Source organism: Aquimarina longa SW024 (assembly GCF_001401755.1).
Lineage (GTDB): Bacteria > Bacteroidota > Bacteroidia > Flavobacteriales > Flavobacteriaceae > Aquimarina > Aquimarina longa.
In genome coordinates this window covers 1-230,686 of the sequence record NZ_KQ474105.1, presented here as the reverse complement: position 1 = coordinate 230,686, position 230,686 = coordinate 1, and the positions used below count along the sequence as shown (strand labels likewise).

221 protein-coding genes, 2 tRNA genes and 4 pseudogenes (1 of these 227 cut by a window edge) are annotated in these 230,686 nt (G+C 31.8%); 121 read left to right on the top strand and 106 right to left on the bottom strand.

Features of this window, described 5'->3' with window-relative positions; genetic code table 11:
• Both serS and N456_RS21130 read right to left on the bottom strand, forming a co-directional pair.
• Positions 1 to 7 carry the beginning of a serine--tRNA ligase gene (serS, locus tag N456_RS21135; RefSeq protein ID WP_062061730.1) on the bottom strand. 1,265 nt of this gene lie to the left of the window's left edge, so the window shows 7 of its 1,272 coding nt (coding positions 1-7); it begins with the start codon at positions 5 to 7; its stop codon lies off the left edge, out of view.
• A gap of 1,306 nt (positions 8 to 1,313) precedes the next feature.
• Complete coding sequence (locus N456_RS21130; RefSeq protein WP_062061727.1) at positions 1,314 to 1,835, bottom strand: GNAT family N-acetyltransferase; 522 nt, start codon at positions 1,833 to 1,835, stop codon at positions 1,314 to 1,316.
• A 160-nt stretch (positions 1,836 to 1,995) separates the two neighbouring features.
• Between N456_RS21130 and N456_RS21125 the strand changes: the two genes are divergently transcribed.
• From N456_RS21125 to N456_RS21120, 3 genes are read left to right on the top strand one after another with little or no spacing between them, the layout of a single operon-like run.
• Complete coding sequence (locus N456_RS21125; protein ID WP_158447945.1) at positions 1,996 to 2,667, top strand: DUF2293 domain-containing protein; 672 nt, start codon at positions 1,996 to 1,998, stop codon at positions 2,665 to 2,667.
• Between the two features lie 32 nt (positions 2,668 to 2,699).
• A complete protein-coding gene (locus N456_RS24775; protein WP_162838819.1) occupies positions 2,700 to 2,849 on the top strand; it encodes a hypothetical protein in 150 nt (49 codons plus the stop codon).
• 12 nt (positions 2,850 to 2,861) lie between these two features.
• Complete coding sequence (locus N456_RS21120; protein ID WP_062061722.1) at positions 2,862 to 3,248, top strand: YchJ family protein; 387 nt, start codon at positions 2,862 to 2,864, stop codon at positions 3,246 to 3,248.
• Between the two features lie 3 nt (positions 3,249 to 3,251).
• On the opposite strand, the gene N456_RS21115 is transcribed toward N456_RS21120, so the two are convergent.
• The 6 genes from N456_RS21115 to N456_RS21090 form a co-directional block, all read right to left on the bottom strand.
• Positions 3,252 to 5,144 carry a histidine kinase gene (locus N456_RS21115; protein ID WP_062061719.1) on the bottom strand — a complete coding sequence of 631 codons (1,893 nt, stop codon included), beginning with the start codon at positions 5,142 to 5,144 and terminating at the stop codon, positions 3,252 to 3,254.
• Positions 5,145 to 5,284: 140 nt separating this feature from the next.
• A complete protein-coding gene (locus N456_RS21110; RefSeq protein WP_062061716.1) occupies positions 5,285 to 6,616 on the bottom strand; it encodes an HTTM domain-containing protein in 1,332 nt (443 codons plus the stop codon).
• Entirely contained in the window at positions 6,613 to 7,545 is a 933-nt protein-coding gene (locus tag N456_RS21105) for a bifunctional riboflavin kinase/FAD synthetase (protein ID WP_062061714.1), read from the bottom strand. The genes N456_RS21110 and N456_RS21105 overlap by 4 nt, the downstream gene beginning before the upstream one ends.
• Positions 7,546 to 7,692: 147 nt before the next feature.
• Positions 7,693 to 8,322, bottom strand: a complete 630-nt coding sequence (gene pth / locus N456_RS21100) for an aminoacyl-tRNA hydrolase (RefSeq protein WP_062061711.1) — start codon at positions 8,320 to 8,322, stop codon at positions 7,693 to 7,695.
• Positions 8,323 to 8,552: 230 nt separating this feature from the next.
• On the bottom strand, positions 8,553 to 9,158 hold the full coding sequence (locus N456_RS21095; RefSeq protein ID WP_062061708.1) for a 50S ribosomal protein L25/general stress protein Ctc: 606 nt from the start codon (positions 9,156 to 9,158) through the stop codon (positions 8,553 to 8,555).
• Positions 9,159 to 9,181: 23 nt separating this feature from the next.
• On the bottom strand, positions 9,182 to 10,123 hold the full coding sequence (locus tag N456_RS21090; protein ID WP_062061705.1) for a ribose-phosphate pyrophosphokinase: 942 nt from the start codon (positions 10,121 to 10,123) through the stop codon (positions 9,182 to 9,184).
• Between the two features lie 150 nt (positions 10,124 to 10,273).
• Between N456_RS21090 and N456_RS21085 the strand changes: the two genes are divergently transcribed.
• Positions 10,274 to 10,355: transfer RNA gene (locus N456_RS21085), tRNA-Leu, on the top strand.
• Between the two features lie 334 nt (positions 10,356 to 10,689).
• On the opposite strand, the gene N456_RS21080 is transcribed toward N456_RS21085, so the two are convergent.
• Positions 10,690 to 11,289: a hypothetical protein gene (locus N456_RS21080; RefSeq protein WP_062061702.1), complete on the bottom strand. Its 600-nt coding sequence runs from the start codon at positions 11,287 to 11,289 to the stop codon at positions 10,690 to 10,692.
• Between the two features lie 265 nt (positions 11,290 to 11,554).
• Between N456_RS21080 and N456_RS21075 the strand changes: the two genes are divergently transcribed.
• From N456_RS21075 to N456_RS21065, 3 genes are read left to right on the top strand one after another with little or no spacing between them, the layout of a single operon-like run.
• Positions 11,555 to 12,079: a hypothetical protein gene (locus tag N456_RS21075; RefSeq protein WP_062061699.1), complete on the top strand. Its 525-nt coding sequence runs from the start codon at positions 11,555 to 11,557 to the stop codon at positions 12,077 to 12,079.
• Complete coding sequence (locus N456_RS21070) at positions 12,079 to 13,797, top strand: ATP-binding protein (RefSeq protein ID WP_062061697.1); 1,719 nt, start codon at positions 12,079 to 12,081, stop codon at positions 13,795 to 13,797. Before N456_RS21075 ends, N456_RS21070 begins: the two co-directional genes overlap by 1 nt.
• 10 nt (positions 13,798 to 13,807) lie before the next feature.
• On the top strand, positions 13,808 to 14,551 hold the full coding sequence (locus N456_RS21065; RefSeq protein WP_062061695.1) for a LytR/AlgR family response regulator transcription factor: 744 nt from the start codon (positions 13,808 to 13,810) through the stop codon (positions 14,549 to 14,551).
• 13 nt (positions 14,552 to 14,564) lie between these two features.
• On the opposite strand, the gene N456_RS21060 is transcribed toward N456_RS21065, so the two are convergent.
• The 5 genes from N456_RS21060 to N456_RS21035 form a co-directional block, all read right to left on the bottom strand.
• Entirely contained in the window at positions 14,565 to 15,920 is a 1,356-nt protein-coding gene (locus N456_RS21060) for a glycoside hydrolase family 25 protein (RefSeq protein ID WP_062061692.1), read from the bottom strand.
• Between the two features lie 282 nt (positions 15,921 to 16,202).
• Positions 16,203 to 17,633 (bottom strand): hypothetical protein, encoded by a 1,431-nt coding sequence (locus N456_RS21050; protein WP_148639400.1) that lies wholly within the window; start codon positions 17,631 to 17,633, stop codon positions 16,203 to 16,205.
• Between the two features lie 71 nt (positions 17,634 to 17,704).
• On the bottom strand, positions 17,705 to 18,637 hold the full coding sequence (locus tag N456_RS21045) for a hypothetical protein (RefSeq protein ID WP_062061684.1): 933 nt from the start codon (positions 18,635 to 18,637) through the stop codon (positions 17,705 to 17,707).
• A gap of 89 nt (positions 18,638 to 18,726) precedes the next feature.
• Complete coding sequence (locus N456_RS21040; RefSeq protein WP_062061682.1) at positions 18,727 to 20,244, bottom strand: hypothetical protein; 1,518 nt, start codon at positions 20,242 to 20,244, stop codon at positions 18,727 to 18,729.
• A gap of 333 nt (positions 20,245 to 20,577) precedes the next feature.
• Positions 20,578 to 21,558: a hypothetical protein gene (locus N456_RS21035; protein ID WP_062061678.1), complete on the bottom strand. Its 981-nt coding sequence runs from the start codon at positions 21,556 to 21,558 to the stop codon at positions 20,578 to 20,580.
• Positions 21,559 to 21,843: 285 nt separating this feature from the next.
• Here N456_RS21035 and N456_RS24130 point away from each other — a divergent pair, with 285 nt between their 5' ends.
• Positions 21,844 to 22,128, top strand: a complete 285-nt coding sequence (locus N456_RS24130; RefSeq protein WP_148639399.1) for a hypothetical protein — start codon at positions 21,844 to 21,846, stop codon at positions 22,126 to 22,128.
• Between the two features lie 203 nt (positions 22,129 to 22,331).
• Here the strand turns inward: N456_RS24130 and N456_RS21030 are convergent, their stop codons facing one another.
• Both N456_RS21030 and N456_RS21025 read right to left on the bottom strand, forming a co-directional pair.
• On the bottom strand, positions 22,332 to 25,088 hold the full coding sequence (locus N456_RS21030) for a CHAT domain-containing protein (RefSeq protein ID WP_062061675.1): 2,757 nt from the start codon (positions 25,086 to 25,088) through the stop codon (positions 22,332 to 22,334).
• A gap of 52 nt (positions 25,089 to 25,140) precedes the next feature.
• Positions 25,141 to 26,571, bottom strand: a complete 1,431-nt coding sequence (locus N456_RS21025) for a S8 family peptidase (RefSeq protein WP_062061672.1) — start codon at positions 26,569 to 26,571, stop codon at positions 25,141 to 25,143.
• Positions 26,572 to 26,846: 275 nt separating this feature from the next.
• Here N456_RS21025 and N456_RS21020 point away from each other — a divergent pair, with 275 nt between their 5' ends.
• From N456_RS21020 to N456_RS21010, 3 genes are all read left to right on the top strand, one after another.
• Positions 26,847 to 27,419, top strand: a complete 573-nt coding sequence (locus tag N456_RS21020; protein WP_062061669.1) for an RNA polymerase sigma factor — start codon at positions 26,847 to 26,849, stop codon at positions 27,417 to 27,419.
• Entirely contained in the window at positions 27,416 to 28,216 is an 801-nt protein-coding gene (locus N456_RS21015) for a tetratricopeptide repeat protein (protein ID WP_062061666.1), read from the top strand. Before N456_RS21020 ends, N456_RS21015 begins: the two co-directional genes overlap by 4 nt.
• Positions 28,217 to 28,313: 97 nt before the next feature.
• Complete coding sequence (locus N456_RS21010; protein WP_062061664.1) at positions 28,314 to 29,210, top strand: metallophosphoesterase family protein; 897 nt, start codon at positions 28,314 to 28,316, stop codon at positions 29,208 to 29,210.
• Positions 29,211 to 29,373: 163 nt separating this feature from the next.
• Here N456_RS21010 and N456_RS21005 read toward each other — a convergent pair whose 3' ends face one another.
• Together N456_RS21005 and N456_RS21000 are read right to left on the bottom strand one after the other, a co-directional pair.
• A complete protein-coding gene (locus N456_RS21005; RefSeq protein ID WP_062061660.1) occupies positions 29,374 to 29,613 on the bottom strand; it encodes a NifU family protein in 240 nt (79 codons plus the stop codon).
• 3 nt (positions 29,614 to 29,616) lie between these two features.
• On the bottom strand, positions 29,617 to 30,756 hold the full coding sequence (locus tag N456_RS21000; RefSeq protein ID WP_062061657.1) for an Mrp/NBP35 family ATP-binding protein: 1,140 nt from the start codon (positions 30,754 to 30,756) through the stop codon (positions 29,617 to 29,619).
• Positions 30,757 to 31,383: 627 nt separating this feature from the next.
• Here N456_RS21000 and N456_RS25475 point away from each other — a divergent pair.
• Positions 31,384 to 31,509, top strand: a complete 126-nt coding sequence (locus N456_RS25475; RefSeq protein WP_082422613.1) for a Fic family protein — start codon at positions 31,384 to 31,386, stop codon at positions 31,507 to 31,509.
• Positions 31,510 to 31,561: 52 nt separating this feature from the next.
• Positions 31,562 to 31,927, top strand: coding sequence for a hypothetical protein (locus N456_RS20995; RefSeq protein ID WP_062061653.1), 366 nt, complete (start codon positions 31,562 to 31,564; stop codon positions 31,925 to 31,927).
• 12 nt (positions 31,928 to 31,939) lie between these two features.
• On the opposite strand, the gene N456_RS20990 is transcribed toward N456_RS20995, so the two are convergent.
• The 3 genes from N456_RS20990 to trmB are packed head-to-tail and all read right to left on the bottom strand — an operon-like array spanning position 31,940 to position 33,605.
• Entirely contained in the window at positions 31,940 to 32,296 is a 357-nt protein-coding gene (locus N456_RS20990) for an MGMT family protein (protein ID WP_062061650.1), read from the bottom strand.
• Positions 32,287 to 32,916: a LysE family translocator gene (locus N456_RS20985; protein ID WP_062061647.1), complete on the bottom strand. Its 630-nt coding sequence runs from the start codon at positions 32,914 to 32,916 to the stop codon at positions 32,287 to 32,289. The genes N456_RS20990 and N456_RS20985 overlap by 10 nt, the downstream gene beginning before the upstream one ends.
• Before the next feature lie 14 nt (positions 32,917 to 32,930).
• Positions 32,931 to 33,605 (bottom strand): tRNA (guanosine(46)-N7)-methyltransferase TrmB, encoded by a 675-nt coding sequence (gene trmB, locus N456_RS20980; RefSeq protein WP_062061644.1) that lies wholly within the window; start codon positions 33,603 to 33,605, stop codon positions 32,931 to 32,933.
• A gap of 286 nt (positions 33,606 to 33,891) precedes the next feature.
• On the opposite strand from trmB, the gene N456_RS20975 reads away from it, so the two are divergent.
• Positions 33,892 to 34,947 (top strand): glycosyltransferase, encoded by a 1,056-nt coding sequence (locus N456_RS20975; RefSeq protein WP_062061640.1) that lies wholly within the window; start codon positions 33,892 to 33,894, stop codon positions 34,945 to 34,947.
• On the opposite strand, the gene N456_RS20970 is transcribed toward N456_RS20975, so the two are convergent.
• The 3 genes from N456_RS20970 to N456_RS20960 form a co-directional block, all read right to left on the bottom strand.
• A complete protein-coding gene (locus N456_RS20970) occupies positions 34,885 to 35,964 on the bottom strand; it encodes a sensor histidine kinase (protein ID WP_062061638.1) in 1,080 nt (359 codons plus the stop codon). The genes N456_RS20975 and N456_RS20970 overlap by 63 nt on opposite strands.
• Positions 35,964 to 36,647, bottom strand: a complete 684-nt coding sequence (locus N456_RS20965; protein WP_062061635.1) for a response regulator transcription factor — start codon at positions 36,645 to 36,647, stop codon at positions 35,964 to 35,966. Before N456_RS20965 ends, N456_RS20970 begins: the two co-directional genes overlap by 1 nt.
• A 140-nt stretch (positions 36,648 to 36,787) precedes the next feature.
• Positions 36,788 to 39,187, bottom strand: coding sequence for an inorganic phosphate transporter (locus N456_RS20960; protein WP_062061632.1), 2,400 nt, complete (start codon positions 39,185 to 39,187; stop codon positions 36,788 to 36,790).
• A 479-nt stretch (positions 39,188 to 39,666) separates the two neighbouring features.
• On the opposite strand from N456_RS20960, the gene N456_RS20955 reads away from it, so the two are divergent.
• The 3 genes from N456_RS20955 (at position 39,667) to N456_RS20945 (ending at position 44,813) form a co-directional block, all read left to right on the top strand.
• Entirely contained in the window at positions 39,667 to 40,026 is a 360-nt protein-coding gene (locus N456_RS20955; RefSeq protein WP_062061629.1) for a toxin-antitoxin system YwqK family antitoxin, read from the top strand.
• 471 nt (positions 40,027 to 40,497) lie between these two features.
• Positions 40,498 to 43,257, top strand: coding sequence for a TonB-dependent receptor (locus tag N456_RS20950; protein ID WP_062061627.1), 2,760 nt, complete (start codon positions 40,498 to 40,500; stop codon positions 43,255 to 43,257).
• 323 nt (positions 43,258 to 43,580) lie between these two features.
• Positions 43,581 to 44,813: a hypothetical protein gene (locus N456_RS20945; protein WP_062061624.1), complete on the top strand. Its 1,233-nt coding sequence runs from the start codon at positions 43,581 to 43,583 to the stop codon at positions 44,811 to 44,813.
• An 80-nt stretch (positions 44,814 to 44,893) separates the two neighbouring features.
• Here N456_RS20945 and N456_RS20940 read toward each other — a convergent pair whose 3' ends face one another.
• Entirely contained in the window at positions 44,894 to 45,667 is a 774-nt protein-coding gene (locus tag N456_RS20940) for a DUF6261 family protein (RefSeq protein WP_062061622.1), read from the bottom strand.
• A gap of 509 nt (positions 45,668 to 46,176) precedes the next feature.
• Between N456_RS20940 and N456_RS20935 the strand changes: the two genes are divergently transcribed.
• Entirely contained in the window at positions 46,177 to 47,676 is a 1,500-nt protein-coding gene (locus tag N456_RS20935) for a thrombospondin type 3 repeat-containing protein (RefSeq protein WP_062061619.1), read from the top strand.
• A gap of 104 nt (positions 47,677 to 47,780) precedes the next feature.
• Here N456_RS20935 and N456_RS20930 read toward each other — a convergent pair whose 3' ends face one another.
• On the bottom strand, positions 47,781 to 48,533 hold the full coding sequence (locus tag N456_RS20930; RefSeq protein WP_062061616.1) for a tetratricopeptide repeat protein: 753 nt from the start codon (positions 48,531 to 48,533) through the stop codon (positions 47,781 to 47,783).
• Positions 48,526 to 49,125 carry an RNA polymerase sigma factor gene (locus tag N456_RS20925; RefSeq protein WP_062061613.1) on the bottom strand — a complete coding sequence of 200 codons (600 nt, stop codon included), beginning with the start codon at positions 49,123 to 49,125 and terminating at the stop codon, positions 48,526 to 48,528. Before N456_RS20925 ends, N456_RS20930 begins: the two co-directional genes overlap by 8 nt.
• A gap of 123 nt (positions 49,126 to 49,248) precedes the next feature.
• Here N456_RS20925 and N456_RS20920 point away from each other — a divergent pair, with 123 nt between their 5' ends.
• A complete protein-coding gene (locus N456_RS20920; protein ID WP_062061610.1) occupies positions 49,249 to 52,509 on the top strand; it encodes a tetratricopeptide repeat protein in 3,261 nt (1,086 codons plus the stop codon).
• Between the two features lie 74 nt (positions 52,510 to 52,583).
• Here N456_RS20920 and N456_RS20915 read toward each other — a convergent pair whose 3' ends face one another.
• Positions 52,584 to 53,990 carry an MATE family efflux transporter gene (locus N456_RS20915; protein WP_062061607.1) on the bottom strand — a complete coding sequence of 469 codons (1,407 nt, stop codon included), beginning with the start codon at positions 53,988 to 53,990 and terminating at the stop codon, positions 52,584 to 52,586.
• A gap of 295 nt (positions 53,991 to 54,285) precedes the next feature.
• On the opposite strand from N456_RS20915, the gene N456_RS20910 reads away from it, so the two are divergent.
• From N456_RS20910 to N456_RS20890, 5 genes are all read left to right on the top strand, one after another.
• Positions 54,286 to 54,630 (top strand): T9SS type A sorting domain-containing protein, encoded by a 345-nt coding sequence (locus N456_RS20910; RefSeq protein ID WP_062061605.1) that lies wholly within the window; start codon positions 54,286 to 54,288, stop codon positions 54,628 to 54,630.
• A gap of 120 nt (positions 54,631 to 54,750) precedes the next feature.
• Positions 54,751 to 55,749 (top strand): LuxE/PaaK family acyltransferase, encoded by a 999-nt coding sequence (locus N456_RS20905; RefSeq protein ID WP_338021443.1) that lies wholly within the window; start codon positions 54,751 to 54,753, stop codon positions 55,747 to 55,749.
• 2 nt (positions 55,750 to 55,751) lie between these two features.
• Positions 55,752 to 56,762 carry a hypothetical protein gene (locus N456_RS20900; RefSeq protein ID WP_062061599.1) on the top strand — a complete coding sequence of 337 codons (1,011 nt, stop codon included), beginning with the start codon at positions 55,752 to 55,754 and terminating at the stop codon, positions 56,760 to 56,762.
• A 4-nt stretch (positions 56,763 to 56,766) separates the two neighbouring features.
• A complete protein-coding gene (locus N456_RS20895; protein ID WP_148639398.1) occupies positions 56,767 to 57,285 on the top strand; it encodes a DUF350 domain-containing protein in 519 nt (172 codons plus the stop codon).
• Between the two features lie 89 nt (positions 57,286 to 57,374).
• Entirely contained in the window at positions 57,375 to 57,824 is a 450-nt protein-coding gene (locus N456_RS20890; RefSeq protein WP_062061593.1) for a YHS domain-containing (seleno)protein, read from the top strand.
• 147 nt (positions 57,825 to 57,971) lie between these two features.
• Here the strand turns inward: N456_RS20890 and N456_RS20885 are convergent, their stop codons facing one another.
• A complete protein-coding gene (locus N456_RS20885) occupies positions 57,972 to 58,241 on the bottom strand; it encodes an acylphosphatase (protein WP_062061590.1) in 270 nt (89 codons plus the stop codon).
• 122 nt (positions 58,242 to 58,363) lie between these two features.
• On the opposite strand from N456_RS20885, the gene N456_RS20880 reads away from it, so the two are divergent.
• Entirely contained in the window at positions 58,364 to 59,203 is an 840-nt protein-coding gene (locus N456_RS20880; RefSeq protein ID WP_062061587.1) for a universal stress protein, read from the top strand.
• A gap of 174 nt (positions 59,204 to 59,377) precedes the next feature.
• Here N456_RS20880 and trxA read toward each other — a convergent pair whose 3' ends face one another.
• The 3 genes from trxA to N456_RS20865 all read right to left on the bottom strand — a co-directional run bounded on the left by trxA (position 59,378) and on the right by N456_RS20865 (position 61,080).
• Positions 59,378 to 59,677 (bottom strand): thioredoxin, encoded by a 300-nt coding sequence (gene trxA, locus N456_RS20875; RefSeq protein ID WP_062061585.1) that lies wholly within the window; start codon positions 59,675 to 59,677, stop codon positions 59,378 to 59,380.
• A 77-nt stretch (positions 59,678 to 59,754) separates the two neighbouring features.
• Positions 59,755 to 60,633: an RsiV family protein gene (locus tag N456_RS20870; RefSeq protein ID WP_062061582.1), complete on the bottom strand. Its 879-nt coding sequence runs from the start codon at positions 60,631 to 60,633 to the stop codon at positions 59,755 to 59,757.
• Between the two features lie 27 nt (positions 60,634 to 60,660).
• Positions 60,661 to 61,080: a hypothetical protein gene (locus N456_RS20865; protein WP_062061580.1), complete on the bottom strand. Its 420-nt coding sequence runs from the start codon at positions 61,078 to 61,080 to the stop codon at positions 60,661 to 60,663.
• A gap of 100 nt (positions 61,081 to 61,180) precedes the next feature.
• On the opposite strand from N456_RS20865, the gene N456_RS20860 reads away from it, so the two are divergent.
• The 4 genes from N456_RS20860 (at position 61,181) to hemN (ending at position 65,920) form a co-directional block, all read left to right on the top strand.
• Positions 61,181 to 62,416: a PAS domain-containing sensor histidine kinase gene (locus N456_RS20860; RefSeq protein WP_062061577.1), complete on the top strand. Its 1,236-nt coding sequence runs from the start codon at positions 61,181 to 61,183 to the stop codon at positions 62,414 to 62,416.
• Positions 62,417 to 62,491: 75 nt separating this feature from the next.
• Entirely contained in the window at positions 62,492 to 63,550 is a 1,059-nt protein-coding gene (locus tag N456_RS20855; RefSeq protein WP_062061574.1) for a response regulator, read from the top strand.
• Positions 63,551 to 63,634: 84 nt separating this feature from the next.
• Complete coding sequence (locus N456_RS20850) at positions 63,635 to 64,468, top strand: universal stress protein (protein WP_062061570.1); 834 nt, start codon at positions 63,635 to 63,637, stop codon at positions 64,466 to 64,468.
• Positions 64,469 to 64,555: 87 nt separating this feature from the next.
• Positions 64,556 to 65,920, top strand: coding sequence for an oxygen-independent coproporphyrinogen III oxidase (gene hemN / locus N456_RS20845; protein ID WP_062061766.1), 1,365 nt, complete (start codon positions 64,556 to 64,558; stop codon positions 65,918 to 65,920).
• A gap of 58 nt (positions 65,921 to 65,978) precedes the next feature.
• Here the strand turns inward: hemN and N456_RS20840 are convergent, their stop codons facing one another.
• From N456_RS20840 to N456_RS20770, 15 genes are all read right to left on the bottom strand, one after another.
• A complete protein-coding gene (locus tag N456_RS20840) occupies positions 65,979 to 66,851 on the bottom strand; it encodes a sterol desaturase family protein (RefSeq protein ID WP_062061567.1) in 873 nt (290 codons plus the stop codon).
• Between the two features lie 188 nt (positions 66,852 to 67,039).
• Positions 67,040 to 67,741, bottom strand: a complete 702-nt coding sequence (locus N456_RS20835) for a sulfite exporter TauE/SafE family protein (protein ID WP_062061565.1) — start codon at positions 67,739 to 67,741, stop codon at positions 67,040 to 67,042.
• Between the two features lie 3 nt (positions 67,742 to 67,744).
• A complete protein-coding gene (locus tag N456_RS20830; protein WP_062061562.1) occupies positions 67,745 to 68,191 on the bottom strand; it encodes a FixH family protein in 447 nt (148 codons plus the stop codon).
• A gap of 89 nt (positions 68,192 to 68,280) precedes the next feature.
• Positions 68,281 to 69,702 carry a cytochrome c oxidase accessory protein CcoG gene (gene ccoG, locus N456_RS20825; protein ID WP_062061559.1) on the bottom strand — a complete coding sequence of 474 codons (1,422 nt, stop codon included), beginning with the start codon at positions 69,700 to 69,702 and terminating at the stop codon, positions 68,281 to 68,283.
• A 172-nt stretch (positions 69,703 to 69,874) separates the two neighbouring features.
• Positions 69,875 to 70,831 (bottom strand): cbb3-type cytochrome c oxidase N-terminal domain-containing protein, encoded by a 957-nt coding sequence (locus tag N456_RS20820; RefSeq protein WP_062061556.1) that lies wholly within the window; start codon positions 70,829 to 70,831, stop codon positions 69,875 to 69,877.
• Positions 70,828 to 71,013: a cbb3-type cytochrome c oxidase subunit 3 gene (locus N456_RS20815; protein ID WP_062061554.1), complete on the bottom strand. Its 186-nt coding sequence runs from the start codon at positions 71,011 to 71,013 to the stop codon at positions 70,828 to 70,830. The genes N456_RS20820 and N456_RS20815 overlap by 4 nt, the downstream gene beginning before the upstream one ends.
• Positions 71,014 to 71,018: 5 nt before the next feature.
• Positions 71,019 to 73,211 (bottom strand): cytochrome-c oxidase, cbb3-type subunit I, encoded by a 2,193-nt coding sequence (gene ccoN / locus N456_RS20810; protein ID WP_062061551.1) that lies wholly within the window; start codon positions 73,209 to 73,211, stop codon positions 71,019 to 71,021.
• 1 nt (position 73,212) lies between these two features.
• Positions 73,213 to 73,407, bottom strand: a complete 195-nt coding sequence (ccoS, locus tag N456_RS20805) for a cbb3-type cytochrome oxidase assembly protein CcoS (protein WP_062061549.1) — start codon at positions 73,405 to 73,407, stop codon at positions 73,213 to 73,215.
• A gap of 688 nt (positions 73,408 to 74,095) precedes the next feature.
• A complete protein-coding gene (dsrP, locus tag N456_RS20800) occupies positions 74,096 to 75,316 on the bottom strand; it encodes a sulfate reduction electron transfer complex DsrMKJOP subunit DsrP (RefSeq protein ID WP_062061547.1) in 1,221 nt (406 codons plus the stop codon).
• A gap of 110 nt (positions 75,317 to 75,426) precedes the next feature.
• Entirely contained in the window at positions 75,427 to 76,545 is a 1,119-nt protein-coding gene (locus N456_RS20795) for a 4Fe-4S dicluster domain-containing protein (RefSeq protein ID WP_062061545.1), read from the bottom strand.
• Positions 76,546 to 76,559: 14 nt separating this feature from the next.
• On the bottom strand, positions 76,560 to 77,201 hold the full coding sequence (locus tag N456_RS20790; RefSeq protein WP_062061543.1) for a cytochrome c3 family protein: 642 nt from the start codon (positions 77,199 to 77,201) through the stop codon (positions 76,560 to 76,562).
• 5 nt (positions 77,202 to 77,206) lie between these two features.
• Entirely contained in the window at positions 77,207 to 77,890 is a 684-nt protein-coding gene (locus N456_RS20785; protein WP_062061539.1) for a nitrate reductase cytochrome c-type subunit, read from the bottom strand.
• Between the two features lie 200 nt (positions 77,891 to 78,090).
• Positions 78,091 to 80,415 (bottom strand): molybdopterin-dependent oxidoreductase, encoded by a 2,325-nt coding sequence (locus N456_RS20780; RefSeq protein ID WP_062061536.1) that lies wholly within the window; start codon positions 80,413 to 80,415, stop codon positions 78,091 to 78,093.
• Between the two features lie 4 nt (positions 80,416 to 80,419).
• Complete coding sequence (locus N456_RS20775; RefSeq protein ID WP_062061533.1) at positions 80,420 to 80,656, bottom strand: hypothetical protein; 237 nt, start codon at positions 80,654 to 80,656, stop codon at positions 80,420 to 80,422.
• An 11-nt stretch (positions 80,657 to 80,667) separates the two neighbouring features.
• Positions 80,668 to 81,930, bottom strand: a complete 1,263-nt coding sequence (locus N456_RS20770; RefSeq protein WP_062061530.1) for an alginate export family protein — start codon at positions 81,928 to 81,930, stop codon at positions 80,668 to 80,670.
• Positions 81,931 to 82,307: 377 nt separating this feature from the next.
• Between N456_RS20770 and N456_RS20765 the strand changes: the two genes are divergently transcribed.
• The 8 genes from N456_RS20765 (at position 82,308) to N456_RS20730 (ending at position 94,281) form a co-directional block, all read left to right on the top strand.
• The gene (locus tag N456_RS20765) at positions 82,308 to 87,326 is read left to right on the top strand and encodes a translocation/assembly module TamB domain-containing protein (RefSeq protein ID WP_148639397.1); all 5,019 of its coding nucleotides are present in this window, start codon (positions 82,308 to 82,310) and stop codon (positions 87,324 to 87,326) included.
• Positions 87,323 to 89,575 (top strand): translocation and assembly module lipoprotein TamL, encoded by a 2,253-nt coding sequence (gene tamL / locus N456_RS20760; RefSeq protein ID WP_062061527.1) that lies wholly within the window; start codon positions 87,323 to 87,325, stop codon positions 89,573 to 89,575. The genes N456_RS20765 and tamL overlap by 4 nt, the downstream gene beginning before the upstream one ends.
• Positions 89,576 to 90,517: 942 nt before the next feature.
• On the top strand, positions 90,518 to 91,210 hold the full coding sequence (locus tag N456_RS20755; protein WP_062056070.1) for a hypothetical protein: 693 nt from the start codon (positions 90,518 to 90,520) through the stop codon (positions 91,208 to 91,210).
• A gap of 69 nt (positions 91,211 to 91,279) precedes the next feature.
• Positions 91,280 to 91,675 (top strand): type VI secretion system tube protein TssD, encoded by a 396-nt coding sequence (gene tssD / locus N456_RS20750; RefSeq protein ID WP_062060020.1) that lies wholly within the window; start codon positions 91,280 to 91,282, stop codon positions 91,673 to 91,675.
• A gap of 15 nt (positions 91,676 to 91,690) precedes the next feature.
• Complete coding sequence (locus N456_RS20745) at positions 91,691 to 92,962, top strand: hypothetical protein (protein WP_062061524.1); 1,272 nt, start codon at positions 91,691 to 91,693, stop codon at positions 92,960 to 92,962.
• Between the two features lie 11 nt (positions 92,963 to 92,973).
• A complete protein-coding gene (locus N456_RS20740) occupies positions 92,974 to 93,345 on the top strand; it encodes a hypothetical protein (RefSeq protein WP_062061521.1) in 372 nt (123 codons plus the stop codon).
• Between the two features lie 151 nt (positions 93,346 to 93,496).
• Positions 93,497 to 93,877 (top strand): hypothetical protein, encoded by a 381-nt coding sequence (locus N456_RS20735; protein ID WP_062061518.1) that lies wholly within the window; start codon positions 93,497 to 93,499, stop codon positions 93,875 to 93,877.
• Positions 93,878 to 93,891: 14 nt separating this feature from the next.
• On the top strand, positions 93,892 to 94,281 hold the full coding sequence (locus N456_RS20730; RefSeq protein WP_062061515.1) for a hypothetical protein: 390 nt from the start codon (positions 93,892 to 93,894) through the stop codon (positions 94,279 to 94,281).
• Between the two features lie 778 nt (positions 94,282 to 95,059).
• Here the strand turns inward: N456_RS20730 and N456_RS20725 are convergent.
• From N456_RS20725 to N456_RS20715, 3 genes are all read right to left on the bottom strand, one after another.
• Positions 95,060 to 96,880, bottom strand: a complete 1,821-nt coding sequence (locus tag N456_RS20725; RefSeq protein ID WP_240315571.1) for a hypothetical protein — start codon at positions 96,878 to 96,880, stop codon at positions 95,060 to 95,062.
• Between the two features lie 165 nt (positions 96,881 to 97,045).
• Positions 97,046 to 97,654, bottom strand: a complete 609-nt coding sequence (gene pdxH, locus N456_RS20720; protein WP_062061509.1) for a pyridoxamine 5'-phosphate oxidase — start codon at positions 97,652 to 97,654, stop codon at positions 97,046 to 97,048.
• The gene (locus N456_RS20715; protein WP_062061506.1) at positions 97,651 to 100,050 is read right to left on the bottom strand and encodes a heavy metal translocating P-type ATPase; all 2,400 of its coding nucleotides are present in this window, start codon (positions 100,048 to 100,050) and stop codon (positions 97,651 to 97,653) included. The genes pdxH and N456_RS20715 overlap by 4 nt, the downstream gene beginning before the upstream one ends.
• Before the next feature lie 275 nt (positions 100,051 to 100,325).
• Between N456_RS20715 and N456_RS20710 the strand changes: the two genes are divergently transcribed.
• The 8 genes from N456_RS20710 (at position 100,326) to N456_RS20675 (ending at position 107,546) form a co-directional block, all read left to right on the top strand.
• Positions 100,326 to 101,396 carry a TauD/TfdA family dioxygenase gene (locus tag N456_RS20710; protein WP_148639396.1) on the top strand — a complete coding sequence of 357 codons (1,071 nt, stop codon included), beginning with the start codon at positions 100,326 to 100,328 and terminating at the stop codon, positions 101,394 to 101,396.
• Positions 101,396 to 102,643: a DUF5690 family protein gene (locus N456_RS20705; protein ID WP_062061500.1), complete on the top strand. Its 1,248-nt coding sequence runs from the start codon at positions 101,396 to 101,398 to the stop codon at positions 102,641 to 102,643. The genes N456_RS20710 and N456_RS20705 overlap by 1 nt, the downstream gene beginning before the upstream one ends.
• Entirely contained in the window at positions 102,630 to 103,187 is a 558-nt protein-coding gene (locus N456_RS20700) for an HD domain-containing protein (protein WP_062061496.1), read from the top strand. Before N456_RS20705 ends, N456_RS20700 begins: the two co-directional genes overlap by 14 nt.
• Before the next feature lie 113 nt (positions 103,188 to 103,300).
• On the top strand, positions 103,301 to 104,149 hold the full coding sequence (locus N456_RS20695; RefSeq protein ID WP_062061493.1) for a universal stress protein: 849 nt from the start codon (positions 103,301 to 103,303) through the stop codon (positions 104,147 to 104,149).
• A gap of 83 nt (positions 104,150 to 104,232) precedes the next feature.
• Positions 104,233 to 105,084 carry a universal stress protein gene (locus N456_RS20690; protein WP_062061761.1) on the top strand — a complete coding sequence of 284 codons (852 nt, stop codon included), beginning with the start codon at positions 104,233 to 104,235 and terminating at the stop codon, positions 105,082 to 105,084.
• A 372-nt stretch (positions 105,085 to 105,456) separates the two neighbouring features.
• The gene (locus N456_RS20685; protein WP_062061490.1) at positions 105,457 to 106,308 is read left to right on the top strand and encodes a universal stress protein; all 852 of its coding nucleotides are present in this window, start codon (positions 105,457 to 105,459) and stop codon (positions 106,306 to 106,308) included.
• Positions 106,309 to 106,392: 84 nt separating this feature from the next.
• Complete coding sequence (locus tag N456_RS20680; protein ID WP_062061487.1) at positions 106,393 to 106,800, top strand: hypothetical protein; 408 nt, start codon at positions 106,393 to 106,395, stop codon at positions 106,798 to 106,800.
• Between the two features lie 104 nt (positions 106,801 to 106,904).
• Positions 106,905 to 107,546 carry a hypothetical protein gene (locus N456_RS20675; RefSeq protein WP_062061484.1) on the top strand — a complete coding sequence of 214 codons (642 nt, stop codon included), beginning with the start codon at positions 106,905 to 106,907 and terminating at the stop codon, positions 107,544 to 107,546.
• A gap of 81 nt (positions 107,547 to 107,627) precedes the next feature.
• Here the strand turns inward: N456_RS20675 and N456_RS20670 are convergent, their stop codons facing one another.
• The 9 genes from N456_RS20670 to N456_RS20630 form a co-directional block, all read right to left on the bottom strand.
• The gene (locus N456_RS20670) at positions 107,628 to 108,407 is read right to left on the bottom strand and encodes a patatin-like phospholipase family protein (RefSeq protein WP_062061481.1); all 780 of its coding nucleotides are present in this window, start codon (positions 108,405 to 108,407) and stop codon (positions 107,628 to 107,630) included.
• A gap of 121 nt (positions 108,408 to 108,528) precedes the next feature.
• Positions 108,529 to 109,365: a universal stress protein gene (locus N456_RS20665; RefSeq protein ID WP_062061478.1), complete on the bottom strand. Its 837-nt coding sequence runs from the start codon at positions 109,363 to 109,365 to the stop codon at positions 108,529 to 108,531.
• 106 nt (positions 109,366 to 109,471) lie between these two features.
• Entirely contained in the window at positions 109,472 to 110,473 is a 1,002-nt protein-coding gene (gene moaA, locus N456_RS20660) for a GTP 3',8-cyclase MoaA (RefSeq protein WP_062061475.1), read from the bottom strand.
• Positions 110,466 to 111,377 carry a bifunctional molybdenum cofactor biosynthesis protein MoaC/MoaB gene (moaCB, locus tag N456_RS20655; protein WP_062061473.1) on the bottom strand — a complete coding sequence of 304 codons (912 nt, stop codon included), beginning with the start codon at positions 111,375 to 111,377 and terminating at the stop codon, positions 110,466 to 110,468. Before moaCB ends, moaA begins: the two co-directional genes overlap by 8 nt.
• A gap of 70 nt (positions 111,378 to 111,447) precedes the next feature.
• Positions 111,448 to 111,894: a molybdenum cofactor biosynthesis protein MoaE gene (locus tag N456_RS20650; RefSeq protein ID WP_062061470.1), complete on the bottom strand. Its 447-nt coding sequence runs from the start codon at positions 111,892 to 111,894 to the stop codon at positions 111,448 to 111,450.
• A 2-nt stretch (positions 111,895 to 111,896) separates the two neighbouring features.
• The gene (gene moeB / locus N456_RS20645; protein WP_062061468.1) at positions 111,897 to 113,000 is read right to left on the bottom strand and encodes a HesA/MoeB/ThiF family protein; all 1,104 of its coding nucleotides are present in this window, start codon (positions 112,998 to 113,000) and stop codon (positions 111,897 to 111,899) included.
• A gap of 46 nt (positions 113,001 to 113,046) precedes the next feature.
• A complete protein-coding gene (locus tag N456_RS20640; protein ID WP_062061465.1) occupies positions 113,047 to 113,283 on the bottom strand; it encodes a MoaD/ThiS family protein in 237 nt (78 codons plus the stop codon).
• Positions 113,267 to 113,851 carry a molybdenum cofactor guanylyltransferase gene (mobA, locus tag N456_RS20635; RefSeq protein WP_062061462.1) on the bottom strand — a complete coding sequence of 195 codons (585 nt, stop codon included), beginning with the start codon at positions 113,849 to 113,851 and terminating at the stop codon, positions 113,267 to 113,269. Before mobA ends, N456_RS20640 begins: the two co-directional genes overlap by 17 nt.
• A 31-nt stretch (positions 113,852 to 113,882) precedes the next feature.
• On the bottom strand, positions 113,883 to 114,218 hold the full coding sequence (locus tag N456_RS20630; protein WP_062061459.1) for a winged helix-turn-helix domain-containing protein: 336 nt from the start codon (positions 114,216 to 114,218) through the stop codon (positions 113,883 to 113,885).
• A gap of 490 nt (positions 114,219 to 114,708) precedes the next feature.
• Here N456_RS20630 and nirK point away from each other — a divergent pair, with 490 nt between their 5' ends.
• The 25 genes from nirK to N456_RS20510 all read left to right on the top strand — a co-directional run bounded on the left by nirK (position 114,709) and on the right by N456_RS20510 (position 135,808).
• Positions 114,709 to 116,184, top strand: coding sequence for a copper-containing nitrite reductase (nirK, locus tag N456_RS20625; protein ID WP_062061456.1), 1,476 nt, complete (start codon positions 114,709 to 114,711; stop codon positions 116,182 to 116,184).
• A gap of 15 nt (positions 116,185 to 116,199) precedes the next feature.
• Entirely contained in the window at positions 116,200 to 116,985 is a 786-nt protein-coding gene (locus tag N456_RS20620; RefSeq protein ID WP_062061454.1) for a formylglycine-generating enzyme family protein, read from the top strand.
• Between the two features lie 20 nt (positions 116,986 to 117,005).
• A complete protein-coding gene (locus N456_RS20615; protein WP_062061451.1) occupies positions 117,006 to 117,617 on the top strand; it encodes an SCO family protein in 612 nt (203 codons plus the stop codon).
• A gap of 19 nt (positions 117,618 to 117,636) precedes the next feature.
• Complete coding sequence (ric, locus tag N456_RS20610) at positions 117,637 to 118,359, top strand: iron-sulfur cluster repair di-iron protein (protein WP_062061448.1); 723 nt, start codon at positions 117,637 to 117,639, stop codon at positions 118,357 to 118,359.
• Positions 118,360 to 118,524: 165 nt separating this feature from the next.
• Complete coding sequence (locus tag N456_RS20605; RefSeq protein ID WP_062061445.1) at positions 118,525 to 119,724, top strand: hypothetical protein; 1,200 nt, start codon at positions 118,525 to 118,527, stop codon at positions 119,722 to 119,724.
• Between the two features lie 182 nt (positions 119,725 to 119,906).
• Positions 119,907 to 120,416, top strand: coding sequence for a c-type cytochrome (locus N456_RS20600; protein ID WP_062061442.1), 510 nt, complete (start codon positions 119,907 to 119,909; stop codon positions 120,414 to 120,416).
• A gap of 125 nt (positions 120,417 to 120,541) precedes the next feature.
• Positions 120,542 to 120,673, top strand: a complete 132-nt coding sequence (locus N456_RS23845; protein ID WP_082422616.1) for a fasciclin domain-containing protein — start codon at positions 120,542 to 120,544, stop codon at positions 120,671 to 120,673.
• Between the two features lie 13 nt (positions 120,674 to 120,686).
• Entirely contained in the window at positions 120,687 to 122,651 is a 1,965-nt protein-coding gene (gene nosZ, locus N456_RS20595; protein ID WP_062061439.1) for a Sec-dependent nitrous-oxide reductase, read from the top strand.
• A gap of 67 nt (positions 122,652 to 122,718) precedes the next feature.
• The gene (locus tag N456_RS25290; RefSeq protein ID WP_338021441.1) at positions 122,719 to 123,762 is read left to right on the top strand and encodes a nitrous oxide reductase accessory protein NosL; all 1,044 of its coding nucleotides are present in this window, start codon (positions 122,719 to 122,721) and stop codon (positions 123,760 to 123,762) included.
• Between the two features lie 13 nt (positions 123,763 to 123,775).
• Positions 123,776 to 124,210, top strand: coding sequence for a CopD family protein (locus N456_RS20585; protein ID WP_062061438.1), 435 nt, complete (start codon positions 123,776 to 123,778; stop codon positions 124,208 to 124,210).
• Positions 124,211 to 124,225: 15 nt separating this feature from the next.
• Positions 124,226 to 125,497, top strand: a complete 1,272-nt coding sequence (locus tag N456_RS20580) for a nitrous oxide reductase family maturation protein NosD (protein WP_082422612.1) — start codon at positions 124,226 to 124,228, stop codon at positions 125,495 to 125,497.
• Positions 125,494 to 126,201, top strand: a complete 708-nt coding sequence (locus N456_RS20575) for an ABC transporter ATP-binding protein (RefSeq protein WP_062061435.1) — start codon at positions 125,494 to 125,496, stop codon at positions 126,199 to 126,201. Before N456_RS20580 ends, N456_RS20575 begins: the two co-directional genes overlap by 4 nt.
• The gene (locus N456_RS20570; protein WP_062061432.1) at positions 126,194 to 126,976 is read left to right on the top strand and encodes an ABC transporter permease; all 783 of its coding nucleotides are present in this window, start codon (positions 126,194 to 126,196) and stop codon (positions 126,974 to 126,976) included. Before N456_RS20575 ends, N456_RS20570 begins: the two co-directional genes overlap by 8 nt.
• Positions 126,977 to 127,137: 161 nt before the next feature.
• Entirely contained in the window at positions 127,138 to 127,773 is a 636-nt protein-coding gene (locus N456_RS20565) for a hypothetical protein (RefSeq protein WP_062061429.1), read from the top strand.
• A gap of 204 nt (positions 127,774 to 127,977) precedes the next feature.
• Positions 127,978 to 128,667, top strand: a complete 690-nt coding sequence (locus tag N456_RS20560; RefSeq protein ID WP_062061426.1) for a hypothetical protein — start codon at positions 127,978 to 127,980, stop codon at positions 128,665 to 128,667.
• An 11-nt stretch (positions 128,668 to 128,678) separates the two neighbouring features.
• Positions 128,679 to 128,981 (top strand): hypothetical protein, encoded by a 303-nt coding sequence (locus tag N456_RS20555; RefSeq protein ID WP_062061423.1) that lies wholly within the window; start codon positions 128,679 to 128,681, stop codon positions 128,979 to 128,981.
• 83 nt (positions 128,982 to 129,064) lie between these two features.
• Complete coding sequence (locus N456_RS20550) at positions 129,065 to 129,571, top strand: hypothetical protein (protein WP_062061420.1); 507 nt, start codon at positions 129,065 to 129,067, stop codon at positions 129,569 to 129,571.
• A 28-nt stretch (positions 129,572 to 129,599) separates the two neighbouring features.
• The gene (locus tag N456_RS20545; RefSeq protein ID WP_062061417.1) at positions 129,600 to 130,079 is read left to right on the top strand and encodes a hypothetical protein; all 480 of its coding nucleotides are present in this window, start codon (positions 129,600 to 129,602) and stop codon (positions 130,077 to 130,079) included.
• 193 nt (positions 130,080 to 130,272) lie between these two features.
• Positions 130,273 to 130,827, top strand: a complete 555-nt coding sequence (locus N456_RS20540; protein ID WP_062061414.1) for a DUF4274 domain-containing protein — start codon at positions 130,273 to 130,275, stop codon at positions 130,825 to 130,827.
• A gap of 195 nt (positions 130,828 to 131,022) precedes the next feature.
• Positions 131,023 to 131,976 (top strand): hypothetical protein, encoded by a 954-nt coding sequence (locus N456_RS20535; RefSeq protein ID WP_062061411.1) that lies wholly within the window; start codon positions 131,023 to 131,025, stop codon positions 131,974 to 131,976.
• A 322-nt stretch (positions 131,977 to 132,298) separates the two neighbouring features.
• On the top strand, positions 132,299 to 133,132 hold the full coding sequence (locus N456_RS20530) for a toxin-antitoxin system YwqK family antitoxin (RefSeq protein ID WP_062061408.1): 834 nt from the start codon (positions 132,299 to 132,301) through the stop codon (positions 133,130 to 133,132).
• 110 nt (positions 133,133 to 133,242) lie between these two features.
• Complete coding sequence (locus N456_RS20525) at positions 133,243 to 133,956, top strand: class I SAM-dependent methyltransferase (RefSeq protein WP_062061405.1); 714 nt, start codon at positions 133,243 to 133,245, stop codon at positions 133,954 to 133,956.
• A 111-nt stretch (positions 133,957 to 134,067) separates the two neighbouring features.
• A complete protein-coding gene (locus N456_RS20520) occupies positions 134,068 to 134,733 on the top strand; it encodes a hypothetical protein (protein WP_062061402.1) in 666 nt (221 codons plus the stop codon).
• A gap of 103 nt (positions 134,734 to 134,836) precedes the next feature.
• Positions 134,837 to 135,250, top strand: a complete 414-nt coding sequence (locus N456_RS20515; protein WP_062061399.1) for a hypothetical protein — start codon at positions 134,837 to 134,839, stop codon at positions 135,248 to 135,250.
• A gap of 12 nt (positions 135,251 to 135,262) precedes the next feature.
• A complete protein-coding gene (locus N456_RS20510; protein ID WP_062061396.1) occupies positions 135,263 to 135,808 on the top strand; it encodes a GNAT family N-acetyltransferase in 546 nt (181 codons plus the stop codon).
• A gap of 51 nt (positions 135,809 to 135,859) precedes the next feature.
• Here the strand turns inward: N456_RS20510 and N456_RS20505 are convergent.
• Positions 135,860 to 136,478 (bottom strand): annotated as a pseudogene (locus N456_RS20505) (class I SAM-dependent methyltransferase).
• A gap of 254 nt (positions 136,479 to 136,732) precedes the next feature.
• On the opposite strand from N456_RS20505, the gene N456_RS20500 reads away from it, so the two are divergent.
• The 6 genes from N456_RS20500 to N456_RS20475 all read left to right on the top strand — a co-directional run bounded on the left by N456_RS20500 (position 136,733) and on the right by N456_RS20475 (position 140,293).
• Positions 136,733 to 137,266, top strand: a complete 534-nt coding sequence (locus N456_RS20500; RefSeq protein WP_148639395.1) for a hypothetical protein — start codon at positions 136,733 to 136,735, stop codon at positions 137,264 to 137,266.
• A gap of 90 nt (positions 137,267 to 137,356) precedes the next feature.
• Positions 137,357 to 137,953: a hypothetical protein gene (locus N456_RS20495; protein ID WP_148639394.1), complete on the top strand. Its 597-nt coding sequence runs from the start codon at positions 137,357 to 137,359 to the stop codon at positions 137,951 to 137,953.
• Between the two features lie 104 nt (positions 137,954 to 138,057).
• A complete protein-coding gene (locus N456_RS20490) occupies positions 138,058 to 138,849 on the top strand; it encodes a hypothetical protein (RefSeq protein ID WP_062061388.1) in 792 nt (263 codons plus the stop codon).
• Between the two features lie 214 nt (positions 138,850 to 139,063).
• Complete coding sequence (locus tag N456_RS20485) at positions 139,064 to 139,606, top strand: RNA polymerase sigma factor (RefSeq protein WP_062061385.1); 543 nt, start codon at positions 139,064 to 139,066, stop codon at positions 139,604 to 139,606.
• A 6-nt stretch (positions 139,607 to 139,612) separates the two neighbouring features.
• The gene (locus tag N456_RS20480; RefSeq protein ID WP_148639393.1) at positions 139,613 to 140,041 is read left to right on the top strand and encodes a hypothetical protein; all 429 of its coding nucleotides are present in this window, start codon (positions 139,613 to 139,615) and stop codon (positions 140,039 to 140,041) included.
• Between the two features lie 33 nt (positions 140,042 to 140,074).
• Complete coding sequence (locus tag N456_RS20475; RefSeq protein ID WP_062061380.1) at positions 140,075 to 140,293, top strand: hypothetical protein; 219 nt, start codon at positions 140,075 to 140,077, stop codon at positions 140,291 to 140,293.
• Between the two features lie 546 nt (positions 140,294 to 140,839).
• Here N456_RS20475 and N456_RS25285 read toward each other — a convergent pair.
• Complete coding sequence (locus N456_RS25285) at positions 140,840 to 140,995, bottom strand: hypothetical protein (protein WP_338021440.1); 156 nt, start codon at positions 140,993 to 140,995, stop codon at positions 140,840 to 140,842.
• 55 nt (positions 140,996 to 141,050) lie between these two features.
• Between N456_RS25285 and N456_RS25280 the strand changes: the two genes are divergently transcribed.
• Entirely contained in the window at positions 141,051 to 141,278 is a 228-nt protein-coding gene (locus N456_RS25280) for a hypothetical protein (protein ID WP_062061377.1), read from the top strand.
• Between the two features lie 502 nt (positions 141,279 to 141,780).
• On the top strand, positions 141,781 to 142,479 hold the full coding sequence (locus N456_RS20465; RefSeq protein WP_082422611.1) for a DUF2490 domain-containing protein: 699 nt from the start codon (positions 141,781 to 141,783) through the stop codon (positions 142,477 to 142,479).
• 29 nt (positions 142,480 to 142,508) lie between these two features.
• Here the strand turns inward: N456_RS20465 and N456_RS20460 are convergent, their stop codons facing one another.
• Positions 142,509 to 144,824, bottom strand: a complete 2,316-nt coding sequence (locus tag N456_RS20460; RefSeq protein WP_062061375.1) for a type IA DNA topoisomerase — start codon at positions 144,822 to 144,824, stop codon at positions 142,509 to 142,511.
• 133 nt (positions 144,825 to 144,957) lie between these two features.
• Between N456_RS20460 and N456_RS20455 the strand changes: the two genes are divergently transcribed.
• The 4 genes from N456_RS20455 to N456_RS20440 all read left to right on the top strand — a co-directional run bounded on the left by N456_RS20455 (position 144,958) and on the right by N456_RS20440 (position 149,342).
• Positions 144,958 to 145,659 (top strand): DNA alkylation repair protein, encoded by a 702-nt coding sequence (locus tag N456_RS20455; RefSeq protein ID WP_062061373.1) that lies wholly within the window; start codon positions 144,958 to 144,960, stop codon positions 145,657 to 145,659.
• Between the two features lie 131 nt (positions 145,660 to 145,790).
• On the top strand, positions 145,791 to 146,186 hold the full coding sequence (locus N456_RS20450; protein WP_062061371.1) for a hypothetical protein: 396 nt from the start codon (positions 145,791 to 145,793) through the stop codon (positions 146,184 to 146,186).
• A gap of 229 nt (positions 146,187 to 146,415) precedes the next feature.
• A complete protein-coding gene (locus N456_RS20445) occupies positions 146,416 to 147,264 on the top strand; it encodes a hypothetical protein (protein WP_062061369.1) in 849 nt (282 codons plus the stop codon).
• A 68-nt stretch (positions 147,265 to 147,332) separates the two neighbouring features.
• Complete coding sequence (locus tag N456_RS20440; RefSeq protein ID WP_062061366.1) at positions 147,333 to 149,342, top strand: TonB-dependent receptor domain-containing protein; 2,010 nt, start codon at positions 147,333 to 147,335, stop codon at positions 149,340 to 149,342.
• A gap of 125 nt (positions 149,343 to 149,467) precedes the next feature.
• On the opposite strand, the gene N456_RS20435 is transcribed toward N456_RS20440, so the two are convergent.
• The 3 genes and pseudogenes from N456_RS20435 to nadA all read right to left on the bottom strand — a co-directional run.
• On the bottom strand, positions 149,468 to 150,073 hold the full coding sequence (locus N456_RS20435) for a thioredoxin family protein (protein WP_062061362.1): 606 nt from the start codon (positions 150,071 to 150,073) through the stop codon (positions 149,468 to 149,470).
• Positions 150,074 to 150,089: 16 nt separating this feature from the next.
• Complete coding sequence (nadB, locus tag N456_RS20430; RefSeq protein ID WP_062061359.1) at positions 150,090 to 151,667, bottom strand: L-aspartate oxidase; 1,578 nt, start codon at positions 151,665 to 151,667, stop codon at positions 150,090 to 150,092.
• Positions 151,668 to 151,673: 6 nt separating this feature from the next.
• A pseudogene (gene nadA, locus N456_RS20425) lies at positions 151,674 to 152,606 on the bottom strand (quinolinate synthase NadA); the annotation flags it as partial.
• 172 nt (positions 152,607 to 152,778) lie between these two features.
• Between nadA and N456_RS20420 the strand changes: the two are divergent.
• The 4 genes from N456_RS20420 to N456_RS20405 all read left to right on the top strand — a co-directional run bounded on the left by N456_RS20420 (position 152,779) and on the right by N456_RS20405 (position 156,961).
• Entirely contained in the window at positions 152,779 to 153,234 is a 456-nt protein-coding gene (locus N456_RS20420; RefSeq protein WP_062061352.1) for an RrF2 family transcriptional regulator, read from the top strand.
• A 136-nt stretch (positions 153,235 to 153,370) separates the two neighbouring features.
• Positions 153,371 to 155,437: an acetate--CoA ligase family protein gene (locus N456_RS20415; protein ID WP_062061349.1), complete on the top strand. Its 2,067-nt coding sequence runs from the start codon at positions 153,371 to 153,373 to the stop codon at positions 155,435 to 155,437.
• A gap of 45 nt (positions 155,438 to 155,482) precedes the next feature.
• Positions 155,483 to 156,727, top strand: coding sequence for a peptidase U32 family protein (locus N456_RS20410; protein WP_062061346.1), 1,245 nt, complete (start codon positions 155,483 to 155,485; stop codon positions 156,725 to 156,727).
• Positions 156,728 to 156,730: 3 nt separating this feature from the next.
• On the top strand, positions 156,731 to 156,961 hold the full coding sequence (locus tag N456_RS20405; RefSeq protein WP_062061343.1) for a ferredoxin: 231 nt from the start codon (positions 156,731 to 156,733) through the stop codon (positions 156,959 to 156,961).
• Between the two features lie 94 nt (positions 156,962 to 157,055).
• Here N456_RS20405 and N456_RS20400 read toward each other — a convergent pair whose 3' ends face one another.
• Together N456_RS20400 and N456_RS20395 are read right to left on the bottom strand one after the other, a co-directional pair.
• A complete protein-coding gene (locus tag N456_RS20400) occupies positions 157,056 to 158,231 on the bottom strand; it encodes a molybdopterin molybdotransferase MoeA (RefSeq protein ID WP_062061340.1) in 1,176 nt (391 codons plus the stop codon).
• A gap of 288 nt (positions 158,232 to 158,519) precedes the next feature.
• Positions 158,520 to 159,074 (bottom strand): hypothetical protein, encoded by a 555-nt coding sequence (locus N456_RS20395; RefSeq protein ID WP_062061337.1) that lies wholly within the window; start codon positions 159,072 to 159,074, stop codon positions 158,520 to 158,522.
• 342 nt (positions 159,075 to 159,416) lie between these two features.
• Between N456_RS20395 and N456_RS24640 the strand changes: the two genes are divergently transcribed.
• The 3 genes from N456_RS24640 to N456_RS20385 all read left to right on the top strand — a co-directional run bounded on the left by N456_RS24640 (position 159,417) and on the right by N456_RS20385 (position 162,267).
• Positions 159,417 to 159,578: a hypothetical protein gene (locus N456_RS24640; protein WP_158447943.1), complete on the top strand. Its 162-nt coding sequence runs from the start codon at positions 159,417 to 159,419 to the stop codon at positions 159,576 to 159,578.
• A gap of 75 nt (positions 159,579 to 159,653) precedes the next feature.
• Complete coding sequence (locus tag N456_RS20390; RefSeq protein ID WP_062061334.1) at positions 159,654 to 161,582, top strand: tetratricopeptide repeat-containing sensor histidine kinase; 1,929 nt, start codon at positions 159,654 to 159,656, stop codon at positions 161,580 to 161,582.
• A gap of 16 nt (positions 161,583 to 161,598) precedes the next feature.
• Positions 161,599 to 162,267, top strand: coding sequence for a response regulator (locus N456_RS20385; protein ID WP_062061331.1), 669 nt, complete (start codon positions 161,599 to 161,601; stop codon positions 162,265 to 162,267).
• A gap of 756 nt (positions 162,268 to 163,023) precedes the next feature.
• Here N456_RS20385 and aqpZ read toward each other — a convergent pair.
• From aqpZ to N456_RS20340, 9 genes are all read right to left on the bottom strand, one after another.
• Positions 163,024 to 163,710 carry an aquaporin Z gene (gene aqpZ / locus N456_RS20380; RefSeq protein ID WP_062061328.1) on the bottom strand — a complete coding sequence of 229 codons (687 nt, stop codon included), beginning with the start codon at positions 163,708 to 163,710 and terminating at the stop codon, positions 163,024 to 163,026.
• Positions 163,711 to 163,989: 279 nt separating this feature from the next.
• Entirely contained in the window at positions 163,990 to 164,703 is a 714-nt protein-coding gene (locus N456_RS20375) for a cytochrome c biogenesis protein CcdA (protein ID WP_062061324.1), read from the bottom strand.
• On the bottom strand, positions 164,700 to 165,797 hold the full coding sequence (locus N456_RS20370; RefSeq protein WP_062061321.1) for a cobalt-precorrin-5B (C(1))-methyltransferase: 1,098 nt from the start codon (positions 165,795 to 165,797) through the stop codon (positions 164,700 to 164,702). Before N456_RS20370 ends, N456_RS20375 begins: the two co-directional genes overlap by 4 nt.
• 2 nt (positions 165,798 to 165,799) lie before the next feature.
• Positions 165,800 to 166,531: a precorrin-6A/cobalt-precorrin-6A reductase gene (locus N456_RS20365; RefSeq protein WP_062061318.1), complete on the bottom strand. Its 732-nt coding sequence runs from the start codon at positions 166,529 to 166,531 to the stop codon at positions 165,800 to 165,802.
• Positions 166,528 to 168,384, bottom strand: coding sequence for a precorrin-4 C(11)-methyltransferase (gene cobM / locus N456_RS20360; protein WP_240315570.1), 1,857 nt, complete (start codon positions 168,382 to 168,384; stop codon positions 166,528 to 166,530). The genes N456_RS20365 and cobM overlap by 4 nt, the downstream gene beginning before the upstream one ends.
• 233 nt (positions 168,385 to 168,617) lie before the next feature.
• On the bottom strand, positions 168,618 to 169,631 hold the full coding sequence (locus tag N456_RS20355) for a glycosyltransferase family 2 protein (RefSeq protein ID WP_062061747.1): 1,014 nt from the start codon (positions 169,629 to 169,631) through the stop codon (positions 168,618 to 168,620).
• Entirely contained in the window at positions 169,628 to 170,635 is a 1,008-nt protein-coding gene (locus tag N456_RS20350; protein WP_062061316.1) for an NAD-dependent epimerase/dehydratase family protein, read from the bottom strand. The genes N456_RS20355 and N456_RS20350 overlap by 4 nt, the downstream gene beginning before the upstream one ends.
• Before the next feature lie 121 nt (positions 170,636 to 170,756).
• Complete coding sequence (gene cbiE / locus N456_RS20345) at positions 170,757 to 171,950, bottom strand: precorrin-6y C5,15-methyltransferase (decarboxylating) subunit CbiE (protein WP_062061314.1); 1,194 nt, start codon at positions 171,948 to 171,950, stop codon at positions 170,757 to 170,759.
• Between the two features lie 188 nt (positions 171,951 to 172,138).
• On the bottom strand, positions 172,139 to 172,846 hold the full coding sequence (locus tag N456_RS20340) for a hypothetical protein (RefSeq protein ID WP_062061312.1): 708 nt from the start codon (positions 172,844 to 172,846) through the stop codon (positions 172,139 to 172,141).
• A gap of 322 nt (positions 172,847 to 173,168) precedes the next feature.
• On the opposite strand from N456_RS20340, the gene N456_RS20335 reads away from it, so the two are divergent.
• The gene (locus tag N456_RS20335; RefSeq protein WP_062061310.1) at positions 173,169 to 173,786 is read left to right on the top strand and encodes a lipoprotein signal peptidase; all 618 of its coding nucleotides are present in this window, start codon (positions 173,169 to 173,171) and stop codon (positions 173,784 to 173,786) included.
• Between the two features lie 11 nt (positions 173,787 to 173,797).
• Here N456_RS20335 and N456_RS20330 read toward each other — a convergent pair whose 3' ends face one another.
• From N456_RS20330 to N456_RS20310, 5 genes are all read right to left on the bottom strand, one after another.
• Complete coding sequence (locus tag N456_RS20330; protein WP_062061307.1) at positions 173,798 to 174,199, bottom strand: response regulator; 402 nt, start codon at positions 174,197 to 174,199, stop codon at positions 173,798 to 173,800.
• 66 nt (positions 174,200 to 174,265) lie between these two features.
• Positions 174,266 to 174,835 (bottom strand): 5-formyltetrahydrofolate cyclo-ligase, encoded by a 570-nt coding sequence (locus N456_RS20325; RefSeq protein WP_062061304.1) that lies wholly within the window; start codon positions 174,833 to 174,835, stop codon positions 174,266 to 174,268.
• Complete coding sequence (locus tag N456_RS20320; RefSeq protein ID WP_062061301.1) at positions 174,828 to 175,802, bottom strand: succinylglutamate desuccinylase/aspartoacylase family protein; 975 nt, start codon at positions 175,800 to 175,802, stop codon at positions 174,828 to 174,830. The genes N456_RS20325 and N456_RS20320 overlap by 8 nt, the downstream gene beginning before the upstream one ends.
• Before the next feature lie 6 nt (positions 175,803 to 175,808).
• Entirely contained in the window at positions 175,809 to 176,681 is an 873-nt protein-coding gene (rimK, locus tag N456_RS20315) for a 30S ribosomal protein S6--L-glutamate ligase (RefSeq protein WP_062061298.1), read from the bottom strand.
• Complete coding sequence (locus N456_RS20310) at positions 176,681 to 177,103, bottom strand: ATP-dependent zinc protease family protein (protein WP_062061295.1); 423 nt, start codon at positions 177,101 to 177,103, stop codon at positions 176,681 to 176,683. The genes rimK and N456_RS20310 overlap by 1 nt, the downstream gene beginning before the upstream one ends.
• A 166-nt stretch (positions 177,104 to 177,269) precedes the next feature.
• On the opposite strand from N456_RS20310, the gene uvrC reads away from it, so the two are divergent.
• From uvrC to N456_RS20260, 10 genes are all read left to right on the top strand, one after another.
• Positions 177,270 to 179,075: an excinuclease ABC subunit UvrC gene (uvrC, locus tag N456_RS20305; RefSeq protein WP_062061292.1), complete on the top strand. Its 1,806-nt coding sequence runs from the start codon at positions 177,270 to 177,272 to the stop codon at positions 179,073 to 179,075.
• Positions 179,072 to 181,342 carry a patatin-like phospholipase family protein gene (locus N456_RS20300; RefSeq protein ID WP_240315568.1) on the top strand — a complete coding sequence of 757 codons (2,271 nt, stop codon included), beginning with the start codon at positions 179,072 to 179,074 and terminating at the stop codon, positions 181,340 to 181,342. The genes uvrC and N456_RS20300 overlap by 4 nt, the downstream gene beginning before the upstream one ends.
• Before the next feature lie 181 nt (positions 181,343 to 181,523).
• Positions 181,524 to 182,681: a homogentisate 1,2-dioxygenase gene (locus N456_RS20295; RefSeq protein ID WP_062061289.1), complete on the top strand. Its 1,158-nt coding sequence runs from the start codon at positions 181,524 to 181,526 to the stop codon at positions 182,679 to 182,681.
• Between the two features lie 272 nt (positions 182,682 to 182,953).
• Positions 182,954 to 184,093, top strand: a complete 1,140-nt coding sequence (gene hppD, locus N456_RS20290; protein ID WP_062061286.1) for a 4-hydroxyphenylpyruvate dioxygenase — start codon at positions 182,954 to 182,956, stop codon at positions 184,091 to 184,093.
• Positions 184,094 to 184,282: 189 nt separating this feature from the next.
• The gene (locus tag N456_RS20285; RefSeq protein WP_062061283.1) at positions 184,283 to 185,275 is read left to right on the top strand and encodes a fumarylacetoacetate hydrolase family protein; all 993 of its coding nucleotides are present in this window, start codon (positions 184,283 to 184,285) and stop codon (positions 185,273 to 185,275) included.
• 439 nt (positions 185,276 to 185,714) lie between these two features.
• Positions 185,715 to 186,494 carry a DUF3108 domain-containing protein gene (locus N456_RS20280; protein ID WP_062061280.1) on the top strand — a complete coding sequence of 260 codons (780 nt, stop codon included), beginning with the start codon at positions 185,715 to 185,717 and terminating at the stop codon, positions 186,492 to 186,494.
• The gene (locus N456_RS20275; RefSeq protein WP_062061278.1) at positions 186,494 to 187,459 is read left to right on the top strand and encodes a tryptophan 2,3-dioxygenase family protein; all 966 of its coding nucleotides are present in this window, start codon (positions 186,494 to 186,496) and stop codon (positions 187,457 to 187,459) included. The genes N456_RS20280 and N456_RS20275 overlap by 1 nt, the downstream gene beginning before the upstream one ends.
• 12 nt (positions 187,460 to 187,471) lie before the next feature.
• Positions 187,472 to 188,734, top strand: coding sequence for a peptidoglycan DD-metalloendopeptidase family protein (locus N456_RS20270; protein ID WP_062061273.1), 1,263 nt, complete (start codon positions 187,472 to 187,474; stop codon positions 188,732 to 188,734).
• A 3-nt stretch (positions 188,735 to 188,737) separates the two neighbouring features.
• Positions 188,738 to 190,381 (top strand): glucose-6-phosphate isomerase, encoded by a 1,644-nt coding sequence (pgi, locus tag N456_RS20265; RefSeq protein ID WP_062061271.1) that lies wholly within the window; start codon positions 188,738 to 188,740, stop codon positions 190,379 to 190,381.
• Between the two features lie 411 nt (positions 190,382 to 190,792).
• Complete coding sequence (locus N456_RS20260) at positions 190,793 to 193,339, top strand: TonB-dependent receptor (protein ID WP_062061268.1); 2,547 nt, start codon at positions 190,793 to 190,795, stop codon at positions 193,337 to 193,339.
• 167 nt (positions 193,340 to 193,506) lie between these two features.
• Here the strand turns inward: N456_RS20260 and N456_RS20255 are convergent, their stop codons facing one another.
• On the bottom strand, positions 193,507 to 193,848 hold the full coding sequence (locus N456_RS20255) for a hypothetical protein (RefSeq protein WP_062061264.1): 342 nt from the start codon (positions 193,846 to 193,848) through the stop codon (positions 193,507 to 193,509).
• Between the two features lie 372 nt (positions 193,849 to 194,220).
• On the opposite strand from N456_RS20255, the gene N456_RS20250 reads away from it, so the two are divergent.
• From N456_RS20250 to cobN, 3 genes are all read left to right on the top strand, one after another.
• The gene (locus N456_RS20250) at positions 194,221 to 195,402 is read left to right on the top strand and encodes a serine hydrolase domain-containing protein (RefSeq protein ID WP_158447942.1); all 1,182 of its coding nucleotides are present in this window, start codon (positions 194,221 to 194,223) and stop codon (positions 195,400 to 195,402) included.
• Positions 195,403 to 195,740: 338 nt separating this feature from the next.
• Positions 195,741 to 197,036, top strand: a complete 1,296-nt coding sequence (locus tag N456_RS20245) for a cobyrinic acid a,c-diamide synthase CobB (protein ID WP_062061260.1) — start codon at positions 195,741 to 195,743, stop codon at positions 197,034 to 197,036.
• Positions 197,027 to 200,773, top strand: coding sequence for a cobaltochelatase subunit CobN (gene cobN, locus N456_RS20240; RefSeq protein WP_062061258.1), 3,747 nt, complete (start codon positions 197,027 to 197,029; stop codon positions 200,771 to 200,773). The genes N456_RS20245 and cobN overlap by 10 nt, the downstream gene beginning before the upstream one ends.
• Before the next feature lie 518 nt (positions 200,774 to 201,291).
• On the opposite strand, the gene N456_RS20235 is transcribed toward cobN, so the two are convergent.
• A complete protein-coding gene (locus N456_RS20235) occupies positions 201,292 to 201,900 on the bottom strand; it encodes a response regulator transcription factor (RefSeq protein ID WP_062061255.1) in 609 nt (202 codons plus the stop codon).
• Complete coding sequence (locus N456_RS20230) at positions 201,887 to 203,773, bottom strand: ATP-binding protein (protein ID WP_062061253.1); 1,887 nt, start codon at positions 203,771 to 203,773, stop codon at positions 201,887 to 201,889. Before N456_RS20230 ends, N456_RS20235 begins: the two co-directional genes overlap by 14 nt.
• 96 nt (positions 203,774 to 203,869) lie before the next feature.
• On the opposite strand from N456_RS20230, the gene N456_RS20225 reads away from it, so the two are divergent.
• The 6 genes from N456_RS20225 (at position 203,870) to N456_RS20205 (ending at position 208,671) form a co-directional block, all read left to right on the top strand.
• Entirely contained in the window at positions 203,870 to 204,535 is a 666-nt protein-coding gene (locus N456_RS20225; protein ID WP_062061251.1) for a T9SS type A sorting domain-containing protein, read from the top strand.
• 46 nt (positions 204,536 to 204,581) lie between these two features.
• Entirely contained in the window at positions 204,582 to 205,610 is a 1,029-nt protein-coding gene (locus tag N456_RS20220; RefSeq protein WP_062061249.1) for a hypothetical protein, read from the top strand.
• Between the two features lie 347 nt (positions 205,611 to 205,957).
• The gene (locus N456_RS20215) at positions 205,958 to 207,133 is read left to right on the top strand and encodes a hypothetical protein (RefSeq protein WP_062061246.1); all 1,176 of its coding nucleotides are present in this window, start codon (positions 205,958 to 205,960) and stop codon (positions 207,131 to 207,133) included.
• Positions 207,134 to 207,141: 8 nt separating this feature from the next.
• Positions 207,142 to 207,987: a T9SS type A sorting domain-containing protein gene (locus tag N456_RS20210; protein ID WP_062061243.1), complete on the top strand. Its 846-nt coding sequence runs from the start codon at positions 207,142 to 207,144 to the stop codon at positions 207,985 to 207,987.
• Between the two features lie 103 nt (positions 207,988 to 208,090).
• Complete coding sequence (locus N456_RS25470) at positions 208,091 to 208,261, top strand: cobaltochelatase subunit CobN (protein WP_148639401.1); 171 nt, start codon at positions 208,091 to 208,093, stop codon at positions 208,259 to 208,261.
• Positions 208,262 to 208,332: 71 nt separating this feature from the next.
• Complete coding sequence (locus N456_RS20205) at positions 208,333 to 208,671, top strand: cupin domain-containing protein (protein ID WP_062061240.1); 339 nt, start codon at positions 208,333 to 208,335, stop codon at positions 208,669 to 208,671.
• A gap of 9 nt (positions 208,672 to 208,680) precedes the next feature.
• Here the strand turns inward: N456_RS20205 and N456_RS20200 are convergent, their stop codons facing one another.
• Entirely contained in the window at positions 208,681 to 208,890 is a 210-nt protein-coding gene (locus N456_RS20200; RefSeq protein WP_062061237.1) for a hypothetical protein, read from the bottom strand.
• Positions 208,891 to 209,165: 275 nt separating this feature from the next.
• Here N456_RS20200 and N456_RS20195 point away from each other — a divergent pair, with 275 nt between their 5' ends.
• A complete protein-coding gene (locus N456_RS20195) occupies positions 209,166 to 210,305 on the top strand; it encodes an alpha/beta hydrolase (protein ID WP_062061234.1) in 1,140 nt (379 codons plus the stop codon).
• A gap of 151 nt (positions 210,306 to 210,456) precedes the next feature.
• Here the strand turns inward: N456_RS20195 and N456_RS20190 are convergent, their stop codons facing one another.
• Entirely contained in the window at positions 210,457 to 210,900 is a 444-nt protein-coding gene (locus N456_RS20190; protein WP_062061231.1) for a hypothetical protein, read from the bottom strand.
• A 1-nt stretch (position 210,901) separates the two neighbouring features.
• Entirely contained in the window at positions 210,902 to 211,498 is a 597-nt protein-coding gene (locus N456_RS20185) for a superoxide dismutase (protein WP_062061228.1), read from the bottom strand.
• 354 nt (positions 211,499 to 211,852) lie between these two features.
• Here N456_RS20185 and N456_RS20180 point away from each other — a divergent pair, with 354 nt between their 5' ends.
• The 3 genes from N456_RS20180 to N456_RS20170 are packed head-to-tail and all read left to right on the top strand — an operon-like array spanning position 211,853 to position 213,044.
• Positions 211,853 to 212,398 carry an RNA polymerase sigma factor gene (locus N456_RS20180; protein WP_062061224.1) on the top strand — a complete coding sequence of 182 codons (546 nt, stop codon included), beginning with the start codon at positions 211,853 to 211,855 and terminating at the stop codon, positions 212,396 to 212,398.
• Positions 212,395 to 212,811, top strand: coding sequence for a hypothetical protein (locus tag N456_RS20175; RefSeq protein WP_062061221.1), 417 nt, complete (start codon positions 212,395 to 212,397; stop codon positions 212,809 to 212,811). Before N456_RS20180 ends, N456_RS20175 begins: the two co-directional genes overlap by 4 nt.
• Before the next feature lie 14 nt (positions 212,812 to 212,825).
• Positions 212,826 to 213,044 (top strand): hypothetical protein, encoded by a 219-nt coding sequence (locus N456_RS20170; protein ID WP_062061218.1) that lies wholly within the window; start codon positions 212,826 to 212,828, stop codon positions 213,042 to 213,044.
• 35 nt (positions 213,045 to 213,079) lie between these two features.
• Here the strand turns inward: N456_RS20170 and N456_RS20165 are convergent, their stop codons facing one another.
• From N456_RS20165 to cobW, 7 genes are all read right to left on the bottom strand, one after another.
• Entirely contained in the window at positions 213,080 to 213,481 is a 402-nt protein-coding gene (locus N456_RS20165; RefSeq protein WP_062061215.1) for an HIT family protein, read from the bottom strand.
• A 98-nt stretch (positions 213,482 to 213,579) separates the two neighbouring features.
• Entirely contained in the window at positions 213,580 to 214,518 is a 939-nt protein-coding gene (locus N456_RS20160) for a sirohydrochlorin chelatase (protein WP_062061212.1), read from the bottom strand.
• A gap of 132 nt (positions 214,519 to 214,650) precedes the next feature.
• Positions 214,651 to 215,301, bottom strand: coding sequence for a 5,6-dimethylbenzimidazole synthase (bluB, locus tag N456_RS20155; RefSeq protein ID WP_062061210.1), 651 nt, complete (start codon positions 215,299 to 215,301; stop codon positions 214,651 to 214,653).
• Positions 215,301 to 216,656: a precorrin-3B C(17)-methyltransferase gene (gene cobJ, locus N456_RS20150; protein WP_062061207.1), complete on the bottom strand. Its 1,356-nt coding sequence runs from the start codon at positions 216,654 to 216,656 to the stop codon at positions 215,301 to 215,303. Before cobJ ends, bluB begins: the two co-directional genes overlap by 1 nt.
• Positions 216,657 to 216,719: 63 nt before the next feature.
• Positions 216,720 to 217,460 carry a precorrin-2 C(20)-methyltransferase gene (gene cobI, locus N456_RS20145; RefSeq protein WP_240315567.1) on the bottom strand — a complete coding sequence of 247 codons (741 nt, stop codon included), beginning with the start codon at positions 217,458 to 217,460 and terminating at the stop codon, positions 216,720 to 216,722.
• Positions 217,418 to 218,002, bottom strand: a complete 585-nt coding sequence (locus N456_RS20140; protein WP_062061205.1) for a cob(I)yrinic acid a,c-diamide adenosyltransferase — start codon at positions 218,000 to 218,002, stop codon at positions 217,418 to 217,420. Before N456_RS20140 ends, cobI begins: the two co-directional genes overlap by 43 nt.
• 34 nt (positions 218,003 to 218,036) lie before the next feature.
• Positions 218,037 to 219,119 carry a cobalamin biosynthesis protein CobW gene (cobW, locus tag N456_RS20135; protein ID WP_062061201.1) on the bottom strand — a complete coding sequence of 361 codons (1,083 nt, stop codon included), beginning with the start codon at positions 219,117 to 219,119 and terminating at the stop codon, positions 218,037 to 218,039.
• A 362-nt stretch (positions 219,120 to 219,481) separates the two neighbouring features.
• Between cobW and N456_RS20130 the strand changes: the two genes are divergently transcribed.
• From N456_RS20130 to N456_RS20120, 3 genes are all read left to right on the top strand, one after another.
• On the top strand, positions 219,482 to 219,724 hold the full coding sequence (locus N456_RS20130) for a hypothetical protein (RefSeq protein WP_062061198.1): 243 nt from the start codon (positions 219,482 to 219,484) through the stop codon (positions 219,722 to 219,724).
• 23 nt (positions 219,725 to 219,747) lie between these two features.
• A complete protein-coding gene (locus N456_RS20125; RefSeq protein WP_062061195.1) occupies positions 219,748 to 219,987 on the top strand; it encodes a hypothetical protein in 240 nt (79 codons plus the stop codon).
• Positions 219,988 to 220,107: 120 nt separating this feature from the next.
• The gene (locus N456_RS20120) at positions 220,108 to 220,599 is read left to right on the top strand and encodes a DUF1036 domain-containing protein (protein ID WP_062061192.1); all 492 of its coding nucleotides are present in this window, start codon (positions 220,108 to 220,110) and stop codon (positions 220,597 to 220,599) included.
• 25 nt (positions 220,600 to 220,624) lie between these two features.
• Here N456_RS20120 and N456_RS20115 read toward each other — a convergent pair whose 3' ends face one another.
• The 9 genes and pseudogenes from N456_RS20115 to N456_RS25465 form a co-directional block, all read right to left on the bottom strand.
• Positions 220,625 to 221,095 carry a hypothetical protein gene (locus N456_RS20115; RefSeq protein ID WP_148639392.1) on the bottom strand — a complete coding sequence of 157 codons (471 nt, stop codon included), beginning with the start codon at positions 221,093 to 221,095 and terminating at the stop codon, positions 220,625 to 220,627.
• Positions 221,096 to 221,272: 177 nt separating this feature from the next.
• Complete coding sequence (locus tag N456_RS20110; protein ID WP_062061186.1) at positions 221,273 to 222,505, bottom strand: type II toxin-antitoxin system HipA family toxin; 1,233 nt, start codon at positions 222,503 to 222,505, stop codon at positions 221,273 to 221,275.
• Positions 222,502 to 222,810, bottom strand: a complete 309-nt coding sequence (locus tag N456_RS20105) for a helix-turn-helix domain-containing protein (RefSeq protein ID WP_205410293.1) — start codon at positions 222,808 to 222,810, stop codon at positions 222,502 to 222,504. Before N456_RS20105 ends, N456_RS20110 begins: the two co-directional genes overlap by 4 nt.
• Before the next feature lie 441 nt (positions 222,811 to 223,251).
• A complete protein-coding gene (locus N456_RS24120; protein WP_148639391.1) occupies positions 223,252 to 223,437 on the bottom strand; it encodes a hypothetical protein in 186 nt (61 codons plus the stop codon).
• Between the two features lie 85 nt (positions 223,438 to 223,522).
• On the bottom strand, positions 223,523 to 223,864 hold the full coding sequence (locus N456_RS20100) for a hypothetical protein (protein WP_062061182.1): 342 nt from the start codon (positions 223,862 to 223,864) through the stop codon (positions 223,523 to 223,525).
• Positions 223,861 to 224,037 carry a hypothetical protein gene (locus N456_RS24635; RefSeq protein ID WP_158447940.1) on the bottom strand — a complete coding sequence of 59 codons (177 nt, stop codon included), beginning with the start codon at positions 224,035 to 224,037 and terminating at the stop codon, positions 223,861 to 223,863. The genes N456_RS20100 and N456_RS24635 overlap by 4 nt, the downstream gene beginning before the upstream one ends.
• A 74-nt stretch (positions 224,038 to 224,111) precedes the next feature.
• A complete protein-coding gene (locus N456_RS20095; protein ID WP_062061179.1) occupies positions 224,112 to 224,465 on the bottom strand; it encodes an NHLP leader peptide family RiPP precursor in 354 nt (117 codons plus the stop codon).
• 11 nt (positions 224,466 to 224,476) lie between these two features.
• On the bottom strand, positions 224,477 to 224,830 hold the full coding sequence (locus N456_RS20090; RefSeq protein ID WP_062061175.1) for a class IIb bacteriocin, lactobin A/cerein 7B family: 354 nt from the start codon (positions 224,828 to 224,830) through the stop codon (positions 224,477 to 224,479).
• Positions 224,831 to 224,891: 61 nt separating this feature from the next.
• A pseudogene (locus N456_RS25465) lies at positions 224,892 to 224,990 on the bottom strand (IS982 family transposase); the annotation flags it as partial.
• 69 nt (positions 224,991 to 225,059) lie between these two features.
• On the opposite strand from N456_RS25465, the gene N456_RS25460 reads away from it, so the two are divergent.
• On the top strand, positions 225,060 to 225,302 hold the full coding sequence (locus tag N456_RS25460; protein WP_420834733.1) for an ISAon1 family transposase N-terminal region protein: 243 nt from the start codon (positions 225,060 to 225,062) through the stop codon (positions 225,300 to 225,302).
• A 142-nt stretch (positions 225,303 to 225,444) separates the two neighbouring features.
• A pseudogene (locus N456_RS20085) lies at positions 225,445 to 226,188 on the top strand (ISAon1 family transposase).
• A 181-nt stretch (positions 226,189 to 226,369) separates the two neighbouring features.
• Here the strand turns inward: N456_RS20085 and N456_RS20080 are convergent.
• Positions 226,370 to 226,443: transfer RNA gene (locus N456_RS20080), tRNA-Ile, on the bottom strand.
• Between the two features lie 159 nt (positions 226,444 to 226,602).
• The gene (gene mce / locus N456_RS20075) at positions 226,603 to 227,010 is read right to left on the bottom strand and encodes a methylmalonyl-CoA epimerase (protein ID WP_062061733.1); all 408 of its coding nucleotides are present in this window, start codon (positions 227,008 to 227,010) and stop codon (positions 226,603 to 226,605) included.
• A gap of 64 nt (positions 227,011 to 227,074) precedes the next feature.
• On the opposite strand from mce, the gene rbfA reads away from it, so the two are divergent.
• Both rbfA and N456_RS20065 read left to right on the top strand, forming a co-directional pair.
• Positions 227,075 to 227,467, top strand: coding sequence for a 30S ribosome-binding factor RbfA (rbfA, locus tag N456_RS20070; protein WP_062061172.1), 393 nt, complete (start codon positions 227,075 to 227,077; stop codon positions 227,465 to 227,467).
• A gap of 223 nt (positions 227,468 to 227,690) precedes the next feature.
• Positions 227,691 to 228,893: an ABC transporter permease gene (locus N456_RS20065; protein WP_062061169.1), complete on the top strand. Its 1,203-nt coding sequence runs from the start codon at positions 227,691 to 227,693 to the stop codon at positions 228,891 to 228,893.
• A gap of 158 nt (positions 228,894 to 229,051) precedes the next feature.
• On the opposite strand, the gene dusB is transcribed toward N456_RS20065, so the two are convergent.
• Entirely contained in the window at positions 229,052 to 230,044 is a 993-nt protein-coding gene (gene dusB / locus N456_RS20060; protein ID WP_062061166.1) for a tRNA dihydrouridine synthase DusB, read from the bottom strand.
• Positions 230,045 to 230,230: 186 nt separating this feature from the next.
• Between dusB and N456_RS20055 the strand changes: the two genes are divergently transcribed.
• Positions 230,231 to 230,686: Arm DNA-binding domain-containing protein (locus N456_RS20055; protein WP_205410292.1), on the top strand; the 456-nt coding region annotated here is incomplete at its 3' end.

Genomic DNA, 230,686 nt, shown 5'->3' with positions numbered 1-230,686 from the left:
CTAACATGATATCTTTTTTGGGCGATTACCAGGCTATCCGTTATATCTTTTTTTGTCATTGCCCCCTTCGACAAGTTCAGGGTGACAAAAAAAGGATACCACTACTATCCTTATCGCAATGAAGAGGTAAATTTAAATAAAAGTGAGGTTTGTATAACTATACTTGGATAATGAATTTAAAGAAATTTATTTTAAACTCTTTTAATACCATTCAGAAGAGTATTACTTTTCTGGTAGTTACTCTATAGCCAGAGTTTTTATAATAAATTCACTCTTTTAGGAAGTTTGTATTTTCATACTCAGGATTAGGATAAGTATAAAATCCTTCGCCTGTCGGAACAACGAGTTTTCCTTTATTTATAAAGTTTTCTTGTACTACTTTAATCACTTTTAAAAACAAAATATTCCTTTACTTCTATTGTGGATTGCAGCTTTTAGTTTATACTGAGTTAAGTCGAAGAGCTAGAATGGAATTATCGATGAGCTAAGAATATATCCTAGCTGTTCTTGATAAAATAGGAAGAGTTATCATCCCAATTGCTTTGGCAAATTCTATTATTGTATCAAACATCTTTGGGTCGGTAGTTCTATGCCTTTAATCTTTATTTTATTATACCTAATTTAAAGAATTAAACATGCTAAGCTTGATTTATTTTTAACACACCTAATAGTCTGTTTTCACAATATTTCTCCTATCTAAACTTAAAAAAACTTTTAAAATAATCTCTATATTCATATTTCCAAGGAATTATGAATACGTTCAAAGTAATTCTAGCAACACAAACCCCAAAAAAAAGGACATTAAATCATCGTTTAATAATCTATTCTTTTTTGCTGGCAAATTTGTTCCAATAAGCTAAGCGGACTTATAAAGCAATTGAAGTAATAAAATTGGCACCATTTTTAAAGGATATCTAACTCTTATCAAATTTAACAAAGAAAACCTTGCCCAAAACCTAATCGTTACTCCTGTCAAAGTATTCATTTGTTCTTGAGGAAAAAGAATCGTTGATCAATTATCAAATGCTAAACTGATGAAATTTAGAAAAAATAACCCTCGCATTATATGTACTCTCCATTTTGGAGGTTTTTGAATGATAAAAGACGTATTATTTTGTTTTTCTTCAATATTCGGTATTGCTTCCATGTTCGATTAATTCTAATAATGATCAAATTATCCTAATCTAACAAAAATAAATATGCCACATTATTTTTACTACCTTATATTCAGTGAAACTCAGTAATAAACTCGCTTACACATGTTTAACATCTATGCTTATACTGTTTTATAGAATACCATGTTATAACAGATCTTACTTCCACTCACTTTTTAAAAGTGAATAGATATCTACACTTATTTTTGATCCATTTTTGATTTCAAATTCTCTCATGGTACCTTCATAGCAAAAATTAATTTTCTCTAATGCATTTTTGCATTTTATATTAGAACTAACAACATACCCTTCAATCCTATTTAGTTTTAGCGTAGTAAACCCTTCTTCAAAAAGCCTCGGCATTATTTCTTTCATGATCCCTTTACCCCAAAAATCTTTTAGTAACCAAAAACCAATTTCTGCTCTTTGATGTTCTTGCTGCAGAGAATTAAAACCTCCTGCACCACAAAACTGATGATCAACTTTATCATAAATGCACCACCATATACCTGTTCCATTTTTCTTTAACTCTTCATACCAATCCATTTGTTCTTTTACAGCCTCTAGGGTAGGAAAATGGACATCATAGAACTTAGTTATGTCTGGGTCTGATAGTCCTTTATGAATATTTTTTATATCAGAATATTCTACTTCTTTTAAAATGTAATTTTTTGTTTCCATTATGGTTTGTTTTACACCAACAGCCTTAAAAACATTCTATGATTGTAATCCTGATGTGTGTATTGATAGTTTTGTGATCTTTAAATTTTCTTTTTTACCTCAATCAAAAATACCTGTTTTTTATTTAAGTATTTTTACCTTCTCAAAAAAATATAAAAAAGTGGCAACAATAGCTCAAAATATCTTTCTTACTAAAAAAGAAAAACTACGGTGTATGACTTGTGGAAAACATATCCCTAAAGGCAAATCTTTTGTTGCAGAAAGTGAAAATCATAAAGGCACTTGTTTTAGCTGTTCTCCTTTTATAGGATATGTAATGCTACCCCCAGGAAATGTAGCGATGACCCGACGATCAAAAAAACATTCTACCCTCTGTGCAGTAGTTCTAGCATGGAATCAACGCAGAAAACGTTATGAGCGACAAGGGCAATTAGTAGAAGAAATCGCTATAGAAAAAGCTCGATTAGAGTGTGAGAATGATCAAGCTGCTCGAAACGAAAAGAATAAAAAAGCTGCCGTAATACGCGAAGTAAAAGATCGTGAATATAAAATCACATTTGCTAAGGCTATTAGAAAAAGGTATCCCAATTGTCCTGTAAAACGAGAGTTTGCTATCGCAGCACATGCCTGCGAGAAATATAGTGGTAGAGTAGGTCGCACGGCTGATGCCAAGCAATTTGATAGTAAAATGATTGATTTAGCCGTAGAAGCACATATACGACATGCAGAAACTGATTATGATACTCGGTTTAGGCAAGGAAAAGGCAAAAGAGAGATTAGGTCAGAAGTGAAATATGATATCAATCATATTCTCAGACAATGGAGAGGATAAATTATATAATTTTGATTTAAAATCAGTAGCCCATGGCTAAGAAAGGAAAAGAAAAAAATACTCAAAATAAAGCAAAGCACACTAAACTTATCAACCGTAAGAAGAATAAGTTACGCAAAGAAAAAGAAGCACGAGCAGAGCGCTTAAAGGCTATTATAAAAAAAGCAAATGAGCAAAAATAAAAAAAGTTAATTATGGACACTTGTTATTGCGGAAATCCAAAATTATATGCCGATTGCTGTGCAAAAATACATCAGGATATCAACAAAGCAACAACTGCAGAAGAATTGATGCGCTCCAGATATACTGCTTATGTTTTGGCTAAAGGAGATTATCTTATGAAAAGTCATCACACTACCACACGACCTACACAAGATAAAAAAAACATTGTAAGATGGACTAAGTCTGTACAATGGATTAAATTAGAGGTTATTACCACCCAAAAAGGAGCTGCAAAGGATACCGAAGGTACAGTAGCCTTTAAAGCTTTTTATTATGACAAACAAGGGTTGCAAATGATACATGAAACCTCAAAATTTGTTAAGCAGTATGGGCATTGGGTATATCTTGGGGAAGCTTAATTATTACACGGGCACTTCTATACTAATCACAGTACCTCTATTAACAATAGAATCCACAAACATACCTCCGGACAAAGCATTTAAACGGGTTTTTATATTTTTAAACCCAATACCATCACTAACATTATCTACTTCGAACCCAATACCATCATCTTCAAAAAGCAACTGTATTGAATCTTTATGATGATTGAGATAAATCGTAATATTTTTAGCATTAGCATGTTTTAGACAATTTGTTAACAGTTCTTGTATGATTTTAAACAATTCTTCTGTAAGTATTGGGCTAATTTCATCGATCTCGTTTTCGGGATAGGGATGAAATGAAATATGTTGACCACTACCATTTATCACATTATTGATATATTCTTTTATCAATAGTGTTATTGGGGTTTTTTGAAATTTTTTCGGAGTAAGATTATGCGAAAAATCCCTTACCTGATTGTAGGTTTCATCTATTTGTTTGATCATATGATCTCGCTGTATATCAGTATTGGATAACTGTAATTTTATACTTGCTAAATTGCCACCGACACTATCATGTAATTCACGTGCCAGACGTTGTCTTTCTTTATCCTGTCCTGCCATCGTTGCCTTAATCAGGTTTAATTCCTGATCTTTCATCAATCCATATACTTTTTGGGTATTTACTTCTTCCTGAGATTTATTTAACGCAATCTGTGTCTTTAGTTTTTGAAAATACACAAATAAAAGACCGATTATTGGAACTAATATTACTAAAAAACCAATCAAAAATGCTGTTTTAATTGTCCTCTGTTTTTCAAGTTCGTTTTCTTTCAATAATTGTTCTTCTTTAAGCGATAATATTTCTTTTTCTTTTTGAAGTGTTTGATATTTAATCTCTAATTCTTTTACCGCCTTTTTATTTTGTTTTACAAGAATCTCATTAGAAACTCTTACATATTGCGTCATCAATGCATATGCATTTTTAAAATTTTCTTGCTTAATATTTAAATTTTTAAGCACGAGTATCATTCTTTTTTCTAAATCCAATCTATTCCATTGCACGGTATTAACACGAGCAGTACTTATTATCAACTCTGCAGCATTATACTCTCCTAGTCTATAATACACTTTACCTATTTCATATACTGCATCTATATACAAATCATAAAAATGATTTTTCTGCGCTTTTTCTTTTACAGGAACAAAATAGTCCATCGCTTTAGTAGTTCTATTATGAAAAAGCTCTATTTTTCCTAAGTTTATCTGTATCTCTAATTGAATTTTATTAGGAGTAATTACAGGGATATTATCCAGAGCATCTAAATAATAAAATGTAGCTTTTTCGGTGTCTTGTTTACTTAAGTAAACATCCCCTAAAAACTTTTTTGCAAGAATTATTGTTTCTTTATCTTCTGTCTCTGTAAGACAAGACTCGAAAAAAGGAATTGCCATATCATATTGACTCTTCCTAAAGTACACAATACCTAATCCTAATTGGTGCTTATAATGCAGTGTACGCATTTCTGAAATAGGCGAACTAGAAATACCTTCTATAAAATGCATCATTGCACTATCATAAAGCCCGTTTTTAAGCTTTCCCCAACCAATAATATTACTAGCTTTAGAGAGGTATATTGATTTATTTATATCATCATTATTTAGTACTTCTGTTTTTAAAAGATTTCCATAATAGGTAATTGAATCAGTATTTCCGGCCTGTATATGAATCTCAGCTATTTCTTCAATAAGCTGTAATTTTTTATGAATATCTATACTTTTTTGAAGCTCATCATACAATTCTGGGCGTACATCATTTGGGATATACCCATAGCTCCTGAAAAAAATTTGCTCTTCAGTATCTTGGCTAGATAGTACAATTGAGTATAGAATAATAAGTACACTAAAGACTCTTTTTATTATATAATGATGCATGTTACTATTTTTGACAATATTGAAGTTATGTCGAGTACAAATTACAACATATGAGATAACATCATATGCTTTTGTCTTTTTATATTCTACAATAAAATATTACAGATTAACTAGGTGCATTATACATTAGTATAAGCATGTTACTTTATTTCGTTTTTTTTGTATTTAATGATCCATGGATTTGTTGTAAAGTAATTCCATGATACGCTAGCCATATCAACATTAGGGTTTATCAATGTTTTTCGCTCTTTACCATTTACAGATACTTCACTATCTACATATACTGCAATCTCTTTTCCTTTTCTAGCATACTCTTTTTTAAGATACTGTGCAAATTGCCATATCCCATCAGGTCTAGAAGATACTAAGCGTAATTGCTTATCTGAGAGATGATCACTTTCGTTTATTGACTCTCGTTGTGCTTTAGGATCGTTTTTATCTACAACATAAAAATTTGTCGTTCCTGATCGCCCTCTTAACATCATACGCCAACTAAGTCTATGTCCTTCCTCTGTCCATAGTACATCTCCTGGGATCAACCAATGACGAATCGGGAGTACAATCTGTATTGTAAACCATATTATGAATATGGGTTGCAATATCTTTCTATATGAAGGCAAAATGAGCTCATTTGTGCTATAAAACTCTTTGTTTTTCATAAAAAGATGGTGTATTCTCTCTCTAGAAAAGAAAAACACACTAAATGCCAGTGACATATATGGGAATATCCCTATCTGAAAAATAATAGAATTGAAAAGATGAAAAAATATACTAATACAAAAGGCCATTAATCGGGTTCTTTTCCACAATAAAAGAGGAACAATTAAGAGGTCAAATAAGATCCCAAAATAGGCAACGCAAACATGTGTCCAGTGTTTTTGAAGCACATCTCCTATAATAGGATAATACGCTCTTCCTGCCATTAGGTTTTTTGCTACTGTGTAATCTAACCAATCTGGATATAATTTAGCTACCGATGCATAAGTATACACAATCCATAGTTGACCTATGATAATTAATATACACCACCTAGGCATAGAGATTTTTTTGAGTAATGGGTTTCGTTTTACATCTATAGAAAAATAATCTCCTGCTGGTAGCATACTCATTAGTATGCAAAGTAATAATAGAAGGTAATAATGATTATTATATGATGATTTTTGCATAAAGTACACTCCAGCCCACATCACTGTATAACTAATCATACTCCATTTATATTTATAACCAATCATTACCAACAGTCCGAAAACTCCCATAACAGCAAAATAGTAATACATGCCATCTCCTGGCAGAGGTTGCAAAAATTCAAGACCAATGAAATTAAATGTAAATTCAGGTTCTACAAGTGTTCGTCTTACCCATCCTGTAAAAATAGCTCCTATAGCTTCAGCTGCGATCAAAAAACCAAAAAAAACTCTAAATATAATCAGAGAACTATTATCTATATGAGTAAACAACCAGCGATTAATCATAGTAAAGAGTTTATATAATCGCGAGAGTAGTCCTCATCTTGTTGCATCGCTTCTTGCAGTTCCTCAATAGAATCAAATTTTTTCTCATCTCTAATACGTTTTAACATTTCAATCTGTATTTTTTTATCATATAAATTAAAAGAAGTATCAAAAAAATGAGTTTCTATTGTTTGTTGTGTACCGTTTACAGTAGGATTAACCCCAATATTCATCATCCCATAATAAATTTGACCATCAATACTTGATTTTACAATATAAACTCCATTTTTAGGAATTAGTTTATACGCTTCTTTTATATATAAATTAGCGGTAGGATATCCCAATTTACGCCCTAGTTTTTTTCCTTTTACAACTATACCGGTTAACATAAATTCATACCCTAAATATGTATTAGCCTTAGTAATATCACCTTTGGATAATGCTTCTCTAATTTTAGTAGAACTTACAGCAACATCATCAATATCTTGCTTAGAGATTTCTTCTACTGTGAAATTATTCTCTATCCCATATGAAGCTAAGTCCGTGATATTAGAATTACGATTACGACCAAATCGGTGGTCATACCCTATAATCACATGTCGTACATTAAGACAGTTAACGAGCATTTCTTGTACATATTCTCCTGCTGTAAGGCGTGAAAATTCTTTAGTAAATGGATGAACAACAACACTAGATAGTCCTGTTTTTTTTAGTATCTGCATACGTTCATCTATAGTATTGATTAGCTTAATTTCTGAATCTTGCTGCAATACCATTCTAGGATGTGGAAAAAATGTAAGGATAACTGATTCTATATTACTGTTTTCAGCGCTCTCTACAAGGCGTTCGATTATTTTTTTATGACCAATATGCACCCCATCAAAAGTTCCTATCGTAACCACAGAAGGCATTTTATTGTCATATGTTTTGGCATTTGTATAGCGCTTCATCTGTCTTTTTTTATTTGTTTTTCAATATCAGATAAACATTCGCTAATGAATAGTATGAATAGCATTAATTAATAGTGTTATAGCTAATTTCAGGAAGTGAAATTTAAAGCTTTTGTAAAAATAAAAAATAGTTTTGATACATTTTCTTTATTTTCCGTTAAAGGTATTCATTGTATTGGCTGTCCCTGCTGCTGCAAAAGATTTTATTACCGCAATCCCTTTTTCTAGTCGTTCTGGCATTGCAGCTTCTTCTTCATTATTCCAATTCCCTAGCACATAATCCACTTGTCTACCTTTACCAAATTCATCTCCAACTCCAAACCTAAATCTACAATATTTAGCAGTTTGTAACTGTGTTTCGATATCTTTGAGTCCATTGTGTCCTCCGGCACTACCTTTAGACTTAAGCCTAATAGTACCAAAAGGTAAATTGATATCATCTGTAACAACTAAAAGGTTTTCTAAAGGCACTTTTTCTTTTTCTAACCAATATCTAACTGCTTTTCCACTAAGGTTCATATATGTATTAGGCTTAAGGAGTATAATCGTCCTTCCCTTATGTTTATAAGTAGTAAGGTCCCCTAATTTATTAGTTTCAAAAGTAAGCCCTGCTTCTTTTACTAATGCATCAAGAACTTTAAAACCAATATTATGACGTGTATTATGGTATTTGGGTCCAATATTACCAAGACCGGCAACAAGAAATTTTTTCATGGGATTCTCCTCAGTTTCTTTTACTTTTTTTTTTGAAAACAATCTTCTAAATACAGAAAGCATATACTTGTATAGTTATGTTATTCTTATAATTTTTGCTTTGTTTGGGAAAGGGCTATATCAAAGTCTCATCATCATCCTAAGCTTGTTAAAGAGGCAGTATAACAACAAGTGTCGAATAACCCAGTTCTGATTTTAATCAGAGAACGCCAAAAAAATCTATACAAAAATAAAAAAAGCATTCTGAATTAATTCAGAATGCTTTTTTTTTATATTATATTAAAACTGCAAAATTATGCTTCTGCTGCAGGAGTTTCTGTTCCTTCTTCTTCTTCTTCTTCTCCACCCATAGCATTACGAGATGTTTTAACTTGGCAAATCACTGTATTATCTGGATGTAATATCGTATAATCTTCATTTGCTACATTAGTAACATATAACTTATTTCCGATTTTCAAGTCAGTAATATCTCCTTCGATTACGTCTGGAAGTTTAGCTGCCAATCCTTTTACTTTGATACGTCTTAGGTTAAAACGCAATACACCACCGGCACGTACACCTCTAGAATTTCCTGTTGTTTTAAAAGGAATTTCCATTGTGATTGGCTTATCCTCAAAAATTTCAACAAAATCGATATGCAAAATTTTATCTGTTACTGGATGAAATTGTATATCCTGAAGAATTGCATTTATCTTTGTACCATTATCCAACGCTATTACCACGGTATGAACGTCTGGAGTGTACACTAATTTTTTGAAAGCTAGTTCTGGCGCTGCAAAGTGTACAATAGTGTCTCCACCGTAAATAACACAAGGTACCTGTCCAGCATTACGTAAGGCTTTTGTTGACTTTTTACCTACGCTTTCTCTTTGAGATGCATTGATTGTTAATGATTTCATTTTAAAAATTTATTGATTATTAATTACATTACAAATTTAGAACTAATAGACTGATTGTTATGAACTCGATTCATCACATCTGCAAATAGATCTGCACAGCTTACTACTCTAATTTTATTACTTTTTTGTTTTAGAGGAATAGAATCGGTAACAATCAATTCTTCTAATTTAGAATTTTCTAATTTTTCATAGGCATTTCCTGATAGAATAGGATGCGTACAGATAGCTCTTACACTTTTTGCTCCTCGTTCTATCATTAAGTCAGCTGCTCTAGTTAGTGTTCCTGCTGTATCGACCATATCATCAACTAATACTACATTTTTACCTGTAACATTACCTATCAACTCCATATGTGAGATCACATTAGCCTTAGCTCGTTGTTTATAACAGATAACCACATCACTACTTAATGCTTTAGAATATGCATAAGCCCTTTTAGAACCTCCCATATCTGGAGAAGCGATCGTTAAATTACTTAGATTAAGTGATTGTAAGTAAGGTAAGAAAATAGTAGATGCAAATAAATGATCTACTGGTTTTTCAAAAAATCCTTGGATCTGATCTGCATGCAAATCCATTGTTATAATACGTGTTGCTCCTGCAGTTTCTAGCATTTTAGCTATCAATTTAGCTGCTATAGGAACTCTTGGTTTATCTTTTCTATCTTGTCTTGCCCAACCGTAATAAGGCATTACTGCGGTAATATGTCTTGCTGATGCTCTTTTGGCAGCATCTAACATCAACAACATCTCCATTAAGTGATCAGAATTAGGATGTGTTGATCCTATAATAAAGACTCTAGATCCTCTTACAGACTCTTCAAACGAAGGTTGAAACTCACCATCACTGTAGGTTGATGTAATAACATTACCTAGCTTAGCTCCATAAGCTCCTACTATTTTTTCTGCAAGCTCTGTACTTTGACTACATGCAAAAAATTTTGCTTCTATAACTCCAGTTGACATAGGGGTAAATTATTGTATTATAATGAGTTAAAACTTATTTCTTAAAAACAAGGTGCAAATTTAAAAATTTATTTCCACTCTTACCTTTATTTTCTCACTTATTTAATAGTAAAAAAAGAATATTTTATTAATTTTGCCATCCAATATTATGCTCGAGTGGCGGAATTGGTAGACGCGCTGGATTCAAAATCCAGTTCTTTCGGGAGTGTGGGTTCGATCCCCACCTCGAGTACTAACCCTTAAGATTTTCTAATCTTAAGGGTTTTTTTCTAAATTATTCTGACAGGAGTTTTGAAAATTCTTGATGGTTTTTATATCTATAGAATTCTTAAAGTCAAAACAGCTTTTTTAGATGTCTATTTTGTGAACTTGCTCTAAAATTGTTGATTCCTTTGAGAGAAATTTTTAAAACCCATTCTACACATATTTTTTTTATAATAAAATACTTACTTATAAACAAAAAAGAAAAACCCAACTAATTAAGATTGCCGTATAATTAATTCTGTAGGAAGAGTAATTTCTTAAATCCTAAAATTCTCTTTTTCTCTTACAAGTCCATACTAAACTTATCCGTTTTGCCAATTTGCGTTGGCGCTACCCACCGCTATTTGTGTCTGTGCAGCTAGCGCTTGTACTTCTACTCCATACACCTCATCTGCTGGCAATAAAAATGCTGTAGAGTATCCATTAGCATCATGGGGGGCAGGGTTATTATCTAGGTCAATAAAGGATGGAGGATTTCTATGATTAATATCTGGTAATCGTCTTACTCGTGTATCTGGCATTGTATCAAAAATTGTAGCTCCAGAAACAACATACATATGACTAGGTAGCATCTCCGCTAGTTCAAAATGACCACATAACCAGATTCCAGATCCGTTTTGTCTTGTAAAACCAAATTCTGTACTTAATAATTCCATTGCTGATAATTCATTATCTTCATTAGGATCTAACATCCTGTTTCGTATCTGATTATTGGTCAATACTGTTAATCCATTAGCTATAGCATCATTGGCCGGAATATCAGTAAGATGTAAAATCAACGCTCCTAAATTTTCATATCGTGTGTTGATTGCAGCTATAGCAGTATGATCTCCTGATAGTGTAAATACATGGCATGACATTGTATTATAGTTATTAGTTGCTGTGTAAACTTGTCTAGGCATGATATTATGATTTTTGGTTATTATTCTATTAAAAAACTTTTTTGAATAGTGTTTTATCATCAAAAAAACAGCTCTAACACTGTATTTGTTTATTTTTGAACACATTACAAATTTGAACAATTAACTAAAGGAAAAATAAAAAAATACTATAAGCGTCAAAAAAAATAGTACAAACGATTATGTACCAAGTATGAAAATATATTCATCAATAAAAAGCCCTATTATTTTATCGAATTTATTGTAGATTTACGTTAAAAATACTCTTATGCCAAAGACTAAATTCATTATCGCAGGTTTACAATTCGAGCCAAAATTTTGTAAAAAAATTAATACCACTCTTATAGAAAGTTGGGAAATTTCAGCTAATCCACTATCAAATATATATAAGACTCAAAAAGAAGGTGTCTATACTGTAAATATTATAGTACACATACCACATGGATGTATCGTAATTCCTAATGGTGTACAAAGTGGTTTTGATTTGATCCCAAAAACAGAACATAAAAACACCTTATTTTTTCAATATAATGGAGTGTCTTCTATAACAACTTCTATCAACAAACCAGATGATCATAATAATGTACTCTGTAGAGATTTTGGTATTGTTTATGAGTATGAATTGAGTGAAAATGAACATTCTCCTATGTATGATCTGTATCACATACAAATTGACTATACCATTATACAAAAATCAGCACTATCTGTAGAGGCTATCTTAGTACAGGACACAAACCTTGATCCCGAAACCGATAGAGGCACTGTAACTGCTGTTAGGACAGGTGGACAATAATGCGTGTATTTGTAATTCTATACATCGCTATAGTTACGAACACCATATCGTCTCAAGAATTTCCTAAAACAGATATAGAAATACTGTATACAAAAGGAAAGAGAGTTTGTGATCGTTCTAAAGCAAATTCTTTTTGCAAGGCATTTCTATTCTATAAGACTAAAGTTTATGACTCCTGTTATATCTACAGTTCTAAAGCTTTTTTAAAAACATCGTCTCAAGAAGAAAAAGATATTCTAAATTATATTCAGGGAGTAAGTGCTATTGAAAAAAAACTGTTTAAAAAAGCGCTACAAAATATTACTGCATTATCTGGTCATAATGATTTTATGAGTTTAAAAAACTTAAAGTTAGCTGAAATCAATCTTCTTTTAAAAAACTACGACAAAGCAATTCTGTATTATACCGCATGGGAAAACAACAGTGCTACTACTCCTAAAAAACTCAAAAAAGATGCATACCATAATCTAGGACTTTCTTACTTACATAAAAAAGAATATACAAATGCTCATAACTATTTTTCTAAAGAATTAAAGTTAATCAACTCAAAAGATACCATAGAGTTGATTACAACCAAAATGGATTTGGCCAACGTGTATTATAATCAATATAAAGATGATGAGGCTATTCCACTTTTTACAGAGGCATATCAATTAGCACAAACCTTTTCTGATATTGATTTAAAACTACTTACAACTAAAAACATGGCTGTGGTAGAGAAAAATAGAAAAAAATATAAAGAAAGTGTAGACTATTATATCGAATATGGAAAATGGAAAGATTCATTATGGAATAGAGATAAAATCTGGGAGTTGACTGAGCGAGATAAACAATTTGCTATTGCACAAAAAGAGCAAAAAATTGCATTACAAGATGAAAGATTAAAACGACAACAATTACAAAAAAATGGACTCTTAATAGGTGGTTTATTTTTAATACTTTTTACTTTACTCTTAGGGTATCTATATCGACAAAAAGCCACCAAAAACAAATTGATTACCCAACAAAAAGAGGAATTAAATACTGTAAATGCGACTAAAGATTATTTGTTTTCTGTTGTTTCTCATGATTTGCGCTCTCCTATTCATACCCTGAGAAAACAACATCAAAAATTAATGACTCAGATTGCTCAAAAAGATCTTTTGGCAATAGAAAAAACTACAAATACTGCCATTACAGTAACCGAAAATACTTATAATCTAGTAAATAATATCTTACATTGGTCATTAGAACAGAGCGATCAATTGTTTTTTAAAAAAGAAGCGTATCCATTACAATCATTAATCGCACAAACAGTAAATGATTTTAAAGGCTTGGCAGTAGCAAAACAAATTACACTCCTAACTTCAATAGATACTCCTATTTTGGTAGAGACTGATAAAGAATCGTTAAAAATTGTGCTCCGCAATATTATTGATAATGCTATAAAATATACTCCAGAGAGAGGAACGATACATATCACATCTGGAGTACATAATACTTCTCAGTGCGTTATAGCAATAGTAGATACTGGTGTAGGAATCTCAGCAGAGATTTTATCTAAGATTAAAACATTAGGAAGCATTACCAAAGATCGTGTAGATCGTTCTGCAGGGATTGGTTTGGGTTTAATTTTATGTCATACTTTAATCAAAAAAAATAATGGTATCTTAGAGATGAATAGTGAACTTGGTCTAGGCACAACAACCAAAATTTTATTACCTATTGCAAATACATAGACATAACGCCATGAATATATTAAAGCTACTTTTATTAGAAGATCAACCGGAAGAAGCTAGTGAAATCACTGCTTTTTTAAGTACTAATGGCTATAGTGTAACGCCAGTCAAGAATATACAAGAAGCTGAAAAAGAGATAAAAAATCATTTATTTGATATTATCATTCTAGATATTATGATCAATGGGAAGCCTGATGGTATTAGATTGGCACAAAACATGGCTAAACAAGATATTACTATTCCTTTTCTGTTCCTAACAAGTATGCAAAGTAAATATATATTTGAAGAAGCTAAGCTCACCCATCCATCCACATATTTACTAAAACCTTATAATGAATTAGAATTATTATTTTCTTTAGAACTTGCTATAGAAGCTCACTATAAACAGTCAAATACCATTAGTTTTGACTCTGACAGTGCTGTTCTAGGACCTACATATATTTTTATTAAAAAAAGTAAAAGTGTAATGAAAGTAGTTGTAGACTCTATTAATTATATCGAAGTAAAAGAAAAATACTGTAACCTTATCTGTACCGAGGGTAATTTTCTTATTAAACTTTCTCTAATAAAGGTAAAAGAATTGCTATCAAATCCTATTTTTATACAAGTACATCGTAATTTTTTAGTCAACGTCCAAAAAGTTAAAGAAATCTATTTTAAGGATAATCTTATCATTCTTGACTCCAAGGATAAAATCCCATTTAGTGAGCGTTATAAAGCTTCATTTATGAAAATGAATAATATATTAGGATAAAAATTTAACTCTCTTATTCTATATAAAAAACATCTAGATCTAATTTAGAAGATTCTAGGCTATATGTATCACTTTTTTGCCAAATACGACATCCTTTTTCTTTCCATACCGATGGTATTTCTGGGGTACTACTATTCGTATATTCTGCTAACCAAAGATCATACTTAGAAAACTTAGTGCTAGTTAAATATCTATTCGCAAAAGAATATCCAGAGTATATCATAGGTTGTATCCCTGATAATTCTTTTAAACGTTTTAGAAATAATAATACATTTACTTGCAGGTCTATTTTGTCTATGGAAGCATCTTCTATAGCACTCGCTCTTTCTATATCTACTATTGGTGCTATATCAAAAGAATCAATATCATTGATTTGACTCCAAAAATGTTCTGCTTGCTGTATTGGCTCTTTATCGATAACATAAAAATGATATGCTCCTCTGATTAATTTTAACTCTTTAATCTTTTTCCAGTTCTTTTTAAACATTGGATCTATTTCATCTATTCCTTCGGTTGCTTTACAAATAATAAATCCAATACTATCGGGCAGTTTTTGTCTACTTAAAATGTTACCATTCCATCTAGATATATCAATCCCATAGCGCACTTTTTTAGTAGGAATTGTTACTTTTTTATTTGATCCTATTGGGTCTGATGTTTTCGCTGCATTGATATTTAATTTTATATTATCTAATCGTTGGTGAAAATCTGTTGTGGAGTCTTCTAAATTAGATACAACTTTATTATATATAAACCATCCAGATATGAGTAACCCTAATAACAAAATAGTATTAATAATACTAAGAACAGGTATGTGTATCTTATCTTTCTTTTTATCAACCTCTAATAGTTTTTCTATTTTTTTAGAGATATACACTTTTCCTATTACAGTATTAAAAATGAAATGAAAATTCTCATTTTTAAACTCGATCCCTTTATAAACAACCTCTTCGCTTTTATTTTTAATCTCTTCTGGTTTAGAGCTATACAACCCTTCTGGGTTTAAAATCAGTTTACCATGTTCTACTTTTGGATCATTAAATTCATTATTTAGATAATATAATGGTTTTTCGAGTTTATGCTGATCTCTATAAATTGTAATATATCCTTGGTTATTAAGATAATGAATCAAAGAGAGTAGCTCCATAAAACATCCTATCTCATTTTTTTTAGCGGTATCATTTTCAAAAACTTCAGGAGATAAAAAATACATGGCATATTGTTCTTGGACCTGAATAATTAAAGCTCGTTTATTCGCAGCTGTGAAAAATTTTTTCTGAAGTAGCTCATTTAAAGATAACGGAACTTTCTCTTTATGAGTAATAAGAGCATTAATAAAGTGTATTTCTCTTTCATTAAATATACGCATCACTACTTGTTTTAATATTGAAAAAATAGAATTATTGATGACATTATGAGTAGTACAAGAGCAGATAGAAAACTATAATATATAAACTGTTGATAAAACCTTCTTTTTAGGTCTAAAAAATATAGAATAACGCCTCCTAAAAAGATAAAACATATGACTAATAGTATCTCGTCTATAATGAACATATCTTTTTTATCACTTATAGTTATTCCTACGATAAGTGTTAAACAAGCACTCACACAAGCTAAAACTGTATTAAAAATTTGATCTAATTTAATCATATCATTGGTTTTCTGACACTGTTTTTTTGATTGGATAATATTTCTTAAGCCACATATTTTTAATTTCTTTTTGCGTAAGATTTTTGAGATAAAAATTAATGGGTACCCCAACATTGTTTTCCTTATTTTTTATTTCTTTTAGATAGTTTTCAAAAGCTGCCATCATTGAATTGATATCCAAAATAGTATTCGAATCATGATCTATTTTACTTAACCCCTTTAGTAGGCTCTGTGTTTTTGCGTTTTGGATAGTTAATAATTGTGCTCCCAATCTTGCTTTTTCAGCATCAGAATTCACAGATTCTGAGGTTTCTTTTTCTCCAGAGAGCGTCATTAGATTTAGGCTAGGATCTATTTCTGATAATTTTTCTACTCCTAATGATATTTTATTAGATGCTATTGAAGGTACAGCTCCCATTACCACCATGCTTACATGAGCTGATACGTTTTGAGTACTTAGCATAGTTTCAATATCATTCATAAATGAATCACTTACTCCGAATCCCCCTACAGCATTTTCTATCCAACCTCCTATTTTTAGTTTTTCATTGATCTGTTTGATTATTGCATCACTAGGTCCTGAACTAGTTGAATTAGAATTTAGAATATGAACCATCCCAACAAAACTAGATCCATAACCTGCACCTGTTAACACTGTCAGTTTATTAGGAGTATTCTGAGGTGATTTTTCTTTAGCTACAATGGCTTCTGATTTTATAGTATCTGTATCAATCATTTCACTAGCTCCATATAAACTATTCCACACGGTTATTGCTTTATCTGGATCAAAAACTAAAGGTTCAAAAAGACGTACATTACTATGAGTACAGCTTGCTGTAATAATTAAAGTCCCCGCTATACTATGGTTCTGAGTTTGCTGATGTATCTGTGATGAAACGGCTTTAGCAATATCATTAGATTTATTACCTAAATTATCCGTAGAGTTTCTTACGTGTTTTTCTATACTAGCCAATGTATCATCTTGTTGGTTACTGCCGAATGAAAAATATTGAGAATCTAATTTTAATGATTCTGAACCTAGAGGAAGAGCTGTAATTTTACTTAAAGAAAAATCAATAGGACTTTCTAAATTCTCAGAAATTTCTAAAGTACTTAGCTGTTCTTTAAATTGTTGAATTTTGGTTTCATTTTCTATACAAGAAGATAAATAATCGGTAGCACTTTGGACTATTGATATATCCATTTCTGATTGTTTAGTCTGTATGTCAGTTACATCAATATTCATATCTATCAATTCATTAGTAGTCATCGCAATACTTCTTTTCATCATTATATAGGAATTGAGTTTTTGTCGTGCGGCATCAATACTTAACTGACACTTATCGATATTTTTAAAAACCTCAATGATTTTATGATCAATAACATTCCCTAATACTAGAGATGGATGATCGTATGGAATAGATGTTGGCATATCATAAATGGTATTATTTTTTAGCAATTTTGCTACCGAATAGATTTTCTAATGAAGTATTCGTATAAACTTTAGTTCAATAGATTGTTTATATATTCAGTATACTGATCAATTTTAACTTGTAACCCTGGTACACTTCTCACATATTTAAAGAAATAATAGACTGGTATTTCAGAAAGAATAGTATAGTTTGCATAAAATGTATATATTTTTTCGATAGAATCCATGATGTATGCACCATCAGGAGTTATACCACAAAGATTTGTATCGATATTTAAAATTGAATTTTCATAGGGCAGAAGATCTCCTTCAGCTCCTTTTTTAATTTCTGCTTGATTGGCTAATAAGTAGCTTAAGAAACTGGTTTGGGCTCCATGTCTGATACAAGAATATGGAGCGTCTTGTATCCTTCCACTAAACTCAGATGTTTTTGCTGTTCTTGGATCATCTTTTAGTAATGCAAAAGATAGATTAGAGATTAAAGATCTTTCATCTGGTGTTGTTGCTAATAATCTAGTTTTATCTTTTAATAGATCATGCATATCGTAATCTCCTGTAAATCCTAATCCTAGATCAAGACTTGCATCAATTGGTGTTTTGGTACTCTTGCCGTCCTGAAGTGTCCACAAACCTGCAAGATTTGGCGGTTGTGGTGCTGGATTTACTGTTCCTTTTACACCCACAAGACCTTTTAAGGTATTAAATTGTGTAGCATCTATCTTATAGGTGTACCCTGTTCCTTTTTCTTTAATAGATTTATCCATAACATCATGCCCTTTGCATGGGTTACCATTTTTAATTCTTTCTAATGTATGTGCTCCAGAATTTCTAAACGTCACAATCACATTATTTTTAGTACAGAAATCTTGGATATTGGTATAATGTGTTTCTAGTAAGAATCCTGTTGTTTCTACTATTTTTGGGGTGGTTATTTTATCTGGCTGAACAGGTGGTATTGTTTTGATAGCCTCTCGTATATCTGCATTAATTGTAGTGATATTCATTTTTAAAACTTTAAAAGTCCCTACTCTATTTATAATTAGGCTTTTCGGGAACCGCCTTTCTGATTTATGCTATTCTAAATGAAATGGTATTAGCTGGCTGCACCTCCTGAGGCATCGGAACTACCTGAATCACTAGATCCTCCTGTACTAGCGCCACTAGCAGAATCATCAGCACTACCTGCTTTATTGTATTTATTAGGATAGTATTTTGCCATCCAAGCACGAGCAATCATAGATTGAGTAATTGGTTTTAGATAATAATTAATAGGAACTCCTAGATTATCTCCCCCTGATACACATCTATTGATATAATCTTCTAATGCTGTCATCATAGAATTAGTATCAATAATCTGATTTTGACCATCATCTATTTTAGATACTCCGCTTAATGTGGCCTTTATCGTAGCATTTTTTAGCGAAATCATTTGCTGTCCTGTACGAGCCGAAGAAGCAGCTTCTCCAATAGTATTATTTTCACTAGCTGTAGCTCCCTGCAATGTTGCTAATTGTTCCATTGATTTTGCTGGATCAAAATCAGAAAAGCTATCGACAGCCATTGCTACTTGATTTGATTTTATAGATGGAATGATTCCCATGGTTACTAAAGAGCAATGAGAGGTCACGTTTTGGGTACTCAACAAATTTTTAGCACTATCCGAAAAAGAAGAACTAACTCCAAAACTACCTGTCCCAGATGCAAACCATCCTCCAATCTCGAAGGTTTCTTGCATTGATGCTGCAATGGACTCCATACTTTGACTAGAAGAACTTTCTGTAGTATTTAATACATGTACCATTCCTACAAAAGAAGAACCATAGGTTGCTCCGGATAACAGATTAAATGATTTATCTGCTTTCGTTTCGGATTTCGCTTCGATTTTAGCAATAGACATAGGATCATTTGTTTTGATCATATTACTAGGATATAATTTATTCCAAGCCCGTACTGCTTTATCTGGATCTAAAATAAAGGGTGCAAAAACCTGAGCATTTTTATGAGTACATGTTATACTCACCACTAATGTCCCTGCAATACTGTGCCTAGAATGCTGACTATTCATTTGTGCTTGTGCAGATGCTTGAGCTTGCGAAGATGATCCTTCTCCAAATACACTTAGTGATTCTTTAACAAATGAAGACACTGTTGCTGCATGACTACTAGAACTCTGTGCGTTTTGATCAAATGAAAAGTATTGACAGTTCATCTGCAAAGAATCTGACGAAATTGCCATTTTCTTCAATTGACTCTTATTATAATCAATAGGGCTTTCTACTTCTTCATTAACAGAATTAACTTTAGATTTTAAAGGCTGAATTGCTTTTACTGCAGCAATTTTTGCTTTTCCATAAGCGACAGCTGCTTTTTGGATCTGCCCACCAATGGTTTGGGATTCTTTAATTAAATCTGTGGTATCTATCCCCATGTCTATCATTTCTTGAATAGTCATGTCGATACTCCTTTTTAGAGAGATTAAAGAGTTTAATTCTGCTTCTGCCGCATCAGCAGGAGCTTGTAGCTTACTGATCTTAACAGTGTTGTCTAGTTTTTCTTGTACAACAATGTTTCCTAATACTAGGGATGGATCATACGGAATTGAACTTGGCATAATTATTTTTTTTAAGGCCCTACTCTTATGGCTTTTCGGATAACGCCTTGTTTTTTTTAGTGGTTTCTAAGCTCCACTTTATATAATGACATACAATGAATAATGAACATTACTATAAAGTTAGCTTCCTACTGAATAGACTATATAAATAATACCTTAAGCGTAAGAAATTAAGGTATAAGCGTAGTGCAACATATCCTTCTATTTGCGTATTTTTTTTTGAATATACCAAGGGTATGGTTATTAAAAAAACATAGACCTTTCATCTAGAAAGGTCTATATAATTAATTAGTCTTTTTATAACTTAAATCGTGTTAAATACTTATTATTCTTCTAGAAGTTTAATGTTTTGCTTAATGTATTAGGGTTTGAAGAATACCAGTGTGCCCAATGATTTGATGTCCCTTTTACTTTAGAATACGCAGAGTCTTCACTAAACTTAACTGTCCAATGAATGGTCTTACTTGCCTTATTACAATTACAATATACATTCCCGGTTTTGGTTAATGTACTTGCTGATCCTAAGCCAAAAAATGGTTCTACAGTAAATGTTACATTATACTTTAATCGATTATCTGCTTTTGTAGGTGTATACCAAGACCACCATAAGAATTTATTTTCTTTTTGTACTTCTGTAGATGCACCTATAGAGTGATAAAACCAAAAATTAGTGGTCCAGTTTTTTGCTACAAATCTTACATTTGCTCCATTAAATTGCTCTGAGTGATAGTCTGAGTTACCGCTTTTAGAATAAATTTTAGTCTCTATATTTTTAGCATTATTATGCTTATATACAGATAGTCCTTCTCCAAAAGAAGTAACTTTTTCTGACTCTATTTTAATTTTCTTAGCATTATATGCCTCTAAAAATTCATTTATTTTACTAGAATGTCCAATTCTATAGCTATAAACAAAATCTTCATCTATTTTAAATATAAAATCATTGATACTTATTTCTCCATTTTCATTTAATAAATAAAGTAACATATTGTCATATGTTTCTACAACTGGGATGTTTTCTTTTTTAAGCCTTAATCTCTCCGCTTCCTTTTTTTCTAAAGTATAGGTTAATAATAATGATAAGCGCCCTTCTCTCTCTAGCTCTCTTTTTGATTCGTCTATAAGGTCTACTTTTGATTCAACTTTTTCTAAAATAAAACGTTCTAATTCTTCTTCAGAATTAAATTTTAGCATTTTTGATTCTCCTCGTTTATTACTATTAACTATAGTGTTATTTGTTTCTTGTAATCCATCATCGTGATTACATGCTAAAAACAACACACTAAATACTAAAATACTAACTAGTTTTTTCATTTTTAATAGGTTTTAAATATGCTTACTCTTACGCTTTTCGGCTTACGCGATCATAACGATAGTTATGATTTTTACAAAAAAAATTAAGGGGATCAATCCTTAAGCAATTGCTTATTTGTAGAAGGGAGTGTAAAAGAAAAGAAAGGTTACCCTGTAAAATTATTTATTTAAAAAAAATTTAAGTTTAATGTAATTTCAGAATACTCCTAATTCTAAAATTGTTAAATCAGGTATCTCAGCACTACGATACTTCTTCCCTGTAGTAGTTTTACCTCTCCCTGCGCTATGATACCTCTTCCCTGTAGTGATTTTACCTCTCCCTGTGCTATGATACCTCTTCCCTGTAGTGATTTTACCTCTCCCTGCGCTATGATACTTCTTCCCTGTAGTGATTTTACCTCCCCCTGCGCTATGATACTTCTTCCCTGTAGTGATTTTACCTCTCCCTGCGCTATGATACCTCTTCCCTGTAGTAGTTTTACCTCTCCCTGCGCTATGATACCTCTTCCCGGTAGTGATTTTACCTCTCCCTGCGCTACGATACTTCTTCCCTGTAGTGATTTTAGGTAGTGTTCAATAAAACGTGTAAATAGTACTATTTACTAGAATAAGCATCTTTTTCTCTTGTATAGTAAACTCTAATAATAAAGGGCATAATAGCTTACGTTAAACATGCTTTTATACCTCTAGCCTATATTTTTAGCAGTATTACTACATAGCCTAAATCCTAAATGTATCTATGATTAGTTTTGTTAGTTGTAAACTACTCCCAATTATTGTTTTCTTTTTTTCCACATATATACAATAAGTAATAGTATTACTAAAATCCCTATCAAGCTTGCCAGATACCAATTAGAAAAATTAGAAGATAACGAAATAGGCATATTATCTCCTATAAGTATTAGAGATCCCCAGTAGAAAGGTGATAATTCACTACCCATATGGGAGTTTATATAGTTTAGTTTGGCGTTTCGTAATGCAGATGCTTTGGTTGCTCCCTGATCCATTGCTGTATAAAAATCTAGCATTATTTTCTGGCTAGATTTATCGTTTGTAGCCCATAAAGAAGATACCACACTCTTGGCTCCAGAATGAAAAAACCCTCTGGCAAGACTCATCACTCCTTCTCCTTTTTTCAATTCTCCTAGTGAGCTTTTACAAGCACTTAGCACCACCATATCAGACTGATTCTTGGTCGCATATATCTCATTTAATGAGAGTTTCTTATCTCTAAAAGCTATCCAGGGGTCTATATCATTTCCTATATCGGCATGAGTAGAAAGGTGTATTACTTGATACTGATTAATAGTATCCAGAAAATTAGATTTAGTTGCTCTTTCTTCTATCAATACATTACCGTTAAATACATCCGAAATCGAAATAACTTCTTCTCTACTATATGCCAGTTCCCCTAATTCTTTTGCTGTAAAAGATATCGGAGCAAAACCTATAAACGAATATTTTGGTGTTCTTACTAATTGCTTATTACGATCTAGATAAGACATTGAATATGCATATCGTATCTCGGAATCTTTTATAAAGTAACTATAGGGTTCTGATGAAGTCGTTAATGCATCAAAAGATATCTGTTGTAGGGTATAATCTGGTACTATAATTACCTCTTTTTCTTTAACATGTTTATATACCTGTTCTGGTAATAGTTGTTTAAATATGGTGTTTGCATTTTTATGATATGTCATAAGCTGTTCTTGATTCGCAAACCATCGAGAAGACTGCTTATGTAGGGTAAGAATATCATCCTGAAGAGTATTCCCTTCTTTAATCTCAAAAAAAATAGATTTATTTTTGGTTGTCAATAGCCCATATCCTTGGGTTTCATTAAGTATATACTGCAATACGACCTGCTTATCAGAGATATATTTGGTTGTAAATAGTTGATATGGTAATACTGCTATTTTCTTTTTATTAGTAGCATATTTTGGGTATGTGTGAGATATTGAATCTACAAATTGTTTATATACTTGTTTATTTTTATATATCTGATCTTTTATCGATTGAATACTATCTTCTGATTGATTTCTTATAGTATTCAACTTATTTTTAGACAAGTATATTTTTTTCTTTAAGGTAAATTCTCGTTTAGCTATCGCTATTGGTAGTTCTGCATTTTCTTTGGCTTGCTCATTGGTGATGTCTTCTAATAATAACAGAGCCTTGTTTTTTTCCATAAAGTAATAAGCTTGCTCGGGGTTTTCTAATAAATAACATGTTTCTACAGCTTTCATATATAAAGATGCTCCTTGTTCTCTCCAAAACAACTTAGATTTATACTCTGTACTTTCAAAACGAATAATATCTACTAATTGATCTGCTAGTTTAAACGTTTTTAAAGCCTGTATAAGATGATTTTTGTCTTGATCATAATGATAGTACTGCACCCAACCATTAGCTTTCTGAATTAAATGATGTAAGAGGTAGTATTTGTTGGCTGCTACTTCTAATTCTTCTTTAATAATCAAATCATCATATCTAAACTCTTGATAATTAGAAACAGAGTAATTTATTGCTTTTTGGTATTCTTGTAATCCTTTAATAAATTCTTGTTGTTCTATATATAAATCTCCTAGATTATCATAAGAAGGTGTAAAATCTGGGTTATACAAAATAGCTTTTTGTAAATATGATAGCGCCTCGTTAGTATTATTTGAATTTAAAAACGATAACCCAATACTATTATAGACTTTACCTAAGTTAACAGAATCTTTATCAGATAGTCCTTGTATTACTTTCTGAAAAAAAGAAGTGGCTTCTCTATGTTTATTGATTTTCAATAGTCGATTCCCTTCAATCTGATACATCCGATTTCTATATCTTTTTAAGACTGATGTATGAATAGAAGATATACTTAATACTGAATCTATTTTTTGAATATTATTCTTGATTTTATTAGAATTTTTCTTGTACCCCATTAACGAATACACTTCTATTTGACCAAAATATCCTTCTATTAATCCAGTTTTATATAAAGTGTCGTTTTTAGCTAATAAAATAGAAGTGTTAAAACAGTATAGTCCCTTATGATAATCTCCAATTTGATTATATAGATCTCCTAATTCTGCATATATACTAATTTTTTTACTCGTATTAGACACATAGTCTAGTGCTTTATCATAGGTGTCAATAGCTTGAAATAGGCTATTATCTATAGAGTAGAAATATCCTAAGTTAGAAAATGTTTTAGCAATAGATTTATGACTGATATCTTTACTCTCACTTTTAAGAATGGCTGCTTTTTTTGTGTATTCAATCGCTTTTTTGGTTAGTTCATTATGTCTGTTATTTATCCATCTGATATAATACCATTTGCCATACTCGTGATAACAATCTGCCAATTTTTCTTTAGATAATTTATGAGAGTAAATCTTTAAAAAAGAGTCTAATTGATTTTCTTTTAGGGTAGTCTCAGCTTTAGATTTTAGAATTTCTTTGAATTCTATATCAGTTTGGGCACTGCATAATTGTGTGAATACGCTAATAATATAACAAAAAGTAAGTAGTTGATAATTCATACTATCAAAAATAGGAATTATCAACTACTTCTCGTACTGTAAGGATGTCTGTTTAAAACGCTACCGGAATATTTGTACTATTATAGTGTGTAGGACCAGGACCACTTCCTCCAGAATTGATCATATGTCTAACAATTGCTTTTCCATCATTAATAACGCCGTCTAGGCCTCTTACGATATAACCAGAGCTTAATGTTCTATTTTTTATTGCTAATGGAGTTCCAGAAGTTTGTCTAGACAGTTGAGCGGCACGTGCAGTAACCTCTGCTGCTGCAAAAGAAGTTCCTTGTACTGAAACATTAAACCCATCTCTAGGTTTTGTGGTATATGATAAGTTAATAGTATGCTCGTTATAAGAAGCTAAGGCATCAACACTAGAATTTCCATAGTTAGAACCATCAGCTTTTAATATACCACTTATGTATGGACTGCCATAGATTGGAGATGCAAAAAAATCTCCTTTTATATACCCGCCAACCGTTAGTATATTAGCAGAATCATATCCAGATGGAAAATGTTCATTTCCCGAAACATCGGTATCGACTCCATGATTACCAGCAGAAGAAACTAGTAGTAATCTATCACTAGCACTATCCACAATATTTTTAAAAATATCTTGATCAGTTATTCCATAAAACCCAAAACTAGTATTAACGATAAAATTATCTTGTTTTTTAGCAAGATAATTGATGCCACAAACATTTGACCAATATGATCCTACACCATTTTGATCAAAAGTTTTTACCGCCATTATGGAATACGCAATATTATATAGATCGAGTTGATTAGTAATTATTTTGGTTACTACAGTACCATGTCCTTGATCATCTTTTGGATCATTATCATGATTCACAAAATCCCATCCAGAAATTTCATCCTGACAATTGCTGGTATTACTACTATTGTATAGAAAACGATCAGGAAAAAAGTCATAATCGACACCAGTATCCAAAATTGCAATATTTATAAAATCACCAGAAGTATTTAATCTAACCTTGTCCGATAATTTTGAAGAAAAAATACCTTGGAAAGAATATGCTTTATTTTTAAAATAAAAATTATAATCTGCTTCGACTACACCACTAGGTTCTCCTTTATTTATATTAGCAACCAATCCATCATCTCCTTCAATTTCAACAAATTTTGGTAATGCTGTTATCTTCCATAGTTCTATATCATCGTTATCGCAATCACATTTTTTGACATCATTGATGGTAAATTTGTATCTATTTTCATACAATTCTCTCAGATCTTCTTTAACAATGTCTGTTTGTTTTTTCTCAATAGCTGCTATTTCTTTTATTCGTTGATGATTAAACTGGATTACTATTTCATCCTTGATAATCTCTGGAATAGGCACATTTTTCTTATTTTTCGCACTATTTTGATGTGTCTCTTTTTCTATAAAATTTCCTTCATCCATAGTGCATCCCCATGCTCCTATAAGACATAATCCAATAATTAATAGTATACTTTTTTTCATGTTTTTAAAATTTTAATATATCAAAGTACATTTTTCCCCTAATTACTTCGAGATACTTATGGTTTATAAATATTTACCAACAAGAGCATAAAATAAATAAAATGTTACCCATCAATATTATTTTTATTTTTATTTTTTCAATAAGCTTTTAACAAATAAGGCTTTTAACTTTATATAAATCTCAAAATTATATCTAATTTTGTATCGTTTCAATATCAACAAGCTACCTATAACATCTTGAAAATCTATCACAACTTAACCAATTATAGTACTACATGAGCCCTCAGAAGTATGACAATTACTTATTAAAAAGTCTTATTAATGGCAATGAGGCAGGAATTAAAGAGATTTATAAAAAAGTATATCCAAAAGTGTATACATATGTATGTTCTCATGATGGTACAGAACATGATGCCAAAGATATTATGCAAAAAGCTCTACTACAATTATCAGTTAGAGCACAAAAACAAGAGTTTGTAATTACCTCTAGTTTTGAAGGGTATTTTTTTACCACATGTAAAAATGCATGGAGACGAGAAATAAAAATCCGTAAATCTAGGGTAACAAATCCCGTAGTTATTGATCTAATACAAGAAGAACGAGACATTGCATTAGCAGCGTATGAGCAAGATAAATGGGAATTGTTTCAACAAAAATTAGAGGAAGTATCTGAAAATTGTAGAAAAGTATTGCAGCTATTTTTTAATAAAATCCCGTATATTAAAATTGCCGATATGCTAGGATACGCTACAGAAAATACTGTACGCCAACGTATTTTTAAATGTAAATCAAAACTTAAAGATGCTATACAATCTGATTCTCGTTATAATGAACTAAAGGAGTTATGAGTAGTTTAGAAAAAGAAATAGAGAAATACCTTAATCAAGAGATGTCTTCTGAGGAAAAAAATATTTTTGAAGAGAAAATAAATAATAGCCCTGAAGCAAAAAAATTGCTGGAGTTATATCAAGAAATGGATATTATTTATAATGATAGTGACTGGGAGACTACTGAGATAACTATTCTAAATGCTAAGACATCACAGTATGAAACTTTCTTGAAGAGTGAAAAAGGAAAGGCAATCACAACTAGTATTCGGCAAGCAGAAAATGAATACTTTACTACGATATCATCTCCTAAGAAAAAATATTTTATCGTATATGCCGGATCAATTGCTGCCATCTTAATTATTGGATTGTTTATTGTTTTTCAGTTAAATAAACCTATCGACAGTAAAAGCTTATATGCCGAATATAAAAATTGGAACGATTTACCATCACTGACAGTAAGAGATGTAAATACTAATCTTGCACAAGCAGAACGGCTATTTAGGGAGAAAAAATATACAAACGCTCTTGAGATATTCAACACATATCATTCTGATACTAATAGTCTAAATCCACAGGTACTACTATATATTGCAATAGCACAATTAGAATTAGATCAGAATAAACTTGCCATAGAAAATTTTAACCGACTTTTAAACAGTGATACATTAGATGCCCCTAAAGCACATTGGTATCTAGCATTGACATATCTAAAGTTAGAAAAGATAGAAGAAGCTAAAAACGAATTACAGATACTTCTAAAGGATTCTTCTAATATTCATACAGCTGCGCAGAAATTGCTTGATGAATTAAAATAGATATATTACTTTACGATCGTTTTTTAACTGTTTTTATTGTAAGCCATCAAAGTCAATAAAGTGTAAGTATTGTATATTTACTAAAAAATTAGGATATATGTCTTCTCAATTCCGTCTGGATCGTGCATATAAAAACGCCAAAACTATCTCTTTTGATGATAGCTCCAAATTTATTTTTTTTAGTGACTGCCATCGAGGAGATAATAGTTTTGCTGATGATTTCGCAAATAATCGAAATATCTATTTTCATGCTTTAAAACATTATTATACAGAGGGGTTTACGTATTGTGAATTAGGTGATGGTGATGAATTATGGGAGAATTTAAGTTTTGAAACTATATTTAGAGCGCATAAGGATATATATGAATTGTTACAACTATTTCATCAAGAAGATAGACTCAATTTAATTTGGGGTAATCACGATATGGTATATCGAGACCCTAAATATGTAAAGAAGCATTTGAGTTCTTATTTTGATCACAAAACAGATACAGAGATTCCTTTGTTTCCTGGTCTTACTTATCATGAAGCTATTGTGCTACAACATAAGCAAACAAATCAAGAAGTTTTCTTATTACATGGGCATCAGGCAGATTTTATGAATTATATTGGATGGCGAGTAAATCGATTTCTTGTCAGAGTTTTATGGAAACCTCTTCAAGTTGTTGGGATAGCAGATCCTACAAGCCCTGCAAAAAATTATAAAGAAACAATACGTATAGAACGTAGAATTAAAAAATGGATCGCTAACAATACTAATTTAGTTACTATTATTGGTCACACACATCGACCTCGATTTCCTGAAGCAGGAGAATTAGCCTTGTTTAATGATGGGAGTTGTGTGCATCCGAGATCTATCACAGGGATAGAAATAGAAAATGGTCATATTACTTTAATCAAATGGCAAATCGCTACTACCGAAGACGGTACATTAAAAATCATAAGAGTCCCTCTAGAAGGACCACAGCTATTAACTGAATTTATTACAGAATAAATAATTCTTGATAAAAAACATATCAGTATTTAATTAATATAATTTCTAAACTATATGGAGTCTATTCCCCAATTAAATATTGGTTTTTATACTAAAAAAAAGCCTTACAGTTAAGAAGTTATACTTCTTAACTGTAAGGCTTAATGATACTATCATCTGTATATTATTCTATATTTAGTACTTCTTCTATCTGGGGTGCATATTTTTTAATAGTCATTTCTACACCGGATTTAAGTGTCATTTGATTTACACTACACCCTACGCAAGCTCCTTCTAACTGGACCTTAACTATTTTATCATCCTCTATAGAAATCAAAGAAATATTCCCTCCATCACTTTCCAAAAATGGCCTTATCTCGTCTAACGCCTTTTCTACATTAATTTTTAATTCTTCAGAAGTCATTTTTTATTTTTTTACGGCAGAACATCCTGCCATTGTTGTTATTTTAATTGCCTCAGTTGGCGGTAAATTATCATTTCTATTGACTACTTCTTGAACTACATTTCTGGTTAGCTCTTCAAATGCTTGTTCTATAGGTGTAGCTACTTGTAGTGCCGCGGGTCTACCTACATCTCCCGCCTCGCGTATACTCTGCACTAGTGGAATTTCTCCTAAAAATGGAATATCAAGATCTTCTGCAAGATACTTAGCTCCTTCTTTACCAAAGATATAATATTTATTATCAGGAAGCTCTGCTGGTGTAAAATATGCCATATTTTCTACAACTCCTAATACTGGTACATTAATACTGTCTTGCTGGAACATTGCTACTCCTTTTCTAGCATCTGCTAATGCTACATTCTGCGGAGTACTTACGACTACTGCTCCCGTAATAGGCAATGATTGCATTATAGATAAATGAATATCTCCCGTTCCCGGAGGTAGATCGATTAGCATAAAATCCAATTCTCCCCATGCAGCATCAAAAATCATTTGATTCAATGCTTTTGCTGCCATTGGTCCTCTCCAGACTACTGCTTGATTGGGTTGTGTAAAAAACCCTATTGATAGAACCTTAACTCCATAATTTTCTACAGGCTTCATTTTAGATTTCCCATCTTCTTTAACGGATAAAGGACGTTCTCTTTCTACATCAAACATAATAGGAATTGATGGACCATAAATATCAGCATCTAATACCCCTACTTTAAATCCCATTTTAGCAAGTGTTACTGCTAAATTAGAGGTTACCGTAGATTTACCAACTCCTCCTTTACCAGAAGCTACAGCTATAATATTGCTAATCCCAGGGATTTGTTTCCCTTTAATCTCATTCTTTTCGGGTTGAGCTGTAGGAGCTTCAACTTTGATATTCACTTTTATTTTTGCCTTTTCATATACTTTTTCATGAATCACCTTCATAATATCCACTTCAGCACGTTTGCGAATATGTAATGCAGGAGTAGTTAATACTAAATCTACAATAACTTCATCTCCAAAAGTAATTATATTCTTTACTGCACCGCTTTCAACCATATTTTTACCTTCTCCTGCAACAGTAATAGTTTCTAATGCTTTTAGTATATCTGATTTCTCTAACTTCATAAATAGTATTTCTTTTTCTAACTAGCTTATCAATATAAATTGATTAGTATCGCAAAGATAAGCTGAATAATTAAGATTATAAAAACTATAAATTGAAATGATTTATAGTAGTATCGCTATTGATTATGTCCTAATATTTGTAAATTTTTGAAAAATTTACAAATATGATTGAAAGATCTTCAGAAATAACAAGTGAAATTGATGAGTTTTTACTTCTTCTTACTCAACCTCATATTTTTTCAAACACTAATATAAAATTGAAAAACGATATCTATATTGGGATAAAATCAAATATCTTAAAAATCAAAATCTTGATGCTCAAAAACTCTGAGGTATACTTAAATCTAAAAGACACCTTTAATACTCATTATTATATATTAATCATGACGATTTCAAATATAATATCACCAAAAGTCTGCAACAAAAGCTTCATTATTTAGACCATAACTTTGATGTAGGATTACAAAAAGAGTAATTACTTTCTGGGCTAGACAAACAGTAAAATCTCAATAATGCATTGAAGGAAAAATCTATTTTCTCTTCTATGATAGAAGGTGCTACCACAACAAGAGTGAAAACTAAAGATATGCTCAGAAAAAATAGAATAGTAATCCAAAAGATAATTTTATTCACCTCATTGTTAAAGCAAGTATATTGCTCTTTTTGATTGGGTCTATTCGTCCATTGGCAGATGGAAATAGAAGGACAGCTTGTGCAATTTTCTATTGGTATTTGCTAAAAAATGAGTATTAGCTCGCAGAACACCTCTCTATTTCAAAAGTCATTATAAAAACGAAAACACAGTATGAAAAAGCACATATTTATACTGAAAATAGATGATATGGATGCTACTTATTTTATTTATTATCAAGTAAAAGTGCTTACTCGAACTTTTGAAGATTTAAAAAAATATGTTGCCAAAAAGAAAAAAGAAGAGGCTAAACTTTCTACATTTTATTCGTTTCCAAATAGTAATGAAAGACAAACTCGGATATTGTTTTGGGTAAAAGAAAATGAAAATCGTCACTTTTCTGTAAAGGAAATTGAGACAATTTTTTCTATTACCAACCAAGCTTCGAGAACAGATTTAGAAGGTCTGGTAAGTTTAAATATTCTGAAAAAAATTAATATTGATAAAAAGACTGCCAACTACTGGAAAGGAGATGCCTAGGATAAAAATTTCTCATAATTCCTTCATAGGATCCCAAAATAATTTCTCAAAATCTATGATTTGATTATCGACTACTTCTACACCTTCATTTTCGAGTAATTGTTGCATTAAATTGGTGCCTTTAAAATGGTGTTTTCCTGTGAGTATCCCTTTTCTGTTTACAACACGATGAGCAGGAACGTCATCACGATTACCACACGCATTCATCGCCCATCCTACCATCCGAGCACTACGTGCAGCGCCTAAATACTTGGCAATAGCTCCATAAGAAGTAACTCTACCATAAGGGATCAACTTGGCTACTTCATATACCTTATCAAAAAAGCTTATATCAGAATCTGACCTCGTATCATTATTATTTACTCCCATGTATATATAATCCTTGCTAAAGTTATTAGTACTAAAATTAACATTAATATCCCCATAAAATAATTAGTATACTTAGTGATGGATGCTGTTTTTTTCTCTATTTTAAGAAAAGAAAATACATAAAAATAGAGTGTTACAAAGGTTCCTGTTGCTGCTGCTATTACAAAAATCATAATATGCAATGCATCATATTCTATTTTACCACTTACACTCATACCTGCTGCAATAGCACAAAAATATGGTATTGGTAATACATTAATTGCAGAAATCATCATCCCTTTGAAGAAGCTTCTGGTTTTATTATGCTTATAGGTTTTTATTTTAGTATTTTTTTGCTTTGCTTTTGCAAAAAAATAGATTGCCATAAAAAAGAAAATAACTGCTCCTGTTCGTAATAATATATTTTTTATATAAGGATTAAAGAAAATATACTTAGCTAAAAGAATTGCTATCAACGCTTGAAACAAGACAACTAATGAAGCGCCTATAGCCACTAGCACACCATTTTTTTTACCTCTTTCTAGGCAGGTTCTAGCTACAGTCATATTGACCAGTCCCGGAGGAATTACTCCGACTAGTGATCCAAAAAATGTAACTAAAAACAACTTTGTGATTTCCAAAATTACTATAGTAATTATACGATTTTAAATTGAATGTATGTTATAGGTTTATTTTTTTCTAAGTATTGTTTTTCATAAAAAGTTTGAATAGCAGTTACAATCTCTGGAGAACCTTCATTATGATATACATTATGATTCGCATAAAGTACTTCATGACCTTCTCCATGCAATAACCCTAGAGTATACCCATGCATAAACTCACTATCAGTCTTAAGGTGTACAATCCCTTCTGATTTTAATACTTTCTTATAACGTTGTAAAAAATCATGATTGGTTAATCTATGTTTAGTACGTTTATATTTAATCTGTGGATCTGGAAAAGTAATCCATATCTCATCAATTTCTTTTTCTTCAAAAATAGCATCAATAAGCTCTATTTGTGTTCTTATAAAACCTACATTATTCATGCCTTCTTCAATAGCAGTTTTAGCACCTCGCCAAAAACGAGCTCCTTTAATATCAATACCTATAAAATTCTTATTAGGATATTGTTCTGCCAAACCTACTGTGTATTCTCCTTTACCACAACCTAATTCTAAAACAATAGGATTTTGATTTTTAAAGAATTTATCATTCCACTTTCCTTTATACCCTAATGTATTATTAAGTACCTCATCACGAGTAGGTTCTATCACATTCTGAAAAGTCTTATTCTCATTAAAGCGCTTCAATTTATTCTTACTCCCCACAGATTTTCTTGTTTCATTAATTTTCTACCTTATGAAGCTTAAAAGCTATAAACCAAAGTTCTATATTTATAACCAGATAAGCACTCATAATCTTCTTATTTCTTATCAAAAAGGGCAATTTCCCACAACAAAATAAATAACTTATAAGAGTATTCTTATTTCACAAGAATACCTAAAGATAATTTTTTGGTAAAATTAAGGAAATATATGCACAAGAAAATAGAATTACTTTTATTATTATGAATCAGATTGTTATTCATAATATAACAAATAAAAACTAGAACATTTGAACAAGAAAGTACTTGTAGCCCCTCTTAACTGGGGATTAGGTCATGCAACGCGATGTATCCCTATCATTAATGCATTAATAGAGGAGGGTATAGAGCCTGTTATTGCCTCTGATGGTGTTGCTTTATCATTATTAAAAAAGGAATTTCCTTCGTTACAGACAAAAGAACTTCCTTCTTATAATATTGAGTATTCTAAAAAAGCTAGCAATTTTAAATTAAAAATGCTGTTAAATAGCCCAAAAATTGCTCATGCAATTACTGCTGAAAAAAAGGCTATAAAGAAGATTTTAGGAGAAGATAATTATTGTGGCATCATATCTGACAATAGAATGGGAGTACGACATAAGAGCATACCTTCTGTTTTCATTACTCATCAGCTTACTGTACTTAGTGGAAAAACAACCTCCATCAGTACAAAACTACATAATAAGTATATCAAAAAATTTGATGTATGTTGGGTACCAGATATGGCAGATGACCCTAATCTTAGTGGAGAGTTAGGTCATCCTAAAAAAAATAACATTCCCGTAACATATCTTGGTCCACTTAGTAGATTCGAATATCAAGTCGTCCCTAAGCGATATGAAATTATGGTATTACTTTCTGGTCCAGAACCTCAACGTACCTTATTAGAAGAAAAATTATTTCAAGAATTTGAGCAAAGTGATAAAAAAATTGTTTTTGTACGTGGACTTATTGAGGAGACTCAAAAAACGTATGTAAAAAACAATATTACAGTTCATAATTACCTTACTGGAAAGGATCTAGAAAATACTATTAACAGTAGTAATTTGGTCATTTCTAGATCTGGATACACAACAGTAATGGATCTTGCTAAACTGAAGAAGAAAGCATTTTTTATCCCTACTCCAGGGCAGTTTGAACAAGAATACTTGGCTGAACGTTTAACCGTAAATAAACTAGTTCCTAGTTGTAACCAAAATGATTTTACTTTAAAGAAACTAAGAGACCTTAATGCATATCGAGGACTAAGTAGTTTTAGTACCGATATCGACTACAGGGAACTTTTTCACTTTTTCCAAAGTAAATGAGAACTCACTACCTACGCGGTAGTCACTCTCTACATAGATCCGCTCATGGTGCGCTTCGATAATATGCTTTACAATCGCTAGCCCCAAGCCAGATCCACCTTCTTTACGCGACCCACTCTTATTTATGCGATAAAATCGTTCGAATAACCGTGGTATATGAGCTTGTGCAATACCCTCTCCATTATCTGTAACTCTAATGATTGTTTTATTACGAATCAGATCTTCGATACTTACCTCGGTAGTACCATCTTCTTTTCCGTATTTTATAGAATTTACAACTAAATTAGAGAGCACCTGCTGTATCCGCTCTTTATCTGCATGGACTAGTATGGGCTCTGTATAATTCATATCAAATGTAAGTGCTATATTTTTTTCTGATGCTTTCATTTCATAAAGATCAAATACACTTTGTACCAATTCTACAATATCAAAATTAGTATAGCTAAGATTAAGATCACCAGCCTCTAACTTAGTGATCATATCCAAATCATTTACAATATAAATTAAGCGTTCAACTCCTTTATTTGCTCGATTTAAGTACTTCTCTAAAATCACTGGGTCTTTCATCGCTCCATCCAAAAGAGTAAGAACATACCCCTGAACAGTAAATAAAGGTGTTTTAAGCTCGTGAGAAACATTACCCATAAATTCTTTACGATAATTCTCTCTAACTTTTAACGTTTCTATTTCTGTTTTTCTTTGTTGTGCAAATTTCTCAACCTCTTTAATAAGAGTTTTCATATCTGTAGTAACTGGATTACCTCCAATGGCATCAACGCCTAACATTTCGATGTCATCATAGATCTTTCGAACTCTACGATAAATAAATTTTTCAACTCTATATTGAACGATTAAAAAACAGACTATGTAACAGATTAATCCAAACCCTACTATTAATAGCAGGTTAAGGAGGGTGTGCATGTACAAAAAAACGCTCAATGTGAGCGTTAGTAATATCGTAATATATAAAGACGAAAGATATGCAAATCTATAGGACTTTTTAAAATTTTCTGCCATTAAACCACGAACTTATATCCTACACCTTTAATAGTTTTAAAACTATCATCGCCGATTTTTTCTCTTAATTTTCTAATATGTACATCAATAGTACGACCTCCAACTATAACTTCATTACCCCATACTTTATCAAGAATATCTTCTCGTTTAAAGACTTTACCGGGCTTAGAAGTTAATAAAGATAATAATTCAAATTCTTTTCTAGGCAATACGATTTCTTTTTTGTCTTTAAGAATTTTATACTCATCTCTATTAATAACCAGATTACCAATCTTAACAACATTTTCTGAGGACTCTTCTTCTTTTATCCTTCTTAATAATGCTTTCACTTTACTAACCAAAACTTTAGGTCGAATAGGTTTAGTGATATAATCATCTGCTCCTGCGTCAAAGCCTGCTACCTGAGAATAATCTTCTCCACGAGCAGTAAGAAAAGTTATAATTGTATTCTGTAAATCAGGTAATTTACGTATTTGTTCACAAGCTTCAATACCATCCATTTCTGGCATCATCACATCTAAAATAATTAGATGTGGTTTTCTTTTTTTAGCGACTTTTACAGCTTCAACACCATTCTCGGCAGTAACAACAGTATATCCTTCTGCTGTAAGGTTATAGCCTACAATCTCCAAAATATCTGGCTCATCGTCTACCAATAAAATTATAATCTCTTTTTTATTCATCTTTGTATTGAATTATATCAATGTGAGGTAAATATACTATGTAAAAATGAAGTTTTCATATCCTCTATACTAGGAAACAAGAAACTAACATAAAAATTTAGTAAATATAACATTTACTTAACGTTTTGAGTTTTCTAGAATCAATTCTGATGATCTCTATAGATGATTAGCAAATTCATTGTCGCAGTAATCAAATCCTTTGTTTCCATCAATAAGCCAAAATACAGTGTAGTATTTTTAGGACTACTCTCTTCTGTTCTTGTTCTGGCAACTTGTCTATTAATTTTATCATTGACAATAGTAAATAACTCTTGTTTCTCATGTATAATAGCATCAAGAGTGCTAAACTCTCTGTCATCAAAAACAGTTTTAATAGTAGTAAAAAAGTCATTTAAATGTTCCTCTATTTCTTTAAGATCTTTAATTTGATTAAACCTAAGTTTCTTATGATTATTATTCACATGTTTATGACTTACTTTAGCGATATACTCCAGAGATTGAGTAATATCTTCAAGATATCCTAAGATAGAAATATAGAAATTACTCGCTCCTACACTAGCATCATCTAAATTCTTAATAAAATAAAATATACTATCTCTCAGTTCTTCTACTTCGGTTTCTAATTTAGCAATTCCTTTTCTACTCTTTTTCAGAGCATTCAGATCATATTTTGCTAAACTACTTACTGTACTTGTATAAATTTTATTTCCTCTAGATACAAAGGATTTAATATTATCTGAGCTTTCTTCTATTACTCCATTTATAGAACTACTCTCTGATTTTTTAAGTCTATCTTCAGCTCTTTCAGCTCTGGCTTTATTTCGATACTTAATTGTATTCCTAACTAACAATAATACTGCTACTAACAATAAAACCACCGTCATGATAGGTTGATGTAGATTGATCAAAAATGCAATTATCGCAGCTGCAACAAACGCACTTATTGCTGTAAAAAACCAACCTCCAATTACATTAAGTACACCTGCTACACGATATACAGCACTCTCACTCCCCCAAGCTCTATCTGCTAAAGAAGTACCCATAGCTACCATAAAGGTTACATATGTTGTAGAAAGTGGTAATTTCATAGAAGTTGCTATAGATATCAAAATCCCCGCTACCATTAAATTAACCGCAGCTCTTACTGTATCAAATGCAGGTAAATCTTCTTTTTTAGTAACAACCATTGTATTAGAAATATCTAATTTTTGATCAAATTGCTTATCCGACCAGGTTTTAAATGATTTAGGAGTAATTAACGAAATAGATTCAGAAAGAAATATTGTTCCTCGCACAATTCCTCTTGACAAAAAATTAGGTTTAAATCTTTCATTACCATCTCCTTGTCTAGATAAATCAATAGATGTTTTCACTACTTCTTTAGCCTTAGCAGAAAACCATAAGGTCAATACCATAATAATACCTGCTGCCAATAATAAATATGTAGGTGTAGCTACTTTAGAATCCAAAACATTCATCGTAAAAGAATCTGCTGCGATCCCAGATACCGACCAAGCTTCATATGATTGCCATGCTGCTATAGGAACACCGATAAAGTTTACCAAATCATTACCTGCAAAAGCTAGTGCTAAAGCAAATGTTCCAACAATGATGATGATTTTATAAATACTTGTTTTAAACACCTGCATAATAAGATATGAAAGTATTGATAAGACCATAAAACCAGCAAATACAATCAATAATACATTAGTCTCTAAAAATCCTCTTAATGTTAAAGCAACAGTTCCTGTAGTTCCATCAATCTTAAATAGATCTTTTTTAGCTTTTACAAGTTCTTTTATGGTTTCATATGAAGCATTAAAATAAGTATTTGCCCAATCCAATAAACCTTCTGCTCCTCCATCATATACAACATCTACAATCGATTTTGCATAATTTGTTCCTTTAATACCTTTTATAAATATAAAGTAAAGTATCGCTGTTAAAGCAACTCCTCCAAACAAGGCTCCAACCCATTTTGCTTTCTTTTCAAAATTAAAAGATAATAATAACCTAGATATATACTGAACAATTGCTCCTACAGAAAATGCAACAATAACCGAAAGTAGAATACCTACTATAATTTCCCCTGCCTTCTTTGTATTAATATAACTTCCTAAATCTGCTACAGAAAGTGATGAATCTGCTGAAATCTTAAGCAATGCGACACATACCGCAGCACCAAGTAATTCAAAAACAATGGATACTGTAGTAGAGGTAGGCATCCCTAATGTATTAAAAAAATCAAGAAGTAGTATATCTGTTATCATAACCGCCATAAAGATGATCATGATCTCATCAAAATAAAACTCCCCGGGAACAAAGATTCCTTTACGAGCAACCTCCATTAATCCACTAGAAAAAATAGCTCCTGCAGCAATCCCAATACTTGCAACTATCATAATAGTCTTAAAAGATATCGCTTTAGAACCTATTGCAGAATTCAGAAAATTAACTGCATCATTACTAACCCCAACAATAAGGTCTGCAATGGCTAACGCTGCTAATGCAACAATCATCAATATGTAAATATCACTCATATATATGGTAGGTAATTATTGACCACAAAAATGTTATTAAAATTCAAGTCATATGTTATTGAAACGTTATCATTTCAAGACTAATCTATTCTTACCAATCTATCATATATCCTCATACATCAACATACCTCTACTAAACAAGTAAGCTCAGAGTTTCTACTATAACCAAGAAGTTCATCAACTAGTTCAAAAAAACAAAAAACATAACAAAGTACTTAAAATCAAGTAATTAAACATTTAAATATTATAAAAAAAACTATCACAAACTTCATCTTTAATGCTATATATTTAAAAATATGTCTCTAAAAAATTAGAATTCAAAAAACCAATGTTAATAAAATTAAACCACGTAAATCACTAAAAATCAATTAATTATAGTTTTAATGTTAATTTAATGTTACCTCATTGTTGTTTAAAAGTAAAATTAATGTTACCTTTGTAATATAATTATTAAGAAACCCGAAAAAACAATCACCATTATGAGAAAATTATTAATCGTAACAGCATTGTTGTTTTCAGTAACTATTTTTGCTCAGGAAGTAAAACCTACTTTTGAGAAAGAAGGAAACCTTATTAAAGGTACATATTATTTCGAAGATGGAACGGTAAGACAACAAGGTTTCTACAACAAAGAAGGAATACTTCATGGAGAGTGGAAATCTTACGATGCTACAGGAAAGAAAATTGCCATGGGGCAATACAACAAAGGAGTAAAAACAGGAAAATGGTTTTTCTGGACAGCAGATAAGTTATCAGAAGTAAATTATGATAACAATCAAATTGCTGATGTAACTACTTGGTCTGGAAAAGACAATGTAGTAATGAATTATAAAAATTAATTTTTATACAGTAAATATTTCAAAAGAAATACCAAAAACACAGAAGCCTAGTCAATTGACTAGGCTTCTGTGTTTTTGGTATTTACTAAACAATAATTTCTTAACGAAATCATAAGTTAAAATAAAAAAAAATCCCATAAAACCTATTCACAAAGAAATAATACTTTAATGAAACGTTAACAAAAAGTAAAATGAAATACTCAACTTAACTTTTTAATAACAATTAAAATACTATTTAAAAACACTGAAAAATGTACTATATAAAATAGTAGATTTAAGATAAGAACAACTAAACTACTAGTAAACAATAACTTAAATTAATTAGACACAATATTTCTCTAATAAAACTAAATGGTTTTTATTTTGGACCAACATTTTTCCTAGCACAATCCCTTAAACTAATCATAACAATAAGGTAAAGTTTTTTACTGCAAAACCGTATTTATTTGTAGCGGATTTTGAAAACACGTAATGAAAAACACATTTACCCTAATAGCACTACTTTTTGTAAGTGTTATTTTTGCACAAGAAACCGGAACTATAGCCGGTAAATTATTAGATAAAGAATCTAATAATCAACCTTTACCCTTTGCCAATGTACTTGTAAAAGGATCTACAAAAGGATCATCGACTGATTTTGATGGATTATATGAGATCTCAGGAATTGCTCCTGGTACATATACATTAGAATTTAGTTTTACAGGATATCAAACAGTAGAAGTACCTAACGTAGTAGTAGAAGCAGATAAAGTAGCAGTGGTAAATGCCACTATGGGAGCTACTGCTGCTGCATTAGAGGAAGTAGTTATAAAAGTAATAACAAGTAGAGAACGGGAAGAAGCATTATTACTGGAGCAGAAAAATGCAATAGAAATTAAACAGTCAATCGGAGCTCAGGAACTAGCAAGAAAAGGTGTTAGTGATGCGGAAGGAGCTGTTACCAAAGTAGCTGGAATTACAAAAGCTGAAGGAGTAAAAAATGTATTCGTAAGAGGGTTAGGAGATAGGCTTAATTCTACTACATTAAACGGATTACCATTACCATCAGAAGATCCCCTATATAAGAATATCTCTTTAGACTTTTTTAGTTCAGATATCATACAAAGTGTTGGTGTGAATAAAGCTTTTGGATCTAACATATATGGTGATGTTGCAGGAGCAAACATAGATGTTGTTTCTAAAGAACATATCGGAAAGAGAAAAATTAAGATAGACATTTCTACTGGCATTAACACATTAACAGTTGGTAAAAAGAATTTCCTTACTGTAAATGGTGCTAACTCTTTAGGAACTAAAATCGATAATACGATTCCTACAGAAAATTTTAATGTGTACAACTTTGACACCTCTTTTAAACCAGATAGTCAAGACTTACAAACAAATGGAAGTATTAGCATTTCATATGGAAATAGCTTTAATATTAAAGAAGATAATAAATTAAGTACTTTTTTATTAGCTTCGTTTGAGAATGACTATTCTTACAAAAAGGGAGATATTTTTAGAATTACAACAGAAAAGACTAAGTTTAGTAAAGACGTTAAAAATGAAACGTATACTTATAATGTAAAACAAATTTTATTAGGTAACTTAAAATATAAATTTGGAGCAAACAATACTATAAGTTATAATGGTATGGTGATCCATAATAATTCTCAAAATGTATCCGAACAATTTGGGGTTTCTGGAAATGAACAAGGTGATAATGAATCTATTTTTATAAGACGACAACAACAAAACTCTAATAAGTTATTCGTAAATCAGTTATTATCTAAAATTAATCTAACAGAGAAAATTTACTTAGACTTAGGAGGTTCTTATAATATTGTTCGTGGAGATGAACCAGATCGAAGAATTGATTCATATACTTTTAATCCTGATACTAAAATATATTTATTTGATCCTAACGGTCAAGCAAATACACAGCGTTTCTATGGTGATTTAAAAGAAGATGAATATGCTGCAAAATTTATTGCTGGATATAAATTTGGAAACCAAGAAGAAGAAGAAGAAAGTAATCTAGGAGAAATTAAAGTAGGTTACAATTATAGAAATACGGATAGAGATTTTGAAAATATCACCTTTGGATTTGTTCCTCTTAGTATAAATCAAAGAACTGATATTAATCCTAACAATATTGACAATATTCTTAATCAAGGAGCTATCAGAAATGAGCAATTCGAGTTTAGAACTAATAGAGGTAGAAGTAATGCCATAACTGATTTCGAGCCTTATACCTATAATGGGAATAAAGAAATACATTCAGGCTTTTTTGACGGAACCTATACATTTTCACCAAAATTTACTGCTAATGTGGGTGTAAGAGCAGATAAAGTAGATCAATCTATTATATGGGATACTAATATTAGTAGTAGTGATGATCCTAGTAATCGTGGATTAGGAAAAATTGAAGATACTTATTTTTTACCAAGTTTAAATCTAAAATATTCTTTAAACGAAAACAATATCTTTAGACTAGCGGCAAGTCAAACCTATACATTACCTCAGTTTAAAGAATTAGCTCCTTTTAAATATGAAGGGGTAGATTTTAGTGATATTGGTAACCCTAATATGATTGCAGCAGATAATTATAATATTGACCTTAAATGGGAACGCTATTTTAAAGCAGGAGAAATAATTTCTGTAACTGGTTTTTACAAAAACATACAAAATCCAATTAATAAATTTGAAGATACTGTTGGTAACTTAACTTTTGATAATACTGGAGACGAAGCTAATATCTACGGAATAGAGTTAGAGCTTAGAAAAAAACTAGTTAATTTTGATTCTCCAAAATCTTCTAATGAGTTATTTCTTGGTTTTAATGCATCATTTCTTGAAGCAAAACAAAATCTAAAGAAATCTTTAAATTTTACGAATACAACTGATGATCTGGAAGGTGCATCCCCTGTCTTAATCAATACTGATCTTACATATACCACTACAGGAGAAAAAGTAAAAACAACTTCATCTTTAGTATTTAGCTATTTTAGTGAACGAGTATTCAGTTTAGGAGTACAAGGAAATCAAAACACTTTTGAATCTGCAATACCAACGCTTGATTTTGTATCAAAAATAGGTCTAGGTAAGAAAACAACGATAAAGTTTTCTGCTAAAAACCTTTTAGACCCTACCTATAAATTGACTAAAGAAACAGTTTCTGGAGAAAAAGTAACTGTAACAAGTTTCAAAAAAGGATTAAATATCTCTATAGGAATGTCATACGCATTCTAAAAAAAATAGTTTTTATTTAGATAAAAGGCTATCCAAAAGCGGGTAGCCTTTTATCATTTATATACTGTTATAAAAAATAAAACAAGATTAGTTTGTTCTATTTTAATTCTCCTAATTACATTCCTATAATTTTCAATAACATAAATTAAAAGACACTTCAAACAACTGATAGTCTAACTTAACAAGCTATTACTGTGTTAACAAAAACATAACAATTACTTCTAACAGTTAACGAATGCTTAATCTTTAATTAAGGTAATACCTCAACAAAAGTGTTTTATTTGCTTAACAATAACTTACTGAAAACAAAATAAATTAAGACGATGAAAAAAATAGTTTTTACAGCTTTAACAATAGCATCAATTGCTTTTACAGGATGTTCTGGGGATGATGATGTTGCACTTAATCCAAACGGTGGAGGAGACAACAACGGAGGAGGAACTAAAGGTGATGGAATCATTACATCTGTTAGTGATGAAGATTTTAAGCCTAGTGATTTAAAAGGAGATGTAACTGGTAATATTAAATTAGTTGCTGGAACTAAATATAAACTAACTGGACCATTAAAAATAAAAAAAGGAGCTACCTTAGAAATAGAAGCAGGAACTAAAATCGAAGCTAGTGCTGGAGGTTCTGACGTTTTTATTGCTGTAGAAAGAGATGCAAAAATAGAAGCTAATGGTACTGCTGCTGCTCCTATAGTATTTACTTCTGCTGCTGCAAATCCAAGATCTGGTGACTGGGGAGGTATCGTAATCGCTGGAAAAGCTCCTGCTAATGTTGGAGTAGATGTACAAACAGAAGTTGCTGGATTAAAGTATGGAGGTACAGAAAGTGCTGATAATTCTGGTACTTTATCATATGTAGTTGCTGAGTATACAGGTGCTAGAATCGATGGTACTCAAGAATTTAATGGTATTTCGCTTTTCGGTGTAGGTTCTGGAACAACGATTAATAATATCGTTGTTAAAAATGGTGATGATGACGGAATTGAATTCTTCGGAGGTACTGTAAACGTAACTAATATTATGATCATTAACGCTAAGGATGATATGTTTGATTATACATCTGGATGGGTAGGAACTGCTGATAACATACTATTAATAAGAGAAAAAGAATTTACTGCGGTAACTAAAGACCCTCGTGGTATAGAGGGAGATGGTAATGAAAATAACAATGCTGCTACTCCATTATCTAATCCTACAATCAAGAACATCACTATCATAAATGATGCTCTAAAGACAACAGAAATGTCTGATATGATCAAAATACGTAGAGGAAGTAAAGCAACTATTACTAATGCAGTAATAGCTCTTGGAACTAAAAACAAATCAAGAGCAGATGATTTCATCGATTTAGAAGATAAAAAAGGTAACGCAAATGCTGCTGTAGCAATAACAGTTAGAGGTATCAATATCGATGAAACTGATATTAAAAATGCACCAGGAGCTACAATCACAATAGATGCTACGACAACTGGAGCTGACCTTTCTAAATTCGCATTTAGTAACTATGATTTTACAGTAGTAAATGCTATTTTAAATACTAAAAAATAATTTTAGAATAGTTTTATATTCTTTTATAATAAAAAAGGCTGCCGATTGGTAGCCTTTTTTATTTTCAGTTACTTTAATCTTCACTCTCCTTGGTTTTGGTCAAAATCATCATCAAGTTCTTCACTAATATTTCTACCGTTGTTTAAACGGCGTTCTACAGATAGATTATATTGCTCTGTAAGTGTATTAAGGTTTCCTATATATGTTTCAAACTGCTCTATCCCCTTAGTTTTGGCATTAATAAAAATCCAGTCAAACAATTCTCTATAGGCATCTTGGGTATACCCTCGCAAGTCTCTTAAATTTAATTTTGTTTGCTCTCGTTGCTGCTCCTTTACTCTTTCTTTAAACATAATATCAAAATTAGTATGAGCTTCTTTCATCTCCAGAAATGATTGACGCTGCCCTAAGTTTTCTACTGTAGTAAGTAAAATATCATCTCCTTCTATTTCTTCGATAATCTCATCCATTATTCCTCCTTGTTGGTTATATGCCATATCATAGATTGCTTTTCCGTGTTTACTGATCACTCTATAAATACGACTAGCTCTATTACGATCTTCCTCCTTACGGGCAAAATCAGCAATAAGCTTTATACTTCTTTGAAATAGTTTTAAACCATTATCACGATAGCGATCATACATTACCATTTCTGGAGTTAGTAAGCTTCCTCGGTTTTTCTTGTATACTGTTCTAAAATTAGTATACGCTTCTTTTAACTTAGCTGCATACAACTCGAGATCTAAACGCTCCATATCTTGCTCTTCTCCTAATTCGATTACAGTACGGATATATTTAGAAAATTCTCCATTTTTAAATTTTTGTAATTGTGGTAGTACTAATAAAGTATTCATCTATATTTAAATATTTAAATTAATTTATTTAGAATGATTCTACGAGTTATAATTTTACCACGGAAAATCCGTGGCATAATTCTAACCTCAGAATATTGTCTCAGAAAATCCGAGATATGATATAACAGTTATATTATTGCTTAAGAAAACATAGTACTTAATTCTAATAGATTAGCTCCTCTACTGAGATTTCAATAGTACTTTTAGGTTAAATGGATACAATCTCTAATCAATTTCTCGCTCTCATAAACTTACTATATTGCTATTATCGATACAATAATAAGAGCTACCAGTTTCATTTTTTGAAACTGGGAAAAAAATATTTTTTCTTGAGGTAAAACAAAGCGCTCTTCTATTAGTAATAGAAAAGCGCTTTGTTTTAGTGAAATGGAAGTGTATCGCTCTATGTTAAGTAATCGTTATCTATCTTTTTTTACCCGTAACATTTTCTGTTTAAAAGGGATTAACCCATATAAAAATATAAATCAAACTTTTTAAAACCTTTTATGATGAAAAATTTAAAGTATTACATTTTACAATTATTACTGATTTTAGTGTCCTTTAGTTCTTTTTCTAACGCAGAGATAGCAGGAAGAAAAGAAATGGATTATCGTTTATATTCACATATTGATGGTCAAAAAATTGATTTATCAATTATCAAGAAAAATTGTGGAAAAGAAATAAATTCAAGTAGAATTTCAAATATGTATTCAGTAAATATAACTATAGATAAACCATTAGTAGTTGGTAAATTTTACTACATGAATTTTGGTCTTGGTTTTAACTATTATTATTTAAAACACATACGCCAATGGCCTAATGATGGTGACGATTACTACTCTATATTTAGACCAGAAAATGTGGCAAAAATAAAAATAATAAATGATTGCCTTCAAAACTCTAATCCTAGAAAGCTTGATGTAAGAAACTTTATCGTCAATGAAAATGTCAATCAAAATTATTCTAAAGGAACAAAGTTTGACTATGACTTTCAAATCAAAGGAGATTATACCTATGCTACACATGGGTATCATCAAATTGATTTGGTCGTATATTATGATTCTGTTAGTTCTTCTAATGAAATAGGTAGAATTTATTGGAATAGAGAAGATGATGAAAATCTAATTTTTAATTCATATACCACACAAAAAATGTGGGTAACTTCTCTAATTAACTACAATACGAAACCAAGAAAAAAGTTCATATTAGTTGCTAAATATGCAGGAATCACTAAACAGTTTACATATACAATACCAGAAGGGGATAATGATAATGATGGAGTTCTTAATTCACAAGATAACTGCCCCAATGTAGCAGGTCCTGCTTCTAATAACGGGTGTCCTGTTGTTGATACTGGATATGATTTACGACTTAAAGAATCTAATGTAACTGTTATGAGTAACTGTTTTAACTGTAATTCTCAATTAAATTTATTAAATCCAAGATTCGCAGGAGGAATTTTTCCTGTAAACAAACATTTAATGGAATTTACCCAAGGTGGTTCAATTGGTAGTGTAACCATGCACTTTACAATAGAAAACATTGGAACAAGCGCATCTGAACCTGTAGAGGTGAATTTTTATCTTTCTAAAAACTATAATAGTACTCAGGGACTAAAAGCTAAGAAAAAAACAGTGAAAATTCCTAGTATAAAGGCACATAAAAGGTATTCTGTGAGTGCAGATGTAAACTATGATGATTTTCAAACACAACAAGGTAATTATTATATTGTAATTGATGTAGAGCCAGGAAGTAAAGATGCCAATAAAAAGAATAACTTTGTAAATATCCCAACAGCATTAAAATGCAAGTATTGTTCTAAACAAAATCTATATACAAAACATAAAATAGGTAAACCTTACGATGTATCTGTATTCACTATTTCTGGAATGCAAATAGTTAAAAAAACAGTCACTACAAAAGAAGAAGAAAATATGGTAGTCCAAAACTTACCAAAAGGATTTTATATTATAAAAAATGATATAGAAACCTATAAAGTAGCAAAATAATCTAGTCTTCATCAAGACCTAAGTTTTTTACTAATAAAGACCGGAAATCAAAAACATATATTTTTGATTTCTGGTCTTTTACTTTCTAAAAAAATAGTATAAAATCAAAGAGACTGTAATTTTTCTTTAACTTGTATAGCTTTATCTCTATACTTACCATTATACAGCATAATTTTCTCTAATATAGTGATCGCATTTTTACACTCTTCCATTTTTATATAAGTAAGTGTTAGATACCATAATGCATCCTCATACAGACCACTATCCTTACGAATATTACTAAACATTACAATAGCTTTTTGTTCTTGATGGGTATGTAAATAACTATTTCCTATACATAACTTCATCTCTTCGGTTAACGATATCGTATCTAAGGTTTCGAAAACAGAAACCACCTTAGTATAATTACCGATAGCATACTCTTCTACTATTGTTTCCCAGTTTTCTTCTGTTTCACTTCGTGTACCTACTGTTATAGGATACGGTGTATAATATGCTGTATATAAATCTTGCATTAAATTTGTTGGTATAAAAGTCTGCCATATCATACCACTTACACCTAATAAGAGTATAACGACTGCTGCAATCTTCCAATACCTATACAGCGACTTTTGTTTTTCTATAATCTCTACATTTTCTTCTTCATAAAACTCTTGTTGTATGCTTTGCAAGTTTTTCTTAAAATCCAACACCCTTTTATCTCGCAGTACATCTTGTAAAATTCGGTGTCGTTCTACTTCTAGTTGTAATTGAGAATTTTTAGTCATTTCTTTTTTAAAAGCTGCATGATCTTCTATAGATAACCGATTTGCTAGAAAATCTTCTATCTTATCAAAGGTTGATAATGACCTATTCATAACTTCTATTCTTTTTTTGTGGAGTATGCACTTTTAATTCTTCGTATATCGGATCACTTTCTATACGTTCCATTAAATGTTTTTTGCATTCAAATTTTTTCTTTCTAGCATAGCCTTCTGAATACCCTGTTTCGGAAGCAATCTGTCGCATACTTTTTTCTTCAAAAACCATAGATAACAATTTTTGACAAGCCTCAGATAATTTTAAAAAATATTTGCGATAGATATGTTCTCGCTCTTTATTTTCTAACATTTCGACAATACCAATATCCAATTCTTCAGAAATATCAAAAATTGTATCAGTAGTATATAATTTACTTTTCTTTTGTAACCTCTTCTTCCATAAATTTTTACAGATAGCAAAAAAATAGGTACGTAATGCCACGTTCAGTTCTAGAGAATCCGACTCTAATTTTTGATATAACACTACCAAAGCATCCTGAAAAACATCTTCTACATCTTCTTTATTACCAGAGCTTTGAAGAATATACCCTCTAATATATTTAAAGTTTTCTTTGTAAAAATCTTTTATAACTGCTGTATCTCCTGTCAATATACCTTGTAAGATTTCTTGATCTTTTATACCCTTCATAGATTAACACACTTATACTATCAGTAATATTACTAAATCATTAAATCTTTTTAAATCTGCATTAAAAAATAACATTTTTAAGTTCTTTATGTTTACTAAACCTTTAGCCAAACCTTAAAACGTATGAAGTCTTTTTTTGTTATAAAAACAAGTATAATAGTACTGTTAATTTTTAGTAATTTTCCCCTGTCTGCACAAGCCTCAAAAGATACTCTTATTGCCTCTGCATATTATAAAAAAGCTGACTCTTTGTTAACTGACAAAAAACTGGATAGCTCTATTGTATATTTTAAAAAAGCTTTAAACATATACCAAACGAATAACTCTTGGAAAAAAGTAGTTTCTTGTTATAATAAAATTGCTAATAACTTAGGGCAGAAATCTCTTTTTGAGGAGTCGTTATTAAATTCAAAAAAAGCTTTAGAAATTTCCTTATCAAAATTTCAAAATGATATTAAAGAAAAAGGGGACGCTTATAATCAAATTGGTACTTATTATTTAAAAACTTTATATTTCTCAAATGCCATCATCAACTTTAAAAAAGCGTTGGAAATTCAAAATAAAACACTTCCAAAAAAACACTCTAGCATAGCTATTACGCTAGATAATTTAGGACTGAGTTATCTAAAAAACGGGAAACTAAATATTGCGCTAGAATATTTTGAAAAAAGTCTAGAAATAAAAAACAACAACAATTCAAATACTACTAATTCACATAACCATATTGCAGGTATTTACTATTCTAAAGGAGAGTTTGAAAAAGCTATTCTTTTTCTACAAGAATCAATTTGTATTGAAAAAAGAGCATTCAGAAATAATAACCCTGCTATAGTTCATCAACATAACAATATTGGAGTTATTTTTTCAAAAAAAGCGCAATATAAAGAAGCTATAAAAAAATTTGAGCAGGCACTAAAAAATCAGCTTTTAATAACAGGAAAAAACAATCACCATGTAGCCTCTTTTTATAATAATCTTGGTGTAGTTTATAAGAATCTAGGTAAATATAATAAAGCAGAAATGTATCACAAAAAAGCACTTACAATTAGAAAAAGAATATTTGGAAAAGATAACCTTAAAACCTCAAGATCTTATAACAATATCGGAGCTATATTTGAAAGAAAACAAGAGTATCAAAAAGCAATTGAATACCAAAAAAAAGCACTAAAAATTATAATCAAAAATCATGGTCAAAATTGCCTTGATGTCGCTAGAAGTTATAATAACTTAGGTAATATATATAGAAAGCTTAAACAATATGATAAAGCTATAGTCTTTATAAAAAAAGGAATGGATATTAAAACAAAAATATTTGGCAAAGACAGTTTTGAAGCTATTAAATCCTATGGAGATATTGCTGATATTTATAAAGATATAAAAGTATATCATAAAGCCCTAGCCTTTGCTCAAAAGTCATTAAATATTAGCTTAACCATATTTGGAAAAAAGAATTATACTACTGCAAAATATTATAATAGTATTGCCAAAATTTATTCTAAAAGTAAAAAAAATGATTCCGCTTTAATAAATTATAAAAAAGCAATAGAAGCAAACCTAAAAAAAGATCAAATTTATAATCCCAACAACAAAATCACTCCTTCACTTTTCTTTAACACACGTATTCTTTTAGCCACTTTAAAAGGAAAAGCTTTTTCTCTTAAAGAAATCTATTTTCTAAAAAACAACACAGACTTTCTTAATAAAAGTATAGTAACATATCAAGAAATAGATTCCTTAACCACTTATATTAGGCAAACTACTCAAGATTATGAAGACAAACTCACTTTTGCAAAAACGGTTAAAGAGATTTATACCGATGCTATAGAAGCCAACTACCTATTATATCAATCCAATAAAAACCCAGAAGCCTTACACCAAGCTTTTTATTATAGCGAAAAAAGCAAAGCTAATACCTTACAAGAACTACTTCAGGAAACTAATGCCAAACAGTTTTCTGGATTACCTGTAGAGACTATAGAATTTGAGCATACCTTAAAAACAGATTACGCATTTTATACCTCACAAATTATTAAAGAGCAATCCAACACCCACATAGATAGTACAAAACTTGTCTTATATGAGAATAAACTATTTGACATTAAAAAATCACAAGATTCCTTACATACAGTTTTAGAAAACACCTATCCTAATTATTACCAATTAAAATACAATACCACTTCTTTATCTGTTGCAGATCTTCAAAAAAAGATCTCAGAAAACACTACACTATTAGAGTTTTTTACCACAGACAGCATAACCTATACCTTTGCAATTACCAAAAACACAATGGCACTTACCAAAACAGATACGCCACAACTAAATCAGAGTATAACACATTTTCATCAAAACATTATTTCTAAAAATATAAAACCTTATAAAACCCTTGCTACACAACTATACAATAGCCTTATACAGCCTATAGCAACCAAAATCAAAGGAGAAGAATTGATCATTATCCCAGATGGTGCTTTATGGCATCTTAATTTTGAACTATTACACACCCAGCAAGAAGCTTCTAACGATCCAAAACGATTTCCTTATCTACTTCGTAAATATGCTATTTCTTATGCCAATTCTGCAAATGTTCTGTTTGCTAATGATCAGAGATCTCAAAACCCAAACATGCTAAAAGAATGTCTTGCATTTTCTTTTTCGGATAGTACACAAACCAAAAACACAAATACTATACGTTTCTCTGAGTTAAGAGATAATTTAGACGATTTACCAGGTACTAGAGAAGAGATTAAAGCTATAGCTGATATCATAGATGGAAAATATTATTTTGGTCCACAAGCAAACGAAAGCAACTTTAAGAAAAATGCAAATCAATATAGTATACTCCACCTTGCACTACATGGAGATGTAGATCATGAGCATCCCGAAAACTCCAAACTATACTTTACCAAAACCAAAGATACAGTACAAGATAATCTATTGTATAGTCATGAGTTATTTGCAATGGATATCCCCGCAGAACTTACTGTACTGAGCGCCTGCAATACAGGTACAGGAAAAATTGCCAAAGGAGAAGGTATCATGAGCTTAGGAAATGCTTTTCAATATGCAGGTACCAAAAGCTTATTGTTAAGCAATTGGGAGATATCAGATCAAACTACTCCAAAGATTATTAAAAATTTTTATACTAATCTAAAAAAAGGTATGAATAAGTCTAAAGCACTACAACAAGCAAAACTAAAATATCTGAATACCGCAAATATCCATAGAACACATCCTTTTTACTGGGGAGGGTTTTATATTATAGGTAGTTCTGCTCCTATTTCCTTTACTACAGATACTACATTATATTGGATTCTTGGTATTGTAGTGTGTTGTATAATTCTGGTTTTAGGAACAATTTTATATAGGAAACAAAAAATCAGATAAGCTACAGTGTCACATTTCATCAAGTTTTTTTAGGATCCTCACAGGTCTTAAAGACCTGTGAGGATTCTAAAAAACTATACCTTTATCTTTTTCCATGCTCCTTTTCTAAACCAAATAATTCCTATAATCGCAATCAATATCTCAGCAAAAGTAATTGCAAGAAATACTCCCATTGCTCCCCAATCGAACACTAAAGCTGCTAGATATGCAAAAGGTAATTGAAATACCCAAAAACAAAAGAAATTGATAATTGTGGGAGTTTTAGTGTCTCCTGCTCCGTTAAAAGATTGTATAACCACCATCCCATAAGCATAGAATACATACCCTGCAGCGATTACACGCAAGCTTAGTGCTCCATAGGTTACAATCATTACCTCATCACTAAAGATTTTGATAATCGCCTCTGCGAACAATAGATATATTATAGATACTACCGCCATAAAAATAGCATTATACTTTCCTGTTTTCCAAACCGATTCTTCAGCACGTTCGGGTTTTGATGCTCCTAGGTTTTGACCTACCAGTGTCGCTGCGGCATTACTCATCCCCCAAGAAGGCATTAGTGTAAACATTAATACTCTAATAGCAATAGTATACCCTGCTAGTACCTCACTACCAAACTCTGCCATGATTCGCATTAAGAATACCCAACTAGAAGTCCCTATAATAAACTGTCCTATCCCCCCCAGAGATACTTTAATTAAATTAAACATAATCCCTGCTCGAAAAACAATATCTCTAAAAGTAACTTTGATTTTACTCCATCCATAAAAAAGAATTAATAACTGAAATATCACAGCACTACCTCTACCAATTGTAGTAGCAATTGCAGCTCCCTGAACTCCAAATGCGGGAACGGGACCAAACCCAAAAATAAAAATTGGATCGAGAATAATATTTAATACATTAGAAAAAATCAATACTCGCATTGCTACTGCTGCATCTCCTGCTCCACGAAATATCGCATTAATTATAAACAGCAACATAATGGTTACATTACCCCCCAGTAATATCTGAGTATATCCATATCCATCTGCTATAAGATCAGGTTCGGCTCCCATAAGCCCTAGAATTTCTTTAGGAAAAACAATCCCTAGTACACTGATAATAATAGCTATTGCTATTCCTACAAAAATTGATTGTATTGCTGTTTGCGAAGCACCTTTAATATCTTGTTCGCCCACTCTACGGGCAACAATTGCAGTAACACCCATACTAAGCCCTATAGCAACAGCATATACTAGTGTAAGAACTGATTCTGTTAGCCCAACTGCTGCTATTGCATTAGCTCCTAGACTAGAAACATAGTATGCATCTACAAGAAAAAACACAGATTCCATCATCATTTCCAGAACCATCGGAACCGAAAGCATAAAAACTGCTCTACGGATACTCCCAGAAGTGAATTCTTGTTCTTTTCCTGTTAATGCAGTTTTAAAATATGAGAATAAACGGGTAAGAGAAAATTTATATTGAGTCATTAGTATAAAATATGAATTATTAAAAATAGATAGGAAATAGACCAAAGAAAAGATCTTTAGCTCTTATAAATGTGTAATATAAATGTTACACAATACGTATATAATTCTTTTATAGCTTCATGATGGAACAAATATGAGATAATATTTTAAATTCACAAAATAAAAACTACGCTAAAACCATAATATATATACTCGATAACTACTACATGTGTGTTTAACAGGTAAGTATGTTTATTTTTGATGGTAATTCTAATTTTAATGTTGTACATTTACTGTCCCAAAATAACTGTATAATATGAAAAAAATCTACTTACTAATTCTATTTATTGGCATTGTTAGCTTCTCCTCTACCTCAGGAGTTCAAGCACAGTCCAATTCTATAAAAAAACAAGACACCAAAGATATAAAGATTGAAGATTTAAGTATTTTTCCTAACCCTGCGAATGGTGATATCTTATATATTACTTCTAATAAAAATTTAACCAAAACAGTTTCTATTTTCACAGTATTAGGCGAGAAAATAATGTTTAAAGTATTGATAGGTAAAGAATTAAACATCTCATCTTTACCACCTGCTGTTTATGTTCTTAGAATTAAAGAAGAAGGAAAAACAGCTACAAGAAAACTTGTAAGAAACTGAAGTATAGATCATAGCATCTAAATCGTTAGATACACGAGATATTATACTTTTAATAAGACCTTATAAAATCATCAGCTAGTTGTAAGACTTGTTTTTTATACCTTTGTTCTATAAACTTTTATAGAACATATCATACTTATGCAATCTGATCTCTTTTTTTCTATTCAAAACGATACCGAATTTGAGCGATCAGCACTATCTGTTTTTAAACACCAGTATATCTATAACACAATTTATCAAAGATTTTGTAATCTTTTAGGAATTACAAAGACCTCGGTAAAATGTATCGATGACATTCCTTATTTACCTATTCAATTTTTTAAACAAGAGAAAATAATAAGCACTACAGAAGAGGTACAAAAAATTTTCACTAGTAGTGGTACCACAGGTAATACAACCAGTAAGCATTATGTTAGTGACCTTACTGTATATGAAAACAGTTTTAGAAAAGGTTTTCAATACTTCTATGGAGATATTACCAATTATATCGTATTAGCATTACTACCCTCTTACTTAGAGAGAGATGGATCTTCTCTCGTATATATGGCAGAAAAACTGATTCTTGATAGTAACAATTCTGAAAGCGGATTTTATCTGCATGATACTAAAAAACTAATCCAAACTCTCAAACAACTTATTTCTAAAGAAAAAAAAGTACTCCTACTAGGAGTATCTTTTGCCTTATTAGACCTTATTGAAGACTATGATATTAAACTGAATGACAGAGTTGTAGTTATGGAAACAGGAGGAATGAAAGGACGTAGAAAAGAAATCATCCGCGAAGAATTACATCAGATTCTTAAAGATGGCTTTAAGATTTCAAAAATTCATAGCGAATATGGGATGACCGAATTGTTATCTCAGGCATATTCTAAAGGAGATGGTATATTTTACTGTCCACCATGGATGAAAGTCTCTATCAGAAACCCTGAAGATGCATTGACTCCATCAGGAGTAAACAAAACTGGAGGAATAAATATCATAGATTTAGCAAATCTAAATTCCTGTTCTTTTCTTGCTACTCAAGATCTAGGAAAAATTAATGATAATGGAAGTTTCGAAATCCTAGGTAGATTTGACCATAGCGATATTAGAGGCTGCAACCTAATGGCTCTATAAATATGACACAAAAGAAATCGGGTTGTTTTTCTTTTTTGGCAATACTAATAGTGTCCTTAATACTCAGTAGTTTTATACAAACCTTTATTCCAATCTCTTTATATACATCGTTTACTATCATAGTACTATTACTTTCATGGGTATTAGGAAAATCTAAATCAGCTAAATTTAATTGGAGTTATATTAGGTACAGTATCTTATTTTTAATACTCATAACAGGATTGCAGTATATACTCGATATGATTCCTTTATCTATAGCACATCAAGAATCTGATATTTCAGAATATATTTATCGCGAAAAAGTTTTAGAAGAAGGCGATTCTATTGTGTTATTACGTCAGGACAGAAAATGGAGTGATAACTATGGTAATACATATAAGGGTAAATTTTCAATTAGAGAGAAAGATTATTTTTCTTCTAAACAAGAATACTTTACTAATGCACATAAACGTAAACAACATTCTTGGGGAGAATTATATAATTATTTAGTAATCTCGGATACTCCAAAATTAGATTTAATCCTTAAAGAGCTTAGCACTATTAAAAATACAAATCAGCTAAACCAGTTAGAGTTTGCAGAAATGGTAGTGACATTCATACAAGATATCCCTTACTCTTTTGTTTTTGAGACAGCTTGCTTATCTCCTTATAAGTATGAAAAATCTATTAGAGTAGTTTTAGAAAAATGTTCTGATTGTTGTATTGGTAGTATTCCTTTTGGAATCCAAAACCCTCTAGGCTTTATGGGAAATCTAAAAGGAGATTGTGACACCAGAACTGTAATTATTTATGCGTTTTTGAGCTATTTTGGATATGATGTAGCGATACTTAACAGTGATTATTACAAGCATTCTATTCTTGGACTCAATATCCCTGCAAAAGGAATATATAAATTACATAACGGAAAACGGTACTACACCTGGGAAACTACAAGTAAACATTTTACAATCGGTACATTACCAAAAAACTTTGATGATATAAGTCATTGGTACATTGTACTTAATAATATCTAATACTATGCAAACTAAATTAATAACTCTTGCTTTTATAGAAATAGCTCTAGCCACTATAATTTCTGTACTTATTCTATTTATTTCTTTTAAAATTTTGCAAAAAATATTTTTGAAAAATATTTCTCTTAGAGAAGATAATATGGCATTTTCTATTTTTGCAGCTGGGATTATCCTTTCTATCGGTATCATACTTGGAGAGATCATTCCTTCTATCACCAACATGATACGATTATCTATGTCTGGAGAAAATGAAATCACATTCGAAAAAATCATACAGTATTCCGGACTCTACTTAGGTATTGGTTTTATCTTTGCTATACTCATTAATACCTCGGTATTTATTCTTTTTTCTGCTTTAACCAAAGGAGTTAATGAATTTAAAGACATCCAACAAAACAATGTCGCTTCTGCTATAATTGTCACTGCTACATTACTATCAATTACTCTAATAGCAAAAGATAGTATTCGTTTATTAATCAGTGCTCTAATTCCATATCCAGAAACTACTAATTTTTTACTATAATTTACTAAAAACTAATATAAATATGTTAAAAATGTAATACTCCTCTTTTTTTCACGACTGAAATATAAGAAATGTAAAAAAGGCACTACATGAAAATATATGTAATCATACCGTTTTTAATATTTATAACTAGTATAACAGCTCAACAGATAGATTATAATATAACTAAGGATTTCGTAGCCGAAGGTTATGATGTTACTGAATACTTTAATAAGAAAGCCGTTAAAGGAAATAATAAATTTGTAGTAACTCATGATAATGTAAAATACAGATTTGCAAATCAAAAAAATTTAGACAAATTTAAATGCAATCCTGATAGCTATATTCCGCAATATGGAGGGTATTGTGCCTACGCTATAGCTGTAAACAATGAAAAAGTAGATATCAACCCCAAAACTTTTGAAATAAGAGATGGTAAACTCTATTTGTTTTATAACTCTTGGGGAGTGAACACATTAAATAAATGGGTACAAGAAGATGCTAAAAAATTAAAAAATATAGCTGATAATAATTGGCAAAAAATTAAAATAAAAAAGTAATACAGTGTTATTGAAGCTGTATGTAATGCTTAGTTTTTTTCAATAATAATTGATTGGTTAGTTAACAAAGCTTGCTATGAGAAATCTCTAGTAGGCTTTGTTTTTTTAGTATCTTTTTCTTTATACTTAGAACAGTACATCTGGTTATCATAGAATATTAAAATCCTCAAAAAACTGTACGTTACTTTCTTCAAAAGAAACAGTATTTACTTTTGCAAATTCGGATCCTATGTTACACCATTCTACTAGAGCATTTAATTGATGATCATCTCCTTCAGCTTCTATATATACATCTCCATTTGGTAGATTTTTTACATACCCATTAATTTTAAGCGTCTTAGCTTTTTCTTGAGTACTTTTTCTATACCAAACTCCCTGAACTTTTCCTGTTATTGTAATATTATAATGTTTTGTCATTGTTTTTAATAAAGTATAAAGATATCAAAATATTCTCTCTAAATAACCGATAAGAACATGATAATTATCATAGCAAATAGTCGTAATATCTTCTAATTTTGATAATATAAAAACACGTAATCATGAAAAAAATTCTTGTTCCCATAGATTTTTCTAACTATTCAGAATATGCATTACAGGCTGCTGCATTATTAGCAAAACAACAAAACTCAGAAATCGTAGTATTACATATGCTAGGATTATCCGAAGCAGTATTAATTAAAAATGAAGCTCAGGAAGCAAGTGAAGCAATGTATTATATGAAACTTGCTGAAAAAAGATTTAACTCTTTTTTAGACAAAGAATATTTAGAAGGAATTACTGTTACACAACTTGTACAGAATTATAAAATATTTAGCGAAATTAATGACCTAGCTCTCAAAAATGATATTGATCTTATTGTGATGGGATCACATGGTACTAGTGGATTACGAGAAGAAGTATTTATAGGATCTAACGCAGAAAAAGTAGTGCGGACTTCTGATATCCCTGTCCTGATCATAAAAAATCCTATGGATAATTTTAGTATCAAGGAAGTAGTATTTGCCTGTGATTTTAAGATTGAGAATATTCGCCCATACCATAATGCTATGCGATTATTCGATACTTTAAATGCCAATGTACATTTGCTTTATATTAATCTGCCAGGAGAAAAATTTAAAAGCTCTGATCAAATGGAAGAAAGTGTAAAAGAATTCCTTTTTAAAGCAGACGCAGGAAATCTAGACATGTATAGTAAGGTAGTGTATTATTGTGATTATAGTGTAGAAAGCGGTATTTTTAATTACAGTAATAAAATAAAAGCTGATATCATTGCAATACCAACTCATGGGCGTCGTGGATTAGCACATTTTTTTAATGTAAGTATAGGAGAAGATATTGCCAATCATGCAAACAAACCTGTACTAACATTCAAAATATAAAAATAGATATGTATCTATTCTAAAATTAAAAAAGGGAAGAAATCGAATTCTGATTTTATTCCCTTTTTTTTAACTCCTATAATTTACCCCTTTAACACCATCAAGACTTGTCTCTAAATCAAATTATTTTTTCTAAAAACATCTTATTCTTTAATTTTCTTAGACATTATTGACTTAGCTAGTAGATTTTATTATGCTAATAATTTCTTCTTTTTGTAATACTCCGGATTGTCTCCATAGCTGCTTCCCTTCTTTAAACAAAATCATTGTTGGAACACCACGAACTTGATATTTTTCGGCTAAAGGTTGATTTTTATCCACATCTATTTTTACAACTTTGATTGTTTCTCCTAATTCATCTTTTACTTTTTTAAGAATAGGTGCCAACATTTTACATGGGCCACACCAATTTGCATAAAAATCTATTAATACAGGGATTTTCGAATCTATAATATCACTAAAATTACTCTTCATTATACTGTTGCTATTTTTTATTACTAAAATAGAATAATGAATTGAAAAATAAAACTACTGTAAGAAATGGTTATATTTTATAAGATATTTGTTTTTTTTATAAGATGTACAATTTTCTTGATTGGAATTTCGATAAAATACGTTCCTGTATATGAAGGGCAAATAATGCAATCATCAAAATAAAACTCTATCGCATCGCCATTGACTACAAAATTGTTTTTATATGCCTTAAAATCTCCTTTTGATAGCTCCCAACAATCATAATATAATTCTCCAGAATTGATGCTTTCTTTTATAATCGTATTTATAGTGGTAAAGAGCACTTCTTCTGAGTTTGCTATAAAAAAATCATTAAAATATATAAAATCTTGTTTTTTAAGATCAAAATTTATACAATCAAACGTATATGTAGTGTATATCATTCCTGAATAATAATTCTCTTTATAAAGTACTACACTAATAAGATCATTTTTTACATTATAAATCTTATAATCAAGACTTCTTTTATCTCTAAATCTATTAATCTTTAATGTGTCACAGAGCAATTCTTTATCTTCGAGGATTTGATTTTCGGTTTTTTCGATGTTTAGATAATTTTCTACAATAAAGTCATTAAATATAGAGTAAGAAGGATTAATTTTCTCATTGAGATAAGGATATTGATAATCCAAAATATACAAATCTTCTTTCTTTAAAAAACTCTTAGAGACGACTAACTCTTGTAATTGAATTTTATCATCCTCAGCCTCTATCAATCGCTGTTTTTTTATTGATTTATTTTTTTTATGATTTAACTCTAGTTTTTTTTCAGAAAAAAATGATATTGCAGTTGCTGTATCCTCTTCTACAATTTGTTTAGTCTCTATTTCTTGTTCATCTAATTCTTTTTGAGGAGACCTTTCTTCCTTACAAGAGGCAAAATGTAGTACGATAAGGATAGTGATTAACGTTTTCATAAATATTATATTAGGTATTAGATACTTTTATTTAATAGCCGTATTTTCTAAAATCAGTTTTAACCGCCCTAGTAGTATTAATTCGGATTTATTTTTTCCAGAAAAAACACCTGCTATAGTATTGGTAGTATCCCATATTGACTCTTTTACGCTATCTGTAAAATAAGTTGTATTTTCTTTATAGTACACTTCGAACTGCTCAAAATATTCCTCAGCATTTAATTCTTCTTCATAATCTAACCAATCAAAAACAATTTCGATTTGATAGATCGCATCTATCCCAAACTCATCTTCTATAAGGCTTGTCTTTGACCATTCTGATTTCACAATTTTTCTTAACAAATTATATTCTGATTTTTGAATTACTTTATCCGCAATTGCAATTGCATAAAATAGCTTACCAAGATTTTGATAAAATTCAATTTCAATATTCTTTTTATCATCCATTGTTAAATAATTTATTTATGATAAATTTAGATAGCAATAATGAGGTTTTTTATGATATATATCAGTTCTGTTAACTAATCAAAATCCTTATTTTTGACAAATGAAAGTTTTCGAAAAAGACAATAATATTTTCAAATTACTTTCTGAAGCTATTTCAGAAGGAATCATTGTAGTTAATGAGGATCAAGTCATCGTTGCAACTAATGGATCTGCTAATCAAATTTTTGGTTATAACACAGATGAATTGATCGGAAAACACCTTAATATATTGATTCCTAAAAAACATCATCACAATCATCATCATCATTTTGAAGGTTTTGTAAGTCATAGTGAAAAACGAAATATGGGTAAAGGCCGAGATCTTTTTGGAGTACGAAAAGATGGAACTATTTTTCCTGTAGAAGCTGGTCTAAATCCATTTGCCATTTATGGCAATAACTATGTAATGGCGCTAGTTATTGATATCACTCTTAGAAAACAACAAGAACAGCAAATACAACATCTAAACACTCAGTTAGAGCAAAAAATAGAGGAACGTACAGAAGAATTGCATCATACTATACAAGAACTAAAAGAAGAAGTAATTCTTCGTAAGGAGGCTGAAACCAAAACACAGGAATCTTTAAAAAAAGAACGAGACCTTAGCGAGTTAAAAACAAAATTCTTATCGCTTGTTTCTCACGAGTTTAAAACACCACTAAGTGGTATCCTCACCTCAGCTACACTTGCAGGAAAATATAGTAAAACAGAACAGCAAGAAAAAAGAAAAAAACACCTAGATACCATCAAAAATAAAGTGAAATACTTAGATAATATCCTTAATGATTTTTTATCTATCGAACGTTTAGAAACAGGCAAGGTTACTTATAAGTTTAGCCAATTTCCTCTTAGTAAATTAATTAATGAAGTAGTCTATGATGCTAATATGTTGCTTAAAGATGGGCAGAGAATAAACTACCCTAAAGATATCGATGATTATGTAATAGAGTTTGATGAAAAAATTTTAGAGCTTGTATTATCTAATTTAATGAATAATGCTATTAAATATTCTGGAGAGCATACCATTATAGATTTGCAGGTATATTATGAAAATAACATTCTTACGGTTAAAATTATTGATCAAGGTATTGGTATCCCCAAAAAAGAACAAGGTTTTATCTTTAAACGCTATTTTAGAGCAGAAAATGCCTTGTTAGATCAAGGTACAGGTATCGGATTAAACATAGTCAAAAGTCATTTGGAAAATCTGGGAGGAAATATTTCTTTTACAAGTAAAGAAAACCAAGGTTCTGTTTTTATAATTACAATACCCATAACTAATGTTCTTGATTCATAAGATTTGTCATGATGGATATGGTAACAATTATTTACAAATTCCATCTGACCTTAAAATAATACTAAATATAAACGGATGAAAACTATTCTTTTAATTGAAGATGATACGGTACTTAGAGAAAATACTGCTGAACTTTTAGAGCTTTCTGATTATAACGTGATCACATCTCCAAATGGCAAACTGGGAATTATCAAAGCTAAAGAAGAAAAACCAGATGTTATTATCTGCGATATCATGATGCCCGAAGTTGATGGGTATGGCGTGCTTGAAGCCTTATCCTATGATGCTACAACTAATTCTATTCCTTTTATATTTTTATCTGCAAAAACCGAACATAAAGAAATACGAAAAGGAATGGATCTAGGAGCAGATGATTATCTAACCAAACCTTTTGAAGAAGATGAATTATTGAGTGCTATTGAGAGTCGTCTTGCTAAAGCTGCCATAATCTCTAGAACTATCAAAGAACAGTCTTCTACACCAATAGTAGTTTCTGAAGATAATGGTCTTAAAAACTTACATGAGCTTAAGAACTTTTTTGATGATTATGGTGAGATTTCTAGATTTAAAAAAGGAGAGGTAATTTATAAAGAAGGGGATCATTCTAATATGATATACCTTATCCTAAAAGGAGTTGTTAAAAACCATAAAATGGATGAAAACGGTAAAGAGTTAATTACCTCTTTACATAAGGCTGATGATTTCTTAGGATTTACTTCGTTTGTAGATAATACTCCTTATTTAGAATCCGCAACAACAGTTGAAGATTCAGAATTGGCAGGAATATCAAAAACTAATCTAAAAGATATCTTGGAGAAAAGTAAGAATATATCTCTAGAATTAATGGAGTTACTTACTACTAATCTTTCTGATATCAAAGAACAATTACTACAGATGGCGTATAGTTCAGTGCGCAAAAAAACAGCACAAACCATACTTCAATTTGCAGAAGTACTCAATAAAAAATCTGAAGAAAGTATTAAAATATCCAGAAGTGATCTTGCGAGTGTTGCCGGTATTGCTACAGAAAGCTTGATACGTACATTATCTAATTTTAAAAAAGATGGTCTAATCGAAATCGAAGGGCGTAACATAAAAATTTTAAATTTAGCAGGTCTTCAGCTTATTGAATAAAAATACAAAAGCACTTAAACTGATTTTTGTCATATTTTTCATCAATACATCCTAATACATTTGCTGTATTAGAAAGTATTTAAAATGAAGAATGTACTAATCCCTACAGATTTTTCTAAAAACTCATGGAATGCCATAGAATATGCATTATCATTTTTAAAAACAATGAAATGCAATTTCTACTTATTACATGTATCCCCTTTCGAAGAAATGGTTGGTACAAATTCTTTATATAACTCAACTATAACAGTAGATCAAAATATCGTTAGTGATCAAAAGAAATTACAACTATTACTTAAGAAAATACAACAGTTATCTATAAATCCAGGACACTCGTTTTTTACTATTAATGAATATATTTTCTTTGTAGATGCAATTAGAAGACAAATTAAAGAAAAGAATATTGATTTTATTATCATGGGAACCAAAGGAGCTTCGGGACTCAAAGAAAAAACTATAGGAAGTAATACTGGGGATGTGATTACAAAAGTAAAATGTCCTGTTTTAGTTATTCCTGAGAAAGCTACTTATATCAAACCTAAAGAAATTGCTTTTCCTACAGACTATAATATGTATTATAAAAGTCGGGTATTGAATACAATTATGGACATGCTTACTTTAAATGATGCTACTTTACGAATAGTACATATTGCCAAAAAAGAAAAAAACTTAACTGATTTACAAAAAAAGAACAAGAATTTTCTAGATGATTCTCTTGATGAGATACAACATAGTTTTCATTTTTTATCCAATCCTAATATTGAAGAAGCTGTACAATGCTTTGTAGAAAGTAGAAATATTGATATAATCACTATGATTGCTAAAAATCTTAATTTTTTTCAACGTATTTTATTTCATCCTACTGTAGAAAAAATAAGCTATCATACCAATATTCCTTTTTTGGTATTGCATGAATAATGAATACCTCATATCATGATTATCGTAGAGCCAGCTCATCAAATACGTACTGGTTTATTAATCATAAATAGTTCAAAAAACCTAAAAATGCGTAAAAATCTAATTGATAAATATAATATCCCTGGACCACGATATACAAGCTATCCTACAGTTCCTTATTGGGATGTAGATACTTTTTCGTTAAAAAAATGGAGCACATCTGTACAACAATCATTTACAGAGAGTAATGATAAGGAAGGTATAAGCTTATATATTCATTTACCTTTTTGTGAAAGCATGTGTACCTTTTGCGGATGTAATAAACGTATTACAAAACGACACGATGTAGAGACTCCTTATATAAATGCTGTACTAAAAGAATGGCAATTATATCTTAAACTTTTTAAGATCAAACCCAAAATAAAAGAACTACACTTAGGAGGAGGTACACCTACTTTTTTTTCACCAGAAAATTTACGCTATTTGATTGATGGTATTTTTTATGGTGTAGAAAAAGCAAAAAGTTGTGAATTCAGTTTTGAAGGACATCCTAATAATACTACAAAAGAGCATTTACAAGCTTTATATGCCATTGGTTTTAGAAGAGTGAGTTTTGGTGTACAAGATTATGACCCAACTGTTCAAAAAGCAATCCATAGAATACAACCATTTGAAAATGTAAAACATGTTACAGAAACAGCCAGAGCAATTGGTTTTACCTCTGTAGGGCATGATATTATTTTTGGGCTACCTTTTCAGACAGAAAAAGCTGTAAGAGACACCATCAATAAAACAAAAGAATTAAAACCTGATCGCTTAGCATTTTATAGCTATGCACATGTGCCATGGCAAAAAGGTAATGGACAACGAGGTTTTATGGATTCAGACTTACCAACTGGAGAACAAAAACGAAAACAATATGAAATAGGAAAGAAATTATTATCAGAAGTAGGTTACATAGAGATTGGAATGGATCACTTTGCTTTAAAAAATGATTCTCTTTATCGATCTATGAAAGACCAAACCTTGCATCGCAATTTTATGGGATATACAGCCTCCAAAACACATATGATGATCGGTCTAGGTGTATCTGCAATTAGTGATAGCTGGTATGGTTTTGCCCAAAATGTTAAGAATATCGAAGCATACCAACATTTGGTAACCGAAGGTATTATACCTGTATATCGAGGTCATATTCTCAGTAAAGAAGATCAGATCATCAGACAGCATATTTTAAACCTAATGTGCCATTTTAATACGGACTGGAAAAATGATAATTTGTATTTTAAAGAACTCCCTGAGGTATTACAAAATTTAAAAGAACTGGAAAGAGATGGGTTATTAATTATAAATGATGATACTATGCAAGTAACTCAGAAAGGATATCCTTTCATTCGTAATATCTGTATGGCTTTTGATTTAAGATTACAACGTAATAAACCCGAAACAATGCTATTCTCTATGACAGTATAGAAAGATAACTTCTCTATTAAAGCATGTTTAAGTTTACGTCAGAAAAAATTACTAAATACTATTGACGTTTACTAAAACCATATACAAGTTGTTTTAGAAAACTATTCGGTATTTTCTCTTCATCAGAGAAGCCTAATTCTATTGTTCCGCTATCTTCTGGTATATAATTTGTCTTAAAAATATAATCCCATATGCTTAGGCTGATTCCAAAATTCACCCCATACATACCCTCTGGTAACCTATAAGAATGATGATACAAGTGCATTACAGGATTATTAAAAATATATTTTAATACCCCCCATGTAATCTTAATATTAGAATGATTAAGGTGTCCAATAATAATTGCTAAAAAATGTACAACATATGCCTGTTCTGGTTCAAAACCTCCCAGAATCATAATCATGATAGTTTTTAATGGTTTATATAAAATATTTTCAACCCAGTGGTAGCGTAGATGAGCTGCAAATCCCATTTCCTTAACAGAATGATGTATTTTATGAAATCTCCAAAGAAATGGATATTTATGAAGTAAAATATGGGTACACCATTGTACAAAATCTAAAGTTATAAAAAACAATACCAGTTGTAATGATATTGGCATAGTAGAAATATCTATTACCGAAAAACTCGTTGTAGAAACTCCTAAATCTTTAAATGATAACTCTAGTATTTTATAAAAGCCACTTATAATAATACTAAAAACGAAAAAATTAAAAAACATATAACAACCATCCAACCAAAAATCTTTTCTAATAATTGACTGATTCTTTCTCCAAGGAAAAATAATCTCCATTCCCCAAACTATTAATGAGATCAATATAAGCCCCCAAAAATAATTGACATACCAAGGAACTTCAAACAATATTGATTGCCATATCCAATGTATACTCCCCACAAAAGAATCAACAAATGCTTCTACATACCTACTCATATCCTATAATACTCAATACAATACTACTAAATTTAACACCTAATAGATATCCAATTCTAATATTTAAATTAGTCTTTTACGTTATAAATAACTTACTAAAAAATAATGCCTTATTAAAACCACTACCTTAAACACAAGCTAATGAAATAGCAATAAAAACGTTTTAATGTGTAAAAAAGTTTTTTTTACTAGTGACAGTCAAAATTTGCAGAAACCTCTTCTACAACCGGTTTTGGGGAAAGATAAGGAATCCCTAAACCAAGCCCACGTATAATAAATAATAATCCTATTAATATCACAAATATTGGTATTGCCTGTTGGATATACTGTCTTGATTTTTGTGTTAAAAAATTTCCTATGTATACAGCTATAGTCATTAGGGGAATGGTTCCTAATCCAAATAGGAGCATATATAAACTTCCTTTAAGGATATGACCTGATCCGATAGCTCCAAAAACTGCCATATATACTAGACCGCAGGGTAAAAATCCATTTAAAAAACCAATAGAAAGAAATGTATCTGGTGTTTTCTTTTTTAAAGCTGCACCTAACCCATTTTTAACCTTAGCTATAATTCTGTATATCGGTTTCGAAAAATTATATTTTATAAAAAAATGATAGGGAATCAATACTACAATAATCATCACAACTCCAACTGCAATGGATAGTTTTTGTTGTAATCCAAAAAGGTTTAGGCTTTTTCCTATAACCCCAAAGAATAATCCAATAATACTATACGCCAATAATCTCCCTAAGTGATATAAGAATACCTGAAAGAATTTTTGAATAGTATTAGATCTATTTACAGGTAACATAAAGGCTATAGGACCACACATTCCTATACAGTGAAAACTACCTAACAAGCCTAATATAAATGCTGATATTAACATTTATTAATACGTAAATGATTCTTTATACAAATAACGATTTTGTTCATACTTCCAATCTACAGTTATATTCCATCGTCCTTCTATCATATTCTCATCCTTGATAAGAAACTCTGGATCAGAAAGTGAAATAGGGATTCTAAAATCTAGTTTATCATTAGATGGTCTGTATAAAAATATACTTCCTGAGATTTCTTTATAGTTTTTATCTTCAGGAAAAGAAATCACCAATCCTTTATCTGTTTTTTTAACACTAATATTATTCTTTAAAGATTTTGAATTTTCTTCAGCATTAATTTCCTGCTGAAAAGCAAGTTCTTTTTTATAATAATCTTCTGTTACCAGATCATGTTCATACTTTTTATCTGTATTCATTCGTATTACAAAGTATAAGATAAAAGACATAAACCCTATAAAAACTAATACGATAGATGTTCCCCAGTTTATTTTCATAATTATTAATTTTTTGAGTGTTTTAGTCTGTAAGTATTTGAATTATCAAAAAAAATAACTCCTAAACTCATCTCCCCCATACAAATACACTAGTTATAACTTCTAGGTCCTAAAAATGCTGTGGTAGTGGTTTCAATTAATTCATTTTTACTATACACTCCTATTTTTAATCGATCTTTATCTCCTTTTAATGCGGCACCATTAATCTCTATAAACAAAGTCCCTTCAGAAAGACCTTGTTCTGGAATATTAAAATTTTGATGAGTGACCAATTCTATTTTTCCTTTATGAGACAATAATTCAAAATGAATATCTTCTATTTTTAAGGTAGTTTTATTTACCAATTTATAAGTATATACATTACTAATAATATTATTCTCTTTTCGTTCATAGAGTTGCCCTGGTAACCTTAAAATATTTGCTTCTACATCATTTCTTAAAAACGACATCCCTAAAAAGACTCCTGTAAGAATGACTAATACAGCACTATATCCTTTTAATCTTGGTGTAAACGTAAACTTTGCTTTTTTAGCAATATTATCTTCACTAGCATATCGTATTAATCCTTTAGGAAGATTCACTTTTTCCATCATATGATCACAAGCATCAATACATGCTGTACAGTTTACACATTCTAATTGGGTACCATTACGGATATCAATTCCTGTAGGGCAAACATGTACACACTGAAAACAATCAATACAATCTCCTTTTCCTGTAGAAGGTCGGTCTTCATTTTTCTTAAATCTAGCTCTTCCAGAATCTTTTTCTCCACGCTTATAGTCATAAGCAACTACAATTGATTTAGAATCTAATAATACCCCCTGCAAACGCCCATAAGGACAAGCAATAATACAAACCTGTTCTCTAAACCATGCAAATACAAAATAGAAAACCGCAGTAAATATAAGTAACGACACTAAAGTACTAATATTCTTAAAAGGACCACTTACAACATATTCTATTACTTTATCACTTCCAATTAGATACGCTAAAAACACGTTAGCAATCAGGAAAGAGATAATAAAAAAAACTGACCATTTAAGAATTCGTTTTCTTATTTTTTCGGCATTCCAAGATTGTTTATCCAATCGTATTTGTTTACCACGATCTCCCTCAATCCAATATTCTATTCTACGAAAAACCATTTCCATAAAAATAGTTTGCGGACAGATCCACCCACAAAAAATCCTACCAAAAGCAACAGTAAATAATGTAATGAATATAACTCCTATGAGCATCGAAATAACAAATAGGTGAAAATCTTGTGGCCAGAATGGCGCTCCAAAAATGTTAAAACGACGTTCTATTACATTAAACAACAAAAATTGATTCCCGTTGATTTTAATAAAAGGAGCAGAAACCAGAAACAGTAATAATCCATAACTCACCCACTTACGATACTTATAAAATTTACCACTCGGTTTTTTAGGATATACCCAAGCACGCTTTCCTTCTTCGTTTATAGTACCGATAGAATCTCTAAAATTTTCATTTTTTGGTGTTTCCAATAGATTCGGTTTTTGTTAATAGTTATTCTGATTGTTTTAAAAATCTTACATGATGTATCAAAAAATTAGTGTGTTCAGCTAAACTTACCGAAGCTTTCTTTTAAATATTATTAATCCTAAAAACTTCGATAAATTCAGCTAAGCATCATCTATTAAGTAAGCGCAATCACTTTTATTCATTCATTACTACAGAAATCGAATCTGACACCGTTTCAGGAATTTCTGTTTTAGGAGTTTCTGTTTTCGGCGCATCGGGATCTATCCAAATTTCTCCTTGTGCCTCTTTTGGTTCTGCTGGAGTTGTACCCCCGAATGTGATTACATAACTTGCTACTTGAGCTATTTCTGCAGGTTTCAACGTTTGTTTCCAAGCCACCATCCCTTTTCCATCTCGTCCACCTTCAGAAATTGTTCTAAATACATTTTTGATACCTCCTCCCAAGATCCAATATTCATCTGCTAGATTAGGGCCTATCCCTCCTCCTCCATCAGCCTTATGACAAGCAACACAATTGGTTGTAAAAATAGCCTTCCCTGCATTGATATCTGAAGCATCAGTAAGTAGTGTAACCGTATTTACATCCACAAGGTCTTTTGCTGTTTTCTTATACTCTTCGATAGCGATTTTTGCTTCAGCAACTTCAGTCTCATATTCTTCAGTTTGCGTGTACTCATTAAACACATGAAAACGAACTAAATATACTACTGCAAAAATAATCGTTGCATAAAAACCATATACCCACCATGGTGGAAGATTATTATCCAATTCTTTTATCCCATCATAGTTATGATCCAGAATGATCTCTTCTTCTTTTTCTACAGGTTTACTATCCAGAAGTTTTAAATAGATAGCTTTAATTTTTCTGAATTGCTTTTGTTTTTTAGCCTTTTCTGCCAAAAGATAACGTTCTTGTGCATCAGGCTTCAAGGAACGGAATAAAATGGTCCGTAATGCTTCTAAACTAATTTCTATAGCAATCATAAACAACAGAACCATTCCTAATATCAACCATGTTAGTGGTTGTGCTATAAATGCAGATTGTTCTCCTGATTCGACAGTTATTTCTATTAAAATATATGTGATCAATAGAAAAACAATAACTCTTATATAAGATGCAGTACTTTTCATAATACAGTTTCGTTTTCGTTATCCAATGGGATTTGACTTACTTCTTTTATATGTTCTTTTTTTGCGGTGAAAACCCACCAGAACAATCCGGCAAAGAATATGAAAAATATCAATAGAGAGATTATAGGGTATACCTGTATCCCATCAATACTTTCCATATGGCCTTTTATAAATTTTAGCATGGCGTTTATTCTTTAGTTTCAACTACGTTTTTTATTTTTATATCTGTTCCAAGCCTTTGGATATATGCAATTAATGCTACAACTTCTCTATTTCGCATTTCTATAAAATCTAATCCATTTTCTTTAGCATATTTTTTATCAGCTTCGTATGTTTTTGCAAAATCGGGATCGGTGTATAAGTTTTTTTCTATTGTAGTTCCCTGCTCATCCATCCATTGCTGTGCTCTGGCAATTTCTTCTGTAGTATATGGTACTCCTAGAGAAACCATTGCCCTCATTTTTGTTTCGGTATTAGATGTATCGAGTTCATCTTTGATCAACCACTTATAACTTGGCATGATAGACCCTGATGAAGTACTTTGTGGATCATAAAAATGATTTAAATGCCAGTTGTCAGAATATTTACCCCCAACCCTCATTAAATCAGGACCTGTACGTTTACTCCCCCAAAGAAAAGGGTGATCATAGACGTATTCTCCTGCTTTAGAATACTCTCCATATCGTTCTACTTCGCTACGAAATGGTCGTATCATCTGGGAATGGCAAGACACACAACTTTCTCTGATATAAATATCTCTACCTTCTAATTCTAGTGGTGTATATGGTTTTACGCTAGTAATCGTCGGTATATTAGATTTTACCATTATAGTAGGTACGATCTGAACGATACCTCCGATTAAGATAGCAATGGTAGCAAAAATGGTTAGTTTTACTGGTCTTCTCTCTAACCAAGTATGATATCCTTCTTTTGCTGTTCTATATTTAGTTACTTTGGTAAGCGGAGCAGCTTCAGCCAATTCATCAGTAACAGTACTGCCACTTTTTACTGTTTTAGCAATATTATATAGCATTACAAAAGCGCCTAATATATATAAACTACCTCCTATTGCTCGCATCCAATACATTGGGATAATTTCATTAACGGTTTCTAGAAAATTACCATATGTAAGTGTTCCATCTGGATTAAATTGTTTCCACATAGACGCTTGTACAAATCCTGCAACATACATTGGTAGTGCATACATTATAATACCTAAAGTACCAATCCAGAAATGAAGATTTGCTAATCCTGTAGACCATAATTTTGTTTTGGTTAACCTTGGGACCAACCAGTATATCATCCCAAAAGTTAAAAAACCATTCCATGCTAAAGCTCCCACATGTACATGTGCAATAATCCAATCACTAAAATGAGCAATCGCGTTTACATTTTTTAAGGATAATAATGGCCCTTCAAACGTTGCCATACCATAGCCTGTGATAGCGACTACCATAAATTTTAATACAGGGTCTGTACGTACTTTATCCCAAGCACCTCTTAGCGTTAATAATCCATTAATCATACCCCCCCAAGATGGAGCTATAAGCATTACAGAAAATGCTACACCAAGATTTTGTGCCCAATCTGGCAGGGATGAATATAAAAGATGATGCGGTCCTGCCCATATATAAATAAAGATTAAAGACCAAAAGTGAACAATAGATAATCGGTATGAGTATACCGGTCTATTCGCTGCTTTAGGTATAAAATAATACATCAACCCTAAGAAAGGAGTTGTAAGAAAAAATGCTACGGCATTATGACCATACCACCATTGTACCAAAGCATCCTGAACACCTGCATATACAGAGTAACTTTTAAAAGCACTCACTGGCAATTCTAAGCTATTAAATATATGGAGTACTGCTACAGTAACAAAAGTTGCCAAATAGAACCATATTGCAACATACATGTGTCGTTGTCTTCTTTTTAAAATTGTTCCGATAAGGTTCCACCCAAAAGTTACCCAGATAACAGCAATGGCAATATCAAATGGCCATTCTAACTCTGCATATTCTTTTGATGTGGTATATCCCAATGGTAATGTAATAGCAGCACCTACAATAATCAATTGCCATGCCCAAAAATTAATAGCACTAAGTGTATCATTAAACATTCGGGTTTTTAATAACCGCTGTGTAGAATAATAGACCCCTGCAAAGATTGCATTACCAACAAATGCAAAAATAACAGCATTGGTATGTAACGGTCTTAATCGACCAAAACTAAGCCATGAGATACCATCTGTTAGATTAGGGAATAAAAACATAAATGCCAGTAATAGTCCTACCGACATACCTACAATACCCCATAGTATTGTAGCGTATAAGAATTTTTTCACGATTTTATTATCGTAATAGAATTGTTCCATTTCCATATTATGTTTGTTTAGTTGTATTGGATCCTGAAGATTTTTCCTTGTTTTCTTTTATAAGTTCATCATCAAAAAGCATACGTACAGAAGGAGTATATACATCATCATATTGACCATTTCTAACAGATATAATGAAACTCACAAAAAAGACTATAGCAACGATGATACTAATCGCTAAGAGTATATAAATAACACCCATGTTTTACGTTTATACCTCAAAAGTATGTGTGAACAGTTTCTTAAAAAATGACATTTATCATGCTTTATTAATAATGAGCATTTGCGCCTAAAATCTCTTAGTTTTTAACCTAGTTTTAAGCACTAAAATGTTAAAAAACGTTAAAATAGTACCTTTTTATACATAGTACTGTAACTAAAATACTACTCCTGCGTCTAGTAAGTATAAACAATTAAAAAAAACAGAAATCATGAGAACTTTAGACAACAATCAAATCACTAAAAAAACAATAGGCAGTAAAGGGTATGTATGGAATTCTAAAAGAAGATATAGATAGACTTTAATACTATATTAATTTATACAAACAATTTAAAAATAAAAATCATGAAAACTACAGACAACAATCGAATCACTAGAAAATTAAATAGCTCTAATGGATATACATGGAATTCCAAAAGACGTTACCGATAATAAATAGTTACCAACCTATCTCTACATTGAGATTCTAAAACTAATCATCATGAAAACCATACAAAATATTAGAAAACGACTAAAAATTGTAACACAAAAACAAAATCTGTTTTTGGGTTGCACTACAAATCTTTATCACAATGAGGATATCTTATTTGCACGAATTAAGCGCCACGCATACTAATACAAATATTAGCATAAATTAATAAGTCGAATTCCTCTATAGAATTCGGCTTCTTTATCTAGCTTTAAAACGTAATTTACCCGTTTCTATTTTGATCGCAGTTTTGGCAAGTATCGTAAATATAAAAGCGCCTAATGCCCAGATACCTATCGTTACTCCTATTTCTATTCCTGTAGGAATATACTCCGTAATTTTTCCATAAGGACCTGGAATAAACCCAGGCACTATCAAACCAAATCCTTTTTCAATCCAAATCGCTATAAAGAGTATAAAACAGCAAAAATATAATACCTTTAAATTGTTTCTTAACTTACCAAAAGTAAGAAGTACTGTCGCTAATACATTTAGAGGTATTGCGGTCCAAATCCAAGGTAATAATGCATCCTTACCATGTAATCCAAAAAATAAATAATAGGCACTTTCGCTATGATGTGTAGGTGCATAAAATTCTTTAAATAATTCAGAAACTAGCATAATCAAATTGATTTGGGCTGCTACTGTAACGATCATACTAATTTTTTTAATCGTTTTATCTTTAATTTTAAATTCTGTATATCCCCTGATTACGGCTAGTACTAATATAATTAAAGCAGGACCAGCAGCAAATGCTGATGCTAAAAATCGAGGTCCTAATAATGCATTATTCCAAAAAGGACGAGCTTGTAACCCCTGATATAAAAATGCAGTTACCAAGTGTATTCCAACTGCCCAAAAAACAGATATTATAGCACCCGGAACATATATTTTGGGATTAGGTACTTTTCCCTGATATCGTCTAAAAAGTATGTAAAAAGGAATACTGATATTAATAAAAAGATATCCATTAAGCACGATCACATCCCAAGTTAGCATAGAATTCGGAAAATTAAATACTCCAATACCGGGTATCATATGCCAGAGTACTGAAGGCCCTCCCATATCTGCTACGACAAATGCTAAACACATAATTAATGCCGCTACAGCCAATCCTTCTCCTATAAGTACTGCTTGTTTAAAATCAATATCTTTGAGCACATAGGTAGGCATAACCAACATCACAGCAGCAGCAGCAACCCCTACCAAAAATGTAAAATTAGAAATATATAATCCCCAACTTACTCTATCACTCATACCTGTAACACTTAATCCATGTTCTATCTGTAGAGAATAGCAATACATTCCCATCAGCATTATCAGAGTTAAAAACCCCATCCAAATATGATATCTTTTTGAACCTTGTGTTACAGCACTGAAGCTATCCACAAACAAACCTTTAAAAACTTTAAATCGTCTCATTATTCTATATATTATGGCGTACCCTCAATACTTCGGGTCGGGTTTTATGCTATATCTTTTTTAAAAAAATAAAAAAAGGATACCGCTTCAATTCCTTACGCATTATCATATTAATCCATAAAATACCAGAACTTAGGTTCTGTACCCAAATCTTCTTTTAATCTAAAAACTTTTTTATTTTCTAACACCCATCTTATCGTACTATTGGGATCTAGTAAGTTTCCAAAAATTCGTGCTCCTGTGGGGCATGCATCTACACAAGCAGGGTTTTGACCTTTTCTAGAGCGTTGTACACAAAAAGTACATTTTTCCATTACTCCTTTTTTACGCATACGATTCCCTAGATAGTGTTGATTTTTATTGATTTCCTTTTCCGGAACTTCTGGAGTACTCCAATTAAACCGTCGACCATCATAAGGACAGGCAGCCATACAGTATCTACACCCTACACACCAATCATAATCAATAACTACAAGACCATCTTTCTCGCGCCAAGTAGCCTGTACAGGGCATACTTCTACACAGGGTGGATTATCACAATGAAAGCATTGTGTACCCATATAAAAATGACCTTCGGCAGGGACCTCGTGATAATAATTATCATCTGCTTCATCAAACTTAAAACCTTCTCCATCTTTCATTTCGTGAATACGGATGTATTGCATCTGCGAGTTTCTATCTTGGTTATTTTCCTCTATACAAGCATTTACACAATCCATATATCCCTGACATTTAGAGATATTAAAAGCATATCCAAAAAGCACATCTTCTTCAGCATTTTCTGAGGTCATATGTATTGTTTTTCCGGTACGAAGCTGATAAGAACGCACCAATCGATCTACAGTTCCTTTTTTTTCAGCATCGGTCATTAGTTTATAGTTTCCTTTAAACTGCTCTTCCCAATCGATCTGCGCTTTTTCTTTAGAGTCTTCTCCTGTCGTTACACTACAGGATGTACTTACAGCTCCAGCTCCGATCAATAAACTAGCTGTTAGTTTTCTAAATGCAGTTCGACGATCCATTTGCACATCAAAAACTTGATCAAAGCCATCCTTTTTACGTTCGCTACCAATAGTAGCATCTACTGCAGTATCAAATTCTTCATCACTAATCTGGTCTTTAGAATGAGAACCACATCCACCAGATGTTTTTCCGCAACTACATGAACCTGAGGATTTCTTTTTTATGCTATTAAGGTTTAAAGAAAACCATTGTTTGTTATCACTCATACCTTATATTATTACTACTCTAATTCGTCTTTTCGTTCTTTTACTACTTGGGTATTAAACCTTGCTGGCCATCTTTTCTTAAAACTAGGATTATGAGGGTTATGACAGTTCACACAGGTCATTGATGCTCTTGGTGGTGCCCATCCTACAATTTTTTTTCCGTGCGCACCTCCTTTCCAGTCATCAAATTGACTGGTATGACACTGACTACAAAGCTTGTAACTCCTATTAAAATCTATCTCTTTACCTGTAAGACTTGTAAGCTTATTCATATTGTTTCCATTATGACAAGTCATACAATCCATCATATCCTTGGTAGCATGTACCAGCTTAATATCCCAATGTGCTTTTTTATATTCTGCACTGTTTTGCATCTGATCCAATGGTTTAGAATGACACTCTATACAGGCATATGATTTAATTTTTCCTTTACGTTCGGGGATTAAAAAGGTATGCTCTCCTTCAGTAATTTTGATAAGTTCCTTATCTTCTAAATATTTTTCAGAACTTATTTGTGTTTTGTGATAGTTCTGGCTTTTATGCTTAATTTTATCTGTTAGGCTATGATATTCTTCCCCATTATGCTTGCAGGAAACAAATAAAAGCATAAATAAAAGCAGATAACCTGATATATATGTGATACGATAGTTCATCATAATTTCTAATTATTGTTTCTTAAAAAAACATCTTTATCAGAGTATTCAACAGCGTTTGGTAAGTGGCATTGCCTACAGTTGATCCGTTCTGGGTGCGTAACTCTAATTTCTTTTGGAGCAGCTGGTCCTGCATGACAGGACAAACAATTCTCTCGCATTTGTATAGCGTGTGGGATCATTGGGGGGCTTCCTGGTAAGGCATTATGTATACCTGCCATGGGTGCCTGAACTTTTGCAAAACTAGTTTCAGTAAAGAATGTTTCTGTATTCTGAGCAACATGGCATTGTCGACAATTGATCATTTCGGGATGTGGAGTAACTGGTGCATATGCATCAAATTTTACTACAAAACCTCCATTTTGATGACACTGCAAGCAGGTATTTCCTCCCATGCTTATTTCTTGGCTTACAGGATGCGGGATACTCGGCGGAGCCCCATGGTATGCTCTATTATCATAATAGGTTTCTAATGTTCTTTGATATTTTTCATCAATCGTCATTTTTGCATAATCTAGTGCGTATTCAGATCTCTTAAACACCCCTGCTTCTGAAGGGATACTTGAATGCGTAATCTCATTTTCTAATGGGATATATGCATCTTCCAATCCTGTTTGATAACTGTAGTTCCAAATAGTTATAAATGCTATAAATAACAGTACAAATAGTGATATGATACCTAATCTTTTCATCTAATCCACATTGTGGAGTTTAATTCTCCGAAGTTTTCTTCGAAAACAAAGTATGTTTTCGGAAGCATACCTCATGAGTTTGCTCCAAGGTTATTGTTTTAAATTTTACTCACTACGTGAGATTTTAATACTCCAAGGCTTGCTAGAAAATCAAAAATATTTTTTCGAATGAATATCTCTCAGATTTTATCTATTCCTCTCTACACTTTTTCTACTCTAACAGCACATTTTTTATAATCAGGCTCTTTTGATATAGGACAAAAAGAATCTAATGTAAGGTCATTAATAAGCATATTTTCATCAAAAAAGGGTACAAAAACTTGCATTGGCGTTGGTATACCTCGTTGATTTACAGAGGCCGGCATTATAATTTCGCCTCGTCGCGTGGTTAACTTTACCTTATCTCCTGTTTTTATCTTCAAGCGTTTCGCGTCTTTTGGATGTAGTTCTACATAGGCACGCGGCATCGCTTTATGTAGTACAGGGATCCTACGAGTCATAGATCCTGTATGCCAATGTTCTACAACCCTACCAGTATTTAACCAAAACGGGTATTCGCTGTCGGGCTCTTCTGGAGCTGGCTCATAAGGTCGTTGCCATATTACTGCTCTTCCATCGGGTTTTCCATAGAAATGAAAATCTTCTTCATTAGAACACGCGGGATCATATTTAGCATTGAATCTCCATTGTGTTGATTTTCCATCTACAAATGGCCAAATAGCTCCTGATTGTGATTTTAGGACTTCTAATGGAGCCATTCCATGTTTAGCACCCTGATGAAACTGTCTGTACTCATTATAGATTTCTTCTACATGATTTTCTTCAGTATATGGAAATAAATCTCCGAATCCCATTCGTTTTGCCACTTCAATTGTCATCCAAGCATCAGGGGTTGTCTCTCCTGGACCTTCAACCATTTTATCCCAATGCTGTGTTCTCCGCTCTGAGTTACCGTATAATCCTGATTTTTCGATATGCCAAGAAGCTGGTAATATTACATCTGCTACATCTGATGTGGGTGTAGGAAATACATCAGATACGACCACAAAACAAGAATCTTTTTCCATTCCTGGGCGATATCGACTGGTCTTAGGTAAGGATACTAAGGGGTTTGTTACCTGAGTCCAAATAAATTTTATTTCTCCACGATCAATAGCTCTAAACATTTCTGTAGCATGATAGGTTGGTTTTGATGGGATACGCTCATAGGGAACCTTCCATATTTTGGCTGCCAAACGTCTGTGTTTTTCGTTCATTACTACTCCTTTTGGCAGTTTATGAGTAAACGTTCCTACCTCTCTTGCTGTACCACATGCAGAGGGTTGCCCTGTTAAAGAAAATGGACCATTACCGGGTTGGGATATTTTACCTGTTAATAAATGAATATTATAGACTAAGTTATTCATCCATGTACCACGGGTATGCTGATTCATTCCCATACACCAATAGGACACTATTTTTTTATTGGGATCTCCAAAATAAGCAGCCATATATTTTATATCCTTAACAGATACGCCTGATATTTTTTCTACTTTTTCTGGGGTATAGTCTTTTAAGAATTCCTTGTATGCTTCAAAATTTATTTTCTCTGGTTTGTCTTTAAACTTATAATTGTCTTCTAAGCCATACCCCATATTGGTAAGTCCTTTATTAAAGTTGCAATGCTTTTCTACAAAGGATGTGTTTACCCAACCATTTTTTATAATCTCGTAGCAGATGGCATTGGCTACTGCTAGATCACTCTGTGGTTTAAACAAGATTGACTTATCGGCAGCCATACTAGTACGGGTTGTTCTGGTTGCAAAATCAATAATCTTAGCTCCTCTCCTATTTTTTTGTTCTAGCATCCTAGAGAACAATACAGGATGCATTTCTGCCATATTATTACCCCACAGAACAAAAACATCTGCATGATCAATATCTTCATAGCATCCCATGGGTTCATCTGCACCAAAAGTTGTTAAAAAACCTGTTACTGCACTTGCCATACATAAGCGTGCATTACAATCTAGATTATTAGTTCCTATTGCTCCTTTCATTAATTTAGAAGCTACATATCCTTCGGGAATAGTAGATTGCCCTGAAGTGTACATGGCTACAGCATCTTTACCATGCTTTGCTATGGTTTCTTTCATTTTACTAGCAACCAAATCTAAGGCTTCGCCTATTGGTGTTTTTACATAGGCTCCATTCTTTTTTACTAGAGCATGTGTTAACCTATCTTTTGCTTGTAAACACATGGTTTGATGATACCCTTTTACACAGAGTAGTCCTTTATTAACACTAGATTTAGGATCTCCTTTTACCGCTACAGCTTTTCCTTTCTCTGTTCCTACAAGAATCCCACACCCTACTCCACAAAATCTACAAGGTGCTTTTGTCCACTTTATATCTCCACTGGGTAGTCCTTCTTCTTGTTCATCTGCGAATAATATTCCTGGGAACATTGTTGCCGCTGCTGTCATTGCCGACAACATTGCCATTTTTTTTATGAATTTTCTTCTATCGGTAAGAGAGGTATACATAATCCTAGTTTTTTTGTGTATTAAATCCAGACACCAGAGCCAATAGTTTTAGGCTTTCTAGGGCATCTAATTTTTCTTTTAGAATTTCTTCTTCTGTAGTCGTATCCGTTTCTGTAATTAAGATGAGTAACTCTTCATTATGAGAAGGTATAACTTCGCATTGCTCTAATACAGATAATGCCTCCATTAGTTCATTTTTTTTACCCTTATGCGGATGCGCTAAATAACTTTTAATTGGCATACTTACTAATTTTATTTATTCGCTGTAAACAACGTTGGTTTAATCGTTACCATAATCCACCCCCAGTTATTGGTGTTTCCATCAGAATTATTTTTCAATAGTTCCATCCCATCAGAAGCGAATAGATGAGAGTATCCCGCTTTGATATTTATATCTTTTTGTACGCTATATGAATATACTAGGTCTATTTCTGTTCCTAATTGTTTAGAGTTATCTCCTGATAGGTCTGCTGCTGCCATAAAATTATGAGCTGCTATATGCAATGCAGATTTTGGGTTAAATTTTACTTTAGATTTTACATATAGATCTACTAATCCTACATTACCTATATGATTGCCAACATAGAAATAATCCATCAGTCCATTAAACTTATGATTGGTTCCATAAAAAGGAGTAAAAGCTTCATTATCACCATTTGCCGGTGCTCCGTTATCATTACCACTTTGTAGTTCTCCTCCTAATGTTGCTTTCCATTGGTCAGATATTTTATAACTAGCTTCTAACCCCAATAAATATGCGCCTAAATCATTATCATTAACATCACTACCGAATTGATAGAAAAGATTGGATACAACATCAAATTTTTCTTTGGTATAAGTTAAGTGTGTTCCTACAGTTTGGCTATATCGGGTTTCATTAGCATCAGAATTATCTGGATCTATATATTGTAGTCCATTGTTTAAGAAAAGAAAACTCCCTGTAAAATGCGCCCAGTCTTTATGCAACCATGCATACTGAAGACTCTTATAGGTATTCGGGGTAGTTAGTGTAGTACCTGTTAGTGTTTCATTTTCTTGATTAAACGCAAAACCTATATCAAACCGAAAACTTTCTTTTGTATATTTTATAAGTGCTGCATCATGACTTCTGGCTTGTTGTGCCCAGCCGACATTACCAAAAATACGTTGGTCATCATACATAATCTCTTGCCGACCAAGTTTTAATGAGACATTAGGATTAAAAAGAATTTCTCCCCAAGCCTGATGAAGGCTAAAACCATTTTTATCGGCTTTATTAAGTTGTGGCACATCTCCCCATACTCTAACATCTTGCATGCTTAGATAAAAATTTAATTTATCCATTGTATAGCCTGCATTTAATCGTGTACGCTGAGACACAAAAGCAGCTGGATCTGTATTATTCGGAAAAAGTGTTTTAAATCCATGTCGATACTCAAATCGAGGACGTACTTCTGCATCAATTTTTAATTGGGCATTGATAGTGGTATAAAATAAGATAAAAAGTACTAAGGAAGTGGTTTTAAAAATCTTCATAATAGTATAGAATATGTATTAATGGTTATACTACAAATCTTGTTTTATTAGTTGAAGAATACCATGACATTTATCATATCACCCAAAAGAATTATTAAATTATATCTATTCTAAATAAAGAGAGATATATTAAAAAACGAGACTACACTTACAGGTGTATACATCTTATTAAAGTCATCAGCATGTTCATCCTAGATTTTAGGAAGTAGCCAATACACCTATATGTACTATAGCACATGATGTTAACTATATATTTAAATTTAATACTACTAAAAATAAATTTTAAGATTACATATAGATCTAGCACTCTATGAAATAGTATCTTTACTGCCGGAAATCTTAATACGATCATCTCTTTTATGATCTAAAAAAGGTATATGACCATTTATAAAGGGAAAAAAATATATAAAATAGTTAAGGTCTTAAAAAAAATAGCCATTGGGTTATTCTTTTTTTTCGTGGCTCTTATTCTTTCTATACGAAGTCCCTGGGGACAAGATATCATCGTGAATACGATAACGTCATATATTGCGGATAAAACTAAAACAAAAGTTGCGATTGAAAAACTGTATATATCCTTTTCTGGCAATGTATTATTAAAAGGGTTGTATCTCGAAGATAAAAAAGGAGATACCCTTGTATATTCTAAATATCTTGAAGCATCTCTAGCACTAATCCCATTAATCCGCGGTAGAGAAATCAATATCAAATCATTGGACTGGGATGGCTTAAAAGCTCAGGTATACAGAAATGATACAATTAATGATTACAATTTTAACTTTCTTGTAGAAGCTTTTGCTAGCAAGGATACTATACCAAGTACAGAAGTATCGAATCCACCAAAGATTTCACTTGGGCAAGTGAATTTATCAAACTTTAATATCGATTTTAACGATGCCGTTATAGGTATAGAAAGTGCTGTACAATTTGATAATTTTAGCCTAAGAACTAATGAAATTGACGTAGCTACTATGCTGTTTGATATCGAAGAGGTTGAACTCTCTGATGCACTAATCAATTTTAAACAAACCAAAACAAATCCAGAAGATACGAGTTCTACCCCCTCTACAGCGCTCCCCATTGTAAAACTCGAGGCTTTTAAAATTAAAAACACAACAGCCTATTATACTTCACTACCAGAATATTTAGATGCAAAAGTTAGCATTGGAGATTTCTTTACAGAAGTACCGCTAATTAACCTTGGTGAACAAAAAATCGAAATCCAAGATGTAGTCCTTGCTAATTCTGATATTACTATCCAAAATTCTGCTCCAAAAACGGAGAATACTACAGATACGCCTATACCATTCCAGTGGCCACAATGGTTTTTTAAAGCCCAGAACATAGCACTCTCTAATAATAATATCACTACTACAACAGGAACTACAGTTGCCAAAAGTGGAGAATTTAACCCAGAACACTTAGCGATACAAAAACTAGGACTACAGCTAAAAGAAGTATCCTATTCTCCTGGAGATGTTAATGCAGTTATCCAAAATATTTCTTTTTATGAACGAAGCGGTTTTCATTTAAAAACATGTAGCACTCATCTAGAGATCAAAGATACAGCTCTTTCTCTTGCTAATTTAAAACTAGCAACTAACAACAATATACTTAATGGGGCTATATCAGCCACATATGCTTCTATCGATAAGCTCATCAAAAATCCTGAGCAATCCCATATATGGATTTCTGTTCCAGAATTAAGTATCAACCCTATAGATGCTTTTTACTTTGTACCAGAGCTACAAAAGAATCCATATATTGATATCCTTGCTCAAAAAAACATCAATGGAGCAGTACAACTTAGAGGAACATTAGACACTCTAGAGATCCCTCTAACTCATCTAACATGGGGCAGCTCAACTCGTTTTGCTATAGATGGAACAATTAGAAACCTTCTAGAAATAGAAAAACTGCAGGTAGATATTCCTCATGTAAACTTTATATCAGAAAAAGCGGCTATTAATGCCTTTATAAACGAAGAAACTATAGGAGTCACTATTCCTAATACAATTCAATTAGATGGAGCTATTGTTGGAGGACTTAATGATTTTAAAGGAAATGTTAATCTAGTTATCCCAGAAGGTGTTGTACGTATTAATGGAGGTTTTAAGAATATAGATCAAATTGTTTTTGATGGAACCATAGCCGTAGAAAACCTACATCTGGGTAAGGTTCTAAAAAACGATAAGTTAGGAACGTACAGCTTTACGTCACAACTTAATGGAAAAGGAAAAAATATACATACTCTTACTGGGAAACTGACCTCTGATTTTCAAAAATTAGAATTCAATGATTATGATTTTTCTAATTTAGAATTAAACGGAGAACTACAAAACGGTAAAGGAGTTGTTCTCTTAAATTTTAAGGATCAGTACTTAGATTTTGATATGACTACCAATGTTCAACTAGATAGTATTGCTTCTAAGTTTCATACCGCTTTACATCTAAAAGGGGCAAATTTTAAAGCACTTGGACTCTCTGAGGAAGATATACGAGCAAAATTTAAATTAACATCAGATTTTGAAGGCAATACATCGCAATTTAATGTCCATGGAAAATTCTCAGAAGCCGTTGCTATAAAAAATAAAAACCCATACTTGCTAGGAGATATACAATTTAGTACCGCTATTACAGAACAGATGACTTCTGCTTCTATAAAAAGTGATCCTATAGATGCATCACTAACCTCTAATACAACCCCTGCCACTCTTATCACAGCTCTACAAGCGCAATTAAATCGCTATTTCTACGATGCTAAAATTACGGATACAATAACGACTACAGTAGCGACCTCTGAGACAATGAAATTAGAGGCAACAATAAAACAAGCTACTATACTTAAGGAGTTATTTCTTCCGCAATTAGAAAGTTTAGATCCTGTATTGATGACAGTAGATTTTAATGCTGCCAATAGTTCATTAACTACAGCACTTACTGCCCCACATATTGAGTATGGAGGCAATACCGTTGATAATCTTTCTTTTTCTGTAGATGCCAATAAAGAAAAATTAGCATTTGATTTTGGACTAGGTAATCTTTCTACAGATCATATTGATATTCATACCGTAGCTTTTAAAGGTACTATAAAGGATAAAATATTGTACACAGATTTTAATGCTATTGATACCGATACAACATTAGTTCATATTGCCTCAGAAATCCGAAAAGAAAATGATTCGATCCTACTTCATATCAATCCATCTGATCTTATTATTAATACACAAAACTGGACTATTCCTGCCACCAATGAAATACGATATGCTAAGGATTTTTTAGGATTTAAAGATTTTATACTTAGCCAGAATGAACAGAAGATAATAGTAAGTACTGCACTCCCCGGAAAAACAAAAGAACATTTAGGATTTTCATTTAGCAATTTTAAACTAAGTACTATTACCGATCTTTTTAATAGTGAAAAACGTATTGCTTCGGGTAAGCTCAATGGAGATTTTAGTATTGAAAATCCGTTTAGCAATGCAGGAATCATAGCAGATCTATCCATTACAGAATTAGAAGCGTTAGAAGTTCCTCTAGGAACCTTATCTCTAGAAGCTAAATCAATACATCCATCAGCATACACACTCAATGCAGGCATAACCGGAGAGCATATACATCTTACTGTTAATGGAACTTATAAAGCTTCTTCAACAAACCCTAAGCTCGATGTTGATCTTATTCTTAAAAACCTAGAACTTAATGCACTCGAGAAGTTCTCCTCTACCTACATTTCTAAAACCTCTGGTAAGTTATCAGGAAACCTTAAGTTAACAGGAACTCTCGAAAAACCTAAACTACTAGGAGCTTTCCATTTTAATGATTCTGGAGTAACCATCAATGCGCTAAATACAGGTTTTCTATTGCCTGATGAATCTATTAAGTTAGATAATAATGGTATCTATTTTGATTCTTTTACAATGCTTGGTAGTCAAAAAAACCCTTTTGTTATAGATGGTAAAATTGATATTAAAAATCTAAAAAAACCAATATTTGCACTTACGCTAAAAGCAAAAAACATTCAAGTATTAAACTCTACAAAAGACGATAACCCCCTTTTCTATGGCAATGTAAATCTTGATAGTGATGTCTCTATCAGTGGTACTTTAGACTTACCAAAAGTTAAAGGAAATCTACTGATTAATAAAACATCTGATTTTACCTATATCATCCCAGAAGATGAAGTAGATATTATCGAAAAAGAAGGAGTTGTACTATTTGTAAACAAGAAAAACCCTGATGATATCTTAACCCAGCAGGCAGAGGACGCTTCCTCTTCTGCTGTATTAACAGGATATGATATCGATACACGATTAAGTGTAGAGAAAAAAGCTGTTTTTAATATTATCATTGATGAGCGCACAGGAGATAATCTTCGGGTTTCTGGAGGCGGGGATTTTAATTTTGGTATTTCACCTAATGGTACGATGTCGCTTTCTGGAAAATATGAGGTAAACAATGGTCATTACGAAGTAAGCTTGTATAATCTTGTAAAGCGACGTTTTGAAATCGCTAAAGGTAGTACTATTGTTTGGCGAGGTAATCCGCTAGAAGCAGATATGGATATCCGCGCTATATATAAAATAGAGACTGCTACTACAGGTTTAATGGCTAGTCAGATTTCTGGAGCAAACAGTACGGTAGCAGGTAAGTATCGCCAAAAAATGCCTTTTTGGGTTTATCTAAATCTAAACGGAGAGCTGCTTAAACCAGAAATATCATTCGATCTAGATATTCCAAAAGATAAACAAGGAGAATTAGGTGGTGAGGTATATAGTAAAGTACAACAATTAAATACACAAGAAGAAGAACTCAATAAACAAGTATTCTCTTTACTAGTTCTTAATCAATTCTTTCCTTCTACCTCTAATGATGGGAGCAGTGGTGGATCTCTATCTATTGCCAGAGATAATGTTAATAATGTATTATCCGATCAGCTTACTACTTTCTCTAATAAACTACTAGGTAACTCTGGGGTAGAACTAGATGTTGGTATTGATAGTTATACCGACTACCAAGGTAATGCACCACAGAATAAAACCCAATTAGATGTCAGTGCTAAAAAACAATTGTTTAACGATAAGCTTATTGTAGAAGTAGGTAGTGGTGTAGACATACAAGAAAACTCTCAGAGAACAGGGCAAACCACTCCCCTAATTGGTACTGTAAATCTTCAATACCTATTTGATAAAAAAGGAAGGTGGCGATTAAAAGGATATCGTAAAAATACGTTCGAAAGTGTTATCGATGGACAGGTAATTATTACAGGAATTTCTTTAATTTTTAATCAAGAATTTAATAAGTTTAAAGAATTGTTTAAAAAAACAGTTACAGAAGAAGTAGCAAAAAATAAATCACAAGAAGAGACCCCAACTATAGAAAAAACAAAACAATGAAAAAAACGTCTCTACTAGTAAGCATCATATTTTTGGTCCTCTGCTCCTGTACTATAAAACGTTATATCCCAGAAGATGAAACTCTTTATAAAGGAGCATCATTTACCATTATATCCGAAAAGAAAATCACTGCTCTAAATAAGGTAGAAGAAGAATTACAGCTTGTTCTTAGACCACAACCTAATACATCTAAACTAGGAGTATTGGCACATTATAAGGTAAAAAAAGGAAACCCTGGTTTTTTGTACAAATTCATTAACAAAAAAATGGGCGAATCTCCTGTATATCTCTCCGATGTAGATATTAATCGTACCGAAAATCTAATCCTTAATCGACTCGAAAACTTAGGATTTTTCTATAATAGAGTTTCCACTACCATAAAAAAGAAACCTAAAAAAAGTAGTATACACTACACCATTCATTTAAAACAACCGTATACTCTAGAGACCTATCAATTACATACAGACACTTTATCAATCTATAAAGACATTAAAAAAACCTTTGATAACTCTAGTATCAAAAAAGGACAACGCTTTGATCTTACAAGATTAAAAATAGAACGAGAGCGAATAGATGCAAGCCTAAAGTCCAAAGGGTATTATAACTTTAATGCTGATTTTTTGATCTTTGAATTAGACACCAATCAGTATAAAAAAAAACGGTATGATCTATATCTGAGATTAAAAAACAATGTTCCTAAAAAAGCACTAATCCCATATGCATTAGAGACTGTTAATGTCTATCCTAATTATACCCTAAAACAGCATGACAAAAAAATAGATACTACCATTGTAGGCGTTAATTTTATACAAGACTCCGTAGTTTTTAAACCAACAAAACTACGCCCTTTTATTCTCTTTAAAAAAGGACAATTTTATGATCCAAAAAAATTTAGAGCTACAAATAGACGACTTTCTTCTATCGGAACATATAAGTTTGTAAATGTGCAGTTTGATAACGAAAAAACTGTTTCTAACACTGATACCATCGGCCTATTAACCACCAATGTATATTTATCGCCATTACATAAACGGGCTCTTAGTGCCGAGTTGCAGGGCAACACTAAATCTAATGGTTTTACAGGACCCGCATTAGCCCTAAGTTATACCAATAGAAACTTATTTAAAGGAGGTGAAACTCTTAGAATCACAGGAAAATTAGGATATGAAGCACAGGTCGGAAGTGACAATTCGGATGCAGGATTAAGCAGTACACAATTAGGATTAACTACTGATCTTGTTTTTCCTAGACTATTACTTCCTATAAAAATCTCTAAACAGTTTAAATATGCCATCCCAAAAACTAAGATCAGTGCAGGTGTAGCATATTTAAATCGTAGCAAATTATATAGCCTAACTTCATTTAATGCTAGTTTTGGTTATGGTTGGAATGCTAATGATTATGTATACCACACACTTAATCCTATTAGTATCAGCTTTATACGATTATCTAACAGTACACCCGAGTTCGAAACCATCTTAGAAGAAAATCCCTTTCTCAAAAACAGTTTTGAACAACAGCTTATATCTGGGCTCACTTATAACTTTACATACAGTGAGTTAGGACATCCTTCTAAGATTAATCCGTTTTTCTTTTCATCCAATATTGATTTTGCTGGCAATACACTACATCTACTAGGCAATAGCTCTGATACAAAAACAAAAAAAACCATCCTCGGTGTAGAGTTTGCACAATACGTAAAAGTAGATACCGATGCTAGACTTAATCTTAGGATAGGAAAACAACAATCACTAGTTACTCGTTTGTATAGTGGTATTGGAGTTGCTTATGGTAATTCGGATATACTCCCTTTTTCTAAGCAATTTTTTGCAGGAGGTCCCTATAGCATTAGAGCATTTAGAACACGATCTATCGGTCCTGGAGCCTATACCCCACAAGCTACGGATACAGGAGCATTTTTTGACCGATCAGGAGATATTAAATTAGAAGGTAATGTAGAATATCGATTCCCTTTATACTCTTACCTAAGAGGTGCAATGTTTATCGATGCTGGCAATGTATGGTTGCTCGATGAAAATAAAGCCTTACTCGGAGGAAAATTTTCTTCTAATTTCTTAAATGAATTAGCAATAGGTGCAGGAGTTGGCATACGTGTAGATATACAAAGCTTTGTAATCAGACTCGATTGGGCTGCACCTATCCACAAACCTGTTTTTAACCAAACGTCTAAGTATAATTTTAATCCAAAAAAAGGCATATTCAATTTCGCTATCGGGTACCCTTTTTAGCTATTTAATAAGGAGAGTACACTGTATCTGTATCATATACATTCGAAAAAATATAAAGCCTTAAAAAACTAAATAACTTAAAGGCTTAAAAACTAAACAACTCAAAAAAATCAAAGACTTACAGACTATTTCTTAAGTTTTATCTCATTTATTCTGTGACACATTACGCCTCTCTATTTCATAATTTATTCTATATTGGCTCTTGCCTAAATTAGTAGTGTTACCTCTCCCCAAAATCTATAATACGCTCTAAAACATATCGTAGATACTGTCTGTTTTTTTGATATCACTATTATTGCCCTGTTAATATCCTTGCCCACCTTGTTATCATACTTATCTGCATCGTTATCAGCGTTGCCCGCCTTGTTATCATCCTTGTCCGCATCGTTATCAGCGTTGCCCGCCTTGTTATCATCCTTATCCGCATCGTTATCAGCGTTGCCCGCCTTGTTATCATCCTTGTCCGCATCGTTATCAGCATTGCCCGCCTTGTTATCATCCTTGTCCGCATCGTTATCAGCATTGCCCGCCTTGTTATCATCCTTGTCCGCATCGTTATCAGCATTGTCCGCCTTGTTATCATCCTTGTCCGCACTAGTATTTATCGCTACTGGTCGTGTTTAATACAATAGATCGGGAGTGTTTAACAAAGTATATCACCAAGTATAAACATTTAACTGAGAGTGTTCAGTAAAGTGTGTCACCACGTATAAACATTTAACTTTGTGATATTATGGAAGAAAAAAAAGAATTTAATGATGATGATTTTTAAAAGGAGGCTTTAAAAGGTTTAGAGGGAGTCTTCAATAGATTAATTATTATTTTAAAATAATACTACTAATATGGGGTAACATTTGATCTTGTAGAAACATATACTTACTAACAAACAATATCATTTATATAATCACCCTAGTATTATAGGGGTTTAAAACAAACAAACATATGGCAGAACGTAGTTACAAGATCAAAGACGGTATCGTATTAGAATGGGCAGATACTGTAATTTCTTATCTTAAAGAAGATATACAACTATTTACTGATTTTGACGCTAAACTAGACCAGAGATTTATAACTCTCTTAGAAAGTAAAGTTACACAAGCATATAAAGAAGGAGGTGATCAATTAAATATAGCACAATTACAAGAAAAAACAGAATCTGTAGATCGTGCTATGAATGACTGTCATGCCTATTTTAAAAAACTACGCTACTGGGTACTTGATGCTTTTCCGGATCAAAAAGCAATACAAAAACAGTTTGGTGTTGGTAGATATGCAATAATCAGAAGAAGTCAAATCAAGATGATCCAATATACAGAAGGGCTCACCACTACCATCAATCAGCACCGAGATGCACTTATTGCTACAGGGATCCCTGCACAGTTATTAGAACAACCCGCAGCCTTATCCGAAGCCCTGCGTAGTGCAAATAATGAACAAGAACAAAAAAAAGGAACCCGTACCGTAGATACTGACCAACGAAAAGAACTCTTTAATGAGCTATACCGTATCTTACAAAAAATAAATGCAGCAGCAGACAATGTATTCGATCAACACCCTGCTAAACGAAAACTCTATCGTACTCCCAGAGTAACTAGTAGTACCAGAAGTATAACAACCAATGATGAAGAAGAATAAAAAAATACAGATCCATACAATAAATCATACAATTACACATTAGTAATAATAACTCTTAAAACCTAAACCATGGCAACAAAAACCGAATTACTTATCCACAATCAGCAATACCGTCTTATTGAATCCTCCTTTGACTTCCACCAACCCACTGATTATAATGGCAGACCCAGTGCCAAGGTACGTGCTGGCAGTATCGTAGCTCTCATTGATTTTGATGGAGAAGAAGAACTCATCAGCTGGGCTGGTAATGATATCACCACCCGTAGTGGTAAGATCATCTACTATAGCGCTGATGGTATGGGGATTAAGTTTACTCTAGAGTTTACCGATGCCTATTGCTCAGATATGTACATATACCAGAGCAATATTGTCGGGGGTGGAGTCCTATCAGAGCTTAAGATCACTGCCAGAGAGATGGTAATAAAAGGACATACTCATACGAATAACTGGCCTGTAAAAAGCTAAAAACCTGATATCGCGATGAGAAAAAGTAACCAAACACTACAGGGGCTAGATGCAGTACTAGCCCCTGCTATAGAAAGAGCCGTATGCCCCTCATTTTCTGGCAAGACTCCCACCGCATTTGATATTGGGATTAAACTACATCGAGAGCTCGATAATACCCGTACATCCCTATCAGAAGCACTCTATAAAATAGACCTTGCCAATGATGATATAGGTGTAAAACAAGCCCAGATGCATCAGTTACAGAGCATGCGCCCCTATAATACAGATGCTGTAGACACCAATGATTATATCAGAAAAGCCAATAACGGCTATCAGGTATGGGATGGCAATCGATGGACACAGCTCTCTAAAGATGCCAAAATAAAAATAACTAGTGAGCGTAGCGAAGCCACCAATAATAAGCTTGCTGTAGTCATACAAGCAGAAGATACCAGTACCAATACGCAGATTTTTTTTGTAGATGATAATGTATACAAGCGCGGTGGGGAGATCAGTTATAATGGTAGTATCAGAGATAATCCAGAACTTAGCCCTAGGATGATAAATGAGGAGATCAACTGGCAGAGCATACTATATGATGCCACCAAGATGGGAGTTGCTACAACAGGTAAGGCTGCCGGAGCACTAAGTCTGACCCGTATCGGCAATCTTACCCCGTGGCATAAAGGCGCAAACCTTCATAAAGCAGTAGGATGGTATCGCAATAAAGAAGGGATCTACCGTAGCCTAAGTAGTCAGCGTAATACCATAGGTGCCGGTGGGCACCGTGTAGGCGCACGTACTGCTGCCAAGAGTGTAAAACATCTTAAACTCCTAGGGAGAGGTGCTGCCATAATCAGTGTTGGGATTAGTGTATATGAAGGATATGATGCATATAAAAAAGACTACTCTAATAAAAATGAAGTAATTACAAAAGCAAGTATTGATATATCTATGGCGTTGATCGGTGCTTGGGGTGGTCCTGTAGGTTGGGCAATCTCTGGGAGTTATTTTATTTTATCGACTACAGGGGCATTTGGGGATTGGGGAACCCCCAGTGGAGTAAACAGTAATGGAATCCCCTATGGCAGTCCCAATTTTGGTACGACGGGGGGAGCATCTAGCCAATATACCGATGAGTTTACTATAGACTATGTACCCCCAATAGAGCATAAACGCAGTATGATGCGAGAACGCTTATACCGTATGCAAGATCATACTACTGTACAACCACAAGTACATTATCAGGTAAATATGGAGGGGCAAGACTTCTTCCCTAGAAATCAATACTATACTAAATTTTAAAAAAGAAAACGATGGATTTAGATACTTTTATTTACTTATCAGCAATACTTATTCCTCTATCTGCTTTTGTATTTTTAAGAAAGTATATAGATAAAAATAATTTATGGTTTATCACTGGGGGGGGGATAGTAACTATAGTTGGATATCTATCTATCTATATAAGTACTATAGAAGATAAAAAAGTACTTTATATTAATATGATTGTTCCTTTATATGCGGCTTTACTATATAAAGGAATATCTTACTTGTTTTTTAAACAATTCAATAGATTACCTATAGATACATTTTTTGAGCATGAAGGGAATATTTGGGATCGCTTATTTAATATTATATATACTTTTTTAATAACCGTTGTACCTTTACTTTTATTACTTTTTATATGAGAACATAAACGCGGTATGATGCGAGAACGCTTATACCATATGCAAGACCATACTGCTGTACAACCACAGGTACACTATCAGGTAAATATGGAGGGGCAAGACTTCTTCCCTAGAAATCAATAGTATACTAAATTTTAAAAAAGAAAAACGTATGGATTTAACTTCAATAATTTTCATATCAGGTATACTCATCCCTCTATCTGTATTTTTCTTTTATAGAAAACAATTAGAAAATAACGCCCAATGGTTTATCATTGGGGGAGGGATAATCGCACTAATCGGTATATCTATCTATATGACTAGTATAGAAATAGAAGAAGAAAGGATTTTATATCTAAGCTTGCTTACCCCACTATATGCAACCCTGTTATATAAAGGGATGATTTACCTGTTTGTAAAGCTATTTGATAGGATGCCAGTAGATACTACTTTTGAGTTTCATGTTAATATACGAGATGTTTTATTTAATCTTTTATATTTTATTATGATAACTATTGTTCCTATGTTAGCTGCAATAAAAACTCAAAACTGATCAAATATTTAGACATGAAATTGACCAATTTTAAAATAATACTACTGATTTTAATTCCTATTGTCCTAAACGCATGCCAATCTGATTATAGGATTGAATTCCCTGAACTTTATGCTAAGTGGATTGAAACAGAAGAAAGTGTTGGTTACACTTCCGATCAGATACACACCTTAACTATCACAAAAGATGGAAAATATCATAATAAAATAAGTACAGCTGCGGACTCTGCTCTTAGTTTTTTTAACGGAACTTATAAATTGGATAAAGAAAAGTATTTGATAAAAATCACTAATGACGGATATGCTTTGAAGGACATGACTTTGAAAAAACTTACCGAATCTGAAATGATTGTTGAAATTACGGAGGAATTCGAGGGATCTACACTTCTGTACTTTTCAAAATAATAAAGCAGCTAACAATGGCTATAATTAATACGGGTTTTGGTGTTTAATCCAAAGCTTGTGCCTATTTATAAAGTTCGCCAAATCTTTTGATTTGGCTTTAAAATGAAAAAATTAAAACAAAATAAAAAGTTTTGGCTAAGTGCTTAATCGAAAGTTTAGTACTTTTAAATCCCGTACTAATCATAGCCGAGACGTTTACTATAATATATTTTGGAGAACTAGCCAGAGCAGCAGCAAGAACATAAACGCGGTATGATGCGAGAACGCTTATACCGTATGCAAGATCATACTACTGTGCAACCACAAGTACACTATCAGGTAAATATGGAAGGACAAGACTTCTTTCCTAGACAAGAATTTTATACTAAATTTAAACAAAGAAAAACTTATGGATATACGTATTTCTGTTTCTTTAATATGTATACTTACCCCTCTTTTTGTATTTGTATTTTTAAGAAAATACTTAGATAAAAACAACTTATGGTTTATTATTGGGGGAGTGGTGATTGCTCTGATAGGTTGTATATGTACATATATAAGCGATGTAGATCATAAAAAAATACTTTATGTTAATATGTTGACCCCTTTATACGCAATGTCTCTCTATAAGGGATTAACTTATTTATTTATAAAACAGTTTGGAAGAATGCCTATAGATACTTTTTTTGAATACGAGGGGAGTATATGGGATCGCTTATTTAATATTATATTTTTTATTTTGATGATTCTTGTACCTATGTTTACTATCATATATTTTATTGAGTTAGCCAATGCTGCTCTATATGGGCATTTGGGGATTGGGGTACAATTTCTCAACCTTATGATGTATCTGTATTAGGTCATTTTCTTTGCTATCTAAATCTTTAAGTATTTGTTTTTTACAATCATTAAAAACATCTTTCAGATCTTTAAAAACGTCTTGATAATAAGAAACTCCTGTTCTTAAATTGTCTATGAATCTGAGGAAGTATTTTTGTTGTTTTTTATCGATCTCTAACTCACTAATTTCGTTTAGTTTATTTTTTAAATAGTCTATATAGATCGTCAATTCTTTAATAAACATATTAGGACGATCTGATCGAGAGATCATATTATTTCTTCCATAAATATGATCGGTGATCTCACGCAGGCTCATTATTTTAGAAAAATAAGCCATATTAGGACCTGGACAAATCGATACTCCTTTACCCTCTGTTTTAGTATCGATATCATGTACTAATAATGCAGCTGTTCCTAGACCTACACAGGTACAGGATTTTTCTATAATTTTATGATACTTTTTTTTATATTCTTCTTCAGAAAGGTTTTCTTTCTCTAATTGAGTAATCTGTAGATGCTGATATTGTCGGGATGCTGTACATATTCCTTTTTCTGTATGTTCTTTATTTAAAGCTACATATTTTTTAGGGCAAGAGCTTCCGGGTCTCCCTTTATCAATCAATAGTTGCTTCTCTGCATCTTTGGTATTTCCTTTTAGACTATTAAATGGAATCCCTAAAGGTGATATATCACTTAGGTATAGGTCTTTTTCTTCTGCTATTACTAGTTTCTCTAGAGTATCATTATCTACTGTAGTTGCTTCTGGAACTAAGAGAAAAGGGGTTCCCCAGCCTACAGAATCAACTTGATAATGGTTTAATAAAAACTGATGCTCTTCTGCATTTCCTACTCCTCCCTGTGCTGTTATTTTTATAGGTAATGGAGATTGAGGTACAGGACGGTTTTTGGCTACTAATGCTGTACTCAGAATTGTATGAATGGATGCTATTAATTCTTTTTTATGATCTCTAAATTGAGCTAAAATGGGACCTATCAAAAAACCATCTGTTGCAAAGGCATGTCCCCCACAATTAAGCCCTGATTCTATTCTGTATTCTGATACCCATATCCCTTTTTTGGCTAAAAATTTGCCTTGTATTAAAGCAGATCTGTAGTCACTAACCTTTAAAACAATTTTCTTTTTTATGTGTCCTTCTAAGTCTGGGTAAAAGTCTTCGAATTGTTCTATATAGCTATATAGTCTAGGATTCATGCCTGCTGATAAGATTAAGGACGAGCATAAATCGCTATTGGCATACCCTCTTAATGCGGCGTGTGCATCATTATAGATGGATGGTAGTTTTTCTTTGTCTTTATAGTTTTCTTTATCAACTTTGGTCATGATATTAACATCAATACTACCTCTTGATAAGTTATTTTCTATCCAGTTTTTGATTTCGCTTATATTAAAATTATTGGATAGTAAACGTTGGAACTCTTGTTTTAACTCAGAGGCATCAGGCAATATATCAATGTCTTGTTTTAAATCTCTACTGTATCCTTTAGCAATATCTTTTAGTGCTTCAAATTTTTGTTCTGCGATGCTATTGATCAAATTTAGATATGAGGTTATTCTTTTGGCTCTAAAGTCTTCTATGTTTTCGGTAATCTCGGTATAAGCAACCTGAAATTTAGCACTATATACTTTCCTTAGTTTTTCTAATAGTATATCATCAACTAATGAAATTACAGAATCAATTCCTAGGTGCGAGACTTTTAGTGCCGTATCGATAGTAAAACCTATTCCCATAACAGGAATATGAAATGTATGTGCTTTCATCTTAATATATATTATTTAGTTTTTTAGACTTCTATAAAAAATCTAAAAACTAGATGTTTATTCGTAGTAGTAATAGATTTATTTTGGTAAAAAAAAGCATTGCAGATTCATTAAAATATGATAAATATCATAATCTGTTTTATTTTGGTTCTTATCAAAGAAGAATTACATGTATAAATACTTCATTTTTTTAGACCAATTATAGTTTTTTAACTGGAGTTCGTATATGGTAACATGGCTAAATCCTGCTAATGAATCTTGCTCTATAAATTCCATCCTATTAGGTCTAACTAGATATCCTCCCCAATAATCAGGCATTGGTATCGTTTGATTTTGGTATTTAGTTTCATAGTATCTTAGACGATTATCTAATATTTTTCGAGAAGAAACTATCTCGCTCTGGTGAGATGCCCAAGCACTTAGCTTACTTCCTTCTGGGCGAGATTCAAAATATCCTTCGGATATATTTCTATCAATCTTTTCTGCTTTTCCGGATATATATACTTGTCGTTTTGCTGTTGTCCAATTAAAGATGATAGAAACCTTATTATTAGTTGTAATTGCTCGTCCTTTTTCACTATTGTAGTTGGTAAAAAAGATAAAACCCTCCCAAGTAAAACGTTTTAATAATACAATTCTACCTTTGGGAGAACCATCTACCCCGATGGTGGAAAGTAGCATTGCATTTACTTCATCCTCGGGATGGGCTTTATCAACTTCATAAAACCATTGTTGGAAATGTTCAATTGGGTTATGATCATCAGAAGTACTCATGCTTGTTTTGATATTATTTTTTTTCCAGACCAGTTTGTAAGCACTGTAACATATACAACAATAGAGATAGAACTCAGAGGCATTAATATTGCTGCTATCACAGGTGATAGTTGCCCTGTAACGGCAAAATATAATCCTATAATATTATACATAAACGATAGTGCAAAACTTGATTTAATAATTGTAATTGCTTTTTTAGATACATCGAGGTAAGATGATATCATATCAAATTTTGAAGCATCCAAAATAGCATCACATGCTGGAGAAAATACATTTACATTTTCTGAAACAGCTATTCCTACATTACTTTGTGCCAAAGCTCCTGCATCATTTAATCCATCACCAACCATTACAACATCTCGATTTTGCTGTTGTAATGATTTGATATAATTTAATTTATCGTCTGGTTTTTGATCAAATAATAGTGACGTATTTTCTGGGAGTAGTTTTTCTAAATATTCTTTTTCTCCTTCATTATCACCTGATAAAATTGCTAGTTTATAATTCTTATACAATTGCCTAAAAACTTTTTCAACTCCTTTTCTATACTGGTTATGAAACACGTAACGTCCCTTATAATGCTTATTAGTACTGATATGAACGGTTGTGTTTTTAGTCTTAGACTCTGTATTCTTTCCTATAAAGCTTGCCGAACCTATTTTAATAGTATCATCTTCTAACCTGCCTTTAATCCCTTTTCCTATATACTCCTCATACTCGTCTAATGTTAAAATATCATGCGCTGCTAGTATATTATATAGTGCTCTACTAAGTGGATGATTCGATGATCTTAATGTATTCTTAAGTAGTGCTTCTTCTGCTACTGTTAGTTTCATTCCTTCATATACCACTTCATTTGTTTGCATAGAAGTAATTGTTCCTGTTTTATCAAAAATCATTGTATCTGATAGGGCTAATCGCTCGATAACATCTGCATTTTTTAAATAAAACTTGGTTTTTCCGAAGAGACGAAGGATATTACCCAATGCAAAAGGTCTTGCTAATGCTAGTGCGCAAGGGCATGCTATAATCAGTACTGCTGTAAATACTTGTGCGGCTTTTGATGAGTCTACGAACAACCAAAAAGTAGTTGCAATTACTGCTATACATAAAATTGTGATAGTAAAATATTTACTAATTGTATCCGTCAGATTAGTAAACGAAGCTGATTTATCTCTATTAAATACATCATTGCTCCATAATTGTGTAAGATAGCTTTGTTCTACTGATTTTAAAACTTCAATTTCTATGGCTCCATAAAGTTGTCTCCCTCCTGCAAAAAGAGTATCGCCGGATTGTTTAGCAACTGATTTACTTTCTCCTGTTACAAAACTATAATCAATTTGTGCATTACCATTAATCAGAATAGCATCTACAGGAATTAACTCTCCGTTTCTGATCAATAATCGATCTCCTTTCTTAATATCATATACTTGTATGCTTTCTTCTTCTTTTTTTATATTAGATGTATCAGTAAGTTTGGTTACTGCAATAGGAAAATAGGACTTATAATCTCTCTCAAAAGATAAAAAGGAATAGGTTTTTTGTTGAAAAAATTTTCCTAATAACAGAAAGAATACTAATCCTGTAAGGCTATCAAAAAAACCGGTCCCCCAATCAAAAATAATCTCTACAGTACTCCTTATAAAAAGTACTAAAATCCCAAGTGCAATGGGTACATCAATATTTAATATTCTAGATCGTAATCCTTTATAAGCCGAAATAAAATAGTCCTGAGCAGCATAAAATACAACAGGTAGTGAAAATGCAAACATCAACCACCGAAAAACAAATTTATATTGCTCTAACCAATATTCTGACACTTCAAAATATTCAGGGAACGATAAAAACATTACATTTCCGAAAGCAAAACCAGCAATCCCAAGTTTATAAATCAAACTTCGATTTACTTGCCTCTCTCCTGTAGTATAGTCATCCAAACTGATATAAGGTTCATAACCGATAGAGTTTAGTAAAACAACTAGCATCTTAAGCGAAATACGATCATTATTAAACGTTATACGAACTGTTTTCTTAGGGAAATTAACCTGAGATGCTGTAATTGCTGGTTGAAGCTTATGTAGGTTTTCTAATATCCAAATACAAGAACTACAATGCATATGAGGGATATATAGTGTAATGATTTCGGTATTTCCATCGCTAAATTCTATTAATTTTTTAGCAATGGCAGGAGTATCTAGGTAATCATATTTTCCTATGACTTCTTCAGGAATGGCTCCAGGAGCTGATTGTAAATCATAATAACAGGATAGATCATTAGAAGAAAAAATATCATACACCGTTTTGCATCCATTACAACAGAATATTTTTTGATCAAATTTGATTACTGTCTTATTGCAATCATTCCCACAGTGAAAACAAGTAGACTCTGACATAGAATTTATTTGTTGCAAATTTTAAAAACCTCTACTGAATATTCTATGATAAATATCATACTTCTGTAATCGACACAGTTTATCAATACCTGACTATAAATCAGCGCTATATATTGGTTTTTTTGAAAAAAAAATCAGAAAACAAAACTACACAAGGCATTTAAGAAATACTTAAACTACTGTTTTACATCAATTAATTAACGTTTTAATAATAAAATTAACCTCTTTACTATTTTTTCAAGATATAAATTTACCAAGTGTTCAAAATAAAAAAGATGCAAGTACTAGAAAAAGACGATAGAATAATTATTAATTGGTTAACGGATAATACTTCTGATACTTTTTTTTATGCTTGGTTAAGGGATAATACCCCTAAAAACCGCCATAAAAATGGGCAAAAACTCACCGAGTCTATAACTATTGATCTAGAGAGTAGACCTAAATCAATTAAGACTACTGAAAATTCTTTGTGGATTGAATGGGACAATGGTACTGTAGAGTATTCTTATTCTTATTTAAAGAATATGCTTTCTAAAAAAGAATATAAAACTACTCTATGGAGTCAGTTGTCGGAATATTCTATTTTTGATTATCAAACTATAATTTCTGATCAAAAAATACTCTTAGAATGTCTTAAAAACATAAGAGAATATGGCTTCACTCAAATAACTAATGTTCCTACCGAAACCAAAAAATTATTGGAAGTAGTTGCTCTTTTTGGCTACGTAAGAGAAACCAATTACGGAAAATACTATGATGTAATTGCTAAAAATGATCCAGAAAATTTAGCGGATACACAATTAGGTTTACCTCCACATACTGACAATCCATATAGAAATCCAACACCTACAATTCAATTATTGCATTGTTTAAAATCGGATACTACAGGAGGAGAAACTATTTTGATAGATGGATTTAATGTAGCTACAAAACTAAGAGAAAACTATCCTGAGTATTTTGAGGTACTGAGTCGTTATTTAGTACAATTTGAGTTTAAGAGCAGTGAGCATTGGCTTAAAAATGAAGCTCCAATTATTCAGTTAGATCTTCAAAAAAACATAGAAAAAATAAAATTTAATAATCGATCTATTCAGCCTTTTAATTTTAGTGATGATATCATGCTAACCTATTATAAAGCATACCAATATTTTGAAAACCAACTTCAAAATAGAGACAATCAATTGCAGTTTAAACTAAATCCTTCTGATTTAATTATTTATGACAATGAACGAATTTTACATGGCAGAACATCATATAGCTTACATGGAGAACGTCATTTACAGGGTTGTTATACCGATAAAGATGCTTTATATAGTAAAATAAATATCTTAGAACAAGATGTATAATGAGTACTAAAGTACGGCTTGTTTTACATATAGGTTTATCAGCTTTTATTATTTATTTCTGTATGTATGCCTTTAGAAAACCATTTACAGCAGCTACTTTTGAGGGGTTACAACTATTAGGGATAAGTTTTAAAGTAGTTTTAGTTATTGCTCAAGTGATTGGGTATACATTAAGTAAGTTTATAGGAATTAAATTTATTTCTGGTACGGGCTTTAAAAATAGAGCTACATATATTATTGGTTTCATTTTATTTGCTGAGCTAGCTTTATTAGGCTTTGCGATAGTTCCGCAACAGTATAAATCTATTTTTTTAGTACTTAATGGAATGCCACTTGGAATGATTTGGGGATTAGTTTTTTCTTATTTAGAGGGGAGAACAATAACTGAAGTATTGGCTGCAATCTTAAGTGCAAGCTATATTATTGCTTCAGGAATGACAAAATCTGTAGGAAAATTGTTGATGACTAACTATAATATTTCAGAATTTTGGATGCCTTTCTATACAGGTGCTTTATTTATTATTCCATTATTTATTGCTGTTTGGAGTATCGAGAAAATTCCACCTCCCACAAAAGAGGACATTAAAAACAGAAATAAAAGAGTCGTTATGACAGATAACGATCGAAAAAAGATGTTCTCTCAATTAGCTCCTGGTCTAATTGCTTTAATCATATTACTATTCTTAATGACTGGCTTTAGAGATTTGCGTGATAATTTTGTAGCAGAATTATGGAAAAAACTAGGGCACGGAAATTCTGCGGCATTATTTACACAAACTGAAGTTTGGATAACTATATTTATTTTATTTATACTAGGGTTATTTATTTTTATAAAGGATAATTTAAAAGCGTTATCTACCATGCAGATTTTAATGTTTCTGGGATTACTACTTCAACTTATCATTACTTTTTTATACCAAGTGACTCAAAATATTTCTCCATTTTGGTGGATGACATTATCTGGTTTAGGTCTTTTTATGACCTATGTCCCATTAGGAAGCATGGTTTTTGAACGTATTTCATCACTTTTTAAATTTAAAAGTAATGCTGGTTTTTTAATTTATGTTGCAGATGCCATAAGCTACTCAGGTACAGTATTAATTTTACTCGTAAAAGAACTGTTTTACCCTAAAACTTCTATATATGAGTATTTTACGCAGATGATTTATATCTGTAGTATTCTAGGAATTGGGTGTTTACTTTTTTCCTTTTTTTATTTTAAAAAACGTTTTTATGCGCTCAAATAATATTATTGCTAAGGAAATCATTTCAATCTATAAAAAACATGGACATATAGAATATGGAGAACAATGTAGTATGTTGTCACACAGTGTTCAAACTGGGTTAATCGCAAAAGAAAAAGGATATGATAGAGAATTAATACTCTCTGGGTTTTTACATGATATTGGGCATTTAACACCTTTAGAGTTTCAAAAAGACGAATTAAAAACTATGGGGGATTTTGGTATAGATGCACATGATAAGTGGGGAGAAATTTATCTAAAAGAAAAAGGGTTTTCTAATCGAGTTATTGCTCCTGTTGCTAATCATGTAAAATCCAAAAGATACTTATGTTTTATAGATCCATTATATTTTAATAGGTTATCTTTTGCTAGTAAAAAAACACTAGAATACCAAGGAGGTATAATGAATAAGGAAGAGGCATCTAATTTTGAAAAAGAACTATTTTTTTTAGAGTCAATAGTGATTCGTAAAGCAGAAGAGGAAGCAAAGATTAAAAATTTTGTTGTTCTCGATAGTCATCTGGAGTATTTCCAAAAACTGATGTAATTACAAATAGCTCCACTTCTTTTTGATCTCTCTTACATCTATTGAAACTGATATAAGTCATAGTTCTTACTATAATGATTTTCTAATTTTGGGTAGTATCCAAAATTAGAATAATGAGAAAAATAGTAATCCCTACAGATTTTTCAGAAAATGCCATGAATGCTTTGCGATATGCGGCAGAGTTATTTAAGTATGAACATTCTTGTTTTTTTATAATACATGTATACGCTGATGAAGTGTACAATACTAGTACTCTAGCTTCTCAGGATGTTTTTGAAAAATTAAAAGAGATGATGCATAAAACCTCAGATATAGCATTAGAAAAAGTCTGTTCTACCATACAACAGGTTTCGCCAAACCCTCGACATAACTATACAATATTATCTAAGTTTGGAAATCTGACAAACGAACTCAATGATTTGGTAAATCAGGAGAATATAGATATTATAGTCATGGGTACAAAAGGAAAGACTAATGATAGAAAACTAACTTTTGGGAGTAATACACTACAGGTTTTAAAGCATGTGAATTGTCCGTTACTTGCTATTCCTGATAACTGTAGTTATCATCGCCCAAAAAACATTTTATTTCCTACAAACTATCTACTACCATTTAAACGACGAGAATTAAAATTACTAAACACATTAACAAAAAGTTTTAGGTCTATTATCCATTTTCTTCATGTTTCTAATTATAATAAACTTTCTATTAGGCAAAAGGACAACAAAAAATTTTTAAAAACGTCATTACCCGATATAGAGTTAGTTTTTCATAATGAAGATGCAGAAGACCTTACAGCAGCAATTAATGTATTTATTAGAAAAAATACTATAGATTTTTTGGTTATGATCAACTCTAGACATTCTTATTTAGAAAGTATTCTATATCAATCTGCCATAGATAAAATAGGTTTGCATATTAAAATTCCTTTTTTAGCTATGCAGAATTTAGAAAGATCTTAAACTTTTTTAGCCCGTTTAACATCTAGTCATCCATATCATGGATGATTATAGAAATATTAAAAATACTAAAAAAATATACTACAATGAAACGAGTTCTGTTACCCACTGATTTTTCGGATAATGCATGGAATGCAATACGATATGCTATGCTTTTTTTAAAAGATGAAGAGATTACCTTTTATCTTCTTAATACCTTTACTCCTACTTCTTATCATATGGGGTATCTTGTTGAAAATCCACTACCTTATAGAATTGATGATATTTCTATGAAGAACTCAGAACGAGATCTAGAAATAATAGAACATAAAATAAAAGAGGAGTTTAAAAACTTAAGACATCGTTTTATAAAATTATCAGCATTTAATACTTTAATTGGTGAGATTATAAAAGTCGTAGACCACTATCATATCGATCTTATCATAATGGGTACCAAAGGAGCAACTGGTGCTAAAGAAATTTTTATAGGTACACATACAATGTATACTATAAAAAAAGTAAACTGCCCTATTATTGCAGTTCCTTCGGATTATAGGTTCGAAGAACCTAAGGATATCTTATTTCCTACGGATTACAACCTTAGTATGGATAACACATCTTTACCTTTAGTAAAAGAAATATGTAACAAACACTTATCCAGACTCCACATCTTAAATGCTTATTATGGAGTGGCATTAGATAGTAATCAACAAAAAACAAAAGATAATCTAGATACCTATTTTAAGGATACTGCTCATGTTTTTCATATTGCAGAAGACATGGATGTTTTAGAAGCAGTAGAAAATTTTGAAAAAAAATATAAAGTCAATTTATTGGTCATGGTCCATAATAAGCATTCTTTTTTTGAAAATCTTTTGTTTAAACCTGTGATTAATCAGATAGCTTATCATACTAATATTCCGTTTTTGGTAATTCCTTCAAAAGAAAGGATGCAATGATATTAACTTTAGTGCTTATCGTTTACAGGTCTGTAAATACATACCAGAATTAAAATAAATGAACCCTAGTCCCTACAGATCTCTTAATCGAATATATCATAGATCAGAAGTGACTCCAATTCTTGATGTTTTAACTATCAAAAATGCCATCTAATGATTTGTTTATTAAACAATTAGAAATTAACATCCCAATAACACCCTATTATAAACATAGTTTTTTATAGAGCATATTAAAGGAACTTATTATCAAAAAAAATAATATTTCATACTAATATCCTTTTTTTAATTATCACACAAGTAAGCTGATAATTATCATAGTTTTAGCAGAATTATTCTTATAAATTTAATGTAGTAATCCTAAAGACTTAAGTGATGAAAAAAAAGATTTTATTACCTACAGATTTTTCAAAGAATGCATGGAATGCTATAATTTATGCTTTAGAACTATATAAAAATGAAACCTGTAACTTTTATATCCTTAATGTATTTAATGCAACAGGGTATGCTATAGATAGCATGATGGTTCCTGAATCTGGAGAAAGGCTTTATGAAGAAGCTAAAGAAAAATCTGAAAAGGGATTAAGTAAGTTATTGGAAAGATTAAGTTGTAGAGATGAGAAATCAAATCATAAGTTTTTTATGATATCTCAATTTAACGGAATCTTAGAAGCGATAAAGGATACTGTTAAGAAACTAGACATAGAAATGATTGTTATGGGTACAAAAGGTGCTACCAACGCTAGTAACCTGATTTTTGGTAGTACTACCGTTCTGACTATGGAAAAGGTAAGAGATTGTCCTGTGTTGGCTATTCCTGAAAAAGCCAATTATAAAAAACCTAAAGAAATCGTATTTCCTACTGATTATAGAACTCATTTTAAACGTAGAGAACTTCAATACTTGGTAGAAATTGCAAGAATAACTAGTGCGGTTATATGTATTCTTCATATCACTACTGATGATCGCTTAGATAAAGAACAAGAAAATAATAAAACCCTATTAGAAGAATCTTTGGATGGTTTACAGTATAGTTTTCATACACTTCATAATGTAACTATCAAAGGAGGACTTAGTAGTTTTGTAGAAAGTAGAGAAAGTGACATGATCACTTTTATGAATAGAAAGCATAGTTTTTTTGGAAGCATATTTTCAACACCTATGGTAAAGAGTTTGGGATATCATTCTAGAGTGCCCGTACTGGCTTTACATGATTTTACAAATTAAGTAAGAAAAGAATGTTTCGATAAGCAGGTTACTTCCCTTTTAACTACTCACTGGATACTCTTTTTAATCATAAAATATAAGCAAATGAAGCATATTGGAATCTGGATAGACAAAGAAAAAGCACATATCATATCGGTGAAAGAAAATAGTGAAGATATGACAACTATATTGTCAGAAATTGAAAACTTTAACGTACATGGGGGTTCTGGAACACAATTTAAAGGAGGTCCACAAGATGTAGTCCAGGATAGCAAATATCTGGAACGCCAAAAACATCAATTTAAAGCATACGTAAAAAAAATAATTCCTTTTATAAAAGATACTGATAAGATTGTTATTTATGGTCCTGCAGAAACTCCGGAAAGATTCAATAAAGAATTAACCCAAAATTATAAAGATATTAGCAAAAATGTGAAGGATGTACTTAAAGCAGATAGTATGACTGATAATCAAACTAAAGCTTTGATCAGATCATATTTTAAGAAGTCTTAACATGTTTCTTAGGGTTTTGATTTCTAGGCAAGTCTTAGGGGTTTAAATTCCTAAATAAGAGATTAAAAAACCAATCCATATTAATGAGAATAACTCTATAAAACATGAACAAACTTTATCTATACATAATGATTCTTACTGGATTATTTTATAGCTGTACATCTAGTGAACTTATTGAGAACTGGAAAAACCCAGATATCAAAGTCTTTGAAGCACAAAAAGTTTTAGTTATTGGAATTACGCCAGATGAAAATGCACGAGAAGTATTCGAGAAAAAGTTAGCCTCTGCGTTAAAAAAAGGCAGAGTTAATGCTATAAAAAGTATAGATTATTTTGAAAACTCTTTTGCTTCTTCTCCTAAAACAGAAAAAGAATTGATGGCCTTAGAATCTATGCTTTTAAAAAATGGTTTTGATGCGATTTTACTTTCTAAAGTACTAGGAGTTGAAGATAAAGTTACTGTTGTAAAAGCTTTTAGAAATCTCGATAAAACATTTAACAGTTTTAGAGATGATTATTATGAGAATCAAAACATCTACTATGATGAAGAGTATTATGAAGAGTATCAGGTTTTTCATGCAGAATCATCACTGTACTGTATTTGCCCAGATAAAGAAAGAGAATTAATCTGGAAAGGATCTATCGATATTACAAAACCTGAAAATATCAGAAAAGCTGCTGGGGATTATGTTAAAGTACTGGTTTGGGCATTAAAAAGACAAGAATTATTAATTATAAAAGAATAAATCAATGAAAAACTAACAAGTACTTAGCTATATCATATCTGAATATTAAGACTATCGATCTGCTTCTTTTTTGTTCTAAATTTAGTCTTCTTGATTTTTAAAAAACGTGTGTAACTGTAATTTTGCTTCCTGATACCCATAATCGTATACTTTGTCTAAGTTACCAGAACTAAATATACCATGGTTAATAAGTTTTTGGGGCTGTATTATAATATTACAGTGTTTAAATTCTGTTTCAGCATTTGGCATTGCTCTGAGGTAATATGCACGTTGCATTACGTTATAAGAGTGTTTAAAATCACTAATTTTTGGTTTTTTAATAGGAGATACATCCACTCCTATGATTAGATCACAATGTTTTTTTAGTGGTGATACCGGAAAATTGTCTAAAATACCTCCATCTGCATATAATCCATCATTGATCATAACTGGTGTAAAAACACCAGGAAAAGCTGCAGAGGCTAATAAAGGTTTAATTAGTTCTCCGGTATGAAATACTTTTATTGTTCCTTCTATTAAATCTGTAGCAGTTACAAAAAGTTTCTTTTGCAAAGATTCAAAAGAATTTTCGGGAAAATAAGTTAACAGATCATTATAAAATTTTTCAGAATCTAAAAAACCAGGTTTTGTACGTGTAAGTCTATTAAAACTAAACAAAGGCGTGTTTTTAAAAAAATCTTTTATTTTTTCAGGAGAATATCCTCCTGCATATAATGATCCAACTATGGCTCCTGCACTAGTACCTGAAACAAAGCTTGGAGTCATTCCTGCCTCCTCCAATGCTTGTATCACGCCAATATGTGCCACTCCTTTAAAGCCTCCTCCAGAGAATACTAATCCTATATTTTTTAAGCTCTTCATTTAAGTAATAAATTTACAAAACAGGACTAAAGATCTTAGCAAAACTTTATTTTATTTTTTGTTTTAAGAGTATTCTCTATACACTTCAAAAGTTATGCTTTTTTTATATTTTATAACTATATCAACTATGCATAATCAACAATGGCACTCTTGTAGCATAACTTATTTTAGAGGTTTCTGATCCTTTAAAAAAACGATCTAAAAAAGTTTCTCTTTTACTAAACATAGCTGTCATATCAACATCCATGATTTGTACAAAACTATTAACTGCCAAGGCTGTCGGTACGTTAGTTATAGAGTGAAACGTATGGTTTATTCCTTTAAAAAACTCTTTCATATGCTTTTTTTCATCAAAATCAGCTACAGTAATAGTTTCATCTTCTCTAATTTTAAGGATACGTAAAGAAGAAGTATATTTTATAATAGCCCCCATCAATGGCTTTATATTTTCTGTATCAAAATGACCCGAACAATCTATTGCATATAAAATAGTTTTAGGATTTTTAAAGGTATACTTATGCGGAATTGCAATGATCGGGCAATCTATTCTGCGAATAACATTAAGGGTATTGCTTCCAAATATAATTTCAGCTACTCCTGTAGCGCCATTTGTACCCATAACGATTATGTCAATATCTTTATTTTTAACAGTTTGTCTAATAGCATCAATAAAAATATCATAATCAATAATGGTATGAAAAGTATAGCTCTCATTAGAATATTTTTCCTTTAAATCTTCGACTAATTTGTTAAGTTTCTTTTTTGCCTCACTAATTACAGATTGGTGAATGGAGGTGTCTGCGGGAGCAACCATTAAATCATCGGTAGTATACTTAGACACTTTCTGTACATTAAGAATATAAAAAGTACAGAGCTCATTTTTAAAAAATCCCATTGCATATTCTATAGCATTTCTGGCATTATTAGAAAAATCGGTAGGAAGCAAAATATTTTTCATGTCAATAGTGTTTTCATATATTCCAAAAATATATGCTAACACATAAAACAACTATGATATTAATCATAAATGAAACTCTTAACTCTTTCTTGTTATCAAGACTCTGTTATCCTCCAATAGTAATCATACTACGGTTATTATGCATATCTGATTGACTAAACTTATCTAATGTATCCATACCATTGCGAATTTTAGATTTAGATAAGATTGTCTTTTGAATAATCGAAGTTATTGATTTACCTGATCTTAGAGGTGTTAATAAATCTGATTCTTTGGATGAGAATAAACAGTTTTTTACTTGCCCATTAGCAGTAAGTCGTATTCTGTTACAACCATCGCAAAAAGGATTAGTAACTGAACTTATAATTGCAAAAGTCCCTTCATATCCTTTTATCTGATAGCTTTTTGTAGTATCATTAGCTGCATCCTCAAGCTTTATAATTTCTTCTTTTTTAAAATTAGAATGTACTTCAGATAAAATATCTTGTAATGGAACTAGTTTATCCATATTCCATTGATTTCCATCAAAAGGCATAAATTCTATAAACCGAACCTGTATAGGAAGCTCTTTGCTTATATTAATAAAATCAATAATTTCATCATCATTAAAACCTTTCATTAAAACACAATTTACTTTTACCAAAAAGCCTTCTTTAACTAGTAAAATAATGTTCTGATATACTTTCTCAAAGTATGACCTACGAGTGATTTCTTTATTTTTTGCAGTGTCTAAAGAGTCTAAGCTTATATTAAGTGTTTTGATTTTACATTTTTTAAAATGTTCTATAAATTTATCTACAATAACTCCATTAGTTGTTAATGTAAGCTCTACTGGTAATGACGCGAGTTTTTCTATAATTCGGGCTGCATCTTTACGCACCAAAGGTTCTCCTCCTGTAAGGCGAATTTTTGTAACTCCTATACTTACAAATTCTTTGGCAATGGTATAAATTTCTTCATAAGTCATAATATGCTTCTTGGGAGATAGTTTAATTCCATCTGCTGGCATACAATATGTGCATCTTAGATTACATCGCTCTGTAAGCGAAATCCGAAGATAATTATGAGTTCTACCAAAGGTATCTGTAAGTATACTGGGTTTAGTCATGCCTTGCTCCTTTTAAAATTCTAAATACATGTAATACTTCAGGAAAAATAGCATCCATCGATTCTTTTGCTCCATTGGTAGATCCTGGTAAGGCCAATATAAGAGTGTTTTTAATCGTTCCTGCTACGCTTCTAGAAAGCATTGCATAGGGCATACGATCTTGCCCGTATTTACGTATTGCTTCTTCAATACCAGGGATATTGCGGTCTAGTAATGGTCGTAAAGCTTCTGGAGTTACATCACGCTTGGATAAGCCAGTACCTCCCGTATAAATAATAAGATCTGCTCCCTCTTCTTGATACTGTATTGCTTTTTTTTGTATAATTTCGGTTTCATCAGGGATAATGATATAATCCATAATCTCTACTTCGCAGGTCTCTAATTTAGACATAATCGCTTTACCTGCCTTATCTTCTTTTTTTCCTTCAGAAATAGAATCAGAACAGACAATAACAGCAGCTTTAAGATCTCTCCTAAATTTATCCCTATAATCTGATTTCCCTCCTTTTTTATCCAATAATTTAATATGCTGGATTTCTATACCTTTATCAATAGGCTTAAGCATATCATACATATTTAATGCTACTATGCTTGCTCCATGCATAGCCTCTACCTCTACACCAGTTTTATAAATAGTTTTTATAGTTACCAAAATTGTAATTTCTAAACCATTGATGGTGTATTCAATCCCGGTATATTCAATAGGTAAAGGATGACAATCAGGAAGCAGCTCAGGAGTTTTTTTTACACCCAGTAAACCTGCAGCTTTACTCATAGCAAATACATCTCCCTTAGGCACAGTTCTATTTTCTATAGCTTCGATAGTTTCTGATTTACTAACTTTTACAACTGCCTGTGCCGTAGCAATTCTTAGTGTAGATATTTTATGTGTGATGTCTACCATACTTTATAATAACAAATTTTAAATCTCAAAAATCAAAACTGTAGTTCAATCTTTGGTTTTATGAATACTATTAGATAGAATTTTGTTTCCATTGATGTGTTTGGTCCTCAAAAATCTCTTTTCCAAAAACAGGGACATCTGCTTTTATGGCTTCAACAATATATTCTAAAGCTTCAAAAACTATTTTTCTTCTAGGTGAAGACACAAAAACAAAAAGACAAATTTCTCCTGCTTTTACAGTTCCTAAACTGTGATAAATATGCATGCAAGTAAGGTCAAATTTTTCGAAAGTAGCTTCTCGTATTTCATAGAATTTTTGATTTGCCATTTCTTCATAGGCACTATAATCTATCGCTGTAACCGTTTTTCCTTCAATTTCATCTGCTCGCACTTGTCCTAAAAAGATATTATGCGCTCCAATACTGGTTTTTGTTTGGTGTTTAGCAATAGATGTACCTATAAACTCTGATGAAATTGCTCCTTGTATAAATACACTTTTTGGTTTCTTTTTTTCCATAATTATTTTTTTAAATCTAGTAAATCTGACATATTATCATGTAACACAATAGCTCCTCCTCTTATATGCGATATGTTTCTAAATCCATTTTTCTGTAAAATTTCAACAGCTCTTTTACTTCTAATACCTGACTGACAAAACACTATAATTTCTTTTTCTTTAGAAATCATATGCAATTCTTGCTCTAGAGTACCCAATGGAATAGAGATAGGTTCTAAACTATCTATCTTTGGTTGTTCATGAGTTTCACGAACATCTATAAATTGAGCATTTTTAATTAAAAAAGCTTCTTGTGCGGTAATTTCTATAATCTGATGTACTCCGCAAAAAAGATCATAATCATTCTTTTTAAAATCTTCGGATAAAGCTTTCACTTTTGATATTTCGGATTCGACACGACTAATTGTAAAAGTCGAAGATGTAGTAGTTAGGCAATCATACATAAATAGTTTTCCGCTAAGGACATTACCTAGACCTAGAATGATTTTCAGAATCTCATTAGCCTGCATACTTCCTATAATACCTGGTAATACTCCTAAAACTCCAATCTCAGCACAAGAAGGAACGCTTCCTGCTTTTGGAGGCTCTGGAAAAAGACACCGATAGGTAGGTCCGTTTTGATAATTAAATACTGATACTTGTCCTTCGAACTTAAAAATAGCCCCATAGACCAGAGGTTTATTAGCAATAATACAGGCATCATTAATTAAGTATCGAGTAGAGAAATTATCGGTTCCATCTACTATAATATCATATTCAGAAAAAATAGAGATTGCATTTTTTGTCGTTAGTTTTTCTGGATATGTATTAATTGTTATCGCTGGATTAAGATCTGTAAGACGCTGTTTTGCTGCTAAAGCTTTATTTATTCCTATAGAACTTGTACCATATAAAATCTGACGATGTAGATTAGAGATGTCTACAACATCAAAATCTACAATACCAATAGTACCTATGCCTGCTGCAGTAAGATATTGTAATACCGGACAGCCTAATCCACCTGCTCCTATTACAAGTACTTTTGACCTATCCAATTTCTCTTGTCCAGAGGAACCTATTTCTGGTAAAATAACCTGTCTATGATATCTAGAATTAAAAGAATTCATTATTTCTATTTTAGAATTTGATTACTTCTATTGTTTAAAATTTTGGTTACCCGCCTGCAAATGGAGGTAACAAAGCTACTTCTACTTCGGTATTAATTATATGATTTTGGTCAACTAAATGATGGTTAATTGCTACTTTAAAATCTTTATCTCCCAATTTGGGGTATTGGTTTTTTAATTTTTCTACCAATTCAGAAACAGAACAGACTTCAGTTTGTATATATTCCTCAGTAATAGCGGTAACCTCAGCTAACATACCAAAATACTTAATGTTTAATTGCATTTGTAATTCTTTTTAAATCTTCAATTGTATTTATATTTGTAACCAAAATATGCTCCTTGTTTAATACCGAAACTGTTTTTGTTCTCAGTGCCAAAACTAGTTTGCGCAAACGTTTCTCTCCATCAATAAGCAACTCTTTACATTTATCCACACAGTGCTTTTTATATAATGCTACTAACGGGCTAGTCTTTCCTTCTGCCTCAAACTGAATAATATCATAATCATCATCCTTATAAAACACTAGTTTTTTTAACAATGAAGTAGTTAATAAAGGCACATCACAGCTTATGACTAGGTTATTTTCAGTTTTAGAATATGTTAACCCTGTATGTACCCCTGCTATTGGACCCGAATCTGGTATAATATCTTCAATTCTCTTAAGCCCAAAAACATCATAGTCAGAATTACTACTAACAATCATAATTGTGTCCACCAAAGGTTGTAATGCTTCAATACTATATTGAATAAAAGGTTTGTTATTTAGTAACATCAATCCCTTTTCGCTACCCATTCTAGAGCTTTTACCTCCAGCAAGTATAATTCCTGTTATGCTTTTTTCTTCTTTCATTAGCAATAGTGAATGCTCAATAATATTGGTTTTATAGAGAAATTTTTTTCAATTCATTGTCCAGAAATTCCCAACATTTTTGGTTGATCTTATCAAATGTTTCGATTATATGTTGTCCATGTTTTGTTAGATTAGCACCACCCCCACCTTTTCCTCCAGTAGTAGTAATTACCAAAGGTTTTTGGGTAGACTTATTCATGCTATCTAATAAGTTCCAAGCTTTTTTATACGACATTCCCAGAGTACTTGCCGCTTTACTTAATGAACCAGTCTTTGCAATAGCTTTTAATAATTTTATTCTTCCTTCTCCTAAGAAAACACCATACTTTGATTCTATCCAGATTCTACTTTTTATTTTATAGTCCATCCTAGTAGTAAATAAAGCGTTATGCTTTCAAAGATACAACGATTTTTATAGAGCCGTTTTTCTTTATCAGAATTTTAACCTGAGTTATCTAGTAATCCCGAATTATGCAATATAACTTCGTTATAAAGCTTGAAAAAGCAATAGACACTAGTATTTTCTTAATTTTAGAAATCAACAACCTCGGAGCAAACTCACGAGGCATGCTTCCGAAAAAAATATTTTGATGTCTAGGTAAGCTTCAAGGAATTAAACCCTCAATGAGGGATTAAAAAATTCAGCTAAACAACAGTATCTACAGTAGTTTTAATACGGAATAGGTTTTCTATTACATAATATGAGTCAAACGATTTGTGTTTAATTGTTTAGGATAAGATACTTTATTTATTTTGATGAAAAATGATAAATATCATATCTCAATATATTTGAAATATGTAATCTTGTATAAACGATAAAAAGGTCTTTTATTATTAATTACAAATCATTTACAGCAATGAATACGAGATTAAAAAAATTAAACTTATCCACATTAAGTTTTGGTGTACTCTTACTTATGATGTTACTGGGAGCGTCTTGCTCAAAAGAAAAAGATAAAACAAAAGTCTATGACAGCCCAGAAGCTATTCCTGTTAGTAGAGAAATGATTGCTGAATTAACTTCTCCGCCTAATGTTCCTAAACCTACCGGAAGAAGAAAAGCTAAAAAGCTTATTGTAAACATGGAAATTCTAGAAAAAGAGGGAGAAATGACGGACGGTGTTAAGTATGTCTACTGGACCTTTGGAGGCTCAGTTCCTGGAAGCTTTATCCGAACCAAAATTGGTGATGAAGTAGAGTTTCATCTAAAAAACCATCCTGATAATAAATTACCTCATAACATAGATCTACATGCCGTTACAGGACCAGGGGGTGGAGCTACATCTTCTTTTATATCTCCAGGACATGAAGCTCAATTTTCATTTAAAGTACTTAACCCTGGGCTTTATGTATATCACTGTGCTACAGCTCCTGTAGGGATGCATATAGCTAACGGAATGTATGGATTGATCCTAGTTGAACCAGAAGAAGGTCTGCCAGAAGTAGACAGAGAGTATTACGTTATGCAAGGTGATTTTTATACCAAAGGAGAAAATGGTGATAGAGGATTACAACCTTTTGATATGAAAAAAGCAGTTGATGAAGATGCTGATTATGTCGTTTTTAATGGTAAAGTAGGATCACTAACTGGTGATAATGCAATTACTGCCAATGTAGGAGAAACTGTACGACTGTATGTTGGAAACGGTGGTCCAAACTTAGTCTCCTCTTTTCATGTTATCGGAGAAATATTTGATGCTGTTCGTGTAGAAGGTGGTGATCTGATTAATGAAAATGTACAAACCACTTTGGTTCCTGCTGGGGGTGCTGCTATAGTAGAGTTTAAAGTAGATGTCCCAGGTACATTTATTCTTGTAGATCACTCTATTTTTAGAGCCTTTAATAAAGGTGCACTTGGAATGCTTAAAGTACAAGGTGACGACAACAAAAAAATCTACTCTGGTAAACAAGAAGAAGGTATTTATCAACCAGAAGGAGGAGGAATCCAAGAAATGCCTGCCGAAGAAGGAGTTGCCACTACAGAAGAAACGGCCAAAACTTTTGAAGAAAAAATGGAGTATGGTAAAGCAACCTACATGCAAACATGCTTTGCTTGCCACCAAGCCGAAGGACAAGGAATAGCTAACGCTTTTCCTCCTCTTGCAAAATCTGATTACCTAAACGCTGATCTAAACCGTGCTATTGATATCATATTACACGGGAAAACTGGCGAAATCACAGTAAACGGAGAAAAATACAATAGTGTAATGACCAAACAAGATTTAACCGATGAGGAAATATCTAATGTACTTACCTATGTATACAATAGCTGGGGGAATTCTAAAAAAGAAATAACGCCATCAATGGTAGCTAGCAGAAGAAACGTTCACTAATTCAAAAATAAACTCATGAATTCCTTATTAAAAACAGTAACCATATCTATAATTTTTAGCATATTAATAACCAGTGTATTGGCACAAACTCAAGGTATGGTCACTGTTAAAGGAGGAGTTTATATTCCTTTATACGGTGTAGATTCTACTGCAGTAAAGATAAATTCTTTTCTAATGGATGTCCATCCTGTATCAAATACTGATTTTTCAATATTTATACAGAAATATCCCGAATGGAAACGAAATACTGTAAAAAGATTATTTGCTGATAAAAACTACCTAATGCTATGGGAAACAGATAATACCTTAGGAGATCAGCTTCATCCTAATGCACCGATAACCAACGTGTCTTGGTTTGCTGCAAAAAAGTATTGCGAATGTCTAGGCAAACGATTACCGACCGTAGATGAATGGGAATATGCAGCTATGGCAGATGAGCACATCACAGATGCAAGAAAAAAAGAAACCTATAATCAATACATTCTCGAATGGTACGAAGCACCAAAATCGTTTAACAACACCATTGGATCAACATTCAAAAACTACTGGGGGATATATGATTTACATGGTCTAGTATGGGAGTGGACTATGGATTTTAACTCTGTACTTATCTCTGGCGAATCTCGTAAAGATGTCGATAAAGACAGTAATCTGTTTTGTGGCAGTGCTGCTGTAGGCGCCTCAGATTTAATGAACTATGCTGCATTTATGAGATATGCATTTAGAGGAAGTGTAAAAGCTAACTATGCGATAAGAAATTTAGGATTTCGATGTGTTAAAGATATAGATATCGTTCCGTAAATAACAAATTCTAAAAAGAAATGAAAAGTACGATTATATTATTATTTGGAGTATGCATACTGTTTTGTTCTTGTCATGAAGAAAAAAAGCAGGAAGAACAATCGCATACCATAAAAATGGAAAAAGAAAATCAACCTATTTCTGAATTATCAATCTATAACCTACCATCGGTTTGGACCACTCAAAATAATAAAGAAATTGAGCTCAAAGAATTAAAAGGAAACGTCTTAGTAATGGTAATGATCTATACTTCTTGTAAAGCAGCCTGCCCCAGATTAGTTGCCGATATGAGAAGTATAGCATCTCAAATACCCGAAGCCAAAAAAAATAATGTAAAACTAATTTTGGTAAGTATCGATCCAGAAACAGACACTCCACAACGCCTCAAAAAGTTTTCGATAGAAAATGATATGAAATCAGATCAGTGGGTATTTCTTAGAGGATCAAAAGAAGATACCAGAGAATTTGCAGCTGTACTTGCAGTAAATTATAAAAAAATATCTCCAATGGATTTTTCTCACTCTAATATTATAAGTGTTTTTGATCAAAAAGGAGAACTGGCACACCAACAAGAAGGATTAGGAGTAAACAATAAAGAAACAGTTTCAAAAATTATAGAACTAGCACATTAAGTGTATAAAAAAAGAAGATATGACAATTACAGAACATAAAACCGTAGCAGAAATTGTAACCGAAAACATTAAAACTGCTCATGTTTTTAAAAAATATGGTATTGATTTCTGTTGCGGAGGAGGAGTCTCTATCAAAAGTGCTTGTGCAGATAAAAATGTTAACTTCGATGTTTTAGAGAAGGAATTATCAGCAGTTGATCAGCTTGCAAAAAATGCTTATGATTATAACAATTGGGATTTAATTTTTTTAATTGATCACATTGTTAATATCCATCATGTATATGTAGAAGAAAGCATCCCATTGCTTATGCAATATGCTAATAGAGTAGCAAAAGTTCATGGATCTCATTATAGCGAAGTAGTAACTATAGATGCATTATTTTTTGAAGTTGCTCAGGAGCTCTCTGCACATATGAAAAAAGAAGAGCATATTCTTTTTCCGTATATAAAAGAATTGATTAATGCAGAAAAGAATAATACAACTCCTCCACAATCACATTTTGGAACTATCAAAAACCCTATTCAAATGATGGAACATGAACATGAAAGTGCAGGAGATATTTTTAAAAGAATAGCAGAATTAAGCAATAATTATACTCCACCAGAAGGTGCTTGTAATACATTTAAAGCACTATATTCAAAATTAGATGAATTTGAACAAGACTTGCACCAACATATACACTTAGAAAATAATATCTTACATCCTAAAGCAGTGAAATTAGAACAAAAAATAACACCCTAATTTATTAAAATTATATATCAAAAAGAGTCATCAATATATAAAAGTAATTCTTCTTATAGTAATTTAAATGATTATATAAGTAAAGTATAGATCTCACAGGTTTTAAAAACCTGTGAGGTCTATACTTAAATATTTGTTTTATTTGTATTGATTTCTATTGTACACATGGTATATCTAAAAAAACATATACATATTGCATTAGGATACTTTGTTATCATTGCTTTGTTAGGGATAGTATTAAGATTATTTACTATCGTAGTTGTTCCTGCAAATTATCGGTATATTGTACATACACATTCTCATATCGCCTTATTAGGATGGGTATATACTGCATTAACAACACTTATTTACAAGATATACTTAATTAAAAAAGTAATTCCTAGAACTTATACTGTTATATTTTGGAGTATGCAGGTAACTATAATTGGTATGCTTATTACATTCCCATTTATGGGCTATGCATTATTTTCGATTATCTTTTCAACACTTTTTATACTTGCTTCCTATTGGTTTGTATGGTTGTTCATTTCCCATACCTCCAAAGAACAAAAAAGAACACTTTCTTATACTTATATTCGCGCAGCATTGTATTATATGGTACTATCCAGTATCGGACCTTGGGCCTTGGGTGTTATTATGAATACTCTGGGAAATACTTCTATATGGTATAAAATCGCTATCTATTTCTATCTCCATTTTCAATACAATGGATGGTATATTGTAGCTTTATTTGGCGTATTCCTTTATATACTCGAAAAAAGTAACATTCTTATTTCTAAGTCAAAATCAAATCTACTATACCTTAGTTTGCAAATAGGAACCTTACTTTCCTTCTTTTTATCTGTTTTATGGACAGAGCCTCATACTATCTTTTATATCCTAGGAGGAATAGGAGCATTGTTTCTAATAGTAGCCTACTATGTTTTGATTACCATTATTATAGAGTGTTATCCTCGACTATATAAGTATATCAATTCTACAGAAAGAACACTTCTAAAAATAGTATTAGTTTTTCTAGGGTTAAAAATAATATTGCAAACTATATCAGCTATTCCTTATTTCTCTGAATTAGCCTATAGCATTATTGACTTCGTTATTGCCTATCTTCATCTTACTTTTCTGGGTATAGTAAGTCTCTGCATTTTTGCCTTTCTTAGCCTTTTACAATTACTTAGACTATCAAAAACATCAATAGTATTATTTCTTATAGGTTTCTTTGGTTCAGAAATACTTATTATCTATAAAGGATTAGCCATTTGGTTGCAATTTTCTTTATATCCATACTACTTTACCTCATTAGCAACCATTAGTAGTTTAATGGCAGTCGCTATCATATCTCTACTAATATATCAACTAAAATTATAGTATTTCTATCTATTGTTTTTAGGGTATTTATACTTAATAAAATAGTAAAAGACTATTTTATCTTAATTATGATATAAATCATATTTTAAAAGAGAAACTCCATCTACATTTGTTTATGATATGTTCTCTTTAGCACATATTAAAATCAGGGTATCAACACTTTAACCTTATACCATAAACACATGAAAACATTTGGCAAAATCATTCTCTTTTTAAACATTCTTTTATTAATAAGTTGTGGGGGTAATCAAAAGGAAAAAAAAGAGCAAATCACAATAGGAAAAAAGAGTACTTCGGTACAATCAGAATCCCCAAAGCCTAAAGCTCCTACAAAAACTCTGCCTTCTAAAAAAATAGACTTAAAAAATAAAGGAATTGGTCCGATTAAATCTGTTAAACTTCTTGCAGAAATAGATCAATCAATGGTTTCAAAAGGGCAAGATATATTTAAGAAAATGTGTATGGCTTGTCATAAACCTACTAAAAAATTTATTGGTCCTGCTCCTACTGGAATATTAAAACGGAGATCTCCAGAGTGGGTTATGAATATGATTCTTAATCCTACAGAAATGGTAGCAAAAGATCCGCTAGCAAAAGAGTTGCTTATAGAATTTAATGGCTCTCCGATGGCAAATCAAAACTTAACAGAAGAAGATGCCAGAGCTGTATTAGAATACTTTAGAACACTATAACAACATCGTTTATGAAATCAATCGTTTTTATATTTTCATTAGCAATTTTTACACTTATTGAATGTAAAGATAAAAACCTACAAAGAGAAACTTTAACAACACCAAAAGAAGCTTAAGACAAACCAATTAATGAGTATGTAGCGGTAGAAGTAAAAGGAGATAATGTATACATAGGAAGGGCAAAAATCATGGGCAGTGTAAAAGCAGAAAATGGTATCGTACATATAGTTGATAAAGTCATTCTTCCAACTAATTAAAACTAATAACGTTATGAAAAAATCACTTAATTTATTTTTCTATCTAATTACGACTACTCTTCTTATGACCAGTTGTAACAATGCTAACTCTACATCACATAAAAGTGGAGCTCTTAACTCTTCTGCTGCAGAAAAAGTGTATGTAGCCCCAGGAGAGCATGATGAGTTTTATGCATTTATTTCTGGTGGTTTTAGTGGTCAGTTATCGGTCTACGGACTTCCATCAGGGAGATTGTTTAAAGTGATCCCTGTATTTTCTCAGGATCCTGAAAAAGCATGGGGATATAACGAAGAGACAAAGCCCATGCTTAATACTTCTCATGGGTTTATCCCTTGGGATGATGCGCACCACCCTGATATTTCGCAAACCGCAGGAGAAATTGATGGTCGATATGTATTTATTAATGCCAATAACACTCCTCGTATTGCAAAAATAGATCTCACCACTTTTGAGACTACCGAAATTATAGAAATCCCCAATAGTGCTGGTAATCATAGTTCTTCATTTGTAACCGAAAACTCAGAATATGTGGTAGCGGGAACAAGATTTTCTGTACCTGTGCCTCAAAAAGATATGTCTATAAAAGAGTATAAAGGAAACTTTAAAGGGGCATTATCTTTTATAAGTATAGCTCCCGAAGACGGAGCAATGGATCTGGAATTTCAGATTCTAATGCCTGGTTTTAACTACGACCTATCTCATCCTGGTCGTGGTAAATCTCATGGGTGGTTCTTTTTTACCACCTATAATACAGAAGAAGCCAATACACTTTTAGAAGTAAACGCTTCTCAAAACGATAAAGATTTTATTGCCGCAGTAAACTGGAAAAAAGCAGAAGAATACATCAAAGCAGGAAAATTTAAAACCGTACCTGCAAACTATGCCCATAATGTATATGATGAGCATACACATACTGCTACTTCTACCATGAAAAAAGAAGTAAAAGTACTAGATCCAGCAGAGTGTCCAGGATTAGTATATCTTTTACCAACACCAAAATCACCTCATGGTTGTGATGTAGATCCTAGCGGAGAGTATATTGTAGGAAACGGAAAACTATCTGCCAATCTCACGGTACATTCATTTACCAAGATGTTATCTGCCATAGAAAACAATAAAATAGATGGAGAAGCATATGGTATTCCGATTCTTAAATTCGAAGATATATTGGCAGGTGTAGTAGAACAACCAGGATTAGGACCTTTACATACTGAATTTGATGGGAAAGGAAACGCATACACCACTTTCTTTATTTCTTCTGAAGTGGTAAAATGGAAATTAAAAACTTGGGAAGTGATCGACAGAAAACCTACTTACTATTCTGTTGGTCATATCATGATCCCAGGAGGTAACTCTGCAAAACCATTTGGTAAGTATGCCTTGGCTATGAATAAGATTACCAAGGATCGCTATTTACCAACAGGTCCAGAAGTAACCCAATCTGCTCAATTGTATGATATTACTGGAGAAAAGATGGAGCTGTTATTAGATTTTCCAACCATAGGAGAACCACACTATGCTGCCGGATGCCCTGCGGATCTAATAAAACCAAGATCAAAAAAAATATATAAGCTAGAAGATAACAACCATAAATATGCAGCCAAATCTGATGCTGATACCAGAGTAGTACGAGAAGGTAATGAAGTCCACGTGTATATGACCATGATCAGAAGTCACTTCTCCCCTGATAATATAGAAGGGATTAAAGTAGGTGACAATGTATATTTTCACGTAACCAACTTAGAACAAGATTATGATGTCCCCCATGGTATTAGTATGATTGGAGCAAATACCTCAGAACTTTTAATTATGCCTGGGCAAACAGAAACCTTTGTATGGCATCCTAAGCAAATAGGAGTTTGGCCTTTTTATTGTACAGATTTTTGTTCTGCACTACACCAAGAAATGCAAGGATATGTAAGAGTATCCCCAAAAGATTCAGATATCGTACTGAACTGGTCTTTAGGAGAAGATTAAACTTCAGTAAGTAACACTATACTACGGGTGATGCTATGGTATCACCCGTTTTTAAAACTATATCAGTATGCAAAAATCAAAATTAGTTATGATCATCGGTGCTGTTTTAATAATAGCTTTATTCCTGTTTCCCTTATGGAATATTACTTTAGAAGCTCCTCAATATCCTACTCCACTAGGAATGGATATTTATATCAATGATTTTAGCGACACCCATCCTCATGATATCAAAAATATTAACCTTATGAACCATTATGTCGGTATGCAATATATTCCTGAAACTATTCCAGAATTCAAGATTTTCCCTTGGGTAATTGGTATCATGACCACACTAGGCGTATTTATTGGTTTTTTAGCTAATTATAAATGGTACTTATGGTGGTTTATCCTTATGTCTATTTTTGCTATTGCAGGTATTTATGATTTCTATCTGTGGGAATATGATTATGGACACAACCTAGACCCTAAAGCCATTCTAAAATTTACGAATCCCGACGGCTCTATTATGGGGTTTCAACCTCCTATATTTGGTTCTAAAGACATCCTAAATTTCAAAGCACATTCTTATCCTCAGCTTGGGGCATATTTTATGGCTATAGGTATAGCACTTACTTTTATTGCATATCTCTTAGGAAAAAAAGAAGCTAAAAAAGAGGTTACTAATTTAAAAAATATAATAAGAAAATCTGTTCTCACTTTATTTGGCCTTGCATTAGTATCCTATTCTTGTAACAGAGGGCCAAAAGCTATTAATTACGGTACCGATGGTTGTCATTTTTGTCAGATGACCATTGTAGATAAATTACATGCTGCAGAGATAGTTACGACAAAAGGGAAAATATATAAGTTTGATGCAACCGAGTGTATGGTCAATGCTTTAAAAGATATGGATACCAATACCATTGATATCTACCTGTCTACCGATTATAATCAACCCCAAACATTGATTGATGCCACCAAAGCTACTTTTTTGATTAGTAAAGAAATCCCCAGTCCTATGGGGGCTTACCTTTCTGCTTTTGAGCATAAAGAGGATGCCATCATCAAAAAGGAAGAAAAAGGTGGTAAACTATATACCTGGCAAGAGTTACACATCAAATTAAAAAAGTAAAACCAGTACTGGCATGGGATTAAAACTAATCATATTTTTACATATTATCGCTGCTACGATATGGACAGGTGGGCATCTGATACTATCACTTACTTATCTGCCAAAAGCCCTAAAACATAATGACTTTAGCATTATCGAATCATTTGAATCTAAGTATGAGCGTATCGGTATTCCCTCTCTTATTACCTTGGTGATTACTGGTATATATATCACAACAGTGTATACACCAGATTTGTTTGAGTTTGATTTTAGCGATCATTATACCAAACATATCGCCATAAAACTGGGATTACTGTTGTGTACAATTGCTTTGGCTATACATGCTCGATTCTTTTTAATCCCAAAAAGAAAACTAAAACCACTTGCCTATCATATAATTGCTGTAACTATTATTTCTGTACTCTTTGTATTTGTAGGATTTAGCGCACGTAGTGGAGGTCTTTTATAAACAACAAATTAACTCATGTATATAAGATGTATAAGATATCGTATTACAAAATTTCAAAAGTTTCTTATCACTATTTTGATTATAGGAATACACACTACAGCCAGCTATAGTAATACCCTAATCGTATGCAAAACCTGTACACATCAAACAATCACTGAAACGGTAAACACCGCTGTAGCCTATGATACTATTATAATCAAAAAAGAAACCTACAAAGAGTATAATATTATTATCGATAAGCCTTTGACACTTATTGGCAAAAATTATCCGACAATAGACGGGGAACGACAAGGAGAGATCATTACCATTGTATCTGATCATGTAACTATAGATGGATTATTCATTATTAATGTCGGCACTAGTTATACTGAAGACTATGCTGCAATTAGAGTAAAAAAAAGTAAGGATTTTGTAATCCAGAATGTAGTTTTAGAAAAACTATTCTTTGGCATTTATCTAGAAAAAGCCAGAGACGGCAAAGTATATCACAATAAGATTATCGGTGATGCAGTAGAAGAATACAACTCTGGCAATGGGATACAACTATGGTATAGCAAAAATATTACTATAGAACATAATTTTGTACAACGAGTACGAGATGGTATTTATTTGGAGTTTTCTGATGACTGTTTGATTAAAAATAACGTTAGTTCTCACAATATCCGATATGGACTTCATTTTATGTTTTCTAATAAGGACACTTATGAAGATAATACCTTTGAAAAAAACGGGGCTGGTGTAGCAGTGATGTTTTCAAAAAAGATAAAAATGTCTCGCAATTTTTTTAAAGAAAACTGGGGATCTGCATCCTATGGCATGTTGTTAAAAGAGATAAACGATGCTGAAATTTCAGAAAATACTTTCGAAGAAAATACAATAGGTATCAATATCGAGGGGTCTAATAGAATACAATATACCAAGAATAACTTTATCAATAACGGCTGGGCGATAAAAGTTAGAGGAGCTTGTTATACCAATATCTTTGTGCAAAACAATTTTTTAAATAATTCTTTTGATATCTCCTATAATAGTAAACTAAACGACAATATATTTAATAACAATTATTGGAGTAAATACACAGGATATGATTTAGATAAAAATGGTATCGGTGATGTACCATATCGACCAGTAAAATTGTTTTCATATATCGTAAATCGCACTCCTGAAACCATAATTTTATTGCGTAGCCTATTTATAGATATTCTCGATTTTTCAGAAAAAGTATCTCCTGTTTTTACCCCCGATAAATTATTAGATCACCATCCATTAATACACAAAATAGAATGATTACAATACAAAACCTTCATAAAACATTTAAAAAAAACAGTGTATTAACTGGGATTGATCTTACGATAAACAGTAGTGGTATCTATGCTATATTAGGCCCTAATGGATCTGGCAAAACTACCTTGATAAAAAGTATTTTAGGCATGGTAGTCCCTACTCAAGGCACCATTCATATTATGGGAGAAAATATCAAAAACAACTGGCACTATAAAAAGAACGTAGATTACCTACCTCAGATTGCCAATTTTCCTAATAACCTTAGTGTAAAAGAGCTCTTTAAAATGATCAAAGATCTAAGAGGTAATACCCAAGCTGATCAAGAACTAATTGAACTGTTTAACCTAGCTCCTTTTCTCAACAAAAAACTAGGTAACTTATCCGGAGGAACAAAGCAGAAAGTAAACATCGTTCTTACCTTTATGTTTAATAGTCCCATCCTTATCCTCGATGAACCTACAACAGGACTCGATCCTATCTCATTAATTCGCCTCAAAGAACTGATCAGAAAAGAAAAAACCAACGAAAAAACAATCCTAATCACCTCTCATATCATGAGTTTTGTCGAAGAAATTTCTGATGAGATTGTGTTTCTGTTAGAAGGAAAAATATATTTCAGAGGAAGTATAGCACAACTCAAAAGCCAAACCCAACAACCTAATTTTGAACATGCTATTGCATCGATATTAAAAACCAGTTATGCTTAAAATATTAAAATACAGCTTTTATGATTTAATGCGTAGCCGTTGGAGTTATGTTTACTTTTTATTCTACCTCCTACTGGGTACTGTATTGCTTTTTCTTAATAATGATCTATCTAAAGCTATCATTACCCTAATGAATGTGATTATCGTTCTGGTACCTTTGATAGGAACTATTTTTGGAGTCATGTATTATTATAACTCAAAGGAGTTTACCGAGCTACTACTGGCACAACCTCTTAAACGAAATGCGATCTTCTTGGGGCAATACCTTGGCGTATCTCTATCACTTACTATGAGTCTGGTATTAGGCATTGGAATTCCATTTATTCTATACGGTATATTTAGATCTGATAGTATCTGGAATTTTTCGTTATTGTTGGTTACGGGGACGTTTCTCACCTTTATTTTTACGGCACTAGCATTTAATATATCACTTTCTAACGAAAATAAGATCAAAGGGTTTGGATATGCCGTATTGTTATGGCTTTTTCTAGCTATTATTTATGATGGTATCTTTTTAATGTCATTACTCCTTTTTGAAGATTACCCATTAGACAAATTATCTTTAATTGGTACAATGCTAAATCCTATAGATTTATCAAGAACCTTGATCTTATTAAAACTGGATATTTCGGCATTATTAGGATATACAGGTGCGGTATTTAAAAAATTCTTTGGTACTAACTTTGGTTTGATCATTTCCATACTCATGTTATCTCTTTGGGTATTCATACCAATGCTCAGAATTATTTTTAAATCTAAAAAGAAAGATTTTTAAACAGTATCAACTTTGTTAGTCATCACAGAAAGTTTGTGAACGCTACAGCAACTTTGTAGACATCACAGAGATTTTATAGACACTACATTGGTTATTCTAGATTTGATCTGGAATCTATTTAAAGTATCAAATTATATTTTTTTATCATTGCTTACAATATTTTGCAAATAAGACAGCTATACAAAAATCAAAAAGTACAGAACATCTATATCTTACCCTATACGTTCTATGCTATTCTGTTAGAAACAGCAGATACCATTACAGGGTATTTGATCGCAGACATTAACCATTTTAACACTTTTGATCCAGCAGTGTTTCCTGAAATCTTACCCGAAACGATAAAGCAAAAAATAACTGATGCTTTTACAGAAGGTAGTAATATCGCTGGTATAACTCAGTTAAATATCAAAACCAAAAAGGTGCATCTAGAGATCGAAAATTGTAAAAAGTATCTCGATGATCTTAAATATTGGGCAAAAAAATCCTTTATCGATCAACCTGCAATACAAAAGCAGTTTGGAGTTAATCGTATTGCAAATATTTTTAGTAGTCAACCTAGGTTAATACAATTTATGGAAAACCTATCTGAAACTATAAACACCTATCGTACGCAACTAGATGCTGCTGGTACTCCTTCTACATTACTAGACAAAGCAGCACCATTATCAAAAGCTTTGCGGGATGCCAATACAGCACAAGAAAACCAAAAAGGTAATCGCATGATTACTACAGAAGCGCGGGTTCAGCACCTTAATAGCCTGTTTGAAATCTTAAGAAGCAGTAGCAGTACTCTATAGAGATGAACACGTAAAACGAGCACTCTATCGAGTATCTAAAACGACCAATACCCAACCTGAGCAATCAGGATTGGGTATTTTTTAGACCCCCGAGAAAAGTCCTGCTTTTATTAAAAAGGTGGGGCTTTTTATATTCATACCATTTATCAATACTTTTGGTTTATAATTCAAACAGCAAAGCATTATAACAACATTAAAAAAACTATGGGAGTTTTTGACTTTTTAAATTCTAAACCTTCAGTCGAGAAACTGACTAAAAATCTAGTAAACTATGTTTATAACAGTGTTCAAAGCGAAAAAGGTGTTCGAGTTGAAGATGCCCTTTGCGTAATAGCAACAATTGTAGCCGAAAGGTGTATTAAAATTGCTAATGAATTTTCAATCTATGAACACGATTATGAACCAGGATCGCCAATGTTTTCAGAAAAAATTAATGAAATCCTTGTTGGCCCAATAAATGTGGAAGATTGGAATGACTTACCAGAAGAATGTGTTTTCTCAAGAATCAAAAGAAAAATAAATTCTCATTTTAGCAAGAGTCCTTTTCCCTCATTAAATGCAATTTTTGAAGTTTATGCTGCGAATATTGGAAAATCAGAATGGGGTAATATTACCTTAAGTATACCTGATGAGAATAAGCCTTTTTTATTGCCTTTACGAGCTGGATATGAAACAAGAAAATACATTGATGAAAATATTAATCTTGAAAGCGATGAAAAAACATTACGAATAGTAATAAATGCTATTTGCCGTATTTTAATAGAAACCAAAAACATCTTAGATCCGTCTGTTTCTTTAACTTTGATATTTGAAGTAATAAACGGAATGTCTAAAACCGCAACAATGACAGACAAAAGAATGGAGAATTTACAAACGGAAATAGAAAAACAATAAATAATACCTTAATGAAATCAAAAACGATAAAAGTCTTATTCATTTCAAGTATAGTTGGACTTTATTTAGCTTTTTATTTCAGGTATTTTTCTGGAACTCCTCTTTTTATTGATGGTATTCTAAAAACAGGTATTCTTACGCTTTTAATTCTTTCTATTATTCTTATTCTGAAAGAATCAAATCGGAAACAAAAAATAATTCAATTCACAATTTTAATTGCTTGTATTGCAATTGGGTTATTTGGCGCTTATAGTATTGAGAACAGCCAAAGTGGCAATGCTACAAGAACTTATCTGTATGGTGAAGTGGAGTAAAATAAGTATTATGAAAAATATCTTGTAACATTTTGCTCTGCTATGACATATATAGTAAACATGATTTGTAATTAGAAACATTAATGGGAGTAAAAACTGAAAACATAAAAAAAAACTATCTTATTCCAATAATAAAGCTATTAATACTTGGTTTATTTATTACAGTTTTAGTTCGTGCTTATAATAACATACACTTCTATTCGGCTATTAACATAGAACCAAATAGCGGATTATTAAACTATCTAAAAATCATAACTAAAACATCTTACTTTAGATCGATATTAATATTCCTGATTCCTTTTGTTGGTATTTTTATTAATAGAAGAATTGGATGGATATTAATAACATCCTTTTTCTTTTTCTTGCTTTCTACTATTATATTTAACTGGAATTATAAAGAGTTCTTTAATAGAATAGATTTTTTTGTATGTATAATTTTTACTGCCATTATTCTATTGTTTATTGGTATAATGAATATAAAGGAAATTAGTAATCTAAAATATGGAATAGCAAAAAGCGAACTGGTAAGTAACAATATTATTGCTTCAATTATCGGAATGTCTATAACAATTATTATGGCACTAACCTAAGTGAATAAATTTTAAACCCTATGAATAAATGGCAATAAAATCTCAAAACACAGAAACGCATCATTTTTTTCCAAGCGGACATTGGGAAGGTTTTTATTGTTATAGCGATTCTCCCAAGCAACATAAAATGGCTATTGAACTGTGCTTTACAAATAATACTATATCTGGATCAGGAATAGATGATGTTGCGCCTTTTACCTGGAAAGGAAACTATAACTTAGATAGTTTTAAAGTTGAAATGATCAAAACCTATGCTACTCATCAGATTTCATATAAAGGAGATGCAGACGAAAATGGTATTTGGGGTATATGGAATGATTTAACAGATTTAAGTAAACATTTTAGCCCTAAAATGATAGAAAACATTATGCAATCATCTCTAAAACTTAAAATGAAAGGTGGATTTCATATATGGCCAAAAAAGAGCAGTAGTAACCATAATGAAGCAGTTGAGAAACAAGCTATTGAGTCAGAAAAACTAAAAGAAATATATATTGAGGTATTTTAATATTAAATATAAACGTGAGTTGTAAAACAAACACGAAATAATTGTCTTACAGTCAACTGTGATTTGCAAAATAAAAAAACATCCTCATCTAGCCTATCCTTCAAAAAGAGAGGAACCAAAAGTCCCTCTTTTGAAGAGGGATTTAGGGAGATGTTTTTTAACTTTATAAGTTTAATAAAAAATCCCCTAATCAATGAAGAAAAAAATAAGTACTGAGGAATTTGAAAAACTAGAACATAAAATTTGGTTAGAATTTCTTGAAAACGCAACACAATTAGATATCTATAAGTCTGTCATAACTTCAAATTTTGATGGCAATAGTTTTTTATGCAACTGGATAAAAGATAATCCCAAAATAGACAAAGCAATTATTCTGGTAGTCTATTGGATGTCTGCTCCAAGATGGAAAAAGAAGTTCTTAAACCGAGAAGATTATCTCGAAAAAGAAGGATATGGCATTGATGGATTTGATTTTGTAGAAGAAATTGAAAAAAAATATATAGCCGGGTTTTATAAAGGAAATGAAATTATTTTTAATCCAAAAAGTGATGTCGAAGCATATGATTGGACAAGTGATTATTTGGATGAAATCGTAGTTAGAGAAATTCCTGAAATTATGTTTAAACCCACAGAGGGAAAGATCGAGCTAAAAGAATACCCAGAAGATTTTGATGAAGGATTACCTATAAGTCCAATTAACTACGCTCAAAAAGTATATGATATCTTTGATGAGTATGATGTGGAGTAAAGTTTATAATAAGGTGATGTATTGTATAAAACCTTATTATATAAAAAAAGATATTCTAATCTATTATCTCGTACTCCTAATTTTAGATTGATATTAACAACCTAAATAATTTTAAAAAAAAATTAAACAATTAAAGTAACATTTTGCCTTGTTACAACATATATAACTATATAAAACAATAAAATTAAATAAAAAATGAGAAAAACAATTTTCACAATAGGAGTAATAATTGGGATGTTAAATTTTGGGTTTAGTCAGAATCAGATCCATCAATCAAATGGCAATGTTGGAATTGGGACAGAAAACCCTGAAGCAAAACTTCATGTAAAAGGTCCAACGCGATTTACAAATGGTAGACTAACACAATCTGGGGATATGCCAAATGATAATAACGCATTATTTATCAACACTTCAACTAGTGGTTATGGGATTTATTCTAAAGGAGGTCTGGATACTCATTATGCCTTTCATTTCGAAAATCAGGCAGGTGAGTCAATTATACTTGGAAATGGTAATGGAAATATTGGAATAGGAGTAACTGCTCCACAAGCAAAACTTCATGTAAAAGGCCCAACACGTTTTACTAATGGTAGACTAACACAATCTGGGGATATGCCAAATGACAACAACGCATTATTCATCAATACTTCAACCAGTGGTTATGGAATCTATTCTAAAGGAGGTCTGGGTACTCATTATGCCTTTCATTTCGAAAACCAAGCAGGTGAGTCAATTATACTTGGAAGAGGTAACGGAAATATCGGAATAGGAACAATAGATCCCAAAGGATGGAAACTAGCTGTAAACGGTAAAATAAGAGCTAAAGAAATTAAAGTAGAAACAGAATGGGCGGATTTTGTCTTTTATGACGACTACAAACTACCAACCTTAATCGATGTAGAAAACCACATTAAAGAAAAAGGGCATTTAAAAGATATCCCAAGTGCAGAAGAAGTAAAAGAAAATGGAATTTATCTTGGTGAAATGGATTCTAAATTACTTCAAAAAATTGAAGAATTGACACTTTACACAATCCAACAACAAAAAGAGATTAAAAAGCAAGCTAAAAAAATTGAAAATTTAGAATTACTAAATAATAAACTTCTTGAGTTACAATCCAGATTAGCTAAATTGGAATCTAAAAAGTAAACCATTTGTTGCTTTAAATAGTATTAAAGCTTAAATCCGCATTATGCATTAGAACTTCGTTATGAAGCTTGCAAATGCAATAAAATATAATGTTTCATCAAATTCAGCATAGCAGTTTACCTTGAGCTAGGTCGAAGGGCTACCGTTAATTTGAGAAGCTTAACAAAGTGCTATATGTCGAAGCAGTTTCGAGCTGTAGTAGATTTGCTAATGCATAATGTGGGGCAAAAATTAAATACAAAATAATCAATATATTAAAACCTACCGCTTTGTACTAATTCTTATATTAGAAAATTAATACTACTACAATTAACAGAGATCGATGATTCCAAAAATTAATAAATACGATTTTTACTTATATAGTGATTTTAGAAATGGAGATAATCCTCATGCCTTGATCCAATTGATTGCACATTCAAATGAATTTCTCGATGAAATCAGTTTAAGTGCCGAAGAACAAAAAGCAGTATCAAAAAGAGTTGAACTTTGTGAAATATTATATGAAGATGAGTGGGCTTCTAGAAATGGAAAGATTCAATTCTTTTTTGACTTTACAGAAAGAAAATTCGTTGAAGAGTACTACAACAAGTTAATCTTGTATGCAAAGGAATTTAATTTTGAATCCGAAATTCCTAATTTAGAAAAAACAGTAGCGTTTTACATTGAGAATGAAATCGAAATAAAAGAACTCGCAGAAAATCAAGATGATGATGATTGGTTCGATAAAGTCCAAACTTTAGAAGCTAAATACAAGTATTATTACTATGCTGTAGAAAAAATTGCACACCAAATTGTAGCGAAACCCGATGATTTTTGTAGAGATGAAGAAGGTAAATCTATTGATCCAAATTATACTGGGAAATATAAAGATTATTTAAAAAACGGAATTCTTAAGCGTGAATACTCAGTAGTAAATGGACAAATATTAGGCGAATTTATTGAATATGATAATACAGGAAATAAGCGAAAATTATCTATTAAAGATGGGTACTTTGATGAAGAAATAATTAAAAGCTGGTATGATAATGGTCAAATTGAATTCGAAAAAATAAACTCATCCGATTATATATATTGGCACAAAAATGGGCAAAAAGAGACAGAACGAATAGGCGATGTTCTCAAAAAATGGGACAACCAAGGGAATATAGTACAATAACCAATTGCAAATACAAACTGTTACTCTAACCAATAATAATAAATAAAGAGAAGCAATTTATTAGTGTTATTTCAAAGTTAAAATCGTATTAACATTACAAATACGTACAGATGAACGAAATCTACGAACCAAAATTTGTCGAAAAACTATTTGATAAGATGAGTAATTCGTATGCCAAAGTAAATTATATAACATCATTTGGGTTTAGCGAAAGATGGAGACGCCAATGCGTTGAGGAAATTAACATTGAAAAAGGTAAAACAGTTGTTGATCTAATGACTGGTATGGGCGAATGTTGGAAACATATTCTTAAAAAGAGTGACCAAAATTTTACACTAATCAGCCTTGATTTTTCTACTGAAATGATACATCGTGCAGAGAAAAATAAATTGAAATTTAAAAACGCGACAATTGAAGTGTTAAAAGAAAATGTCTTTGACAATTCTATAAAAAATCAAACGGCAGACTATATTATTTCAGGATTTGGATTAAAGACATTCAATAATAAACAACTTAGTGATTTGGCTAATGAAATTGACCGAATTTTAAAACCAAATGGAAAATTTTCGCTTATAGATGTTTCTGTACCAAAAAGTAAATTTATAAGACCGTTTTATATGCTTTACTTAAAAAATATCATCCCAATTTTAGGAAAGATGTTCTTAGGAAGCCCAGAAACTTATAAAATGTTAGGAATTTATACACAACAATTTGTAAATGCAAAGAATGTACATCGAATTTTTGAACGACCTAATTTTGAAGTAGAATATATAACCTATTTTTATGGTTGTGCTAGCGGAATTAAAGGGCGAAAAATAAAATAACCATTGATAAAATTGATTCAAGCTAACAACATAAATTAACAATAACCTATTATTATAGTTAAGATTCAAGACATCAAAAAAAGAGAATCCACTTAATTTTAGAATAACAATATGAAAAAACATGTACTTGTAGCATTTTTCATAGTTTTGGTAAACAATAGCTGTATAGCCCAAAATAAAAATCCAGATAACTTTTTACCTGAAGGATATGTCGTTTTTCAAAAAATTTATGGCGATCTAAATAAAGACGGCTTAGAAGATTGTATTATAATTACTAAAGGAACAGACAAGAACAATTTCGTAATAGACGAATACCGAGGAGAATTAGATAGAAACAGAAGAGGTATCATTGTTTTATTCAATAAAAAAGATCATTATGCATTAGCTTCTAAAAACTACAGTTGTTTTTCTTCTGAAAATGAAAATGGAGGTATTTACTACCCTCCTCAGTTATCCATAGCTATTGAGAAAAATAAGCTTTATATTCATTATGCTCACGGAAGATACGGCTATTGGAAATACACATTCAGGTTTCAGAATTCTGATTTTGAACTTATCGGTTTTGATGCTAGCGCTAATCATGGCCCAATAGTGAATAGAGAAATAAGTATTAATTTTTTAACCAAAAAAGAATTGATCATAGAAAACACTAACGAAAATACCGAGGAAAGTGGAGATGAAATCTTTAAAGAAACCTGGAAAGAATTAACTATAAATAAACTTCTAAAATTATCTGAAATTAAAGATTTTGATGAACTCGATTTATATACTTATTGAAATGTAAAACTGCTAAAAACATTGTATTTTGTATATCACAACAAAGTTTAGTATCAAATACTATAAGTAATTTTTCAAAAATATTTTCAAATACTAAAAAAACATGAATAGCATATTCAACATCTTACTGCTTTTGATACTACTAATCAATTTTTCGTGTGGACAAAAAACACAAGCAACTACAGAAATGAAAAATAAAAGCCATATTACTTGTGATAACTTTGATTGTCTTGAAAAAAACAAAAATAAGCACGCCACTGTAAAAGGAAAACTTAGAGCGTTTACTCCAAACAAACAAGGTAAAGGAGCTGGACATATGTTTTGGGATTGGGAAATACTAATAGCTGATGATGTTGCAATACCAGTAATAAGTAAAAATGAAAAGCTGGATCTTTCTGTATACAACAATAAAAACGTGCTCATTGAAAGCTCTATATTTTATGGTATCGTAATAGGAGATCCTGAGGGACAAAATGCAACAGGATACAGAATAGACGCCTATTCAATTCAAGAGTAAACGATACAAAACATGAAAATTCATATAGAAACAGAACGATTAATTATCAGAGATTTAGAGAACTTTGATGCACAAGGAATCTTTGACTTGGATTCTGATCCAGAAGTTCATGAGTATTTAGGTAAACACCCTATAAAAACAATCCAAGAAGCCGAAGAAGTAATCAATTTTATTCGAAATCAATATCTGGAAAACGGAATCGGTCGTTGGGCAGTTATTGATAAAAAAACGAATGACTTTATGGGTTGGACAGGGTTAAAATATGAGCAAAAACTGAGAGAAGACATGAGTTACTATGATCTGGGATATAGACTCAGAAAAAAGTATTGGGGAAACGGAATAGCTACCGAAACAGCAATCGAATCTCTTGCTTATGGTTTTGATAAACTCAATCTAAAAAAAATTTGTGCCGCAGCAGATGTAAATAATATAGCGTCTAATAAAGTGTTACAAAAAATAGGGCTTCAATTTATTGAAACTTTTGATTATGAGGGGAAACCTCACAACTGGTATACAATTAGTAAATCGGAGTGGGTAGCATCAAAAAACAACAGATAACACGTCTTTTTTATTATTTTTAAACTACTAAAACATCAACATAAGTATAGTTTAAAATACGTTATAAAATGTAGTTGCTATAACATCCTTTACCATTATCTAAAACAACAGACAATAATCGTTTTTCTTCTTTTACCTTAAAATTAAACGGAAGAGCTGATAAGTGTACACCACTTTCTTTTTTTAGTCTAATTCCTTGTCCAGAAATAATATCATTATTGGGTATAAAATCCCCTTCAGGGATATGTTCTGTTACAATAACATATTTAAAATCACTTAACTTATTCACTATGCTTTGTACTTCTGCATTTGATAAATGCTGTAGCACTTGCCTTAATAGAACACAATCTCCAGAAGGTAAATCATCTACAGCAATATCCAAACAATGGAATTCTAAATTTTCTTCCTTAAATTTTTCTTTATTATAGGTTATAAGATCTGCTACGATATCTACTGCGATATAGTTCTTAGTATGTTTTACGAATTCTTTTCTTACATTAAAATCTCCACAACCCAAATCACATACCGTTAGCGGATTTTTAAACGATATCAAAAATGATGTCACAACATCTATATATGGGTGTATGATATCAGAACGATACGATCCTATACCCGAATAAAAATCAAATTTGTTACCTCCCCAAAGTTTCATTTCATAAATCTACTCCATAGCATCTTTAGTGGATCAAGGCTTTTTTATTTTTTTAGTCTCATTATTTTCCTTCTTCATAAACAGGCTATTGATCTATATAATGCTTAAACAAACGTACAAATTATAAATAAAACTAATTGAATATATAGATAGTATTCGAGTATTAGAGATCATCTAATTATTTTTTACCTTAGTCATTGTCTCAACCAGAACTAAAAAAACAATATAGAATAGATTACAAGAAAAGAAACATCATCAAAAAACAAATAAACATGAAAAATATAATACTATTACTGTTCATAATTGGAATTCAATCAAATATATCAGGACAAATAGACACATTATCTGTACAATCCATAGAAGGTATCACTAGTAAAATGATAGCATTGATATCTGGAGACATAGGAGAAAAAAGAAATTGGGATGCTTATAGGAACTTGTTTTTACCAAGAGCTCAAAAAATATCAATAGGAAAAACAAAAGATGGCAAAAGTAAAGTACGCGTAATGAGCTTAGAAGAATTTGTAAGAAATGTAGGACCTCTATATGCCAAAAATGGATTTGAAGAATATGCTATTGGATTAACAATAAATGAGTTTAACGGAATAGCAAACGTATTTCAGAGTTATTATTGTAAAAACCTAACGGGTACTTATGAAAAGAGAGGAATCAACAGCTATCAATTAGTATACTCCAAAAACAGATGGTGGATTGCAAGTACTATGTTTACCAATGAAACCAAAGACTCACCGATACCAGATAAATATCTATTTAAAAAATATAAGACTAAGGGGGCAAAAGAATAAAATGTACGGCTTTCAATAATATTCAATTATCAGGTAACATTTTACACTATTGTGACATATACTTATGATGTAAAAAATAAAATTTAAATTTTGAGATTAGAACAGAATTATCGAGGAGAAAAGCGAGTTTTTCTTATCATGCCTAGTGGATTAAAAGTGTCTGAAAAAAGTTCATTTGGAACAAGCAACCGAATAATTCCATTTGAAAATATTTCTGACGAATTTGTTTCATTAAAGTTTAACCCTATTCATTACTTACTTATTATAGTATTATTTGTTTTAATAGTGTTCTCGTTTTTAGTTATAAAAATGTATAATGTTGATAATTTGGGGAAAATATATGGAGTGATTTTAACATTTCTTTTAGGTGGAGTTGTTGGGATCATTAACTTTAAAACCAGTTCAACCGTTCTTAAATGTTACGATTGTGAAGGAATAGAATTTTATAAAAATGCTCCAACGAGAAAAGAAATGAAAACATTTATTCAAAAATTGTTCAATCATAGAAATGATTATTTGAGCAAACGATTTAATAAAGTTAATCCTAATTTGAGTTATGACTACCAATATTCAATGTTTCATCATTTACTTTTATTAGAAATTATTGATTTAGAGAGATTAAATTTGTTAATTAAAGATCTAAACGAATCTTATAAATCAAATATAGTCCCATTTAGTAAAAATTGAATCAAATACGTAGTTTTATAATCTACTCAAACATAGAATAACATTTCACTATTATATCTCTAGACTTATATCAACTTACAGTAAATAAATCAGACTACATATAAATGATAAATAATTTTATAATCATATTATTGATATCTGCTTCTCATTTGGTATTTGGGCAGAATTACTCTTACAAATCTAAAAAATATGGTATTGAAGTATTTGAATATTTAAAGAAAAAAACTGAAAAAGATTCTATTTCATTAGACCAATTTATATTCTATAGCAAACCGTTTTCAAAATGGGATATTAGACCATTAAAAAGTAATAAAGTATGGGCAATAGATACTATTCATTCTGCAAGTACGATTCCAAATTTTATTTGGGGAAGTCTTGCCAAAAAATATCATCTAACTACAAAAGAAGCATCTCGTAAACCTAATGATTTTTTGAATGAAGGTATATTAAATGTAAATAAGTATTCAAACTTCGTCAACCACAATATTCTAAAATTTAAAGAATTATCAAAAAAAACACTTGAATCTTCAAATAAAATTTTCCTTAACCAAAGTCTAATAAAAAGAATTGATAATATTTATAAAGAAAATAACACCTATTGGAGTTATAGAATACCCAAAGATTCTCCTTTTCCTTTATCTAATAAAATTATACGATTAAAGAATACGAAATTTTCAACTCAACAAAATGAGATTTTAAGTCTGCTTTCTCAATTAAACATTTATTCTGCATATAAATCTAACAAAGGAATATTTTTTCTCATTGATGGTTTTACAGATAATTCATATGGCTATTTCTACACTCTTGATGGATACATGGAAACAGATAATAATTTATTTGAAATCATGAGTTACAAAAGAATAAATGCTAATTTTTTCTATTATACGGCAAATTAAAAATCAGATCCGTTTTATAAAAACAAATTCTCCAGTAATCTAGGAGGTGCATTAAAAAAGAATCTCCTCTCAAAAAAATCAATATCACTGTTACTCCTCATCATTACTAACAAACCTAGACTATCTTTATTTTTTTTAAAATAAAAGCAAAAAAAATGCAATAGATTAAAAAAGTATCGTCTTTTTAATCAAAGACCCGTTATAAAAGGTTTAGATGAATTCGGAATCAGAAAACAGTAAAAAACTTAAGGACTTTTTTGGTAGAGAATATCAATCATTGAAGATATATGTAAATACCAAAATAAGAGACACTGCCGCCCATCGAAATGCAGAAGATATTATTCAGGACGTTGCCTTAAAGCTGTTCACTGGAGCCGACAGATATGCACCCATAAATAATGTAGCTGGTTTTGTATACAGGTCTATCAAAAACAGGATCATTGATGTGATGCGAACAACCAAACAAACGGAACCCATAGATACTAACGATGAATATCTGGGCTTAGCAGAAATGTTACATCAAGCATCAGATTACAATACCTCAGAAAAAATGATCCCTGTTTTAAAAAAATGTATTCAGCAATTAAAACCGTGGTATAGAGATATTATTATAGCTGTAGACTTTGAAGGATACTCCTATAAAGAAATTTCTAAAGAAACTGGAATCCCAGAAGGAACATTAATGTCTAGAAGACATCGGGCAATAGGAATATTATACAAAAAATTAGAGTTAGAACTTATAAAACATAAAAATTAATACATCATGATGAATTTTTTCACCCATAAAATGAGAAAAAGATCTCCAATAGAAATTGTAGGAATAATCATCTTTGGAGCCATAGCCATAACTGGATTAGTCATTTTATTTGGCTTCATAATTATGTGGTTATGGAATTGGTTAATGCCCGATATTTTTGGATTAACCACAATTACGTACTGGCAGGCAGTTGGTATATTTATATTGTTTAAAATTTTACTAGGAGGTTGTGGTGGCAGTAGTAGCAGTAAAAAATCATCTAAAAGCGATGAATCTAAATGTAAGAATGATTCTAAAAGCGATTTTTCGAAATGGAAACACTATGATAAATTTTGGAAAGAAGAAGGTGATGAATTATACGCACAATACCTCGAACGACTACAATCTAACAAAACTGAAGAGAACAAATCAGATTCGGATACCGAATCAGAATAATATGAAATCTTATTCTTTTTTTAATTTTTTACTATGGAGCTCCTAATATTTCGAACCGATATTAAATCAAAACAAAAAGTGAAAGATGTAACACCTATACTCGATAAACATTCTGGAATTTTAAGATGGTCAATAGATCTTGAAGATATTGATAATGTACTTAGAATCGAAGCTGTTTCTCATCTTACAGAAGAAGAAATCATTAAATTGATTCGGGTACATGGTTTTTATATCAACGTATTAACAACCTGATTTAGATTTGTACTCGAAATACAAATAGTTAATTATAAAAATCGGTAGATCGTATTGATTTGTATGTGTATCGTATTTTAATATTTTTCGATAATAGGGGTAACATTATGCCATGTTAAGACATATATTTGTAAATCCAAATTTTATAAACATGAAAAAATCAATTACGGTATTATCTATTTCCTGATTAACCCTTACATTAAACGCTCAATGGAGTGATGTTGGAAAGAGTTTAACAACCACTGACCATGTTGGTATTGGAACCTCTAACCCATCTGAAAAACTTGACCTTAGTGTTCATAAATATTATAACTCTGCTAATGAAAATGGAATTAAGCTAGGAAACTCAAACGAAGCTAGTGTTAATAATAATGCTTCACATTCATTTTTATTCAAAACCTTAGGTGATGCTAATGGAATTAGATTAGGGATAATTCAACAAAGTAGAGTTAAAGATGATATAGAAGTCTTATCTATTAAAAATGATAATATAAGAATTGGCACAACAAACCCTGCTGAAAAGCTTGACCTCAGCATAGATAAATATTACAACTCGGCTAATGAAAACGGAATCAAATTAGGAAACGCTAATGAAGCTAGTGTTGATGAAAACAAATCACATTCATTTTTATTTAAAACTTTAGGTGATGCCAGTGGGATTAGATTAGGAATAATACAACAAAGTAGAGTTAAAAATGACATAGAAGTTTTATCTATCAAAAATGATAATGTAGGAATTGGCACAACAAATCCAGATATGAAACTATCTGTTAAGGGACAAATACATGCCGAAGAAGTAAAAATTGATCTAAGTGTTCCTGCTCCTGATTATGTTTTTAAAAAAGATTATGATTTAAAAAGTATTGAAGAAGTAGAAAAATTCATCCTTAAAAATAGTCACCTTCCTGAAATTCCATCAGCAAAAGATTTTGAACAAAATGGAGTATTTTTAGCTCAAATGGATATGAATCTTCTTAAAAAATAGAGGAACTAACATTATATACAATCCAACAACAAAAAGAAATCTTACAACTAAAAAAACAGAATTCGAAAATAGAAAAGCAAGAAAAAGAAATTGAAAAATTGACTTTGCTAGTTGAAAAATTACTAAAATCCGAGAAATAAAAAATTTCTTAATTAACTTTATCTAAAAATATGTGTTGAAAATTTTATATCCTTCCTTAATCAAAAGGAATCCTTTCTCTATCAAAGTATTATTCAAAAAAAACAGAGTTCATCAAATTTAAATCTAATAATTTTTTAGATAAATCCTCTCTCATCAAATTGTATACATATTACGTTTTTTTAAAATTTTACTTAACTAATTTTTTAATAAAAAGAGAAATTAAGTAGCTTTGGTTTAATAAAATGTAATACTATATTAAGATAACATTGCTCAAATAGTTTGTTTTTGATACCTCTATACAAACATCTTGATTAATAACACTAACTAAAGCTTAAATTAGTATTTATAATATTATTTAAAAATGAATAAAAGTGTATTATTAGCGATAATAAGTGTTTCTTTCTTCTTCCCAAAAATAGTAGAAGCTCAGATAAATGAAGATAAATTAGGCGCATGGTATATGTATTTTTTTACTACAACATTTAAAGAAAGTTCATGGGGAGTGCAAGGAGATATTCAATACCGTAATTGGGATCTTGGAGGGGACCTTGAACAATTACTTCTTCGTGGAGGGATAACCTATAAACCTAAGAAAGCTGATGTTAAACTAACACTTGGGTATGGAAATATAACCACTGGTAGATACGGTAATAGCAATTCTACAACAATGGAAAGTAGAATTTATCAAGAAGCCTTATTTCCGGTTCAGTTTGGTAATCGTCTCTATACCAATCATCGATTTCGTTTCGAACAAAGATTTGTTGATGATCAAGATTTTCGAACAAGGTATCGATATAATTTATTTTTAAATATCCCTTTGAATACTATAAAAATGGATAAAAAGACCTTATATATTGCCTTTTATAATGAGATTTTTATTAATGGTCAACGAAGTATTGGAGGTGAAAAAAGAGTAGAGTTTTTTGATCGAAATAGATTCTATGGGGCGATTGGATATATCATAAAAAAAGGATTAAAGGTTCAAATGGGTGTTATGAACCAAACCACAAATAATTGGAGTAAAAATCAGCTACAATTAAGTCTTCATCAAAAATTTTAGTATTACAAAATTGAGTAAAAAACTTCTAATTAGTTATTGGTATGTATACTTTCGGTAAACAAAGAAAAAACTAATGAAGCAGTCAGTGGTTTCCCATTGGCTTTTTCTCGAATCATATCGAATGTATATCTAAAACTGCATCCGTTTTTGTATGCACTGCAACCATATGCTGTTTTTCCTTTGATCACCGTTCCTTCTTTACAAATGGGGCATGACATAGGATTAGGAATCTCATTGGTAGTTTGAGACTTTATAGTTTTCTTTTCTTCAAGATGTAATTGAAATTGATCGTCAAACCGAAGTAATCCTTCTTTATTACCATCAGCAGTTTTAAACCCTTTTAAGTTAACAGTACATCCTTTTTGTAATAGGCGTATATACTGCTTCTCTGATATTTTTTTGCCCTCAAAAGAAAAAGGTAACATAAAATCACAGCCACTTTTATAAGCACTACATCCATAAGCAGTTTTTCCTTTTAAAAGTTTCCCTTGCTTACATTTGGGGCATGATTGACTAGTAACAGTTTCTACTTTCTTTACTTTTTTTGAGGTAGATTCCTTACTTGTTATAGTATGAGAAATATTGGCTCGTATTTTTTCGGTACGTACTTCATACACTAAATGATCTACCATTTTTTTCATGTTCTTGATAAAAGCACCTGCATGAAAATTTCCTTTTTCAATCTCTTTTAGTTGTTTTTCCCATTGTCCAGTAAGTTCCGCAGAAGTAAGCAGCTTATTTTGTATCGTATCAATAAGCTGTATCCCTGTTTGAGTAGGCAGAATTTGCTTTTTATTTCGTTTCATATATTTTCGTTTAAAAAGCGTTTCGATAATATTAGCCCTCGTAGAAGGTCTGCCAATACCGTTTTCTTTCATCAATTCACGCATTTCATCATCATCTACCTGTTTTCCTGCCGTTTCCATAGCACGCAATAAAGTTGCTTCGGTATATTGATTAGGCGGTTTGGTTTCTTTTTCTAAAAACGAAGGTTCATGTGGGCCTTTTTCACCTTTTTCAAAAGAAGGTAACATTCCTTTTTCTTTTTTCTCTTTAGAATTAGGAGTTTCAAAAACTACTCTCCAGCCTTTTTCCAGAATTTCCTTTCCCGTAGTTTTAAAAGTTACTGTATCTGCCTTACCGATTACCGTTGTATTGGCTACCGAACAATCATCATAAAATACGGCTATAAATCGTTTGGTAATACTATCATATACCTGTTGTTGGTTGTATTGTAAATTGATCTCAACTCCAGTCGGAATAATAGCATGGTGATCTGTTACTTTTTTATCATTAAAGATTTTTGTAGATTTTTTGATCTTCTTCCCTAGTATAGGTTCCGTCAGGTTTTGATAATTCGTTAATTTCTTTAATATTCCAGGTACTTTGGGATACACATCATTTGGTAAAAAAGTAGTATCTACTCTGGGATAGGTAACTACCTTTTGTTCATATAATTTCTGAGCTATTTTTAAGGTTTCATCTGCCGAGAAGCCAAACTTGGTATTACAATACACCTGTAATCCTGTAAGATCAAAAAGTTTGGGAGCATACTCTTTCCCTTTTTTCTTGGTGATGGATACGATCTCAAAATCACTTTCTTTTACCACCTTGGCAAAAGCTTCTCCTTCTTCTTTTTTTAAGAATCTTCCTTCTTCACAATTAAACAACGTATCTCTATATACCGTTTGTAACTCCCAATACGGCTGAGGCTTAAAATTCTGAATCTCTTTAAACCGTTTAACCAGCATTGCCAATGTAGGAGTTTGTACCCTACCAATAGATAATACCTGCTTATAGCCTCCATGTTTAACAGTATATAAACGTGTAGCATTCATACCCAATAACCAATCTCCTATCGCTCTCGAAAAGCCTGCATAATATAAATTATCATAGTGTGCAGAAGGCTGTAGTTTTTCAAAACCTTCTTTGATCGCTTCAGTAGTCAATGACGAAATCCATAGGCGTTGTACTTCTCCCTGGTAATCTGCCTGATCGATAACCCATCGTTGTATCAACTCTCCTTCTTGACCAGCATCCCCACAGTTGATAACCACTGTCGCCTTATCAAACAACTTTTTTATAATACCAAACTGTTTTTTGATTCCTGAATTATCAACTACCTTGGTTTTAAACTTATCGGGTAACATAGGGAGGTTGTTAAGATCCCAACTTTTCCAATACGGTTTGTAGTCGTTTGGTTCAAATAGTGTGCAGAGGTGTCCAAAAGTATAGGTTACCGCATACCCATTACCTTCATAATATCCATCACATTTGGTATTAGCTCCTAAAACAGAAGCAATTTCACGGGCAACACTTGGCTTTTCGGCAATACATACTTTCATAGCTAAACACAAAAATAGTTAAAATATAGTAAGACCATAATTCTAATAAAAACAACTTAAATTTATATCATAGTATATATAGTATAATGATATTACGTTTTATAACTTTGATAAGAAAAAATCAAGAAAATAAGTGACCTATAGTGAAATCATAGAACACCTTTATGAAATAAAGGATCCAGAAAAAGTAATTTTTAAAGAAAAGAAATTTGGGATCATTTCAAACAATTCTTTAGGAATCTACCATAAAGAATTAAAGGTAATTGCCAAAGATATTGGGCGTGATAATACACTTGCCATACAACTTTTTGATAGTGGTATTTATGAGGCTCGGCTTTTATGTAGTAAACTATTTCAACCAAAAGATATTACCGAGCCATTAATGGAAAAATGGGTGAAAACTTTTGAAAACTGGGAGATCTGTGATAGTTTCTGTATGGGATTATTTGCAAAAAGTGAATTTGCACTTACAAAAATATTAGAATGGACAGAAAGAACTCCTGAATTTGAAAAAAGAGCAGGTTTTACAATCATGGCTTCATACTGTATGGCAGATAAAAAATCAACCAATGATTTATTTGAGCAATTCTTCCCCATACTAAAAAGAGAATGTACCGATGAAAGGTTGTATGTTAAAAAGGCCGTAAATTGGGCATTAAGAAGTATTGGAAAACGAAATATTGATCTGCGTAAAAAAGCTATTGAAGTTGCTAAAGAGATGTTAGCAATTGAAAGTAGTGCTGCAAAATGGATTGCAAAAAATGCCTTGAATGAATTGCAGAAAGATACCGTTAGATCCTCTGATTACCCAAGAGCAGTGTATCGAAAACCTTAAATAAGTAAAAACTTCTGTTTTTGAAATCATAAATATATAACCGATCAAGAGGTTAAAAAAACTTCTTCATTCTCTGGTTTTAATGACAATTATCATAAAAAACACTATGCTAATACAGTATTTTTGATACTGTGATAGCATCATTTACACATAAATTAATTGCCACAGTATTAGCTACGATCATAGTAACATATAATATGAATACGGCTATTATTATTGTTGATTTTTTGATTAATCAAAAAACAATAGCAAAAACACTTTGTGTACAAAGAGAAGCCCCCAAAGGTTGTAATGGCAAATGCCAACTTAGCAAAAGTCTACAGAAGTATCGAAGTAAAAAAAATAGCAAAGCTCCCATGCAGCAGTATAAAAGGATGGCTGCAGAATTTTGCTATATACAACCAATGAATAGTATTTATTTTATCATAACTCCTAAAACTACTGCTATAGAAGTTATAGATAGCACAACATATAGTATAATTACAAAATATTATGATATAGATATCCCTCCTCCTATTTTGGGATAAACCTTTTTTAATAAATCATAAATAGTATTACACCTTTTGTCCTAACTCACAAACAAGGTTAAATAGCTATTCAGTATAGCCAAACTATACTTACATATAAAAAACATAAAAAGTTTAGTGTATTACTAAACCCCTTTTTTATGTAATACCAACTACTATTTGAAGTAGACAAAATACTCATTCATTCTTATGTACAGCGTATTACACAAAAACCAATACCTATAAACAAATGAAATTAAAATATATAGTACCTGTTTTACTACTCGCTTTATTCACTTCTTGTTCCTCAGACGATGATGACGAAGCAGTACCCCCAGTAAATGAAGTAGAAAATCTTATAAAAGTAAAAGATATTACTAATGACACCCATACTATAGAAGTATACACCAAAAGCGGAAAATTTTATACTGGATACAACGATATTAGTATTAGAATCAAGGATAATACTGATAACAAATATATAGAATCAGCAGTAATCAACTGGGATCCTATGATGCAAATGGAAACAATGAGGCATTCTTGCCCAAAATCTGCTGTATCAAAAGCATCAGATAAGAATACGCTCTATAACGGTTTTATCATATACCAAATGACAGGAATGAACGGTTCTGGCTGGTCATTAAAAATCATGTATACTGTAGACAACCAAGAGTATGAGGCAGAAGACACTATCACTGTTGTACAAAGTGAAAAACAAAATGTAACTACTGTAACAGGTAGTGATGACACAAGATATATCCTAGCATTAATTGAGCCTACAACACCTAAAATCGCTGTAAATGATATCACAATTGGTCTTTATAAAATGGAAAACATGATGATGTTTCCTGTAGTCAAAAACTATACAATAACACTAGACCCGCGTATGCCATCAATGGGAAATCATAGTTCTCCAAATAACAAAGATTTACGATACAATAACACCAAACAAAAATATGATGGTAAACTATCATTAACCATGTCTGGATATTGGGTATTAAATCTAAAGCTTATTGATGATAAGGATGTTATACTAAAAGGCGAAAATATCACAGAAAGCCACATCCAAAGTAGCTTATATCTGGAAATAGAATTTTAATAAATCAAAGGTCGAACCTTAATTTAACAAATATAAGGTTCGACCTCATCTTCTTACATAGTACTATTATGAAAAGGTCAGTTATACTATACATGAGCTTGCTTATTTGTACAATTACTTTTGCGCAGGATCAAGCTATTGACAACAAAGAAACAGATACACTTATAACACATCTCGATGAGATCAAAGTAGTTGGAAGACATAAACTTAGTAATTATCGACAGAAAAAAACACTCTCTAGTATCGATGCATATTTAGAGAAATCTAATCGGATAACTATGATCAAAAGAGGAAACTACGCATGGGAACCTACTCTAAACAATATGGTATCTGATCGCTTATCGGTAACCATTGACGGAATGCAGATTTATGGCGCATGTACCGATAAAATGGATCCCATAACCTCGTATGTTGATGTATCTAATCTAGAAAAGGTAATCGTTACCTCTGGACAAGAAGGAACAGAGAACGCTAATTGTATTGGTGGTGGAATCGATCTTAAACTTCCCGAATCAAAATACTACAACTCAGGTATAAAAAGCAGCTTTGATTTAGGCTACGAAACTAATGGAAATTACAAAACCGCTGGAGTAGACCTTGCCTACTCTAGTAACAAATTATACCTAAGTGGGGATGGTATCTATCGTAAATCTGATAACTATGATGCAGGAGACAATGAAGAGATTAAGTATTCACAATTTGAAAAATATAATATATCGCTACAGGCAGGATATAAATTATCTGATCATGATAACATTGATGCTACGATGATATATGATGAAGCAACAGATGTTGGCTACCCTGCGTTACCAATGGATGTATCCCTAGCCAAAGCTACTATAGCTTCTGTAGCATACTCCTATAATAATGATGCTGTTTTTGTAAAAAACTGGGAAACAAAACTCTATTTTAACACCATTACTCATATCATGGACGACTCTAAACGTCCCGATGTACCTATACGAATGGATATGCCTGGTTGGAGTGATACCTATGGGATGTACTCTAAACTAAAAGCAAAAGTTAAAAAACATAAACTTAGTCTTAACCTCAATGCTCATTATAATCGCTCACTAGCAGAAATGACAATGTATCCCAATGATCCCAACGAAAATATAATGTTTATGTATACCTGGCCAGATATCAGAACAGTATACAGTGGTATTTATGCCAAAGATGAATTTGATATCAGCACCAAAGAAAAACTAAATCTAAGTGCCAGAATTGGATATCAAAACAACACTGTCAAAAATGAAACTGGGTTAGAAAGTTTACAAATTTTTTATTCCCAAATTAGCGCCTCAAAGAGCAGATTATTAACCAGTTTTTCTGCCAATTACTTTGTAAAGCATAAAAAAATTGACTTCTCTTTTGGATTAGGGTACGGAGAAAGAGCCCCTTCGGTGAGTGAAGGATATGGATTCTTCTTATTTAATAGTTTTGACAATTATGACTATATCGGAAACCCTACTCTAAAAAATGAAAAATCTACAGAAATAAACTTCAAAGCCCACTACCATCAAAAACGTTTTAAAGTAGGAATCGAAGCCTCTTATTTTCATATATATGATTATATTATTGGTCAAACCGACACATCTTTAAGCCCTATGACTATTGGAGCTAATGGAGTCCGTATTTATAACGCTTTACAATACGCATCGATATATAATACTTTTGTAAATATTTCATATACCCTACATAAAACCCTATCTATAAATGCTTCTGTAGGATATCATTATGGACAAGGAAGTGATGACAATAATTTACCCCTTATAAGTCCAATCTCTTATCTGGCAGAAATCAATTACTCATTAAAGAATTTTAATGCTGCTTTACAACTAAACGGAAACACAAATCAGGATAACCATAGTATATTTTATGGCGAAGATCAGACCCCTGCATTTGCTATTTTAAATCTAAATCTAGGAAATACCTTTTTTATCAAAGATCATAGATTAGTCCTAAAATACGGGATAGAAAACATCTTTGACACTCACTATTCTACCTATGCCGATTGGAATAACATCCCAAGGCAGGGAAGAAATTTTTATATCAATACCTCGTATGTGATACAATAAATAGTAGTGGTAACGTAAATTAATATAAAAAATTAAAAACCCTTATCGATAGGGGTCGATTTCTAGATAAGGAGAGCTAAATAGATTCTAGATCAAGTCTGGAAAGGACAGAGTTACACCCCAAATTAAGCCAATAGTGTCGTTAACATCAACACTGATAAATCTTTAATAATTGATTTTCCTTTATCTTTATTGTACCAGATTTGTAGGTTTTTCTTAAAAACCTCATCTATTTTTCCATATTCATTTTTATATGCTGTTACCAATTCTGTAGCGGCCTTTGATCTAGAACCCCAAGTGTGTAAAACGTTATTATTCTGATCTACAATTATAAGCTTTGGTATAGATTGGGTTCCACTTGTCAAAAATTGATTCATCAGATCGATATTCTCATCTCTAAGCACAATTTTTAACGTTATAAAAGGGGTTGTCTCCGCTATTTTATGGAGAACAGGAATAGTTTGCGCCCCATCTGCACACCAACTTTCTATAAGAATCAGCCACGTTTGTTTTTCTTTTATCTTCTTAAAAACGATACGATCCTCTTCTGTAAGCGCAATAGTTTTATCTAATCTCTTCATTCTCCGTGAATTTAACCTGGTAAAATTCACTCGCGCATCTGTTTGCTCTTTCCCTGTAGTTTGTTCTTTGGCAACAAGCTTTTCTATCAGCTTACTATATTCGGGATATGTGATTCCTTTATCAATACTTTCTTTTAATAATGTATTCATTGTATAGCCTTTAGTGTTATGTATATGCAGAGGTTATATTAAACTCATTGTCAACATTATAATACCCTCCACGGTTTTCTTTTCTTTCGAGAGATTGATGAATAATTAAATGCGCTACATTAATCATGTTTCTCAATTCACATAATGCAGTATTTACCTTTGATTTCCTATACAACTCATCAACCTCATTATAAATAAGATCCAAATGTTTGATTGCTTTTATTAATCTATTATTACTTCTTACAATACCCACGTAATCTCGCATCAAAGCTTGTAATTGCTTCAGGTTATGTTGTATTAGAATATGTTCTTTAGGAATAACCGTTCCTTCATCATTCCATTCTGGGATAGCCACCTGTATTGATGATAACTGATGTGTTACATGATAGGTATAGATATTATGTGCGTATACCAATGCTTCTAATAACGAGTTTGATGCTAATCTGTTTGCGCCATGTAATCCCGTTCTAGAACACTCACCACATGCAAATAGATTTTTTACAGAAGTTCTTCCTTCAGTATCTACAACGATACCACCACACAGATAATGCGATGCTGGTACTACAGGGATCCAATCTTTTTTGATATCGATATGATGGGTTAGGCATTTTTTATAAATGTTCGGAAAATGGGATTTAAAGTCTTCAATATCTATATGTGTACAATCGAGAAAAATATGAGTATCTCCTGATTTTTTGAGTTCACTATCTATACTTTGCGATACTATATCTCTTGATGCTAATTCTGCTCTATCATCATACGCTAGCATAAATCGATGTCCATCTTTATTACGCAAGTATCCTCCAAAACCTCTTACGGCTTCAGAAATCAAAAATGAAGATCCCTCTTGCGTATCATATAGTGCAGTGGGATGAAATTGAATAAACTCCATATCTTTTATCAATGCCTTGGCTCTATATGCCATTGCTACACCATCACCTGTAGCAATTACGGGGTTTGTAGTATGCCCATATACACAACCTACTCCTCCTGATGCCAATAGTGTGCTATCTGCTTTAATGGTTTCTATATGCTTTGACTTTTGATCTAACACATATGCACCATAACAAGAAATATTATGTGTATCTGAAGCCTCTAGATGATGATCTGTAATGAGATCTATAGCAAAATGATGTGCCAAGATCGTGATATTTGGTAATTGATGAGCACGGTTTAATAATGCTCTTTCTACTTCATATCCTGTGATATCTTTATGGTGTACCACTCGATATTCTGAATGTCCTCCTTCTTTTCCTAAATCTAATGTACCTTGATCATTACTATCAAAATTGGCTCCCCAATCTATTAATTCTTGTAATCGTTTAGGGCCTTCCTTAATCACAAGTTCTACTACTTGTTCATTACATAACCCATCTCCTGCCAATAGTGTATCATCAATATGTTTTTGAAAAGAATCTTCTTTGGCATCCAACACTACTGCTACACCTCCTTGAGCGTATTTGGTATTGGATTCATCTTCATTTGCTTTGGTAACTATAGTAACCGTTTTATCGGTAAATCGTTCTGCTATTTTTACTGCAAATGTTAACCCTGCTACCCCAGAACCAATTACTAAATAATTTGTATGCATCATAACGTACTATTTAGATAGTTCTAACATACGTTTAATAGGGACTAATGCTTTTTCTCTAATACCAGAATCAACATCAATCTGTGGGCTTTCATCATTCAAGCAGTCATATAGTTTCTGTAAAGTATTTACTTTCATATAACCACATTCGCTACATGCACACGTATTATCTTCTGCTGCTGGAGCTGGTATCAATATGGTATTAGGAACCTCTTGCTGCATCTTATGTAAGATCCCTGCCTCTGTAGCTACAATAAATTTTTTCTCAGGGTGTTTTTTAACATAATTAATCATACCAGAAGTAGAACCAATATATGTTGCTGTTTTTAAGATATGCTCTTCAGATTCTGGGTGTGCAATAATTACAGCATCAGGGTGTTCGTTATGTAATTCTAAAAGTTTATCTATACAAAATGCTTCATGCACAATACAGCTACCATCCCACAATAGCAACTCTCTACCTGTTTCCTTCATAATATATTTACCCAGGTTTTTATCAGGAGCAAAAATTATCGGTTTGTCTTTGGGTATAGATGCTACTATTTTTAATGCATTAGACGATGTACAAACAATATCTGTCATGGCCTTAATCTCTGCACTACAATTTACATAAGTAATTACTTTATGATTAGGATGTTTCGCTACAAATTCTTTAAATAAATCTGGAGGACAAGAATCTGCCAATGAACATCCTGCACTTAAATCCGGTAGTACTACTGTTTTTTCTGGGTTTAATATTTTTGCTGTCTCTGCCATAAAATGTACCCCTGCAAAAACGATAATATCTGCATCTGTTTCTGCTGCTTTTTGCGACAACCCCAAACTATCTCCCACATAATCAGCAATTTCTTGTATATCAGGCGTTTGATAATAATGAGCCAAAATCACTGCATTTTTTTCCTCTTTAAGTTTTTTTATTTTTTCTGTTAAACTCACCTTAGTATCGTATTTATTTCTCTTACAAACTTATACGAACACAGCGTTAATAAATATGACTTAAATCATAATTATCAAGAATTAAAACTGATTGATCATAAGGTTTTTCCATAGAATATCATTCTAATTAAGGATAAAAACATCTTTTTATTATATTTGGTACATATAAACCCGAATTATGCTATCCAACGCTTGCAAGTATGCAATACGATCTCTACTTTATTTGGCAATACATAGTGATGAATCCAAAAAAATAGGAGCAAAAAAAATTGCCGAAGAATTAGAGACTCCTCAACCTTTTTTAGCCAAATTACTGCGCCAGCTTGCTACAGCAAAACTTGTTTCGTCTACAAAAGGTCCTAATGGAGGTTTTTTTCTGGACAAAAAGAATAGACAAAAATCAGTTTGGGATGTTATAAAAAGTATAGACGGCACAGACAAATTTGATCAATGTTTTTTGGGGTTAGCTAAGTGCGATGACAAAAACCCTTGTCCTGTACACGCTACCGTTTCTCCTTTTAAACAAAAGTTATTACGCGATTTTAGAGATAAAACAATCGATAGTCTTGTCAAAAAAATTAAAGAAAATGGAACTGTTATTTCTTTAAAAGATTTTGACACCCTTGATCAATAGTGGATATTCTTACTCTTTTCTCTCAAAGTAGTATCAACTTTTTCACACAAAAAATGCGCTTATAAACAACTATGATTTATATCATTAAATAAGTTATCGTACTCCTCTATTTTTACCGCTTTATAAAAATAGTAAGATGATAAACCAGCAATTAATCGATCCTAGGAGCATTGTTATTATAGGGGGTTCAAATAACATTGGAAAACCTGGAGGGAAAATTGTAAAAAACTGTATCGATGGTAATTATAAAGGTGAGCTAAGAATTGTTAACCCCAAAGAGCAACACGTACAAGGCATTATTTCATATGCTAATGTTACTGATATTCCTGATACAGATTTGGCTATACTCGCTATTCCTGCAAAGTACTGCTTAGAAACGGTTACAGTTTTAGCAAAACAAAAAAACACAAAAGCTTTTATTATCATTTCTGCTGGTTTTGGTGAAACCAATGAAACGGGAGGTCATATCGAAAAAGAAATTGTAGACATCATTACTAGTGTAAATGGTTGTTTAATTGGTCCTAATTGTATTGGTGTACTCAACAAAAATTATAAAGGCGTTTTTACTACGCCTATACCCGAATTTAATTCTGAAGGATGTGATTTGATCTCAGGATCTGGAGCAACCGCTGTATTTATTATGGAAGCTGGTATGCTATTAGGTGTACAGTTTGCCAATGTTTATTCTATCGGTAATGGAGCACAAACAGGAGTAGAAGATGTATTAGAATATATGGATATTCATTACAATCCAAATATTGATGCTCCTATCAAATTGTTGTATCTAGAAACTATTAAAAACCCTCAAAAACTACTTAAGCATGCCGCTTCTCTAATTAATAAAGGAGTAAAAATAGCAGCTATCAAAGCAGGGAGTACTACCGAAGGAAGTAGAGCGGCTACATCCCATACGGGCGCCATTGCCAGTTCTGATATGACCGTAAGAGCACTTTTTAAAAAAGCAGGAATTGTATACTGTAGTAGTCGAGAAGAATTATTAAGTGTAGCCTCTATTTTTAAGTACAAGAAACTTAATGGAAAAAATATTGCAATTATTACTCATGCAGGAGGATCTGCTGTAATGCTTACCGATGTGCTCTCTAAAGGAGGATTACAAATCCCTACTATAGAAGGTGAAGATGCTAAAAAACTTGAAACGTATCTTCATCCTGGTTCATCTGTACATAATCCTATTGATTTTCTTGCTACAGGAACAGCAGAACAATTAGGAATTATCATAGATTATTGCGAACATAAATTTGAAAGTATTGATGCAATGGTAGTTGTTTTTGGAAGTCCAGGTTTATTTGATGTAAAAAATGTATATGATGTACTAAGTGTAAAACTTGATGTTTGCTCTAAACCCATATTCCCTGTTCTTCCTTCTGTAATCAATGCTCGTAAAGAAATAGAAACATTTTTATCCAAAGGAAATATTAATTTTCCTGATGAAGTTGTATTGGGTAAAGCGTTGTGCGAGGTTTATAAAACTTCTGCTCCCTCATCAAATCATATAGAGCTACCAAAAATAGATACTAAAAAAATACGAGCTATAATTAATCAAGCTAATGATGGATATTTAACTCCAGAAGATACTGCTCTGGTTATAGATGCTTCAGGAATTCCCAGATCTAAAGAAATCATCGAAAATTCTATAGAAAGCTTACTTTCTAACATAACACAAATACCATTTCCTATAGTTATGAAAGTAGTAGGGCCTTTACATAAATCTGATGCGCAAGGGGTTATTCTTAATGTAAATACAATAGAAGAGGTGACTAAAAATTTTGATTCGCTAATGGGCATCAAAGATGCTACAGGGGTTATGGTACAACCCATGTTATCTGGCTTAGAACTCTTTGTTGGAGTAAAAAAGGAACCTGGCTTTAATCATACTATTTTATGTGGATTAGGAGGTATTTTTATTGAAATTCTAAATGATGTAGCTGCTGGATTAAGTCCTATATCTGATATCGAAGCTCAAAAAATGATTCGCTCCTTAAAAGGATATCAATTACTACAAGGGAGTCGTGGAAAAGATGGAATTAATGAACCTCAATTTATAGAAATTATACAACGCTTATCCGCTTTGGTAGAAGCAGCTCCAGAAATTATAGAAATGGATATTAATCCTTTAATAGGAACAAAAGACACAATAACAGCGGTAGATGTGCGCATCAAAATAGAAAAAACAAAAGCATAAGTACTATTATCATCACAATACATTAAAATTTTCAAGAATACTATTATGACAACATCAGGAAGGATAGAGTTAATGGCACCAGCAGGCAATTTTGAATCTCTGCAAGCAGCTATAGACAATGGAGCCGATTCTATATATTTTGGGGTAGAGCAATTAAACATGCGTGCTCGGGCAAGTATTAATTTTACTATTGATGATTTAACCGAAATCACAAGACGGTGTGCACAAAAAAATATTCGTACCTATCTTACGCTTAATACAATTATCTACGACCACGATCTATCTATTATAAAAACACTGCTTAATGCTGCAAAAGAAGCTAATATAACAGCAGTTATCGCTATGGATCAAGCTGTAATAGCATATGCCAGACAGATTGATATCGAGGTTCATATCTCTACGCAGATTAATATCACAAACATAGAAACAGTTCGTTTTTATGCCATGTTTGCAGATACAATGGTAATGAGTCGAGAACTTAGCCTGCGCCAGGTAAAAAAGATAACCGAGCAAATTGAAAAAGATCAGATCAAAGGACCTTCGGGTAATCTGGTAGAGGTTGAGATTTTTGGTCACGGTGCATTATGTATGGCTGTATCAGGAAAGTGCTATTTGAGTCTTCATTCGCATAACTCATCTGCCAATAGAGGTGCTTGTAAACAAAATTGTAGAAAAAAATATACGGTGATTGATCAGGATTCTGGTTTTGAAATAGAAGTAGATAATGAATACCTGATGTCTCCAAAAGACTTATGTACACTAGATTTCTTAGATCAAGTGATTGACACTGGTGTTCAAGTATTAAAAATTGAAGGTCGAGGCAGAGCCCCAGAATATGTAGCTACTGTAATTAAAACATATAGAGAGGCTATTGATGCCTATTATGAAGGTACTTATACTAAAGAAAAAGTTGAGGATTGGATGGAGCAACTAAAAACAGTATACAACCGTGGTTTTTGGAGCGGATATTACTTAGGTCAAAAATTAGGAGAATGGAGTGATGTTGATGGTTCTAAAGCTACCCAAAAGAAGGTATATATTGGAAAAGGGAAACATTATTTTCCTAAAAATAAAATTGGAGAATTTAAAATTGAAGCCTACGACGTATCTGTTGGAGATACTATACTAATCACTGGCCCTACAACGGGTACTAAAGAATTAGAACTTAAAGAGATGTTTGTAAATGACAAACCTTTAGAAAAAGCTCAAAAAGGAGACTCTTGCACTATACCTTTGGATTTTAGAATTCGATTATCAGATAAACTTTATAAAATTGTAAAGAATCAATAGTAGATGGTAGTAGTAACATTACAACGCAATAAATGTATAGGGTGTAACTATTGTGTAGAATTAGCTCCAGAGCAGTTTCAGATGTCTAAAAAAGATGGAAAATCGGTCTTATTACATGCTACAGAAAAAAAAGGTTTTTTTACTATAAAATCATCAGACAATACTATTTTGGATGCTTGTGAACAGGCTACAAAAGCTTGTCCTGTAAAGATTATAACTACCAAAATGATTTAGGCAATTCCTATAAAAAAAATGTTTATCCTTTTAGAGAACTTTACAGCATACTAGTTTTATTTAGAAATTTCCTACCTATAAATCTTCTATGATTTTATGGTAAATTAATGACCTGTACTATATCTCCAATATTGACCTCTATTATATCTTCAGGAAGGTAAACTAGTGCATTCGCTAGAGTAAAAGAATTAAGCATAGAAGATGCTTGCCCATCTAAGATAGTTACTTCATTATTTTTTACATGAGCTTTTAAAAATTCTGCTCTCTGTCCTTTTTTTATATGATTAACTGTAGTAATAGCAGTACTCCACTTTAAATTATAATTTTGATATCCTGATATTTTTAGTAATGCAGGAAGTACATAGATATAAAAACAACTTAGTGCAGAAGCCGGATTACCAGGTAATGCGAATATAGTTGTTCCTATTTTTTTGGCAAAGTAAAGCGGTTTTCCTGGTTTTTGTTTTACTTTATAAAAAATTTCTTCAACGTTTAATGCTCTTAGTGCCTTCCCCACAAAATCATAATCCCCAACCGATATTCCACCAGAAATTAAAACTACATCGTAGTGATCTATACTATTCTTTATAAGAGAAACTGTAATATCATATTCATCCTCAACTTTAAAATAAGATATATCTTCAATTCCTATTTTAGTCAATGCTGCAGAGAGCATTATTGAATTACTCTCATAGATTTGACCATGTTTTAACATCTGCCCTGGGGATATTAATTCATTTCCTGTAGTAATAATTGCAACAGATGGCTTTTTATACACATCAACATGTGTTATTCCTAAAGATGCAAGATACCCTATTCCTGCAGCTGTAATTAGTGTTCCTTCTACAAGAGCGATAGCTCCTTTCTTTATCTGCTCACCAATAGGACGAATATTAGAATTCAGAATAATGGATTCTTCTATGATTACTTGATTATTCTGAACTTTTACTTTTTCTTGCATCACCACAGATTTCGCTCCAGAAGGTACAGGGGCGCCTGTAAAAATTCTAATGGCTTCTCCTTTTTTAAGCTCAGGATCAGCGTCATCTCCTGCTTTTACCTCTCCAATAAGAGTAAATACATTTTCCTCTATAGATCCAAAAGCATATCCATCCATTGCAGATTGCCTAAATGGTGGCATATGGATAGTAGATTGAATATCTTTTGCCAATACGTATCCTAAGGCTTCCGATATCAAAACTGTTATGACTGTATTGGTTTTTTTTATATGATTATTTGTTAACTGAAGTGCTTTTTCTACGGTTACCATAAGAAATTTCGTTATATAGACAAAGATACAATGAAATTTCAGCTCTCTTTTTAGAAATTAGAAAAACTAGTAGTAGTAATAGTAGTATATAAGTCTGCAAGGTTTTATATAATAATTATATAAAACCTTGCAGGCCTAATCAAAACTTCGTGGAAGTCTGAATACTATAAATTGGCATTATCTAATATATATTTCATAAAGCTTAGGGGGTAGATAGCTTCTAATTGTATTTATAAATACAATCCAAAGAACAACTTTATGGCAATACTCTAACGAGTAAAAATTAAATTATAAAGATACAATTGTCGTAATCCTAAGAGAAGGATTGATTTGCGAAATAATCGTAATACTTTTATCTGTCTTTTCGATCACCCTAGTCTCAGGAATAATATCTGCCATTTCGAATTCTTTTTTACCATAAAAATTCGTTTCTTTTTTTTGATTTGATTTAAGTATTAGTGTATCATCTTCAGATTTAGTATTAGGTTTTAAATAAATAGATAGAGGTCTTGGTTTAAAATCAATAAGCCAACTAATCAATTCTAGATTTGCAGGAGTTGTTGATTTTGTTTCTCCTATTAAAAAATTTACGATAGGTTTAAACTTATCTCCATTAAATCGCTCTATTGCATATGATTTGTTTTCACCTTCTTTAAATTTAAAAAAGCGATTTAGAATCCCTTCATCATATTTCTCTTTTCTTCGATTTAGCAACCATAAGCAAGCTTCTTTAATTTGTTTACGAGTAGGCTCTAGAAGGTAACTGCTCATTTCTCCACCTTTCTCTTTTCTGTACTTTTCAAGAATTTCATTCTTGTACGTCATACTTGTCTTTGTTTTCATAGATATTTAGGTTAATTGGAATTTTTAGGATTTCTAAGGAATCTTTGGAATCCTTGGAATTGTTTATCAATATAGACTAGGGGTCTTTATAAATTAGCATCAACAATTAGTCGCCATTTCAGTTTGCTAACATAGTAAATGTATGAGTCTAGTTTTTACGGAAATCCACAAAATGATGGTTATAGCTCAATTGGAAAGTGGCTAAACATTATTGAATTGGATTTCAACTTTCCAAAAAAAAAGAGAAGGAGTACTCCCTTATTAACTGATTGCTACCCTATAAATATCTGGTAAAAAAACCGGACAGCAATCTCTTTGTCTAAACCTAAAAAAATAAAAATTATGAAAACTGTTTTTTACATATTGATAGCCCTATTTATAACTTCTAGTTTTATATCTTGTACAGCGGATACTATTGCTGATAATGAAGATACTTCTATAGACCAAGTTGCTACTGTAGGCAATGATGGTCAATATGAAGAAGAAGATGAAGGAGGGAATTAAAAAAGCTAGATAAATTGGCTGCATACAGTATAAAAATCTACTGTATGCAGCCAATTTATTTAGTATTTTAGAGGAATGAAACTTTGGCGCGTTGATTTCCTGTTTTATAGTATATTTCTACTATTATTATGTAATACTATTCCTTCTTTTGCTCAAACAAAAGTACCTTATACTTTATCTATAAAAGAATTAGATAGTATCACTCAATATTATAGATTAAGCAAAGCTGATTCCTTATCAATACCAGATCGCTTACATTATGTAAACTCTTTTTTAGAAGGAATATCATTATCTCGACATAATTCTTTAATTTACAATGGTTTGATGCAAAAAACGATGCTTTTGGGTAGAATTAAAAACTATGATAGTGCTATTAAATATTCACATCAACTTTATAATTTAGCGAAGCAAAATAACGACACTATTTATATCAAACATGCGTTATTTAAATTAGGAAGGTACCATAAAAATAATAATCAACTAGTAGATGCCTTTGATTATTATAATCAAGGATTTAAAATATCAAGGATTGGTAAAGATAGTGCTAAAGCAGGCAAAAACTTACTACAAATGGCAAACATCCAAGCGTCTTTAGGGGATTATTTAGGGAGTAAAACTACAGCTATTGATGGAGTTAAATACATTGAAAAAACATCTAATATAAAAAACATAGCAGGTTTATACCACATTATTTCTGTAGCCAATAGAGAGCAAAAAAACTATACTGAAGCCTTAAAATATAATGAAAAAGCTTTTAAATTAGATACTAATTCTAGTAGAATTCAAATTCTAAAAAATACAAAAGCAAATATATTAGCTAACCAAGGTGATTATATAAATGCAATATTATTATTAAAATCATTAGTATCTGATTCTATAGTACAAAAAAATAAGAGCAAGTACGCCAGAGTATTAGGTAATCTAGGATATATTTTGTGGTTAAAAAATAAAAACAATAAGAAATCAGAAGCTTTACTGTTAGAAGCCTTGTATTTATGCAATGAGATTAAAGATATTAAAGGTTTGATAGGTAATAATATCTATTTAACTAAATATTATCTAGAAAAAGATAAAATAAAAGCATTAAACCATGCTGAATCGGCCTATCATAATGCAAAAAAATTACACAGCTTAACATCCATTCTTGAGGCTCTTGGATTTATATTTGAGTTAAGAGAAGCTACCAATGTAGAAGCCAAAGAGTTTAAAGAAATTTATAATAAAATAAAAGAAATTAACCAAAATAACCGAGAGATTTATGCTGTAACTCGGTATGAAAATGACAAACTCACTACTGAAAATTTAATTCTAAAAGCAGAAACTGCAAAAAAAGAACAGCAACAAATTATCTATCTTTTTAGTACTTTACTACTCCTTTTAGGCGGAGGACTGGTTTTCTATTTATTTAGACAACGACATAAAAGAGAAAAAATACGAGAGGTCTATAATGCAGAAACTCGCATTTCTAAAAAACTACATGATGAGTTAGCTAATGATATCTATCATGTTATGGTACAAATCCAAAATAATCAAAACAACCATGATGTTTTAGACAAATTAGAGACTATTTATAATAGTACTCGAGATATCTCTAGAGAACATAATAGTTTCAGAACTGGTCAGGAATATACTACAGAACTTAGCGGAATGTTAAGCAGTTATAGCACCAATAATACTAAAATTATTATAAAAGGTATTGATGAAATTAATTGGCAATCCATAACACCAGAAAAAAAGATTATTGTACATCGTACACTACAAGAATTAATGGTAAATATGAAAAAACATAGCCAAGCTGAACTTGTAGCAATTGCATTTAAAAAGAATTCAAAAAATATAATGATCACCTATGCTGATACTGGCGTTGGAGTATCTAAAAAAGAAATAATATATAGTAATGGGCTCCGTAATACGGAAAACCGTATAAAAACAATAGGAGGATCGTTTATCTTTGATTCTGAAAAAGGAAAAGGTTTTAAAGCTAGGATATATTTCCCAAATTAATTACAACAAAACACATATGTTTAATAAAGTTTTAGTTTCAGAAGATTTAGGTAGCATTAGTCATGGTATAGCTCATATTCTTAATGAAAGAACTGGGATTAATGAAATACAACAAACTAAATATTGCGATGATGCTTATTTAAAATTTAGAAGAGCTTATAATGATAATGCTCCTTTCGATCTCCTAATTACAGATCTCTCTTTTAAAGAAAGTCATAGAGAACGAAAATTAATTTCGGGGATTCAACTCATAGAAGCAATACGAGTTATACAACCTACTATAAAAGTTATTGTATATTCTATGGAAGATAGACCCGGTAAAATTAAATCTTTTTTTAATAAACAACGCATTGATGGGTATGTTTGTAAAGGTCGATACGGACTAAATGAATTAGTAAAATGTGTTACAGAAGTCTATAATAATTATACTTATGTATCTCCTCAATTAGAAAGTGCAATGAGTAAAAACAATGTATTCGAACTTAAAGATTATGATCTTTTACTTCTAAAATATTTATCAGATGGTCTTACCCAAGAGCAGATAGGAAACTATTTTAAGAAAAATCATATTTCTCCTAATAGTACAAGTTCTATAGAAAAAAGACTTAATAAATTAAAATATAATTTTAAAGCCAAAAATGCTATTCATTTGGTAGCTATGACTAAAGATTTAGGTCTTTTATAGACTATTAATATATTGTAATTTTTTACTTTTAAAAGTGCAGGTTGGATTTACATTGATTTGATGTTTTTTCTTACATAATCTCATGAGGAATTCTCAATTATTAGTTTTAACTTTGAATTAATACAAAAATTTACTAAGACATCAATCGTTAGAAAACTTACTATAATAGTAGTTTTTAATCATAAATAACCCCGCAATTGCAAAACTTTGGCGAGCCAACAAAAGCAGGGTTTGAATAACGATTGATTTAATAAATCAACCATTAATAAGGATATTTTTTCAAAATAAATTATTCATAAACATTTTTCAATATTTGAATAATTTAGCTCAAAATCCTAATGGTACAATATAGGAAGAACGATTTAAATAATTATGGTTTCCCGTAAGTTATTTACTGTTTTTATTATTATTATTTTAATAAAAGACAAGTATTATATTGTAAAATATAGATTATCAATAACTTAATCCCTACCAATAAATACATATTATTAACAAAAAAAGTTAATTGATAAAAATTGAAAAGCGAAACACTTTTTATTTAATTTAGGTTAATCAGTATAGATGTACCATTAAAACTATATAAATAGGTGTCATACTAAGGTAAAATGTTACCCCGTCATCTACATTTTGAGTAATTTTTTTTATAATCTTTAAAAAAATACTCCAAAAGTAATACCAAAAAAACTTGTAAAAGAGATCAGCCATAAAAATAGTGTACTATTTTTATGGCTGATCTTATACTAATTTAGATATTTCTTATTCTTCTTCTGAGGAAATAAATTTATAGACGATTCCTGCTAAAATTGCTCCTATTATCGGAGCAATCCAGAATAACCAAAGTTGTTCTATCGCCCAACTACCTACAAATAATGCCTGACTTGTACTTCTTGCTGGATTTACAGAGGTATTCGTTACAGGTATACTTATTAAATGAATTAATGTTAAACCCAATCCTATTGCTAATCCTGCAAAACCTTTAGGCGCTTTAGAATGTGTGGCTCCTAAAATAATAATTAAAAACATAAATGTCATTACAACCTCTGTTATCAATGCAGATTGCATAGTATATCCCCCTGGAGAATGTTCTCCAAAACCATTAGCTGCAAATCCTCCTATCTCAAATCCTGATTTTCCACTTGCGATAAGATATAGAATACCTGCTCCTGCAATACCTCCTAATACTTGCGCAACAATATATGGTAATAAGTCTTTTTTATCAAAACGACCTCCTATCCATAGTCCGATAGATACAGCAGGATTTAAGTGACATCCAGAGATATGCCCTATAGCATATGCCATAGTAACCACAGTTAAACCAAAAGCAATAGAGACTCCTGCAAAACCGATCCCTAATTCTGGATATGCTGCTGCTAAAACTGCACTTCCACACCCCCCTAAAACTAACCATAAGGTTCCAATAAATTCTGAAACTAATTTTTTCATGATTTTTTATTTTTGTTTATGTAGAAGTCTTTTTTGCTTTTTCATATCGCCTTTTTGATCAAAAAAAACTAAAATGCTGACTGCTAAAATAAACTTCAATTATTCTATAAAAATTTAAGTACTAAACTACTGATAAAAAATAAATTTTAGTTGTGGTAAAACCACAATAATTCGGGGAAATATCAGCTTTTACAGTTATATAAACATATAATTGTGAAGAAAATAGCTAATTAACACTAGCGTATTATATATTCAATTTTTTCTAAATACATGAATGCTTTATCCAAAAAATGTTCCCTGTAGCATTATCAACCCTACAACTATAGAAATCACTCCTACTACCCCATTCATCCACTTAAATATTGACATATTACGTTCTATAAAACGACTCATCGTAAAAATAAGAACATAACTGTATATTGCCATAGATAAGATAATTCCTATAGACTCTACAATTAATATTAGAATTGCATCAGAAACAGTATCCGCACTAATAATTAACGCAGAGGTCAATGCACCTCCTGTACCTGCTAATCCATGAAGCATACCAATCCAAAAAGATCTATTAATAGGATTCATAGCGATTTCCTCTCCTGTTTTACCATGCAAATGAATTGGATTACTAGCACTATGTTCATGTGCTTCTATTTTTTTATGATCTTCCATCATTTCATTGATCTTATGATTTCTTCTGATTGCTGTAATACCTAGCCAAATCATAATAGGACCAATAGAAAATTCTGCCCAAAACGAGATACTTTCTACAAAAGTAAGTAACGCTGCTCTAAATGCTAACGCAATACCTCCAAACATTAATAAAGTAACCGAATGTCCTAGAGCCCACTGAGAAGCTGTAAACACGGTCTTAAAAGATACTTTCTTTTTTTGAATGGCATTTTCTGCTGCCAGTACGGATACTGCAGACATATGATCTGGTTCAAAAGAATGTAACACCCCTGCTATTAATGGGCGAGCAAGATTCATTATGTTCATCTAGTATATGATATATAAGCTCCATCGCTATTAATCAGGTATATCGTAATAGCCACATGTGGTGCTATTTGCTGACAATAATAATGGCATTGTTGCGCTAATTTTTGATAAAATTTTTCTTGGCTGGTAAAAGTAAAAATTTCTCTTAGACGCCCTGCCATATTTAATGCTAAAACTTTGTTAGCAATTTCTTCTGGATAACCAGTCTCTATCGCCAATTGGTATATAAAATCTTTATCCCATGTTGTTTTTCCACTATGCGTATTGGTTCTTCCCTGAGCTAATTTAGCCGCTTTCCCTAGCATAATACCCATAGACACTTGAATGATTTGAGGGGATCGATGGATTTTTTCAAAGGTCTCTTGTATCCAATTTCCATAATGTATACAAGAAATATCCGAAATATCCGAAAATATAGCCTTTAGCATTTTTTCACTCCTAGCTCCAGAGTTTAATAGTAACGATGTCCTACCATTAGCAATTGCTACATCAATTCCTTGTTGGATACTTGCAATATATGAAGCTGCAGAGAATGGAGTTACAATACCTGTAGTTCCCAATATTGATATCCCATACCGTATTCCCAAACGACTATTCAATGTTCTTTTAGCCAGTTGCGCTCCATTTTTTACAGATATAGTAATGGTTACTCCATGTTTTTCGAGTTGATGATCTGATAGTATTTTTTTACAAACGATACGCATCATATCTCTAGGTACAGGATTAATCGCAGGCTCTCCTACAGGTATTTCTAATCCAGGTAAGGTAACCAATCCGACTCCTTCACCTCTTCTAAAAATAATAGTTCCTGTATTGTTTAAAGTTACTGTAGCTGTAATCTCTGCTTTATGAGTAATATCGGGATCATCACCTGCGTCTTTTATGGTAGTGTAGACACTTTCTTTAGACGTTAACAACATAACTTCTACCTGAAACATAACCGTTTCTCCGATAGGCAGTTCTATTTTAGTTTCTGTAATTTTTTGTTGTGTTACTAGGCTCCACAATGCTGCTTTGGTACAGGCTGTAGCACAAGCTCCTGTAGTATACCCTCTACGTAATGGTTTATCTGGTATGTCTTGTAGTTCTCCCAAAATCAGGCTAATGCTTTAATCAATTTTTCTGCGGTATCGACACAAAGATATTGATTTGAGATTTGTGGTTTTTCAAGAATTACAATCGGAATAGCAACTGCCAATGCGGCTGCTATTTTTTCATCTAATTTACCATTATTACCACTTTCTTTAGTAAAAATCACCTCTGGAGATAATTCGGTAAATAAAATTGTTTCATCTGCAACAGATTGCGGATACCCAAAAATTAGCTTGGCTTTTGGAAAACCAACTTCTGCTGCAATTGCTCTGGAAACATCACGATCCAAAATACGAAACCATGTAGGATAATTTTTCCAATAAGATTCTAGTTTTGTAATCGTCTGTACCCCTGATAATGCTAATAGAGATTGATAGCTGTTTTTATTAAAATGCTGTATCGCTTCTTCAAAACTGGTTACATAGGATACCAGAGGATCAATTATTCTAGAAGAAAACTTTCTTTGAAACCGTATCAAAGGTATTTCTAACAAAATATCAGAGACCATCTGATGCAATTGCACCGCAAAAGGATGAGAAGCATTAATAATATGTGTAATCCCATGTTCTAAACAAAATGTTTCTAATAGAGCTCTTGTCATTGCCCCATAAATAGCAATTCCTGTTCCTGTAAAATCTACTTTAGTTTTGGTAGAATAATAGTACGGATACTGTAGCGTATCTAATATTTTGGCTACTTGTTTACCTTCTGTAGTACCTCCAAAAACAAGTATCATGAAGATTGAATTATTTTTCCTTTTTTTCTAAAAATATGATGCCATTTATCGTCATACAACCATGATCTGTTCTTACGAGCTCCTATTGCTTCTCCAACTACTATCAGTACTGTACGTGTTAGCTTATTTTCTTTGATAATTGTAGTTAATTCTGAAAGCTGTCCTGTCCATACCTCCTGATCTTCCCAACTTACACGATACAAAATAGCTAGTGGTGTATCCTCTGGATAATGCTCTAAGAGTTGTCCTTGTATTTTTTTAGCAATCCCAACACTCAAAAATATACACATGGTAGCACGTAGTTTTGCCATATCGGCAATTTTCTCATGCTCTGGCATTGGTGTATTTCCTTCACCACGAGTAAGAATAATGGTTTGCGCTACTTCTGGAATCGTAAATTCTGATTTTAGATATGCTGCTGCTGCTTGAAATGAAGAAATTCCTGGAACGATATAATAATCGTATCCTTTTTCATCAAAAATAGTCATTTGCTCTTGTATCGCCCCATATATAGATGGATCACCAGAATGTAGACGTACAATAGACTTGCCCTGTGTATAATACTCATCAATGATCCTTATTTGTTCCTCTAGTGTCATCGAAGCAGAATTTCTCACCAAAGCACCTTCTTTTGCCATATGCGTAAGCGCTTCTGGCACTAAGCTTCCTGCGTATAAGATACAATCTGCGTTTTCTAAAACATGCTGCCCTTTTATGGTCAGTAACTCAGGATCTCCCGATCCCGCACCTATAATAGCAATGTTAGCTCGACGTTCATATCTTACAGAAAGACTTAGCGCATAGGTGAATTTTTTACCTGATGATGTCAACGCTTTTGTTTTTTCTACTACCCATTTTTCTTGGCTAGCAAGTAATGCTGCTGCTGCTTCAGAAACACCATAAACACCTACTTTTTTCTTTACCACTTCTGAAGGATTAGCAACCATTATGGTATTTAGCTCTTCTCCTGTATAGGTTACAAAAGGGATATTATAATGCGATGCAAAATCAAGGTATGCCTGTTCTTCTTGCTTAATACTTGCTGATCCGATACTGTAGATACTTTCTATAGCAATATGTTGTTTTTTTAATTCTTCTTCTATACCTGTTATTAATAATTCTGATTCTATATCCTTAGCACACCCACTACCTAATGCTATACAGGGAGGGTAAAATGAAAGTGTAGGGGTTGCTGTTATTACAATTTCGTAGCCTACATATAGTATTAATTCATAAGCATTCGTGTCTACATCTTTTATATCATAATATATATCTACAAAATCTGGACATGTTTTCTCTAAATACTGTGTTCCTTTATTGTTAACTTTTAATATAAGTGCTGTAGGTTTTCTATTTACAAATAATGAAATAATCATATTGGTATCTATCGTACTCTTTACTTTCCAACCGTAGGTTTCTGCCAGAGTATCCAATGCCCATATATTTTGCAAATCACTAGATGTAGAAACCACAGGCTGTGCACTAAGGATTCTACTGATCTGTGTGGTAAGCTCATTAGCTCTACCAGTATGACCACTTAATACCGCTTGCACAAATTTTCCCTGATCATCAATATTAATAACTGCAGGATCAGTCGTTTTATCCTGAATATAAGGAGCAATACTACGTACACAAATCCCTAACGCTCCTACAAAAACCCACATATCATACTGATGAAAAGAATGCTCTACCAACTCTGATACCGAGTCGATCTGCTTAACCTCTTTACTAGTATTTATTGGTCTGGTTGTAAAAAGTTTAGAGCGGTAAAACTCTTTTTGCAAAACCTTAGCAATAGATACTCCCTGATCTGTAAAACAAAGGATCGCAACTTTTAAAATATTCTCTGACATAGGTATTTCTTAAAAACTATATATTACTCTTGTTCTGCAAAGATATTAGGTTCTCAACGGCATAAAAAATGTTTATCTATATTATACCAATCTTATCATAAATATAAAAACTGGTTGTTAGTTGATGGTTTTTGATTATTAACTAATATTCTACCTCTTGTTTTAAACTTCTGTCTTTTTAGTATTTTAGAATTCTCTTTCCCTTAATATAGGTTAACTACAAATGTCGTAATTCATGAAAAGAACCAAAAATCACGAACTGGCTTTTTACCCCATTCGGATAGAAGGTTTTCTATTTCTTTTTTTCCATCGGGTGATGCTACAACAATGATTATCTGAGGATTTTCTAATGTCATACTCTCATTATAATGTTCTAATCGTACATCATAAATATCCTTCCCTATTTTTTTCTCATTATCACATACCCAATGAAATTGATCATTATAGGATTGCAATAGTTTAGCCATATCTTTTCCATTTCTTCCTGCCCCCCATAGTACTAATGGTCGTGTATGATCTCTATCTAACTCGTAGAAGAATCGTAATTTTAAATCAAAATAGCGATTATCTTTATACTCCTCCCACGTTCTTGATATTCTATTAGAGCGATCTCTCCAATGATGTAGAATTTTATCTATCCCAACAATGTTTAACTGTGCTCTATAAAATCGAAAGCATAAATCATAATCTTCTGGATATACGATTGGATCAAAGGCTCCTACTGCATCAAAATCTTCTTTATGTATCAACCAGCAATGTGATGGGATAACACACTCTCTGTAAATCTCTTGATAGTGCGTATTGGTTCTAGCTACTTCATTCAACCATTTTTCATATTTTATAAATCCACCACCTACTACTCCTTGGTCTACAAAATGCTTTGTCCCCCCTGCAATTACAGTCCCTTTTCCATATGTATTCCATTCCTGGACTAACACTTGTAATTTATAATCTGGCATTTTATCATCAGAGTCCATTCTATTAATTAACATACCTCTAGTCTGTGCGTACCCTACTTGTAATGTTGGGATAAGCTTAGGTTTATCGCTATTAAAAAATCGAACTCTAGAATCTTTTATAGCATATTCCTGCAAGATCTGTGGGCTTGCGTCAGAGGAATGGTCATTAACGGCTATCAGTTCCCAATTCTGATAAGTCTGTCCTAATATAGAATCTAAACAATCCCGTAGGTAGGGAGCAGTATCTTTAACTGCCATGATAATGGTAACTAGTGGTTGATCTGTCATTGTTTTTTGGATTGTTGCCAAGAGGCTGGTAATTTTTTTGTGATTTCAACATCTTGAAACTCTTTACTAGAGCGTGATCCATGAGTTTTAACCCATCTAGCCATTTCTAGAAGTCCTAGCTCTAAGGTCGTATGTTCTTTGGGTTTAAAAACAGTCTTAAACAGTGTATGATCGGCATAAGCATGCACTACTTCTTCTCGTTGCTCTAGCTGTTTTATTCCCATATCCGACCTCATAGCCTTATTAACAGCTACTGCTAGTTCTTTTACAGAATATACCGCATCACTACCAATATTAAAAATAGTATTACATGCCTCAGGGATTCGTACAGAATTCGCTATATATGGTGCTACATCATCTACGTATGAAAACGCTCTTGTTTGGGATCCATCTCCAAAAATGGTCAATGGTTGTTTTTTTAAAATTTGATTCATAAATATCCCTACAACATTACGATACTTATCTCCTATATTCTGATGAGAACCATATACATTATGGGGTCTAAAAATTGTATACTCCAATCCAAACATTTTACAAGCATTGATCAGGTCCAATTCTACCGCATATTTTGCAATGCCATATGGGTCTTCTGGTTGTGGATGTTGCGTTTCTATTAATGGAAGTGTATTAGTACCATAAACAGCTATAGAGGATGTAAAAACAAAACGTTTTATATCATAGGTAACAGCTGCATTAATAAGATTAATACTACCAATAAGGTTATTCTGATAGTTAAAATTACGAATAAAATGACTTAACCCTTCTGCAGCATAAGCTGCTAAATGATAAACATAAGTAAAATTATATTTCTTAAACAGTAAATTGATGAGTTGATTATCTAGTATTGAACCCTCATAAAATAACGCATCGACATGCACATTTTCTGTAGTCCCCCCAGAAAGATCATCTAATATTACAACTCTATGACGTTGTTGTAATAAATGACGTACTACATGAGAGCCCATAAAACCGGCTCCTCCAGTTACAAGAGAAGTTATTGTCATTTTATATTTTATGTAATAATTTAGGTCACAAACCTACATAAATTGACTAAATATGAGAAAGATTTAGGATAAAAGAAGTGTTTATATCTTGTTTTTAGGTAAACTTATTATAGTTTCTCCTTTAATTTTTAGAATGTTTTGCTTTAAGTAAAGTGATTGGGTTATGAGTATCTAGTGTAATGACATACTCCTGGATAATTGCATATCCGATAGCTTTACATCCTTTTTTAAAATACTGTATAGAGCTTTCTTTTACAGCATTGATAATAATACAGGTATCTGGTTGCAAAATAGGTGCGATTTTACAAAACAATTCTTCTAGTCTACCTCCATGCCCTCCTATAAAAATAGCATCTGGTTTTGAAAACTGGCTAAGATCTTGATCAAAAAAATCTCCTATTACAGATTGAATTCCAGGGGTGCCAAATCGTTTTTGGTTGCTATGAAATATGCTCTCACATTCTGATCTTTTTTCAAAAGCAATCACCTCTAATTCAGGATTTTTTAGCTTTGCTTCTATACTAATTGATCCTGTACAAAAACCTATATCCCACAATGTACTGATCCCTAGAATATCTAATAAGTGTAGTGTTGTTAATCGAATCGGCATTTTGGTGATCATATTGGGTCTGTTAGGCAATCCCTCGAAATCTGTATCTTGTATTCCAAAAGTAATATGACGATGATTCGTTTTTTGCAATAACATACAGTTTAAAGAGTGAAACTCCATTGTTGAAGCCTCTGCAAGTGTTAATTTATAAAATTTTTCTTGCTTCCCTTCAATATCTTCTCCTACGATTACTTTATAATTATCATAACCATATTTTAAGAGTCTTTTAGCAATACTTGTTGGGGTTTTTTTATTGTCGGTAAGAACTCCTATCAATTCTTTTTGTTGAATTAATGCCACATCTAGAGTTTTCCAACTTCTTCCATGCACACTTATTGTTTGTAAATGACTAGTATTAATATTAGTAGCATTCGCTAGCAATTGTATAGCACTAAAATAAGGGGTCGTTATAATATCTGCATTGGGGTATTTATTTTTTAATGTATTTGAAAAACCATAAAACAATGGATTCCCAGAAGCAAAAATTACAATTGGCTCTATAGTATTTTCATATGCTTTAAAAACTTCATTCATAGGAGATTGGATAGGTATCCATTTATGGTTTTCGGGCAGCATGTTTTTTACCAACTCATAATGTCGTTTTCCTCCACTAAATACACTTGTACTAAGAACATGAGATTGTTCTTGTTTAGAAAAATTAGGTATTTTATTTCCGATACCTATAACTCGGAAGGTTTTAATCATAACAATGCGATTATCTAACAGAGGGTATATCTACAAAACTACAAAGTTTATAAAACATTAGTGCCATAGGATTATATTGATTATACTTTTTTTAACCTCACTCTTATATAGAAAAAAAAGAGTAAGACTTAAAAAAATCTTACTCTAAGTGTATTAAACTCTATGCATAAATGAAATCGAGTCTTATTTTATTCTACTATTACTTCTTTAGTTACTTCTACCTCCACAGTACGTCGTCCATTATTTTTTCCATCAGACTGTTGGATTCCTTCTAATTCTTTACTTCTAATGAGGCGCAATATTGCTTTTCCTTTTTTCATGCCCTTTATAAAAAGTCCGTCAATTGAAATTTCTTCATTTCCCTTATCTACACCTTTTACTCCTCCTGTAGCTCCTTTATCACCTTGATGAAAAGAAATTGTAATCTCTTCATTTTTTTGCAAAGGACTTCCTTTCCACTTCAATTTTGTAGTTCCATCTAATTTTACTTTGTTAAAAGAAGTTGGAATCTCAATAGTACTAGCTTCTTTAAAGGAAATCTTATTCTTAAAAGATATAGTCTTATTTTTTACATAATTAAATTCGACATCAATAAGCTCCTTTTCTTTCCATTCATAAAAATAGTCGAATATGGTGCTAAATTTATCGTATTTCTTATTATTAAATAAAATTTTAGATTCGCCTTTTAATACTAATCTAGTTCCATTCTTATCAAGTGTTCGAAAAGTAGCTTTAGCAAGCGTATTTTTTGTATTCGTTTGGTAGCGCACCAGTAAATCCTGATATACTGCTATGCTTGGAGGTAGGTCAGTAGAATCTCTGTTTTCACAAGAAAAAATCATTAAAAGCGCTATTAAAGTTAATCCTATGTTTAAAATGTTCTTACTCTTTTTCATTAGTTTTTTTTAAAAAAATTAATCTCTTTACAATTCTTATATACCCAACAGTTAAATGAGATTATACCCTATTTTTTTAAGGATACTTTAACAAGTTGTATTTTTATTGACTCTGAGTATCGAACATAATTAGAGTCTCGCTTTAGTTTATTATAAAATGGTCTTTTCCTTATTATTATAAAGATGTTGATATGATGGTTAAAACCGAGAAGTTTTAGAAGAAAATTATTATCGTATTAGAAAAAAACAAAAATATCCTCAAAACAAAATAAAACACTATTTTTGTTCGTCGCTTTTAATACCCAAGCAAACTAGTACATATATGTCTTTAAGGAAATCTATTTTAGTTATAATTTTAGTATTACTGATTGATCAAATCTCCAAAGTTTATATAAAAACTCATTTTTTACTCCATGATGATGTAGAAGTTTTTAATTGGTTTCGTATCATATTTGTCGAAAATAAAGGAATGGCATGGGGGTTCGAGCTTCCTGGTAATTATGGAAAACTGATTCTCACATTATTTAGATTAGTTGCCATTACCGGAATTGGATATTGGTTGTATGATTCTGTTCGTAAAAATAGTGCTTCAGTACTTACGTTTTGTATTGCATTAATCTTTGCAGGTGCTTTAGGGAATATTATTGATTCTATATTTTATGGTATGTTATTTAGTGAGAGTACTCCTATGGAGGTTGCTACTTTTTTGCCAGAAGGGGGAGGATATGAAAGTATTTTTTATGGTAAAGTAGTAGATATGATCCAATTTACGTTCTATAATGATATTTTGCCTGAGTGGATTCCATTTATAGGAGGTAAACATTTTTCTTTCTTTGATCCTGTATTTAATATTGCTGATTCTGCAATCAGTGTAGGAGTCTTCTTATTAGTAGTTTTTAATAAAAAAGCCTTTCCGAAAAAGGAGTCTTTATCCGAATAAATTATTATATTTTAAACTAGTATTTTCTCAAAATCATCTATCCTAACAGGTTTAGAGAGGTAATCTGATACTAAATCTATTGATTTAGCACGTTCTATATCTCTAGAATCTATTGATGAACTTACTACGTAAAGGTCTATTTTTTCACTAATCTTATTTTTGATCTTAGAAAATTCTTTTAAAAATTCCCATCCATCCATCACTGGCATATTAAGATCTAAAAAAATTACTTGTGGAATCTGATCTTCAGTGTCTCTTTCTATAGATTTCAGAAAAAAATCCATAGCTTCTTTACCATTTCTAAAAATTATAATGGTCTCAGAGAGTTTTTTTACTTCAATAATTTTACTAACTAAATTTATATATATACTATCATCATCGATGATGCAGATACGTTCTTTATTTTGAGGCATTTTATGAGGGGCTAAAATTAAAATGTTTATGTGTAATATAAAGTATTTTTGAATATAAAAATATAATCACTTGTTAAAGTTATATATTGCTAATGGTGTTATACAGAGATCTAGGGGGATATCTGTATCAATCGTATTTTTAATTTCTTTTTCTGCAGCAAAAAAAGAAAGACCAATTTTTAGAGTTTCAGGATTACATTTTTCTAAAAATTTATCATAGAATCCTTTTCCATATCCAACTCTGTTTCCTTGTTGATCAAACGCTAATAAGGGTACAAAAACCACTTCTATCATATTTTCTGAAATCGGAATTCCATCCACTGGTTCAGGAATCCCCCAAGAATTTATTTTTATAACTGTTGTATCTGTAAGTAAAAAGTGATCTAGGGTATTATCCACAAAATTACTCTTTGATAAAATCACGTTTTTATCCTTACCTAAAAGAATATTAAGTATTAATTCTGTATTAATTTCTTTTTGTCTATCGATAGGTAAAAAAATATGGTAATGTGATTTTTCCCAGATAGGTAATTGAAGTAATTGGTTAGCGATAGCCATACTTAACTCTTCAATCGCTTCTTCACTTAGTTGACTTCTAAGTGCCTTATACTTAACTCTTAATTCTGTTTTATTCATCTGCCAGTTCTTTGGTTATATGGAAAATGGCATCTCCTTTATATACTATTGGTGATTCATTAACATTAATCACATACCCTTCATTAGTAGCTTTTACAACATGTCGCATTTTTCCATAAGGATCTGTAATTGTTGCTAGAGTTTCATCTTTTTCTACATGTTTTCCTATATCTATTTTAATATGTAATAAACCACTATATTTAGCTCTGATCCAGAAACTTTTTTTAATAATCAGCGTATCAGATTCTCTTACAGGGACTTCAAAATTGGCATGTAACATATCCAGATGATGAAGAATACGCATAGTTCCCTGAACTCCTTCTCTAGCAATTTCTTTACTACTGTTCTGGGATTTACCTCCTTCAAACAATAATATATCTTTTTCTTTTTTAGCACAAGTAGCCCGATAAGAACCATCAAGATTTTTAGATAATAATGTAAATGGGGCATTAAAAATTTTTGCTAATGCCATTAATTTCTTATTCTTAGGATCAACCCTTACATGTGCGGCATTAAACCTACTTGCTCCTCCTGTGTGAAAATCTAAACAAAAATCTGCAACAGGTAAAATTTCATTAATAAATTGATATGCAAAACGACTGGCAAGGGATCCATTTTTAGTACCCGGAAAAACCCTGTTTAAATCTCTTCCATCAGGAAAAAACCGATTCATGTTTAAAAACCCAAATACATTGAGTACAGGGATACAAATTATGCTTCCTTTTGCTGGTTTATTAATTTTTTTTGCAATAATCTGTCGCACTACTTCTACTCCATTAATCTCATCCCCATGGATGCCTGCTGTTATCAAAATAGTAGGTCCTATTTTTTTTGATCGTTCTATAATTACAGGAATCTCTACCTTTGTAGAGGTATATAACTTAGCAATATTAAAATTTATAATTTTACTAGTTCCTAATGGGATTTCTTCTCCAAGGATGTGTAATGTATGCGTTTCTTTTGCCATAAATAATTATATACTCCTTTCGATAAAGCGAATAATTGTTTTTGCAATATCTTTTCCTGTAGCAGTTTCAATCCCTTCTAATCCTGGGGAAGAGTTTACCTCTAATATAAGAGGTCCTCTAACACTTTGCAACATATCCACTCCTGCTACTCCTAATTTTAATGCTCTAACTGCTTTTATAGCTGCATTTTCTTCTTCATCAGTCAGTGTAATAATAGAAGCACTACCCCCTCTATGTAAATTGGATCTAAATTCACCTTCTTTTCCTTGTCTTTTCATCGCTCCTACTACTTGTCCATCCACAACAAGAACTCTAATATCTGCTCCTTTAGCTTCCTTAACATACTCTTGTACAATAACTCTGGCTTGCAATCCATTAAAAGCTTCGAGTACAGATTCTGCAGCAGTTTTAGTTTCAGCTAGCACCACTCCTAATCCTTGAGTTCCTTCGAGAAGTTTAATGATTAATGGTGCTCCCCCTACATGAGATATTACTTCTGAAACATCCTTAGAATAATTCGTAAATACTGTTTTAGGTAATCCTAATCCTGCTTTAGATAATATCTGTAAACTCCGTAGTTTATCTCTTGATTGTACTAATGCCTGAGATTGTACTGTCGTAAACACATTCATCATCTCGAATTGCCTGACTACCGCTGTACCGTAAAAAGTTATAGAAGACCCAATTCTAGGAATTACGGCATCTACATGGTCTAGCTTTTTACCTCGATAATAAATTTCTGGTTTTTTCTTTTCAATTACAATATCACAATTGAGAGGATCAATTACCTGTACATTATGTTTGCGTTTTACTGCTGCCTGAACAAGAGCATTGGTAGAATACAAACTCGCACTACGAGACAAGATTTTAATATTCATTATAAAGTTTGATTATAAGACTGATTTTCTAATTGAGGATCTACTAAAAACTTTCTATTCAAAAATTTACGCCCAAGCAATACTGGAAAACGCATATCATCACGAGTAGATAATGTAAGAGTTATTGGGTATGTTTTATTAAACACAAGGATCTGTGTTTTAATAGTATATCGCACTTCTACTTTTCCATTACTACTTTTTACTGCCGTAATATCATAATTTCTAAACTCAAATCTTTTATTATTATATTCAGGATGTATTTCATCGAGAAAACGACACTGTAATATTTGACCAATTTCTCTAACATCGACACAATGAATAGATGAAGTATAAGCACCAGTGTCTACTTTAGCACAAATACCTTCTAATTCTAAAAGTGGAAAATCCACTATATCAGTTCTTCCAATTATTTTCTTTTCCAAAATATATAATTGATATTGGGGCTACTAATGTAATAAAAAACGGAACGCATTACATAGTATCTGTCTTTTTTAATAAAAAACAACTCCTTAGCTATAATTTAACAAAATTTAAATTTCTAATATTTGTACTACAATTATGTTAAACCCTTAACTTTACCGCTATACTATGCAAAAAGTTACATTAAACATACAAATCAAAACATTGCCTACTAGCCCTGGAGTGTATCAATATTATGATAAGGATGACAAACTATTATATATAGGAAAAGCAAAAAATTTAAAAAAAAGAGTTTCTTCATATTTTACAAAAAGTCATGATAGTTACAGAATTAGTATTCTGGTAAAAAAAATCAAAGCAATACGACATATTGTAGTTGAGACCGAAACCGATGCCTTATTACTAGAGAATAATCTAATTAAAAAACATCAACCTCGTTTTAATGTAATGCTTAAAGATGATAAAACATATCCCTGGATTTGTATCAAAAAAGAACGTTTCTCTAGAATATTTCTTACTCGTAATCTTATCAAAGATGGCTCTGAGTACTTCGGTCCATATACTTCTGTAAAAACAGTACATACTCTTTTAGATCTTATTAAAGGACTTTATCAACTCAGAACATGTACTTATGATCTATCTCAGCAAAAAATAAATAGTGGTAAATATAAAGTTTGTTTAGAATATCATTTAGGCAACTGTAAAGGACCATGTGAAGATTTACAAGATGAAAAAGAATACAACGAAAATCTTGAAGCTATTCGTCAAATTGTAAAAGGTAACTTTAAAGACTCTTTACAACGTTTTAGAGATCAAATGATAGCACATGCCGAAAAAATGGAATTTGAAGATGCACAACAGATTAAAGAAAAAATACAAATACTAGAAAAATATCAAGCAAAATCAACTGTAGTAAACCCCAAAATAAGTAATGTTGATGTTTTTTCTATTATATCAGATGAGTCTTATGGATATGTGAATTTTCTTCAGCTATCCTATGGTGCTATTATTAGGTCACATACTACTGAGCTCAAAAAAAAGTTAGACGAGTCAGATAAAGAGCTTTTAGAAATAGCAATTATCGAACTCAGACAACGTTTTGAATCTAAATCCAAGGAGTTATTTGTGCCTTTTAAAGTAACCGTTGGAGAACAGATAAAAATCACAGTCCCACAGCTAGGAGATAAAAAAAAGATATTGGATTTATCCCTTAGAAATGCTAAATATTACAGACAAGAACGTTTTAAACAAATTAAGATCATAGATCCTGATCGACATATAAAACGTTTGATGGCACAAATGAAAAAAGATCTGAGATTACCAGAGGAACCAAGACATATAGAATGTTTTGATAACTCAAACATACAAGGCACCAATCCTGTTGCTGCATGTGTCGTTTTTAAGAATGGAAAGCCTAGTAAAAAAGAGTATCGAAAATTTAATATAAAAACAGTAGAAGGAGCGAATGATTTTGCTTCGATGGAAGAAGTCGTCTATCGACGTTATAAACGATTATCTGATGAAAACCAGCCATTACCTCAGCTTGTAATTGTAGATGGAGGGAAAGGGCAACTTTCTTCGGGACTAAAGGCTCTAGATGATTTAGGTCTAAGAGGAAAAATTACAATTATTGGCATTGCAAAACGTTTAGAAGAAATTTATTATCCCGAAGATTCTATTCCATTATACTTAGATAAAAAATCAGAATCTTTAAAAGTAATACAACATCTACGTAATGAAGCGCATCGATTCGGAATTACTTTTCATAGACAAAAAAGAAGTAAAGCGGCATTAGATACCGAGCTAGATTTAATTCCTGGAATTGGTGAAAAAACAGTAATAGCACTATTAAAACACTTTAGATCTGTAAAAAGGATAAGTGAAGCTCTTAAACACGAATTAATTGAGGTGATTGGGGAGTCACGAGCAACCAAAGTATATAATTATTATTCCTCTAAAAAAGAACAAACGTGATTACACACAATACATCAACACTTCTTTTATCAGTATTCCTATTTTTAGTATTCTGTATTCCTAATTTAAGTTGGTCTCAAGAACAAAAAATAGCAGAAACACATAGTGATTCTCTGGTAGAAGATATAAAAGTTGGACTAGTACTAAGTGGTGGTGGTGCAAAAGGTCTTGCACATATCGGGGCTCTAAAAGTAATAGAAGAGGCTGGAGTACGGATTGATTATATTGGAGGTACTAGTATGGGGGCAATTGTAGGAGCATTATATGCTTCTGGATATGAAGCCATAGAGCTTGATTCTATATTCAGAGCTGTTGATTTTAACTCTCTAATACAAGATGAGTTACCCAGAAATGCTAAAACTTTTTATGAACGAGAAGATTCAGAGAAATACGCCATAACATTACCTTTTGACAAATTTAAAATAGATTTACCCAAAGGACTGTCCAAAGGACAAAATTTTTACAATCAATTTTCACAATACACCGCCCATGTTAATAACATAAACAATTTTGACAATCTTCCTATTCCTTTTTTCTGTATGTCTACTAATATTGAGACTGGGAAACAAGTGCTTTTAGACAAAGGATATTTACCAGAAGCTATTGCTGCAAGTGGCGCATTACCTTCTGTTTTTGATCCCATAGAATTAAATGGAATTTTAATGACCGATGGAGGAGTAACCAATAACTATCCCATAAAAGAAATTAAAGAAAAAGGAGCCGAAATAGTAATTGGAATTGACGTACAAGATAGCTTAATGTCTAAAGATCAACTCAATTCTGTAACTAATATTATGTTACAAATCAGTAATTTTAGAACATACAATGCTATGAAAAATAAAATTTCTGAAACAGATGTGTATATCAATCCTTCTATAGAAGATTTTTCGGTAATGTCATTCGATCAGGCTGATAAAATAATAGCCAATGGAGAGAAAGCTGCATTGGCCAACTATGATAAATTAAAAAAAATCGCATCACGTCAAAAATCGATACCCAAAAAAAATAAAATTGTTAAAACTCTAGATACTATAGTTATAAACAGTTTGACTATTTTAGGAAACAAGAGATATACAAGAGCTTACATTAAAGGGAAATTAAAATTAAAGACACCTAAGACAACAACCTATGAAGAATTAAACGAAGGTATTAATAACTTATCAGGAACAGGGAATTTTGATAGAATCAGCCATAAATTAGTAGACAGAAAACTTGGTAAAGAATTAATAATTAATGTTAAAGAGAGCGAAAACAAAATGCTATTGCGTTTTGCATTACATTATGATGATTTATTTAAAACAGCAGCCTTAGTTAATATCACTCGAAAAAGCTTGTTTTTTGATAATGACGTAATTTCTGCTGATGTTGCATTAGGTGACAATATCCGCTATAATCTGGATTATTATATTGATAAAGGTTTTTATTGGAGTACTGGGATAAAAGTTAGGCATACCAGTTTTAGAAAAGCAATTGACTTTGATTTTATAGGTAAGTTTACAGAAATCCCAGAATTGAATATTAATACTATTGATGTAAAATATACTGATTTTAATATACAAGCATATGCAGAAACGTTATTAAAAGAAACATTTTCTGTTGGACTAGGAGGAGAATACAAACATCTTAGAATTATTTCGGATACGTATGGTGAAGATAAAGATCAGATTCCGAGGACAATATTTGACGATACTGACTATTGGAGTACTTATGGATATATCAAATTAGATACTTATGATAATAAATATTTCCCAAAAAAAGGATATCTATTTGATGGTAAAATTAATGCTTACTTTTTATCTCCTGATTTTTATGAATTCTCAATTGTTAAGGCTAAATTAGGATATGCAACTCCCTTATACAATAATCTCTCTATGAATATTAGCTTAGAAGCAGGTTCTAAAATTGGCAATACAACTTTAAACTCTCTAGATTTTCTCATAGGAGGGTTTGGAGCAAAAACAATTAATAATTTTGTTCCTTTTTATGGATATGATTTTTTAGACATAACAGGACAAAGCTTTGCAAAAGCTTTGTTATCATTTGATTATGAAATATTTAAAAATAACCACATTAATGGATCTGCTAACTTTGCCAATGTTGGTAATAAATTATTTAGTACAAAAGAATGGTTTAAAGATCCTGAGTACTCAGGATATGCTTTAGGCTACGGTTTAGATACTTTTGCAGGACCTATACAAGTTAAATATTCGTATTCTCCAGAACTTAAAGAAAATAAATGGTTTTTTAGCATAGGTTTTTGGTTTTAATCAAGTATACTGCAAAAAGAATAGAAATATTTACGATATTTGTAATATTATGAATATGTTTTGGCAAGATTTACTATTACTATTACACTACCTTATTAAGCGCAACCCCGAATAAGGTAAACTTTCTATTTTAGTGTTTTTTTATCAAAAAAAGTAGTTAATATCTTAAATTTATAATAGCATGCCTTTTTATCATACTCTAGGAAAAATCCCTCCTAAACGTCATACTATCTTCAAAAAACCTGATGGTAGTCTATATTATGAACAATTATTCGGAACAATAGGTTTTGACGGAATGTCTACTAATCTATATCATTGTCAGAGACCTACACAAGTAAAAGAAATTAAAGGAAGCTACAGTGTAGCTCCAAAAGTGGCTATTAAAAACAACATCAAGTCATACAGGCTTCATGGTTTTAAAGTTAATCAGGAAAAAGATTATTTACAAAGTAGAAAAAATGTGCTCACTAATAGTGATGTAAATATTATATTATCAGCACCTCAAGAATCTACTAATCAGTACTTTTATAAAAACACCGATGCAGACGAATTACTCTTTATACATCGTGGTACTGGAAAATTTCGCAGTCACTTAGGAAATCTCGATTTTAAATATGGTGATTATATTGTAATCCCAAGAGGAACTATTTACAAACTTGATTTTGATACAACCGATAATCGCTTATTTATTGTAGAATCAAGAAGACCAATCTATACACCAAAAAGATATCGTAATTGGTTTGGACAACTATTAGAGCATTCTCCATATTGTGAACGTGATCTTAGAACTCCATATGAATTAGAAACTAATGATGAAAAAGGAGACTTTTTGATTAAAGTAAAAAAACAAGATGAAATCTTTGATATGATCTACGCTACACATCCATTTGATGTTGTAGGATATGATGGTTTTAATTTCCCATATGCGTTTTCAATACATGATTTTGAGCCCATCACTGGTAGAATACATCAGCCACCACCAGTTCATCAAACATTTGAGACAGATGCTTTTGTGATTTGCTCATTTGTCCCCAGATTATATGATTATCATCCAGATAGTATACCTGCACCATATAACCATAGTAATATCGATAGTGATGAAGTACTATATTATGTGGATGGCGATTTTATGAGTAGAAATGATATTGATGCAGGTCATATATCCTTACACCCTGCCGGCATCCCTCATGGACCGCACCCAGGAGCTGCAGAACGAAGTATTGGAAAAACTAAAACAGATGAATTAGCTGTTATGGTTGACACATTCAAACCTCTTATGATTACCGAAGAAGCTATGAAAATAGCCGATGAAGACTATCATAAGTCTTGGTTAGAATAAATCAACAACTTCTGAGCAAGTTTACGAAGTATGCTTACGAAAACACATTTTGTTTTCGAGACAAGTTTAGGAGAATTAGTCCCTCTAGGAGGGGTGAAATGAGAAACATTTTTTAAAAGAAACATTTTACACTTATGCTAAATTACAGAAAAGATATTACAGCACATCTAAGAGCCATGTGGTAATGTATTCTGAGAATTATTTATCATTCTTTACAAAGAATGTCATTTTAACATTTTTTTCATTAAACTAGTATTAAAACAGAAACAATTATGTCAACTAATACATCCTCTCAAAATTTAGAAAAAGTAGTTCCTCAAGCAGAAGATTTCTTACCCCTATTAGGAACCGATTATGTAGAACTTTATGTCGGTAATGCTAAGCAATCTGCGTATTACTACCAAACCGCATGGGGTTTTCAACTAGTTGCTTACGCAGGATTAGAAACAGGAAGAAAAGACAGTGTATCCTATGTACTACAACAAGATAAAATACGCTTAGTACTTACATCACCCTTGCAACCAGATGGAGATATTAACAAGCACATCAATGCACATGGTGATGGAGTAAAAGTAGTAGCTCTATGGGTAGATGATGCCACCAAAAGCTATGACGAAACGATAAAAAGAGGTGCCAAATCTTATTTGAAACCTATGGTAGAACAAGATGAAAATGGTAGTGTCATATTTTCAGGAATACATACCTATGGAGAAACAGTTCATATTTTTGTAGAACGAAAAAATTATACTGGAGTATTCTTACCTGGATATATGCCAATAGACAAAGTATACAAAACAGAAACTACTGGATTAAAATTTATCGATCATATGGTAGGTAATGTAGGATGGAATGAAATGAATAAATGGTGTGAGTTTTATGCCAAAGTAATGGGATTTGCACAACTAGTATCTTTTGATGACAAAGATATTTCTACAGAATACACAGCCTTAATGAGTAAGGTAATGAGTAATGGAAATGGACGTATTAAATTTCCTATAAATGAACCTGCAGAAGGAAGAAAAAAATCTCAAATCGAAGAATATATTGATTTCTATAATGGTGCAGGAGTACAACACATGGCATTAGCTACAGATAATATTATTGAGACCGTTTCTGATCTTCAAAACAGAGGAGTAGAGTTTCTTACTGTACCTGCTAGTTATTATGAAACTGTCCTAGATAGAGTAGGTGAAATAGATGAAGATCTTGCCCCTCTTAAAGAATTAGGGATCCTAATCGATAGAGATGATGAAGGATATCTTCTTCAGATTTTCACTAAACCTGTTCTAGATCGCCCTACTATGTTTTTTGAAATTATACAACGTAAAGGAGCCCAATCTTTCGGTAAAGGTAATTTTAAAGCATTATTCGAAGCTATCGAAAGAGAACAAGAGCAGAGAGGTACTTTATAAAAAAAACATTCTAAATGATATATTCGTTAAGAAAGTAAACCTAATTACTTTCTTAACCTCTTTTGTACGCCAATTAGTATATAGACAATCTAATTGGCATACAAAACGAGTGCGTACTCTTGAAAAATAATCTAAAAGAAGATATAACTATACACTACTGTTTATAACACTTCTTAGAAAACATATAACATGAAATTAGCAACATTAAAAAACAATACCAGAGATGGGCAGTTAGTTGTCGTAAGTAAAGATCTAACTAAAGCTATAAAAGTACCCGAAATTGCTATGACGATGCAAGAAGCTTTGGATAACTGGGATAAAATTTCTCCTAAACTAGAAAAAGTATACGACCAATTACAAAACAACTCAGCAATAAATACTTTTGATTTTAACACCTCCGAAACAATGGCAGCAATTCCTAGAGCATATCACTGGGCAGATGGGAGTGCTTATGTTACACATGTAGAATTGGTACGAAAAGCCAGAAATGCAGAGTTACCACAGACATTCTGGACAGATCCATTAATGTACATGGGAGCTTCTGATGCTTTTATTGGAGCAAATGACGATATCAAAATTGAGAAAGAAGAATGGGGAATTGATTTTGAATCCGAAGTAGCTGTATTAACAGACGATGTTCCTGCCGGAATAAATGCACAGAATGCTCGCAAACATATTAAGCTTATAGCACTTATTAATGATGTCTCATTAAGAAATCTAATCCCTAATGAGCTATCCAAACAATTTGGTTTTTATCAATCAAAACCATGGACTACATTTTCTCCTGTAGTAGTTACACCAGATGAATTAGGTGATTCATGGAATACTGCCAAAGTTCATTTACCCCTAATCTCTACTTTAAATTCAGAGATTATAGGATCTCCTAACGCTGGGGTAGATATGACATTTGATTTTGGACAATTAATTGCTCATGCTGCAAAATCAAGAGCCCTAATGGCTGGGACAGTAATAGGATCCGGAACAGTTGCAAACCAAGGAAGTCCTGATGGATCTAGCTGCTTAGCAGAAGTAAGATGTCTAGAAATTATAAAAAACGGCAAAGCTACTACTCCTTTTATGAAGTTTGGAGATCGTATTGAAATCGAAATGAAAAACAATCAAGGAGAATCTATTTTCGGAAAAATAGACCAGACTGTAAAACAATACAACCCTATTAACTAAACATGATCTGCCTCTATAAGATAGTTCTATCAAATATCATATTTTATAATTGTTTATTCATTTTTCTAGCTAAAGTGTTTTTTGTTAAATTTTGAGAAAAATGTAATTTTTTAAGCAAATCACATAAATTTTTGTTAAAATCATTAATAAAAAAACGTTTTCGTTTGATAATTACTTAAAAAAAGTTCATTTTTGCACATATAAATGGAGTGGTTACCATTTATGTCTAAAACAATAATTATTCTCATAATTTAAGTTTTTAGTTGGTTAATAAAAGTAAAAAAGAGAGCTGTGGTGGCTCTCTTTTTTGTTTATATTTTAAAATTTGATAACAGTATTCGTTTTTATGTCTTTATATTAAATAGTATTTTTGGAATGGATATTGTAATTACATAAACAAATTAACAATGTATATCAAATAATAACAATGCCCTAAACTATGAAAAAGTATATTATAATACTGCTTTTGGTAATAAGCTCAGTTCCTGTTTTAGCACAAGAAAATCATAAAGCATTTGATTCTGGTGAGTGGTTTAAATTTAGAATTCATTATGGTCTTTTTACAGCCAGTTATGCTACTCTTGAAATTAAAGATGAGCAATTAAATGGTAAACCTGTGCATCATGTTATAGGTACAGGTAAATCTTCTGGGTTTTTAAGCATGTTTTTTAAGGTAGAAGATTATTATGAAACTTATATCGACAAAAACACCGTAAAACCTTATAAGTTTATCCGAAAAATAAATGAAGGAGGGCATACCAAAGACATAGAAATCAACTTTAATCACCAGAATAATGAAGCTTTGGTTTTTAATAAAAAACATAACACAAAAGAATCTTTCCCTATCAAACCTGATGTGCAGGATATGATGTCATCTTTCTATCACCTGCGTAATAATATTAAAACATCCTCATTAAAAAAAGGAGATGAACAATTTGTAAATATGTTTTTTGATAATGAAAGTTATCGTTTTAAACTAAAATTCTTAGGGCGTGAGATTATTAAAACTAAAATGGGTAAAATTGCTTGTCTAAAATTTAGACCTTACGTTCAGGCAGATAGGGTTTTTAAAGAAGAAGAAAGTATGACTGTATGGGTCAGTGATGATGATAATCGTATGCCTGTAAGAATAAAAGCAGATATAGTAGTAGGTTCAATAAAAGCAGATTTAGATGCCTTTAAAGGACTTAAACATCCATTTAAAATAGTAGTAGATTAATGAATGAGTCTATAAAACCAGAGATCGCAGAAAAAATAAAACAATTAGAAAAAAAATTCAAGAATTCTGGGCAAGACTTAGGGTCATATTTAGACGGTTTGCTACATGATCGATATCTAACCTATTGGGATTATATCCATCTAGACACCTTATTAAGCCTACAAATACCCAGAACTCATTTTCCTGATGAAGAGATCTTTATTACATACCATCAAATTACCGAACTTTATTTTAAACTCATCATACATGAATTAAAGCAAATTATTGATGATAAATTACAAAATGCGGAGTTCTTTACAAACAAAATTGATAGAGTAAATCGCTACTTTAGAGTTTTGATTAATTCTTTTGATGTTATGATTAGAGGCATGGACAAAGAACAGTTTCTTAAATATAGAATGTCTTTATTACCTGCCAGTGGCTTTCAATCAGTACAATTTAGATTAATCGAGATTTACTCAACACCATTAGTAAACCTTACAAATACCAAAGAAAGAGAGCTGTTTTCTGAAAAAGATCCTTTAGAAGAAGTATTTGAACATTTATATTGGAAATCAGGCGCTACTGATCAAGAAACCGGCGAAAAAACACTCACTCTTAAACAGTTTGAATACCGATATACTCCACGGATGATGCGTATAGCCCATCAAGTACAACAGAGCACTATTCTTCATAAATATCATGAACTACCAGAAAAAGAACGAAATAATGTGCACCTTATCGAAGCATTACGTACTTTTGACACTAATGTGAATATTAATTGGTTATTAATGCATATGGGTGCCGCTTACAGGTATCTCAATAAAGAGAAAGGTGAAATTCTGGCTACAGGAGGAACAAACTGGAAAAGTTTTCTACCTCCTAGTTTTCAAAGAATTATGTTCTTCCCTGATCTTTGGAGTGAAGAGGAAAAAGAAAACTGGGGTCAGCAATGGGTTACTCATCAATTTAATGCCAGAAAATAAAATTGTCATCAGTTGAAGCAAATAAGTTACGCACTACTTATCTCGGTAGTAATATTATCATGTCAGAAAAAAAAGAAAGAAACAATAGTTAATGTTTCTAAGATTAGTAAAGAAGAAAAAGCCCCTCCCATCATTACAGAATTTGGCTATGTCCTGAATGATTTTAATGTTGTTAAAGATACGATAAGACCTGGAGATAGCTTTGGAGCTATTATGGATACACATGGTATTAGTAGAACTAAGGTTTTTGAAATTACGAATACGATTAAAGACACATTTAATGTCGCAAAAATTCAGGCAGGAAAACCTTATACTCTTCTTAAGTCCAAAGACACTACAGAAAAAGCACAAGTATTTGTATATCAAAATAATAAAATTGATTACACTGTAATTGATTTTAGAGATAGTATTATCGCTACAAAAAATAAAAAACCTATAACATTAGTAGAAAAAAAAGCTTCTGGAATCATTACAAGTAGTTTAATGCAAACATTTGATGACATGGATCTTAACTTCCTAGTAGCCTACAATATGGCAGATATCTACGCATGGACTATAGATTTTACCAGATTACAATCAGGAGATCGATTTAAAGTCATTTATACCGAAAAATTTATTGACGATACTATTCCTGCAGGAATCGATCAGATCAAAGCATCCTATTTTGAGCATCGTAGTAAACCCATGTATGCATATCGATTTATGGATGACTCTATACACAACTCCTCTGACTATTTTGATGAAGAAGCTAATAATTTGCGCAGAGCATTTCTTACGGCCCCTGTAAAATTTAGTAGAATCTCTTCACGATATAACCTTAAACGCAGAATCAAATACTATGGCAATAAAGTAAGACCTCACAGAGGAACTGATTTTGCTGCTCCAATAGGTACTCCTATACTAGCTACTTCTGATGGGATTGTAACCAAGTCCGAACGTAGAGGAGGTAATGGTAAATATGTAAAAATAAGGCATAACGCTACATATGACACCCAATATCTACACATGAGCAAGCAAGCTGTAAAAGTAGGACAGTTTGTAAAACAAGGAGACGTTATAGGATATATCGGTATGACAGGGAATACCGGAGGTCCTCATGTATGTTACCGATTCTGGAAAAATGGAAAAGAAGTCGATCCTTTTAAACAAGATCTTCCTTCTTCAAAACCTCTTTCTGATAGCCTTAAACCAGCATTTTATAAGTATATTGAACCTATAAAAGCCGAATTAGATAGCATTCCATTTAAACCGCTAAAACCGCAGGAAATCTTATAAATCATGATATTACCAACTATCAACCCCACCACCACCACAGCTTGGGAAGCATTAAAGTCTCATTATAAAACGATAAAAGATACACATCTCAAAGACCTTTTTACACAACATCCTGACCGTGCTACTATCTTTTCTACCGAATGGAATGATTTTTATATAGATTACTCTAAAAATAGAATTGATCAAACCACCAAAAAATTGTTACTTGACTTAGCCAAAGAGACTAAACTCGATCAGGCTATACAACATTATTTTGAAGGAAGCTTTATTAATGAAACTGAGAATAGAGCCGTTTTACATACAGCCCTTAGAGCCCCAGAGTCATGTCATATCACTGTTGATGATAAAGATATAATCCCAGAAATTACTAGTGTAAAAGAAAAGATAAAATCGTTTAGCAATCAGGTTATTTCTGGAGCGCTTACAGGATACACAGGTAAAACTTTTACTGATATTGTAAATATTGGTATAGGAGGCTCTGATCTTGGTCCTGCAATGATTACAGAATCTTTAGCGTATTATAAAAATCATCTTACATTACATTTTATCTCTAATGTAGATGGAGATCATATACATCAAAATTTAAAGGAGTTAAACCCAGAAACAACCTTATTTGTAGTTGTCTCTAAAACCTTTTCTACTCAAGAAACCATATCTAATGCTACTACAGCCAGAAACTGGTTTACCCAACACGCACCACAAGATGCCGTAAGCAAACACTTTGTAGCTGTATCAAGTACTATCTCTAATGTTACTGAATTTGGGATTGCAGAAGACAATATTTTTCCATTATGGGACTGGGTAGGCGGTCGTTTTTCGTTATGGAGTGCTGTAGGGTTATCTATAAGTCTATCCATAGGCTATAAAAATTATGATGCATTATTAACTGGAGCATACGAAATGGATGAACATTTTAAAAACACCTCTTTCGAAGAAAATATCCCTGTACTACTAGGATTGCTTAGTATATGGTACAACAACTTTTTTGAAGTAGAAAGCGAAGCTATCATCCCTTATTCTCAGTATCTACATAGATTACCAGCTTATCTACAACAAGGTATTATGGAAAGTAATGGAAAAAGTATCGATCGCAATGGAGACCCTATCGATTACCAAACAGGTACCATTATTTGGGGGGAACCCGGAACCAATGCGCAACACGCATTTTTTCAACTGATTCATCAAGGTACAAAATTGATTCCTACAGAATTTATTGGATTCAAAAACTCATTATTTGGCGACCAAGATCATCAAAACAAACTAATGGCTAACTTTTTTGCTCAGACTGAGGCATTAATGAATGGTAAAACTAAAAATGAAGCCCTTGGTGAATTAACTTCCAGTACCAGTTCTGAAGAACAACAACAAAAACTAGCTTCCTTTAAAACTTTTATAGGCAATAAACCCACTACAACCATTTTAATTGATAAACTCACTCCTAGAAACTTAGGTGCATTAATCGCAATGTATGAACACCGTATTTTTGTTCAGGGGATCATATGGAATATATTTAGTTATGATCAATGGGGAGTAGAACTAGGTAAGCAATTAGCAACAGCCATTTTATCAGAAATTGATACTGATCAAATAGGAAATCATGATGCATCTACAACTACACTTTTACATCACTATCTAAGAAACAAATAATGTATTTGATTCATCAATTACACGAAGTATTACATTAAGTTTATCCCATTAAACATATATGTTTTTAGCTTCGAAACACTTTTTTTATCGTATTGTTGCAACAACTAATTTATTTTTAATTTAGCTCATCTTAGGTTAACATTGTTAAATCAATACTAAATACCTAAAAAACAAACTCTTAAATAATATTTACAACTTTATATCGTAACGAAATTATCCAAATAATTTAACGTTATGATAAACTATGCATGCATAAAGATTTGTTCTTTTGTGAGAAATATGAATACTATCAATTAATAGTTAAGGCTAGATACGATTTAAATAATTAGGGAACACTTAGTATTCGCACAGTGTTATTATTTTACTCGTTAAAAGTTGTCTGAGAAAATTAAAAACAATTAAAACACACTCATGAAAAAGATTACATTTTTATTTGTTGTAATCCTTATGGCAGTCGTTGGGGAAACGTATGCACAAGGGGTCGTTACAGGAACGGTATTTGATACCGAATCAAATGCTCCACTACCGGGAGCAAACATTATTGAAGTGGGAACTTCTAACGGTACGTCATCCGATTTTGATGGTAAATTTTCTATCAAAGTAGAAAGTTCTACAGGAACAATCAATGTTTCTTATGTAGGATTTGGATCTAAAGATATCGCTTACGATGTAACTAACGGAAACCAAGATCTTGGAACAATCAGTTTAGGTCTTGATAATTCTCTGGAAGAGATTATCGTAGTTGGTTCAGGAATTATTGATTTAGCTGAAGATAGAAAAACACCTGTTGCTGTTTCTACAATTAAAGCAAGAGAAATTCAAGAAAAAACAGGTAATTTTGATTTACCTGAAGTTTTAAAATCTACTCCTTCTGTACAAAATATTAAAGGTGGTGGTTTTGGAGACGGTAGCATGTATTTAAGAGGTTTTGATCAAACAAATACAGCATTTTTATTAAATGGTCAACCTATCAATGGTATGGAAGATGGTAAAATGTACTGGTCTAACTGGTCTGGAGTTTTAGATGTAGCCAATGCTATTCAAGTACAGAGAGGTTTAGGGTCTTCTAAATTAGCTATATCTTCTGTTGGAGGTACCGTAAATATTGTTACTAAAACTATTGACAGTAAAGAAGGTGGTTTTGTTCAACAAATGATTGGTAATGACGATTATACAAAATCAACAGCATATTATTCAACAGGGGTAAATGAAAAAGGATGGTCTTTTTCTGCTTTATTTGGTCACTGGCAAGGAGATGGTTATGTTAATTACACTCATGGACAAGGGCAAACTTATTTTTTATCTGTAGGATATCAGCCTAATGAGAATCATTCTTTAAACTTTTTGATAACTGGTGCACCACAATGGCATGCAGCACCAGGAAGAGGAAAAATTAGTGAGTTTTTAGAGAATGGAAGAAAGTATAATTCTTGGAATTTTAATAACTCAAGCAGTAAAAACAACATTTCAGGTGATGTATATCCAGGAGGTAGAAATATATATCATAAACCTGTATCTAACTTAAGTTGGGACTGGACTATTGGTGATAATTCTTCGTTATCTACGGTACTATATGGGTCATTAGGAAGAGGAGCTTTTGCATCCACAAGAACTGATAAAAAAACAAAAGAGATTACTTATGCAAGAGGTTCTTATAATAATCATAACTGGTATGGCCTTATCTCTAATTTCAACAGTAAATTAACCGAAAATTTAGAATTTAATCTTGGTGCTGATGTAAGATCATATAATGGAATTCACTTTAGAGGTGTAACTGAGTTCATAGGTGTTAATTCTGTAGATACAAAAAACACTTTATTAGGTGAATATTCACTTACAAACTCTTATGGAGGTATTAGTCCATGGGATATGGTATTTAAACCAAATACAGAACATAATCAACGATTCGGATATGATTATGAAGAAATAATTACATATTATGGAGCATTTGGTCAATTAGAATACTCTAATGAAGCATTATCAGCCTTCTTCCAAGGATCTATATCTAATCAAGATCATCAAGTAACAGATTCTTTTAATTATGATAAAGAAACAAAATCTGAAAAAGTTTCTAATATTGGATATAATGTAAAAGGTGGAGTTGCATACAAAGTTTATGAAGGTCATAAAGTATTTGCAAACGTTGGGCACTATTCTCGTCAACCATTTCATGACGACTTATTTGATAACATTAGAGAATCCGTAGATTTAATTAAACCAGCAGTAGATAACCAAACTATTACTGGCCTAGAAGCAGGATACCAGTTTAAAGGAGATATTATTTCTGTAAATTTAAATGCATATCATACCACATGGGCCAATAGAACTATTCTTGATAATAATGGAGAAAGTCAAGAAACAATAGCATATGAATCATACCAAACACAGGGAGTAAAACAAGTTCATCAAGGTATTGAATTAGAAATAATGACACGTCCTCTGCAAAACTTAAGATTAGATGGTTTCATATCTCTTGGAGATTGGGTATATGATGGAAATGCTAAGCAAAGAACTTTTGATGGAAATGGATCTCAAAAAGGAGGAGAAGAAGAAATTAAAATTGATGGTTTTAAAGTTGGTGGAGCCTCTCAGGTTACTGCTGGTATAGGATCAAGATATACAATTGTACCAAGACTTGTAGTAGATGCTAACTGGAATTGGTATAACGATCTTTATTCTCAAGGATCATTGTCAAAAAATCCTTTAGCGTTACCTTCTTACAACACTGTAGATACTGGTTTATCATATAAAGTATTAGTCGGTAAGGAAGATAAAAATTCAATCCAATTCCGTTTTAATCTAAATAATGTATTTGATGAAGTATATTTAGAATCTGTTTTTGGAAATACTCAAGTTTCCTCAGATCCTAAAGAAAACTATAAAGGAGTTAATACTTCTAACAATGGTCGTTTTGGTTATGGCAGAACTTGGAATGTAAGCTTACGTTACAACTTCTAATCAACCAAAAAAACAATACAACACTATATTTAAAAACCCCTCATTCGATAATCGGATGGGGGTTCTTTTTTTATGCTATTCAATATAACCTATTTATCAATCACCAATCTCGAGGAGATATACCCTTTATAAAACGAAGGGTAAGATGATTTAAAACGTTTCATTAATCAATCTAATCGTTTTAAGATTTGAGTAGCTTCTCTAAACTGTTCATCAAGACTTAAGGTTGCTACTTTAGATGCCACCCAAAAAGCTCTTGGTTTTTGTCTTTTTTCCAAAAAAGTATTTGTTAAGATTTTTACATCCTCAATTTCTTCTTGGGTCATTCCATATCCATCCATCTGAGGTAATGTTTCTTCTGATAATTTAATTATATTCAGCACTTTTATTTCAAAATCCTCATTCGGTAGTCTAAAATAATCTGAGGGCGTATTGCTAGATTTTGATAACAATTCTGCATTTTCGGTATCCTCAGCAAAAGATTCTATTGCATCATCGATAATATCCATCTTATCAGCAATTGTTTTTTGATTTCGCGTTGCGAAGCCTCTATAAATACCCGAACATCATCCTGATTAATGGCACTCTTTTTAATCTCAGAAACAAGCTGTGCCAATTGATTCTTAGACTTTACCAATAAACACCGACAATAAAAAGCAACAAGCAAAAATATTCCGGACAGTAGTGAGCCTACGCTAGAGCAACAATTAATTCATCCGTCTTGTTTGTTAATATATTTGTTTTGTTATCAATGTTTTAAAGAGTCTCATACTTTTGTATGATATCTTGTTTTCTCTCCTTTTTTAATACATTTTCCTGATTGTATGTCGATTAATGATGAGGTTTATTTGCTGCAAATAATAAACTCAAAAAAAATCAAAATGAAGACAAACAAATTATTACAAGTACTCGTTGGAGTTTGCATTTTACTATGTATTTCATGTTCTAGTGACGATGCTCCTCCTTTGACGGATAAAACGAATTGTAATGCAGAACATCCAAAAAACAAAGTTTACCAAACTCTGGTTGATGAATACACCAAAGAAAAGAGTGTAGGACTAACCCTATTAATTGCTGATCCAGAAGATGGAGTATGGATAGGTTCTTCTGGCTATGCTAATCTTGAAAATAAGATTAAAATGAATCCTACTTATCTAAATCACACAGCCAGTATTTATAAAACTTTTATCGCAACGATTATTATGCAATTAGTAGAAGAAAACAAAATTGATATTAATGATAAATTAACCAAACACCTTGATGCAGCTATTACAGATAGAATTGCTAACGGAAATGATATTTCCATCAAAAATTTATTACAACACAGAACAGGAATTCGAGATATTTTTGAAGTAGATTTCTTTGAAGGATTTTTTATGAATCCAACAAAACAGTATACAATCAAAGAATTATTAGCGTACGTAAATGATGAAGCACCACTATTTGAAGAAGGAACAATATATCATTATTCAGATGCTAATTATTCGCTATTAACTCTGGTTATTGATAAAATTGAGGGTAATCATATAAATGCAATAAGAACTCGAATTTTTGAAGCATTACAACTACAAAATACGTATTTCTTAGAACACCCAAATCAAGTGCCTATTGGAGTAGTAGATAGTTATTGGGATATAGAAAATACAGGAAATTTTGAGAATATCTCAGAAATTCAGAATGCGCTTACCTCAGGATTAAGAGGATCAGATGGAGTTGTAACATCGGCATATGATCTAAATCTGTTTATGAAGGCTTTAGTAAAAGGTGATCTGGTTAAAGATATAGCATCTATGACAGATTTTATAGCAACACCAAAAGAAGTACAAGAACAAGAAGGTGTAGTAGGATATGGATTTGGATTAATGCAACTAAATTTAGGAGGCAAAGATTGGTACGGACATCTGGGCAATCATGTAGGCTCTGGTACAATCATGTTGTATAATCAAGAAGAAGATGTTAGTTGTATTGCATTTCAGAATACAGGCACCTTCTTCTCTGATGAATCTAAAGCTAAATTCTTTTTTCATCTGATTAAAGCTGTTGAAACAGCTGTATTTAATTAATAATGTTATTAGGTTAGGCTGTTTTTTGCGTAGTAAGCATCCGTAAAAAACAAAAGATTCTTTTGTTTCCATAATGAATTCCAGCCTACGCTGAAATCCACTATTAGTAAACTTTTAATCAATGACATTGGGTTTGCTCCGAGGTTGTTGATTTTAAGTTTACATATAGATAAGTTCATATCAGAACTATTGCTTTAGAACAGAAGATTGTACTATAGGTAGTATATAATAAGTATAAAAATAACTTTATCGTTACTGTTGTTAGATGTTATTCGCTGCGTTATCTTTGATTCGGTTTTCTAAGAGGGTAGTAATCTACTATCTATAATCGATTTAATATGTCCAAAGCATTTCTAATAGCTGCTCCGTGGAGTAATTCAGGAAAAACAACACTTACCTTAGGAATATGCCGCTGGTTTTCCAATCAGGGGTATAGTGTACAATCGTTTAAATGTGGCCCTGATTATATCGATACAATACACCATAGTACTGCTACGCGAAAAGCAACTATTAATTTGGATACTATTATGATGCCTCAGCAACATATGACCGATGTTTTTGAGCAGTATAGTGCGGCAGCAGATATCAGTATTGTAGAAGGAGTAATGGGGTTGTTTGATGGAGCGGTAAAAGATCAGGGAAGCTCAGCAGCAATTGCCAAAATATTAGATATCCCTGTGATTCTAGTCGTCAATGCAAGTGCTATGGCATATACAATCGCTCCGATTTTATATGGATTAAAAACCTTTGATCCAGAGGTTAAGATTGCAGGTGTTATTTTTAATTTTGTAAAAACAGCATCACACTATGCTTTTTTAAAAGAAGCATGTGATACCGTTGGGATTCCATCATTAGGATATATTCCGCCAAATGATGAGATTGCTATTCCGTCCCGTCACTTAGGGTTACATATCGAAGGTGACTTCGAAAGTAGTATCGAAAAAGCAGCGACGCATATTGCAACACATATATCCTTACCAAAACTATTAGAATATGCCAGGGAGTACCCTAAAACCCATGCAAAAAGTGCTATTGATACTATAAAAACAAAAAAATATAGAATAGCTGTTGCCAAAGATGAAGCATTTACATTTACTTATCTCGAAAATCTAAAATGGCTAGAGGCTATAGCAGAGATTATTTATTTTAGCCCTATTCATGACCAAAAACTTCCTGAAGCAGATGGTATTTATCTGGCAGGAGGATATCCCGAATTATATGTAGAAGCATTATCGAATAATAAGGCAATGAGAAATCAAATAAAAGAAGCTGCAGATCAAGGCGTAAAAATACTAGCCGAATGTGGAGGAATGATGTATCTCGGAAATACTATTATTGATGAAACAGGAACAGCATATGTTATGGCAGGAATATTTCCGTTTAGTACGTCGATGCAAGACAAAAAATTATCTTTGGGATATCGAAAAGTAGTTTTTAATACTCAAGAACTTTGGGGGCATGAATTTCATTATTCTAAAGTGTTGGATGACGATACTATACCAACCGTAGCACAAGTGTTTTCGGCAAGAGAAAAAGAAGTGACCACAAAAATATATCAATATCAAAACGTATACGCCAGTTACATTCATTTGTATTGGGCAGCATTAAAAGAACCTGTAGACTTATGCATTTAATAGCAACAATACCAGGCGGATGGAATCCTAATGATGATGGCATCTTTTATATAGAACAACAACCAGGGGATATTGTATTTCTTAGTGCAGGAGATACCGAGATTCATACCCTTAATGAAGCATATAAAGAGATATACCAAACCGAAGGCGATACCATACCAAGCTTACGAATGACCAATTTGGTATACCTTAAGCAAGAACTGACTATAGATACCTACCTCGAAGAAGTACTAAGTAAAGCTAAAGTTATTGTTTGTAGTATGCTAGGTGGGTTATCATATTACAAATATTTGGTAGAATCATTAGTAGACTTACAAGAACAAGTGCAGAATACAATACTGTTTTTACCAGCACATGAACCCGATTTTGAGCTGATGCAACTATCATCGGTTGATATACAGGTAGTACATCAATCCAGGCAATATTTGCAAGCAGGAGGAAAAGAAAATGCAATTGCACTATTCAACTATTTACAACATACTTTCTTTGATAAGAAACTTACTGTAGCTCCCCCAAAAGTTATTGAAGATGTGTTTCTGTATACCAGAGATGTAGGGATGATATCCCAAGAAGTGATAGAAACCACTATAGATATATCTAAACCTACTGTGGCAATATTAGCATATCGTACCCATTACCTTTCGGATAATGTAGAACCTTTGCATGTAATGAGTACTGCACTATATGCCCGTGGTATGAATATTTTTGTAGTATTTGCAAGCAATTTAAGAGACCCTAAGTTATTAGAGCAAGTAGAACAATTGATGACTCATAATGGCACACGAGAGATTCATGCCATTATTAATACTACAGGATTTACCATCAAACCAATGGATGGGTCTGATTTTATTTTCGAGAAACTACAAGTACCTGTATTACAAGCCATATTTTCTACAGCTAATAAAGAAGTGTGGCAAGATGGACTTTTTGGGTTACCACCCACAGATATTGCCATGAATATAGCATTGCCAGAAATCGATGGTAGAATCATTGGGCGTGCTGTTTCCTTTAAAAAAGAAATAGCCAAAGATACACTTACCGATAGTTCGATCTTAAAATATGAAGCACACCTCCCCGCTTGTGAGTTTATGGCAGAGTTAGCCCAGCGATGGACATTGTTACGATATAAAAAGAATAGAGATAAAAAGGTAGCTGTTATCTTACCAAACTATCCCAATAAAGATAGCCGTTTGGCGAATGGAGTAGGGTTAGATACCCCCGAAAGCTGTATTGGGTTATTAGATGCGCTTAAAGCGGAAGGATATACTGTAGGAGAACAACTACCCCAAAGTGGTACAGAATTAATGCATTGGATTACTCAGGTAACCACAAATGATGTATCGACTACAATGACAAGACCGCATGCATTGATCTATGACCGTTCTGATTTTGACACCTGTTTCTCAGCATTATCCAAAGAATTGCAAGATAAAGTAACAACACAATGGGGACAACCAGAAGAAGACCCTTATTATACAGGTACAGGATTTATCGTATCTGGGTTTTTATTAGGAAATATATTTGTGAGTATCCAACCCTCGCGAGGATACAATCAAGATCCACAAGCAATTTATCACTCTCCAGATTTACCACCAACCTATCAATATTTGGCATATTACTTCTGGTTACAACAGCACTATAAAGCAGATGCTGTAATCCATTTAGGAAAACACGGAAACCTGGAGTGGTTACCAGGAAAAAGTGTATCTCTAGATCCCGAAACCTGTTTTCCTGCAGCTGTATTTGGTGCATTACCTCATTTTTACCCCTTTATCATCAATGACCCAGGAGAAGGAACGCAAGCAAAACGACGTAATCAAGCTGTAATTATCGATCATCTGATTCCGCCAATGACACGAGCAGAAACCTATGGTAGTCTGATGAAATTAGAACATCTGGTAGATGAATACTATGAGGCTTCATCATTAGATCCAAAACGATCCAGAGTATTAGAAAAAGAAATTGCCACATTAGTACATGAAACAAAATTAACAATAGACTTAGGGATCGCCTCCGACGATGTAGATGAATTATTAGTCAAATTAGATGGATACCTATGTGAGTTGAAAGAAGCACAGATTAGAGATGGATTGCATATTTTTGGAAAAGCTCCAGTAGATGAACAACTTATCGATCTATTAATAGCTTTGCATCGTGTACCAGGATATAATCAAGAAGGAATAACACAAGCATTAGCCAAAGACTTTGGCATACAAGAAAATATTCTGGAGATTGCATATACAGAGCCGTTAGCATTAACTATTGAAGGAGTTTTTTGCAAAACAGCAGGACAAGTCGTTGCGCAATTAGAACATATCACAAAAACATTGCTTATCAAATATTTGGATGAAGATATCTTGCCAGAGTCTTATCCAAGAATAGCAACGCAGTTACAGCAAATAAAAACAAATACCTTAGTAAAAGTAGTGCAAACCACAGAAGAGTTAACGAATCTTTTAGAAGGACTTAATGGGTATTATGTTCCCTCAGGACCATCGGGAGCACCAACACGAGGGCGATTAGACCTCTTACCAACAGGTAAAAACTTTTACTCAGTAGATGTACGTACTATCCCTACCGAAACGGCATACCGATTGGGAGAGAAAAGTGCACAATTGATTATTGATCGATATTTACAAGAAAACGGAGACTACCCAGAAACCATAGGGATTTCGGTATGGGGAACCTCTACCATGCGTACAGGAGGAGATGATATTGCACAAGCATTTGCATTAATGGGAGTACGCCCAATCTGGAAAAACGCAAACCGTAGAGTAACCGATTTTGAAGTGATACCACTTCTACAATTAGGAAGACCAAGAGTAGATGTTACGTTACGAATTTCAGGTTTTTTTAGAGATGCATTCCCCGATGTGATTAATTTGTTTAATGCGGTAGTTACTCGGTTGGCAAATCTAGATGAAACTTTAGAAGATAACCCAATTCGAAAACGTTTTTTGACAGAACAATCCCAATGGCAACAGCAAGGATTACCACAAGAAGAAGCAACACAACGTGCTTTATATCGTGTGTTTGGATCAAAACCTGGAGCATATGGAGCGGGGTTACAAGCCGTAATCGATGAGAAAAACTGGCAGACACAAGAAGATCTTGCCAAAGTATATATCAATTGGAGTGGCTATGCGTACGGAAATTCTAAAAAAGGAGTTTCTGCACATGAGTCATTTCAGTATCGATTACAAGCGATGCAGATTGTAATGCAAAACCAAGACAATAGAGAACATGATATTTTGGATAGTGATGATTACTATCAGTTTCATGGAGGACTCGCAAATGCTGTAAAAACAGTAAAAGGAAGCGATGCCGAACTATATTTTGGAGATCACTCCAGACCAGAAAATCCTAAAGTAAAAACATTAAAGGAAGAGTTGCTAAAAGTATATCGATCACGGGTAATTAATCCTAAGTGGATTGCAGGAGTGCAACGGCATGGGTATAAAGGAGCCTTTGAAATGGCAGCTACGCTCGATTATCTCTTTGCCTATGATGCAACTACTAATCTCATAGATGATTTTATGTACGAAGGCATTACCGAAAACTATTTACTAAATCCAGAGAATAAAGAGTTTATACAACAAAACAATCCTTGGGCATTAAAAGATATGAGCGAACGATTGCTAGAAGCAATACAGCGAGGTATGTGGGCAAATCCATCTGATAACATCAAAGAACAGTTAGAAGAACTGTATTTAGAAGGGGAAGGAATTGTAGAATAGAAGCTAGAAATTAGATCGTAATCTATTTGTTAAGAGTGTGTAAGGTTAATAGTTTGTTATAAAAAGGAAATTACGAGTTTGGGTTGGATATACATTTTGATAGAACCTGAGATCGACGTAAGAAAATCACTTCAATTCGAGTGATCTGACGAAGGAAGATCGTATCAAGAATAGTGATTTTCTATCTAAAAAAGCTGTTCTCGATACAATTTTTCTTCATTTCATTCTGAAAAACCACTCGAATTGACGCTTTTTTAAATATTTTAACTTAGGTCGAACTCAGGTTTGATAGAAGTTATGATAGTGCCCATATTTATATTTATTGAATTAAGAGTGACAAAAAGTCTATCCATCTGAAAATGAAAGATAAATTAGTAAAAGAGATATTAGGAAGGATTTTGAGAAATAAGAGTAAAGTTCTTGTTGAATTTTTCTGATATAGGATTTTAGTATAAAGTATTTTTGTTTAGCTATTACTTAAAATTTGAACTATAGATATAAACACTTGCAAGGAAATACTAGCTAATATATCCCAGTTGAAATGCTTTTTTGATTAACCCTACATTGGTTTTTATCTGCAGTTTATAAAATATATTTTTTTTATGTGTTTCTACCGTGTGTTTACTAATAAAAAGTTGTTCTGCAATTTCTGATACAGTAAATTCTTTTGCAATTAATTGTATGATTTCTTTTTCTCTTTTGGTAACTATCGATTTAGAAAAACTTAGTTTTTCTAAATTAGAGATTTCTTCAAAAAAAAAGGTCTTCTGTTCGTAAACAATTTTTTGTATTGCTTCTGTAATAATTGTAATATCAGTATCTTTAAAAAGATAACCGTCATAAAAGTTTTTTTCATAATGCAAAGGTTTAAACATACTTATAACAAGTATTTTTAAAGTAGTATCGTGTTGTTTTATCTTTCTAATAAATTCGATTCCATTAATTTCTGGCATAGAAATGTCGGTAATAACTAAATCGATTGTATTTTTATATATAAAAGAAATAGCCTTTTTCACATTAGTAAATGTATGTATAGTATTGATAAAGCGGTATTTTTCTAAAGAAGCTTTTAGCCCATTTAAAACAAGATGATGATCATCTACTACTATGATGTTAATCGGTAACATTTACTTTCGGTATTTTAATGATTATAGTTGTACCTTTACCCAGAGTAGAGTCTATTAACAACTCCCCATTCATTTGGGTTACGCGATCCTTTATGTTTTGTAAACCTATACCTTTTGTGTTTTTTGTAGTAAGACCAATACCATTGTCTTCGACAATCATGACAATCTCATCTGATATTGTAATAGATAAGTTTACAACATTAGCTTTTGCATGTTTATATATGTTATTAAACAGTTCTTGAATCGCACGGTATAAAAAAACTTTCTTCTTTTCCTCCAAATTTTTGATTTCTTGTTCAGGGAAAAGATAAATTTGAATATCAAAATGGTTTTTATATCGATCTTTTAAAGTGGTAAGTAAATCATCAAAAGGTTGCTGAATACTATAGTTAGAGCTCAAACTATGAGATAATAAACGAACTTCTTTAGAAACAGAAGTAATATTTTTGAGTAATACAGCTGTTTCAGTGTTTTTTGGTAATGAAGAAACGAAATGTTTTATCCCTGACAATTGACCTCCTATTCCGTCGTGCAATTCCATGGCAATTCTATTTTTTTCTTTTTCTTCTCCTTCTACATATCCTTCAATACGCTTAATCTTTTGATCTTGCTTTAATTGTTTTTTTTCTCTTTCGTGTAGTTGTTGTTCTTGTTCTCTAATAATTTTTTGAGACTTATTCCGAAATCGATACATAAAAACAAGAAAAAGCAACATCGATAAAATTAGACTCCCAATACCATAAATAAGTTTTCTTTGTTTTGCTTTTAACAATTGTCTTTCTTTCAAAAATTTAATTTGATCGTTTTTTTTCTTTACTTCATATTCGGTTTGTAACCGTTCGAAAGTCTCATTTTTTTCTACGGTAAATAAACTATCTTTTAAAAGAATGTATTTTTCTTGATAATCGAATGCCTCTTCAAACTGTTTATTATTCCATAATACACCAGAAAGTAACCAATACGAATGTGCCCTTTGGCTATCATCAATGTACTCGCCATACTCGTTAATCGCCTTTAGGTATTTTTTTACCGCAGCACTATAATCTTTAATCTGCTCATAATAAATCCCTAAAGATGTATTGGTAAAATGCAATGCCGAGTAATCGGAAGTTTCCTGAGCCAAAGCTTCTGCTATATTTAAGTACTCAAAAGCCTCATCAAACTTTTTTAAAGTCATAAGAACATCAGCAAGATTACTTGAGACCTTTCGTTCTAACACCTTATTTTCAGTCTTTTTACAAAGTCTGATGGCTTTTTTATAATGAAAAACACTGCTATCTTTATTTTTTCTTAAATAAGAAATTGCCAAAGAATTATGAATAGAGGCAGCAATGTTTATATCTACATTATCCATATCCTTTAATGAAGAATGTAATATAGAAAAGGCTTTTTCATAATTTTTTGTCCTTTTAAAAAGAATAGATTTAGTAACTTTTAGTCTAAAAATTATATTTCTAAAATTTTCCTGCTCTGCTATTTCTATAGCTTTGTTTAAATACTCAAAACTTAGTTTAAAGTCATTTTTCCTAAGTTCGATATTTGCTTTTAATAAGTAATTTAAAGCCGTGATTTTTTTTTCGTTTTTGATCAATGATAAAGTAAGAGAACTATTTATAGCTTGTTCTGCCTTATCAATTTTACGTTGTTTGTATAAGACATCCCCTAAAAAGTGATATGATTTTAACAAACTAATGCTGTCATGGGCTTCTTTACTTAAATCAACAGCTGTACTGATATATTCGTTTGCCTTGGTTAAGTTTATGTTCTTATAATATTCATATTGCTTTAAGGCTTTTTTAACACCATTTCTTTCTTGAGAAAAGCCATAAAAAACATAACTAATAATAATAAAGGATAAGTAAATTTTTTTCAAAAATCAGGTTTTAAGTCTATTGGTAAACAAAAATACCATATTCATGGTATTTATTTACTGTAATAATAATACCAATTTTGGTACAAATCTTAAAATATGAAATCAAAAATAATAATCTCTATAGGGTTACTTCTATTTGGATTCTATCTATACCCTCAACAGAGTCAGCCACATCCAATCGATTGCAGAGATACCCTTGACGGAGCTATTGACAACATTAGCATGAAAAATTGCAAAGGAAATATCTCAATAACTACCACTCATGAAGATGGACTTGAGACCACAATAAGTTCAAGCATAATAACTACTCAAGGAAAGATTACAATAACACCCATTAGCGGAAAAAAAATAACTATTTTACCTTATATTATAAATAATAATGAACCAACAGAACCAAAATCTCGTGGTACCTTGATCGGAGGAAATACAGAAGATCAACCTAGTGATTTTTATGGAGAAAAGCTTCCTAACAAAAAACCTACAACTCGTAACAATTATTATTATCCAGAAGAAAGTAATAAACCCAAAAGTTTACGAAATAAGATAACTATTTTTCCTAATCCTGTCACTACAGAACTCACCATACAGACCAATACATCTATTCTTGGATATAAAATATTTAACTCACTGGGAGTTCCATGTTCCAAAGGAAAAATAATACCTAATAATACACTACGAGTAACAAAACTACCTGTAGGCCTATACTATATAAGGCTACAAACAACATCAGGAGTAATTAACAAAGCATTTTATAAAAAATAAGAACCATAACCTATTAATCAGAAATAAATTTAAATCTCACACAACTATGAAAAATTCAATCATCATTGGGCTAATCTTAGCCAGCACCTCTACTTTTGCTCAATTGTATTCTCCTAATGGAGCTGAGCCTGTAACCAATGGAACCACTACAAATGTGGGAATAGGAACTTCTGAGCCTACAGAAACATTGGATATAAATGGAAATTTGAGAGTAAGAGGTATACCAACGACAGGATCTTATCCTGGAACTACAACCAAAGTTCATATTGGTCCTGCTAAAATTCATACATATGCTGGATATCCTGGATTTGCTGCTGTAAGGTTAATAGGACCTGGAGATAACGAAATGACAATGACATCTGATCAGGATATATTTTTTAAGATTAAAAAATCTAAAATACTAAAGTTAAATAGGCACTTTGTAGATTTCTGGGGTAGTGAAATAAGGATAAGAAGAGATGGGAAAATGGGTATAGGCACAGATAAACCGAGTGAAAAGTTAGATGTACATGGTAATATTCATGTAACGGGTCAAATTTTGATGGATAACTCAGACTTTAGATTAGGGTTAAATGACGGAAGAGACAAAGGAAGTAATACATCACAAAGAGCTATGGTGCATTATACTAATGACAGATTAATACTTAACTATGCTGGAGATTTTGAAGGAGGAACAGAAATTCATGGAAACAAAGTGAACATCGATGGAAATTTAGGTATAGGAACTAAAAATCCTGATCATAAATTAACTGTAAACGGGAAAATACACTGTAAAGAAATACTGGTGGATCTAGAGATCCCCGCTGATTACGTTTTTGAAAAGTATTATACGGGTATTTCTAGCTTAAAGGAAGGTTATACTATGCCAAGTCTAGAAGAAGTAGAAATTTTTACTAAAGAAAATCATCATTTACCCAATGTCCCTTCTGCTAAAGAAATACAAGAAGAAGGGTTACAACTAAAAGAAATGACCAATATTTTATTACAAAAAGTAGAGGAACTTACTTTATATACTATTGAGCAGGAAAAACGTATTAAAGATTTAGAAGGAAAATTGAGTTCTAAAAAAGGATGATTATTCCTTTAGAGAAAATTTCCTAATTTCGAGAAGTATTCTCTTCCTAAATATAAGCAAAAAACTCTTGAGATTACTTTCTATTATTCGGAATTTTTAAATATAGCGACAAAATGTAGTGGTAATCCTCTTGGCTTTTACCTATGTATAGCATATAAAATTGAACTTTACTTAAGTACAAACGAACCAATGTTCTCAGAACGCGATCACAAGACTTCTAAAATAAACGCTTTACCTTCTAAGTAAGTTTTAGGAAATTAAATTCTCAATGAGAGATCAAATAATAGTAATTATTCCAATTACTTATATAAACCAATATCAAACAAATACTTTAAAACCTTTAACAAATGAAAGAACTAATAATTTTTGCTTCCTTCGTATTAAGCACAGGCATAACCTTTGCTCAGTGGGATGATAATACCACTGGAATAATTCATACAAATGATAATGTAGGTATAGGAATAACCAATCCATCTGAAAAACTAGATATTGATGGACACTTAAGAGTGAGAGGAAATGGAATTTCCAGAGGTCACGAATCAAAAATTCGATTGCATACTGGTTCAATTCAAGGCGCTTCAGGATCAGGAGGAGCAAATCTAAGCTTAATAGGACCATCTAATAACTACCTACATTTGAATGCTGAAAGTGATTTTGCTTTTTTAGGTGGCAATGTAGGTCTTGGTATTTATTATCCTAAGACAAAATTACATGTGGTTGGAACCTCAGGTGTTTCAGGCCATACCCCAACCAATGTTCAGGGGCTTTTTGTAGAAACCTCGGGAAGTGCACGCGGACATTACGTGTTTCAAACCGCCTCTGTTGGTGGAGGAAAAAGTTTTTCTATCGAAAATTCTGGACATGTTGGTATCGGATCTGTTTCTCCAAAAGAGATCCTACAAGTAGGAAGAGATATAGGAAATGATGTTTCGCCATTAACAGTTCACGATGGTGGACATAAAGCTTTAAGCTGGAATGGTTACTGGAATGATGGATGGAGAAAACACAATAGTAATGCTGCTGCTGCCAAATTGGAGTTCAGTCCTACAGGAGAATTTTTAATAGTTGATATTGCAAAAAAAGATGGATCAACGAATACAGATTGGTCAAAACCAGAATTAGTGCTTAGAGAAGGTAAAGTAAGCATCGGAACAACAACAATACCAGAAGGGTACACCTTATCAGTCGAAGGGAAAATAATCTGTGAGGAAATGACTGTCCAATTAAAAAAGGACTGGGGTGATTTTGTCTTCAATAATGGGTATAAATTAGACCCCTTATCTGCAATAGAAGCATATATAGACGAAAATAATCATTTGCCAGGAATTCCATCAGCAAAAGAAATTGAAGAAAGTGGTATTGAATTAGGCGAAATGCAGCGTTTACAAATGATTAAAATAGAAGAGCTAACTCTTCATTTAATCCAAGCAAATAAGGAAAAAGAAAAAGTATATAAAGATATGGAATCTTTAAAAGAAAAACTTGCAATGTTAGAGAGGGCTATTTTAACTCAAAAAAAATAAAGATAACCATGAAACGACTATTAATACTATTATTTCTATTATCCGTTAGTACTTCATTTGCAGATGATCTTGAAAATTTTCAGGTTGGATCCTGCGTTGATTTCTCACCTATTAATAATGAAGAAGGTCATGTCACATTCTCATTTGATCTTGTGACAAGGTATAAAATAGACTATGGCTTCCCTATGAACTGGTTCTATCATAATCATGGTAATTCTTTCTATGGTGGCAATGAAGGGTCGTCTAAAGAAACTAAGTTTAGACATAGATATTACAGAGATTTTAGAATCACTAAAAATACACCTGATCATGTGTATGTAGATGTAGAGGTATCTTATAATGTTAGAATTTTTGGGGTAACTAAACATAGAACAAGAAGAAAAGGGTTTAACGTTTATATTGGGCATTTGCGAGATCGGTATTGGAGGGTTTTAAACTCTAATGTTACTGATCATAACTCTAATGTACTTATAACAGCTGGAAATTCTATCCAGATAGTCCCGGGTTTTCAATACACCCCTTCGTCAGGTTTAAAATTCACAGCTTCAATACAATCCTATGATTGCAAAGCAAAACAAACAATTATAGGCAGTAGTATAGAACAAGGAGATACTGAGTTGTTATATAAAGAACCGCTAGTACCATACCCTAATCCAAGTTCAGGCATTGTTCGTATTAATTCTGATCAAATTATTTCTGATTATACTATTTATAATTCAAAAGGGATTATTGTTGATGTAGAACTGAAAGAGAATGGAGAAATGGATTTTACAAATGTTGACGATGGTCTATATATTCTTTCACTAAAACGCGGTAATAAAATAGAAAATATAAAAATCGTTATCCAGCATTAAAGTTAGGTGACAATAAAAAATCTCAAAAGATTCTAAAAAAAGGTATGCCACTTTTTTTAGAATCTTTTTGACTTAGCTACTAAAAGTATATCGCTCGTGAGTAATTAATCCTAAATGGATTGCAGGAGTGCAAAAACATGGCTATAAACGAGCCTTTGAAATGGCAGCTACCCTCGATTATCTCTTTGCTTATGATGCAACAACTAATCTCATAGATGATTTGGATCATAAAATAGAGTTTCTTTTTGTTTTAATTTTGAGTAATTCTAAGTAGAATTTAGAATTTTTTAAATATAAAACAACACATATTACTATACACTAGAATATGTAAAACAAGTATAAATTATGAAAACTGCATCTATTTTTAAAGATATTGTATACAAAGAGAATAAACCTAATATTGATGTATTACTCGAAACTGATTTCACAAAAGAAATTAGAATTGTTTTTAAAGAAAATCAGATAATGAAAGAGCATAAAGCTCCTTTTTCTATTATAGTTTTCGTAGCTGATGGTGAGATTGATTTTAGAGTAAACAAAACAATTAAAAATCTAAAAAAAGGTGATTTAATTGCATTAAAAGCTAATGTTCCCCATGATTTAAAAGCTTTAAAAGATAGTATAGTAAAACTTACTTTATCAAAGTATGATGATAAAGCAAGAGTAGATAACGTAGTAAATTAAAAAAGAAACCTAACGAGAAGGAGTACAACTGGCAAGAGGATGATCTGATGAACAAGTACCTGATACACAATAAGGAAGTGAAAAAGGATATTGGATTCTACATTTTTTACCACCAGAATTAGAGCAACAACCAGAGAAATAATAAAAAGATCCTGTAATCTTTTTTTGTTGATCTTTCGTAAGTTTCTGGATTCCTTCTAGATTTAATATTTTTTTCATGGTTTTAAGATTTAAATTATAATGTAATATATATTAAATTTTTATTTTTTATGTTATGATAGTATTACTGGTTTATTATGAAATTAATATTGAGTGGTTGTTATTTAATGTTTTGAGTTATTGTATTTTGAATCCTTTTTGAAAACTTGTTTAGTTTTTTAGTTTAAGTAAAAAAACAGATTACTAAATTTTGATGTATTTCTTTTTATTAACTTAGTGTTTTAGTAAAGTGCAATATATGAGTATATTCCTTTATGATATCATTAGCCAACATTATGAAAATAACACACGTATTTATACTAATAAGTAGTATAGTTCTTTTAAGTAGCTGTACTAATGACGAAGCCGTTAATAATTTATCCAGCTTTTCTCTGAACTATCCTTCTAATAACGAACAGGAAATTGTTCCTGGTTTTCAGTTCCGCTGGGAAAAAAGTACTAATGCTACTAGATACGAATTGTATATTGGAAATACTTCTGAGACCAATGATATAGTTTTAACTGATATTACTGATACTTTAAAAACAGTAAATGATTTGCGATATGGCAAAACTTATTTCTGGAGAGTAGTAGCGTTGGATAATCAAGGTAATTCGCGGTCGAGCTCAACATCTACATTTGAGACAAAAAGAAATTATACTGTGATGGATGCGAGTTTTTATATCCCTCAACTAGATAGATCAAGAAAAATCTCTATATACCTACCTCCCAATTATAATAATGAATCTATAAGTTATCCGGTGTTATATATGCATGATGGGCAAGCGATTTTTGCTGCAGAAAATGATACGTTAGATGAATGGGAAGTAGATGACACTCTAGATCGACTGTATCAAGAAATTGGATTTAACCTTATTGTTGTTGGTATTGATAATAATCAACAAGGTAATGAAAGAACGAATGAGTATAGTCCTTGGATAAGTACAGGTAATATTATTCCTTCTACAGCAGGATTAGGAGGCTTGGGGGATGAATATGTAGAGTTTATTGTTAAGACCCTAAAACCTTATATTGATACTACGTATAGAACACTATCAGATAAAAAACACACAGGTATAATGGGGAGTTCAATGGGAGGATTAATTTCTTGTTATGCTGGATTGAAATATCCCGATGTTTTTGGAAAAATGGGAGTGTATTCTCCATCATTTTGGTTTTCTGAAGGAGGTGCCTATGAATTAGCAAACACGAATAGTAAACTAGTAGGAGATAGTAAATTCTATTTTTTAGCAGGAGACTCAGAAGCTACAATAATAGATTTTCCTAAGGATGTTCAAAAAATGATTGATATATTTATTAAAAATGGAATTAGCCAAGATCATATTGCCAAGAATATAGTAGTAGGTGGTACTCATGAAGTATACTTATGGAGAGATGGATTTGAAGAGACTATTAAATGGTTATTCATTGATTAAATTTTCTTTTTTAATGGATTCTCTTTTTTTGGTAGACTACAGCTATTTAAGAAATCATTTTTAAGATTTTTATCAAGGTTTTTAAATTTATTTTATTAAAAAAAAGTAGCGCTAACTTTTGATCAAAAGTACTAATTAGGCTCAGTTATTGTTATTTTACGAACCGTTCTTGTAATACTGTAAATAGAATTTCCTGTTGTTTTTTATCACTACTATTTTTATTTACAAAATTAATGTAATTGGTAGTTGCTCTTTTTAATTCTATCTGAATTTCATTTGTATTCATACAATCATCGTTGGTAAAATATAAAAGATAATATACGAGTCTTTTTAGAGTGTTTTCAGACTCTTCATACTGTTTTAACTCCTCATAAGTATTTGCTATATTATTACAAGAAATAGCATAGATCTGAATAAAAGGAATATTATCTCGGATACAATCTGCACGATTGATATTTAGTACTTCAGCTCTATATAAGGCATCTTTATAACCAAGTAATGCTTCTTTATAGTTACCCTTATTGAATAGTATATTGGATGTTGTTGTTTTTGTTTTCCAGTAATTTTCAATACGGTTTATACATAATTCACTCATTTTATTTTAGATTATGATTAGCAAAATTCCAGTTGATAATTTCCCAAAAGCTCTCGACAAATTTTGGTCGTGCATTACGATAATCGATATAATAGGCATGTTCCCATACATCGAGGGTTAGAATTGGAGTTTTATTTTGGGTTAGTGGTGTGTTTGCATTCTTCATGGGTAGGATTTCTAGTTTTCCTTCTTGATTTTGTACGAGCCATGACCAGCCAGCACCAAATAACTTAGTAGCAGTGGTAGAGAATTGTTCTTTGAAGTTTTCAAAACTTTCAAAATCTCGTTCAATAAGTTCTTTAATCTTTCCTTTTGGCGCTCTTCCTTGGTTGGGAGACAAACATTGCCAAAAGAAACTATGATTCCAATGCTGAGCTACATTATTAAAAAGAGTAACATTATTATTTTCAAAACTATATTGAATTATTTCTGGGACAGAGGCATCTACTAATGGAGTGTTTTTAATCAATTTGTTTAAATTATTTACATAAGCTACATGATGTTTTCCATAATGATAATCAAAAGCTTCTTCTGTGATGATAGGGGCTAATGATTTTTTATCATAAGGTAGGTCTGGTAATTGTAGTGTACTATTCATGTTTTAATTTTTGAAAGGATATTTTTTTGATTTTAAAATCTTTATTGCTTTTTTGATTTCTGTGATTTTTGATAATTCATAAACCCTTTTTTGATATCTTTTTGCATGAGCATGTGACTTTTAAAACTTTGGTTTAACTGCTTTTTTTCAGTTTCCAATAATTCGATAACATATTCCATATATTATTTTTTAGACAAGTAAAACTATAAAAGTTAGTCTTAACTAACAAAATGTATTACATAAATATATGTTAAATTGAAGATGTTAATAGTTTTTAAAATTTTTATTTAGAAAAATGCAATAGATTAAAAAAGTATCGTCTTTTTAATTGAAGACCATTCATAAAAGGTTTTAATGAATTTGGAATCAGAAAATAATAAAAAGCTTACCGATTTTTTTGGAAGAGAATATGAATCGCTCAGGATGTATGTGAAAACTAAAATAAGTGACACAGCTAATCGTGATGCAGAAGATATTATCCAAGATGTGGCTTTAAAATTATTTTCTGGAGCAGATCGATATGCTCCTATAAATAATGTAGCTGGTTTTGTATACAGGTCTATAAAAAATAAGATCATTGATGTGATGCGAACTACTAAAAAAACAAATTCTATAGAGGTTGATAAAGATTTATTAGAATTAGTTGAGGTATTACAACAATCGACAGATACACATACTTCAGACCAAATGATAAGAGTACTAAAAAAATCTATCGAACAGCTAAAACCAGCATATAAAGATATTATTATAGCTGTAGACTTTGAAGGATATACTTATAAAGAAATTTCTAGAGAAACAGGGATTTCCATAGGAACATTAATGTCTAGAAGACATAGAGCAATTGGAATATTATATAAAAAAATAGAAGTAGAGATTAACAAACAGAAAAACATATCATGACAAATTTTTTCACTCATAAATTTAGAAAAAAATCACCAATAGAGATTGTAGGAATAATCATTTTTGGGGCTATTTTTATAACAGGATTAGTTATTTTATTAGGTTTCGTAATTATGTGGTTATGGAACTGGCTAATGCCAGAGATTTTTGGGCTGACTACAATTACATATTGGCAAGCTATTGGGGTATTTATATTATTAAAAATACTTCTTGGAGGCTGTGGTAGTGGGGGTGGTAAAAAATCATCTAAAAACTCAAATAATGAATGTAAAAAAGGCTCAAAAACTGATTTTTCGAAATGGAAATACTATGATAAGTTTTGGAAAGAAGAAGGCGATGAATATTATAAACAATATATCGAACGGCAATCCAATAAAGAGAAAGAGGATACATCAGATTTAGATTCAGAATAGCATAAATCTTTATTATGGAGTTACTACTATTTCGAACAGATATTAAGTCAAAGAAAAAAGTTAAGTCTTTAAAATCGGTATTTAATAATCACTCAGAAATTATTAATTGGTCTGTTGATCTAGAGGATATAGACAATGTACTTAGAATTGAAGCGACAACAAATCTATCAGAGAAAGATGTTATGGATTTGGTACGGATAAAAGGCTTTTATATTCAAATAATGTTGGATTAAGTCTATTTTTTCTGCCTTAGGAGTTTTGTCTATAATCATTGTATTTTTTCTATCATGTTATCAAAATCATTTACCCATTCTGAGTGAGTTACCCAACGAAGATTTTGACCATCACCTCGTTTTCTAGGGACAATATGAAAATGTAAATGAAATACCTCTTGCTGTGCCTCTGCACCAGAGTTACTTATGATTTGTATGTTTTTGATTCCGAGTTTTTCTTCATACAGTTTGGATACTTTCTTTACCGCAGCGATAACGGCTTGTAATTCTTTTTCAGGAATATCAAAGATATTGGTGTAGTGCTTTTTGGGGATCACCAAAGTATGGTAGCGCGCAGCGGGATGAATATCTAAAAAAGCATAGACGTCTTCGTTTTCATATATTTTCCAAGAGTTGGCTTCGCCTTTTACAATTTTGCAGAAGATACAGGTGTTCATGGTTGGTGGTTTTTATAAGAGAATATTTTGTTGTACTAAAATCTATACTTAGCTTTTTATTATTTAAACTGATATTCAAAAAGTTATTTCATATTTTTTTATATCCCCAACACCTTTTTGATCTTGCTTCCTAATGAGTTTTTAGTTTCTCCTGGTTTGTCATCTTCTTCAAAGAGAATTCCTTTTACATTTAGGTGATGTCCTATTTGCTCTTTACCATAATCTTGTTCAAAACCAACAACTTGTTTACGATATTTACAGAGTTGGCAATTCATAAAAGCGGTACCTGTTTTGGCTTCTTCTAGTCTTTCATCAAAAGCTTTTAATAGTAATTCATCGGTTCCAAAAGGTGCGGTATAGATATATTCTTGATCAGAAGCAGTGTTCATATCTGTTACATGACCATATATACGCTCTAATAATACTCCTGTAAAGAAGAAGAAAGGAATAACAATAGTGCGTTTAAATCCTAATTTTTCGATCATTTGTAGTGATTCATCTACTTTAGGATATGCTGTTCCGCTATAGGCAGTAGTAGCAAATCCAAACCTCATTCCTTCCCATAACATACTGGTGAGTTTGCAGACATCACTATTAGCATCGGGATCTGTTGTACCTCTACCTATAACCACCAAACAGGTTTCTTTTCGGTCTAAAGGAGATAAGGTTTTTTCGGTTTCTTCAATTCGTTTTACGGCAAGATCTAATAAAAAGGAGCTAACTCCAATATGTTTTCCCATCGCAATCGTAAGATCTTCATGATAACTTTGTATGGTGTTTAATTCATATGGGATATCATTTTTGGCATGTGATCCTGCAAATAAGATTACTGGTAACGCATATATTTTTCGAACTCCGTTTAGGTACATGCGTTCTACAGCAGCTTCATAAGTAGGATGGTTAAATTCTAAAAAACCATAATCTACTTCGTAATCGTTTTGATATCGTTCTTTTAATATACTTACTAGCTTCTTAAAAGAAGTAATTGCTGCTTCCCTGCGACTACCATGTCCACATAATAATATTCCTACTTTCATATAATTGCCGTATTAGTTTTCAAAAATAGCTAATAATTTTATTTGAAATTAAAATAACATATAGTGGTTTTGTATGTTATAATGTTTCTAATGTGTTGTAAGTCTTCATAAAATACAAGCTTAGGCTATGTTTTATTGATATTTTTCGTTAATAACAACTTCATTTTGAAGTTTTTTACGATCCCATTTTCGCAATTCCAGTTCGGGTTGATTGTAAAACATATCAGTATACCCAAAGCATAAATAACCTATCAATTGATTTTCTGAAGGTGCGTGGAGTACTTTTTTCACTTTTTCGGGATCCAGAATGCTTACCCATCCCATTCCTATATTTAGTGATCTAGCCATAAGCCACATGTTTTGTATGGCACATACCACACTATATTTACCCATGTCAGGCATGCTTGTTTGACCTAATACGGGACCATTTTTAGGTTTATAAAACACAGCGATATTAAGAGGTGCTTCTATAATTCCTTCTAGTTTTAAGGCATTGTATTCTTTTTGTTTTTGATCTGTAAATTGTAGTGTTGCACGTTGCGTCTCTTCAGAAAATGTTTTTTTTATAGCTTGTTTTGTTTTCTGGTCTTGTATGAGTACAAATTCCCAAGGTTGAGAATAGCCAACAGAAGGAGCTGCTAATGCTGCTTTGATAAGCTTGTCAATTACTTCTCTTGGAATAGATTTTTTTAAAAAATGATTTCCACGAACATCTCTACGATGTACTAAAAGCTCTTCTAGTAGTTGTTGTTCTTGGGTGGTAAATATACGTTGTGATTGCATTATAGTTTAGCTTCTTCTAGGGTAAATGCAGCATTTACAATTGCAGCGGCAAAGTTACTCCCTCCCCGTTTTTCGGTAATCAGTGCGTATGGTACAGCTGTTATTGTTCTTAATCGTTCTTTTGATTCTATAACATTTATAAATCCTACGGGAGCACCAATTACTCCTGTTGGGGATAACGCTCCTGCATGGATTTGATCTGTTATTTCGATGAGTGCTGTCGGAGCGTTTCCTATCACAAATAATGCATTAGGATATTTTTTTGCGGCTAATCGTATTCCTGCTTGTGTACGTGTCAGTCCTTCTTTTTCGGCAAGCTGAAGTGTTTCGGTATCATTTAATAGGCATACTACCTGATTATGATATCGAGTAGTATATGCTTTTGTAATCCCTGCTTGTACCATAGTAACATCGGTAACAATGGTTCCTCCATTTTGGAGATATTGATGCCAAGTTGCAATGGCATTTTCTGAGGTTTCTAGATAGTTAATGTATTCAAAATCCCCTGAGGTATGTATACATCGTACGGCTGCCCACAGTGTATCTTTTGCTAATGTGTTTTTAGGAATAGTACTTAGGATTTCTACAAAACTTGCTTGTTGTATCTCTAGACCTGTTTCGGGTTTACGGTTTAGATACCCTCTTGGGGTGATAAGATTATTTTTATATCTAAACGTTTGACTGTTTCCTATCAATACTACACAAAACATATCAACATCATTAACATTTAAATCTCCTAGTGTAGTGATTTTTATATTTTCCTCTGTTCTGCCTAATTGCTTACAGATGGCTACGGGAGTTGTTGCAGAGCGGTACTGCAGATATATGTTTTTTAGAGTTTGAAGTTGCCAATAGCGTTTTTTGCTTTTAGGATTATAGAGTCCGGTAACAAAATCCCCCATAGCAGCAGCATGAATACGTTTTTGGATTGTGGTCCAAGGCGTCATTAGGTCAGATAATGATATACAGCAAAAGTCATGTCCTAATATTGCTCCTAATTTACTGCCTGCGGTAATAAATGCAGAAATTCCAGGTACTGTTTCTACAGGAATTTCTAACTGTTGCTCTGCTACTTTTTGATATACAATGGATGCCATCGCATAGATACTAGCATCACCAGAACCGATGACTACAACATTTTCTCCTTCTAGTGCATGTTGTATTGCTATCTCTGCTCTTTTTTCTTCTTCGCTTAGTTCTTTTCCAATACATAATGCATCAGGACTAACTAAATGGTTAATAAATTGAAAATAATAATGGTATCCAATAATTACAGTACCTTCTACAATTGCTTGTGTAGCCATTGGGGTGATATAGTCAGAATGCCCTGGGCCTAGCCCTACAACTTTGATCATTTGATCTGTTTTTTTTAGTATTTAAGAGGAATACAATTTTATATAACGAATACTTAAATTGTATTATTTCTTTATAATTAATAATGAGAAATATGGAATTTCTCTAGTGGTAAGCGTGGTTAAATCAGTTGTTATATATTCTTGATCTGTTCCTAAGCGCTCACAATAATAGCAATTCCAATCTTTTTCTAATAATTCTGATTGAAAAGTATTCCACCCTGAGCGTATTTTCATTAGAATTACAGTATCAAAGGTGTCAAAATAATGTGCTATTTCCTCTATGTTTTTTACACGAGGAATGATAGCTATCTTATCATTAAGCAAACTTAATGGGATTTGATGCTGTGCTGCTCCTAGAGAAAAAGAATTTATTCCGGGGACTAAAGAAACGGGTAATTGTAATTCCTGAAGTTGTAGGAGTAGGTAAGAGAAAGAAGCATATAGGCTAATATCTCCTTCGCATACAATAGCTATTTTTTTTCCTAAATTATAAGCTTCATTAATATCTTGTACTGTTGCGTTATAGGTTTCTGAGGCCTCTTTACGATCATTGGACATTTTTAGAAAAAAGCCTTTTAATTCTTTATTTTCTAGTCCATGATAACGCAGTATAGGGTATACAAAGCTTTTTTTTTGATCTTTGGTAATGGATCCTGGATAAAAAATAACATCAGATTCTTTTAATATCCGTAGTGCTTTTAGGGTAAGAAGTTCTGGGTCTCCAGGCCCTAATGCTATTCCATGAATTGTATACAAAATGATTATGTTGTTTTCTTTTTTCTTTTGTATAAAAATAGTTGCCACTTTTCTTCTGCTACTCCTGCTTTGTCCATTTCTGCTCTAGCCATTGTAAAGAATAGATCTGATAGCCTGTTTACATATGCGATAACATATTCTTCTACAGATTCTGGATCTTCGTGCATTAGCGTTACTAATCTGCGTTCTCCTCTTCTGATCTGTGTTCTGCATACGTGGCATAGTGCTGAGATTTCATTTCCACCAGGTAATAGAAAGTAATCCGAGGGAGAACTAATATTAGCTTCCATCTCATCCATCCATTGCTCACAGAATTCTGCTCCATCTGTTGGTCTTGGATTAGGGTTTACTTTTTTAGAATCTGATGGTCTTGCCAGATGTGACATCATGTCCATTAGATCTTTTTGAATTTTATGAAGATTTGGTTGCCACTCATGATCATTATCAAGTTTTGCTCGTAGTAATCCTATTGTAGAATTGGCTTCGTCTAAGGCACCATTGCATTCGATACGTGCAGAATCTTTATATTCTCGTTTCCCTCCGAAGACCCCTGTCATTCCTTTGTCTCCTTTGCGTGTGTATATCTTCATACAAATACGTTTTTTTTAGATTAATAATTGGAAATTATGCTTCTGATCTTACCATTAGCTTTTCTTCAAGGCTATGCTGTATGTTTTTTTCTTCGAGTAATTCTCCTATGATGACTAATCGTGTTGCTTTGATTTCGTTAGGATTCCATTTTCTGTCAAAATAATTTTCGAAACGATCTGCTACACCCTGAACAATCATACGCATGGGCTTATTAGGCACATGTATGATTCCTTTTATTCTATAGATCTGCTGTTCTGCAACGAGTATTTTTAGAGCTTTGATTAATGTTTCTGGAGTATGAGGTGCTTTTACCTCTATCACGATAGAGTTTATCGTATCATCATGATCGTGATCATGGTGGTGGTGACCCTCATGATCATGGTGATGGTTCTCATGATGTGAGTGTTTCGTATCCACATGATCTTCAGCTTTAGCATCAATTCCTAGAAGTATATCTACAGAGATATCACCTTTTACAGCAGAGATAATCTTGATTTTTTCTCCTACTCTATTTTGTATAATATCTCTTACAGTAGTGTATTCTTCTGTAGTAATAAGATCTGACTTGGTCATTAGGATTAGATCTGCACAGGATAATTGGTCTTCAAATAATTCTTCGATAGAAGATTCGTGATCTAAATTCTCATCCTCTAACCGTTGTGATTGTACTTTATCTCTATCACAGATTTCTCCTGTTGCTTGCCCTACACAATCGACTACTGTAATTACGGCATCGACAGTAATTTGTGATTTAAGATCTGGCCAGTTAAAGGCTTTTAACAATGGTTTTGGTAGTGCTAGACCAGAGGTTTCTATAATGATATGATCGATATCTTGTTTGCGCTCCATTAACTGAAGCATGGTTGGCAAAAACTCTTCTTGTACCGTACAGCATAAACAACCATTACTTAGTTCTAGGATGTTTTCTTCATCACACCCACAATCATTGCCTTTTAGGATCTCTCCATCCATTCCTAATTCTCCAAACTCATTAACGATTATTGCGAGTCGCCGCCCATTGGCATTTTTTGCAATTTGATGTATTAGAGTTGTTTTACCTGATCCTAGAAATCCTGTAATAATAGTTACTGGTATTTTGTGTGTATGTATAGCCATAAATCTGTATCCTAAAAATTCCTAACAAATCTATTTATTATTGTTTAAAGGAAAAAACAAATTGATAGATGTTTATGATCAATCATTTTTTAGGTTATGAGTTAACATAACCATGTTACATGAATTAAAAATCTAGTTAAGGGTGTTTGTTCAATAGTAAATTGTCTTTGAGGATGAAAATGATAGGTAGATTCAATTTTGGATTTATTGCTTTGTCAATATCTTATAAGTGTCTTTTAAAGGTTTTGCTGTATTAATTGTTAATATAAGTATTATTAAAAAATAGGGGTAAACACCTGTTTTTAAGATTATTAAATTTATTACCTTTAACTCTATCAAGGTTATTTTTAATTTAACATGTAATGGGGATATACGAAGAAGATATTGAAAGAGATAGAAGAGCTGACGAAGAAAGAAATCATCGAGAATATATAGAAAGGCAAAAACAAGTTATGAGGAGTCAAAGAGTTTCAAGACCTAGAAAACAATCTTATAGAAGCAAAGGGACTCGTAAAAAAAGTAAGTCTTTAGAATTGGGTAATATCATATCTATTTTTGGATGGGCGATTTTGTTTACCATTATTCTTAAAGCTTGTAATTCCTAATAAACTAAACCTTATACAAAACTATGAGACTACTTGCAGGGGCATATGATTTTCAATTCATTAAATCTAAAAACGGAACAGACTATTATACTATATATACTCCTACAGGAGTTTATAATATCATTCACCACCCTAATTCTTCTTTCGAAGTTAAACCATTTATTCCAGATGGAGAGTTTAGGCATGAGATAGCCTATAAGTTAGCTGGTGTTAGAGCGAATATTCTTGATCGTAATGATTTAAGTTTTATGGTGAATTCTTGATAATACTATTTTTCAATTAAAGAAACCCTGTATAGATATGTATTTCAGTAGGGTTTAATGTTAGAGGAATAGGTATAAGGAGTATGTTTTCTGGTAATTCAATATTTTTAATATAATAAAATGGGGAAAATAAAATATATAATCGTTTTAGTGTGTTTACTATCTTTTACCGATATATTTTCACAAAAACGAAGACCATTTAGAAATGGAGCTAGAGCAATAGTAGCTAAAGAGATACATAATAATAAGAGTTATTTTGGTGTAAAACTTAAAAACAATTGTCATAAAAAAATATCTGTTGCTATATGTTATATGAATTTAAATAATGATTGGGTTACCACTGGATGGTGGTCCTTAGATGGTTATTCCGAAATCACTACTGATGTAAAGACTAAGAATAAAAATCTATACTTTTATGCAGCGGATTCTTATGGTTATGAGTGGAATGGAGAAGGAGAGTCTGGCGCTGTTCGATTACAGGTAACACCTAATTTATTTAATGCAAAAAACAAATCTAATTTAAACAATTATTATACTGAGGTAAGCAGAGAATCGTTCTTTATGAGAACAGTATCTTCAGGTATTCATACGCAATCATTCTCTTGTAATTAAAATATAATTAGTTATAAAATATGAATTAATCAAGTTCTAAACGATAATTTTCTAAGATCATATAGCCGCTGTCATAAACCATTTTAATTGATAAGGAAAGTTTTTCTTGTCTTCTACTTTTATTCCAAAAATCTGAAAAACTCTCACCATTTTCTAAAATGATAATCCCCACTCCTGCATTTTTTCCATTACGAATTAAATCACCTTCATAGGATGTAGCTTCAATTCTTCCTCCGCCTAATTCAGTTATTTCTTTAATATATGTGATATCCCATCCCCTCTTTTTTTTGTTGTAATCTTTAATTTTTAGATCATTACTATAAATAGAGACTTCACTGTAAGGAATTAATAAACCCACGGTTTGCCACTCTGTCATTTCTCCCCATTCTTCAATGATTCTATCATATTCCATCCATTGATAAGACTTAATATTAAAAGTTCGTTGCGCAGAGGCAGACAAGGTATATAAGAAAATAAAAATGCTTAAGATTTTCATATACAATTAGTTATATTGTTTTTTAAAGATATGAAATATTTTATAGTTGTAGTAACTATAAATATCTATAACAAGTGTTACTGTTATAAGATAAATTTATTCAAAAAATATAGGGTTCTTACTCCTTAGATCAACTAGAATATTTGCATAAACACGACTTTGGGGAGTATTAAGAATCTAAAATAGTCTAGATTTTATGAGCTTAATATTAGTTTTAGTAACACCATAATTTATGGCTAGGCTTTCCCATCGGCGAAGGGCATCCTTAGTTTGCTCAATGATTTCATCAATTAGAAGGCTTTTTAGATTAGCTTCTGTACCTAGCCGAACTAAGTGGTCAATAGAAGGGGATTGTCCCTCACCCATAACCATAGTACTTTGATGTCCTCTTGGTCCAGAAGAAAAAGTTAAATCATATGCAGGAGAAAGCTTCCATTCTCCTGTATAATCCATAAGGAATGAAAAGTTTTTACTATGGTCATCACGATTATGTGACAGTACATTAAATACAGCGAGGCGATACATTTTTTCAACTTCGCGTATATCTTGTGTAAGAACACCTGTAAGTGTAATCAAATCTTCATAATCTAATGAGGGTGTTCTGAAATCTGAATGTAATAATCCACTTACTGTATGCATATGAAATCTTTGATTACCGTTTCTATCAAAACGCTGCGTGGCAAAATATCCAGCACCTTTTGAGGCTTCAAATAAATGTATCGGCATCATTTCCACGCCAGCTTCTATAGCCATTAGTCCGTACACATATTCAATTGCTCCTGCGTCTACACCGTCTGTACTATTGGCAAACTTCACTAACCAATGTTCATAATCAGTAGGGAGTTTATCCTGCCCTAAAATAACACGATCTTTAGTTTTACTAACACTAATCAAAGCTTTAGGACGTGCACCTGCGGAAGATCCATTTAATCCAATAAGCTCTTGCAAGACCTCGTTTGCTTCTCCATCTAACACATCTTGTGTCTGTTTAGAAAGTATATCCAAGTTAATTTCATATTCTTGTGAACTTGTATTACTATAATCTGGCTCATAAACGAGTGCTCCTAATCCACTTACACCAATCTTTGCCAAACGATCTAAAGGAGAGAAATCTTCTGGTAGCATGTTTTGGCTTCTTACATATCTATCAAAAAGTAATCTCCCCCAACCATCAGGAAGGCTATCATTAAAAACACCTGACAATCCTTCAAAAGGCTGGTATTCAAAAACTTGTAACCCTGTAGCTAAAGGGAGTTTTATTGGTGATATTTCCAGTTTTTTTTGGATAAAGCTCGTATTATACTCAAAATATATGCGATGGTCACGAATTGCTAAACGTCCAACAGGGATAATTTCTCCATTAAAATCTATCCCAACCTTTAATTCATTTATAGAAATATAATTACTCATTTACGCCACCCTCTTTTAGGTTTTTTATCATCTTTATTTTTCAATACATCATCTATGGATGAAAAATTATTCTCCAAAGGCTTAGTCGCTTCAATAAGTTTTTCGATACATCCCAGTGCCATTGCTAACTTAAAAAAAGATTCGAGTGAAAGCACTCCTTTTTGTTCAAATTTACGTAATGAAGATAGGCTTACTCCCGAACGTTCAGACAACCCTGCTTGTGTAAGTCCTTTTTCTAGACGTAATGCTCTCATATTTTGTGCTATTTTCTTTTGAGCTTTCGCTGATGTAATAAGTGATATCATAATGGTAATTAAATGTAAATATAACAAACAATTACCACTATAATGTTATTTATTTAAGTATTTAAATTTCAAATTCAAGAAAATATTGGTTTAAAAAACATATAAAATCTGACTTTCCAAAAGCGATTCATAAGGTTTTTAAAAACTAAAATGAACTGATGGATATTACATCTAAAAGGATCCATAATCACAACAATTGGTCTTAATCCCATAAAGATATGGCTACTACACAAAACTATTTTGCTGGTTTTGATAGTGAAACTAAAAAGGAGTTTGCAGAAGGCTTGATGGATTTTGATTAATGTTGTATTTTTCAATTACACACTTTGTGTCTTAGTGCCTAGATATTTGAAACCAGCTATACATTATTGTCTAAAAGTTAAAATGATTCCAATATAAAAAATTCTTTTTCGTTTTTTTCTTATATTTTTTAATCATCACTTACATATCTGCCATATATCCTACACCACATACTAAAGCTGCAAACTCAATACCCAAAAGAATTCCTAATGTGATAGTTTCTCCTCCAGACACCATTTCAAGTTGTTCATCTATTAATTGTAAATTTTTAAAATCTAACTTTTTAGGTAAATTTAGTGATATATGTGGCACACGTTTGCTTTTCAATAATTATATTTTTTCCTTCTAGCATAGACATATCTATCTATAAGGTCCCTTTAAAGTTTCTAATGGGAATTATATTTACTGTTGTTTAAACGTTAGATATAGAATTTCTAATCATAGTTTCTTCTCCTCCCCAAAAACCAGCAGGACATCTGGCATTATATGCTTTTTGTTTTGCGCTAAGTCTACATCCACAGCCTTTTATAAAGCCTTCTTTATGAAAATATTTGAGCTCTTTTGTTTTCGGATTGATCCACTTTTTTGAGTCACAAACATTCTGAGTCTTTACAGGACATTGATTACAAATATTCTCCCTATAAGAATAAATTATTTTTTTTTCATCTGAGGTTAAACTAAATGCTTCTTTCAATTCATTCAGATGACCACTAACTATTTGATTTCTATTTTTGTAAAAATTTTGAATATTCATACTTTATTTTTCCGTTTACCAATAAAAGAGATTATAACTCCTATTATAGCTAAAACCCCAGCTAAATAATATAACCAATCAAATTTATACTTTGAAAAGAAAATTAATAACAGAATAGCTCCTGAAGCCATTAATAAGTTAAATCCAATAGTTGAGAATTTGTTCTTTTTCATTTTAATTTTTTTTTAATGACTTACTATTTATTTTCAAATATATTGAATATAAATAGTAAGTCATGATTTTATATTTACTCTGTTGCTACCCATCCTATCACGGCAGAAGCGACAAAAATGATTCCGAGACAAACTCCTCCACACACTACTCCTCCTGAAACCAATTTTAATTCCTTATCAGTCAACTCAACGTCTAATTCTTCATTTGCTGGAATGTTTAAATAAATGACAGAAGAATCTGTTTGATCTTCAACGACTATTTTATTTTTCCATTCAGGTAATACGACTTTTTCGCATTTTTCTTCTTCTAAAACCTTTTTAGGATCTTCAATAAATTCAGACTTAAATTCTTCATTTTTCCAACATTTTTGGAAAATACTACTTAAAATTTCCTTATTCTCTTTTCTTTGTTCTAAAGTAACTCTCATAACTAATGTTTCTAAAATATATCATATTTATTGTTAATTTTTTTGAGGGCTGCACCTAGAGCTAATCCTGCTATAATTGCCGGGAATATACCTCCAGCAACCATTTCTAACTGCTCATCTGTTAATTCAAGTTCATCTATTTCATATTTCCTAGGAATATTTAAATAAACCACGTTAGAATCTGTTTGATCTTCTACTACAATTTTTATATTTTCAGGTAGATTTATTTTTTCACCTGTTATTTTTTCAATTGCTAATTCTGGTAAAGAAATTAATTCTTGTTTAAAAGTTTTATCTTCCCAGGCTTTTGTAATGATTTGTTGCAAAAACTGGTTTGCTTCTTTTTGTTTTTCTGTAAAATTCATTGTTTTTAATTATTATGATTGATGAAATAATTTGTTTTTAATTTTAAGCTTTTCGATCATCACCTGTGGTAACTTGTCTTTTTCGCATAGCAGGCTCATAAACAGCACAAAAATCATCAATAGAACAAAGTATTTCAGTAATTTTATCTTTAGAAATCATAAGCAGAATAATTTTAGTTAATTGGAATTCAGCACTTTAATCTACTAAGTATTCTGCTTTTTCTATACTATAAAATCTGTTTTCTTACGTCGAACTCAGGTTAGTATTATTATCTCTCACGGTTTTCATAAAGAAATTACCATTCAAGATTTTCCTATTCGGGGCAAGAAGGTTTATCTTCATATTAAACGTCGTCGTTGGTTAGATAAAAGCACTAAGGAAATAGCTCCAAGAAATTTGGATTTAGTAGCACAGGGAACTCGTATGACAGTAGAGTTCGCTACTTTTTTAAAAGTACTTAATCAGTACTAAATCTAACGACTGTCATACTATCGGTGGTTTTTATGGTGTTAATGGTAAAAAATTACAACGTCAGTTTCGAGACTATCTGAGTGAATTTAAAGATTGGAAAGATAAGCCACACACTAAAGAGTGGCTTATCTTCCCTGAGAATATGGAGAAGTATTTATCCATTGATGAAACCGCACTCTCCAAAGGAGGGTTCTACACTATTATTACCAATAAAAGTGCTAAAGGCAAGAAAGGAGCTATCGTTGCTATACTCTCAGAGACCAAGGCTGAACCTATCATAGCACAATTGATTAAGATCCCAAAATCACTTAGGGATAAGGTCAAAGAGATTACTTTAGATATACCACATTCGATGAAGATTATTGTAAAAAAATGTTTCCCTAAAGCTACCCAAGTTACCGATCGCTTCTATGTACAAAAACTAGCTCTAGAAGCTTTGCAGGATATCAGGGTTAAACATCGTTGGGAAGCTATAGACCAATAAAATGAACAGATCAAGTAAGCTAAAGGCAAACAAAAAGACTATAGTACAGAAACCTTTAGCAATGGGGATAGCAGAAAACAACTCTTAGCCAGAAGTAGATACCTACTCTATAAAGCACCTAATAATTGGAATCAAAATCAATACCTAAGATCTAAAATATTATTTGACCAATATCCAGACATTAAAAAAGCATACAACCTAGTACAAGGGCTAAGAAATATATTTAATACTGTTACTTCTATACAAACTCCATATAATAAACTAGCACACTGGTATAAAGATGTTGAGCAAACAGGATTTAGAGCATTCAATACCATCGCAAATATGATAACAATCAATTATAGGTCTATCTTAAATTATTTTATAAAACGAAGTAATAAATGCATCAGCAGAATCTTTTAATGCAAAGATAAAAGCATTTAGAGCACAATTCAGAGGAGTCAAAATGCAGAATTCTTCTTATTTAGATTAATCAGAATATTTGCATAAACACATCAATTGGTCTTGATCCCCGTTTACCCCTATGTTTAACCTCAGTGCATAAAAAAGCCTCTACATTTCTGTAAAGGCTAGTGTTTAAAGGTGGTCCCACTTGGGCTCGAACCAAGGACCCCCTGATTATGAGTCAGGTGCTCTAACCAGCTGAGCTATGGGACCTAAAACGGAGGGCAAATTTAAACATTAGATACATACACGCCAAACATTTTTACTATAATTTTAAGAATTTAATGTTCTTTATAACTGTCAAAACTTTAAAACCCTCTTTACTAAAGGATTCTAAAAATGTTAATGTCGTATTTATTTTTATGAACGACCCTACTCCAAAGGTTTTTCCTGACATAATTCTATTAAAACCCCATTGGTACTTTTAGGATGTAGAAAAGCTACTAGTTTATTATCAGCCCCAGATTTAGGGATTTTATTGATTAATTGAAAGCCTTCTTTCTCGAGTCGATCCAATTCTAGTTGAATATCATCTACATCAAAAGCAATATGATGAATGCCTTCTCCTTTTTTAGTAATAAATTTTCCAATCGGGCCATTCTCATCGGTACTAGCTAATAATTCTATTTTATGATCTCCTACTTTAAAAAAAGAAGTGATGACAGCTTCACTTTCTACAACTTCTTGTTTATATGGAGGTACCCCCAAAAGCTTTTCATATAAGGCATTTGCCTGATCGATATCTTTGACAGCAATGCCAAGATGTTCTATTTTATTGATATGATTCATAATATACTTTTATCACTATGTGGCAAAAATACATATAAATTGTACTTTTGCAGCTATGGAAACAAACAGACAGAAAAAAATTGCAGGAGTATTACAACGCGATGTTGCGGATGTGATACAAATAGCATTACGTGAAGCAGGAGTACAGGGGATCTTGGTTTCTGTAACCAAAGTAAGTGTCACTACAGATCTCTCTATTGCCAAGGTATATATGAGTGTGTTCCCACATCAAGAAGGCGAAAGGGTTTTGAAAGAGGTAAATGAAGTGAAATCACAAATTAAGCATCAGGTAGCGCAACGTACCAAAAACCAATTACGTCGTATGCCCGAACTGTCTTATTTTGTTGATGACTCTCTAGAATATATCTCTACTATAGAGGAAGCTGTAAAAGGTAAGGATAATCCTATTCTTGATCCAGAACTTCTAGATAAGCGAAAGAAAAAATAATGTAGAGATATTAAGAGTTGTTGCGTTCTTAATTTTTATTTAAGAATAGAAAATTCTTAAAATGTAAAAGAAATACTATTCCATTTCTTTTATCTTTATTTTAAAAATGAATAACCTTGGATAAGCTTACGAAAAAGTATTTTGATTTTGAGGTGAATCTTAGGAAATTGAACCCTTCAATAAAGGATTAAAGTTTTATATATTAAGTACGTATTATAAAGATTTGAATTTTTCATACTACATCGCAAAGCGATATTTATTTTCTCCAGGGAGTAGTAATGCTATTAATATCATTACAATTATTGCCGCAGCAGGAGTTGTAATAGGAGCAATGGCATTATTTCTAGTGCTAACTGGGTTTGCGGGACTTAAAGGATTTAGTCTTCAGTTTTCTACATATTTTGATCCTGATTTAAAGGTGTTTCCAACAACTGGTAAAACATTTACATTTACAGATTCTCAAAAAGCTAAATTGACAAAGTTAGAAGGGATTGCTAATTTTTCTGAAATTGTAGAAGAACGTGTTTTCTTAGAATTTAGAAGAAAACAAAAGATCTCATATATTAAAGGAGTGGATGCAAACTATCATAAGGTTATACATACAGATAGTATTATGGTGTATGGGGAATGGTTGACGAACAATGATTTTCAGATAGTTGCGGGGAATGGTGTTAGTAGAGAACTTAGTATGTCTGTAGAGCAAACATATACTAATCTATTGAGTATATATGTTCCGAGACCAGGTAAAGGTATTCCTAATGATCCTTCAAAAGCATTTAGATCAGAGAAAGCAGTAAATATTGGTATTTATAGTGTAAATGAAGAGCTTGATAAAAAGTATATTTTTGCAACTACGGGATTGGTACGCAAGTTACTAGATCTACCAGAAGATAAAGTAACACATGTAGAACTTAAGTTATCAGAGCAAGCTGATGAAAATCAGGTAAAAGAGGCAGTACAATCTATTTTTGATCATAATGTGATTATAAAAAATAGAATACAGCTAAATGATACGTTATATAAAATGTTGAATACCGAAAACTTAGCGTCTTACCTAGTGATTACGTTGATTGCTATTATTGCACTGTTTAATGTTGCAGGAGCTATTATAATGATGATTATTGATAAGAAAAGTAACATAAAAACACTCTATAGTGTAGGGGCTTCTTTATCTAATATTAGAAAGATATTCTTGTTCCAAGGTTCATTAATGACCGTTTTAGGAACTTTACTAGGTTTATTCTTAGGAGTTGTCTTAATTGTATTACAACAACAATTTGGATTATTAATGATTACGGCATCATTACCTTATCCGACCCGAATTACAGCCATGAGTTTTGTGGTTGTTTTTTTTACAATTACTATTATCGGTTTTATTGCTTCTTTGTTAGCATCTAGTAGAATTAATCAAAAACTAGTTGATTAATAATCTACATTATTTATATATTAAAGATATGGGTGTTCGGGCAGGCTATCCGTTTTTACTCCTCGATAAGTTGATCCCTTGGCAAGCTCAGGACGACAACTTTTCTGTGGGGTAACCACTACTATCCCTAACACAATACCCTGCTTTTTTTAAGAAAATTATACAAACTCGAACCCAGAAAACTTTTTTTGGACTTCATCAAAAGTAGCAAATACATCTTCAGGATGATCACTAGTAACCATTTTGGTTCGATATTCTTTAAAATGAGGAATCCCTTTAAAATAATTAGTATAATGCCTTCGAGTTTCAAAAACACCTAATTTTTCACCTTTCCAATCAATAGCCATTTGTAAGTGTCTGCGTGCTGCGGATACACGTTCCTCTATTGTAGGAGGAGAAAGGTGTTCACCTGTCTTAAAGTAGTGTTTTACTTCTGCAAAAAACCAAGGATATCCAATACTAGCTCTACCGATCATAGCACCATCAAGTCCGTATTGATCTCTCATTTCCATAGCGCGCTCTGGAGTGTCTACATCACCATTGCCAAATACAGGAATATGCATTCTGGAATTATTTTTTACTTCGGCAATAGGTTTCCAATCGGCATTACCTTTATACATCTGTGCTCTGGTACGACCATGGATAGCAATTGCTTTAGCTCCAACATCCTGTAATCGCTCTGCAACTTCTACAATTTTGATCGAATTATGATCCCATCCTAATCTAGTTTTTACCGTAATTGGGAGTGAGGTATGCTTTACCATAGCTTCAGTAAGCGAAACCATAAGATCAATATCTTTAAGAATTCCTGCTCCAGCACCTTTACTAACTACTTTTTTTACAGGGCATCCAAAATTAATATCTATGATATCAGGTTTTGATGCCTCTACAATCGCTACTGATTTTAGCATCGAATCTAGGTTAGCTCCAAAAATCTGAATTCCTACAGGGCGTTCTTTTTCATAAATATCAAGCTTCATAACACTTTTGTCAGCATCACGGATTAATCCCTCACTAGAGATAAATTCTGTATATACTACATCAGCTCCCTGTTCTTTACATAATGCTCTAAAAGGGGGATCACTTACATCTTCCATTGGAGCTAATAATAATGGAAAATCTCCTACATCTATGTTTCCTATCTTGGCCACGGCGCTTATNTTCTAATAGATTGATACATTAAATAACACTAATAAACATAAATCGCTAATAATCATTGCCCTTATTGATTTTTCCTTGTTTGAAAGTGTTGCTTAAAATCATTTAAAACCTTTAAATAGTTTAACCTATGTTTAACCATATTGATTATATTTGTCTTGAATTCAAATACTTACAACATGGCTTCAGTTAAAATTTTATTGTATAAGAATAAACAAAATTCTAAAGGAAAATATCCAATAGTTTTACGAATTACAAAAGACCGTATTCCGAAGTATAAGTTTTTGGAATACATTGATCTTAAAGACTGGAATGAAGAGAAAACAGAAGTAAGACAATCCCATCACAGTTACAAGCTGTTGAATAACCTTATTGATAACGAATATGTCCGTGCAAAGAACTTAATCCTTGACTTCGAGGCTAAAGATAAAAAGTTTACTGCCAACCAACTAATGACAATTTTAAAAGGCAATCGAGATTCTATGACCTTCTCGAAATTGAGTAAAGAATATCTTAAAGAAAAGAAATCATCTAATAAAAGAGGGTATTCTTCCTGTGTCAGTCGGGTAGAAAAGTTTAAAGAATTCCTCAAAGGAGATGATATTCATTTTGAGAATATCACAGAATCCTTGATC

What these genes read in the sequence shown, in the direction of transcription:
- N456_RS21130 (WP_062061727.1), bottom strand. Translation starts at nt 1,835, where the DNA reads ATGGAAACAAAAAATTACATTTTAAAAGAAGTAGAATATTCTGATATA.
- N456_RS24775 (WP_162838819.1), top strand. Translation starts at nt 2,700, where the DNA reads ATGGCTAAGAAAGGAAAAGAAAAAAATACTCAAAATAAAGCAAAGCAC.
- N456_RS21120 (WP_062061722.1), top strand. Translation starts at nt 2,862, where the DNA reads ATGGACACTTGTTATTGCGGAAATCCAAAATTATATGCCGATTGCTGT.
- N456_RS21115 (WP_062061719.1), bottom strand. Translation starts at nt 5,144, where the DNA reads ATGCATCATTATATAATAAAAAGAGTCTTTAGTGTACTTATTATTCTA.
- N456_RS21110 (WP_062061716.1), bottom strand. Translation starts at nt 6,616, where the DNA reads ATGATTAATCGCTGGTTGTTTACTCATATAGATAATAGTTCTCTGATT.
- N456_RS21105 (WP_062061714.1), bottom strand. Translation starts at nt 7,545, where the DNA reads ATGAAGCGCTATACAAATGCCAAAACATATGACAATAAAATGCCTTCT.
- pth (WP_062061711.1), bottom strand. Translation starts at nt 8,322, where the DNA reads ATGCTTTCTGTATTTAGAAGATTGTTTTCAAAAAAAAAAGTAAAAGAA.
- N456_RS21095 (WP_062061708.1), bottom strand. Translation starts at nt 9,158, where the DNA reads ATGAAATCATTAACAATCAATGCATCTCAAAGAGAAAGCGTAGGTAAA.
- N456_RS21090 (WP_062061705.1), bottom strand. Translation starts at nt 10,123, where the DNA reads ATGTCAACTGGAGTTATAGAAGCAAAATTTTTTGCATGTAGTCAAAGT.
- N456_RS21080 (WP_062061702.1), bottom strand. Translation starts at nt 11,289, where the DNA reads ATGCCTAGACAAGTTTACACAGCAACTAATAACTATAATACAATGTCA.
- N456_RS21075 (WP_062061699.1), top strand. Translation starts at nt 11,555, where the DNA reads ATGCCAAAGACTAAATTCATTATCGCAGGTTTACAATTCGAGCCAAAA.
- N456_RS21070 (WP_062061697.1), top strand. Translation starts at nt 12,079, where the DNA reads ATGCGTGTATTTGTAATTCTATACATCGCTATAGTTACGAACACCATA.
- N456_RS21065 (WP_062061695.1), top strand. Translation starts at nt 13,808, where the DNA reads ATGAATATATTAAAGCTACTTTTATTAGAAGATCAACCGGAAGAAGCT.
- N456_RS21060 (WP_062061692.1), bottom strand. Translation starts at nt 15,920, where the DNA reads ATGCGTATATTTAATGAAAGAGAAATACACTTTATTAATGCTCTTATT.
- N456_RS21050 (WP_148639400.1), bottom strand. Translation starts at nt 17,633, where the DNA reads ATGCCAACATCTATTCCATACGATCATCCATCTCTAGTATTAGGGAAT.
- N456_RS21045 (WP_062061684.1), bottom strand. Translation starts at nt 18,637, where the DNA reads ATGAATATCACTACAATTAATGCAGATATACGAGAGGCTATCAAAACA.
- N456_RS21040 (WP_062061682.1), bottom strand. Translation starts at nt 20,244, where the DNA reads ATGCCAAGTTCAATTCCGTATGATCCATCCCTAGTATTAGGAAACATT.
- N456_RS21035 (WP_062061678.1), bottom strand. Translation starts at nt 21,558, where the DNA reads ATGAAAAAACTAGTTAGTATTTTAGTATTTAGTGTGTTGTTTTTAGCA.
- N456_RS24130 (WP_148639399.1), top strand. Translation starts at nt 21,844, where the DNA reads ATGATACCTCTTCCCTGTAGTGATTTTACCTCTCCCTGTGCTATGATA.
- N456_RS21030 (WP_062061675.1), bottom strand. Translation starts at nt 25,088, where the DNA reads ATGAATTATCAACTACTTACTTTTTGTTATATTATTAGCGTATTCACA.
- N456_RS21025 (WP_062061672.1), bottom strand. Translation starts at nt 26,571, where the DNA reads ATGAAAAAAAGTATACTATTAATTATTGGATTATGTCTTATAGGAGCA.
- N456_RS21020 (WP_062061669.1), top strand. Translation starts at nt 26,847, where the DNA reads ATGAGCCCTCAGAAGTATGACAATTACTTATTAAAAAGTCTTATTAAT.
- N456_RS21015 (WP_062061666.1), top strand. Translation starts at nt 27,416, where the DNA reads ATGAGTAGTTTAGAAAAAGAAATAGAGAAATACCTTAATCAAGAGATG.
- N456_RS21010 (WP_062061664.1), top strand. Translation starts at nt 28,314, where the DNA reads ATGTCTTCTCAATTCCGTCTGGATCGTGCATATAAAAACGCCAAAACT.
- N456_RS21005 (WP_062061660.1), bottom strand. Translation starts at nt 29,613, where the DNA reads ATGACTTCTGAAGAATTAAAAATTAATGTAGAAAAGGCGTTAGACGAG.
- N456_RS21000 (WP_062061657.1), bottom strand. Translation starts at nt 30,756, where the DNA reads ATGAAGTTAGAGAAATCAGATATACTAAAAGCATTAGAAACTATTACT.
- N456_RS20995 (WP_062061653.1), top strand. Translation starts at nt 31,562, where the DNA reads ATGAAAAAGCACATATTTATACTGAAAATAGATGATATGGATGCTACT.
- N456_RS20990 (WP_062061650.1), bottom strand. Translation starts at nt 32,296, where the DNA reads ATGGGAGTAAATAATAATGATACGAGGTCAGATTCTGATATAAGCTTT.
- N456_RS20970 (WP_062061638.1), bottom strand. Translation starts at nt 35,964, where the DNA reads ATGGCAGAAAATTTTAAAAAGTCCTATAGATTTGCATATCTTTCGTCT.
- N456_RS20965 (WP_062061635.1), bottom strand. Translation starts at nt 36,647, where the DNA reads ATGAATAAAAAAGAGATTATAATTTTATTGGTAGACGATGAGCCAGAT.
- N456_RS20960 (WP_062061632.1), bottom strand. Translation starts at nt 39,187, where the DNA reads ATGAGTGATATTTACATATTGATGATTGTTGCATTAGCAGCGTTAGCC.
- N456_RS20955 (WP_062061629.1), top strand. Translation starts at nt 39,667, where the DNA reads ATGAGAAAATTATTAATCGTAACAGCATTGTTGTTTTCAGTAACTATT.
- N456_RS20950 (WP_062061627.1), top strand. Translation starts at nt 40,498, where the DNA reads ATGAAAAACACATTTACCCTAATAGCACTACTTTTTGTAAGTGTTATT.
- N456_RS20945 (WP_062061624.1), top strand. Translation starts at nt 43,581, where the DNA reads ATGAAAAAAATAGTTTTTACAGCTTTAACAATAGCATCAATTGCTTTT.
- N456_RS20940 (WP_062061622.1), bottom strand. Translation starts at nt 45,667, where the DNA reads ATGAATACTTTATTAGTACTACCACAATTACAAAAATTTAAAAATGGA.
- N456_RS20935 (WP_062061619.1), top strand. Translation starts at nt 46,177, where the DNA reads ATGAAAAATTTAAAGTATTACATTTTACAATTATTACTGATTTTAGTG.
- N456_RS20930 (WP_062061616.1), bottom strand. Translation starts at nt 48,533, where the DNA reads ATGAATAGGTCATTATCAACCTTTGATAAGATAGAAGATTTTCTAGCA.
- N456_RS20925 (WP_062061613.1), bottom strand. Translation starts at nt 49,125, where the DNA reads ATGAAGGGTATAAAAGATCAAGAAATCTTACAAGGTATATTGACAGGA.
- N456_RS20920 (WP_062061610.1), top strand. Translation starts at nt 49,249, where the DNA reads ATGAAGTCTTTTTTTGTTATAAAAACAAGTATAATAGTACTGTTAATT.
- N456_RS20915 (WP_062061607.1), bottom strand. Translation starts at nt 53,990, where the DNA reads ATGACTCAATATAAATTTTCTCTTACCCGTTTATTCTCATATTTTAAA.
- N456_RS20910 (WP_062061605.1), top strand. Translation starts at nt 54,286, where the DNA reads ATGAAAAAAATCTACTTACTAATTCTATTTATTGGCATTGTTAGCTTC.
- N456_RS20900 (WP_062061599.1), top strand. Translation starts at nt 55,752, where the DNA reads ATGACACAAAAGAAATCGGGTTGTTTTTCTTTTTTGGCAATACTAATA.
- N456_RS20895 (WP_148639398.1), top strand. Translation starts at nt 56,767, where the DNA reads ATGCAAACTAAATTAATAACTCTTGCTTTTATAGAAATAGCTCTAGCC.
- N456_RS20890 (WP_062061593.1), top strand. Translation starts at nt 57,375, where the DNA reads ATGAAAATATATGTAATCATACCGTTTTTAATATTTATAACTAGTATA.
- N456_RS20885 (WP_062061590.1), bottom strand. Translation starts at nt 58,241, where the DNA reads ATGACAAAACATTATAATATTACAATAACAGGAAAAGTTCAGGGAGTT.
- N456_RS20880 (WP_062061587.1), top strand. Translation starts at nt 58,364, where the DNA reads ATGAAAAAAATTCTTGTTCCCATAGATTTTTCTAACTATTCAGAATAT.
- trxA (WP_062061585.1), bottom strand. Translation starts at nt 59,677, where the DNA reads ATGAAGAGTAATTTTAGTGATATTATAGATTCGAAAATCCCTGTATTA.
- N456_RS20870 (WP_062061582.1), bottom strand. Translation starts at nt 60,633, where the DNA reads ATGAAAACGTTAATCACTATCCTTATCGTACTACATTTTGCCTCTTGT.
- N456_RS20865 (WP_062061580.1), bottom strand. Translation starts at nt 61,080, where the DNA reads ATGGATGATAAAAAGAATATTGAAATTGAATTTTATCAAAATCTTGGT.
- N456_RS20860 (WP_062061577.1), top strand. Translation starts at nt 61,181, where the DNA reads ATGAAAGTTTTCGAAAAAGACAATAATATTTTCAAATTACTTTCTGAA.
- N456_RS20855 (WP_062061574.1), top strand. Translation starts at nt 62,492, where the DNA reads ATGAAAACTATTCTTTTAATTGAAGATGATACGGTACTTAGAGAAAAT.
- N456_RS20850 (WP_062061570.1), top strand. Translation starts at nt 63,635, where the DNA reads ATGAAGAATGTACTAATCCCTACAGATTTTTCTAAAAACTCATGGAAT.
- hemN (WP_062061766.1), top strand. Translation starts at nt 64,556, where the DNA reads ATGCGTAAAAATCTAATTGATAAATATAATATCCCTGGACCACGATAT.
- N456_RS20840 (WP_062061567.1), bottom strand. Translation starts at nt 66,851, where the DNA reads ATGAGTAGGTATGTAGAAGCATTTGTTGATTCTTTTGTGGGGAGTATA.
- N456_RS20835 (WP_062061565.1), bottom strand. Translation starts at nt 67,741, where the DNA reads ATGTTAATATCAGCATTTATATTAGGCTTGTTAGGTAGTTTTCACTGT.
- N456_RS20830 (WP_062061562.1), bottom strand. Translation starts at nt 68,191, where the DNA reads ATGAAAATAAACTGGGGAACATCTATCGTATTAGTTTTTATAGGGTTT.
- N456_RS20820 (WP_062061556.1), bottom strand. Translation starts at nt 70,831, where the DNA reads ATGAAAAGTACTGCATCTTATATAAGAGTTATTGTTTTTCTATTGATC.
- N456_RS20815 (WP_062061554.1), bottom strand. Translation starts at nt 71,013, where the DNA reads ATGCTAAAATTTATAAAAGGCCATATGGAAAGTATTGATGGGATACAG.
- ccoN (WP_062061551.1), bottom strand. Translation starts at nt 73,211, where the DNA reads ATGGAAATGGAACAATTCTATTACGATAATAAAATCGTGAAAAAATTC.
- ccoS (WP_062061549.1), bottom strand. Translation starts at nt 73,407, where the DNA reads ATGGGTGTTATTTATATACTCTTAGCGATTAGTATCATCGTTGCTATA.
- dsrP (WP_062061547.1), bottom strand. Translation starts at nt 75,316, where the DNA reads ATGAGACGATTTAAAGTTTTTAAAGGTTTGTTTGTGGATAGCTTCAGT.
- N456_RS20795 (WP_062061545.1), bottom strand. Translation starts at nt 76,545, where the DNA reads ATGAGTGATAACAAACAATGGTTTTCTTTAAACCTTAATAGCATAAAA.
- N456_RS20790 (WP_062061543.1), bottom strand. Translation starts at nt 77,201, where the DNA reads ATGATGAACTATCGTATCACATATATATCAGGTTATCTGCTTTTATTT.
- N456_RS20785 (WP_062061539.1), bottom strand. Translation starts at nt 77,890, where the DNA reads ATGAAAAGATTAGGTATCATATCACTATTTGTACTGTTATTTATAGCA.
- N456_RS20780 (WP_062061536.1), bottom strand. Translation starts at nt 80,415, where the DNA reads ATGTATACCTCTCTTACCGATAGAAGAAAATTCATAAAAAAAATGGCA.
- N456_RS20775 (WP_062061533.1), bottom strand. Translation starts at nt 80,656, where the DNA reads ATGCCAATTAAAAGTTATTTAGCGCATCCGCATAAGGGTAAAAAAAAT.
- N456_RS20770 (WP_062061530.1), bottom strand. Translation starts at nt 81,930, where the DNA reads ATGAAGATTTTTAAAACCACTTCCTTAGTACTTTTTATCTTATTTTAT.
- N456_RS20765 (WP_148639397.1), top strand. Translation starts at nt 82,308, where the DNA reads ATGACCATTTATAAAGGGAAAAAAATATATAAAATAGTTAAGGTCTTA.
- tamL (WP_062061527.1), top strand. Translation starts at nt 87,323, where the DNA reads ATGAAAAAAACGTCTCTACTAGTAAGCATCATATTTTTGGTCCTCTGC.
- N456_RS20755 (WP_062056070.1), top strand. Translation starts at nt 90,518, where the DNA reads ATGGCAGAACGTAGTTACAAGATCAAAGACGGTATCGTATTAGAATGG.
- tssD (WP_062060020.1), top strand. Translation starts at nt 91,280, where the DNA reads ATGGCAACAAAAACCGAATTACTTATCCACAATCAGCAATACCGTCTT.
- N456_RS20745 (WP_062061524.1), top strand. Translation starts at nt 91,691, where the DNA reads ATGAGAAAAAGTAACCAAACACTACAGGGGCTAGATGCAGTACTAGCC.
- N456_RS20740 (WP_062061521.1), top strand. Translation starts at nt 92,974, where the DNA reads ATGGATTTAGATACTTTTATTTACTTATCAGCAATACTTATTCCTCTA.
- N456_RS20735 (WP_062061518.1), top strand. Translation starts at nt 93,497, where the DNA reads ATGGATTTAACTTCAATAATTTTCATATCAGGTATACTCATCCCTCTA.
- N456_RS20730 (WP_062061515.1), top strand. Translation starts at nt 93,892, where the DNA reads ATGAAATTGACCAATTTTAAAATAATACTACTGATTTTAATTCCTATT.
- N456_RS20725 (WP_240315571.1), bottom strand. Translation starts at nt 96,880, where the DNA reads ATGAAAGCACATACATTTCATATTCCTGTTATGGGAATAGGTTTTACT.
- pdxH (WP_062061509.1), bottom strand. Translation starts at nt 97,654, where the DNA reads ATGAGTACTTCTGATGATCATAACCCAATTGAACATTTCCAACAATGG.
- N456_RS20715 (WP_062061506.1), bottom strand. Translation starts at nt 100,050, where the DNA reads ATGTCAGAGTCTACTTGTTTTCACTGTGGGAATGATTGCAATAAGACA.
- N456_RS20710 (WP_148639396.1), top strand. Translation starts at nt 100,326, where the DNA reads ATGCAAGTACTAGAAAAAGACGATAGAATAATTATTAATTGGTTAACG.
- N456_RS20705 (WP_062061500.1), top strand. Translation starts at nt 101,396, where the DNA reads ATGAGTACTAAAGTACGGCTTGTTTTACATATAGGTTTATCAGCTTTT.
- N456_RS20700 (WP_062061496.1), top strand. Translation starts at nt 102,630, where the DNA reads ATGCGCTCAAATAATATTATTGCTAAGGAAATCATTTCAATCTATAAA.
- N456_RS20695 (WP_062061493.1), top strand. Translation starts at nt 103,301, where the DNA reads ATGAGAAAAATAGTAATCCCTACAGATTTTTCAGAAAATGCCATGAAT.
- N456_RS20690 (WP_062061761.1), top strand. Translation starts at nt 104,233, where the DNA reads ATGAAACGAGTTCTGTTACCCACTGATTTTTCGGATAATGCATGGAAT.
- N456_RS20685 (WP_062061490.1), top strand. Translation starts at nt 105,457, where the DNA reads ATGAAAAAAAAGATTTTATTACCTACAGATTTTTCAAAGAATGCATGG.
- N456_RS20680 (WP_062061487.1), top strand. Translation starts at nt 106,393, where the DNA reads ATGAAGCATATTGGAATCTGGATAGACAAAGAAAAAGCACATATCATA.
- N456_RS20675 (WP_062061484.1), top strand. Translation starts at nt 106,905, where the DNA reads ATGAACAAACTTTATCTATACATAATGATTCTTACTGGATTATTTTAT.
- N456_RS20670 (WP_062061481.1), bottom strand. Translation starts at nt 108,407, where the DNA reads ATGAAGAGCTTAAAAAATATAGGATTAGTATTCTCTGGAGGAGGCTTT.
- N456_RS20665 (WP_062061478.1), bottom strand. Translation starts at nt 109,365, where the DNA reads ATGAAAAATATTTTGCTTCCTACCGATTTTTCTAATAATGCCAGAAAT.
- moaA (WP_062061475.1), bottom strand. Translation starts at nt 110,473, where the DNA reads ATGACTAAACCCAGTATACTTACAGATACCTTTGGTAGAACTCATAAT.
- moaCB (WP_062061473.1), bottom strand. Translation starts at nt 111,377, where the DNA reads ATGGTAGACATCACACATAAAATATCTACACTAAGAATTGCTACGGCA.
- N456_RS20650 (WP_062061470.1), bottom strand. Translation starts at nt 111,894, where the DNA reads ATGGAAAAAAAGAAACCAAAAAGTGTATTTATACAAGGAGCAATTTCA.
- moeB (WP_062061468.1), bottom strand. Translation starts at nt 113,000, where the DNA reads ATGAATTCTTTTAATTCTAGATATCATAGACAGGTTATTTTACCAGAA.
- N456_RS20640 (WP_062061465.1), bottom strand. Translation starts at nt 113,283, where the DNA reads ATGCAATTAAACATTAAGTATTTTGGTATGTTAGCTGAGGTTACCGCT.
- mobA (WP_062061462.1), bottom strand. Translation starts at nt 113,851, where the DNA reads ATGAAAGAAGAAAAAAGCATAACAGGAATTATACTTGCTGGAGGTAAA.
- N456_RS20630 (WP_062061459.1), bottom strand. Translation starts at nt 114,218, where the DNA reads ATGGACTATAAAATAAAAAGTAGAATCTGGATAGAATCAAAGTATGGT.
- nirK (WP_062061456.1), top strand. Translation starts at nt 114,709, where the DNA reads ATGAATACGAGATTAAAAAAATTAAACTTATCCACATTAAGTTTTGGT.
- N456_RS20620 (WP_062061454.1), top strand. Translation starts at nt 116,200, where the DNA reads ATGAATTCCTTATTAAAAACAGTAACCATATCTATAATTTTTAGCATA.
- N456_RS20615 (WP_062061451.1), top strand. Translation starts at nt 117,006, where the DNA reads ATGAAAAGTACGATTATATTATTATTTGGAGTATGCATACTGTTTTGT.
- ric (WP_062061448.1), top strand. Translation starts at nt 117,637, where the DNA reads ATGACAATTACAGAACATAAAACCGTAGCAGAAATTGTAACCGAAAAC.
- N456_RS20605 (WP_062061445.1), top strand. Translation starts at nt 118,525, where the DNA reads ATGGTATATCTAAAAAAACATATACATATTGCATTAGGATACTTTGTT.
- N456_RS20600 (WP_062061442.1), top strand. Translation starts at nt 119,907, where the DNA reads ATGAAAACATTTGGCAAAATCATTCTCTTTTTAAACATTCTTTTATTA.
- nosZ (WP_062061439.1), top strand. Translation starts at nt 120,687, where the DNA reads ATGAAAAAATCACTTAATTTATTTTTCTATCTAATTACGACTACTCTT.
- N456_RS25290 (WP_338021441.1), top strand. Translation starts at nt 122,719, where the DNA reads ATGCAAAAATCAAAATTAGTTATGATCATCGGTGCTGTTTTAATAATA.
- N456_RS20585 (WP_062061438.1), top strand. Translation starts at nt 123,776, where the DNA reads ATGGGATTAAAACTAATCATATTTTTACATATTATCGCTGCTACGATA.
- N456_RS20580 (WP_082422612.1), top strand. Translation starts at nt 124,226, where the DNA reads ATGTATATAAGATGTATAAGATATCGTATTACAAAATTTCAAAAGTTT.
- N456_RS20575 (WP_062061435.1), top strand. Translation starts at nt 125,494, where the DNA reads ATGATTACAATACAAAACCTTCATAAAACATTTAAAAAAAACAGTGTA.
- N456_RS20570 (WP_062061432.1), top strand. Translation starts at nt 126,194, where the DNA reads ATGCTTAAAATATTAAAATACAGCTTTTATGATTTAATGCGTAGCCGT.
- N456_RS20560 (WP_062061426.1), top strand. Translation starts at nt 127,978, where the DNA reads ATGGGAGTTTTTGACTTTTTAAATTCTAAACCTTCAGTCGAGAAACTG.
- N456_RS20555 (WP_062061423.1), top strand. Translation starts at nt 128,679, where the DNA reads ATGAAATCAAAAACGATAAAAGTCTTATTCATTTCAAGTATAGTTGGA.
- N456_RS20550 (WP_062061420.1), top strand. Translation starts at nt 129,065, where the DNA reads ATGGGAGTAAAAACTGAAAACATAAAAAAAAACTATCTTATTCCAATA.
- N456_RS20545 (WP_062061417.1), top strand. Translation starts at nt 129,600, where the DNA reads ATGGCAATAAAATCTCAAAACACAGAAACGCATCATTTTTTTCCAAGC.
- N456_RS20540 (WP_062061414.1), top strand. Translation starts at nt 130,273, where the DNA reads ATGAAGAAAAAAATAAGTACTGAGGAATTTGAAAAACTAGAACATAAA.
- N456_RS20535 (WP_062061411.1), top strand. Translation starts at nt 131,023, where the DNA reads ATGAGAAAAACAATTTTCACAATAGGAGTAATAATTGGGATGTTAAAT.
- N456_RS20530 (WP_062061408.1), top strand. Translation starts at nt 132,299, where the DNA reads ATGATTCCAAAAATTAATAAATACGATTTTTACTTATATAGTGATTTT.
- N456_RS20525 (WP_062061405.1), top strand. Translation starts at nt 133,243, where the DNA reads ATGAACGAAATCTACGAACCAAAATTTGTCGAAAAACTATTTGATAAG.
- N456_RS20520 (WP_062061402.1), top strand. Translation starts at nt 134,068, where the DNA reads ATGAAAAAACATGTACTTGTAGCATTTTTCATAGTTTTGGTAAACAAT.
- N456_RS20515 (WP_062061399.1), top strand. Translation starts at nt 134,837, where the DNA reads ATGAATAGCATATTCAACATCTTACTGCTTTTGATACTACTAATCAAT.
- N456_RS20510 (WP_062061396.1), top strand. Translation starts at nt 135,263, where the DNA reads ATGAAAATTCATATAGAAACAGAACGATTAATTATCAGAGATTTAGAG.
- N456_RS20500 (WP_148639395.1), top strand. Translation starts at nt 136,733, where the DNA reads ATGAAAAATATAATACTATTACTGTTCATAATTGGAATTCAATCAAAT.
- N456_RS20490 (WP_062061388.1), top strand. Translation starts at nt 138,058, where the DNA reads ATGATAAATAATTTTATAATCATATTATTGATATCTGCTTCTCATTTG.
- N456_RS20485 (WP_062061385.1), top strand. Translation starts at nt 139,064, where the DNA reads ATGAATTCGGAATCAGAAAACAGTAAAAAACTTAAGGACTTTTTTGGT.
- N456_RS20480 (WP_148639393.1), top strand. Translation starts at nt 139,613, where the DNA reads ATGATGAATTTTTTCACCCATAAAATGAGAAAAAGATCTCCAATAGAA.
- N456_RS20475 (WP_062061380.1), top strand. Translation starts at nt 140,075, where the DNA reads ATGGAGCTCCTAATATTTCGAACCGATATTAAATCAAAACAAAAAGTG.
- N456_RS25285 (WP_338021440.1), bottom strand. Translation starts at nt 140,995, where the DNA reads ATGTCATTTTTAACTCTACTTTGTTGTATTATTCCTAATCTAATCCCA.
- N456_RS25280 (WP_062061377.1), top strand. Translation starts at nt 141,051, where the DNA reads ATGAAACTATCTGTTAAGGGACAAATACATGCCGAAGAAGTAAAAATT.
- N456_RS20465 (WP_082422611.1), top strand. Translation starts at nt 141,781, where the DNA reads ATGAATAAAAGTGTATTATTAGCGATAATAAGTGTTTCTTTCTTCTTC.
- N456_RS20460 (WP_062061375.1), bottom strand. Translation starts at nt 144,824, where the DNA reads ATGAAAGTATGTATTGCCGAAAAGCCAAGTGTTGCCCGTGAAATTGCT.
- N456_RS20445 (WP_062061369.1), top strand. Translation starts at nt 146,416, where the DNA reads ATGAAATTAAAATATATAGTACCTGTTTTACTACTCGCTTTATTCACT.
- N456_RS20440 (WP_062061366.1), top strand. Translation starts at nt 147,333, where the DNA reads ATGAAAAGGTCAGTTATACTATACATGAGCTTGCTTATTTGTACAATT.
- N456_RS20435 (WP_062061362.1), bottom strand. Translation starts at nt 150,073, where the DNA reads ATGAATACATTATTAAAAGAAAGTATTGATAAAGGAATCACATATCCC.
- nadB (WP_062061359.1), bottom strand. Translation starts at nt 151,667, where the DNA reads ATGATGCATACAAATTATTTAGTAATTGGTTCTGGGGTAGCAGGGTTA.
- N456_RS20420 (WP_062061352.1), top strand. Translation starts at nt 152,779, where the DNA reads ATGCTATCCAACGCTTGCAAGTATGCAATACGATCTCTACTTTATTTG.
- N456_RS20415 (WP_062061349.1), top strand. Translation starts at nt 153,371, where the DNA reads ATGATAAACCAGCAATTAATCGATCCTAGGAGCATTGTTATTATAGGG.
- N456_RS20410 (WP_062061346.1), top strand. Translation starts at nt 155,483, where the DNA reads ATGACAACATCAGGAAGGATAGAGTTAATGGCACCAGCAGGCAATTTT.
- N456_RS20405 (WP_062061343.1), top strand. Translation starts at nt 156,731, where the DNA reads ATGGTAGTAGTAACATTACAACGCAATAAATGTATAGGGTGTAACTAT.
- N456_RS20400 (WP_062061340.1), bottom strand. Translation starts at nt 158,231, where the DNA reads ATGGTAACCGTAGAAAAAGCACTTCAGTTAACAAATAATCATATAAAA.
- N456_RS20395 (WP_062061337.1), bottom strand. Translation starts at nt 159,074, where the DNA reads ATGAAAACAAAGACAAGTATGACGTACAAGAATGAAATTCTTGAAAAG.
- N456_RS24640 (WP_158447943.1), top strand. Translation starts at nt 159,417, where the DNA reads ATGAAAACTGTTTTTTACATATTGATAGCCCTATTTATAACTTCTAGT.
- N456_RS20390 (WP_062061334.1), top strand. Translation starts at nt 159,654, where the DNA reads ATGAAACTTTGGCGCGTTGATTTCCTGTTTTATAGTATATTTCTACTA.
- N456_RS20385 (WP_062061331.1), top strand. Translation starts at nt 161,599, where the DNA reads ATGTTTAATAAAGTTTTAGTTTCAGAAGATTTAGGTAGCATTAGTCAT.
- aqpZ (WP_062061328.1), bottom strand. Translation starts at nt 163,710, where the DNA reads ATGAAAAAATTAGTTTCAGAATTTATTGGAACCTTATGGTTAGTTTTA.
- N456_RS20375 (WP_062061324.1), bottom strand. Translation starts at nt 164,703, where the DNA reads ATGAACATAATGAATCTTGCTCGCCCATTAATAGCAGGGGTGTTACAT.
- N456_RS20365 (WP_062061318.1), bottom strand. Translation starts at nt 166,531, where the DNA reads ATGATACTTGTTTTTGGAGGTACTACAGAAGGTAAACAAGTAGCCAAA.
- cobM (WP_240315570.1), bottom strand. Translation starts at nt 168,384, where the DNA reads ATGTCAGAGAATATTTTAAAAGTTGCGATCCTTTGTTTTACAGATCAG.
- N456_RS20355 (WP_062061747.1), bottom strand. Translation starts at nt 169,631, where the DNA reads ATGACAGATCAACCACTAGTTACCATTATCATGGCAGTTAAAGATACT.
- N456_RS20350 (WP_062061316.1), bottom strand. Translation starts at nt 170,635, where the DNA reads ATGACAATAACTTCTCTTGTAACTGGAGGAGCCGGTTTTATGGGCTCT.
- cbiE (WP_062061314.1), bottom strand. Translation starts at nt 171,950, where the DNA reads ATGATTAAAACCTTCCGAGTTATAGGTATCGGAAATAAAATACCTAAT.
- N456_RS20340 (WP_062061312.1), bottom strand. Translation starts at nt 172,846, where the DNA reads ATGAAAAAGAGTAAGAACATTTTAAACATAGGATTAACTTTAATAGCG.
- N456_RS20335 (WP_062061310.1), top strand. Translation starts at nt 173,169, where the DNA reads ATGTCTTTAAGGAAATCTATTTTAGTTATAATTTTAGTATTACTGATT.
- N456_RS20330 (WP_062061307.1), bottom strand. Translation starts at nt 174,199, where the DNA reads ATGCCTCAAAATAAAGAACGTATCTGCATCATCGATGATGATAGTATA.
- N456_RS20325 (WP_062061304.1), bottom strand. Translation starts at nt 174,835, where the DNA reads ATGAATAAAACAGAATTAAGAGTTAAGTATAAGGCACTTAGAAGTCAA.
- N456_RS20320 (WP_062061301.1), bottom strand. Translation starts at nt 175,802, where the DNA reads ATGGCAAAAGAAACGCATACATTACACATCCTTGGAGAAGAAATCCCA.
- rimK (WP_062061298.1), bottom strand. Translation starts at nt 176,681, where the DNA reads ATGAATATTAAAATCTTGTCTCGTAGTGCGAGTTTGTATTCTACCAAT.
- uvrC (WP_062061292.1), top strand. Translation starts at nt 177,270, where the DNA reads ATGCAAAAAGTTACATTAAACATACAAATCAAAACATTGCCTACTAGC.
- N456_RS20295 (WP_062061289.1), top strand. Translation starts at nt 181,524, where the DNA reads ATGCCTTTTTATCATACTCTAGGAAAAATCCCTCCTAAACGTCATACT.
- hppD (WP_062061286.1), top strand. Translation starts at nt 182,954, where the DNA reads ATGTCAACTAATACATCCTCTCAAAATTTAGAAAAAGTAGTTCCTCAA.
- N456_RS20285 (WP_062061283.1), top strand. Translation starts at nt 184,283, where the DNA reads ATGAAATTAGCAACATTAAAAAACAATACCAGAGATGGGCAGTTAGTT.
- N456_RS20280 (WP_062061280.1), top strand. Translation starts at nt 185,715, where the DNA reads ATGAAAAAGTATATTATAATACTGCTTTTGGTAATAAGCTCAGTTCCT.
- N456_RS20275 (WP_062061278.1), top strand. Translation starts at nt 186,494, where the DNA reads ATGAATGAGTCTATAAAACCAGAGATCGCAGAAAAAATAAAACAATTA.
- pgi (WP_062061271.1), top strand. Translation starts at nt 188,738, where the DNA reads ATGATATTACCAACTATCAACCCCACCACCACCACAGCTTGGGAAGCA.
- N456_RS20260 (WP_062061268.1), top strand. Translation starts at nt 190,793, where the DNA reads ATGAAAAAGATTACATTTTTATTTGTTGTAATCCTTATGGCAGTCGTT.
- N456_RS20255 (WP_062061264.1), bottom strand. Translation starts at nt 193,848, where the DNA reads ATGGATATTATCGATGATGCAATAGAATCTTTTGCTGAGGATACCGAA.
- N456_RS20250 (WP_158447942.1), top strand. Translation starts at nt 194,221, where the DNA reads ATGAAGACAAACAAATTATTACAAGTACTCGTTGGAGTTTGCATTTTA.
- N456_RS20245 (WP_062061260.1), top strand. Translation starts at nt 195,741, where the DNA reads ATGTCCAAAGCATTTCTAATAGCTGCTCCGTGGAGTAATTCAGGAAAA.
- cobN (WP_062061258.1), top strand. Translation starts at nt 197,027, where the DNA reads ATGCATTTAATAGCAACAATACCAGGCGGATGGAATCCTAATGATGAT.
- N456_RS20235 (WP_062061255.1), bottom strand. Translation starts at nt 201,900, where the DNA reads ATGTTACCGATTAACATCATAGTAGTAGATGATCATCATCTTGTTTTA.
- N456_RS20225 (WP_062061251.1), top strand. Translation starts at nt 203,870, where the DNA reads ATGAAATCAAAAATAATAATCTCTATAGGGTTACTTCTATTTGGATTC.
- N456_RS20220 (WP_062061249.1), top strand. Translation starts at nt 204,582, where the DNA reads ATGAAAAATTCAATCATCATTGGGCTAATCTTAGCCAGCACCTCTACT.
- N456_RS20215 (WP_062061246.1), top strand. Translation starts at nt 205,958, where the DNA reads ATGAAAGAACTAATAATTTTTGCTTCCTTCGTATTAAGCACAGGCATA.
- N456_RS20210 (WP_062061243.1), top strand. Translation starts at nt 207,142, where the DNA reads ATGAAACGACTATTAATACTATTATTTCTATTATCCGTTAGTACTTCA.
- N456_RS20205 (WP_062061240.1), top strand. Translation starts at nt 208,333, where the DNA reads ATGAAAACTGCATCTATTTTTAAAGATATTGTATACAAAGAGAATAAA.
- N456_RS20200 (WP_062061237.1), bottom strand. Translation starts at nt 208,890, where the DNA reads ATGAAAAAAATATTAAATCTAGAAGGAATCCAGAAACTTACGAAAGAT.
- N456_RS20195 (WP_062061234.1), top strand. Translation starts at nt 209,166, where the DNA reads ATGAAAATAACACACGTATTTATACTAATAAGTAGTATAGTTCTTTTA.
- N456_RS20190 (WP_062061231.1), bottom strand. Translation starts at nt 210,900, where the DNA reads ATGAGTGAATTATGTATAAACCGTATTGAAAATTACTGGAAAACAAAA.
- N456_RS20185 (WP_062061228.1), bottom strand. Translation starts at nt 211,498, where the DNA reads ATGAATAGTACACTACAATTACCAGACCTACCTTATGATAAAAAATCA.
- N456_RS20180 (WP_062061224.1), top strand. Translation starts at nt 211,853, where the DNA reads ATGAATTTGGAATCAGAAAATAATAAAAAGCTTACCGATTTTTTTGGA.
- N456_RS20175 (WP_062061221.1), top strand. Translation starts at nt 212,395, where the DNA reads ATGACAAATTTTTTCACTCATAAATTTAGAAAAAAATCACCAATAGAG.
- N456_RS20170 (WP_062061218.1), top strand. Translation starts at nt 212,826, where the DNA reads ATGGAGTTACTACTATTTCGAACAGATATTAAGTCAAAGAAAAAAGTT.
- N456_RS20165 (WP_062061215.1), bottom strand. Translation starts at nt 213,481, where the DNA reads ATGAACACCTGTATCTTCTGCAAAATTGTAAAAGGCGAAGCCAACTCT.
- N456_RS20160 (WP_062061212.1), bottom strand. Translation starts at nt 214,518, where the DNA reads ATGAAAGTAGGAATATTATTATGTGGACATGGTAGTCGCAGGGAAGCA.
- bluB (WP_062061210.1), bottom strand. Translation starts at nt 215,301, where the DNA reads ATGCAATCACAACGTATATTTACCACCCAAGAACAACAACTACTAGAA.
- cobJ (WP_062061207.1), bottom strand. Translation starts at nt 216,656, where the DNA reads ATGATCAAAGTTGTAGGGCTAGGCCCAGGGCATTCTGACTATATCACC.
- N456_RS20140 (WP_062061205.1), bottom strand. Translation starts at nt 218,002, where the DNA reads ATGAAGATATACACACGCAAAGGAGACAAAGGAATGACAGGGGTCTTC.
- cobW (WP_062061201.1), bottom strand. Translation starts at nt 219,119, where the DNA reads ATGGCTATACATACACACAAAATACCAGTAACTATTATTACAGGATTT.
- N456_RS20130 (WP_062061198.1), top strand. Translation starts at nt 219,482, where the DNA reads ATGGGGATATACGAAGAAGATATTGAAAGAGATAGAAGAGCTGACGAA.
- N456_RS20125 (WP_062061195.1), top strand. Translation starts at nt 219,748, where the DNA reads ATGAGACTACTTGCAGGGGCATATGATTTTCAATTCATTAAATCTAAA.
- N456_RS20120 (WP_062061192.1), top strand. Translation starts at nt 220,108, where the DNA reads ATGGGGAAAATAAAATATATAATCGTTTTAGTGTGTTTACTATCTTTT.
- N456_RS20115 (WP_148639392.1), bottom strand. Translation starts at nt 221,095, where the DNA reads ATGAAAATCTTAAGCATTTTTATTTTCTTATATACCTTGTCTGCCTCT.
- N456_RS20110 (WP_062061186.1), bottom strand. Translation starts at nt 222,505, where the DNA reads ATGAGTAATTATATTTCTATAAATGAATTAAAGGTTGGGATAGATTTT.
- N456_RS20105 (WP_205410293.1), bottom strand. Translation starts at nt 222,810, where the DNA reads ATGATATCACTTATTACATCAGCGAAAGCTCAAAAGAAAATAGCACAA.
- N456_RS20100 (WP_062061182.1), bottom strand. Translation starts at nt 223,864, where the DNA reads ATGAATATTCAAAATTTTTACAAAAATAGAAATCAAATAGTTAGTGGT.
- N456_RS24635 (WP_158447940.1), bottom strand. Translation starts at nt 224,037, where the DNA reads ATGAAAAAGAACAAATTCTCAACTATTGGATTTAACTTATTAATGGCT.
- N456_RS20095 (WP_062061179.1), bottom strand. Translation starts at nt 224,465, where the DNA reads ATGAGAGTTACTTTAGAACAAAGAAAAGAGAATAAGGAAATTTTAAGT.
- N456_RS20090 (WP_062061175.1), bottom strand. Translation starts at nt 224,830, where the DNA reads ATGAATTTTACAGAAAAACAAAAAGAAGCAAACCAGTTTTTGCAACAA.
- rbfA (WP_062061172.1), top strand. Translation starts at nt 227,075, where the DNA reads ATGGAAACAAACAGACAGAAAAAAATTGCAGGAGTATTACAACGCGAT.